Below are 186776 nucleotides of genomic sequence, written 5' to 3'. Positions count from 1 at the left end.
CCGCCAGAGCCGATGGTATTGCCGTAACAGGTGGGAGAGTAGGTCGGTGCCTAATTTTATAGCAAGAGCCCCTTCAGGAAACTGGAGGGGCTCTTTTCTTTTCCTGGATAACGAACAAAACAGCACAACAACACTTGGAGCAGAGGACGTCAAAATCTCTTAGCTCTCCACGGCCGAATCGCTACTGGTACACTCAAAAATTTTAGCTTTAAAACCGATGGGTCTTGCCGACAAATGTCTAAACAACGTTTTTATATTAATATTTTTACAAGTTCATTCCGTTAATTAGCGGTATCTTGGCTAAAGAAAAGAAGCATATTTTTCCCAGTTTAAGGTGTTATGAATAAGAAAGTTGCAGCGGTTTTTAGTAGTCTGTTAGTTGTGGTTGGCATTTTAGTTGGTTACCGGATTATAACAAACAAAGATAAGTCGAAAGAGAATAGTATAGAAGCCGGTAGATCAGATGCCAAGGTTTACGGTATCGTTGTACAAGGCAAACCATTTTCTGACTTTTTATCGTTGTCAGGCTCTATAGAACCGAATGAAATTGTTGATCTACGATCAGAGATTTCTGGAATTGTAGAAGCGATCAATTTCTCCGAAGGAGGTATCGTCAACAACGGGCAAACGTTGGTTCAAATCAACGATGCCGAGTTGAAGGCTCAACTTGCGCAGGCGAAGACAAGAAATAACCTTGCGGCAGAGAATGAACGGCGAGCGAAGTTATTATTGGAAAAGGAAGCCATCAGTCAGGAAGAATATGATATTGCCAGCGCAGATTTTCGTACCGCCAAATCACAAATTGAACTTATTGAAGCGCAACTAGCCAAAACGTTGATACGGGCTCCCTTTTCGGGGCGTATCGGTCTTCGGAATATTTCTAAAGGTAGCTACATTACACCGACTACTGATATTGCTCAGTTGGTGAACATGAGTAAAGTGAAAGTACAGTTTTCTATTCCCGAAAAATACGCAAACAGAGTGCAAAAGGGAAACGGAATCAAGTTTACAGTACAAGAGCTGCAGGATGAATTTACAGGCCGTATTTATGCAATTGAACCTACTGTGGAAGCAACAACACGAACGCTCCGGGTACGTGCGTTTGCAGATAATGCACAAGGTAAATTGATACCCGGAACATTTGCCAACATAATCTTTCCATTAGAAACTGTAGAGAAAGGTTTACTAGTGCCTGCTGAAGCATTGATCCCGATACAAAACGGCAAGAAATTGTTTGTTCAGCAAAACGGAGTAGCGAAGGAAATCATCGTGGAAACAGGGGGGAGAACCGATGCAGAAGTCTTGATTTTAAAGGGTATCAATGAGGGCGATACGATATTGACTTCGGGCGTGATGTCATTACGTGACGGAAGCCCCGTAAAGGTTACATTACGTTAAGGAGGAAGGAATGAGTTTATCTACATTAAGTATAAAGCGTCCAGTATTAGCAATCGTAATGAATTTGTTAATTATTCTTTTTGGAATAATTGGCTATACATTTTTAGGCGTTCGTGAGTTTCCCTCCATAGATCCCGCACAGATTTCTGTTCGGACCAGTTATGCAGGAGCGAACGCCGATATTATCGAGTCACAGATTACAGAACCGTTAGAAAAATCTATTAATTCCATTGATGGCATAAGGAACATATCGTCCTCCAGTAATCAAGGAACCAGTAATATCACGATTGAGTTCAATTTGGAGAAGAATCTGGAAGAAGCTGCTAATGATGTTAGGGATAAGGTGTCTCAGGCGCTCCGGAATTTACCGCAAGACATCGATGCGGCTCCTGTTGTTTCTAAGGCCGATGCAGACTCCGAACCGATTATCTCCATGACTGTTCAAAGTTCTACTAAAAATGTGCTAGAACTTTCAGACTATGCGGAGAATGTGATTGCGCAACGTTTACAAACCATCTCTGGAGTCAGCTCTGTACAGATTTGGGGGCAGCGAAAATACGCGATGCGGCTATGGATCGATCCTGTTCGATTAGCCTCTTACGGCCTGACTGTACTGGACGTAAGAAATGCGCTGAATAGTCAGAACGTGGAGTTGCCGTCCGGTAAACTTACGGGCGCCAATACAGAGTTGGCTGTAAAGACTATTGGGAATTTGGCGAGCGAAGAGGAATTCAATAACATTATCATACGGGCAGAGAACAACCGGATCATTCGGATGGGCGATGTCGGGTCGGCGGCGCTAGAAGCTGAAAATTTTGAAACGAAGATGTCAGACTCTGGTTATCCGATGGTCGCACTAGCGGTCATTCCGCAACCAGGTACGAACTATTTAGAAATTGCCGAACAGTTTTATCAAGAGTATGATAAATTGGAAAATGACCTACCTCCGGGCTTCGAGCTAAATATTGCGATCGATAACACGCAGTTTGTCAAACGAGCCGTCCTAGAAGTGATTGAGACGTTATTAATCGCTATTGTACTCGTCGTTATTATCATTTACATTTTCTTCCGTAATTGGGCGATTGCATTTCGTCCCCTCATCGATATCCCCGTTTCCTTGATCGCTACATTTTTCATCATGTATTTATGCGGTTTCTCAATTAATGTACTCACTTTATTGGCGATTGTATTAGCGACCGGGTTGGTTGTGGATGACGGGATTGTAGTAACAGAGAATATTTTTAAAAAAGTGGAAGAGGGAATGTCGCCTATTGAGGCGGCTATCAAAGGATCTAATGAAATCTTTTTTGCGGTTATTTCGATCTCTATAACCTTAGCAGCCGTCTTTTTGCCCGTTATTTTTTTAGAAGGATTTGTGGGACGTCTATTCCGAGAGTTCGGGGTAGTAATTGGCGCTGCCGTATTGATATCTGCTTTCGTTTCCCTTTCGTTAACACCTATGCTGAACGCTTATTTGATGAAGGGGGGAGAACAGCGAAAATCCAAATTTTATGAACGTACGGAGCGGTACTTCGAGATGATGAACAAGGAATATGAAGGATCTCTACGCAGCTTTTTGAAGACCAAATGGTTCAGCTTTGCTATTATCGGCGGTTGTTTTGTGCTGATCTATATTTTCTACTCAATTTTACCGAAAGAAACGGCCCCCTACGACGACAGGAGTTATGTCAGTTTACGTGCTACGGCCCCCGAAGGTGTGTCGTATGACTATATGGATCGGTTTATGACCGATTTGACAACCCTTATTAACGATTCAATTCCAGAACGTAAAGTAAGTTTAGTGATTACGTCACCGGGATTTGGGTCTGCATCCTCAAACAGCGGTATTGTCCGTTTGGGATTGGTTCAACCTGATGAAAGAGAGCGAACGCAAGCGGAAATTGCAAACCATCTATCCCGTTTGATGCGTCAATACTCGGAAGCACGTGTGGCTGTATCGCAGCAACCAACTATTTCCGTGAATAGGAGAGGAGGTTTGCCGATCCAGTATATCATTCAAGCTCCGAACTTTCAAAAGTTAGAAGAGAAGATACCGGAATTTATGGAAGAACTGGCCAAAGATAGAACATTTTCGATGGTAGACGTAAACCTGAAGTTCAACAAACCGGAGGTGTACGTGACCATAGACAGAGCTAAGGCACAATCGTTAGGCGTGTCGGTGCTTGATGTGGCACAAACTTTACAAATGTCTCTATCCGGACAGCGATTTGGATATTTTATGATGAATGGAAAGCAATATCAAGTCATGGGACAGTTCGACCGCAGAGATCGAGCTACACCGATGGATTTGGCATCGATTTTTGTAAAAAATAAGGATGGTCAATTGATTCAACTGGATAATATTGTCGAAATGGAGGAGCGGAGTAGCCCACCTCAGTTATATCACAATAATCGGTATATGTCTGCAACGGTATCTGCAGGGTTGGCGCCAGGAAAAAGTATGGGCGACGGTATCGAGGCAATGGATGCTGTACGGGATCGAGTACTGGATGCGAGTTTTACTACCGACTTGGGGGGGGAAGCTCGAGATTTTGTTGAAAGTGGTTCCAATACGATGTTTGCTTTTGGTTTAGCGGTGTTATTGATTTTTTTGATTTTAGCTGCTCAATTCGAAAGCTTTGTAGATCCTGTTATTATACTACTGACCGTTCCGATGGCCGTGGGTGGCGCGCTGTTCTCCTTATGGCTGTTTGGTCAGACGTGGAACATTTTTAGTCAGATCGGTACTATTATGCTGATCGGATTAGTAACCAAGAACGGTATATTAATTGTGGAATTTGCGAATCAACTTCGAGATCAAGGTATGGAAAAGTACCGCGCTGTCGTGACAGCATCAGAAGCACGTTTGCGACCGATTTTGATGACCTCATTGGCCATCGCATTAGGAGCATTGCCTATCGCGCTATCTTTGGGAGCCGCATCAACAAGCCGAATTGGAATGGGAGTAGTCATTGTTGGTGGTACCATGTTTTCATTGATGTTGACATTATACGTTATTCCTGCATTTTATTTAATGATGTCGCGTTCTAGAACCAGAAGACCAGAGTTTGATCAAATTGAAAAGTAAGTTTATGAAAAAAGTACTTTTTGGTGTATTTGTTATGTTCCGTTTAGTATTTCCTGTTGAGGGACAGGAGTTGCTAAAAGTCAGAGACGCTGTAGAGATAGCCTTGCAGAATAATTATGATATACGTTTATCGAAAAACGAATTACAGATCGCCAAAGAAAATAAAACCTACGGTAACGCCGGGATCCTGCCTTCGGTATCAGCAAACCTGACTCAAAATAACAGTGTTCAAAACTCGACACAGGTCCAAAACAATGGAGAAGAGCGTTCCTTGGATAATGCGAAAAATAATAGCTTGAATTATGGCGTAAGCTTGGGTTGGACAGTGTTTGATGGCCTCGGAATGTTTGCCCGTTATGAGAAACTGCAGGAGCTGGAAAAACAGGGTGATATTCAAATGAAACGCGCTATTCTTACAACAATAGGAGATGTTATTACATTATATTACACCATTGTAGAGCAACAAAATTTGCTTTCTGCACTGGACTCCAATATACAGATATCCCGGGAACGCCTGCGGACGGCAGAGAATCGTTTTTCTATCGGAAAGGCGGCGAAACTTGAAGTACTGAACGTGCAGGTTAATCTCAATGAAGATATATCCACCCGGCTTCGCCAAGCGGAAACAGTCAAAAATCTAAAAACCGGATTGAATAGTATGCTTGTTAGAGATCTAGATATTGATTTTAATGTTCATACGGAGGTAACTATTGACGAAGAGTTGGTATATGCGGATTTAATAAACCAAGCTGATCAATTTAATCCCGATCTACAGCTTATCGTATTAAATAAGCGTATAGCTGAACTGGACCTGAAGAATGTTAAGGCAACGAGATATCCTACGGTGCGATTGAATAGTGGATACAATTTTTCGAGATCGGAGTCGAGCTTAGGTTTTGTGGCTCGATCGAACGCCAGGGGGCTAAGCTACGGAATCACAGCTTCTTTGAATATCTTCGACGGATTTAACCAACGACGAAACGAACGGATAGCTAAGATACAGATCGACAATGCGGCTCTACAGATAGAGCAACAACGTCTATTGGTACACACGAACCTCAAAACGGCATATGAAACGTATCTTACCAATATAGAACTAGCCCGATTGGAAGAGAAGAACGAATCAATTGCCCGACAAAACCTCAATATAACCCTAGCTAAATATACTATCGGTTCAATCAGCGCCGTGGAATTTAGAGATGCACAAGAGAACTTTATTAATGCTATTTCCCGCTACAATACTGCGCAGCTCCAAGCAAAGTTGTCGGAAGTGCAATTAAAAGAATTAATCGGTCAAGTAGACTTTTGACCGATTAATTCTTTTTCAACGCTAAAAAATTCATTTGCAAGACTGTATCATTCTCTTGACAAAAAAATTAAGCAAACGTTTGCTTTACTTTTTCGTTTTTTTTTACCTATGAATACTACTATACTTGTATAAGCAAAGGCGAAAGAAGCCTTACCAATAGCCATTTATATCCTGTTTCGTAGTATAAATAGGTTATTTTGAATAGACTGTTTAGTTTGTTTTAAAATAGGTGATTTTAGAGGGGACGCTTATGTCCCCTTTAATGTAAAATGAAAATTTATCGATTTATGGATTCAAATAGAAGAGATTTTTTGAAGAAAGCGTCACTCTTATCTAGTGTAGCTATTACGTTGCCGTCCATTAATAATGACGTATTCGCTGCCGCCCCAAATTTTAATATGAGTGGCTATGCGGCTCCCAAAATAGAGAAGGTACGCGTGGCTGTAATCGGATTGGGGATGCGTGGGCCAGGAGCGGTTGATCGACTTTCGTACATTGAAGGTGCAGAAATTGTGGCTCTGTGTGACAAGCACGCTGATCGAGTGGCCAAAGCACAAAAAATACTTACCAATAAAGGCTTAAAAGAAGCTAAGTCGTACTCGGGGGAAGATGGTTGGCAGCAAATGCTGAAGGAAATGGAACTTGATCTAGTTTACATTTGTACACCTTGGCCATACCATGCACCGATGAGTATTGCCGCGATGAAGGCTGGAGCACACGCTGCTTGTGAAGTTCCTATCGGTTTAACAGTTAAAGAATGTTGGGATGTGGTGAAAACTTCTGAAGAGACAAAGAAACATTGTATGATGTTGGAAAACTGTTGCTATGACTTCTTTGAGATGTTGACGTTGAATATGGTTCGTCAAGGCTTATTTGGAGAGCTGGTTCACGCAGAAGGGGCCTATATCCACGATCTGTTAGATCTCAATTTCAACAAAAATGGTTACGATAATATGTGGCGTCTGCGTGAGAATATCAAGATGAACGGAAATTTATATCCAACACATGGAATCGGTCCAATAGCGCAATGCTTAAATATCAATAGAGGTGATAGAATGACACATCTGGTAGCGATGCAGTCGAACGATTTCATGATGGCAGATCGAGCAAAGGAATTGGCGGCTCAAGATTCGTTCTTTCAGGAATTTGTCGGCAAGAAATACCGAGGGAATATGGATACGACCTTAATCAAAACAGAAAAGGGGAAAACGATGATGGTACAGCACGATGTTACATCGCCTCGCCCTTATTCGCGTATACATTTATTGAGTGGAACGAAAGGGTTTGCACAAAAATATCCCAAAGAGGGTATTGCGTTTGGCCATAGTTTCATTAAAGAAGAGGAGTTGAAAGGCCTTTACGAAAAATATACACCTGAATTGATCAAATATATCGGCGAAAAGGCAAAAGCTGTTGGTGGGCATGGTGGAATGGATTTCATGATGGATTGGCGTTTGATTGATTGTTTGCGTAACGGTTTGCCGTTAGATCAGGACGTCTACGATGGCGCGTCATGGAGTGTGATTGTACCATTAAGCTGTGATTCCGTAGCAAAAAATAGTAAGACAGTGACTATCCCCGATTTTACGAAAGGTGCATGGAAAACAAATAAACCGCATGATTTGACATTAAATGGAGGAGGGAACACTGGTATACGTCAGAAAGTATCTAAAGATCAAAAGAACCAACTCAAAGTGGAGTAATAAAGTTGTAAAATAGCGTGTTGAGAAGGTTCGGTGTTACACTGGACCTTTTTCATTATGTATAAATTACAGTATATTAGACACTATGTTTTTTATAAAAGTAATTTTTGGGCTCACTGTGTTATGTATGGCATGCCAATCTCCTAGTCAACAAGGGGGAAAAAAAAGTTTCTCATCGGATTCCGTTGCTGTTTGCCATGTCGGAAATATTCCTTCTCGTTTCACAGTAAAAACCGATTCGTTGTCATATGTCCAAGGTAAAGATGAGGTTACGATGGTACTAATCAAAGGGGGAAAGTTTACGATGGGATCTTCTAATTTTGAGGATGCTCAACCGCTACATGAAGTGGAACTTTCTTCCTTCTATATGGATGAGCATGAGGTGACAAATGCGCAATTTACTGCATTTGTGGAGGCGACAGGTTATGTGACGGTTGCCGAGCGTCCGTTGGATCCCAAGGACTTTCCTGGAGTAGATCCGAAGATGCTGGTACCTGGATCAGCTGTTTTTACGGCACCAAAAGATGTACAAGGATTAAGTGACCATTTACAGTGGTGGGCATATGTTCCTGATGCAAGCTGGAGACACCCGGAAGGACCTAATAGTTCTATAAAAAATAAAGAGCATTTTCCCGTAACCCAGTTAGCGTATCAAGACGCTGCTGCTTATGCAAAGTGGGCTGGTAAAAGATTGCCGACAGAAGCAGAGTGGGAATATGCAGCGAAAGCGGGTAAACATACAGACGAATTATATTACTGGGGGGCAGAGAAAAAAGAAAACGGAAGGTGGTTGGCAAATATTTATCAAGGAGAATTTCCAACGAAAAATTCCAAAGAGGATGGATTTGAAACCACAGCTCCTGTCAAATCTTACCCTGCGAATGCTTGGGGACTCTATGACATGGAAGGAAATGTCTGGGAATGGTGTGCCGATTTATATCGTCCTGACTACTATGCGAACAGTGCAAGCGTGAATCCAAAAGGTCCTACAGATTCATACGATCCGCAGGAGCCTGGAATGGTCAAACGTGTACAGCGGGGCGGATCTTTTTTATGCAACGATCAATATTGCGAACGTTACAAAGCAGGGAGTCGGGGCAAAGGTGAAGAGAATAGTCCAACAAATAACGTCGGATTTCGCTGCGTAAAAGATATTTGATTGTGTAAAGGTCAAAAAGAAGGGCCATACATAGTACAGCCCCTTCTTTTTGATCTAGTTCAATATCTTATTGTGCGTTTAAGAACATTGACTTCTGGCTATAAAGTTCTCGGAAAAACGGATCTTGCAGATCTTTAATAAACCGTATGGCTTCTCCTGTAGATTTCATCTCAGGTCCAAGTTGTTTGTCTACTTCCGGGAATTTAGAGAAAGAGAATATAGGTTCTTTAATAGCATATCCCTCCAATTTACGCTCGATGGTAAAATCTTTCAGTTTGTTCACTCCTAACATTACTTTTGTAGCGATATTGATATAAGGTACATCGTATGCTTTTGCGATGAACGGCACAGTACGTGATGCACGTGGGTTCGCTTCGATAACATATACATTTTCTCCTTTGATGGCGAACTGTATATTTAAAAGTCCCTTGACGTTTAATGCTCTTGCCAGCTTGATGGAATATTCTTCCATTTTGCTTTGCACATTTTCGGACAGGCTGAATGGAGGAAGTACAGCCGATGAATCTCCGGAGTGGATACCCGCCGGTTCAATATGTTCCATCATTCCGATAATATGTACATCTTCACCGTCACAGATCGAATCCGATTCGGCTTCTTCCGCGCGATCCAAAAAGTGGTCAATCAAGATTTGGTTGCCCGGTAAACTTTTTAAGAGGTTGACGACTGCTTTTTCCAAGTCCTCATCGTTAATGACAATGCTCATCCCCTGACCACCCAATACATAGGATGGGCGAACAAGGACAGGATACCCAACTTCATTAGCTACTTTAAGGGCTTCTTCTGCCGAAGTCGCTACACCATATTTCGGATACGGGATATCCAATTCCTTTAATAAGTCCGAGAAACGTCCACGGTCTTCAGCGAGATCCATATCTTTAAAAGAAGTACCAATAATTTTTACACCAAGTGCTTCAAGGCGTTCGGCCATTTTTAGCGCCGTTTGTCCGCCTAACTGTACAATTACGCCCTCTGGTTTCTCTAGCTCGATGATTTCACGAACATGTTCCCAGAACACCGGTTCGAAATAAAGTTTATCCGCCATATTAAAATCGGTAGATACGGTTTCTGGATTACAGTTAACCATGACCGCTTCGTATCCGGCTTCTTTCGCTGCAATGAGTCCGTGTACACACGAATAGTCGAATTCGATACCTTGTCCGATACGGTTCGGTCCCGATCCCAAAACAACGATTTTCTTTTTATCAGAAACGATAGACTCATTTTCGTCTTCAAACGTGGAATAGTAGTATGGTGTCTGCGCAGGGAATTCAGCGGCACAGGTGTCTACCATCTTGTAGACCCGGTTTATGCCTAATTCTTTCCGACGTGCGTATACGTCATCTTCGGAAACATTGCCCAATAACCACGAGATTTGCGCATCAGAATATCCCTTTTGTTTCAATGTTAAGAAGAAATCGCGAGGTATATTATTAAGTTGATAACGGCGTAGTTCTGTTTCATAATGTACAAGTTCCTGAATTTGCACTAGGAACCATTTGTCTATGCGCGTAGCCTTACGGATAGATTCTAATGGAACACCTAATTCAAATGCATCTTTGATATGGAAAACACGATCAGCACTTGGATGTTCAAGACTATCCATGATTTCTTCCAGATTACGAAGTTGCCGGCCATCGGCGCCTAAACCCCAACGATTGGTTTCCAACGATTGACATGCTTTCTGTAAAGCCTCGATAAATGTACGTCCGATGGACATAACCTCACCGACAGCCTTCATTTGTAAGCCTAACTCTTTGTTCGCCCCCTTGAATTTATCGAAATTGAAGCGAGGTATTTTTACGATAACATAGTCCAGCGTCGGCTCAAAATAAGCAGAAGTGGTCTTTGTAATCTGATTTTGAAGTTCGTCTAGATTGTATCCAATTGCCAGCTTTGCTGCAATTTTAGCAATTGGATAACCTGTTGCTTTTGAAGCAAGTGCTGATGAACGTGAGACACGAGGATTGATTTCGATCGCAATGATATCTTCGTTTTCTGGGTTGACCGAAAATTGCACATTACATCCGCCTGCGAAATTACCGATAGAACGCATCATCTTAATCGCTTGATTACGCATGTCTTGATAGCATTTGTCGCTCAATGTCATGCCCGGTGCCACGGTAATGGAATCACCAGTATGTATACCCATAGGATCGAAATTTTCGATCGTACAGATAATAATTACGTTATCGTTGCTGTCACGAAGGAGTTCCAGTTCGAATTCTTTCCAACCGAGTACAGCTTGTTCAACAAGTACCTCATGAGTAGGAGAGGCGTGTAAACCTCTGTTCAAAGCAGCGTCAAAATCCTCTTTACGGTGCACGAAACCACCTCCCGTTCCTGCGAGTGTATACGAAGGGCGAATAACCAACGGAAAACCTATTTCCTGTGCAGCTTCTTTTCCTTCTAAAAATGAATTAGCAATTTTAGAGGTTGCAACTCCAACGCCGATATCAACCATGAGTTGGCGGAATTCTTCACGGTTTTCTGTTTTCTCAATCGCCGCTACGTCGACACCGATCACTTTGACATTGTACTTTTCCCAAAGACCAAGGTTAGAGGCTTCAATACATAAGTTCAATGCGGTCTGTCCGCCCATAGTGGGAAGAACAGCATCGATTTGTTGTTCTTGTAGAATTTTTTCAATACTCTCGCAAGTCAACGGTAGCAAATAGACATGGTCAGCGATAACCTTGTCGGTCATGATCGTTGCAGGGTTTGAATTGATAATGGATACTGCAATACCTTCTTCTTTTAGAGATAGGGCGGCTTGAGATCCTGAATAATCAAATTCACAGGCTTGACCGATAACAATAGGGCCTGAACCAATAATTAAAACGGAGTTGATGGAGGTGTTTCTAGGCATTATTTTTCTTCTTCAAAAAATTAATTTTCAATATGTTGTGCGGATCAAAGCAACGAAAAATGCCTTTGCGGGGAGAGTATTCCGACTGCTTCGTCGGAGTGCAAAGTTACATTTTTTTTATTAAAACGTATGCGTTTTTGAAAACTTTTCCGGATAAATTTTGTTTTGTTGAATGGGAGGGTAATAGATAATCGAAAAACAACAAATACCTGTTTTCAGGTACTCGGGTTTTGAAGGTTATTCTCTACCTTTGGAAGAATCAATATTGTTTAGTTATATTTAATACGAATCGAAAATTTATGAAAAGATTTACATTAGCTCTTGTAGCGTTGTTTTTCGCTGTGGGTGCATTTGCCCAGGATTACAAAAACTCCATTGGTATACGTTTAGGAAGTGGATATTACGACATTGTATCGGCCTCATTTAAAACGTTCATTTCGCAACCAGGTGCTTTGGAGTTCAATGTTGGTTTTGACACAGACAAGTTTGGAGGAGATAATTTTACAAATATCTCTTTTTCTGGGGCGTATCAGCACCATTTTCCAATAGGAAACATCGAAGGTTTTAAATGGTTTGTAGGTGGTGGTGCGGTTCTTTCAAATACCTTTTCCGATTACGACGAAGTAAAGGGGTTTAACGTAGGTATTTTCCCAACAGGGGGGGTAGATTATAAATTGAAAAATGCACCGTTTGCATTTTCAGCAGATATTCGTCCGACCATTCATATTGTAAACGGAGCTGGTTATTACAACGGATTTTATGCAAATGGAGGCGTGACTGCTCGTTACGTATTCTAGCATCTCATTGAATTTAAAAAAAGCTCGCTTAAAGCTAGTCATGGTCGGAAGATTTTTTTCTTCCGACCTTTTTGTTTAGAGGTATTCGGCAGGATATTACAATTGTCTGATTATCAACTGTTTGTTTGTTTTTTTTTTTTAACATTGTTTTTGTGTTTTTGTTGCTGATAATCAATCATTTATGGCGGTATTTAAAGATCACAAAGTTCCCCTTAACCAAATTTTGGAGTTTATTCCTGAGGCTCTTTTAAGCCATCTTTCGGCGACTACAAAAGTCGATTATTACAGCAAAGTGCTTGATGGCAGAAAGATGTTCTATCTGTTGTTGTTCTGCATCTTCGATAATGAAAGACTCAGCTAGAGAACACTTGAAGATACTTAATGACAGCGGATTCAGGGCCCTATTCGGTCTGGGCGAAGATGAGCCGTCCGAAGAAGCTCCATCTCCGAACGGCTTTCCAAGATCGACCCGAACTATTTCAAAAGAAATCTACCAACAGATGTACGATCGGTTTTCGGAGTTTTACGATAAAAAGGAAATCGCAAAGTACAACCTGATCCGTATGGACAGTACTATTGTTTCGGAGGCTTCATCAAGGCTAAAAAGAGAGCATCGATCAGAAGAGCGGGAAAAAGCTGGTAAAATTCAGCTTCTCATTTGACAGGATGCTGCCCTGTGGGGTGGAGGTTTTTAACGGGCAAAAATATTCTTCCGAAGAAGGGGCCCTCCCCGAAGCAGTCCTGAAGCTCGCAGTGAAAGAACAGGGCCATGACAACATCTACGTTATTGACAGAGGCCTGCGGTCCACAGGGACGATGGAGGAGTTTGACCGCAAAACAATCAAGTTCATTATCCGCAGCAGAGAGAACCGAAAGTTCGAAGAACTGGAGGCATTTGCAGACTGGGGAAATCCCAAAAAATGGGATGACTGGGAAGTGGTCAAAGACAGTAAAGTAAACCTTTACACTGGAAAGCCTATTCAGAACAAACGTGGAAACATGCATTACCGGGATGAATTGGTGGAAACTGATTTTCGGTTGGTGGTCATCAAAAACCAACAGACCGGGAAAGAATTTTGGCTCCTGACCAATGAGTTCGAACTTTCCGCAAAAGAAATTGCTGATTATTACCGGAAACGATGGGATATCGAGGTATTCTTCAGGTTCATGAAGCAGGAACTTCACCTAAGCCACCTGGTCTCGCTTAACAAAAATGGAATAGAGGTAATGGTCTATATGACAATGATAGCGGCAATGCTGTTACTGATATACAAAAAAGCCAATAATCTGGGATATAAGACCGCCAAAAGGCGCATCGCTATGGAACTGAGGGATATGATTACCACCGTTTTGATCATATTCGTAGAAGGAGACCCGGGAAAAGTTTTTAAAACATAAAAAATGGCCGGAATTTCTTCCGACCATGTGTGGCTTAAAGCGGGCTTTTTTTATAGTAGATCTTTTTAATAAATGATCACCTCGTCCGTAAATAAGTATCCTCTCATCGGATTGGTGGCAATTACCTTTACATATCGCGCCATCTGAGGTTTTTCCAATATCACTTCAAACGTTCGGAATTTCAGAATTGGATCTTGTACACTTTCGTGGTTTACAATGACGCCTACCTCTCTATAGTTTTTTCCATTGTCAGACACGAGGACACGCATTTCGCCAGGAAAGTAAACTCCTGGACCCGGAATTTGCATGAAGCGCATTCCGACGGATTTAATTTCTTCCCGGCGCTCAAAATCTACATATACATCCAAATTGCGCGTGAAGCCTTGCCATTGTTGGTCGTGATAGCTTAGCCCTCCGTACGTACCGTTTGTTAGAGTTAATTCCTTCTGTGCGGGGTAACCTTCCCAAGGGCTATTATAATGCACCTTTTTTCCAATTGCTTTATGGATATCCAGTCGAATGGTTTCTACTGGACTGACCTGAGCAGAATCCAGAAACGATGCAGCCTTAATGGTAGCAGTCGTCGTCAGTTCGATCGGGTTGGTATAGGGAGTGGAATGACTATTAGGCGTAGAACCATCGGTCGTGTAAAAAATATTAGGATGGAGCTGTTCGGAGGTTAGCGAAACGGTGTTGGAAAGCTTATCATGTTGAAAGGTAACCTGTGAAACGACATTAAAGGACGGGCGGTAGTAGTTTACGTCTAATTGTTGAAGCAATTTATAGTGTGATTGTAACCGCTTCTTAAAATCAAGCCAACTGCGGTTTTCTTGATTGGTCCAGTTAATTTCCGCCAATGCTAGTGCACGTGGGAAGGCCATATATTCCACGTGTTGATGGGTAGGCATGTATTCTGTCCACAAGTTCGCTTGAGCTCCCAAGATATGCTTTGCTTTGTCCTTTTCGAGCTTAGCCGGTACAGGGTTGTAAGAATAGACTTTGTCCAACGGTAAGTAGCCTCCAATGGCCTCGGGTTGCGTACGTGGATCGGTTTGATAGCTATCAAAATACAGGTATCCACCCGGCGTCATGATGACGTCGTGTCCCATAGATGCTGCCTTAATACCACCTTCTTCGCCCCGCCAGCTCATGACCGTGGCCCCTTTAGTCAGTCCTCCCTCAAGTATTTCGTCCCATCCAATTAATTTCCGACCCTTAGACTGCAAATATTCGTCCATCTGTTGGATCGCAAAACTTTGCAACTCGTCTTCGCTTTTAAGGCCCTTCTCTGTTTTTAAAGCTTGACATTTCGGACAAGTTTTCCAATGTTTTTTATCGGCTTCATCTCCGCCAATATGAATGTAATGGGATGGAAAGATATCGATTACTTCGTCAAGCACATTCTTTAAAAAAGTGAATGTCTCCTGATTGCCGATACAGAATTCGCCCTGTGCATAGGGTTTTCCAGCACAGGACAATTCGGGATAGACAGCCAATACTTCTTCGGAGTGTCCAGGCATTTCTATTTCCGGAATGATGGTAATTCCTTTGGTTGCAGCATACGCAACAAGTTCCCGAGCTTGATCCTGAGTATAATATCCGCCACTGGCATTTGGTGTCCCCGGTTCCACGTATTGTCGACCATTGTTCCACCAATCCTTCCACTGGGTATGCGTACGCCAAGCGGCTTTTTGTGTTAATGCCGGGTATTTATTAATGGCCAATCGCCAACCGGCTCCGTCGGTTATGTGCCAATGAAAATAGTTGAATTTGTACAAAGCCATGATGTCGATGTACTTTTTCAAAAACGACATTGGCATAAAATGCCGCGATACGTCCAAATGAAGTCCGCGGTATGTAAAACGTGGACTGTCTTGTATGGTAAGTTGTGGAAGCCTACTCGATTGCTCCTGTAGCATCCCAAGCTGGATTAACGTGTACAAGCCGGAAACCATGGCCTCGGAACTATTTGCCTTAATGAGAATACCAGACTCATCGATTTGTAGTTTATAGTCGTTTGGCTCTATCTTATCCATGGATTCTGCGGGAAACAGTCTAATTCCGCGTTGATGCTTTTTGCCTATTTTTTTGACAACTTCTACGGGCAGGTGGTTAAGCCCCGGGTACTCCGATAACAAATTGCTCACACCGATAAAGGTCTCCGTTGCAAATACTGGGATGTCGTAAGGAATTTCAAATATCCCTTCACCATAAGTGATCTTATTGGGCTTGGGTATGAGGTGTGGTTCGTGATCTTGTGCTGTCGTCAGAATTGGTAAAAATGCACCAAGAATGAGGATGAATAAAATACGCATGTTGAATCTCAATATTTAGTTTGATAAGGCAAATATCATAATTTATTTTTTATCGGTATCCATTGGGCGTTCAGTAAAAGGAGGAATATGATATTCTAACTACAATTAACCTGTCGTTTTTTTAAGGGAATAATGTTTAACTTTGCAATATGATTGAACTTCCTGTAATTCCTGTTACTGAGACACAACGTAAACCTGATTGGTTGCGTGTTAAGCTACCGGTGGGTAAAGAATATCGCCACGTGCGTAATCTTGTGGACGAGCATAAGCTCCATACCATTTGTGAGAGCGGAAATTGTCCAAATATGGGAGAGTGCTGGGGAGCGGGTACAGCGACGTTTATGATACTAGGAAATATCTGTACACGGTCATGTTCATTTTGTGCAGTGGCTACCGGACGTCCGTTAGCTGTTGATTTAGATGAACCTAAACGTGTTGCGAATTCTGTGAAACTTATGCAGGTTAAGCACTGTGTTATCACGTCGGTAGACCGCGATGATTTGAAAGATGGTGGTTCTACGATATGGGCGGAGACAATAAATGCTATTCGACGTGAAAGCCCCGAAACGACATTAGAAACCCTCATTCCGGATTTTAAAGGACAGTGGGACAATCTTGACCGGGTTTTAGCGGTACGGCCCGAGGTTGTGTCGCACAACTTGGAAACGGTGCGACGCTTGACACGTGAAGTTCGCATCCAAGCAAAGTATGATCGTTCATTGGAATGTTTACGTCGTATTTCGGAAGCTGGGCTTCGTACCAAATCAGGAATTATGCTTGGTTTTGGCGAAACCGAAGAAGACGTGGTAGAGGCTATGCAAGATCTGTATCAGGCGGGAGTACACATTTTGACACTCGGGCAGTATCTGCAACCAACAAAAGCCCATCATCCGGTCGTGGAGTGGATTACGCCTGACCAATTCGAGAAATACAAGCAAATTGGATTGGAAATGGGCTTTAAATATGTGGAGTCCGGTCCGTTGGTTAGATCTTCTTATCACGCAGAAAAACATCTGTTTGATATGCAGTAAAACACCATGCGTTACAAAAAGATATAATAAGCCTAGGTTGTGTTGAGCAGTCTAGGCTTTTTGCATGGTCTTTTCCAGTCACCGATGGAATACGGTTTCTCCGCCTATTACTGTTCGTAGCGTTTTTATCAACCGAAGGTCAGGCAACTCAGCTGTCATAATATCGTTGTCTAGAACAACAAAATCGGCATCTTTGCCCCGTTCAATGCTCCCTCTTTTCTTTTCCTGAAAGCTGGCGAAAGCAGCCCAAATAGTCATACCTCGTAAAGCGTCTTCACGTGTGATGGCGTTTTCTGTTTGAAAGCCGCCATTCGGAAAACCGGTCTTATCCACTCGGGCTACCGCTGCGTGAAATCCGTACAATGGATTGAAGTGTTCTACCGGAAAATCACTTCCCAACGCCAATTTTCCATATTGTTTAAGAAGCTCTTTGTAGGCGTAAGCTCCTTTAATACGTGTAGGGCCCAAGCGCTCTTCGGCCCAGTACATATCGGAAGTCGCATGGCTGGGTTGTACAGAGGGGATAATATGAAACTGTGCAAATTTTGAAAAATCTGCTGGAGCGATTACTTGCGCGTGCTCTATTCTCCAGCGACGCTTCTTTCCGTTTTTGAGATATTTTCCATACGTATCTAACATGAGTCGATTCGCTGAATCTCCGATAGCGTGAGTGTTCACCTGAAAGTCGCTATTAGCTAGTTTTTTGATGACTTGGTCGAATTCTTGTGGACTATGTAGTAAAAAGCCACGTGTGGGGGCGTCATGGTAATGATCGAGTAAGCATGCTCCCCGTGAACCGAGAGCCCCATCCGCCATTAATTTAACGGATCGGATAGACAATCTATCAGATTCATAAAATCCCTCTTTAATGTATTTTTCGATACTGTTTGGATTACCTGCAATCATGGCGTAATCACGTATTTTCAAAGAGTCTTGTTGGTAGAATTTTTTCAAATATTCCAATTGCTCTAGTGTAAGGCCTGCGTCGACAATACTCGTTAGTCCTACAGAGAATAGCGAATCTTGGGCCCGGCGCAAACCTAACAATAGCGGCCTTTCTTCCGGATCAGGAATATGCTGCGAGACAAGTTGCATGGCGTTGTCTATCAGGAGCCCTGTGGGCATCCCTATACTGTCGGCAGCAATCAACCCACCCTCTACGACATGTGCTGAATCGACATGAGCAATTTCCAAAGCCTTGCTGTTTACTAGGGCAGCATGATAATCAACCCGAGAGAGAAAAATAGCCGTCTCCGGAAAGTACTTGTCCAGGCTATCTTTCGTTGGAAATGTTTTATCTTCCCATAAGTTCTGATCCCAACCGCCTCCTGTGATCCATTTTTTGTCGGGGTAAGCTTTTTGATAGGCTTTGAGTTTTTCGATAACTTCACCAAGCGATCGTGTTCCATTTAAATCAACCTGTTCCAAAAGCTCGGCAAGCATAAAAAAATGCGCATGAGCATCATAGAATCCTGGGTAGATTGGTTTTCCTTCAGCGTCAAATTCTTCCTTGGCGATGTATTTATCCCGTATTTCCTGGGTTGTTCCGATGTCTACGAAGACGCCGTTTTTGACGGCGAACGCTTGTACTTGAGAAAAGCTAGAATCTACAGTATAAATGTTTGCATTATAGACAATGAGGTCGACTTCCTTATTGGTCGTGCATTGAAGAATCAATAACCAAACAATTGGACAGAGTAGGATGGGAAGGAGTTTTTTCATTGAGTAGCGTACTTGGTCCTAATTTACAAAAAAGGATTGAAAAGTTGACGCATTAAGCGTGCTCTCAATTTGAAAAGGTATAGCGTATGGATAGATGTGTTCTATCCGCAGGGTCATCGAAGGGATTTGAATATACGGTTAAAAAGGCCCACTAAAAATCAAGTGAGCCTTTCATTCAAAAATCAAAATTAGTGTCTAGCAGTATTCGTCGAAGGCCGCAATTAAATTGTCAGCAATCATCTGCGCAGGACGTCCTTCAATCATGTGTCTTTCGATCATGTGTACTAGTTTCCCATCTTTAAATAAAGCCATTGCCGGAGATGATGGTGGATAAGGAAGCATATATTCGCGTGCTTTATCGACAGCGTCTTTTTCCATCCCTGCGAATACAGTGACTAACTTACTCGGCTTTTTACCGTTTTCAACGGCGAAGCGAGCTGCAGGACGTGCGTTCGCAGCGGCACATCCACACACAGAATTAACAACTACGAATACGGTCCCTTCGGAAGGAATAGCGGTATCTACCTCTTCAACCGACTTTAGCTCCTGAAAACCAGCGTCAACAAGTTCTTGACGCATTGGTGCTACTAAATATTCTGGATACATGCTTTTTTAATTAAAATTCTAAATAGTAAAACGAAATAGCCTAAACCTTTCAGTCCAGCTTATCTCAAACAAAGGTAATGGATTGTCGGACTCGAATCAAGATCTTATCCTCAAGATAATGTCAGAATTGCTGTATTCTTTCTTAAATTGCTTTGAAATCAAGGGTGTATAGGCTATTTTTGTGTTTCTAAAAAATAAAATATGTCTTCAATAGCAACAACGTATGTTCCTTACAAAGTGAAAGATATTTCCTTGGCGGAGTGGGGAAGAAAAGAGATAGAGTTGGCGGAAGCCGAAATGCCCGGCTTAATGAGCCTTCGTTCAGAATTTGGTACAACCAAGCCTTTAAAAGGAGCGCGTATTGCTGGTTGCTTACACATGACGATACAGACAGCCGTGCTTATCGAAACGTTGGTCGAGCTCGGAGCTGATGTGTCCTGGTCTTCTTGTAACATCTTTTCTACACAAGATCATGCAGCTGCGGCCATTGCTGCTGCCGGAATTCCAGTATACGCATGGAAAGGTATGACTGAAGATGAGTTTAATTGGTGTATTGAGCAAACCCTGTTTTTTGGGGTGGAACGTTTACCACTTAATATGATTTTAGACGATGGTGGCGACTTAACGAATATGGTTTTTGATAAGTATCCAGAGTTGATTGATGGTATCAGAGGTCTCTCCGAAGAGACCACCACGGGTGTACATCGTTTATATGAACGCATGAAAAATGGTACGCTTCATTTACCGGCCATCAACGTAAATGATTCGGTGACGAAATCGAAATTCGATAATAAATATGGATGTCGTGAATCGTTGGTTGATGCGATACGTAGAGCTACAGACTTAATGTTAGCCGGCAAAGTCGCCGTCGTCGCGGGATACGGTGATGTTGGTAAGGGGTCGGCTGAATCGTTGCGTTCTGCCGGCGTACGTGTGATCGTAACGGAGATAGACCCGATCTGTGCTTTACAGGCGGCAATGGAAGGTTATGAAGTGAAGAAAATGGCTGATGCTGTAAAAGAAGCGAATATTATCGTCACAACCACGGGAAATAAAGACATTGTACGTGGTGAACATTTCCGTGCGATGAAAGACAAAACAGTTGTTTGTAATATCGGCCATTTCGATAATGAAATAGACGTTGCATGGTTGAACCAACATTATGGAGAAAGTAAGGTGGAAATCAAACCACAGGTAGATAAATATACTGTCGAAGAAAAGGATATTATTTTATTAGCGGAAGGGCGGTTGGTCAACTTGGGGTGTGCAACAGGTCATCCTTCGTTTGTCATGTCTAACTCGTTCACGAATCAAACATTGGCACAATTGGAATTATGGACAAATACTGATCAATACGAAAAGAAGGTCTATACGCTGCCCAAGCATTTAGATGAAAAAGTGGCGCGGTTACATCTTGAACATATTGGTGTCGAGTTGGAAACATTGACGGAAGAGCAAGCTGCATATATTGGTGTGAGCGTAGAAGGGCCTTACAAGCCTGACGCGTACCGCTATTAATAGGTTATTGGTAGAACATTGTATCTGCTAATTATCCCCATCAACCGACGATGGGGATTTTCTTTTTTATGGGCGTAAATGGGGATATCGTTGAAGGATACATTGAAGGGCATTAATCAACCGCTGTTGACCTGTGCCGGATATCACTTCGTAGGAAGCGTCTAAGCCATTTAGTTCCGCCTTCCAAACGCGCATGAAATGAGCGCGCTGGGTTGGAAAATCGCGTAGGGGATCATCCTGCCAAGGTAAGTCGATATCCATCAGTAAGTAAAAATCATACGCTCTCGATTTTATCTCATCCGTGACTTCCGTCGGAGTATGCCCAAATAGGTGATCACACCAAACTTTTACGGTTAATATCGTCGTATCACAGATTAATAGATGATTTTTTGCAGAAGACGTTAGGGCGTCTTCTAGGGCAACCTGGCCGTAAAACATATTGACCTCATCTTGCAAGGTGTATTGATTATGGAGATTTTTGCAATAATAACGGGCATATTCAGGAACGCAGACGGTTTGAAGCTTGGCGGCTATGGTCTGCGCCACAGTAGATTTTCCGGTGGATTCCGGGCCGACAATTGCAATTTTTAGTAATGGTTTATGCATCAATGTTTTCGTTGTTTTTATGGAATGCCTTTTTCCAGAACTGGTAGCCATTCCACGCAATTATAACAAATGCCATGTAAAGTACAGCAGTTAAGATGAGATCTTTGTGAATATAAAGCGGTATATAGCATAGATTAACAATTATCCATAGGAGCCAATTCTGAAGGATTTTTCTCGTCATTAAGTACTGGGCAACGAAACTGGTGACGGTGCAAAAGGCGTCTATATGTGGGACATCTGTATCCGTAAACTTATCGAGGAGCTGGCCTAATAAAACGGTAAAAAATACGATTAGCAATGTTATCCGTATTAATTCTTGGTTGGAAAGAAGGATTATAGGCTTATAATCGCTCGTGCTTACCTTGTTCCAGTAAAACCATCCATATATGGCTGTACCAAGAAAATAGAGCTGTAAGAGTGCATCTCCATAAAGCTTGTTCTCAACAAATATGAATGTATAGATCGAAACGCTAATAATGCTGATCGGCCAATTGAGCACGTGCTGCCTAGCCGCTAAGTAAACACAGAGAAATCCCGTAATGGTAGCTGTCCATTCTAATGCGGATGTATGAATTAGTTGATGAAAAAGAGAGGTGAAAAATTCAGGCATACCTTTAAATTTTCGGTTTAAAGATACACTTTAACAAGAGAATGCGTGCTACGAACTATTATCTATTGCACCATTTTATTAGCGCAGTTTGTACTGGCAAAAGATTCAGGCTTTGCCTTAAATTGAAAGCCCATGCCTAAAATATAGCCCATTGCTTCTTTCAATGCCACATTCGACTCGAAATTGGGATTTGTGTTAATATCTACGTGCACTTCCAAGTCTATGTGGTATTGGTCTAAGAGAGGGCAAAGTTGATAAGCAATATCAATAGATTTTTGAACTTCGGTAAGCATCCGTTCTTTGATACTTTGTTTGTGGGTTTTTCGGTCTCGGTGGATAAACATGAATCCTCCCTTATGTTCTCGAAGGAACACGATGACGGTTGCAAATTCAATAATCCCTCGCTTTACCTGGGAATCTGTGCCGATGTACACCTTTAATTTGTTCCCGAGATGGGTTTCATTTTTAATGATGTCTTCAACAGCCTCGTTGATGGAGGAGCGGATCGTCTCGCCGTTGTATTTTTGCCAAACCATAATGATGAAATATTTGATATAAATTTATTGATAAAGAGTGCATTATGTTTTTATTTTGTGTTAATTTTCTGTTATGAATTATTCCTCTTTGTTCCCGTAAGCTAGATCTCCCGCATCGCCTAGTCCGGGAACGATATATGCTTTCGAGGTCATCTCATTATCTACGGCTCCAATCCATAGGTGGGCTTCGGGTAAGAATGCGCGTACATGTTGTAGTCCTTCTTCAGAAGCGATCACGACCGCGATATGTAATTCTTTGATGTTGTATTCGGCCAATAGATCTTTACAGCACAGTACCAAACTACGCCCTGTAGCCAGCATCGGATCAGCAACGATTACCACCTTGTCATCCAAATTTGGCGTATTACTGTATTTTTTGTGAATTTCCATTTCTCCACTTTTTTTTGTGTGCCGATAGGCAGCAATGAATGCGCTGTCCGACCGATCAAAGACATTTAGTAACCCTTGGTGAAACGGTAGCCCAGCTCGGATGATCGTTGCTAACACAGGTTGGCTTTGTAAGATGTTGTGTGTAGCCATTCCCAAAGGTGTTTCTACTGTAGTTGGCTCATAGATGAGCGTCTTACTTATTTCATACGCAATGATTTCTCCAAGTCGTTCCAAGTTACGTCTGAATCGCATCCGGTCTTGTTGTATTAGCACATCTCGTAATTCGATGAGGTAGTGGTTTGCAATACTGTTTTCTTTGGTTAAGATCTTTACCATGGTGTCGGGCTTATTGAGTTTCTACTAATTTACTAAATACCATCCAATATTGTACCATGATCATGACAGTCAACCGATAAACAATCGCTGTTTTTTACCTATTTTTAAGCTTTAATCGAAAGGATTTAATGAAATTTAATTTAACATCGGAATATAAACCAACAGGAGATCAACCTCAGGCCATACAGGAGCTGGTTTCCGGCGTAAACCAAGGAGAGCAGTATCAGACATTGTTAGGGGTAACTGGATCCGGAAAGACGTTTACGATAGCCAACGTCATTCAGGAAACACAGCGGCCAACATTGATTCTGAGCCACAATAAAACATTGGCCGCCCAGCTCTATGGAGAGTTTAAACAGTTCTTCCCCGATAATGCGGTAAACTATTTTGTGTCATATTATGATTACTATCAGCCTGAGGCGTTTATTGCTTCGTCCAATACTTATATAGAGAAAGACTTAGCGATTAACGAGGAGATCGAAAAGTTGCGCTTGGCGACGACCTCCTCTCTGATGTCTGGCCGTCGTGATGTTGTAGTCGTCTCTTCCGTGTCTTGTATTTATGGTATGGGAAACCCTGAAGACTTTTCGCGATCGATCTTTCGATTCGCAGTAGGGATGACTATCAGTCGAAATGCTTTCTTACACCGATTGGTTGAGATTTTATATGCTCGAACGACTGTCGATTTCAAACGGGGTACTTTTCGTGTAAAGGGAGATATTGTCGACATTTATCCGGCTTATCTGGATTATGCTTTTCGAATCTCTTTCTTTGGGGATGAAATCGATGAAATAAGCGAGATTGATCCGGTGTCAGGAAAGACACTGAACAAGGTAGAAGATATTGCGCTATTCCCCGCTAATTTATTTGTCACCCCCAAGGAGAAATTTACACAGTCGATTTGGGAAATACAAGATGAACTTGTACAACGTCGAACGCAACTGGAAGAGGAGGGGAAAATGTTGGAAGCTAAGCGTCTAGAGGAACGGGTAAACTATGATTTGGAAATGATGCGCGAACTAGGATATTGTTCTGGTATTGAAAATTATTCTCGATTTTTCGACGGAAGGAAACCCGGGATGCGTCCCTTCTGTTTGTTAGACTATTTTCCGGAGGATTATCTATTGGTGATTGATGAAAGTCATGTTACGCTTCCACAGTTGCGGGCGATGTATGGTGGCGACCGATCGCGGAAAGTCTCTCTTGTAGAACATGGATTCCGTCTGCCTGCCGCATTGGACAATCGACCTTTAAATTTTCCGGAATTCGAATCATTGACCAACCAAACCATATACGTATCTGCAACGCCGGGCGATTATGAATTGCAGCAAACGGAAGGAGTCGTCGTGGAACAAGTGATTCGGCCTACGGGGCTTTTGGATCCAGTTATCGAAGTGCATCCAGCCGTTAACCAGGTGGATGATTTCCTCGAAGAAGTTGATAAGACGATTAAAGAAGGAGGACGAATTTTGGCAACGACGCTGACTAAGAGAATGGCCGAAGAATTAACCAAATATATGGGTCGCCTGAACATAAAAGTGCGTTATATTCACTCAGAAATCAAGACGCTAGAACGTGTAGAGATTTTGCGAGGCTTACGTTTGGGAGAATTTGATGTGCTGGTGGGCGTCAACTTACTCCGGGAAGGGCTGGATCTTCCGGAAGTCACGTTGGTGGCTATTCTCGATGCAGATAAAGAAGGATTTTTACGTTCAGAACGATCCTTGATCCAAACAATCGGGCGTGCAGCGCGTAATGACCGAGGACGCGTCATTATGTACGCGGATCAAATGACAGATAGTATGCGCGTGACGATTGAAGAGACGACTAGGCGTCGAGAGAAGCAGATTGCTTATAATACAGAACATGGTATTGTACCCCGTACCGTTGGTAAGACTCGAGAGGAGATACTAGAACAGACCTCTGTCGCTGATTTTAAACCTGGAGAAGCCAAAGCTTACGTAGAACCCGATCCCGCAAGTTTGGTTGCCGCCGATCCGGTGATGGAATATCTGGGCGACAAGGATTTGAAAAAAGCAATAGAAAATGTTCGAAAACAAATGGAAAAAGCTGCCAAGGAAATGGATTTCTTGGAAGCAGCAAAACTACGCGACGAAATGTTCGCTATGGAGAAGCTGTATGTAGAGCGTTTCGGGGAAAAATAAGCATAACTGTACGTACGGTACGTTATTTTTTCTCCTGATAGACGGTTTTGTTGTTATGTACCAGTGACCAACAATGTGCTTCTTGTGTTAGTTTGTAAGTTTCGTTTGCAAAAAGATGGGGCGACACACGGTCTAGTACCACGCCTTCTTTTTCCTCTTTTAAGAAAACTTCTGCCTGCTGTTTAACAGAATCAATAAATACGAAAGCGGCGGTCTCGAAATTAGAGGACGTATCTGTGACATTCATGGTGATCGTACCTTCCCATGGACGGATGCAGTCTTTCTTCACTTTCGACCAGGTGTAACCCGCAGCAGTAAGACAGCCATTTTCATCCTTTTCGCCTCCTATCCGGGTGAGTTTGGAGGAGTCTGGTTTCGACTTGTTTTCTGTAGATGGTCCTTGGCAGGATAGAAAGGCTGCTGCGGTAAATAGTAGGATAAAATTCTTCATGGTCATTTTCCTTTTTTATGAAATACCATAAACCGTACCAAAGTGGAAATAAAACGAATTGCTAATTTATTTTTATAAAAAAGCTTGTTACATTTACAAATGTTTAATCGAATGGTTGTAACGTTATCAAATTTTTAATAAATGAAAAAGCCGGTGTTGGTGATCAAGTTTGGCTCTGCTTCTATAACGACTAAAGAGGGAGAGATCGATGAACGGATTGTTTTAGAGGTCGCGAGGCAAACCGCACAGTTGCAGCCCAAATATAATATTGTATTAGTATCCTCTGGGGCGGTAGCGGCCGGGAAGAGGTTCTTGAAGAATTATGAAGGCACCATTTCCGAGCGGAAGGCGGCCGCAGCTATCGGCAACCCGTTGCTTCTACGGACATACAGCACGTACTTCAAGCCCTTTAATATAGCTTTAGCACAAAGCTTATGTGAACGGCAGCACTTTGCCAACAGGGCGCAGTTTCTTCAATTGAAAGACACCTATCAAGAACTTTGGAAGAATGGAGTGATACCGGTAGCTAATGAAAATGATGTCGTCAGTAATAAGGAACTCAAGTTTTCTGATAACGACGAATTGGCGACCTTAATTGCGGTCGGTTTCGGTGCGGAACAAATTTTGTTTAGCACGTCTGTTCCAGGTGTATTGGATGCGGAGGGGCAGGTTGTTCCTGAAATTCCTGTTATTGACAAAGACGCGTTAGGTTTGGCGCGGAGGGATAAGTCGACCGTTGGTTTAGGAGGTATGACTTCCAAGCTTAATTTCGCACGACTAGCAAATCAGATGGGAATACAAGCGGTTATTTTTAGTATGCATGGAACCGATAGTATCTTGAAAGCGGTCCGTGGAGAGACAGGCACTATCTGTCGGGCACAAAGTAAGAGAGTTTCTTCAAGAAACAAGTGGTTGGCTAGCGGGAGCCTCATCAAGGCATTGGTGAAAATTGACGAGGGCGCCGTGATTGCCATTCAGAATAGAAAAAGTTTGTTGGCTGTGGGCATTGTAGAAATTAATCAAAGTATGGAAACCGGAGAAGTGTTTCAGATCGCAAATGAGAGCGGAGAAGTGTTTGCCGTTGCGAAAGCTAAGATTGATGTGAGCGACTTGGAGGCTATTCACAAGAAAAAAAATCTTGCCATTGCGCACGCGGACGATATAGTCTTGTTATAAGCTGGCGGGTATCTGATAAATAAAAGATATGAAGGAAAATATTCTGGCGGAGTTGAGAGCCGCGCAAAAAGCAAGCGGGAGTGTGAAAAGTCTTCCCAATAAAAAAAAACAGTCTGTTTTAATCCAAATTGCTGGTGTGTTACGGGAAAATATCGGCAATATTTTGGCAGAGAATAAAAAGGATTTGGATCGTATGGATCCAACTGACGCTCGTTACGATAGGTTGTTATTAACAGAGGAGCGCATTGCTGCACTCGCAAATAGTTTGGAAGATGTTGCGAAACTCGCCGACCCAACAGGTATATCGTTGTCGAAAAGGACGTTAGAAAACGGATTGCTTGTGGAAAAGAAAACGGTTCCGCTGGGTGTTGTTGGTGTCATTTATGAATCGCGGCCAAATGTAACCGTAGATGTCGCCGCACTATGTATCCGGTCAGGAAATGTCTGTCTGCTTAGGGGAGGTTCGGACGCCTGGTTTACCAATCAGGTTCTAGTGGCAGCGATACAGCAAGTATTGCTCAGGAACGACCTCGATACTCATATTGTCCAACTTTTGCCAACAGATCGATCCTTTGTTACCGAACTATTGACAGCTACGGGATATGTCGATATTATTATTCCGCGAGGATCGCAGAGTTTGATTGATTTTGTACGTTCACACGCAAAGGTTCCCGTGATAGAGACGGGAGCAGGCGTGTGTCACACCTATGTGGAACGATCGGCAAATTTGGTGCAGGCAGCTCGAATTGTGGCCAATGCAAAGATATCTCGACCGTCCGTATGTAATGCATTGGACACGGTCTTGGTTGATGCGGAAATTGCTGCTGCATTTCTATCTCTTTTGGCACCAGATTTTGTCGCATCTGATGTGCATATCTTTGCTGACGAGCGATCTTTTTCATGCCTGCAGTCAATCGATTATCCGTTCCTATCTTTAGCTCAAGAGGAAGACTTCGGTCGTGAATTCCTATCTCTGCAATGTTCTGTGAAAGTTGTCGACGAATTTGAGGAGGCATTAGAGCACGTTGCAAAATACTCGTCGAAGCATTCGGAATGTATCGTATCAGAGGATACTGAACGAATACGCAGATTCATGGATAGTGTGGATGCCGCTGCGGTGTATGCTAATGCATCAACTCGCTTTACAGATGGAGGAGAGTTTGGCTTAGGTGCAGAAATAGGTATTTCGACGCAAAAATTGCATGCTCGTGGACCATTTGCATTAGAGAAGTTGGTTACGGAAAAATGGTATGTTACAGGGAAAGGACAAATACGTTAGTTATGGGGATTCGTTATGAAAAAGATACGCTCCTGAACTGGATAAATGAGATGGGAAAGTTTCTTCGGTTGCTGATCGAGCGATACGAGGCATTTGAGGAACCGATAGATCCATCTATTGTCGAAAATGGGTACCAGAAATTTTTTCATAAAGACAGAAGTTGGATCATCAGTCTTAGCGAGGAGCACTTATTGTCGTATGTAGACCACGATTTAGTAGCGGAGCAAATACGCCCATTGGCCTTACTCTTCCTGAGGGATGCACTATTGTGTCCAGAGGGTGAGCTTCAACAAGAATTATTGCGGAAATCAAAACTATTATTGGAATATGTATCCAATAAACTGGGGAGCTTTTCCTTTGAAGATTACGGAAATTTAAACGTGATCAATCAAATATTAAAATAGGTAAGAATTACCTATTTTAATATTTCTCGCGCGATGACCAAGCGTTGGATTTCTGACGTACCTTCATATATCTGCGTAATTTTTGCATCGCGCATCAGGCGTTCTACATGATATTCCTTCACATATCCGTATCCTCCATGTATCTGTACAGCTTCTATTGTAGTGCGCATAGCGACTTCGGAGGCGAATAATTTAGCCATAGCTGCCTCTTTTCCATATGGTTTCCCATGATCTTTCAGCCAAGCAGCTTTATAAGTTAATAAACGGGCTGCTTCAATTTCCAATTCCATATCGGCCAACTTAAATTGTATGGCTTGATGTTCACTGATTGGTTTGCCGAATGTCTTTCGTTCTTTTGCGTAGGCTAGGGCAAGTTCATACGCACCGGCAGCTATTCCCAATGCTTGGGCTGCAATACCAATTCGCCCACCGTCAAGCGTTTTCATCGCGAATTTAAACCCAAATCCATCTTCACCGATACGGTTCGATTTGGGAACTTTCACATCGTTAAATAAAAGCGAGTGTGTATCTGAACTGCGAATGCCCAATTTGTTTTCCTTCGGACCTACGGTAAAACCCGCCATACCTTTCTCTAAAATCAAAGCATTGATGCCTCGGTGGCCTTTTTCGGGATACGTTTGTGCAATGACCAGATAAACATCGGCATTCCCACCATTAGTTATCCAATTTTTAGTGCCATTTACCAAATAATGATCACCAAGGTCTTGGGCAGTCGTATGCTGGGAAGTAGCATCAGAGCCAGCTTCAGGCTCCGATAACGCGAAGGCACCGAGTTTTTCACCGGTAGCGAGGGGAGGCAAAAATCGTTCTTTTTGTTCCTCAGTCCCAAATGCCTGTAGGCCAAACAGTACGAGGGAGTTGTGCGCCGACATAATGACGCCGACGGAAGCATCAACTTTTGATATTTCCTCAATAGCTAATACGTATGCGAGGGTATCCATTCCTGCCCCTTGGTATCGCTCGTCTACCATCATCCCCATAAAACCGAGTTGTCCCATTTGCTTTACTTGCTCAAAAGGAAATAGAGCTTTTTCATCCCGTTCAATGACACCGTCGAACAACGATCTGGCGAATTCCCGTGCACTTTCACGAATTAGGTGGTGTTCTTCGTTTAATTCGAAATACATAACTGATCTATCTTGATTAAGTCAAATATACGTTTTATTATGCGTGCATAGTAAAATATTTGTAATGTTTTTCGGTCATCGTCAGTTTTGGGAGATAACATTTTGAAAATTAAAATAATCTACTAAATTTGTAGAGTATAGAATTTCACTAAAACTAAAAAAGATATGAGTTTAAAACTAGGAGATACCGCCCCGAATTTTCAAGCTGAAACATCGGTAGGAAACATTGATTTTTATGAATACACGAATGAAAGTTGGGCTGTTTTGTATTCCCATCCATCGGATTATACACCTGTTTGTACAACCGAACTAGGGAGGACTGCACAATTGAAGACAGAATTCGAAAAAAGAAATGTTAAAGTCTTAGCGTTGAGTGTCGACTCGGTAGAAGACCATTTGGGATGGATAAACGATATTAATGAGACGCAAAATACGACAGTAGATTTCCCAATCATAGCCGATAAGGATCGGAAAGTAGCAGAATTGTACGATATGATTCATCCCAATGCGTCGGCCACTGCCACGGTTCGTTCTGTTTTTGTTATTGGTCCCGATAAAAAAGTGAAATTGACATTAACTTACCCAGCTTCCACGGGGCGGAACTTCGATGAGATTTTGCGAGTAATTGATTCATTGCAGCTGACGGATCAATACTCAGTAGCTACCCCTGCCGATTGGAAAGATGGTGAGGACGTGATCGTGGTACCTGCTATTAAGACAGAGGATATTCCGACGAAATTTCCAAAAGGCTTTAAAGAAATTAAGCCTTATTTACGAGTGACTCCTCAGCCCAATAAATAGAAATAAAGATGGCGTTGTGGAAATAAAAAAAGCGTGAAGAGCTAACTTCACGCTTTTTTTTACAGATTGATTTATTAATACACTTTAACTATATAAATGTAGTCTTGGAGTTTTTTGATCTGGTCAGTTCGAGACAGAGAATTCAGAGAGTTGCGATTGCTGAGTACAATGTTTCCTTTTAGCGAATCTGCAGGGATACTATTTAATGTTTCTAGGAGTGCTTTTGTTTTGATGGCAAAAGCAGCACCATCGATTCCTTTTTGTTTGCCACTGATAATGCCAATAACGTTCCCTTCTTTGTCTAACACTGGGCCACCGCTGTTACCAGGATTGACTGGAATGGATATCTGATAAGCCAACGTATCTCCGGCATATCCTGTAGCAGAACTTAAGTAACCCTGACCATATACAGCTTCGTCTCTTGGAAATCCAATAGTGTAAATATCTTCGCCCAAATCTGAATCTTGTTTTTTGAACGTGTATGGCAAGTTTTTCAACGCGCGGAAGGTAGAATCGTTGATCCGGAGGATGGCAAGGTCTTTTTCTGGATTGGTAAATATTATATCAGCTCTAAAAGATTGCCCTTTATGGTTTTGTAGATGTACAGAGTCTGCTCCCGTTATCACATGATAATTGGTAACCACGTAACCACTTTTTGTAATCATAAAGCCTGTAGCACCATAATGCATGGTTTCCGTATTGTCTTTGCTACTATTGTTGATATTTTTAATGGCCGCATTGTGTGCGTTTACATTACGCTTGACTGTATTCATATCGCGGCGTAACGCACTATAGTCAGACGTCGTCTTTTTTAAATTAGAATAGTAGCCTGTGAGCCATAATGTCGAAAACACGGAGACAATAGCGATTGCTGCCGCCACTGCTGCATTTAATTTTAGGCGATCCCATAGGTTAATGATTTTTGCTGGTTGTTTAACTGGATGCATCGCATGATACTTGGTCGCTGTACTGGTTAAAGCGCGCTTGAAATTCATACGCGCATCCACTTGTTTAAAGTCCGCTAGAAAAGCTTTGTGCTCTTCTAATTGAGCAGCTTCTCTTGGTTCCTCGTTGCAATATCTTTCAAATGATATCCGCTCTTCTGCGGAAAGCTCTCCTCGAAGATATGCATCTGCCCATTCTACAAATTCTTGTTGACTAAGTCTTCTCATGACTTGCTACTAACTTACTTTTTTAAAAAACATCTTTTTTAGACGTTGCAAACACTTATATTTCTGTGTTTTCGCATTGTCTGTATTGGTGTAGCCAAATTTTTCACAGATTTCATTCATCGAGCTATTCCGGATGTAGAAATCATGAAGTATTGTTTTACAAGGTTCACCGAGAGCGTCTAATGCTGTTTCCATATGCATTATACTGGCTTCTAATGCTTCATGATCCGTTATGGATTCTTCTGCAGCCAATGATTCTTCATGATCATCAATTTGATCCTTGTAATACTTTGACTCACCACGTGTAAGTTGTTTCAGCCACAATCGTTTTGATACAGCATATAGGAAGGTTTGCAATTTACTGCTTAGCTCGAAATTACCTTTGCTAACTTTGTCATAAAGAACCATTACGGTTTCCTGAAAGATATCCTGAGCTTCCTCCCTACTACCTTGATTGTTAATGATCATTTTTGCAATTGGTGGGAAGAATAATTTATACAGTTTCTGTATCGCTACATTATCTCCCAACGCTATGCCGCGAATGATATCAGCATCAATATGGCTATCACTTTTTTCCTTACTCACTTATTAATACCTTTTTAGACAAATAGTAACCTATTGTTGGTGGATTATTTTCAGATTTCTTTTTCATAGATGTCCGGTGAAATGATCCTTCCGGAATTAAAGATAGAAAAAAGAAGCTGTTCCATCGCGAAGAGCATATAAAAAATGCTTTTTTCAGAAAAGGAAAAATCACATAATTCGAGAAGTTGGTTACATTGGAACGTTGTCACTCATTTGCGTTACAGTTGACACATTTAATGCAACAGCTCCACGCTCGAAAAGTATATTACTAGGATTTTATTTTGTGTTGTGCTTTTAAAGATATTAAAAGAGGTAGTAGTAACATCGTGATTTTTCCTAAATGCATCGGCGGGTATTAGAATATTCGCTATTTTAGCCGCATTATGAAGATAAAAGTAGGTTTCGGATTTGACGTCCATCAGATGAAGGACGGACATCCGTTTATTGTTGGAGGCGTTAAATTGGACCATCCAGCCGGAGCGTTTGGACATTCTGATGCCGATGTATTGGTTCATGCTATCTGTGATGCTATTTTAGGAGCAGCAAATCTTGAAGATATTGGTTATCATTTTCCAAATACAGACGCACGCTGGAAAGGGGTTAGTAGTTTACTTTTGTTAGAAGAGTGCATACGATTAATCGGTCAAAAAGGATTTAAGTTGGGTAACATAGACAGCATGCTATGTTTAGAAGCCCCAAAAATCAAACCGTATATTCCCGAAATGAAAATACATCTGGCTCATGCAACCGGCTTGAGCATCGAGGACATTTCTGTTAAGGCGACAACTAATGAGACATTGGGTTTCATTGGAAGAAAAGAAGGGGTGGTAGCGTATGCGGTGTGTTTGCTTGAGAGAGAATAATTGTATACGGAATAGAAATTGAAGATGTTTCCTTGTATGTTCGACCATCTGAATCTTTTGAAGAAGTTAAAACTTATGAAACAAGAATATTACCTTTGCTAGCTGAATAGTACAAGTGCCACAACAAGATTACATACGTTTGTCTTATCAAGTGAAACAATTGGCACGTTAACTGATGGGATAGAATTGAAAATTGCCATCAAGTATACATAGAGCAGTCATATTGTATTAATAAATGCTATGAAGAGAGAATCGAAGCAAAGTAAACTAACGGAGGAAGATGTTAAAAAGTACACCCGAAATTTTTGGAAAATATTAGTTGGGTTAGTCGTTTTGGGAGCTTTTTTTATTTTTAGTGTTAGGATAGGCGTTTTCGGCAAGTTACCGTCCTTTCAGGAATTGGAAAATCCGAAGAGCAATCTAGCCTCAGAAATATTAACGGACGAGCTCAAGGTTCTGGGAACCTACTATAAGCATAATCGCTCGAATGTGAAGTATAGCGAATTATCCCCTCATCTGGTACAGGCTTTAATCGCCACGGAAGATAAACGTTTTTATGATCACGCCGGAATAGATTATTCCCGAACAGTAACAACTGTATTTCATACCTTGATGGGGAACAAACAGGGCGGAAGTACCATCACACAACAGTTGGCACTAAATCTATTTTCCGAGCGACGGGAGAAAAACACCTTCAAGCGGATTATGCAGAAATTTCAGGAATGGGTAACCGCAGTTCGATTAGAGCGTAGCTATACGAAAGAAGAGATTATCACCATGTATTTTAATACAGTGGACTTCGGTGCGTATAATACTTTTGGCATAAAGTCGGCGGCGCGGACCTACTTCAACACAACGCCAGACAAGTTGAAACCTGAAGAAGCTGCTATGCTCGTGGGTATGTTGAAGGGAACATCAATGTATTCGCCAGTGAGGTTTCCGGACCGGGCCCTTCTTCGGCGCAACACCGTACTCAATAATATGGCTGACCAGAACTTTTTAACTGGAACAGAGCTGGAAGAAGCCAAAAGTGCACCCATCAATTTACAACTGCGAATCTCCAACTATGGCGAAGGCTTGGCTCCCTATTTCAGGGCGGTTTTAAAGGAGGAGATCAAAAAAGAGTTTCAACGCTTATCAATTACCAAGGCAGATGGTACTCCCTATGATTTGGATCGGGACGGTTTAAAAATTTATACACCGATTAACTATGCGATGCAACAGTATGCAGAGGAAGCTCAAAAAGAATGGATGACGAAATTGCAACGCGATTTCGATAGACAATATAGAAATGCAGATCCATTCAAAGGCGCGAATGCCAAATTACTAGTCTCAGGGATGCGTCGATCGGATCGGTATCGAATTCTAAAAGATGCAGGCTTGTCGGAAGACGAGATTAAGAAAGAGTTTGCCAAAAAGGTACCTATGAACGTCTTTACCTATAAAGGAAATGTCGATACGATGATGACACCTATGGATTCGATACGCTACAGTAAGCTTTTCTTACGTAATGCGGTCATGTCCATGGAGCCGAAGACGGGTTATATTAAAGCTTGGGTCGGAGGAACAAGTTTTGAGCATTTCAAGTTCGATCACGTAAAACTTGCCGAACGACAAGTCGGATCGACGGCGAAACCGTTTACATACGCGACGGCCATTGATAATGGCTATTCTCCCTGTTTCACCGTGCCAAATCATATGCAGACTTACGGCAATTGGACTCCGCGAGGCACAACCCAGGGTGGAGATCCGATTACATTGAAAAATGCTCTAAAGTATTCACAGAACTTCGCTACAGCTTATATCATCAACGAAGTTGGAGCCGCCAATGTAGCTACATTGACAAAACAAATGGGGATCACTTCGAATGTTCCGAATTACCCATCTATAGCGTTAGGTGCTTACGAGGCTTCGGTATATGATATGGTCGGAGCCTATTCCGCTTTTGTGAATTTTGGAACATGGATCGAACCTACAATGATTTTACGTATCGAAGATAAAAACGGTACACCTATCTACGAAAAGACACCGAAAGTGGTTAAGGCGATCAATAGCGAGTCTGCATATATTATGGTAAACATGCTGAAGGGTGTTGTCGATGGCGGTACCGGATCGCGGTTGCGTAGAGCAGAGTATGGCGGACTAACAAATCCTATTGGCGGTAAAACGGGTACAACTAATGATAATTCTGATGCTTGGTTTATCGGGATTACACCGGATTTAGTGACCGGAGTATGGACCGGGGCCGAAGACAGGGGGATCCGCTTTTATAGTATGGCCTCGGGACAAGGTGCTTCTGCTGCGTTGCCGATTTTTGGGCTATATATGAAAAAAGTTTACAGTGATAATAACCTTAAATATACGAAAGAAGATTTTCCGCAGCCTCCAGGAGGATTGACGCGGGAAATAGATTGTAGTAAGTATGTTCCGTTCTATGGAGCGCCTTCTGATGAAGGCCAACTGGACGACGATCGGTTAGGATTTTAGAAACTTGCTAGCATTAAGATTGCCGAACAGTAAATTTTACCGAAATTTACTGTTCGGCATTTTTGCGGATTTAGTTTTCGTTCAAATGCGGAAGAGGATCTTTCCCGGTTTTTAAGATTATAATGACTTTTTTTGCTATATGAGTGCATTCGATTACAGAGAAGAACTAAAAAAAATCCCACATAAACCAGGGGTGTATCAATATTTCGATAAAACCAATGAGCTCATTTATGTCGGAAAAGCCAAAGATTTACGCAATCGGGTAGGATCTTATTTCGTAAATGAAAGTCAACTGAATAGCAAAACAAAGGTCTTGGTCCGCAAGATCAACCGGATTGCATTCACGATCGTAGATACGGAAATCGATGCTTGGTTATTAGAAAATAACTTGATAAAAAGGCACAAGCCTCGATACAATGTTATGTTGAAGGATGATAAAACCTATCCTTGGATTGTGATCAAGAATGAGCATTTTCCGCGTGTCTATTGGACACGTAAGTATATCAAGGATGGCTCGCGATACTATGGTCCCTACGCTTCTGTGGGCATGATGCATATTATTCTCGATATGATACGGGAGTTGTTTCCTTTACGTACATGTAACTTGAATCTTGCGCCCGAGAACATTGCAAAAGGAAAGTACAAAGTGTGTTTGGAATACCAAATTGGTAACTGTAAGGGGCCGTGCGAAGCTTATCAATCGGAAGAAGATTATGGTCAAAATTTGTCAGATATTAAAGATATTCTAAATGGTAAGATTGCTGTGGTCACGAACCGTTTAAAAAACCAGATGACGGATGCGGTTACGTCATTGAACTTTGAAGCAGCTCATAAGCTTAAAAATAAACTAGATAAGCTAGCAAATTATCAAAGTAAATCGACAGTGGTCAGTTCGTCTATTACAGATGTCGATGTATTTAGTATCGCATCTGACGAAAGTTATGCGTTTGTGAATTATTTAAAGGTTGTGCACGGTGTCGTCATCCAAACACAAACGTTGGAAATGAAGAAACGATTGGATGAAACCGAAGAAGAGCTTTTAGCGCTAGCGATACCTGAAATACGTGGACGTTTTAAAAGTACATCGCGGGAAATCATTGTCCCCTTCGATATTCATATTGAAGCATCTGATGCAATTAAGTTTACGATTCCGAAAGTTGGCGAAAAGAAAAACCTGTTAGAGTTGTCGTTGAAGAACGTAGCCTATTTTAAAAAGGAACGTATGCTTCAATATGAGCGGTTGAACCCGGAAGTAAAGGTTGAAAGGGTCTTAAAACAAATGCAAAAAGACTTGCGTATGAACGTGCTACCTCGACATATTGAGTGTTTTGATAATTCCAATATCCAAGGCAATTTTCCGGTTTCGGCTATTGTCGTTTTCAAAGATGCAAAACCTTCGAAAAAAGATTATCGGCATTTTAATGTAAAAACAGTTGTCGGTCCCAATGATTTTGCTACGATGGAAGAAGCGGTTTTCAGACGATATCGCCGTCTGTTGGACGAAGACCAGGATCTACCCCAACTCATTATTATAGATGGAGGCAAGGGACAGTTGGGAGCAGCGATGAAGAGTTTGAAATTGTTGGGAATAGAAAGGAAAATGACAGTAATTGGCATAGCGAAACGATTGGAGGAATTATACTACCCGGGGGACCAATATCCTTTATATCTGGATAAGAAGTCGGAAACGCTTAAAATTATTCAACATTTAAGGGACGAAGCGCACCGTTTTGGAATTACTTTTCACCGAAACCAACGTAGCAAAAAGACCTTCGTATCGGAATTAGAAAATATTCCCGGCGTTGGAAAAACTTCAGTAGAGAAACTTTTGAAGATGTTCAAGTCGGCAAAAAAAGTGAAGGAAGCAACAGATGAAGAATTGGCAAGAGTGCTTAACCAAAAGCAGGTTAAAGCACTTCGTGCGTATTTTGGAAGTTAGTCGTCGTAACCAAACTTTTTGAGATAATTTTTTTTGCTTCTCCAGTCTGGAATGACTTTAACAAAAAGCTCCAAAAATACTTTGCCACCAATGAATTCTTCCATGTCCTGGCGAGCATACGTACCCACTTTTTTGATCATAGCACCTGCTTTTCCAATAATGATGTTTTTCTGTGAATCTCGTTCTACAATAATTTCAGCTGCTATTCGGGTAATGTTCTCTTCCTCTTTGTATGCTGTTACTACGACTTCTGTACTGTAGGGAATTTCTTTATCATACAGTTTAAAGATCTTTTCGCGTATCATCTCAGAGACGAAAAATCGCATGTTTTTATCGGTTAGTTCGTCTTTTTCATAATATGGTGCGTGTACGGGAAGTTTTTCTTTAATATATTCCATGATACCCGCTACACCGTGGTCATGGAGAGCAGAAATTGCAAATATCATGTCAGGATTTAATTTCTCTTTCCAGAACTCGATTTTGGCTTTAACTTCGTCTTCGGAAGATTTGTCAATTTTGTTGATGAGTACCGCCACTGGGGATGAGGTTTTACGTAGTTTTTCGATAACATCATTCTCATCGTATTTCTCGTGTATGTCGGTAACAAACAAGATCACATCAGCATCGATTAGCGAGCCCTGTACAAAATTCATCATGGACTCTTGCAGAGAGTAGTTGGGTTTTATCACTCCGGGCGTGTCGGAAAACACGATCTGATGATTATCATCGTTGACGATACCGATTATTCGATGCCTCGTAGTTTGGGCTTTTGGTGTGATAATAGACATCTTTTCACCTACTAATGAGTTCATTAGGGTTGACTTCCCTGCATTAGGTTTACCGATGATGCTTACGAATCCTGCTTTGTGCGACATTTTATCTTGTTTTTTATTTGGAATACAAAGAAACAAATAATATCTTTGTACTCCAATTAAACGGAATGTTATCTTGCGCTAGTGATACCAAAAAGCGCTTTTTAAAATAAAAAATACATTGCGGGGTGGAGCAGTTGGTAGCTCGTCGGGCTCATAACCCGAAGGTCATCAGTTCGAGTCTGGTCCCCGCTACTAAAAGAGCTAAGCGCGAGGCTTAGCTCAATGACATTTACAATACATTGCGGGGTGGAGCAGTTGGTAGCTCGTCGGGCTCATAACCCGAAGGTCATCAGTTCGAGTCTGGTCCCCGCTACTAAAAGAGCTAAGCGCGAGGCTTAGCTCAACGACATTTACAATACATTGCGGGGTGGAGCAGTTGGTAGCTCGTCGGGCTCATAACCCGAAGGTCATCAGTTCGAGTCTGGTCCCCGCTACAACGAGAAGCCCTGAAGAAATTCAGGGCTTTGTTTTTTCGTACCTATCGCCCAGCCATCGTAAGTTGCTATGTTTATTGCTATTTCATCCTAATCCTTTCTGATTACCTTCTATTAATTCTTTTATTTTCTATGTTCGCTAAGTCTCGTTAACCGGACTGTTGCAAAAGGTTGTTGTGCAAACGTTTGTTTTATTTTGCGCAATCGTTTTCGTTTAACATAGGATTTTTGATAAGGTTACTTTGAGTTAACTTGGCGCCAACTAGATTATGGTAATCTACTAGTGAATGAAAACCTTAAAAGTAATTTTATGATAAAGAGATCTACAAATCCTTTGTTCATCGGTAAAAATTTTCGGTTGGCATCAGTCTTGATGATGGGAGCAATTGTTCCATCGGGATCTGTGTTTGCCACCAGTATGGTTGCATCCTCGCATGCCGTTTACCAACAAGCAGTAACAGGACGCGTTACTGCGGCGATTGGCCCTGTGTCTGGTGTCACCGTATCCGTACAAGGCAAGTCTAGCCTGGTCACATCAACGGACGGACAGGGTAATTTTTCACTACAGGCTAGCAAGGGAGATGTGCTCGTGTTTACAGCGATAGGTTTTGAAGCCCATACGCAGATTGTCGACGGTAACGTGATGGAGGTGGTTTTGCAAGAAAGCGATCAGACCTTAGAAGAAATTGTTGTTGTTGGCTATGGCGCACAGAAGAAAGAAAGTTTAACCGGAGCCTTACAAGTTGTGGATGGAAACGAATTGCGGGACATCACGACGCCTTCAGTCGAGAATATGTTGAACGGAAAAGTGTCTGGAGCTTTTGTTGCCCCGGGGTCGGGGCGTCCAGGATCAGGAGGCGCCGTGGTGATTCGCGGCCAGGCTACTTTGAATGGTACCACAAGTCCACTGTGGGTGATTGACGGTGTTATAGTGGGGTCTGGAGCAGGAGACTTGAATCCAGATGATATAGAAACAATGACGGTATTAAAGGACGCGGCTTCTACGGCAATTTATGGGTCTCAAGGTGCCAATGGTGTGGTGCTCGTAACTACTAAGAGAGCGAAAGCTGGTTCCACAACCATCAACCTCTCAACGAGAATGGGATTTAACCAATTGACTAACGGTAATCTTCAAGTGATGAATGGAGCGGAACTCTATGATTACTATGCATCGTTTGCCAACGCTAATGAAATATCATTCCCTCGTTGGAATCCGGATTTACGAAATAGCAACTTCGATTGGTGGGATGTTGCTACGAAAAATGGCTTTACTCAAAACCATAATCTATCTATCTCTAGTGGAACAGAAAAATTGCGGTCGTTTTTATCAGTTGGCTTGTATGACGAAAAAGGAGCTGTACGGGGATATGATTATCGTCGATATAACGTCCGGCTGAATCAAGAGTATAAACCGACTGATTGGTTGACTATTAAACCTTCCGTGGTAGGTTCGAGACGCGGTGTTGAAAACAGGGAGTATTCGGTGACCTCAATGTATTCTAATTTGCCTTGGGATAATCCGTTTGATGAAAATGGAAATCCTGTGCCTCATCGTTCAAGCTCTTGGGTAAACAGTGCCAGCACTAACTATTTGTACGATTTACAGTGGAATCATTCTGCGAATGTCAACTATGAATTAATGGGTAATTTGGATTTTGATGTGAAATTGACAGACTGGTTGACTTTTACGTCTGTCAACAATTACCGTTACATCAATTATGCAGGCAGTGGGTACGAGGATCCTAGATCCAATGGAGGGTTGAGCGTAAACGGCCGTATCACTGACTATCGGTCAGAGGTGGCTAGACGTTATACAAACCAAATGTTGACAGTGAACAAGTCCTGGGGAAAGCATTCGTTATTTGCAGTCGGCGGATACGAGTTTAACGACTACTGGAGTAAGACGCTAGACGTATATGGTACTGGATTAATGTCTGGTTTTGAGGTGTTAGATGTGGTATCAAAACCAGAGCGTACAAGAGGCAATATTAATGAGTGGGCTGTACAGTCAATCTTATCGAAAGCGAATTATACCTTTGATAATCGTTACCTCGTTGAGGCCTCATTACGGAGAGATGGTGCTTCCAATTTTGGTGACAACGCAAAGTACGGGAACTTCTTTTCAGTCAGCGGCGGATGGAATATCAACAATGAAAGTTGGTTTCAAGCGGCATGGGTAAACACGTTAAAATTGCGGGCGTCTTACGGCTCGTCTGGAAATAGACCAAGTGCACTTTATCCGCAATATAATTTGTACTCGGTATCCTCGACAACCAGCTATAATGGGGATCCGGGTATCTTAATAAATCAAATTGGTAATAAGAATCTAACTTGGGAAAAAACCAAAACAACTGGTATTGGATTTGATGCAACGTTTCTAAATAATCGCATCCGCACTACTTTAGACCTTTACAATAAGAACACTGGTAATGTTCTGTATAACGTCCCCATTAGTGGCTTGACTGGAGTGACAAGAATATGGCAAAATATTGGCGAAATGAACAATAAAGGTATTGAACTAAGTATTGGAGGTGACATTGTCCGTTCCGAAAACTGGTTGTGGAGCTTAGACCTGAATATCGGGCATAATGTCAATAAATTGACCAATTTGTATCCAACAAGAAATTCGGATGGTACTTATTCGGTAAAACCTGTCTTTATCGGCGACGGTTCAAATATAGCCGGTTCAGCCCAATATGTTCTAGAGCCAGGGCGGCCTGTTGATACCTATTATTTAAAGGAGTGGGCAGGGGTAAATCCTGAAGACGGTAAGCCTATGTGGTATAAAGTAATTCGTGATGCGGACGGAAATGAAGTTTCTAGAGAAACGACTTCGAAATATTCGGATGCAACCTTTGAAAAACTTGGTAAGGCCTCACCAAAGCTATTCGGTGGTTTTTCCACGGCCTTGCGCTATCAGCAATTTGACTTAGGTGCCACTTTTGGTTATTCAATTGGTGGAAAATTATATAATTATTCACGTCAGGAATATGATTCGGACGGGACATATACGGATCGTAATCAGATGAAGCTTATGCCAGGCTGGAGCCGTTGGCAAAGGCCAGGCGATAATGCGACGCACCCCGTGGCAAAATATAATAATAAAGATCAGGGAAATTTGGTGTCTTCTCGTTATGTTGAAAGTAATGATTTTTTACGGCTACGTTCGCTGACGCTTGGATACAGTCTTAAATTAAATCAATACGGCGTAAAAAACGTGCGCTTATATTTCTCTGGTGAAAATTTGTTTGTTATTACAAATTATTCGGGTGTGGATCCGGAAATTCCGGCAAATGATGGCTCCGTCTTATCGTCGGTCGGACCTGGCGTTTATCCTGCCACGCGTAAATATATGTTTGGCTTAAATGTTTCATTTTAAATTAGAAAACAACATGAAGAAGAAAATATTTATGGCATTGTTGGTTTCAACCACCATTGTTTCTTGTGATATCGATCGTTTGCCATATGGGGCGATGGACTCAGATCGTATAGCAAATGACCCGACTGGTTCATTAGATGCGCTACTTAACGGGACTTATGCGCAACTTAAGGCGTGGTCTGACCCCATGCATCGTGCGGGAGAATATGCAGGAGATAATATGATGATCCGGGGTTCGTCAACAGATGCTTTCTATGAATTTATCTCTTTTTCTCGTTCTCCAAATAATGGTCGATTGTCTCAATTTTGGGATAGCGGATACAAAGCTATCGCACAGGCTTCGAACATTATTAAAATGTTTGAAGAGGGGAAAGATGCTGAAATCGATAGTAAGTTGGGGGAATGTTACTATATCCGCGGATTAATGTATTTCTATTTAGTCCGTGCGTATGGTCGACCATACTATCAGGATCCCCAAAGTAATCTGGGGGTTCCTATTGTCAACGGAACGCCGGACGACGTTATCAACATGACACTTCCTGACCGCTCTACAGTGAAAGAGACCTATGAGCAAGTCATAGCAGATTTAAAGAAAGCTGAAGCATTAATAACTGAAACGGATAATCCTAGTAGGATTAAGGCTACAAAAGGCGCTGCTCAAGCTATGCTATCCCGTGTCTATTTATACATGAGTGGGACATACCAATCGCCTAATGCAGAGTATGCGCAATTATCAGTGGATTACGCAAACAAGGTTATTCAATCTGGTGAGTATTCATTACTTCCGCGAGAACAGTTTATTAAGTATAATACTCTAATACCGGAAAATAACGCAGAAACTATATTTGCGGTCAAACGTATAGCTGCGGAGTTCTCCGGTTTTGATCACTATTACGGGGTTGGCGGCATGTATGCGAACATTGGGGGTATGGGATGGGGAGAAATGTATGCAAGCGCTAAATATATTGACTTGCTCAATGAGACAGGAAGAAACGATTGGAGACCCGGCAAAAACAAAGTAATTGACGCACGTGCAGCCTTTATAGAACCGACGTATCGTAAAGACGCTAAAACCGGTGCGTATACAGAAGTCTTTCGATTTATTAAAGAAGATGGCGCAAATATTTTGAACTACGTACAAGATACGGTAGTTAGAAACGGAAGTACAATAACGTGTAAAGAAGGAAAGGATATATACACGCTTACTCCTGTAGACGCTGCCCAAGAAATTTACTCCATAAAATATAAAGATGGAAAAACCTATAAAGGAGTATTGGACTACTATATCTCGTTAAATCGTGTATACCCACAATTTTATATCACGAAGTGTTCTCGAGAAGGAGAAGATTCGCATCTACATTCTCCTTTGATTAGCCGTTTAGGAGAAGTGTACCTTAATCGAGCTGAAGCTTATGCAAAGCTTGGAAATTATGGCGCCGCGTTAGTTGATCTAAACACCATTCGGACGCGGTCTATTGTTAATGGCGCGTATGCTTCGTTGGACGCAACAAATGCAAGCGAACGTATTGATAAAGAACGCCAATTGGAATTGGCCTACCAAGCCGAACGCAGCTATGACGTGTTTAGAAACGGAAAAGCTTTGACCCGTCATTATCCCGGACCACATGCACAATTTGAAGATATTGAGGCCACGGATTATCGCGTGGTATACTATATTCCACAGAGTGCTATTAATTCGTACCCTGGAACGTTGACGCAAAATCCAACTAGTAATTAGGACGGGTTTTCCAACTATAGAAGATGATAAAATGGCTTTGCAACACGGCAAAGCCATTTTTGTGAATACCGATAAATAATCGCGTATTTTATTGTAACTTTGTGGGCTTGAACAAAAAGTAAGTTGCCGGGAGGTAACGACATTAATACCGAATACAGTTATGGCAAATATAGTTGCAATTGTTGGTCGCCCAAATGTGGGCAAGTCAACGTTATTTAATCGATTAACAGAAAGTAGAAAAGCCATTGTGGACGACTTCAGTGGCGTAACCCGCGACCGCCATTACGAAACTGCAGAATGGATCGGAAAGCGGTTTACAGTTATCGATACAGGAGGATTTGTGCACGGATCTGATGATATTTTTGAGGAGGCCATTCGCGACCAAGTACATATTGCCATCGAAGAAGCATCTGTTATTCTTTTTATGGTAGACGTGACAACAGGTATTACGGATTTAGATGATGAGATTGCGGATATCTTACGTCGTAGCTCCAAACCGGTGTACGTCGTTGCTAATAAAGTCGATCATGCAAAGTTGCATCACGATTCGGCAGAGTTTTACGCGTTCGGTTTAGGCGAAGTCTACAATATTTCTTCCGCAACTGGATCGGGTACTGGAGAATTACTTGATGCCGTTGTCTCCAACTTTCCGGTGCAAGAGGAGGAAGAGGAGAACACCCTGCCGAAGATCACAATTGTCGGTCGCCCGAATGTAGGTAAATCATCATTGACCAACGCATTATTGGGCGTAGATCGGAATATAGTTACAGACATAGCCGGTACAACACGCGATTCTATTCGTATTCATTATAATCAATTTGGACATGAGTTTTTGTTAATTGATACCGCGGGGCTTCGTCGTAAGAGCAAGGTAAATGAAGATATTGAGTTTTATTCAGTCATGCGCACGATTAAAGCATTGGAGGACTCCGATGTCGTAGTTTTGATGCTTGATGCTAACGACGGTATCGAAGCACAGGACATAAACATTTTCCATTTAGCAGAAAAAAACAAGAAAGGTGTCGTTATTGTCGTCAACAAATGGGATACCGTCGAGAAAGATCATAAAACAGCGAAAGAATACGAAGCTCGTATTAAAGATAAAATTGCGCCATTCACAGATGTGCCCGTGATTTTTACTTCGGTTACCGAAAAGCAACGTATTTTTAAAGTAGTAGAAACGGCGATGGCCGTGTACGAGAATAAGACCAAGAAGATCTCGACATCCAAACTGAATGACGTGATGTTAGAAATCATTGAAAATTATCCACCACCGGCCACGAAAGGCAAGTACATCAAGATCAAATATGTTACCCAATTGGCGGGACGCTCACCGATGTTTGCATTTTTCTGTAATTTGCCCCAATACATCAAAGATCCGTACAAACGTTTTGTCGAAAACAAACTACGTGACAACTTTGATTTCAAAGGAGTACCTATTCAAATATTTTTTAGACAAAAATAATGGTTGGTTGCTACGTCGCATAGATGGTTCATGGTCGGCAATCTACACGGGGCATCGGTCGGTAATGCAAAAGTCAGATCAACCTTACAAGCTCAAGAAGTAATTTAGATATATGAAAAACAATCTTGTCCTTTACAATACATTAACCCGGACAAAAGAACGGTTCGAACCCTTAAACGCACCTTTTGTAGGTATGTACGTATGTGGTCCTACGGTATACAGCGATGTTCATTTGGGAAATTGTAGGACATTTGTATCGTTTGACCTGATTTTTCGTTATTTACTCCATTTGGGATATAAAGTTCGTTACGTACGTAATATTACAGACGCCGGACACTTAGAGGGAGATCGCGACGAGGGTGATGACAAGTTTGCAAAAAAAGCTAAACTTGAACAGTTGGAGCCTATGGAAATTGTGCAAAAATATACGCTCGGTTTTCATGAAGTCTTGCGACTGTTTAATACATTGCCACCAAGTATCGAGCCCACAGCAACCGGACACATATCGGAACAGATCGAAATGGTGAAGCAGATCATCGATAACGGTTACGCGTATGAAGCCAACGGTACGGTGTATTTTGATGTGGAGAAATATGTAAATACGCATGACTACACTATATTAACAAATCGAAAATTAGAAGATCTGCTGAATAACACACGTGAACTGGGCGGACAAGATGAGAAACGTGGTCGTCTGGATTTTGCGCTGTGGATCAAAGCTAAGCCGGAGCATATAATGCGTTGGCCGGCACCTTGGAGCGTTGGTTTTCCAGGATGGCATATAGAATGTTCGGCGATGAGCAGCAAATATTTAGGAGCGCAGTTTGATATTCACGGCGGTGGTATGGATTTAGCAGCTACACACCATACCAATGAAATTGCACAGTCTGAAGCGTGCAATCATGTGCAACCGGCGAAATACTGGATGCATACAAATATGTTAACGGTTAATGGTGCTCGAATGTCTAAATCGGCGGGAAATGGATTTTTGCCCCATGAATTGTTTACCGGATCACATCCGCTGTTGAACCGTGGCTATTCACCAATGGCCGTACGTTTTTTTATGATGCAGGCCCATTACCGGAGTACTCTTGATTTTTCCAATGACGCGTTGGATGCAGCAGACAAGGGATATAAACGCTTGATGAGTGCTATCGCATTAGTAGACAAGATCAAACCGACAGAAAATACCCGCATGGAATTTGATTTAAATGCGGTGGAAGCACGTTGTTATCAAGCTATGGACGACGATTTTAACAGTCCCGTCTTAATTGCCGAGTTGTTCGAAGTGGTACGCTTTATCAACGCCGCGTATGACGGGAAAGCGACGATTGATACTGATACACGGAACCAGCTGAAGATATTTATGCAAACTTTTGTTTTCGATATTCTAGGATTGAAAGACGATATACTCGGTTCGGATATCGATAATATGGATCAATTGATGCAGATTATTATTAATATACGTAATGAGGCAAAGAAAAACAAAGACTTCACGACCTCAGATCGTATACGGGAAGAGCTTCAATCTGTTGGTATCCAGTTGAAAGATAGCAAAGACGGCACACTTTGGAATAAGATTTGATTGTAAGACGACAAAATTGTGTAGATGAAGTTTAACAAAATCTTTTCATTGATTAGCGGGTTGGTTATAGCGACATCCGTCGCTTATGCCCAATTGCCGGATAAAGTCGGAAGTTTAATAACCGCTGATCGTACCGCATCTAATATTTCCAAATCAAACAGCCCACACGAGGCGCTCATGTCTGTGGTAGACAAGGAATCTACATTGTATGTTCCATCTCCTGTGAACGCTATCAATTACCTTAACAATCGTCCCAATATTCCGGACGTGATGACTTGGCAACCTAATTTCGCTTTAGTGTCAAAAAGCTTGGATTGGGGCGTTACTTCTGGACCTATGGAGTTTCAGAAAGTGGGCGCGGTAAAGCGTGCGGGACAATACCTGACCGTGTGGAGACGCGACAGAAAAGGAAATTGGAAGATACATCTGCGGGCAGAGGTTGAAAACTTCGGGAAAGGCGCGAAATCCGACCTTGTTTATTACGAACCTGATGATTCCTGGTATCTAAAGCACCGCTCGAAAGTGCGTTTGCAACAACGAGAAGAAGTCGTCACACAGAGTGACGAGCTTTTTTCGACGATCTTGAAGGCAAACAATGAAACGGCATTTAATGAATTCTTGTCAGACGACGTTCGATATTATTATCCGTGGGAGCCCGAGATCGAGGGAAAGAAAAATGTGCTAGCCTTTCTTAAGAAGAAACGTATAGAAATCGCTACGGAACCTACCGGCGTAGGTCGAGCGTATAGTGGAGAGTATGCGTATACATCTGGAACAGCGACGGTACGTTCGAAAGAGAAAGTCGTGAAATTTAATTACATTCGGATCTGGCAACTAAAAGATGATTATCAGTGGCGCGTATTGATTGAAATGATGTTTGAACGATAGAAACCTACAAAATAAAAAAGAATCGCGCTTACAGAGATGTATAGCGCGATTTTTTTAAGTCCATTCGGATATGTTGGGCTTGATTCGTATGAGCCTATGTTCGGACAAGAGTAGCTTCTGGTCAGTTGTCGGATAGGCTGACGTCATCTCTCCCTGTGCGAGCATGGAACGTATTCTTTTTTTTTCGACTTGCCTTCGGTTTCATGATCCATACATTATACCGCGGTGAAAAAGACATACCGTATGTGGAGGGGAAGACGCACTTCTCTTTTACGTTCCCATGCACCACCTTCTAGAAAACACGATTTACGTACCTGTTGGGTGCAAAAAAAAGCCACTTCGAAAAGTGGCGTTTCGTATAACGGATTTTTTACTTCTGTGCTAACGTTTCATCTTTGTTAATCCACAATTTAAGTTCGTCGCACTTAATGAAATCTGGATTGATGTCAATGAATGTATTTTCCTTTCGTAGCTCAAACCATTCGCTTAGCTTCCGGTTAATTTTGTCCTGTTTAGCCGCTTCTTGAATTTTGGCAAAGTCCTGCTCCAAATTTGCTTTGTGGGGTGCAATCCTGGATTTAAGGTACATAAATTTATAGACCTGCTTTCCCGTACGATCTTTGGATAGAAATGATTTCGAATATTGTCCCACCTGAAGAGGGTCAATTGCCGTAAATGTTTCCCTATCCAATCGATCCATTGGGATAAGTCCCGTGCGATCTTCTTCATTTAGAATCATACCGCCTGTATACTTCGTTTCATTATTTTCGGAGTACAGAGAGGCAGCGGTATGGAAACTCATTTTGCCTTGCTCCACTTTGTCAGAAATACTGTCTATTTTCGCTTTTGCACGTTCCAGACTGGCATTTGTTGGTTTAGGTATAACTACAATGTAGCGAACGTTTACTTCTTCGCCTCGACGTTGCAGTACTTGTAATATATGGAAGCCAAATTGCGTTTCAAAAACCGGAGAAACCTCTCCTTCTTTCAATTTAAAAGCCATGGCGGAGAATTCTTTTGCCCAATAATCACGTGTTTGAAATCCAGATTCCCCACCATACGGTGCCGCAGCATCTTCGGAATAGAGTCGGGCAATGGTTCCGAAGTCAGATCCATTTAAAATTTGTTGCCGATATCCTTCCACTTTTTGGCGATACTGTTCTTTCTCTTCCTTGGTTAAAACCGGGTTAATGACGATTTCACCAACTTCCACCTCTGTGTTAAAATAAGGTAAACTGTCCTGATTTAAGCCGTTGAAATAGGTTTTCACTTCTTGAGGTGTTACATTGATCGTAGTGACAATATTCTGTTGCATTTTTTGTGCCTTGAGTTGTTCAGACACGCTAGGACGCATTTCTTCTTTATATTGCAGTAATGAACGATTTAAAAATTCTTCTAGACGTTCCTTACCCCCCGCTTGGCGAACCATCATTTGCATTCGTCGATTCAGGTTATCGTCTACCTCTGCTTCAGATACCTCTATAGAATCAATCATTGCTTGTTGAGAAAGCAGCTTTTGTGTTACCAATTGCTGCAAAACATAACATTTCATGTTCTCATTCGGTTTTTCGCCTCCGGCCAGGTACTGCGCGTACTGCATTTCAATGTCAGATTGTAGAATAATGCCTGATCCAACCGTTGCGGCCACACGATCAACCAATTTGCTTTGAGCGGTCGCCGTCTGGAAGCAACATAGTGCTACGATGCATGAACTCAATAAAAAGATGTATTTTTTAATCATAAAAATGTAAGCCTTTACGCTGCTGCAAAATTATCACAATAATTCGGATTAACCACTTATTATCTGGCAATTCTGCGTACTTTCCTTCGTGCCAAATTTACTAAAACTTTGCGCGCTAAATTATTAAAAATGTTAAAATTTAATTTTTCTTTAACCATATTTAACAGCTGCGTTGTTCTAGGTAATGTTAATATATTATGTACCTTGCTTCAAGGTTTAAATTAAGTATTGCATCGCATGAGAACAATAGTCACATTAATTTTAGGATGTTTTATGGGACAAGTATTCGCACAGGAAATCCCGATGTTTGTCGGTACCTATACCAATAAAGGAAGCCAAGGGATCTACTTATATATGTTTAATACACAGGATGGCACAGCTTCGTTATATGCAAATACCAAGAGCGATGATCCTTCCTTTTTAGCGAGATCTGCTGATGGCAACATGTTATACGCCGTGAATGAACGTGGCGACAGTACGGCGGCGTTGTCATCATTTACGTTCGATGGCGATGTCTTATCTTTTGTCAATGCATTACCGACTGACGGAAGTTATCCTTGCCATGTTGCAGTCGGCGCTAAAACGCCTTTAGCGGTAGTGTCGAATTATGGAGGAGGGTCATTGGCGGTGTATCGTATCGAACAAAACGGAGCGATTGGCGAGAAAATCCAACAGATACAACAAGAGGGAACGGGGCCAAACAAAGAACGCCAGGAGGCCTCTCATGTGCATTCCGCATTTTTTTCGCCGGATGAAAAGCAGGTATTTGTACAGAATTTAGGAACGGATAAGGTAACGATATATCGAATAGCAAAAGAAAAGGATACATATGGGCTAGTAGAAGATGGGCAGTTGTCGACCCCAGCAGGTGGTGGACCAAGACATGTGGTGTTCGACGCAAAGGGTAAGAACCTTTACGTACTATTGGAAATGTCGGCTCAAATCGTTCATTATCTACGGGACGGGAAGGTCTGGCAGTTGGTTGATACGATGTCGATAAATGCAGATGATTTTAAAGGGAAGGATGGCGCGGCGGAGATTAAGCTGTCACCAGACGGAAAGTTCTTATACGCATCCAATCGCGGCGACGCAAATAGCATTACTCTGTTCGCTATTGAAAAATCGGGAATGCTCCAGAAGAAAAATGTGTATTCCACTGGCGGAGAGGGACCTCGTAACTTCAACATTACGCCGGATGGCAAATTCTTATTAGTAGCGAATCAATCGACCGACAATATCGTGGTATTCGAAAGGAATACGTCCACGGGCGAATTAACAAATACCGGCAAAGAAATTGAAGTGTCAAGTCCGGTCTGCATCGTTTTTTAATAGATTAAATCAGTATTTTGCCGGAAACTACCCATTCAATCTTTCGGTGGGCAAAGACTATTTGGCTTCATCGTCTGTTTTTACTTCATCGGCGGGATCCACTTGATCCGGCCACGTATCTCCGTTACTTTCCAGTTCATGTGTCTCTTCGTTGTACATGCCGGCCAACTCATCTACGACAGTTCCCTTCCATAGAGGTGTTTTTGTGAAGTACGCTGCTCTACCGATCATATGCGCAGCAATGGGCGCTGTAATGATTAAGAAAAAAATGATGGCAATTGCTTTCGTTGTCACCGAAACATCGGGAAACATAATGGCAGCACATATTAATAATAAGCCAACGCCGAGCGTAGATGCTTTGACCGTCACGGATAGGCGGAGGTAAAAATCCGGCATTCGAAGGATGCCTATAGACGCAAACAGTATCGACAGCGCTCCAACAGTACTGAGTATTCCAAGTATAATGTTAATCATCTTTCTGTTTTTCTATGTAATAGGCAAAGGCTATTGTTCCAAGGAAGGCAATCAGGGCCAAAATGATGGCTACGTCCAACAGTACTTTTTGGTTGGCACGTATACTATACACGGTTATGATGCCAATGCCAATGGTGATAATAAGATCCAAGGCGATCACCCGATCCACGATCGCAGGTCCCTTATATAGCCGGATAAATACCAACAAAACCGAAATTGATAAAATCGGCAGGATAACGTAATCAAAGTAATTTTCCAGTGTAATCATCGTAGTATAGCTAATAATCTCCGCTCAAGTCCTGTCTTCGTTTGGGCAACAAACTTTTCTGGGTCGGTGAGGTACATCACGTGGATATAGATCGTTTTCTTGTCTTCGCTAATATCCAGAATCAGCGTACCTGGAGTCAATGAGAGCATCGTCGTCAGCAAGTTGATTTCGAAATCCGTTTTAGCATGAAGTGGATACTTGACAATACCCGGTTTGAAGAAATACTTTGGCGTCACCACGTCAAAAGCCACTTGAACATTGGCTTTTATGAGTTCATACACAAAATAGAATATAAAATTAATGATCTTCGGCACACGGTAGAAATAACGCTGATCCGTTTCATTTCGGTTCATGATCCAAAGGACAAAAAAGCCCAAAAGAAATCCGAAAAGGAAGTTTGTGTAATACATCGAACCCGTTAAAGCTACCCATATTCCAGACAACAACAGGTTCATCAAAAAGTGCTTAATCATATCTCGTTCGTTTTGTCTCCCAACACAGCTTCGATGTAGGAAGAGGTGTCTATTAATTGGCTTGATATTTTATCGCTCACTCGGACAATGGCTTCTGCGTTCAAACCGATAAACAAGGTGGTCAGTGCCAGTAGGGCAATAGGCAAAACCATCAGTATTTTGCGATACGGCTGCATAGGTGCAAATCGATCGTCAATTTCCTCTTCTTGTTGCGGGTTTTTCCAAAATACATGTGCCCACATGTTGGCAATGACATATAACGTAATGAAACTGCCTATAATTAGGGCTGCCACGAAGAAGTACTGTTGTTGCGTAAATGCTTCTCGGAAAAGAAAAATTTTCGGCCAAAATCCCGAAAGCGGTGGTATCCCCACCAGGGAAAAAAGGACAAGGGCAATAAGTAGCGAAATGCGTGGATAATCCCTATAGAGCCCTCCTAGTTTATTCATATCGAGTGTCCCGCGAAGTTGACGAATGAGGCCGGCGATCAGAAACATGTTTGTTTTGACCATGATATCATGGATAAGGTAAAATACCGCTCCCATGAGTGCTACTTTGCTAAACATCGCAATACCGCCTACCATGAAGCCAATATGGCAAACAATCAAGTAGGAAAATAACCGTCGTACATTGGTCTTAATCAGTGCTCCAAATGCGCCGGTTATGATGGTTGCCACTGCGATGACCATCAGTAATGTGCGCGTAAATTCGTCGGGGATGAAAATTAGACTGAAGACACGTAACATCGCATAAACCCCGACCTTAGTAAGCAATCCGCCAAATGTAGCGGCGACTGCCGACGGCGGTGTATGGTAAGAAGAAGGGAGCCAATAGTATAACGGAAATACGGCTGATTTGATGCCGAAACCCAGGATAAAGAAACAAGAGGTAATGCCCACCAGTGTTTTGTTCTGAACCGCCTGAATTTTCAACGACAGATCGGCCATATTTAAAGAACCGGTTAGGCCATAGAGTAAACCAATTCCGGTTAGGAAAAACATCGAAGCCAGAATGTTCATAGCCATGTATTTGACGGCTCCTTCGAGTTGGGCTTTTCGTCCACCAAGCGTCATTAAAACAAATGATGATATGATAATAACCTCGAAATAGACGTACAAGTTAAAGATATCTCCGGTGAGGAATGCGCCGTTCAAGCCCATGATCAAAAAATGGAAGATGGGGAAATATCCATATAACATCCGTTGTCTGCTAAGTCCTACAGAAGAAAAGATGGATACAGCAAATCCAGCTATCGAAGTGAGAAGTACAAGCGTTACGCTGAGTAAGTCAGCGACAAATACAATACCGAACGGCGCATCCCAGTTCGCGGCATTCATCGTCAAGATACCGCCCTCTGCGACCCGGCTGAATAACCGTATCGCCACCAGAACGGCAATAAAGCTACCGCCAACGCTCAAATAACGTTGCGTCAAGGTTTTCCGCCAGAACATAAGTTGTATGATCGCCGTAAAAAGTTGTACAAAAACAGGGGCTAATATGTGGTTGTCAATCATAAATCTTCTTCTTCTGGGGTATTTAAGTCGTCTAAATCATCAGAGTCTACCAAGGCGTAAACACGTTTTAATAAAACAATAGCGAATGATGTCAAAGCGAAACTGATAACAATGGCAGTTAAGATCAATGCTTGAGGTATCGGATCCGCATAAATAGCTTGAAATACCTTGTACGATTCATCGATAACTGGTGGGCTTCCCTTCGTTATTTTTCCCAATAGGAAGATGAGAATGTTTGTTCCGTTTCCGAGTAGCATGATGCCCAACAGCAATTTAACCATACTTCGCCGAAGAATCAGATATACGCCAGCGGCATATAGGAGTCCTAATACCAAAACCAATAGTAATTCCATATTACTCGTCTAAAGAAATGGTAAATAAAATCGTCAAAACGACCCCAATCACCACCAAATATACACCAAGATCAAAAAATAACGCAGAACCAATCATACCAATCACGGGGATAGGCTCTTCAAACCATAGTCCCGTCATAGGGGGGAGGTTAAAAAGGACCGGAATTACCACACTTAATGTCGAAATGGCCAAACCAATTGGGATGAGGGACAGCGGTTTGTACCGCAAAATCTTCATGGTCGCAGCGGTACCATTGGCAAAGCTATGTAACACAAACGCGATGGATGCGACTAAGCCCCCTACGAATCCGCCTCCCGGATAGTAGTGTCCGCGCAGCAACAGAAAGAAAGAAAACAGCAACAGGATCGGTAGTAAATATCGCGTGGCTGTCTGTAATATAGCACTTTTCATTTGTCTTGTTTTTTTATCGTAGGATCGGATATCGACGACCGGGCATCGTGCCAACCTTTCCGTATCTGCGTCGTTTCTTTTCCTTTTTGTTTATGTATGCAGCGTACCGCTATAGTCGCTACTCTTTTTCAGAAGATTTTAAACGTAAACGGATTAGGCTGTATACCCCCAATGCCGCGATAGACAGTACAACAGTCTCGAACATCGTATCTATGCCACGGAAATCAACTAAAATTACATTTACCACGTTCTTTCCTTTTGCTAACAGGTAGGCGTTCTCTCCATAAAAATCACTAATAGTTGTGGTATTAGGCTCGTACAGCACACGCAATGCGATCAGCGACAATATCGCACCGAATCCTAGTGCAACAATGGCGTCCCTAACCAATACGGCCCGGCTCGTTAGATTAATGAACCCCGGAAGTTTGTAAAGTACGAGCACGAACAGTACCGTGGTCAGTGTATCGATCGTAAATTGTGTCATTGCCAGATCAGGTGCGCTGTAAAATACAAACATCAAACAGATACAGTAGCCGATCACACTTGTGGAAACGACGGAGGTCAGACGGGATCTCGTCGAGACAATAATGTACAATGCGCCGATAAGGATCGCTACGATCACCACTTCATACCATGACAACGGCGTAAGTTGGTCGAAATGGATGTGAATAGGTCCGCTGATCCACAGCTTGTATCCCAATAGCAGTTCGGCAAATACAATAATTTTGAGGTGATAAGAACGTAAGTAACCGTTGTGAAACAGTTGCGTGAAGGAAATGGCTAAACGTTTGCATGTCTGTGCGATGTATAGAAAAACCTGTTGCGGCGCAAGCCTATTGAAACGTTCGATAGCAGCCAGTTTTCGTTCACTGGGCGTATGGAATACATAGATTAGCCCTCCCGACACTAGCGTCGCTACGCTAAGTATAAGTACGACATTGAATCCATGCCAGATTTTAAGATCCATATGTGTGTCCGCACCGGCTATGGCATTCGCTGTTTGGTAATTCATATATTCACCAACTACTCCTGGGAAAATCCCGAATAGGAGACCCAGCGCCGCTAGAATCAATGGTGGTATCCACATGGATTTGTAGGGAAGATGCACATTCTGGTAAGCTGTTGGCAATTGTCCTGTAAACGGCTTAAGACCGGCCATAAAACCAGCCGCTACCAGACCGATATTTGTTATGACAGCGAGCGCCGTGAGCCAGAGTGACCAATTCTCGCGGTAATGCAAAGTCGCTTCGTAAATAAGATCTTTTCCAATGAAACCAAAGGTTAGCGGAACCCCAGCACTAGACAATGCTGCCAGTATTGCTGCGATAAAGACAGGCATCAATACCTTTCTGAGTCCCGATAGTTTGGTGATATCGCGCGTATGTGTCTCATGATCGATAATCCCCGTAATCATAAAGAGCGTGGCTTTATATAACGCATGTACTAGGATAAAGACACTGGCGGCAACAAATGCTTCGGGAGTGTCCAAACCTAAAAGGAACGTTAAAACACCCAAGGCAGAAATCGTAGAGTAGGCTAATATTCCTTTGAGGTCCGTTCGGAAAAGAGCATGTATTGCTGCAAATGCCATAGTAAATCCGCCGACGACCAGCAACGTTGTATTCCATAATTCGGTGTGGCCCAATATAGGAGTAAAGCGCGCCAATAGGTAAATTCCAGCCTTGACCATGGTCGCAGAATGCAGGTAAGCCGATACAGGGGTCGGTGCTTTCATGGCACCCGGCAACCAGAAATGGAATGGGAACTGGGCCGACTTCGTGAAAGCACCCAGGCAAACGAGCGTGACGATGAGGGGATACAAGGGATGATCCACTAAAAGCCCATGCTTTGTAAACAGTTCACTGATCACATATGTTCCGGCAACGTGGCCAGCCAGGATTAATCCAGCCAATAGAAAAAATCCACCAAGTCCAGTTATGCTTAAGGCCATTAACGCGCTGCTCCGGGATGCTCGGCTGTCGTTATTAAACCCAATAAGAAAAAATGAGCTTATGCTGGTCAGTTCCCAAAAAACAAATAAAGTCAGCATGTTGTTGGATAGGACCACGCCAAGCATAGCACTCATAAAAAGCAGCAAATAGGCAAAAAAACGATCGAAATAATGATGCCCTTTTAGATAGCTTCGACCATAAAAGAATATTGCTGTCCCGATTCCGGTAATCAGAAGCGCAAAAAGCAAGGATAAGCCATCTAAACGAAAGTCTAAGTTGGCTCCCAAAGTGGGCACCCACGGAAGGTGTTGTAAAAGATTTGTTCCTCCGGCCACTGTCGGCACGTGCAACGCATAAAACAAAAAAAGAAGTACAGGTATGAATGGGAGCAAAATACTCCACTTCGTCTTAATAAGCTTGCCGAAAGGAATGAGAAGGCTTGATGTTATTAATCCTGTTAAAACAGTAAATAGCATGCAGTCTTAATATTTTGATTTGATGGATTGTTATAAAAATAGAAAAAAAACAGCGTTTTTTTTCTATTTTCTTTATTTTTTTATCCACGAGGGGGTAGGGTTTGCGGACGAGCGTCTGAACATGACTACTGCAAAATGACCGAACCCGTATGCTGATCCGGAACATGAGGTTGTCGGCTAAACTTGAAAAACTCCGCTTACAGTTGGCAGGAGTTTTTCAAGGGATAAAAACGATCCTATTGTGACCGGAATTTTTCGGAGCCTTTGATGATAGCATCCACGACTGTTGGATCCTGCAAGGTAGACGTGTCTCCTAAATTTTGCAGCTCGCCCTCCGCAATTTTGCGGAGAATACGACGCATGATTTTTCCTGATCTCGTCTTAGGCAAGTCGGCAACAAATTGGATAATGTCAGGTTTTGCAATGGCACCGATTAAACGCGTTATGGTCTGCAAAATATCTTTTCGGGTGCTATCCTCGTCAATGTGGTGATTTGCAATTACATAGGCGTAAATCCCTTGGCCTTTCACCGGATGTGGATACCCTACAATCGCAGATTCGACTACGTCAGAATGCATGTTAATAGCATTTTCTACTTCGGCGGTACCAATACGGTGTCCGGACACATTGAGCACATCATCAACACGGCCTGTAATTTTGTAGTATCCTTCTGCGTTACGATAGCAACCGTCTCCGGTAAAATATTTGTTCTCGTATGTCGAGAAGTAGGTCTGCTTACAACGCTCATGATCTCCCCAAGTGGTACGTAACATACCCGGCCATGGAAATTTGATGCAAAGGTTACCAGAGACGTCGTTGCCTTCGATTTCCACACCATTCTCGTCCATAAGACAAGGCTGCACGCCAGGTAGCGGCAACATCGCGTAGCCCGGTATAGTCGGCGATATACCGGCCATAGGCGCAATTAAAATACCTCCGTTTTCCGTTTGCCACCACGTATCGGCAATAGGCGCTTTTCCTTTTCCAATTTTCTCATGGTACCAATGCCACGCTTCCTCATTAATGGGCTCGCCTACCGACCCTAATTTTTTTATACTGCTTAAGTCTTTATTTTCTACAAAATCGTCTCCAAACGCCATCAAAGAGCGGATAGCCGTTGGAGCGGTGTATAAAATGTTAACCTTGTATTTCTCAACGATATCCCATAGTCGGCCAGCATCGGGATAGGTGGGCGTACCCTCAAACATTAGGGAAACCGCGCCCTGAGACAAGGGGCCATACACAATGTAACTGTGTCCAGTAATCCAGCCAATATCCGCTGTACAAAAGTAAACTTCCCCCGGTTGGTACTGGAAAACGTTAGAGAAGGTATAGCCCGTATAGACCATATAGCCTCCTGTAGTATGAACAACCCCTTTGGGCTTACCCGTCGATCCCGAGGTATACAAAATGAAAAGCGGGTCCTCCGCATCCATTTCTTCGGCCGGGCAGGGTGGATTTCCTTGTGTTTCCACTTTTTTGATTTCATCTTCCCACCATACATCTCGTCCCTTAATCATGGATATAGGCGTACGAGTGCGCGTCAACACAATCACCCGTTCTACGGACTTGCATTGCATCAGCGCATCATCCACGATAGATTTTAGTTCCAATACTTTGTTTGCGCGATAGCCACCATCGGATGTGACTACGAGTTTACAGGCCGCGTCGTTGATACGGTCAGCAATAGACTGTGCCGAAAAACCTCCAAAAACGACTGAATGAATAGCACCGATACGGGCACATGCAAGTACAGCAATGACCAGTTCAGGTACCATAGGCAAATAAATACACACTCGGTCGCCTTTTACCACGTTGTTGTTTTTCAGTACATTGGCAAACGTTTCGACCTTGTTCAATAACTGTTTGTAGGTTAGGATGCGGTGTGCTTCATTCGGGTCGTTTGGTTCCCAAATAATCGCGGGTTTGTCGCCTAAGCTATAGATATGGCGGTCGAGGCAATTTTCGGTTATATTTAGTTTCCCCCCCTCAAACCATTTTATGGACGGCTCACTGAAGTTCCAGTTTAACACATTCGTCCACTTCCTCTTCCAAAAGAAGTGCTCAGCAATTTCTCCCCAAAATGCTTCTGGGTTATCGACGCTATGTTTATATGCGTCTTGATATTCCTCAAAACTTTTAATCTGTAGGTTCATATTCTCGGTAAAAATTTAATGCTACTACTTATTCAATACAGTCAATTACTTATTAAAATGTGTCTGTATTGAATATCAATAGGCTAATTTAGTTTTTTTTGCCATTAAAATCAATTTTTTACCCAACGAACATAACAGTCGACTATCTCCGCATCATACGTTGTGTTGGAGCGGCGGTACCACGGATTCTGTTTTTTCTACCTATGGATTTGTACGATCCGTAACTATTGGTAACTTTATTCAACGTAATTTGTCTGCCGATGGGCCGCATATAGTCAAGAAAAACCACGAGCAGACCTGCTATCGAAAGCGAAACGTATATATGCTCCTTACGATCGGCAAGCGTGAAGTTAGAATGTGTATGAATTTCTTGAAACAGGGGTACTACTTTTTTATTTATACGAACCTGCTCATAGGGGGAGCTGCTGCGGCACAATGTGCCTTAACATACATTTTTTTTGAATCGGCCTTCAACTATTCCATCATCGCGATTGAAGGGGCGGCAACGTTGCTGTTGTATAACTTCAGCCTTGTTTTGTCCAAACCAAAAGATCCCAAAGCATCCATTTACCGACGTACGCGGTGGGTATTCCAGAATGAGTGGATCTTGTGGTTAAATAGTGCATTGGCTGGAGCGGTGCTGCTATATACCGTCTATCACCTACATATCTATAATCTTCTTTTTTTGACGGCAATAGGCGGTCTCAGTATGGCCTATTCCTTTCCTATTTTTCCCTACCGAGGCAAGATGGTCGGCTTACGGCAACTGCCGGGGATGAAAATTTTTCACATCGCCTTGGTCTGGACACTGAGTTCGGTATGTCTGCCGGCGTTTCAGTTGCACCTTGACGGTCTCGAAATAGACCATCATCGCTTACTTTTTCTTTTTCTATTGAAGTTTGTGTTTTTGATTATCTGCACGTTACCTTTCGATATTCGCGATATTCAACAAGATTCGTACTATCACTTAAAAACCATCCCGAGTATGTTGGGAGCAGAAAAAGCGATTAACCTGTGTTACCTCTTGTTGGGTTTGCATAGTCTAGGCATTGTAATCGCCGATTTTCAGTTTCCCGTCAAAATAGGCATCTTACTCACCAATATCCTGATCGGGATTGTGCTGAAACGCGTAGTTTTTCGGAATAGGGATCGGTATCACTATGCTTATTTACTGGATTTCGCGTTGATTGTCCAATTTATATTCGTAGCCTGTTCCGTTGCTATCTGGTCCTATTGGCTATAATCTTGTCGGCAAGTATCGCCGATAACTTATAGTAACTTTCGAATGTCCAACCGGCAACATGCGGGCTAAGCAAGATCTTCTCGTTGTTGACCAGTTGCGTAAACCAGGTTTGTTCTCCAAGAGCCGGGAATTTCTCCACAGGAAGGACATCAAATGCAGCGCCTAGAATTCGCCCCTTATCGATATAATTTAGAACGGCCTGTATGTCGACGATGCCGCCACGGGCGCCCATCAAAAAGAAAATAGGCTTCCGGAAATGAAATAAATATTCATCGTTGACTAAGCCTCTCGTTTCTCGAGTTAGCGGAATGTGAAAGCTGAGAACGTCTGCTTGACGAACCACCTCTTCCATGGAAACCTCCCGGGCATATTCATCGGAGAAACCGGTTTTATATTTGTCGTACGCAATCACGTTTACGTCGAATCCAAGCAATTTTTTAGCCATGGCCTGCCCGTTGTGTCCATAACCAATGAGGGCTACAGTGCGACCTTTCAGTTCGTAACCTCGGTTTTCTTCTCTTTTCCAAACGCCGGCACGAATCTCTCGATCGCCCCGGCCCAGATTGTTCATTAAACTGAGCAGCATGCCGATCATATGTTCGCCCACAGCATCTCGGTTTCCTTCGTTTGCAGAAATTAAGGAAATATCCATTAAACGCGCATAATCCTCATCAATATTGTCCATGCCAGCGCCTGCCCGAGCAATGAACTGCAAGTGTGGTGCCTGATCAATGAATGCCCTGTCCACTTGGAATTTCGATCGAATTATCAGGCCGGTATATAATCCTATTTCCGCTTCAGCATCCAGCCGGGTGAACGCCGGACGGTAATCGAATGCTAAATTAGCGGACTGTAGTTTGTCCAGTAAAACCTCATGAATATCATCAACAATTAAAATTCGTGTTTCCATCTTACTTTGTAATAGACATAAAATCTTCGTTCAATAGCTTTTGTAACTGAAGCTGTTTTAATGTATTGGGCATCATGCGTAACAGGGTATTTCGGATGGAAATTAGCCACGGCGATTCCCACTGGGCGACCTTACCAACGCGCCACGAGGTTTCTGTAATGTAGCGCGTGCGCCTGAGCCGGCGCGTACTGACGTGCGCAAACGCTGTTTCAAAGTCCTGCTGGTTTTGTGTTAATTCATCGACGAGCACCGCAACATCTTCAATGGCCTGACAAGCGCCCTGTCCTAAATTTGGCGTGGTTGCATGGCCGGCATCCCCGATCAAAAGGATATTGCCGTAAGCTAAGCTTGCCAGGGGTTCAATATCAATAATATCGTTCCAGAGCAGGAGTTCGTCTGACGTATTCTGCAGTATCTGCGGTATCGGTGTGTGGTAATCTGCAAAATGCTTTTGTAGGTCGAAAACCTTAAACGACCTATATTTTGAACTATTTTGTGGAGCATTGACACACGCATACCAATACACCTTATTTCCGGCCAATGGCGTCATTCCAAAACGACCTTTAGGTCCCCAAGTTTCCGTAGACGACTGTAAGTCGACGAGCCTGTTATCTATAACAGCCCGCCAACAGGTATATCCCGAGAACCGCGGTTGAGCAAACGGGAGAAGTTGTTGACGTAATCTGGAACGCACGCCGTCCGCCATAATTAACGCATCGGTCTCCACCACGGTTTGATCCGAGAAAAAAATGCGAACCCCTTGAGGGGAACGTTCAAATTTAATAGCTTCCTTCCCGAGGTGTACGATGTTCGCGGGTAGTTGTTCATGTAGGAACTTGTGCAAGTCTGCCCGATGGACAGCAAAGTTCTTCTGTTGGTAATTCTTGCTGATTTCTTTTGTATCCGGCTCGGCCAATACGTTGCCGTGTTGATCCAGAATGTTGTACGACGGAAGGAAATGTCCGATCTGCTCAACGCCAGTCCGCAAGCCCAAGAGGTCGAAAGCCCGCATGGCATTGGCAGCTAATCCAAACCCTGCACCTATGCCTTTCAGTACGGCCACCCGTTCGAATACTTGTACATCCAGCCCTATCTGCAGCAAGCCGATGGCTGCTGTCAAACCAGCCACCCCTCCGCCAATGATGGTCACCCGTCTTTTCATCTATATCCCTATAAAACAGCGCTAATTTCACGAGTTAACTTCTCAAAATTAGCCACGGTAAGCCGTTCCGCCCGAAGTTCATATAAAGGGTTGTCACTCATTTTCTCCTTCGGAACAATTGCAGAAAGGGCATTTCGAAGCGTTTTTCGACGCTGATTAAACGCCGCTTTTACAATTCGCCAGAAGAGTTTTTCATCGCAATCCAATTGCTCACGACCGTTGCGCGTCATTTTCATAACACCGGACAGTACTTTCGGGGGTGGGCTGAATGCTCCAGCTTTAACGGTAAATAAATATTGTACATCATAATATGCCTGGAGAAATACGCTCAAAATACCATATTCCTTACTGCCCGGCTTTGCGACACAACGTTCGGCTACTTCTTTTTGGAACATACCAGTCATCTGCACCACCCGGTGTCGCTCGTCGAGGATCTTAAAAAGAATTTGGGAAGATATATTGTATGGAAAATTGCCGATTATTGCTAGTTTCTCACCGAAATGAGAGCCAAAATCCAAGGTTAGGAAGTCACCGTGTATCAGTCTATGTTCCAGTTGTGGATACTTATCCGCCAAATAAGCAATGGATTCGTCGTCCACGTCAATAAGCCAGGTTTCATACTCTTCTTTTTGCAATAAGAAGTCGGAAAGAACGCCCATCCCCGGGCCGACCTCCAAAACCTGTTGGAAGCCTAAAGCGGGATCTAAAGCTTCGACTATTTTTTTGGCGGCACCTTTGTCGTTGAGAAAATGCTGACCTAAGTGTTTTTTTGCGCGTACCGTACTCATCTTGATTCTTTCGACAAAGATACGATTTTTCAGCATTAGGCGGCGCCTACACAGCAGATAAGGAGGCTGATCTCCGGGGTTATGCCGCGATGGGTGGTAATGGATCGATGGAATAGCGGTGTCCTTTTTATACACCCGATATTTCGCGCCGTAGGACAGCGATCAGCACATCATACGGTCACCATGGTCATTGACTTAATTCCTGCTTAATATTCAGTGGTCTATTTAATTTAAAAGGTGTAAACTGTTGAAAATATGTTATTTCTAGTTTAAAATGATCCCCTTGGTGCTTGTTTTGTGGCAAGTAAAATCATGACATAAAACAAAAGATAATGAAAAGGTTCATTGACCTAGGAAAGCTAGCCGCTATAGTAGCCGCCGTTTTCGTTTTGCAGTTAGGTATGGTGCAAGCGCAGGAAAATCCGACAAAAAAACCTATACCTATTAAACCCAAACCAGTTCCAATGCCCGGTAAGACAAACCCGGTTGTTCCAGATTCCAATGTATTTACAAAAAAAGAAAAGAAGAACGAACCCGCCAAAGTAGTAGACAAGCCTACCGGCGAAAAACACAATGGATTTGATGTGTTTATTGATGCAAATAATAAAAAATTTTACCTTGATCAGAAAGGAGACAAGCGCTATTTGCCGGAGAAATAACGAAAAGATTAGCTCGCATGGATGTACTGAAAGCTTTATTATTAACCTAAATTTTGTAATTTTGATTTAAAGCTTTCAGAAAATGAGTGAGAAACTAAAAATTGGAATTACCATAGGGGATGTTAACGGAATTGGGTTAGAAGTTATCATTAAATCATTGACCGATACCCGTATACTGGAATATTTTACACCTATAGTCTATGGTAATACAAAGGTTGCTTCATTTCATCGGAAAGCTATTGGTATCCAAGATTTCAGCTTTAATGTCATCCAAGCGGCGGAACAAGCCAATCCCAAACGCCCGAATATGATCAATTGTTGGCAAGAGGATGTGAAGATATCCTTGGGCGAGCAGAACGAACTGGGCGGTCGGTATGCTTTTTTATCGTTAGAAAAAGCTGTCGATGATCTGCAAGCAGGTAAAATTGACGCGTTGGTAACGGCGCCTATTAATAAGCATAATATTCAGCAAGAAGGTTTCCAATTCCCAGGGCACACAGAATATCTTCAGTCGAAGGTAGGCGCAGAAGATGTCCTGATGTTTATGATTAGTGACGACTTGCGTATTGGAGTAGTCACGGGGCATATACCGGTGAAAGACGTCGCGTCGGGCATTACACAGGAAGCGATCTTGCAGAAGTTGGTGATGATGAACGAGAGTTTGAAAACTGATTTTTGGGTTCAGAAACCGAAGATTGCCGTTTTGGGCCTGAACCCACATGCCGGTGATAATGGTCTCATTGGAACGGAAGACGAAGAAATTATCAAACCGGCCATACAGCGCGCTAATGAAGCGGGCATCTTCTGTTTTGGTCCTTATCCAGCCGACGGTTTGTTTGCGAGTGATGCCTATACCAAATTTGATGCGGTATTAGCCATGTACCACGATCAGGGATTAATTCCATTTAAACACATTGCATCCCGCAAAGGAGTGAACTACACGGCGGGATTACCTTTTGTTCGCACATCACCCGATCATGGAACCGGCTACGATATAGCTGGAAAAAATATCGCTTCCCATGAATCATTTTTAGAGGCTATTTTTTCCGCAGTGCATATTGTGCAGCGCCGTCGCGAACAGGCAGAGCTGGCTTCCAATCCATTGGCTTTCCGGCGCTTGTCTAAAGATCGGGATTAATACAGTGTATGCAAGGTACGAATACAGAGAAATCCGAGCGTACGTATTCAGTCCCGTGCACGCCAATGCCAGCACTTTGATGCTGATTTATGTGAAATAATCTGTATTTTTGCGACTTAATAGGTTTGGGCCTAGAGAAGTTTGCTATGCGAGAAAATTTACAACATCCTATTTTTCAAATAATCAGAGATTTAGCGGATAAAGAAAAGTTGGCGTGTTATGTGATAGGCGGTTATGTTCGTGACCGAATCATGCAACGTTCCTTCAAAAATGACGTCGATATCGTGGTTATCGGAAGTGGGATAGATTTCGCTACGAAGCTCGGGGAGGTCTTACAAACGAAGGTGGCTGTTTATAAAAGTTTTGGGACTGCGATGCTGGTCTATGATGACATTCATGTCGAATTTGTCGGCGCTCGTCGAGAATCCTATCGATCAAATTCCAGAAACCCGATCGTGGAAGATGGCACCTTGGAAGACGATCAGAACCGGCGCGATTTCACGATCAACGCCATGGCTTACTGCTTGAATAGTCATTGCTACGGGGAATTGGTAGACCCTTTCCAAGGTCTGGCCGATATTCAACATCGCTTGATCCGAACGCCGCTGGATCCGAATATAACCTTTTCAGATGATCCGCTACGCATGATGCGTGCCATCCGGTTTGCAACCCAGTTGAATTTCAAAATCGATATACAAGCTGTGCAAGCGATCGTGGAGAATGCCGCTCGTATACAAATCATATCGAAAGAGCGTATCACAGACGAGCTGAATAAGATCGTGTCGGCACCTAAGCCATCGATTGGATTTCGGTATCTTTTCGATACGGGCCTATTGGCGTATATTTTTCCCGCGATGCAACAACTGCATGGTGTCGACATTATCGATGGACGGGGACATAAAGATAACTTTTACCATACGCTGGAGGTATTGGACAATGTGGCCTCGATGTCGGATGATCTTTGGTTGCGCTGGGCTGCCATTATGCATGACATTGCTAAACCTGCCACCAAGCGTTTTGACAAACGTATAGGCTGGACTTTTCACGGACACGAAGATCGGGGTGCTCGTATGGTACCCAAGATTTTTGCCGAACTGAAACTTCCCTTGAACGACAAAATGAAGTTTGTACAAAAACTGGTTCAACTTCATTTGCGTCCAATCGTATTGGCCCAAGATATTGTCACTGACTCTGCTGTCAGACGATTATTGTTTGAAGCAGGAGATGATATTGATGCGCTCATGTTGTTGTGCCACGCTGATGTGACGACAAAAAATGAGTTTAAGAAGCGGAAGTACCGGGACAACTTCGAACTGGTTAAACAAAAATTAAAAGATGTCGAAGCGCGCGATCAGATCCGTAATTGGCAGCCTCCGGTTTCGGGGGAGGACATCATGACACTGTTCGGACTTGGTCCAGGTCGCGTCATTGGTGTCATAAAAAATGCCATGCGTGAGGCGATTCTGGAAGGTGAGGTCGAAAACAACCGGGAAGACGCGCTTCGGTTTGTGTTCAAAAAAGGAGAAGAAATGGGGTTAATACGGAAGAATAATACCGTACTTTAATTTTTTAAAAAATATTGTAATTTTATCTTTCGATAGAAAACTAAACGATACGACAAAGAATGGCTATTTACAGATTTCGAGTGACTTTTGAGGATTATGAAGATGTATATCGGGAAATTGATATGCCCTCTAAAGGCACATTTTTAGAATTACATGAAACCATCCATCGCTCTACAAATTATCGGTCGGATGTATCCTCGTCCTTCTACGTCAGTAACGACCAGTGGAAAAAAGGGACTGAAATTGCCTTGCTTCCCGCAGCTAGAAAAGTGGAGAGCGGTGTGCTGTTGATGGAGAATATTCGCTTAAGTAAGTTTATCGATGACCCGCATCAAAAATTTTATTACATCTATAATTTCGATAAACCCTATGACTTCCATGTGGAGTTAGTCAAAATATTGAAAGAGGAAGATGGCAAGGAGTACCCACTCGTTTTCAAATCTGTAGGAGAGGCACCTAAGAACGCTGCAGCATCAAACTTCCCATTATCGACAGGACTTGCTGATGACGATGATGATGAAGACGATGCACCTGTCGATGATACGGAGTATGGTGTAGACGATGATGAGGATTTCGATATGTTTGATGATGAAGAAAGCGAGGGAGGGAGCGAAGGAGAAGGTGAAGAAAAAAAATCGAGCGGTTACGAAGATGAATACTAATCGGGAACGGAGCGGTTCGTATATGTACACAAAAATACCTTAGGCAATCCCTAGGGTATTTTTATAGGGAATGGCGTGAAGAAAAAGAAACTTATTGTTGTTGTTGGGCCAACTGCCATAGGAAAGACGGCTATGGGCGTCGCTTTGGCCAATCATTATGACACGGAAGTGATTTCCGCAGATTCTCGGCAATTTTACCGGGAGATGTCTATTGGTACGGCCAAGCCAGACGAATTCGAACTGGCGCAAGCTAGACACCATTTTATCCATTCTCATTCTATAACAGAAGAGTACTCCGCTGGCGATTTTGAACGGGATGCGTTGGCCTTGTTGGATAACTTATTCCGAAAACATGACCAAGTCATCGTAGTCGGCGGATCAGGTTTGTTCGTCCGGGCGTTGTGTGAAGGTTTAGATGATCTCCCTAAGGCTCCTGTCGAAGTTAGAGACCAGTTGAATCGTCTTTTTTTGGAGCAGGGCATAGAACCGCTTCAAGCGCGTTTAAAAAATGTTGATCCTGTATATTACGAGCAAGCGGATGTGCAAAACCCCCAACGTGTGATCCGCGCATTAGAAGTCTTCGAGGCCACGGGAAAGCCATTTTCCGCTTTCCGAGCGGGAAAACTAGAAGAGAGACCTTTTGATGTGATTACGATCGGACTGAACATGGATAGAACGCTCTTGTACGACCGCATTAACCGCCGTGTGGACCGAATGATGGAAACAGGGCTACTGCAGGAGGTGAAGTCCCTGAAAGTGTATCGGGAAAAGCCTGCACTATTGACGGTGGGTTACGCAGAACTGTTTGCCTATCTGGATGGACAAAGCACGTTAGAGGATGCCGTGGATCGCATTAAACAAAACTCCCGACGGTATGCAAAGCGGCAAATTACCTGGTTTAAAAAGTATGGTGATACCCGGTGGTTTGAACCAACAGCGCTGAACGACATCGTTGCTTACATTGATGCTAAAACTGAAGGCAAGTAATGAGGCATAAAAAAAGGCGATTTTTAAATCGCCTTTTTTTATCGTACGTCTATACAATGAAATTCCATCCAAAAGGATCTTCAATTTTTCCGTAACGGAGTTGGTTTAGATAGTCTAGTACTTTATTCGAGAATTCCCGACCTTCCACCGGCGGCAGGTCATAGTCCTGTCCGTTAAAACCAATTTTAGAAATATGGGTAATGGTTGCTGCAGTTCCAGCGGCAAAGGCTTCGGAGACACTTCCATCTTTAATCCCATCGATCAATTCCTGTACGGATACTTTACGTTGTTCGGCTTTATATCCCCATTTCTCGGCAAGTTCAATGATGGTACGTCGCGTAACACCGTGAAGGATGGTATCGCCATGCGGCGTGATAATCGTATCGCCGATACGGAAGATCAGGTTGGCCGTACCCGCTTCTTCGATGTACTTGTGTTCAGCGGCGTCGGTCCACATGATCTGATCATACCCTTCTTCATTTGCGAGTTGGGTAGGATAAAGCGACAAGGCGTAATTTCCTGCATTTTTGGAAAAGCCAACTCCTCCTTCGGCCGCCCGTGTATAGAAAGTTTCCACTTTCAAGCTGATTGGTTTGCTATAATATGCACCTACTGGACAGGTGATCACAATAAACTGGTAAGAGGCAGAAGGATGTACTCCCAAAGCAGCTTCCGTACCAAACATAAAAGGTCGGATATACAGTGAGGTACCATCTACCGACGGAACCCAATCGCGATCCACGTTGAGCAACTCACGAAGTCCATCGATAAAAATTTCCTCCGGTACTTCCGGCATTTGCAAACGTTTTGCCGATTTATTGAAGCGCTCCCAATTGCGGTCTGGACGAAAGATACTAACCGTTCCATCTGCAAATTTATATCCTTTAATACCCTCAAAAATAGCTTGGCCATAGTGTAATGCCGACATAGAAGGGCTGACCGTCAGATCGCCATAAGGCACGATGCTGACACTTGTCCAGCTTCCGTTGTCATAGTTAGCCACTAGCATATGGTCAGACATGATTTGACCAAACTTCAGATTGTTGAAATCTACTTGCGAGAGTCTTGATTGTTTCGTTGGCTCTACGCGAATTGAATAGGTATTCGTCTCGCTCATCACATTAAAAATTAAGAATGTGCAATTTAGAAAAAAGAATCTATAGATTCATATCCTTGGAAGCCAAAAAATGAATCGGCAACTATTTTACGAAGGAACGCAGGCGGAAGAAAACGGGAAGGTTCGCTAATTAGGACTCACGTATCATGTGGAGTAAATTATCTAGGTAGGTTCGGTCATTTGCGAGTCGAGGAACCTTATTCTGCCCCCCCAGTTTGCCTCGGGATTTCATCCAGCGATAGAAGGTGTCCTGTTTGGCATTATGGATGATAGGGAAACGCAAAGCCAAATCTTTGAATCGTTTAGCGTCGTAATCGGAATTTATTTCTCGTAATGTAGCATCTAGTTTTTCACAAAACGACTGGAAATCGGTGGGCTGTTTTTCGAACTCGATAATCCATTCGTGTGCGCCCGCTTCGCCTCGACTGAAGTATACTGGACCAGCCGTATAATCCCGTATGATGGCTTCTGTTGCTTTGCAGGCTACGGACAATGCATGTTCCGCATTGTCTACGATAACTTCTTCTCCAAAGGTATTGATGTAATGTTTCGTCCTTCCAGAAATCTGAAAACGAAACGGAGACAGTGAGGTAAATTTGATGGTGTCGCCAATTTTATAGCGCCACAACCCAGCGTTGGTGGAAATAATCAGTGCATAGTTTGTGCCGAGTTCCACTTCATCTAATCCCAGCGTTTTGGGGTGCTCGTCGTGGATATGCTCCATCGGGAGAAACTCGTAATAAATACCATAATCGAGCATGAGCAATAAGTCGTCTGACCCCGATTCGTCCTGCAGACCGAAGTAACCTTCCGATGCATTATAGTTTTCCAGATAATACATGTTATCCGAGGGGATTAACTGCTTAAATTGCTCACGGTAGGGTTTGAAGCTGACACCACCATGGCCGTAGAATTCCAGATTGGGCCAAATTTCCAGTAGATTGTCTTTGCCGGTTATTTCTAAAACGCGTTTGGCCATAACGATGTTCCAGGTTGGAACGCCTGCGAGGCTAGTGACGTTTTCTTTAACGGTAATCTGAGCAATTTGTTCTATTTTTTCTTCGAAGTTCGGATTGAGCGTTACTTCTAAATTGGGGGTGCGTTTAAATTCTGCCCAGAACGGAAGATTACGGATAAGAATGGAAGATAAGTCACCGTAATACGAGTCCGGGCTAAAGTTGTTAATTTGTGAAGAACCGCCGATGACCACCGATTTGCCAGTAAAGACCTTGCTTTCCGGTTTATTATGGCAATAAATGGAAAGCATATCTTTTCCGCCTTGGTAGTGACAATCTTCTAATGCTTCCATACTGACCGGAATAAACTTCGATCGTTCGGAGGTCGTCCCCGATGATTTTGCAAACCATTTGATGTCCGATGGCCAGATGAGGTTTTGTTCTCCTTTGATCATTCGATCGACATATCCTTTTATATCGTCATAATCTTGGATAGGAACTCGGTTTTTGTACTCTTCTGGCGTCAAAATACTGTTGTAGTCATATTTTTTTCCCCACTCGGTAGCCTCTGCTGTGGAGATCAAACTTTGAAACCACTCTTCTTGCACATCGTGTGGATATTTCATAAAAAGCTCAATCTGATGAATGCGCTTTTTCATAATCCACGTGAAAAGAGAATTGAGTATTTCCATAAGTCGACGCTTGTAGGCTTAGTTTATAGTTTTTTTCTTCGAAGCTCAAAGTGGCGGCCTAAGTAAAATTTACGCGCTAATTCATTTTCCGCGATTTCCTCAGGTGTGCCGGTCAGCATTATTTTTCCTTCTGTCAAGAGGTAGGCCCTATCCGTTATCGACAATGTTTCCTGTACGTTGTGGTCGGTGATCAAGACGCCGATATTTTTACGCTTAAGCTTCGAGACAATGGTTTGGATTTCCTCAACCGCAATGGGATCGACTCCTGCGAAAGGCTCATCCAGCAGAATAAAGTTTGGGTTTGCAGCAAGTGCGCGCGCAATTTCGGTACGCCGACGCTCTCCTCCGGAAAGTAGGTCACCGCGATTTTTTCGCACGCGATGTAAGCTGAATTCAGTTAGGAGCTCTTCCAGTTTTGCCACCCGTTCCTCTTTATTGGGATAGTGGATTTCGAGCACCGCGAGAATATTATTCTCGACCGATAGTTTACGGAAAACAGACGCCTCTTGTGCCAAGTATCCGATGCCTTTTTGTGCACGCTGAAACATCGCATCCTGGGTTATTTCCTGTTCATCCAAGAACACGTGACCATCGTTTGGCTTAATGAGGCCTACGATCATATAAAAAGAAGTTGTCTTTCCAGCGCCGTTAGGGCCCAACAAACCTACGATTTCTCCTTGTTCGACATGGAAAGAAACATCATTGACAACAGTCCGTTGCTTATATTTCTTGATCAAATGTTCGGCCTTTAAAATCATCTGCTCTTTGAATCGTTTGATTACAAATATATTTTAATAACGGATTGCTTTGATATTTAATTGCAAATTCTTTTTTCCCCGCCAGTTATTCTCTTCAATGGTATAGCAAATGTCAAACGGACGACCGCTATTGATATGATCTATCGCACTCGCCAGTCCGAAGCCAATGCATTCAAATGAGCGCGATTGTCCATGGATAACGGTTATTTTCAAGTGGTTAGCGCCAACAATATATCCCGTTCCATGCACCTGACGCGTCAGTAAAATGGGAGCTTCATTTTGCGGGCCGAAAGGCTCAAATTGTTTTAGGATTCGATGGAATTTGGCGTCGATGTCCTGCAATTGTATTTCGGTGTCAATCAAGACCTCCTGTTGGAGCATTTCCGGTTTAATGCTGTTACTGACAACCAGTTCAAATTTTTCCTGAAAAGCAGGGACGTTTTCCAAACGCATGGTCAATCCTGCAGCATATTTGTGTCCTCCGTACTGTTCGAGGAGATCACTGCATTCACTCAATGCCTCGTATAAGTCGAATCCCAGAACCGAGCGGGCTGAGCCTGCAATATGGCCGTTGGTCTGCGTGAGGATGATGGTCGGTCGGTAATACTTCTCGGTAAGGCGTGATGCAACAATACCGATGACACCTTTATGCCAGTCTTCTTTAAATAATACGGTGGACTTTCGTTGTTGGAGCAGAACATCGTTGTTGATGATATCCAGCGCTTCCTCGGTGATCCTGAGATCGAAATCCTTCCGCAAATTGTTTTGGTCGTCCACCGTTGTGGAAAAATCTTTGGCCTCTTGCAATGATTTGGATATAAGCAACTTCACGGCGTCTTTTGCATGTTCAATTCGGCCGGCCGCATTGATGCGAGGGCCGATCTGAAATACAATATCATTCACTGAAAATTGTCCGGTTTTGTTGGAGGACAGGTTAATCAGTGCTTGTAGGCCGCAATTCGGGTTTGTATTCAACTTTTTCAAGCCGAAGTGGGTCAAAATTCGATTTTCTCCCGTGATCGGTACAATATCGGAAGCTATGCTCACGGCCACGAGATCAAGATATTGATACGCCAATTGTATGTCCATCCCGTTTTTTTGGATGAAAGCCTGAATTAGCTTAAAACCAATACCGCAGCCCGAGAGTTCCTTATACGGGTACGGACAGTCGGATCTTTTCGGATCGAGTACAGCCACCGCGTCGGGGATGTTTGGGCCTGGTAGGTGGTGATCTCCAATGATAAAATCTATATTCTTCGATTTGGCATAGCTCACTTTTTCGATTGCTTTGATACCACAGTCCAATGCGATTATAAGCGTGAAACCATGCTCCGCAGCGTAGTCGATGCCTTTTGTCGAAATTCCATAGCCTTCGAGATAACGGTCTGGTATATAAAATTCTAGACCAGAGTGGAAATCTCTGAAAAAGCTATACACGACGGAAACGGCAGTCGTTCCATCCACGTCATAATCTCCATAGATGAGTATCTTTTCTTTATTGCCGATCGCTTTTTCAATACGCGATATGGCTTTTTCCATATCTTGCATCAAGAAAGGGTCGTGCAGCATGTCCAACGAGGGCCTGAAAAAGAGTTTTGCTTGCTCAAAGGTGTCGATGCTGCGGTGAAGAAGTAACTCAGCGATGACCGAACTTATACCAAGCTCGTCGCGCAATTTGTTGGTCTTCTTTACATCATTTTTTGGCTTTACTACCCACCTTTTTTGCATATCTTTGCAGCTGTATTAACGTGTAAATATACGTTTTGTAAATTGGTTTACCTAATGCATGTCCGGTCTCGCAGAAGAAGGCCTTGTGGCATACGTGTTTACAGAAAAATTAAAAAATGGTGCAGGCATTCTCCCTCTATGAGGGCTCATTCTCAGTTGATGCTTCTAAAGCTTTTGTTCCTTTCGATCCGAAAAAAGACGACCCACTTACGCGTAAAGGTTCTATCTTTGTCCATGTACATCCGTTTCTAGTCGTTGCTGACGACGGTTTGATCGTATGTGATACGGGACTAGGTTTTCGGGAAGCAAATGGGGAATTACTAATTCATGAGAATATCCGTCGGAAGGGTTACGAACCCGAAGATGTAAAGTATGTGTTGATGTCGCATTTGCATAAAGATCATGCCGGTGGCATGGTTGATTTTAAAGATGGCGTAGCGCGGATCGCTTTTCCCAATGCGGAATATGTGGTGCAACGTGGTGAATGGGAATATGCATTCAGCGGAGAGAATTCGTCGTACAAAACCGAGATCTTCGATGTGATCCAACGGAGCGGTAATTTGCTGCTCGTGGACGGGGATGGAGCGGTTAATGAGCAGATCTCGTACGTGCTGAATGGGGCGCATACGCCGTTTCATCAGGCATTTCATATCCGTACAGGCGGAGCGCATTATTTCTTTGGCGGGGACGTTCTGCCGGAACCTGAAGAGATTTTTAAAAATTTCATCGCAAAATACGACTATGATGGCCGTTTGGCGCGAGATCTAAGACAAGCTTATTGGCTGGAGGGACGCGCGGATGATTGGATCTATCTGTTTTATCATTCAAAGAGCATAGCAATAGGGAAGGCAGAGCAGCGAGAAGACGGCAGCTTTAAAATTATTGATGTTTCTATTTAACCGGGAACCTAGCGCGAGCTGCAAGCACGCGCTAGGGGTGTCACCTGACGATTCTCCTTTGTGCTGGCACGAGCTGTGTGCTCGCGCTAGCGATGTCACTGAAGGTTCTTCTTTAACGTCGGCGCGATCGCCCCTAAACAGGATTAGGTTGTAAAATTCCGAGCTAGCACTACCGGTTCGAGACAACCTATTTTTTTGCCTTCAAGTGCACATCCAGTGTAAAATCATCGGCAATCGCCCGGTTGCCCAAGTCCGAGAAGAAGCTTGCCGAACGATACTTGATATCGTAGTCTAGCCGGTTCACTTTAATGCCTTTTGCTTCCGCTTCAAACATGTCATTTGTGCTGGCGATAACCTTTGCCGGGAAGGAGATCGATTTTGTAATGTTTTTAATCGTCAAATTTCCGGTAATGACAGGAGACGGCTTACTGTTATCCACTTTCGTAATCACAAATGTAGCCGTAGGATGATTCGGTACGTCAAAAAAATCCTCATTTTTTAAATGTCCGGTCAGTTTTGGTGCGTCTGTGCACACGAGGGAGTTCATGTCAATTTGAAACGATCCGCCGGTTATCTGACCATTTTGTGTTTGAACTTGACCACTTTGGAGCTGTATCGTGCCGACATGGCCGCCAATGACTTTTTTTGCCTCCCATTTTAGCGAAGATCCCTGTGTATCTATGGTGTAAGCCGATTTTTGCGCAAAGGTCATTGATAATGCACCGACAAATGCAAGGAGCAATAGGATTCTTTTCATCTTTTAGTTTAATTTATTTTTTAGATACTCAAACTTAGACAAAGTTTTCGTGCTATGCAATTTAGATCAGATGCGACGAGTCATTTATTTTGTTGTTTGCTCCTCCAGATAGAGCCATCTACTCAAAGCTATGTGAGCGGTAGGAAGCAATGCATATACTCAGGTATTTCGCCATATTTTTAGTAAATTTGTCTATAGTGTTACGCAGTATTTGTTTAAATACAACATCAATTAAAATTTTTTGCTATGTCTATAGTTAGAGAAAGTGACTTGATTGGTATTGGGAAAAAGTACCAAATCGAGACGGAAGCGGGCGACAACATGGTGGTGGTGATCCACGACGATGGAAAGCGTGAGCTTTATCGTTCGGAAGATGACGACAGTGAAACCCATTGTGTCATGACACTTTCGGACGAGGAGTCTCGACAGGTCGCAGGAATCATTGGAGGCTTATCCTATAAGCCAAAGGCTTTGGAAACCATTGAATTTGCATTGGACGATTTGCGGATCGAATGGTATAAAGTAGGGGAAGCCAATGACGGTGTAAATAAAAGCATCGGACAGCTAGGGGTGCGTCAGCGGACCGGAGCTTCTATCATTGCGGCGATCCGGGAAGACGAAACCATCATCAATCCAGGTCCCGAGTATGTGATTGCTCCAGGTACCACATTGGTTGTTGCTGGAAAGAAAGCGAATATTAAATTGTTAAAAGAAATTCTAATTTGATTCTATGTTGTCACCTACCTTAGTATTGGAAGTTGGTATAGCTGTTTTTTTAGTGGCAGTGGTTGGTCTTTTGGCGAACCGTCTGCGTTTTTCGGTCATTCCTTTTTTCATTATCATAGGTATGCTGGTAGGACAACATGCCCCTCAGTTTGGGCATATTGACTTGACGTTTACAGAGAGTAAGCCCTTTATCGATTTTATGGGGCGGTTGGGCGTTCTGTTTTTGCTCTTTTATCTTGGACTGGAATTTTCGGTAGGCCGATTAATGAAATCGGGCAAGGCGATCGTTACGGGAGGATCCATCTATGTCGCATTGAATTTTGTATCTGGGCTATTGGTCGGATGGTTAATGGATTTGCCATTTAAAGAGCAAATGGTATTATGCGGCGTCATGACCAGTTCGTCTACTGCGATTGTTGCGAAGGTATTGACCGATCTTAAGCGCACGGCAAACCCCGAGACCGAGGTCATCATGGGCATGATCATGTTTGATGATCTGTTTATCGCGATGCACATTTCCTTTCTTTCCGGTCTTATCCTTACTGGTGGCACATCGTTTTGGTCGGTAGCCGGCACGTCTTTCTTAGCACTAGGTTTTATCCTAGCATTCTTGGTTTTGGGCAGGAAGCTCGTTCCAGCTATCGATAGACTTTTGCAGGAAAAATCGTCAGAGCTTTTTATCCTGATTGTCTTTAGTCTGCTCTTTATCATTGCCGGGTTTTCCGAGACCATTCATGTGGCGGAGGCCATTGGTGCGCTAATGGCAGGACTTGTTTTTGCTGACTCTAAATACATCAAAAAAATTGAGGGGATGATATCGCCGTATCGGGATTTTTTTGGAGCGATGTTCTTCTTTAGTTTCGGTCTATCTATCGACATGTATACCCTAGGCGGTGCCGTCGGTTGGGCGGCTTTAGCAGCTGTCGTAACGATCGCTGGCAATTTGGCTTCGGGATACTTTGCTGCTCGATTCTCCGGTCGAAAACCAAAGGCTTCGTTCGATATTGGTTTTACCCTGTCCGCCCGTGGTGAATTTTCCATCATCATGGCGAACATTGGTAAGGCCGGAGGACTGTTGCCGATCATACAATCTTTTGTCGTCGTCTATGTGCTTATCCTGTCTATCGTATCCCCACTTCTTACAAAAGAGTCGAGAAATATATGGCATGCTTTATTTGGGAAAGACCAATCAGCACATAAGCCCAAAAAGACGTTGGAACAGCTTGAACAGTCTGTTAAAAAGTCGTCCTAGCAATATGCGCAGCTCTCTTTTTGTCTAATCATTGGGTTTTGCCTATAAAAAGCCGAGTTCCAATTTGGCTTCTTCACTCATCATATCCTTTGTCCACGGCGGATCGAAAGTCAGTTCGACAATCGCATCCTTGATGCCTTCGATACCCGATACCTTTTCCTGAACTTCGTTCATGATTTCGCCGGCAACCGGACAGCCGGGAGCCGTTAATGTCATTACAATTTTTGCCGTACCGTCTTCTTTGGTAATAATTTCGTACACCAATCCCAGATCCACAATATTTGCGGGCTTCAGTTCTGGGTCGTAGACGGTTTCGAGTTGTGCTTGAATCTCTTTTGCAAGATTCAGTCGGTCCATGATTATAATACTCATCTTTCTTTTTGTTTTACGGATTCTGTTACTGATCGGGCGGGAGTTCCTTTTTTTGCTCCTCACAGGCGATACCGCTAGGCCCGTTGTTCGGCGATCACTTGCTGGTAAATGGTCAGCAGTCGATCCATATTTGCGGTCAAGGTATACTGCCGTCTGTAGCTGAGTTGACATTGCATCGCAATTTCCTTTTTTTTCGCTGCATCCAAATGCGCCCAAGCCACTATTGTCTTGCGGATGTCTTCCCCACTAAAGGGGTCAAAGCGCATCCCTGTAGACAAAGGTAACACCATTTCCGCTAAAATGCCAATGTTGCTCGCAAGCACTGGCGTGCCTTGGGCAAATGCTTCAATAATTGTCATGGGCATGCCTTCGAAACACACGGAAGGGACAATAAGTGCTGTCGTTTGGCATATGGCTTCGGCTAGCACATCCTGCGGCTGAAACCCGTGATAATGAAGGTTGGGATGCTTATGCACCATGGCCTCTACTTGGCGCCGCTGGGGGCCTGTACCGTAGATGTCCAAATGAAAAGGAAGATCAGCAAAAGCCGCTAACAGGGGCAAGATACCCTTTTCTTCCGCAAGCCTCCCGATGTAAAGGAAGCGCTGAGAACGTTCTTGCGGATGCTCGATAACCGACAGTGCATTGGGTCGGACAACAAACTTATCCCGATGAACCGGAAAAGTCGATTGCTGAAAGAGCGTGCGTGCAAAATCAGACAAGACGATATAACGGGCAACGGCCTGCCATGTTCCCAGCTTTCGGTGTAGCCAATAGGTAAAGCCCGTTACGAAAGTCTTTACGAAAGAATGATCTAAGACGCGTAAGCGGATTGCCTTCCATGGGAAATCCTCGTGCAGACTGTCTGTAAAGATTTTCCCCTTGAAAAACAGGCTTGCTGAAGGACAAAGCAATCGAAAATTGTGCAAGGTGCATACAATCGGGATATTTCTTTTGACAATCGCCCGAATGAACCAGGGCCCCATGGCGTAATGCATGTTGTGTATGTGGACTACCTCCGGACGGAATTGTACAATAGTTTCGGTTATTTGGCGGCTCATCCGTTTATTGAAAGGGTAGCTCATATATTGAAGCATGCCCTTGATTCCCTTTTTATTTTGGATGGTGAATACTGCTACTTCATGCTCTTTCGAAAGGGCGTCGACCTCCTGACGAAAGACTACATCTTCTCCTCCGGCGTGTTGGTAAAAGTTATGTATAACAAAAATGCGCATGTAGCAGGAATTTTCACAAAGATAGGATTTCTGCGGTAAAGACAGGTAGTTGCAAACGGTTCGGATATCTTCATATTATCCTTATCTTCGCATATCATTTTTATATTATGTTCCAAGAATTAGTACACGCCAAGATCTTTCAAGACTATTTATCGACTGCATATTTCCCACATACGCCAGCAAATCTGTACGAGCCCATTCGGTATATCATGTCGTTGTCCGGCAAGCGTATACGTCCGTTATTGGTGCTGATGGGCGCGGAGCTATTTGACAGCGAGGTATTGGAATCCGCTTTACCGGCGAGTGCTGCCATTGAGTACTTTCATAATTTTTCATTGATTCACGACGATATCATGGACCGCGCCCCATTACGACGTGGGCAGGCTACCGTTCATCAAAAGTGGAACGACAGTGTTGCGATTTTGTCGGGCGACGGTCTGTTGGTCAAAGCGTATGAAGAGTTGGCAAAGTGTCCCGCGCACAAAATTGGCCCTTTATTACGGGTGTTCAACAAAACCGCGCTAGAAGTCTGCGAAGGACAGCAATATGATATGGATTTTGAATCGCGTGCGCGAGTGAGTGAAACCGAATACATCGAAATGATCCGATTGAAAACCTCTGTGCTCTTAGGAGGGGCTTTACAGATGGGCGCAATCCTTGCCGGGGCAGATGAACGAGCACAAGAGTTGATCTATTCTTTTGGTGTTAATCTTGGCATTGCATTCCAATTACAGGATGATATACTGGATGTCTATGGCAATCCGGAAACATTTGGCAAACAAGTTGGCGGCGATATCTTATCAAACAAAAAAACCATTCTTTTTGTCAAATTGGATGAGTTGGTTAACGCAGAAGATCGCGTCGAATTGGGACGATTGTTTGTCAGCACGGTAGAGGACGAACCGGAAAAAGTGAATAAAATGAAAGCGTTGTACGCTAAATATGATATTCAGACGTTAGCTATATATCAAAAGGAAAAATTTACCACGATAGCGTACGATAAGCTTCAGGAGATTCCGGTTGAAGACAAAAAAAAGAAGGTTCTTTTTGCGCTAGCCGATGCGTTGATGAACCGTACGCAGTAGTATTTTCGGTACGAAAATTGATTAAATCCTAGTTTTTTAGTAATTTGTCAAAACATTCATTACAATTCAGCGATTGGGCATGGTAGATATGGAGCCAATAAAAATTACAATATTTCAGGCATACTTATTTTGGGAGAACGTCGAGAAGAATTTAAATAATCTATCCCTACGTTTGTCTGCATTAAAAGAAAAGACAGATCTCATTCTGTTGCCTGAAATGTTCAATACAGGTTTCACCATGAACGTGGAAAAGGTCGCCGAAACAATGGATGGTCCGACCATGCATTGGATGTATGAGCACGCGAAGGCCTACGATTGTGTGGTGGCCGGAACGCTTATTGTGGCGGAAAACGGACAATTCTTTAACCGCTTTGTTTGGATGTCTCCTGATGGAAATTTCGTGCATTACGACAAGCGTCATCTGTTCGGATTAGCGAATGAAGATAAAATATTTACACCGGGGAATTCACGTATTGTGTTGGAGCTCAAAGGTTGGAAGGTGTGTCCCATGGTCTGTTACGACCTCCGGTTCCCAGTGTGGTCGCGCAATTTGGGCGGAGCCTACGACCTACTCGTGTATACAGCCAGCTGGCCAGATAAACGTTCTGCACATTGGCGGGCGCTCATACCCGCACGTGCTATTGAAAATCAAGCGTATGTGATTGGCGTCAATCGGGTCGGTTACGACGGCAATGAAATTTATTATTCCGGGGGGTCGATGTGTATCTCGCCCATGGGTGATGTGGTTTACTACAAGCCAGAAGATGAAGATCTCTATACATTCACATTAAATCCTGCCGATCTGGTTAAAGCGAGGGAGCATCTCCCGTTTTTGAAAGATGCGGACCATTTCACGTTGTAGCGTTGTTTTGCGGATTCACGGTCGCTCTCACTTTTCCTTCGAGCGACGTCGTCTTTCAGGAGCCTAGTGCTGGAGTAATTTGAGGTTTATGGACTAGGCGTGTGGACGATGGAGTATAGCCGACTGAATAACAGCCTGCCTTAAATCAAACACCGTTGCGTTCGATTCGGTTTCTTCCAGTTGGATTTGCACCGATCCAGTTTTTGTTTTTTTTTCCGCTTTTCTCTTTTCCCTTATCTGTTGCACCTCTTCGGGATAGTCGTTTACACGTTCTTCTTTTCGTTTAGCAATAACGGGTGGTGCAGGTTTCGGCGGGAGTGGTGCCGCGACCGTTTTGGTTTGAGGAGCTGGAGGAGGAACAGGTACAGGAATATGCGGTTGTCTACGGCGTGCTTTTTCCTGTTCTTTCTGGAATTCAGAATAGATCTTGTAAATCACACCGCCAATAATCAACAGGGCCGGTAAAAAGTTCTCCATAGTTGTAAATTTAACAAAAAGCGTGAAATATCAAATTTTATTTGCAATATAAAAGCTTTTTTGTTTTGTTTGTATAAACAACTAACCTAAATATTATCCAATATGGCTACAAATTTTGAATATGCCGACGAATTTTTTTCGTTTTTAACGGGGAAGGCTACCGCCGCTTTGGCGCGTCGTCTGCAACGCAATCTAAAAGAAGAAGGGATCAGTATTACATCGGAGCAATGGTCGTTGCTCTACTACTTGTGGATAGAAGAGGGCAGGACGCAACAGGAACTTGCTTGTCTAACTTTTCGGGATAAACCGAGTGTTTCTCGTTTGATAAATAACCTGGAAAAATTGAAACTTGTTATGCGTGTGAATGATAAAGAAGACAAACGGTCGAACCTGATCTTTTTAACGAAACAAGGACGGCAGCTGCGGGAGGCCTGCATGCGACAGGCAAAGCGTACGATCGGTCAGGCATTGGAAGGGCTAAATTATGACGAAATGGTTCGAGCTAAAGATACGTTGGAAGTATTGTACAGTAACTTAAAATAAAATTTACGGATAGGAGAGAGTTATACAGCTGGATAATCTTGCCTTTAGAAGATTATCCAGCTGTTTGTTTTCTGTTGGCGGCATGTTGTTGGAACATAACCTGCTTCCACGAGGGATGAGGCGATTCTATAGCTCTTGCGGTTCAAAAGCGCTGTGGCTATTGACGAGCTTACCCGTGTCTTTGAAATAAATTTCTTGAAAACTCAAGGTACGGATGTTGTCCACTTTGCGGAAGAATTTGTCGGCAGACACATCGTCTAACGTTTTGAAGCCACATGCTTCCATTATTTCCACGGTAGCGCGTAAGGTATTTCTATGGAATTGTGCTACGCGTACATATTTATCCTGTACGTCGAGTGCCTTATACAGTTGTGGCCGCTGTGTAGCAACACCGACAGGACACACGTCTTCATTACATTTTAGCGCTTGGATACAGCCCAGTGCAAACATCATTCCGCGTGCACTATAGCATGCATCAGCGCCCAAGGCGATTACTTTGAGCAGGTCGAAGCCGGTTACAATTTTACTAGAGACTATCAGTTTAATATGTTTTTTTACGCCGAATTGAATCAACGTCGTCGTAACGAACGTTAAAGCGTCGTATAGCGGCATACCAATATTATCAGTAAATTCCAGGGGAGCAGCTCCCGTACCGCCTTCTGCACCGTCGATGGCAATGAAATCCGGAAAAATTTGAGTCGTCAACATGGCATGACAGATATCGATAAACTCTTGTTTATCACCGATACACATTTTAAAACCTACTGGTTTATAAGCGGACAGTTCCCGTAATTTCTGAATGAAATGCATCATTTCTTCTGCTGAACGGAATGCACTATGTGCCGGAGGAGACATTACGTCTGTACCAGGTACCACGTGCCTTATTGCTGCTACTTCAGGCGTGTTTTTTGCAGCCGGAAGAATACCTCCATGGCCAGGCTTAGCTCCTTGGGAAAGTTTTAGTTCAATCATTTTGACATATGGGCGGGTGGCTTTTTCGGCAAATAATTCCGCATCAAACATACCCATTTCGTTTCTGCAACCAAAATATCCAGTACCGATCTGCCAAATAAGATCCCCACCGCTGATATGATAGGGGCTGATTCCTCCTTCTCCCGTATTATGTGCAAAATTCTGTAGGGCAGCACCTTTATTTAGGGCCGTAATGGCCGTCTTGCTTAGGGCGCCGTAGCTCATGGCCGATATGTTGAATACACTGAGGCTATACGGTTGTTTACACAGGTGGTTTCCTACCGTAGTACGAAGGTCATGGTTCTCGATATGACACGGAAACACGGAATGTGCGACCCATTCGTTACCTACCGCTTGGGGATCGGTTTGCATACCAAAAGCAACGGTTTCCCGTTCGTTTTTTGCACGCTGGTAGACGATGGAACGCTGCCGCCGGTTAAAAGGTCGCCCATCCGTGTCAGATTCCCAAAAATACTGCCGCATTTCGGGACGGATACTCTCAAAAAAGAAACGAAAATACCCCAGCACCGGATAGTTACGCAATATCGCATGCTTTGTTTGGAAGCTATTGTACAGTGCTAAGATCATCAATGGAAATGGAACTAGAAGCAACCAAAACCACCGCGGCGTAAAAATGACACCAAAGGATATAATGATCAAGTTGATGATAATTATTGTCGCAAGGATTAGTTTTCTAACTGCCATGATTGAAACTGAAATGTTGTGTATACTTGGATATTGTTATTTGTTTTATTTTCTCGCCTACAAGCGATACAAAGCTAGCAAAAGGCGAGCCATTACAAGTGCGGTATGTTTATGAAGGTGTTATGATCATAATCGTACGATTTGTGCAAAATTAGGAACTTATTGGCTGAAAGCGAAAAAAGAACGATGTTCGGCGAAGATTTGCTTATTTTATAAAATATAAGTTAAGGAACGTCTTTACTTGCTATTTCTTCGGAAAGTTGTTGATAGATTTTAATCCATCGCGGCTTTTCGCTGAGAAACTGCAAATGCTTATTCATGGTTTGTTGGTCTTTACGTTTAGCCGGACCGGTTTGCACAGAAGCGGGAGTATGGTGCTGTACATTTTCTGCTGTTTGTGCGATAATCGGTTTGAGCAGATCGAAGGGCAAAGCATGATCCTTTAAAATTTGGTAGCTGATATCAAAAAGCGCATTGGTAAAGTTGTTGGCAAATACCGCGGCTGTATGAAGAGCCAGCCGCTGTTCGCTAGTACAAGAAAAGGGTTTGGTCGAAATATCTTGGATCAGATGCAACAGCTTTTTTGCGACGGCGCTGTTGTTGCCCTCGATCCCAAAGGGTACTTGTTGAAGACTGACCTCTATCTGCTTATTGATGCTCTGCGGTGGATAAATAACCCCGTATGCGGAGAACCTGCGCAAGATTGAGATATCTGTCGCGCCAGAGGAATGCACGACAATCCCTTGGATGTTTTGTGGAAGTTGAGTGGCTACTTCCGCGATAGCTTGATCGGAAACGGCAAGGAGATACAGGTCAGCCTGTTCGTTAAGGAGGCGTAGGTCATGAACTGGATCCGTATGCAACAGGGAGGCCAACGCAATTGCGTTGGCCTGTGTTCTGCTGTATACCTGTAAGATCGTGTGCCCAGCCTGCTGGAACGCTTTGCCCAGCTGTGTAGCTACATTTCCGCTTCCGATGATGACAATATTCATGATACGGCTTTTTGTTTCGATATTCTCGCGTCTTTTAGCCGGCGATAAATGGCCATGATAAAACCAATGGTCATAATGATTGTCCCTGCCCAGAAGAAATTGATGTACGGGAATTTAATCGCTTTAAAAACAATCCATTTTTTCTCGGGCAATGGTTTCTGATACAGCATGATTTCGAGCTTGTCCTCTTTCGGTAAGATGTTGGTAAACCGGAACCGTAGTCCTTGTTCGGCGACATCTTTATTGAAATCGTAACTGTTGCCATCTTTGATTAAGAAAATAGGCTCCACATCGTAGGTTTTCTGATCCGCGGCAACCACTTTAATTTTCAGCCCGACAATGAGGTCTTCTGGACCTTTCGGAATATTGTTTAACGTCGCTTCTTTATTTACGCCTTCGATCACATAGAAACCATTTCGATAACGTAGCGTATCGCCTATACTGACCTGATACGTCGCGGGTTCGTCATAGTCTTCGTATCCGGTCTTTTCTTCCTCGGGTACATTAGCGGCTTTGGCTTGCGAATCCGAGGCGGCAGCAGTGATCAATGTATAAATATCGTGGGTCAAATGATGCTTTGTTCCGGGTGTGCCGATCAAACCTCCCATATCGGGGTTGTTCTGAGCGTATGGCCGTAATACAAACGATTCTTTTACTTTTCCGCTCTCTTCATCAATACGCTCGTATTTTATTTTATAATAGACATTTGGAGGTGCAATGCTATCGCCGATATACGTTACTCGATATTCACCCATTTGAACGGGCTCTCCTTCGTTCAAAAATAGATTTTCTCCAGGGTCAGAAAATTTATCACCCTCCTTGCCGAAATTTTGAACAGCAATGTATTTACTTTCGTTGATAGACATTACTTCATTTGTTGCAGCGGCAATCAAAGCACCTAGCAACAATAAAGCAAAGCCTATATGCGCGACAGCCGAACCAGCCAAGCGCCATTTACCTTTAAAAGCATCACCCAATACTCGTGCATTGGCTAACAAGCAGAATACACAGGTGAAGGTAAGTAGCATATACATCACATTACTGTATACTTTCGTAAAATATACGATCGCGGCCGATATAACTAAAGCTATGATAAACGATGCTAATGTCGCGGCCCAAAATTTGTTAGGCGCTGTTTTTTTGTACTTTAAGAATTGTGTGAACGCGGTGAGCAGCATAACAACTACCGCAAAGGCACCTTGCCATTTATTGTAATGCGGTATCGGATCTAATGGAGGCGCGACCTTAGTGCCAAATAGCGCATTGAAGACTGGAATCGAAGTAGTAGCAATCATTTGGATGCACGCTACCGTCAGTACAAGTCCGCCAATAAATAACCAAAATTCCCGGGAATATATATCTTCTTCCTGTTGCGTTGACGGCATGTCCTTACGGCGCCAAACCAGTATGCCGATTAAGATAAGAAGAAATGTGACGTTGAAGACAATAAGCTGTCCCGACATACCCAGGCTGGTAAATGAGTGCACAGATGTTTCCCCGAGTACACCGCTTCTAGTCAAATACGAAGCGTAGATCACCAATACGAAGCTTATTAAGGCGAGGAATGTCGCCGTAAAGAAACCATGTCCAGAGTTTTTGTAAGCCAACATAACATGCACGGCTGCGATCAGTGTAAGCCAAGGTATAATGGATACGTTTTCGACCGGATCCCAGGCCCAGAATCCGCCAAAATTCAATGCTTCGTAAGCCCAGAAGGAGCCCATAATGATTCCTGCTCCCAAGATCATGACCGCGAAAAGGGCCCAAGGCATTCCAGGCGTGATCCACTCTTTATAACGTTTTGTCCAAAGACCGGCTGCCGCATAAGCAAACGGAACCACCATCGAGGCAAATCCCAAAAACAGCGTCGGCGGATGTATAACCATCCAATAATTTTGTAACGTCGCATTTAATCCACTACCGTCCGCTATCATTGAAAGATAGTTTGGGTCTTTAAAAATAGGCGCTTGAAGTGCATCCCGCAGTAAAATAAACGGTGAGCTGCCTATTCTAGATCCGAATACCTCGACGCCAATAAGCATGGATGCTAAGAAGGTTTGACTCAGCATAACAAATGTCATGACCGGTGATTCCCAACTTTTAGCTTTGAAGAGGAGAATAACACCTAATAATACCTGCCAAAACATCCATAACCAAAAACTTCCCTCTTGCCCTTCCCAAAATGATGAAATAATAAAGTGGGTGGGAAGCGATCGGGATGAATGAGCCCACGCGTAATGATATTCAAAAAGATGGTTATAAATAATATAAAATAGGAGCGACCCTATGGAAACAACAGATAATGCATTTAACCAAAAGCCAACGCGCGCGAGTTTTTTCCATGACGTGGTTTCCGGCTCTCTTGTCGCAAAGAAATAACTGATAAAAGATAATAATGCCGCTCCGAAAGAAAGAATCACAAAAAACTGACCCAGCTTGCCCGGTAGCAGCGTTTCTCCAACGTAATTAACGTCCATATATGAATTAAAAATCTATACTAAAGTGAAAAGTTGTACGTGCATGTCCGCCGCACTACAGCCTATTATGTGCTATAAAGATGCGGTGGTTTCGATGACCTCAACTTGGTCTTTGTTATATTTTGATGGACATTTCATCAAAATTTTACTCGCATGGAAGGTATCTCCGTCCATCTTACCGGTTAGAACAATCTGTTCCGATCGTTCAATATCTTGTGGTTTCGAACCATTAAAAACTACTTTACATTCTGTACTATCGTTGTCGTACATGTAAAAAGCAAAATGGTTCGCGTCCTTAACAGGATCGTAATGCAACGCTTTTTCTTTGTTCAATACGCCGACCACATACAGTTCCGTCTTTTTCTCTTTCGCCTCCGTAAATGTGGAATACGTACTCGAATCGGTATAGATAACCAAAATCATCGCAATGGCTACCGCAATAATCACGATCAAGATAATTGAGCTTTTCTTCATAGTGCACTATCTCTAAATAATATGCAAAATTACAAAATGCTTTTGCAAGGAAGGAATTTGTCAAATTTACGGTGTTATTTAGAATTATTCTATTCAGTATAGGTTCTTTTTGTACGTAGCTTGATATCAGGAGATTAATTGTTTTTTTGCGCCACAGATAAACTGGATGCCGTTTTTACCTCAGATAAAAGTTACACGGTTCAAACAATGTCGTCCTCCTGTGGAATAAATCGTTCTTTGGCAAACCGTGTGACCAACATGGCGGCGACAGTATCCCCTGTAGCATTCAGAATGGTGGCCAGTGGGTCCACCAGTGTACCAATGATCATAACAGCGGGGATGGCTTCCGCTGGTAATCCATAAACCGATATCATCAGCATCTCGCCGATATATCCACCATTTGGAATACCACCTGCAACAATCGTCACCAGCACCGTGATGCCTACGGCCGTGACGATCGTAGTCCAGTCGAAGAAATTCCATCCCAGCAGGGAAAAGGCTACATAGATCTTTAAAATCGACGAGATTGCAGATCCGTTTTTGTAGAGCGTATTGCCCAAAGGAATCACCACGTTAGCGATGGAAGACGGAATTCCAATACGTTTTGCTGCAACAAGGTTTGAGGGCATGGTGGCCAGACTGCTGCAAGTGCTTAACGCTGTTAGTGAAGGAATGATATTATTTTTCCAGAATATGATCGGACCCCGCTTACCGTAAGCCACAAATGCATAGATACTAAAAAACACGAAGAAAAAAACGAGGCCGAAAATATAATAAAGTACCATGGGTTTAGCATAAAAGCCAAACAGCTGAGGTCCTAATGTCTTTACCTGATACGCAAAATACGCCCCCAGACCTATCGGAGCAATTTTCATGATGAGCAAAAGGAGCTGTTTCATCACCTCATTGGCGGCAAAAATAAAATGATTAAAAGCCTTTGCGTTATCGCCAGCACGTCGTGCCGAGATCCCCACCAAGAATGAAAAGATGACGAAGGCCAAAATGCTCTGTCTGGATAAGAGCAGCCCAAATTCACTGACGGTAAGGAAGCCCACGATCCGATCACCCCAAGATGTTTTGCCGTCATCCAGCGGATTATCAATCGCAGAGGAAGGGTCCATGCCCGAATTGACCGGAAAGAGGTACAAAGCGACCACCGTTGTCAGTGCGGCAATTGCAATCGTAATTAAGAAAACTATACCCATGATGCCGATAATTCTGCCCAGTTTATGCACACCGTCAATATTAGCAACAGAGGAACTTATGGCAAAGAAAAGGAGCGGAATAATCGACACGAATAAGAGATTCAAAAAAATATCACCAAGTGGCTTCAGGTAGTCCACCCAGCTGGGGAACCATAGTCCAACCACACTCCCAAGGGTAATGCCTAGCAACAGAAGCAGTATACTTCCATAATTTTCGAGAATCTTATTCATAAGGTAAAGCTAAAATAGTGGTTTTTTGTATTAGTTTTGTGATAAATAAACGAGCTTATGGAATTTGTTGTCACGGGAGATGGAAGTAAAACACTGTATCACGCAGAAATCGGGGAACACTATCATTCTAAGCATGGGGCTGTCCAGGAAAGCCGGCACGTTTTTTTGCAGTCTGGGTTTACTTTTTTTTTGGAGAAAGAAAAAACAACTTCGGCATCTATTTTAGAAGTAGGATTTGGTACGGGATTGAACTTTTTGTTGACTGCCGATTATGCGCATGCGCGAGGGATTTCCTTGACCTATTGTGGTATAGAGGCGTTTCCGCTTCCCGAGCATATCGTGTGTCATACCGGATACGAGCAGGTTGTGGCAGACCGCACATGGGATGCTTTTCGCTCGTCGTATGGCCAAGCTTTGCAGCAAGAAACGCAACTACTGTCTACGGTGCGCTTGGCTATTGCTCATACACATTTACTCGATTTTCACAGCGATCAGCTATTTGACGTGATTTACTTTGATGCATTTGCCGCGGTTCACCAGCCCGAGATGTGGACAGACGAATCGTTAGCGCATGTATGCTCTTTCCTTCGTCCCGGAGGAGTCTTTGTGACCTATGCGATCACTGGCAACCTGAAACGGACAATGAAAGCATTGGGATTTACGATAGAGAAAGCACCCGGAGCGCCCGGTAAACGAGAGATGTTGCGCGCCGTCAAACAGGTCGGCCCGGACAATTGGCGATAGGCATTCGACGGCGCCGGACCCAAAAAGACGGCGTAGTCACCGATAGGGCTTAAGTATGACCACGGAAAACAAAAACGGAACAATCTCTACAGATTATTCCGTTTTTTGTCACGTTCCTATAGTGCGTGTGCCGCTGTCTTAGTGGCCAGATTCACCATCTATGCCATGCGCATGGCCGTGTGCCAATTCTTCTTCCGTTGCGGGGCGAACCGCAAGAATCTCAATATCGAAGTTTAATGTTTTTCCAGCCATTGGGTGATTAAGGTCGGCCACAACGGCCTCAGGAGTTACCTCTACCACGACAGCGCGGAACTGATTTCCTTGATTATCTTGTAAAGGAAGAACTTCACCAACAGGAGGCAAACCTGTTTCTTTAAACATATCTGCTGGAAGCTGAGCAATTGCACGCTCATCTTTTTCGCCGTAAGCGTCCACAGGAGCCAGGGTGAACGATGTTTTGTCGCCCGCATTCAATTCGGAGATATTCTCCTCGAATTTAGGTAACATCATACCGACACCGTATAGAAATGTTAATGGGTTTTCGTTGGTAGTTTCTTCCACGAAAGATTTCTCACCGTTTTCTTCAATCGTGTGAAGAGTGTAGTTTAACGCAACAACGTTGTTGTTTTCTATTGCCATTTTACTTAATTTATTGGGACGAATCCCTGTTATCATTTACTAGTTGCAGCAATGCCGCCACAGAATCTTGCGGCAGGCTACAGGTTTTATTACGACAAAGGTATGCTTTTGATTCCATACCTGCTTTATCCTTTAACAACGGTAAGTTACTTTTTGTTCCACCCATTGTTATTTTATTAGGAATATAGGTTTTGTCTACGTCCTTACGCCAAGTTTCAGCATCTGCCCCCGTAAGCGCTATTTCGTTCACGCCGTAAACGTGTTCGAGCAGCTGTATCGCCCAGTTAGAATAGGCCGATCCATATTGCTTAATATGTGGGAAAACATTGGCAAAGATTTGCTCCGCGATGCCCGTATAGCGATCATTATCCAACAGTTCCCCTAAACGGTATAGCATCCGCACAATCATGGAAGAAGAAGCTGGGATAACATTATCCATGATTTCGCTTTTTCGGGCGATGAGTTGCTCTGTGCCGTGCCCTGCATAATAAAATGTGCTGTTTTCCTCATCGTAGAATCCGCGGATCGCCCGATTCATGAGGTCTTCGGCATTCCCTATCCACGTTTCGTCGAAGGTCGCTTCATACAGCGCGATAAAGCTTTCTATGGTGAACGCATAATCGTCTAAGAATCCGGGTATTTGTCTGTTTGCGTCGGCAGGTTGATGTAACAGCACACCGTTGCTCATACATTCGGTTTGGATAAAGGCCGCAGTCTGCATGGCTAGATGGAGGTAGTGGTCCTGATCAAAAACGCGGTAGGCGTCGGTCAGCCCCTTCACGAAAAGGGCATTCCAGGATGTCAGCTGCTTATGGTCCAAACCTGGGCGGACCCGCTGAGCACGGTAATGCAGTAATTTAGTTTTGATTTCCTGCAGGTAGTTTACCCACTCCTCGTCGGAAAATCCGGCTTCACGCCAAAGCGTATCGGCATCCATATCGCAATGGAGCACATTGGTTTCTTCATCTTCCCAATTCCCCCGTTCCGTAACGTTGAAATAGGCAATGAACAGTGGAGCGTCCGGCCCAAGTATGTCGTGGATCTCTTGCTCGGTAAATGTGTAAAATTTGCCTTCCACTCCTTCGCTGTCGGCGTCCAATGCGGCGTAAAAACCTCCATTTTCGGCCAACATTTCCCGTTCTGCCCAAGTAATGGTTTCTTCAACGATCCGTTTATAGGTCGAGGAAGCTCTTTGTTGATAAGCTTCGGCGTAGAGTGAAATTAATTGCCCATTGTCATAAAGCATTTTCTCGAAATGCGGAATATGCCACTGCCCGTCAACAGCATAACGCGCAAATCCTCCTCCTACCTGATCATATATACCACCATGGGCAATTTTATGAAGGGTAAAATGCACGTGGTCTAAGACAGCATCATCTTGCGTAAGAACGGCATAGCGGAGAAAAAACAGCCAATTGTTCGGCAACGGAAACTTCGGCTCCCTTCGGTACCCGCCATCAATGCTATCAAATTGCGCTTTCCAGGGTTTCACGACATCGTGTATGTCGGCCGCATTGTACTGCTCGGGTAATGCTGTGATCGGAAGCCGCTCTGCTTGTTGTATGCCCTGTGTGAGGCGTTCGGCATAATCCAGCGCGATATCTGGCGTCTCTTCCCACATCTTGGCGATTTGCAGGAGGATCTGCTGCCAGTCGTGTGGACGGAAATAGGTGCCGCCATAAATTGGACGCCCATCGGGTAGACAGATGCAGTTCAGTGGCCAGCCACCAGCGTTGGTCATCAATTGTACCGCAATCATGTAAATCTGGTCGATATCCGGACGTTCTTCTCTGTCTACCTTAATCGAAACAAAAAATTTGTTCATGGTTTCGGCGATAGCCGGGTTTTCAAAACTTTCCCGCTCCATGACGTGGCACCAATGGCAGGCGGAGTAACCAATACTTACTAGGATTAGTTTATTTTCTTTCACCGCTTTTTCCAGGGCTTCGGCCCCCCAGGGCATCCAGTCAACCGGATTATGGGCATGTTGCTTTAAATAGGGGGAGTTTTCGTTTTGCAGTTTATTTGCCATGGGGATATATCAAATTGTAGGTGCTTATCATACAAACGGTTTAGGACTAGTATGGTTTGCAGATTACCTGTTGAAGGGTTGCCGTGTTTGCCGATACGGTCGAATAATCGATCCCTTCGTCTAATTCTAGGCGCGCTATGGCCGATGTTTTGAGATTTACGTATGTGTTTGTTACGTAATCGACAAAGTCGGAAAGTCCGGGATTGTGGCCCACAAGCAGTACGTGGCTAAATCTCGCAGGAACATCATTGATACGTTTCATAAGCATAAGGTAATGCGCTTCGTAAATGCGTGGCTCCCATACCACGTCTGCTGCAGGATAGCCAAGTACTTCGCAGAAAATTTGTGCAGTTTGCGCGGCCCTGTTGGCAGTCGAAGCAAGGATCATTGTTTTTTCATGGTTGTGCGGAAGTCGTTTTTTGAGTTCTTCCGCCGTTTGCTTCGCTCGTTCGATGCCCTTGTCGACCAGATTCCGGTCGAAATCCTTCTGTGCCAATCCATGCTCTTCAGCTTTGGCGTGCCGGATAATGTAAAGCGCTTTCTTTTCCATTGTTAAACTTAGGAAAATTTGTTTTTATATGCAATTTCCAAAGGGAGGGAGTTATGGTACCTATACGGCGGATATCTGGTAATACGAACGGCTGCATTGAAATCTGTTTTGTGATGAAAGGAGGTTTTTTGGACTGAAATTTGCTGCTTGTGTCTAGGTTAAATTTCCCTAACCGCTTTGTCCTCCATTTTTTATTACAAGGCTGGAAAGTCCGTTCAAGTCCGTTCAAGTCCGCTTTAACTTTAACACAACTTCGGTACAACTTCGATACAACTTGCACACCGCTTCGGAAACCCCTCGATCTGATTTCGACTGGGCTTGCACTCTGGTAGGGCTGGTTTCGGCAATTCGTAAAAGCGCAGTCGAAGCAGTCTCGAAGAGTACCGAAGAAGCCTCGAAGAGTACCCGAAGAAGCCTCGAAGCCGTGTCGAAGAAGTCTCGAAGCCGTGTCGAGCCTTAGTCGACGCCGGCTCGACCGACAGTCGAAAGCTTGAGAGGTTTGCGAAGGCTATTTGTATATCGTAATTTCTTTGAGCGTTCAGCAAAGGAATAATCCTGATCAAGATTGTGAAGGAGATTTAGTCTGGTCGTTTGTAAATAAATGTAAATTAACGTAAATCAATGTTAAAATTTCGAGACAATCAATTATATTTGTGTCCATCAGCACAGGTCTATTGAACGATGGATATTGTTTGCTGTCTATTAATCTTTTTATGAACAAGTCGAAATAAATACAGGTAGAATATGCTGTCTTTCTGGAGGATCGACGGTGATATAACAAGGATGTTTGTAGACGCACCCGTTAGGCCTATTTTTAGAAATTTCATCTTACGAAGATGTTGCCAATTTAAACCATGTATCGTATAACGCTTTGGTCGCACTGGGTGTGACTGTGAGCTTTCTGTAATCATTTCTATGCGCAAGCCGTTTAGAAAAGCCAAGAAATTTATTCACGATTTATCGTTACCTCTTAATGAGGTGCGTATTGATTTCTCTGAGATGCCGACTTGTGTTGTCTTGGGGATTCGAAATGACATATCTATGAAAACTAACCTTTTTAAAAGAAAAAAGAAAAGCGTCGACGGATTGCCTCCTTACGGATGGTTTGGTCGTTATGCTTCTTGGGAGGCTGCTGTTGCGGAAACATCAGGATATGCGCAGCCGACTATTTTGCAAAAGACTAAAGAAGCCCTTTGTAAGGTGCGGGATGGCAAAGCCGTGTATGAACGGGATTCTGTACTTTTTTCAAAAAAAGAGTATCCATTTAGTATTATTGCCAGTTTACTTTACATTGCGGCACAGCAGCAGAACACGTTGCATGTGCTTGATTTCGGCGGTTCATTGGGAAGTACCTATTTTCAAGTTCGGGATTTTCTTCGGCCGTTAAAGAGATTGACTTGGCATATTGTCGAACAGTCGGCTTATGTGGATGTAGGACGACAGGAATTTGAGGATGATCAGCTCAAATTTTTTCGAACAATCGAAGAGAGTATGGCGCATACAGGTCCGCACGTCATCTTGTTGTCCAGTGTCGTGCAGTACCTGGAAGATCCGCATTCTTTTTTGTCGATGTTGTCAACGAAGGATGTACCCTATTTACTATTCGATAGAACTGCTTTTGTACGAGAAGGCGAAGATCGTTTGACGATTCAACGGGTTCCTCCGGAGATTTATGATGCTTCGTACCCCGCATGGTTCCTAAACGAGGAGGCGTTTCTTGCGCATTTTTCGAGGTATTGTGTAATGGCTGATTTTAGCTCATATGTTGTGGGCGAATCCGATTTATTTATTGATGGTGAGCTTGCCGGCTACGATAAAGGATTTTTATTCGAACGTCGATGAAGAAACATCATTTTTGTACCCTTTTTAATTCGGTGTATCTGTCGCGAGGGCTGGCAATGTATCGTTCTTTAGAAAAATATTGTGCGGACTTTCACCTGTACATTTTTGCTTTCGACGACGTGTGCTACGAGACCCTCTGTAAACTAAATTTGCGATATGCTACCGTAATCCCTTTGATAGACTTTGAGGATGATGATCTCTTGGCTGTCAAGCCAACACGAACCGCAGGCGAATATTGTTGGACGTGTACCCCGTCAATTATACATTATGCGATTTTGACCTATCGTCTTGATGCGTGTACTTATCTCGATGCGGATCTGCTTTTTTTCAATGACCCGGCAATGTTGCTGGAAGAAATTGAAACACGTGACCGTTCTGTGCTGCTTACAGAGCATCGCTATACGCCTGTATACGATCAGGCACATTCGAGTGGACGCTACTGCGTACAATTTATGTGCTTTAAAAATACGACAGAAGGTATGGCCGTGCTGTCATGGTGGAGGTCGGCATGTTTAACGTGGTGCTACAATAGAGTAGAGGATGGAAAATTTGGCGATCAGAAGTATTTGGATGATTGGATGGATCGTTTCTCTTGTGTGCATGAGCTGCAGCACTTGGGCGGAGGCGTAGCCCCATGGAATGTGCAACAATATGATTTTAAAACGGAAGGTACGTGTTTATTTGGTACAGAGCTAAATTCGACAAACAAGTTTCCGCTTATATTCTATCATTATCATGGATTTAAATATGCTGAGTCAAATGCGTTTGTACCCACATCGGGATACGCACTTTCGGAGAACGATCTGCAATATGTGTACCGGCCTTATATTGCCGCCTTGAAAGCAGCGGATAGCGAGTTAAAGTCTGTGTTTCGACACTATGTTTTTCATGAGTGTCTCCCTATTCCACGCATTCGGAAGTCAATTCGACGAATGTTCCATCTGTATATCAAAGGAAAATTTCAGCACTATTATCATCAGTCTTATTTTTTGTAATAATGGCCTATCAGATTGATTTAAAGACGTTCACAGACGAACGCGGAAACCTAACAGTCATCGAAAAGATTGTGCCCTTCGAGGTGAAGCGCATATTCTACATTTACGGAGTTAACGATGCAACACGAGGTGGACATCGGCATCATCGTACGTTGCAAGCTGCTATATGTCTGAAAGGTAGCTGTACGATATACAACCATAATGGAGCTGAAGAAGCGACCTATCAGTTGACAATGCCAAACCATTGTTTGGTACTCGAAACGCAAGATTGGCATCAAATGTATAATTTCTCTCCTGATGCCATTTTGATGGTTTTGGCATCAGAATACTTTGACCCACAAGATTATATTTACGAACCTTATATCGCGCATGATAGCCTACGAAGATCTACAGAAAGTCAATGAGCCTTTTTTTCCGGCGTTTCATTCGGCGTGGAAACGCGTGTTAGAAAGTGGATGGTACATCCTCGGAAAAGAGGTGGAGCAGTTTGAAGGTAATTTTGCAACCTTCTGTGGGAGTTCCTATTGTATAGGCGTTGCATCAGGCTTGGATGCGATGATATTGTCTTTTCAACACTTCAAGTTTAAAGCCGGAGACGAGGTTATCGTTCCTTCCAACACCTATATCGCTTCGATATTGTCTATTGTCCATGCTGGGCTGAAACCGGTTTTGGTTGAACCTGATATCACAACGTATAATATAGATCCAAGTAAAATTGAGGAAGCACTCACGCCGCGTACCCGGGCCATTTTAGTGGTGCATCTGTATGGAAAAATGTGCGATATGGCGCCGATTCTGCAGATTGCTCAAAAGCATGATCTGCGGATCGTAGAAGATTGTGCTCAGGCTCATGGGGCGAAATACCAGGGCCAATCAGCTGGAACATTTGGTGATTTTGGAGCGTTTAGCTTTTATCCCACAAAGAATCTTGGTGCGTTGGGCGATGCCGGGGCAGTGACAACTAACGATCCGGTTTTAGCGGAATCTATAAAGACCCTACGAAATTACGGATCGCGCATTAAGTATACCAATGAGGTTATAGGGCACAATTCGCGATTGGATGAGTTACAAGCTGCTTTTCTTTCGATTAAGCTGAAACGACTCGACGAAATTACCCGACATAAACAACGTCTTGCATCGTTATATGCATCAGGTTTGAAAGATGATTTTATTTTGCCTTGTATACAAGCCGGATTTGAAGATGTGTTCCATATTTTTGCCATCCGCCACCCCCGGAGAGAGGCATTACGAGGATACTTAGCGGATCGCGGAATAAAAACCGAGGTGCACTATCCTATACCGCCTAATGGGCAAAAGGCACTTAGGGAGACGGTGCAGGGTAACTATCCGCTTGCAGAAGAAATTCACAAAACGGTGTTGAGCCTACCGATTTCGTTTGGACATACCGAATCTGAGATTTTACAGGTAATCGATGTCATGAATAAATTCTAACACTGTAGACAACGCAACCAAAGTTCTGGTCGACGCAGTCTATGTTATTGGAACTTTTTAACGCCTATGGCTTTCAGTAGTTTAAAACCTTTGGAGGATCTAATTTTATCTAATTTTTTTTGAGCGTCGTCGATAGTCAGATAGTCGTCATAAAACAAGGGAAATGTCTGTTGCAGGAATGTCTCTCGCTCTTCTAAAATCGCGGGCGTGTTTTTGGGATCAGCGCTCATACCATTCATATCAAAAATAGAAATGATCTGATCAATACCTCTTGTTGATACATTTTCTTTTGCAATAACCCTTACCATAAAAGCCCAATCGGCCACTATTTTGTAAATTGTTTCATAATAACCAAATCGTTCGAATAAATTTTTCTTTATGAAAGTCGATGGATGTCCAAGAAAATGGTGAAAGAGGTACTTAAAACTTAATTTTGGTGGAAAATGATAAACGTAAGGTTTCGTCTTATCGTCAAGAAGTAGATTTCCATATATTATATCTTCCGTTCCAAGTTCTGGCAGTACATTTTCAAGAGTCTTACTACTAAAAAGAGTATCACCACTGTTTAGAAAAAGAATATAGTCCCCTTTAGCTATTTTTATTCCCTTATTCATGGCGTCATATACACCCGCATCTTTTTCTGATACCCAATGGTTGACTTGCGAGAAATCTCTGATGAGATCGACGCTACCGTCCGTTGACCCTCCATCAATAATGATATACTCGAAATTAGGAGTCGTTTGCGATTGTATGGACATCAAGGTTTTAGCCAATCCTAACATATTGTTGAGATTGATGGTAACGATTGTTAATTTCATGGGTGGTCTCTTCTTGTTTAATAAGTTGGTCTTAATTATCCAAAAATAAGAAATTAATTGACTGATTGTACGACATGGCCTAACTTTTCGCTAGAAGTAATATTGCCTTAATGACAGATCCACGAATGTCCGTTTGCAATGGATTATCACCTAAGTGTTGGGGAATGGCGTTTTCCGGGGAAAAATGTGACTTGGATTGCATTGATTTAATCTATGATATTGTCAAAGAGTTTTAAACGAAGGTAAAATTAACCCGGATGTATCCCAGCTCGGGTCAGTTACCCATTGATTAGGTGAGATGATGATTTTTTCCGGATGTCGACCTAGCCATGCAGCCCACCAGCTAAAACTGCTGTTTGCTATAATAAAATGATTACACATATGCATTAATTGCATGTCCCTATAGCTCTCTGTTCCAATATTCCAATCAACGAATATGCTATCTATATTTCTAAATTTAGTCTGACACCATTTGATATCGTTTGAAAAGATAACAAAAAGTGGCGATTCAATACGCTCTTGCATATATGCAATGGCACGGTCATAATATTTTTCATCGCATATGCCGCCAAGAAGAGGTTCTGTGAGATAGTCTCCGCGTCGAACATGTAAAGCAACAGTGATTCGGTTTTCAACCTGTCGGATAAGCGTGGTGTTCTGTTTATCGACAATATTTGGAAATTGAAAATGATTCCGAAGTTCGTCGGCAACCATATTGATGTATTCAATATGTTGCCAATAACCCCAGTAATATCGACTTTTCCGCTGTTCGAAAATTGTGTCGTGATATATGAATTGTGGTTGCTCTTCCCAGTATGCATTTTTTGTATCGTAGAGACGTCTTAGTTTCCGCCAAATCCATTTCCGATTCTGAGGAAGTAGTAGGTTTAGTTCAAACGGCGACGCTTCTTCTAGTTTTATATTAAATACGGTATGCAGTTCAAAGCCGTTGTGTAAAGCGTAGGTTTTGAATGCCGTCAAGTCTGCTCTTACATTCTTAAAATGTTTCTGTAATGCAAGGTAGAAAGCATATTGGAACATTTGATTACCAAGTCCTCCTAAGAATTTAACAATTTTAATTGACATCTGTTATTTTTAGTGCATCGTTGTAAAAAAAATTATTTTCGTATAAACAACTTTTTAATCGATCTTTTAAAAGTTTTTCTAACCTGTTTAAAGGTAGCCAGTTCTCTTTGGAATATAGGATTGCTAAAAAACAAAACAACCGTGTTGATCCCACCTTTCATCATGATTACTTCGTACCATTTTTGGAAGATGTAGTTTTCCAATAAAGCCGGGTTCAGTATGTGGCTCCTTCTGTTTTGTATTATCAATGACGTATAGAGTATTTTGTATTTTTCCACAGGAACATCGGGCCATATATATGGGTTCGTCAATATCTTTTCAAAATCCGGATCAGGTACATAACCTAAACGGGCTAACAATTTGCCCTTTATTGGCAGCAGTTGTTGCATAATCTTCTCGCCCACTGTGTTGGAAACATTGTCGCCGTGAGATCGGTATAGTACAATAAATTCCTTACTATTTGCAACACGGTAACGATGCGCTATACGTAAAAAAAGATCATAATCTTCAGCAAAAGGTTCCTGATAACCTCCCATTTCTTTAAAAACCGCTGTTCGTATCATCATAGAGGAATGGACAAATGTGTTCTGAAAAAGAAGTTTAATCTTTAGTAATTCTGGACAGGTTTCCGACTCTTGGATTATGCCGATTTCCTTACCGTCCTCGTCAATGACCTTAGCCTGTCCACCGTATAAAGCTAGCGATGGGTCTTTCTTAAAAGCCGTAACTTGTACTAAAAGTCTGTCAGGAAGCGAAAAATCGTCGCTGTCCATAATAGCAATCAATTTGCCTTTGGCTTCCTTAAGAGCGACATTGCGGGTATAGAGCAAGCCCCTATTTGTGTCGTTGCTAATAATACGTATACGTTTGTCTTGAAAATTGTTGATAATCTCCAAAGTTTTATCTGTGGAACCATCGTTGGCGATAAGTAGTTCGTAATCAGTAAACGTCTGGTTTAGGATACTTTTTATCGCTTCTGCGATATATCGTTCGGCATTGTACGCCGCCATAAATACCGTAACTAAAGGTTGTTTTTTTTTCATCGTATGAGATATAAAACCTTCTCGTTCAGAGCTAGTTTACAGAATAAAATTGCTGAACGGAAGCCTAAAATCGAAGGTGAAACGGGAACATTAGTTGATGTAACAAATTATCATTTCCCATATTAGGCATACTATACGTTTGTTAGCAAACAGACCGTGCTTAACGGGGTAAAGATACAAAAAATAAATTAGGCAACTTTTTAGCTTCGTTAATTTAGAGTAACTTTGCTATGGCTCTTTTTCTGTATTATTCGTTTAAAGAAGTATGTTTTTGATACGCCCAACGGATATATGAAATTTGCTCGGGAAATATCATGCAAAACATTCTGAATGTAGTTTATGCAACAAAAAAAATATATTTCTTTTAGTCTGTGGGGAGAAGATCCCATGTATACAGTGGGTATTGTTCGTAACGCGGAACTCCGCTCTACGGTCTATCCGGAGTGGGATATGGTGGTGTACCATGACCAATCTGTTCCTGAGGAAACATTAAAACAGTTGACTGATCTTGATGTGGAATTGATAGCTATAAAAAATCATCCTGCGCATCCGTCATTTTGGCGATTCTTTATTGTCGACCGCGATGATTGTGAGCGGGCTATTTTTAGGGATGCAGATTCACGATTTTCGCAACGTGAGGCGCTCGCTGTTGACGAATGGGAGAGATTAGGAACGGTATTACACGTCATGCGTGACCATCCATACCATAAAATACCCTTCGGGATCAACACGATGGGAATTTTAGCAGGAATGTGGGGGATAAAGGCAGGTGCTGTCCAAATGGAACAACTCATACATTCATTTATACAGTGTGCAAGAGAGCAAGAGTATGGAGTTGATCAGACTTTTTTAAAAGAAATTTATACTACTTTTAAATCTGACAGTACGGTTCATGACGAATTTTTCGACGAAAGACCGTTCCCAATAAAGAGAAAAGGGCTGCAATTTGTTGGTGAGCGAATTGATGAGTGGGAACAACCGGTCGGAAATGATTGGAGGGTTCTGCAAACTCATTATCAATCGGTAAGCAAGAGTTTTTTTACCATTATAATACCGACTTATAATGCGGAAGCGACAATTGAAGCATGTTTACGCAGTGTTCTTCAACAGCATTATACAAACTTTGAAATTATCGTACAGGATGGTTTGTCTACCGATGATACAGTTACTATCGTAAAAGATTTAAATGATGATCGTATATCGATTGTTAGCGAGGCGGATCATGGAGTTTACGATGCGATGAATAAAGCATTGGATCGAAGTTGTGGTGAATGGATATTTTTTTTGGGTAGTGATGACGTCTTGTATGACGCGAATGTGTTTGATCATGTTGCTTCGTACTTAGTGGATAGCACGCATAAGTTTGTTTATGGGGATGTATTTATGATTGAGCGTCATCTGCGGTCGGAGGATTTAGGCGTTCTATACATGGGGGCCGCATCAGATGCAGCGCTTTTGGAACGTAATATTTGTCATCAAGCCATTTTTTATCATAAAGATATTTTTAATAATGGTTATCGATATAGACTGGATTATAAAATTTTCGCTGATTATGATGCCAATCTTTACTTGTCGTCTAGGTTTGAACGACGGTACATTCCCGTCACAGTTGCCAAATTTTATCTGGGAGGTTTAAGCAGTACGATGGAAGATCCAGCTTTTGATAAAGATAAGTGGACAAATATTGTGGATTATTTTAGTTTTAAGTTGACTGACCGAAGTTTTAGACCCTATCGGCGAAGGATAAAAAAAGTAGGTTTACAATCTTTAAAATCGGGTAACGTTGGTCGATTTCTAAAGGCTTACTCCATTTTTTTAAATTTAAAATTGATAAAGAAATGGTAATATTTGTATGTTTAAATAGATCGTGGAAGTTTCGTATCGTGTGCAAACGACCGTATTTCTTCGATTACATGATCTTTCTTTGACCAGGAGGGGAAAAGTAAACGGAATAGGGTTTGATTTCTTGCTTTGCTTTTTAGACTTCTCGCCATAAGTAGTCGAATGGGGGTTAATAATTTCAGACGTAACTTGTTTATTTTGTCATATGCAATTTCCCCATATAATTTGGTTGCAAGATTATATTTCTCAATGATCATGAAGGAATCTTCAATCTTTTGATTTAAACTTTCGTTATAACTTCTTACCAACCTTTCTGAAGGGACAAAATGTTGCAGGATCAGATCCTTATCATAATGTAATTGATATCCCCTAAGAATTAAGCGAAGACAATATTCAGTATCTTCAGCAACAAAATGGCCAGATTGATCATTCTCCCGAAGAAACAGCGAAGGGTGGGTGTCATAAAAACTGCGATATAAGTGCGTGCGTGAAACCATTCCAGCACCCCAAAGTTGCTTTCTTTTCGTTACGTCACCGGTCTTGTCTCCTTGTGAACCGATGGCATAGCGTTGCGCGTCTTTTACAAACCAGTCGGGAATCTCCTGCTGAGGATCGGCAAAAGCCGGGAAGGTACGGCCTCCGAGGGCACCTATTTGATGATTGCTTACGAGTGAGCGGTAGGCTCGATCCACATAATCTGGTGCCAACCAGTTATCGTCATCACAAATTATAAAAAAGGCATACGAAGCGTGCCGAATAGCCGTCTGTAGTGCAAAATATTTACCGGGTTTGTTTTCCACATAGACTTTAAGAGGAATAGAATCTCGGCCCACCTTCGCCCATGTTTCTCGCACAGTGTCTATTGAACCGTCCGTAGACGCATTATCAATATAGATAAGTTCTACTGGGCACCCCGACTGTAGGTTTTGTTTTGCGATGTGTGTTAATGTGGGTCTAAGTTTGTGGCTGCCATTGTAACTGCAGACAATAATGGAAACTCCATTTTTCGGAGATAATAAGTCTTGACTATTCATCATTTTGATTTCATACTTTTCCAGATCGATGCTGCGATGCATTTCACATAGAAAGTTTTAGATGACGGTGGAATTTGAAACATGTTCTCAATTTCCAATTGTCGATTTTTTTTGAATCCTGATTTGATAGGCCAATATTCTTTGACGTTTTTTTTGATAGCTATTCGGTATTCCTCTCGGGAAATGAGTCCTTGATCCGCAGACCTCTTCAGTATCGTAAGCCCTTCGACAAAATTAAGTCCGGTTTGATAAGATCCCGTACTGACATCATTTCCATGCTTTCGAAAATAATTTAACAACTTCCCACTTATGCATACTTTTCCTGTTTTTGCTAGTTCTATCCAGAAGAGCCAATCTCCGCTGAATCTAAATTCAAGAAAATCGAGCGATACTTTTTCAAAGTTTTTTTTTCGCCATATGGCCATACTTGCATTAAAAATTGCCGGATTCGGAGTTAGGTATTGTTTAATAAATAGAAAACTATCGACGACTTCTATTAGTTGCGGATGTGACGAGTGCCACCGTATCTCATTTTGCAAGACGCAATAAGATTGACAGTAACTAATGGCTATCTCTTCCTTGTTCAACATTTCGGTTAGGAGAGTAGCTAGTAAGGTGGGTTCACACCAGTCGTCACTTTCTGCAATCCACACAAATTCGCCCTTTGCCAACTCAATACCTTTCCGCCATTGCTTAAAAGGACTTCCAGTATTTTCTTCATTGAATACAATACGACTAATTTTTGGATGTTTAGTGTAGGAAGAGATGATTTCCCTGCTGTGATCCGTTGAACAGTCGTCAAGTATAATTACTTCAAAGTTTGTGTAGGTCTGTGAAAAAATACTATCTAACCGTTGCCTTAAATAGGGAGCGTGGTTATAATTCGGAACAATAATAGAAACAAGTCCCTTGATTTCTTCCATGTACTATATTCCCGCTACTTCATGAAATCCGGGCGAACGATGCCACATTTTGTTATTGACTGTTTCTCTATAAATAAGCTCATTAGGTTTGAAGTTAGCCCGGGAAGATAGTGGGTGAAAAATGTGAAATCCTACGGCTGCCCATTTTAAGCGTTTCTTTTTAATGCCTGAATTGATCAATCTTTCTGCGAATTCGTAATCTTCCCATCCCCAGCCGGTAAAACCATTGAAGTATCCGTTAATACGTACATAATCTTCTAGCCAAAACGCCAGGTTGCAGCCTTTTACATTGTGCGAACTGCATGGATCCGTCTTGAAAAGGCTTGATAATAAGGGAAAACGGATAGCATTGAAACGTGTTGTCATGCCTTTTGTTAAGCAACTGAATGAAAGACGTTTCTGTTGAAGAGATATTTTTGATAACGTTTCGCCAATCATAGCTCGACTCCCTTGTACAAAATATCCTTTCTGCGCGGCTGCCAAATGATCTTTGACGAAGTGCTTGTGAAGAATGATATCGCCATCTATCTCTATAATATAATCGGTTTTACACACGCGCAGTGCTTTATTAAGGATTAGCGTCTTCTGGAACCCATTGTCTTCGTGCCAAACATGTTCAATAGGAAATCGATGCTTAAACGAATTAATTATCGTCGCTGTTCGCGCGTCAGAACCATCATCGGCGATGACAATTTGATCGGGCATTACGCTTTGCTCCGCAACGCTTAATAGCACCAATTCTAACGCTTCTGGCCAATTGTAGGTCGATATGATTAAACTAACAGTCATACTTAGTCATTTTGCGATTTCCTTATATAACGTCTGATATTTCAAAAACGTTACACAAAGTTAAAAATATTCTAGGGTTTCTTTAGTCCGCCTTTATCTTTTTGGGTAAAAAGTATAGTTGTCTGTTTAACTTTTTGAGATTAGAGGCTTTGTGTGCCAAGAAATTCTGTTGAAAAGTTTACCTTTGTTTCTTATTAACTTTTGAAAATAACGAATGGTTTCAAAAAATATCCTGTTTGATGCAGAGAGACTTAAATATCCGAATACGGGTCTTTATTATTTTTGCCTAAACTTGGGAGATGCTATTCGAAATCAACTCCCTTCTGGACTGGATATGTATTTTTTTTGTAATGAAAAAGCCGGTAAGGTATATGGTGATGATCAAAAGTACATCCGTCAGTTTTCTTGGCATAAGATAAATAATCCGCACAGAAGTAGATTTGACCTTTGGCACTCTACTTTTCAGCTCACTGACTATCTACCGAATAAAGATCGTAGTCCCTTATTGTTGACCATTCATGATCTGAATTTCTTAAAAGAAAACAAATCTTTAGAGAAAGAGAAGCGATATCTGAAGAAGCTGCAGGAGCGTGTCAACCAGGCGTCGCAAATTGTCACGATCTCGGATTATGTGAAAAATGATGTGTTAACATACTGTGATGTCAAGAACACCCCCATAAAGACTATTTATAACGGGAACAACATCGATTTTAGTCGCATAGCGGAGGTTTCTACAGCGCCGTTGGTAGATGGCGAGTATATATATTCTGTTGGAACGATCAATAGAAAGAAGAATTTTCACGTGTTACTTTATCTGTTGCCAGGAAATGATCTGAAGCTCGTGATCAGTGGTGAAACACATGAGGAGGATTATAAAAATTATATACTCCATTTAGCCAAGAAACTGAGTGTACAGAAGCGGCTGATCTTTACAGGGGCAGTATCGGAGAAAAATAAATACAATTACTTAAAGCATTGTGCTTTGTTTGCATTCCCATCTATCGCAGAAGGGTTTGGTTTACCCGTTGTGGAAGCAATGGCATTCGGGAAGAAAGTCCTTCTATCGACCTGCACCTCGCTACCGGAAATAGGAGGGGACAACGCCTATTACCTAACACAATTTGACGAGGATTACTTAACTAACTTTGCAAAAACTGAACTCAATACTATTTTAAGGCACCCGATTGATGAACATGCGGTCGTAGAGCGAGCAAAATCTTTTAACTGGCAGGACGCAGCAAGAGACTACACAGCATTGTATGCCCGCATATTAAATGGAGCATAACTATGGCCATCCCTAAAGTTATTTATCAGACTTTTAAAACAAAAGATATTCCTTTTATCACGCGGTTGTATATTTGGTTTTTTCGGAAGCGGAATCCGCAATACCAATATGAGTTTTATGACGATGATGAGGTCAGTCGTTTTATAAGGCGCGAATTTCCTGACCGCATATATCAAGCTTATAGTCGGTTACAGATTGGCGCTGCCAAAGCGGATTTTTTCCGGTACGCGATCTTACTCAAAAAAGGCGGGGTTTATTTGGACTTGGATAGTGATATTATTTCGCAGCTACATCTGTTTATCGAACCGGAAGATGTCGCTGTGATTACGCGCGAAAGGAACCATCAAAATTTGTTTGCACAATGGGGGTTGATTTATGCTCCTAACCATCCTTTTCTCGTGCGTACGTTGGCTTATGTTGTGGAGAATATAGAAGCCAATGCCTTTCCGCATGATGTGCATGCAATGACGGGACCGACCGTATATACGCGTGCCATTGAAGACTGCTTACGGGATGATCCTAACATTCCACATCGTGTAGTTCCTGACGACTATAAAGGTATGATGAAGTTCAAATATAAATTTGGAAAATTTTTCATTTATAAAAACCGTGCTAATCATTGGAAAAAGCGGCAGCTCCATGTACCCGTTGTCCGGCCTCCGGCCAATCATTAGCCTCTCTGTAATTGTTTATAACAATCCATCCATTTTGCTGCTAAAGCCTCGTCGTTAAACTGTTGCGCGAAAGCTATTCCTTGGTGGATCATTTCGTCTTGCATGGACGTGGAGCTAAGAACAGACTGTATAGCGTGCGCTATTTCTTCTACGTTGGTCGGATCAATAAAATATGAAAATGGCCCTGCGGCTTCTGGAAACACGCCTGAATTACTGGTAATGACTGGGGTTCCAGCGTATAATGCTTCAATAATCGGAATACCAAAACCTTCATACGTTGATGGATAAACGAAAACCGACGCTAACTTGTAGATAGCTGAGAGATCGTCCATGCTCTCCACCGTTGGGAACAGGACACGGTGTTGCATTCTTTTTTCGACAAGATATTTTCTGATTTCCTCTGCGTAGCGGGTTTGTTTTCCGACGATAACCAATGGAATGTCGAGTTGTTCGATGGCCTTGACAACCTGAAAGGCGTTTTTTCGTGGTTCAATGGACCCTACATTTAATACAAATGTGTTCGGAAGCCGGTATTTATCGCGTACGCGCTGCAGTTCGTCTGTGGATTTGAAAGTCTTAAATGAGGGGTGGCAACCTTGGTAGATCACCTCGATGTGTGTCTCCGGTATTCCAAAAAAGTGGACGATGTCTCGCTTTGTTTGTTGACTGATCGCGACGATTCTATTTGCTTCTTGCACTGCATATCGAAATTTTCGGGTATAAATGGAGCGATCGATTGCTTTGTACAATTCGGGATGGCGTAAAAAGATTAGATCGTGAATGGTTACTACCGACGCGATACCTGCTTGCCGCAATTGGAAGGGGATCTCGCCGGACAGGCCATGAAAAATTTGTACACCATCTTTTTTTAGATCGTTGACAATGGTTCGGCTACGCCAAAACGAAGGAAAAATGCGGTTTCGTAAGGTATCTGTTGGGAACCTCGCCCGAACATTGTCTGTCGGCTCGAAATCAATTTTTTTAGGTGTATATAGTAGGTAGTTGTTTTCCGGATAGTGGGTACTCAATATGCGGACAAGATCCCGGCTGTAATTACCTAAACCCGAACGATTATGAAAATAGCGTTTTGCGTCGTATCCTATGTTCATGAACAATTGAAAACCAAAATTATAAAGTAAAATTAAAAGTTTAACCCATCTACGGATGAAAAAACAATAAATCGGTTCGTTCTGCTTCCCCTCGTGGATAGCTAGCGTTAGGCGATTGCCTCCTGCATTTTACGAATCACCATCTCCGCCGTGACTAGCTCGATAGCTTCTTTGCCATTGCACATACAGGATTTGTTACCGTATATCGAACTTGGCCTATTGGCGTGCGCTACCTGTATGCAATCTGCCATGGATTGCCCGTATCCTAAAAATCCGGCATAGGGATGTGTTGCGCCCCAAATAGACAGCGTGCGTATACCGACCAAAGATGCCATATGCATGCCCGATGAATCCATACTGATCATCAAGTGGAGGTGGCTAATAAGGTCGAGTTCCTCGCGGAGTGGCAAAGAGCCAATGACGTTCCGGACGTTGGAAAATTCGTTTTCCCAAGCCTTAGCTATTTCGTATTCCTGTTTCCCTCCTCCAAATATGAAAAACGTATAACGAGAAGCGGAAAATGTCTGGAAAACGCGTTGCCAGTTTGCCAAAGGCCATACTTTGTAGGCGTGCTGTGCAAATGGTGCAATGCCGATGCGCACTGCCGAAGTCTGCAGGTCGTTTTCGAATTTTACGGGGATGGGACGGTTCTGTGCCTTTAATGCATGGCTTAATTTCAGCGGGAATCCCAGGTTACGGAAAACGTCTGCATACCGTTCCACCGTGGGACGAAGTTGCTTCAACGTTTTGCCTCGTTTTCGGGTCAAGGCCTTTTTCTGGTGTCGCGCCTTGTCAAGAATGGCGAGGCGATACCCTGCTGTTTTAAAAAAAAGGGTTAAGATTCGGGAGCGTATGTTGTTGTGCAGATCGGCCACATAATCGATATCATATCCTTTTAATTCGTTGAAAAGCCGCCACAGACCTTTAGGGCCTTTATGCTGTTCATCGGGAAAAATAGGATGTACGATAAGGTGGGGGATGTCGTCAAAGAAAGCGGCAAACTGTGGACGCGTAATCATGATCAGTTCCACGTTTTTATGTTGGGCTTGCAGCTCGCTCAATACGGAAGCCACTAGGGCCACATCACCCATAGCGGAGAAACGTGTGACCAATATTCGGGCTTTTTTCATTCGTGTACAGTGTCGTTTAAAGGCGATGAAGCAATCAAGGCAGGATCGTGCCGTGTGAGGGCAAGACCTTATTCCATGACCTTTCCATGGCGAATTTTACATCCCGAGCATGGCGCGCCCGATGAATTATGTGTCTATATTTTTGCGCATCTAAAGACAAGTCTCGCGATGTCGTCTTCGACGGGGTATGTGCAGTTGGCCCATAACTTGCAAAAACCATCTGTTTTTAGTTTTGTTGCTTATACAATACCGGATTGAGCGTTGGATCGTTATACATCTTCATTTGTTTGTACACTTTCATAAACTTCTTTCCGGCCTGTATGTCGGCCAACAGTTCGTCGATACTTTGTGACAGATCAGTCCGCTGCTCTAACAGCACGGCAAGTTTAACTTGGCAGGAAGCAATGTGTGCAGGCTCTACATCTGTACGTTTGGTCTCCTGTTCCATATGATAGATCTTCAGAGCCAGTATAGACAGTCTATCTAGGGCCCAAGCAGGGCTCTCGGTGTTGATGCGCGCATCCGAATTGGCTTTTACATCTGCAAACAGTTGCAGATAGTAGCTATCAATGTACTCTACGGTGTCAGTACGAAACTGATTGGATTCGTCGATACGGCGCTTCCAATAGAGTCCATCTTTTGGATCTATGGATGGATTACGAACCACGTCCTCCATATGCCATTGTACAGTATCAATCCAACATTTTAGATAAAGCAAATGTTCTAAGGATTCCCTGTCAAATGGATTCGCTAGGGGATGATCGATCGTGTCATACCGATGATAATCTTCGATCGCTTGTTGAAATACCGTGTTGGCAATTGCACTAATCATAAGGGCAAAGATAGGAATAAATTTAGTTTGCAAGGCTATTTGGATAGCTCGAAAATACCGCCTTTCGTCGTGTCAAAACCACATCGTGCCCGACCCGCTGGAGAAAGTCTTTCCGGTGGCGGAGCCGGCCCTTTATTTTGCTTCTATTGTATCGCCGGCCATGGCCGTTAAGCCAAGAGATCGAACAGCAGACTGGGAAATAATCCGAATAGAATGGTCAGTGCTGTTAATGCATATCCTATCAAAGACAGTATGGTTGGACCTTTGTAACTTTCGTAGACAGTGTCTGTCGCTCTGAGGAATGCATACAGCGGAATGCGGAAGTAGAAGAACAGGGAGATCACGGAAGTCAGAGCACCTACAATCAACAACAGTAAAATAGGGAGCGCATTTGTCTCTTGGTAAAGATCAAATACGGCGGAAAAGACCATTAATTTTCCGATAAACCCTATGGTCGGCGGCAGACCGATCAGGGAGACAGCCAACAATGTAAAGGCTGTGAACAGCGCGGGCATCTTTTTCCCCAACCCGGCATAGGCGCGGAGTTTGGTAGATCCGGTTTGTTGTTCCAGGTGGTCTATAAAGAGAAAAGCAGCCAGATTCATGGTCACGTATGCTATGCTATAAAAAAGCAGGTAGTTATAGGTATCTTGGTAAGCGAAGATGGCCATCACTAAGAATCCCGTATGCCCAATCGACGAATAGGCCATCATACGTTTGCTATCAGACTGCCGCAATGCGGCTAGGTTTCCAACCAGCATAGTAACGATGGCGACAACGACTAGGACGTATACGGTTAGTTCCGAAAAATAAAAATCTGTGGATGACCAAGCCTGATACAACCGGGTGAGTAGTAGTATCGCACTTACTTTGGGTACGGTGGATAGGAAGGCGGTGATCGCTGTGGGCGCTCCTTGATAGACGTCGGGGCTCCACACGTGAAAAGGGACAAAGCTCAGTTTAAAACCAATGCCCACAAAAACAAAGACGAGTGCAAGTGTGATTATCGTTTGCGGAGCAGCCATCAGCCCCTGCAGATGTTGGGGTGATTGAAAGTCCAGATTCCCGGTAAGTCCATACAGGAGTGATAGTCCGTATAGCATAACGGCCGCACATACGGATCCGAACAGGGCATATTTCATTGCGGCCTCGGACTGTGTTTTAGTCTTCGAGAAGTATCCCACCAGCACATAAGAAGCTATAGATACGGTTTCTATACCGATGAATGCCATCAGCCAGTTGGTGGTCGAAGTCAGCACATGCATGCCCAGCGTAGCAGCTAAGAGGATGCTGTATACGTCGCCATTGTTGTTTGGAAAGCGTCGCTGTATAAATAGACCCGTAACCAACGAGCCGAATACTATAAGGAGGCGTGCTTGCGTACCAAAAGCATCCACGAGCCACATGCCCGAAAATGCGGTGCCTGTTGTAGATAGTTGTTTACAGAGGTCATAAGACGCTGTGGCAAGTGTCAGTACGAAAATCGAAAACACGAGGTTTTTCCACCGGCTGCCCACAAAGAGGGCTGTCAAGATACAGATGATAAAGCCGATAACGAGCGTGAGCTCAGGTTTAAAAAGTGGTACCGAGTCAATAATCTGATCAAGTATGGTAGAAAGGTTGAAATTCACTGTCAATCGTGTATGTTCTTACAAATAAGGGGTCACTAAATCAATTAATTGGAGCACCGTCGCATTCAGAGGGTGAAAGACCAATGATGGCATGATACCCAATAGCAGTGCCAATGCCAGCGCTGGAAACAAAATTATTTGCTCCCGTGGTTGGAGATCGGTGAGCGCGTCACTCCACGCTTGTCCGCCTTGTAGTCGGGTTTGCCCGAAAAACATACGCTGCAAAGTCCACAGAAAATACGCAGCACTCAATAGGATACCAATGGAACCGCCGACTGCCATCCACCGTGGGATACCGGTGAGCATACTTTCTGCATTGAATGCACCGATGATAACAAAGGCTTCTCCTATGAATGCCGAGAAGCCGGGCAGTCCGAGCGAGGCAAAGAATGCAATAGCCACATAGGCTGTATATTTCGGCATGATGCTGGCAAGGCCACGGAAATTATAAATGTACCGATCATGAACGCGGTCATAAATGACACCAACTAGGAAGAATAAAGCAGCACTCAGAAAACCATGAGATATCATTTGAAACATAGCACCAGACAGCCCTTCCGCTGTCAGGGAGGCAATACCCAACAGTACGAAGCCCATATGCGAAACAGAGGAATAGGCAATCATGCGTTTCAGATCTTTTTGGGCGAGGGCATTTAGCGCGCCGTACAAGATGGAAACAACGCCAATGCAGGCTATCCACCAATTGGTTTGAGCAGCGATGTCGGGAAAGATACTATAGCAAACACGTATGATACCATAGCCCCCTATTTTTAACAAAATACCCGCCAAAATAATAGAAACCGGTGTGGGTGCCTCCACGTGTGCATCCGGCAGCCAGGTATGGAGCGGGACGATGGGCACCTTAATGGCGAAGGCAACAAATAAGATAATGAAACCGATCAAGCGAGCGGGTATGCCGAATACTTCGTGGTAATTTCCTACAAAACCAAAAAACGAACCGTCCAAATAGTTGCTCGGATTCATCATGTGCAACATATTAAATGTATGTGCGCCTGTTGTTGGATTGACTACCGAAAAATAAAGACCTACAATGATCAATAGCATAAATACCGAGCCTAACAAGGTGTATAGAAAGAACTTAATGGCTGCGTATTCCCGGCGTTCGCCTCCCCAGATGCCAATGAGAAAGTAAAGAGGAAGGAGCATGACTTCGTAGAAAACATAAAACAGGAAGAAGTCTAGTGCGGAGAAGATACCCATAACAGCGGTATTCAAAAGCATCAACAGGGCGAAGTATCCTTTCGGACTTTTCTTGATATGCCAAGAGGCGCCTATACCCATCAGCATGACGAATGCACTGAGTATGATAAGCGGAAGGGACACGCCGTCGATGCCCACGAGATAGTCGATTTCCAACTGCCCGATCGTGCCTAAGCTCATACGTATCCACGGCAATTGCTCTACAAATTGATATCCACTCCGTTGATTGATTCCTCCGAGGCCGGAATCAAAATGTAGATACAGGTAGATGCCCAAACAGAGTTGTAGGAAAGTGACACCTAAAGAAATGTATTTGTATATTGTCCGCAACGACGATGGCAATGCCAGAATCACGATCGTCGCAAAAACCGGTAAAAATATCAATATGGATAGTATGCCCATTTTCTATTTAATTATCAAATAAAGAATGCCTAGGACGACCATCGTAAGGGCGAATCCCAAATATGCTTGTAGCTGTCCGTTCTGGACATGTCTAAGCAGGTGTCCGATATAATATGTTGTCTTGGCGATCAGGTTGACGATGCCATCTACGATATGCTTGTCAAACCAATAAGCCAAGGCTGAAAATTGTCGAATGCACCAAGAAGACAACTTGGTTAAGCCGTCGACGACATGGCGGTCGAATGCGTAAAGCCATTGACTGAGCCGTTCCATACCTTTTACAAAAACAGTCGTGTTGAAGGTATTGATATAGCCCTGTTGGTTCGCAAATCGAACCCAAGCATTATTGTTAGAGAGCGGATATCGTTTTTTTACGTACCAGTTCCAACCGATGGCCCAGGCGATCAGCGCTCCCGCAGTCAGGAGGAAGGGAATGATCAGATGGGCTGCGTGGACAATTGGAAATGATGTTTTCACGTGAAAAGCTTGTACCATCCATGTGGTATGGTAGTCGAGTGGATGCCAACCAAAGACCGGAAAAAGACTTCCTGCAGCCAAGAACAACATAGGCCACACCATGGTGGGCGGTGCTTCATGAAGTATGTTATGCGTTTGGTCGGCAAAGTTAAAGCGGCCCAAGAAGGTCTTAAATACCAGTCGACCAATATAGAACGCTGTCAGGATACTGACCGCTATAAGGACTGACGGGACGATTAGATATAAGCCACCCAGGTGTGCGCCCCATTCGAATGCCTGTATCACAATGCTATCCTTTGATAGATAGCCGGAAGTCAGCGGGAACCCTGCTAGCGCCAATGAGGCGACCGTCATGCAAATGAAAGTCTTCGGCATGTACTTCCTTAGGCCGCCCATATTCCGTAGATCTTGTGGATCTATTTGGAGGTTGGCGTGTTTGCTGAAATGATCCATCTCGTGAATCACAGCTCCGGCACCCAGGAAAAGTAAACATTTGAAAAAGGCATGCGTAGCCAGATGAAGCATGGCTGCATCCCAAGCCCCAATTCCTACGCCTACCATCATAAAGCCCAGTTGTGAAATAGTTGAGAATGCTAATACCTTTTTGATATCGTATTGTGCCAAAGCGAAAAAAGCAGCCGTCAACGCAGTGAGGCTACCTACACAGGCAATTACCGTTAAGACGGTTTCATTGAACAACGGGAAAACCGTGCAAAGAAGAAATACTCCGGCAGCAACCATGGTGGCGGCGTGTATGAGCGAGGATACGGAAGTTGGGCCTTCCATCGCATCGGGAAGCCATACATGTAACGGAAATTGTGCAGACTTGGCCATCGCTCCTAAAAAAAACGCCAAGCCAGCCCACGTCATCCAAGGATTGTTTTCTTGAAGGAGTCGTGCATTTCCCGAAGCTCCCATCGCGTCCCATACTCCGGCGTTACCGAACAATTCGACCAGATCCAACGTACCGCAGTGCGCATAGACTAGAGCGATACCGATCAGAAAGCCGATGTCGCCTATCCGGTTTACCAAAAAAGCTTTCTTATTGGCCTCTACCGCGGAAGCCTTGGTGAACCAGAATCCTATCAGTAAATAGGATGCAAATCCCACAAGCTCCCAGAACACGTAAAGTTGCAAGAGATTAATCGATACCGTCAGTCCAAGCATCGCAAAACAAAATAAACTGAGGTACGTCCAATAGCGATGGATACCCGGGTCGCCTTTCATGTAGGCGCGGGAATAAATATGTACAGGCAAGGCAATGACGCACACAATCAGCTGCATCAGTACGGTCAAATCATTGAGGAGTATACCTATGCCGAACGATTCGTTTCCAATGGTGAACCAGGTTATCTTTTCCGCAAGTGGCGTATGCTGCCAAACGTGGACAAAAACGCCAAACAGACTAAGTGCAGTGCTGCCCGTAATAGCGATCAGTCCGAGAATGCCCGACGTTGATTTTTTACCGCGGATGGCCTGCGCCAAAAAGGCGAGAAACGGCAATGACACAACCAATATAGTGACGACAACGGGCGATATGTGAAATAAGCCGTCCACGTTAGTCTTTTAATTCGTGAATATGTTGTGGATTGATGGTCTTAAAATGTCGGTATGCATTTAGGATGATCGCTAATCCCACCGCGACCGCGGCAGCGGCTAAGACAATAGCGAAAAGCGCAAAGATTTGACCGCCATAATTTATTTTATCATAGCGGGCGAAGGCTACAAAGTTCAGAATGGCCGCGTTGATCATCAATTCAATGCCGACAAGGATCATAATGGCATTCCGTTTGGCCAATATCGCATATAAGCCAATACAGAAAATGCAGGCACTGACTAGGAGGAAATGGGTCAGCGTGATCATTGTTTTTCCTCCTTTCTAGAAAGGTGGGCAGCACCAATCAGCGCCATCATCAAAAAGATGGATATGACTTCAAAGGGGAGAATATACTGTGTCATAAATTTAAAACCAAGAGCTTCTACGTTGTTGTCGGAAGGCCGAATCAGCGTGCCATCGGCTACCGAGCGATGAATCCACTCCGGCACTTCTTTACCCCAACCAATAAACACAAATATAAGTGTGGATAGAAAGGCAAGGGCGAGCATGAATGCCTGCCAATTAGGAAGCGCGATAAAGCGTTGGGTAGTTGACTGTAAATCGGCTAGTAACTCCTTGTTGGAAAGCATAAATGCAAAAATCAATAAGATCAGGACACCACCAACATAGACTAGGATTTGCGTGATAGCGACGAAATCGGCCAGGGCAAACAGATATAGTCCTGCCATGGCAAATAAGACGATAAATAAAAGGAAGAGGGCTCGTGCTGTATTTCGGATATTCACCAACAGGAGCGCTGCGAGGATACCCATTGCCGCAAATACATAAAAGATAATTTCTTCGATCGACATTATTTTTTCTTCGCCGCCTCCTTCTCAGCTTGAAAACGGGTCCATTCTTCTTTACGTTGCGCAATTTCTTGGGGGCTCATTTCTGAGAAACCATAGATCAAATCCGTCAACTTCTGTGTGCTGCGGTCATAATTGTTGGTCATCGTAATACACTCCGTTGGGCACACGACGGTACAGAGCCCGCAATACATACATTTGGCCATATCGATATCGAACTTTGCCGGATATAACCGCTTGACACTTCCATCCGAAGTTTTCCCTATGGCTTCGGGAGATTTGATTGCCTGTATATCGATGCAATCTACCGGACATGCTTTGGCACAGAGGTCACAGACAATACAATCGTCAATTTCAACCTCCAATTGGTAGCGAGCTACCTCTGGTATGGGCATCTTTTCTTTTGGATACTGCACGGTGGCAACCCCCTCTTGCTGCTGGAAATAGTTTTCCTGCCGAATGTCGAGGGTTCCCCTCGACCGGCGAGCGGCAAAGAGGTGTTTGACCGTGAGAAGCATACCCTTCACGGCTGTTAAAAATCCCTGTATGGTGGTCTTAAGTACCAAATCTACAACATTACAAATATTCTCCAGATACCCGATATCGCCATACATATAAAGGCGGCGGGAATTAATATCTTCCAACATAGTGTCATAAGCTGGTCTGCCCGGAATCGGGGCAATGTCCAGCGAATCCACATTTGGATGCCAACGATGGTCAATGATTTAATCAACGTCCAGAAGAGGCCCCACCACAGCCCGGTCGTCCAATCAGCAAGCCGTAAACTGCCAATATTCGGTAATGGGGTGTTCCAGCCCCCTAAAAAGATCACGACGCCCAAAATGGAAACCAAAAACATCATTGCGTATTCTGCCAAAAAAAGAAATGCAAATTTTATCCCACCATATTCCGTGTGAAAACCGCCGATCAGTTCGGATTCAGCCTCTGGAATGTCGAACGGGGCGCGATTACATTCAGCCAAAGAGGCGATAAAAAAGATTATGTAAACAATCAGCAAATGCGGAGCCTGCAGGATATGCCAGGCAAATATACCGCCGATGTCGGTCACATCCCAAAAGCCCATGAAATAGATTTGTTCGGGCGATGCGATCCCTTGGAGATAGGCGATATCATTTAAGTTGAGCGTCTGCGTGATCATGACGGCGGCGATCAGCGATAATCCGACCGGTATTTCGTAGGATACCATCTGGGCAATAGCACGTACGGCTCCCAGTAATGAATACTTGTTATTAGACCCCCATCCTGCCATTAAAATACCGATGGCATCAATGGAAACTACAGCCATTATAAAAAATAGACCGGTGTTCGTATTGGCCGGGATAAAATCAGGCGCCCAAGGTATTACGCTGAATCCGATAAAAACAGCCGTAAAGATGACAATAGGGGCAAGGGCAAATAGAACTTTATCGGCGGCAGAGGGGGTGATAAATTCTTTTTGAAGCAATTTCAGAATATCAGCGATGGTCTGTATGAGTCCATATTTGCCAGTTTCCATGGGGCCTAGACGATCCTGAACGAATCCTGCAATTTTGCGTTCGGCGTAGACAGCAAACAGCGTGAAACCTGCAATAAACGTAAATATTGCAACAGGTACGACAATATGGATAATCAGGTTGGTCAAAACGACTTTTTAGAATAATTCTTAATTGGATGCAAACATACGGAAAACGTTGCAAAACCTAACAAAAATAGATAAAATATACCAAAATGGTAGAGAATGTGGAGAGCAGATGACAAATCTTTTTTTGTGAAGCGTTTTTCCTTGTTTGGGATGGTGATCCACACATGAAAAAAGAAAAATATACTGCTGTTTAACAGGTTCATGGAGCTATTTTTTGTTTGGCCAATTTTTATTTTGTAGCACGATGAACAAACCTTTCGTTTGCTTATTTGTATTGTACTTAACAAAATAAAAAAACATGAAAAAAGTAAACTTTAGCTACCTCATCGTCTTCGTTGTGCTTTTCACTAGTTGCGCAGTCCGCAAGCCGTCCACGGGGGATGGCAGCGCAACAGTCTTATTGAACAAGAAATGGCAGTTGGTTGAGCTGAATGGGAAGGTTGTACCGGCGACGGTAAACGGAAAGATGCCGTTCCTGGAGTTTTTAGCGGAAGAAGGCCGATACGGTGCAAGTGGTGGGTGCAACGGTATAGGTGGAGAATATACACTGGTAAAGAAAAATGGTATAAAATTCAAACGAGGCATGTCTACGATGATGGCTTGCGAGGATATGAGTATAGAACATGGACTGGGACAATTGTTTGAGCAGGCGGATACGTATCAGGTAGAAGGAAACCAGTTGACACTTTCGAAAGGTAAAGGGGAAGCCTTGGCCAAATTTAACCTCGTAGAGGATGGTGCTGGAAAGTTAAGCGGAACGTGGGAGGTGGACTATATCCTGGAGCCGGGCACGACTTTCGAGACTTTATACCCCGAAAGGAAACCCACTATAACATTCGATAGTGCAACAAATAGGGTTACAGGAAATAGCAGCTGCAATAACTTTTCCAGTTCGATCTCTGTGAAGGGCCACCAGATTAAGTTTGGGCCTGCTGCAGCTACAAAAATGGCTTGTCCTGGAAATGGGGAGCAGGTATTTTTCAAGAATCTGGAACGTGTCACGTCGTTTGATATGCAGGAAAATACACTGACTATGATTGCGGACGATATCGTGGTGATGCGCTGGAGTAAAAAGTAATGTCCGACGGAAAAGACGGTTTCCAAACTGCCGTTGAGTGGCGAAGAGCCCTATAACCAAAAAAGCTCGAACAGACACTGTTCGAGCTTTTTTGGTTATAGGGCTAACGCGTTCGGTATTACCGGTTGTTTATATCGATATAATCGCGCTTGGTAGCACCGGTATATACCTGACGTGGACGTCCGATAGGCTCTTTGTTGTCCCGCATTTCTTTCCACTGTGCAATCCATCCTGGAAGGCGGCCAAGTGCAAAGAGTACCGTAAACATATCGGATTGAAAACCGAGTGCACGATAAATAATACCGGAGTAAAAGTCTACGTTAGGATATAGTTTTCTGTCAATAAAGTATTGGTCGTTTAGTGCGGCTTCTTCTAATCTTTTCGCAATCTCCAATACTGGATCATTTACGCCTAATTTTTCTAGGATATCGTCACACGCTTTCTTAATGATTTTTGCGCGTGGATCGAAGTTTTTATACACGCGGTGTCCAAATCCCATTAGACGGAATGGATCATTTTTGTCTTTGGCTTTTGCCAAGTATTTCTCTGCGTCGCCACCATCGTTTTTAATCGCTTCCAACATTTCGATTACGGCCTGATTTGCACCGCCGTGCAACGGACCCCAAAGTGCGTTAATACCAGCAGAAATAGAAGCGTATAGATTGGCATTAGAGGAGCCGACGATCCGAACGGTCGATGTAGAACAGTTTTGTTCATGGTCTGCGTGCAAGATCAGCAACTTATGCATCGCACTGACGACCACCGGGTCGAATGTTGTTTCTCCTGTCACTTCCCCAAAAATCATGGTTAGGAAGTTTTCGATATAACCCAAGTTGTTCTTTGGATAAACGACAGGGTGTCCTAATGATTTTTTTTGAATCCATGAAACGATTGTTGGCATTTTTGCCAACAGATTGATGATGGTTTTATTTTCTTCTTCGTCTGTTGGATTTGGGTTCAGCGACTCTGGATAGAAAGCAGATAGGGCACCAACCAAACAGGAAAGCTGGCCCATGGGGTGGGACTTAGATGGGAATCCTGCGAAGAAGTTTTTCATATCTTCGTGGATCATCATTTGCTTTCTGATATCAGCGCGGAATTTTTCCAATACATCCTTGCTTGGCAATTCCCCATAAATTAAAAGGTAAGCGACCTCGAGAAACGTTGATTTCTCTGCAAGCTGTTCAATAGGATATCCCCGGTATTGTAAGACACCTTGCTCGCCATCTAAATAGGTGACGGCACTTTTGGTGGCGCCTGTATTTTTAAAACCTGGGTCTAATGTGATATATCCCGATTGATCTCTAAGCTTCGAAATATCAATTGCTTTTTCGTTTTCAGTACCAATAACAACTGGAAGCTCGTAGGATGCACCGTCTAAATTTATTGTTGCTTTATCCGACATATTTAATAATCTAGTTTCTACAAATGTATAAAAATCAGTGATAATATCTAATATGACTCGTCATTAAAATGACACAAGTGCGTCATTTAAGACTTTTTTATTCGGATACTGTCCTTTTTTGTGGCCGATTGGTTGGGGTTGCTAAATGGCTCATTTTCCAACATTCCTGTTTTAAGCCGAACAAATCTCCGCCACCCAGGACCTTTCGTTACAAAAGACATCGATCAGAGCGGACGAATAACCTGTTTCGTGGACAAAAAGAAAAATAATTTGCGTAATTACGATAATTTCGTAATATTGTGATACATTAGTATTTGAATATGGAAAAGTTAACAGTGCAAGAGGAAGAAGCCATGTTGTCAATCTGGCAATTAAACGGCGGTTTTGTGAAGGAGATCTTAGATAATCTAAAGGGAGAGAAGCCACCCTATACGACATTGGCCTCCACGATCCGAAATCTGGAAAGAAAGCGTTATGTGAAGGCTGTTAAGTATGCCAACGCGAAACGCTATGAGCCGGTGATTTCAGAAGAAGAATACAAGGGAAGGTTTATGAATAATTTCGTGGGCGATTATTTTAGAAACTCCTATAAAGAGATGGTGTCTTTTTTTGTTAAGGAAGAAAAGTTATCGCCGGAGGAACTCGAAGAAATTATGGATATGATCAAGCGTAATAAATCGTAAGCTTATGCATTCGCTGCTCGCCTATATTGTACAAGTCAATATTTTACTCGCCATCGTGTATGTCGGATATACGGCGTTGTTGAAGAGCCTCACATTCTATCCATTGAATAGGATATACTTTGTTGCGGGAGGTGTTTTTTCGTTGTCTTACCCGTTCTTGGATATTAAAGCTTTGTTTCAACAACACTTGGAACCTGTAGGTGAATTGATTGATTTTCTGCCGGCTTTCCATGCGTCCAAAGAAGATCTTTCGGTGTATACCGTAGAAAACCTGATCTATATGTGTGTGGCCGCGGGTGTGTTGTTTTTTGCAGTTAAGTTACTGATACAACTCATCAGCTTATTGCGCATACATGTTCGCTCGGTGGATGCGACCTGGAAATCTTACTGGTATCGGAATGTCCTTTTTCCGATTGTTCCCTTCTCCTTTCTAAATACGATATACCTGAATAAAGAACAACATCAGGAGCAGGAGCTTTATGATATTTTTGAACATGAAAATATCCATGTGAAAGGCCTTCATACGATCGATATTTTGTTGTTCGAAATAGTATGGATAGGTTGTTGGTATAACCCCTTCGTATGGCTCATGCGCAGAGCTGTGCGTCAAAATTTGGAATTCTTGACTGATCAACAAGTTCTAAACAAGGGTGTGGATCGGCAGGCCTATCAGTATTCTTTGCTGCGTGTATCCCGAGAGGGTGCTGCAGTAGGGATTAGTAATCAATTTAATTTTAAACTGTTAAAAAAGCGTATAATGATGATGAACAAACGAAGATCATCCACGCTCGAGCTGAGCAAATATGCCTGCTTGCTACCGATCATTATTTTTGCGGCAGGTGCATTTACCATTAGTAAAGCCGACGGCCATATTGTGGAAGTTGTGCAAACAGCGAGGCAAACCGACTTACACGGTGTTTTGACGCCAGATTCTATGAGAGCGGTAAACGGGAATGGGGAAGCTGGTCAGGTCTTAAAAGAAGCGTTGGGTTCGGACACAATCCCACTGAAGATAGCCTATACAGGCGGTATCGAAGATAGCGGTAGCGATACCGTTGCTGAAAAGCGCGGACGGATTTCGGTGAAGCATGCCGTAGAAGGGATGGCAAAGGTATCGGTATCTAACAAGAATGGTCTCACTTTTCGCGGCGGTGGATTGCAGGGCCCAAATTCACCGCTCGTGATCGTAGACGATAAAATTCAGGTTGCCGAAGATTTGGACGCCATGGATCCTCATGCTATTGAACGTATAGAGGTATTTAAGGATATTTCAGCAGTCGCGCAATATGGTGAGCGCGGACGAAATGGCGTTATTAAGGTGACGACAAAAGAATATGCTAAGGCATTGTCTGGAAAAGTACAGGGTGTACGCATTTTGTCGGATACGAGCCGACGGCAACCGGTCGCTGTCCGTGGCTATACATCCACGCGTGGCAGCGGCTTTGTTGTGCAGGCGGATACGAGCCATGTAAAAACGGTGAAGGTGCGTGGTGTGAAGGATGATAATCTGCAGCCATTGATTGTTGTGGATGGCGTGCCGCAGGCTAAAGGGTATGGTATAAAGACAGGCGTTGCACCGGATAAAATAGAGTCTGTTACGGTGTTAAAAAATGACGATGCCAAAAGTATATATGGCGAGAAGGCTGCACATGGCGTCGTGCTGATCGCAACGAAAGCGAATGGGAGCTCGGTGTCTAAGGGCAAGAACACCTATACGGACAATGACGTATTTTTTGTGGATGGAAATGCGGTATCTAAAAATGAGTTTAAAGCGGTTCCGGAGAAAGATATTTTGACAATAGAAACAAAAGGGGAACGAAATAAACAGGGACGTCGTGTTGAAATAAAAACAAAGTAGAACATAAGCCAAGTAAGGAGGAGGGAAAGAAGTTTCCTCCTCCTTACTTGGTATTTAAATTGGTCATCGTTAATTCAATGCCGATATTGACGAAGCTCTGAATCATCTTTACGGCGTGATCAATAAGTGCAGGGAGGTCTTTTTGCTCATCCGCATCGAACGGACCGAGTACATAATCGACTTGTCTGCCTTTTGGGTAGTTATCACCGATACCAAAACGTAGTCGAGCATAATTTTGACCGCCGCATGTCGCTTCGATAGAGCGTAGGCCATTGTGTCCGGCTGCGGATCCTTTCGGCTTGATGCGTAGTGAGCCGAAGGGTATAGCTAAATCATCGACAATCACCAGTACATTTTGTAGAGGAACCTTGAGCTGTTGCATCCAATAGTTCATGGCTTTTCCACTCAAATTCATGAACGTAGTGGGCTTAATCATGTATACGTTTCTACCGCGTTGCTTGAATTCCGTATAATAGGCAAGCTTCAGTAGCGACCAGGTGGCGCCGGCTTGTTTTGCCGTTTCGTCTACGACCATAAAACCAATGTTATGGCGTGTGTCTTCGTATTCTTTACCAATATTACCTAATCCAACAATTAAATAGTTCATGTCTGCAAAAATAAGGATTTGAATTGAGATGTAGGGGTGGAGATCGGCGTGAATTTAGTCAACGAAAAAGGCTTCGGATTTCCGAAGCCTTTACGCAAGCCAAATGGTCACGCTTATTTTTTACCGCCTTTTGCTGCTTTCGCTGCTTCTTGCTCTGCTTGACGCAATGCACGAGACATGATTACAGATACGATGGTGTCGTCTGAATTATTAAGCACCTTAGCGTTCTCTAAAGAAACTTGAGCTACACGGAAAGACTTACCAACTTCCAACGATTCCATAGGAACTTCAATTTCTTGAGGAAGGTTGTTCGGTAATGCTTTCACTCGAAGGTTACGTAACTTCTGCACTAATTTACCCCCCATTTTAACACCTGGAGATGTACCTGTCAATTTGATTGGAATGTTTACAGAAACTTCTTTGTCGTCAAACAACTCTAAAAAGTCGACGTGAGTTACTAAATCCGTAAGTGGGTGGAATTGTGCTTCTTGAACGATAGCTTTCGTTTTTTTGCCATCGATATCCAATTCTACAAATACGACGTCTGGCGTATAAAGAACTGGCTTCAAATCAGCTGCGGATACAGAAAGGTGTGTTTGTTCTTTACCACCGTAAAGAACTGCAGGAATTTGTCCTTCGTAACGCAATTCTTTCGCATCTCTTTTCCCTACGTTCTGTCTTGCAGAACCGCTAATAGCAATTGATTTCATTGTTTAAATTATTAAATTTTGAGGTGCAAAGATATGATATATTTTTTATATGTAAAACTTTTTGAGGGGATTATGTGAACTTCTTCACAGGGTGCTTCTTTTTGGTTTATACAAAAACGGGAGGATTTTGATCCCCCCGTTTCGGTGCATATAGTTCATTACGATCCTTACTTGATCTCGAAAAGATCGGAGATAGAACCGTGTTCATTGACATTTTTGATGGCACCGGCAAAAAGGTCGGCTGTCGATAAGACTTTAATTTTACTACAGGATTTGGATCTTTCTGGATCTAAACGGATGGTGTCCGTTACAATCATTTCTGTTAAAACAGAGTTCTCAATGGTATCGTATGCTTTTCCGGACAGAACAGCATGTGTACATACGGCACGAACGGAGTTCGCTCCATTCTCCATGATCAAGGCTGCGGCTTTTGATAATGTTCCTGCGGTATCGCAAATATCGTCAATCAAGACCACGTCTTGTCCTTTGACATCACCAATAATAGACATGGATTCGATTTCGTTCGCACGTTTACGCCGTTTATCACAGATCACAACTTCGGCGTTGAAGAATTTGGCGAAGGTACGTGCCCGGTACGATCCGCCCATGTCTGGAGAGGCTATCGTTAGATTGGGCAAGTTGAGCGATTTGATATACGGAACGAAGATGATGGAACCATCGAGGTGATCAACAGGGATATCAAAGAAGCCTTGTATCTGCGCCGCATGTAAATCCATCGTCATGATGCGGTGGGCTCCTGCTGCCATAATCAGATTTGCAATTAATTTTGCGCCAATGGCTACGCGTGGTTTGTCTTTTCTGTCCTGACGAGCAAACCCAAAGTAGGGAACAACAACGGTGATGTAGTGTGCCGACGCTCTTTTTGCGGCATCAATCATCAGTAAAAGTTCAAGTAGATTGTCGGTAGGTTGATTGGTGGATTGGATAAGGAAAACGTCGCTTCCGCGTACAGATTCATTGTAAAAGGGCTGAATTTCTCCGTCGCTAAATTTGGACAAGGTCATGTCGCCAAGAGGCTTGCCGTACGATTTGGAGATTTTTTCTGCTAATTCTACTGTTCCCGATCCAGCGAACAGCTTCACCGTGTTAAATTGCAAAGGCATTATGCGTGATTTTATGTTGGATTAACTCAATATTTCCAATGTTACTTGCCGAAAGAAGAGATCGTTAACTAACGTTGTCCGACCTGGATTCGAACCAAGACTAAATGAACCAAAATCACTTGTACTACCCTTATACTATCGGACAAAACAATGGATAAAGATCTGCTCTTCGTGTTGGGGGCAAAGTTAGCCAAATGTTTCTGAAAACAAAATACTTTTTATTGGACTAATTACGTCATGCAGAGGCTCTTAATGCAGGATTATGTGTAACAAAAAAGGAGAGCTGTTGCTGCTCTCCTTTCGTTGTCCGACCTGGATTCGAACCAAGACTAAATGAACCAAAATCACTTGTACTACCCTTATACTATCGGACAATTGTGCTGTCAAAACTGATGTTGTTTTGTTTTGACGATGCAAATATACGCCTGTTTTTATTACTTCCAAAACTTTTTTTACGAAAAGATGTATCCAATCTGATTTTCAGCATGATATTTTTCTGTCATTGTTTGAATCTCCTGTACGTCAATAGGAGCCTTGTTGTTTTGGATTTTGTAACAACTTTCGTTAAAATGTGTAAATAATATTTAATAGTCGATTTGTATTCCTTATTTTCGAGCCATAAATTTAGGATAACCTTATCAAAATAGAATGAATTATAAGAAGATTAACAACCTTTTGGGCTGGATCTGTGCTGCTGTAGCAACGATTGTCTATGTGATGACCGTCGAGCGAACGGTGAGTTGGTGGGATTGTGGTGAATTTATCGCCTCTGCCTTTAAGATGCAGATTGTTCACCAACCGGGAGCGCCTCTGTTTTTGATGGTCGAGAATGTGTTTTCCAATCTGGCGATGGGTGATGTGACCAAGATCGCTTTTTGGATGAATATCGGCTCGGCAGTTTGTAGTGGTCTTACGATCCTGTTTTTGTTTTGGACAATCACTGCTTTGGCGCGCAAGGTGTTTGTTGGTAACGATCGTCACGCTGCGCTTACGCCGCAACAGTTTTTTTTAACGATGGCTTCAGGGGCCGTAGGAGCGTTGGCTTATGCATTTACAGACACGTTTTGGTTCTCGGCAGTGGAAGCCGAAGTATATGCTATGTCTTCGTTGTGTACTGCCGTTGTATTTTGGGCGATATTGAAATGGGAGACACATGCTGACGAACCGCAAGCAGATAAATGGCTCATCCTCATTGCCTATGTAATGGGTCTATCTATCGGGGTGCATTTACTGAACCTATTGGTTATTCCCGCTATCGCATTGGTTATCTATTTCAGAAAAACAAAACAAAGTACGAGTGCTGGAATTTTAAAAGCACTGGGCATTGGCGTTGTTGTTCTTGGGTTCATACTTTGGGGTGTGATCCAGTTCTCGATTAAGATCGCGGCCTACTTTGATCTTTTCTTTGTAAATACGCTCGGTTTTGGTTTCGGTTGGGGGGCAGCGGTATTTGCCGTACTTGTCATAGCCGGTATCGTATATGGTATTCTCTATTCGCTAAGAAAAGCCAAACCGCTTTTGAATATCGCGTTGATCAGCACTGCATTTATTATATTGGGATATAGCTCATTCGCGATGATTATGATCCGCGCGAAGGCAGATCCTACGTTGAATAACAGTGATCCTGATAACGCGTTTTCTTTTTTAAGCTACCTGAATCGTGAACAATACGGAGACGAGCCTTTGTTCAAAGGACGGTTTTTCGACGCACGACCAACGGGAGTTGAAGACGGGAAGAAAGTATACCGTAAGGACGGAGATAAATATGTGGTGGCAAAACGTAACCCGGTATATACGTATGACAAGGAAACGTTGTTCCCTCGTATCTATAGCGATAAAGGCGGACATCCGGATTACTATCGGGAATACCTAGGGCTGGGGCCTAATGAATCGCCCACGTTTGCAGATAACTTAAAGTTTTTCTTTGGCTATCAGATCGGTCATATGTACGGGCGTTATTTTCTGTGGAATTTTGCCGGTCGGCAGAATGACCAACAGGGACATGGTTCCTTTACAGAAGGAAATTGGATTAGTGGAATTAAGCCGATCGACAATATGTTGGTTGGTGGACAAAATAGCTTACCAACTTCGGCGAAAACTGATCCGTCACGTAATACATACTTTTTCTTGCCGCTTATTTTAGGACTGCTTGGAGCGTTTTGGCATTTTGGACGTAAACAGCGGGATGCCGGTGTGGTGGGGCTTTTATTTTTCTTTACAGGTATAGCCATTGTGTTATATCTTAACCAGACTCCGTTACAACCTCGTGAGCGGGATTATGCTTATGCGGGATCTTTCTATGCGTTTAGTATTTGGATTGGCTTGGGGGTGCTGGCTATCGCGGATTTCTTAATAAAGAAAGCAAATGCGAAAGCGGCCGGATATGTGGCCGCCGCAGCAGGGGTTCTGGCAGGACCTGTCATCCTGATCGCACAAAATTATGATGACCATAACCGTTCTGAGAAAATGTTGGCCCGTGATATGGCGAAAAATTACCTCGAATCGTGTGCCCCGAATGCAATCTTATTTAGCTACGGCGACAACGATACGTATCCGTTGTGGTATGTACAGGAAGTCGAAGGGTTCCGTACCGATGTTCGTGTGGTGAATTTAAGTCTTTTAAGCGCGGATTGGTACATGAGACAAATGATGGAAAAAGTGAATGAGGCCAATGCATTGCCTATCGGCATAAATCCGGAACTCATTAAAGACGGTGTACGGGATGTCATTTACTATCAAGATTACAATATTCCAAATCATGTTCCCATAAAGGATCTGATTAATGTTATGTTGTCGGATAATCCACAAAATAAAGCGCAATTGCAAAGTGGGGAATTTGTTAATCTCCTGCCGACAAAAAAAATGGAGTTGCCCGTGGATAAGCAAGCTGTGCTAGCGAATAAGGTTGTCCCCAAAGAATGGGAGTCGGCTGTTGTGGATACGATGCGCTGGACGTACAGCTTAAATTATGTAAGCCGGGCAGAACTATCGATGTTGGCTATTTTGGCGAACAACAACTGGAAACGTCCGGTGTATTTTACGATTACAACACCGGAAGAAAACTACATGGGCTTAGATCGCTTCCTTGTGAGCGAGGGTTTTGCTTACCGTCTGATGCCTGTTGATTTCGGTTTGAAGGAGGGTGATCCAAGCTCTGTTGAGAACGTGGACCAAACGTATACCAATGTTATGAACAAGTTTTCTTGGGGCAATATCGGGCAGGCGTCGTACGTCGATCCGGATTCGTATCGCTATATAAGTATGTATGTCGGAACGATATTTGGACAAACCGCACAGCAATTGCTTTCGGCTGGGGAGCAAGAGAAGGCGAAGAAACTCGTTGTCAATGCGTATGAAAATATGCCAAAACGAGCCTATCTAATGTCTGAGGTGATGAGCTATGTTCCATTGCTGGACGTGATGTATAAAGTCGGAGAATCTGCGAAGGCCAATGAGATTGCTAAACGCAATCTTGATTTTATACGCGAGAATATGGCGTACTACGAAGCCGTATCGGAAACAAAATCTAATCTGGAGTATCGTAATATGCGTTTTGGATTGGCTTCGATACAGCGTTATAAACAATTGTTTGACGAAGTGAATCAGCCGGCATTGAAGAAACAGTCGGACGAATTGTTCCATGTGTACCAGCACTATTTCGAACAACAGGGACAATAAGCATAACATTGCTCGACATTCTATGAAGAATGATTGAGGGAAACAGGTTGTTGATGTCTTTAAAAAATAAATACTTTCTGTAAAAAGGTGATCGTTAGATTGCCTTTTTACGTTTATTATGGTCGTGAGATAACCTGTTTTTCGAAAAAATACCGTAAGTTTGCCCAAATATTCCAATAATGAAACAATCGATTTTATTAGAAGGAGCCAAGTTTCAGATTACAATCAAGCGTCTTTGTCAACAGTTGATTGAGAATCATGGCGATTTTTCCAATGCCGTATTGATCGGAATTCAGCCTCGCGGTACTTATTTAGCTAAACGTATTCAAAAAGAGATTTATAGCATGACCGGGCATCAGGTGCAACTCGGCGTTTTGGATATTACTTTTTATAGGGATGATTTTCGGATGAAGGGTGCTAGTCCATTAGCAGCGAATAGCACCGTTATCGATTTTATGGTAGATGGAAAAGATGTAGTACTGATTGACGACGTACTGTGGACGGGGCGTACCATCCGTTCGGCGATGGATGCGATGCAGGCGTTTGGACGTCCGGGAAAAATGGAGCTGTTGGTTCTGGTGGACCGGCGGTTTTCACGACAAATTCCAATTCAGCCGGATTATATTGGTATTCAGGTTGATTCTATCGATTCACAGAAAGTTATCGTGAGCTGGGAAGAGGTGGATACCACCGACAGTATTGTTCTTGTCACAGAAAAGAAGTAACGCGCTAGAAAATATTAATAACATGTCAACAACAACCGAGCAGCTCAGTACAAGACACCTTTTAGGTATTAAAGATCTAAACGAACAGGATATACAGTTGATTTTGGATACAGCCGCCAATTTTAAGGAGGTGTTGAACCGTCCGATAAAGAAGGTTCCGTCGCTCCGGGATATTACCATCGCCAATGTTTTTTTTGAAAATTCGACACGGACACGATTATCGTTTGAGCTGGCTGAAAAACGCCTTTCTGCTGATACCATTAACTTTGCGGCATCTTCCTCTTCCGTGAGCAAGGGTGAAACGCTTATTGATACCGTGAATAATATTTTGGCGATGAAGGTCGATATGATTGTGATGCGCCATCCCTATGCGGGAGCTGGCGTTTTCCTAAGTAAACATGTGGATGCCCAGATCGTGAATGCGGGTGATGGTGCGCACGAGCACCCCACACAGGCGCTTCTCGATTCATTTTCTATTCGTGAGCGCTACGGCGATGTTGCTGGTCGTAAAGTAGCTATTATCGGTGATATTTTGCATTCCCGTGTTGCGCTTTCCAATATACTCTGCTTGCAGAAACAGGGGGCAGAAGTGATGGTCTGCGGTCCCACCACGTTGATACCAAGGTATATTTCATCGTTGGGCGTGAAAGTGGAGCATGACTTACGAAAGGCGCTGAATTGGTGTGATGTGGCAAATATGTTGCGTATTCAATTGGAGCGTCAAGATATCGCCTATTTTCCATCGTTGCGTGAGTACTCGATGCTGTACGGCTTGAACAAAGAAATTCTCGATTCCCTGGATAAAGAAATTACCATTATGCACCCTGGACCGATTAATAGGGGGGTGGAAATTACCTCAGATGTGGCCGATAGTCATCATGCCATTATTCTTGATCAAGTAGAAAATGGCGTTGCCGTACGTATGGCTGTACTCTATTTGTTGGCCGGACAGCGCGGTATGTAGCCTGCCGTTTGAACGAATGTTCGTTTTATGCCTGACTTTTTTTAGTTGGGCATATTTTTTGGGTAAAAACTTCGTTATAAAGTCAGTTACCAACAGATGTTAAGAACTTTTGAGGAAAACGTGAAACTTTAATTATAATTTAGTATCCTGAAGATTTAGGCTCTTTTTGGAGTGTCGGCTTCAATTTTAACGCGAAGATTTAGTTGTTGAATAATTCATCAGTATGAATAAGAAAATTTATGGTGTAGGTGTGGCATTGAGTTTAATGGGGTCGGTGTCGTTTGCCCAACAGACGGCCTGGCAACAAATAAATAGTGCTTACAAGTCAGGAATGGAATTGTTTGAGCGGGGAAAATACAGCTCTGCGGCCAAACAATTTGATCGGGTAGAGGATATACGAACCAAGTCTACTCTTCAGTTGGATGAAACCGAAGAGCTGTCGCTGATCAAAGAAAACGTTCGGTTTTATCAAGCGATATGTGCCTTAGAGCTAGGCGACTCAGATGCAGAGAACCGGTTTTTAAAATATATCAAAGATTATCCAGCAAGTGCAAATTCTAAGGCTGCCTATTTCCAAATCGGAAAATCTTATTATGCGAAAAAGGATTACACAAAAGCTATCGAATGGTTTCAGAAAATCGATAGTAAGAATTTAGCTGGTGCGGAAAATACCGAATATCGTTTTAAATTGGCCTATGCCCAATTTATGACCAATGACTACAAAGCGGCTAAGCCCGCATTTGAGCGACTGAAAGACGAAAAGAGTCCATTTCAGGAAGCTTCCATTTATTATTACGCCTACCTTTGCTACCTCGATACCGAGTATAAGACGGCTTTGAATGAATTCGAGCGTCTCAATGGGTCGAAAACATATGAAAACAGCTACCCGTATTACGTGACAGCGCTATACTTTTTGGACAAACGTTACGATGATGTCCTAAGCTATGCGCTGCCTATTTTAGAGCGGACCAAGCAAGAGCATGAAACGGAACTGTTCCGTATCGTAGGGGCGACTTACTTTATCAAAGGCGATTTACAGAAATCGAAAGATTATTACGATAAATTTCAAGCACAAGACCAGGGTAAAACACAAAACAATCAAGATAGTTATCAGATCGGTTACATCGCTTACAAGCTTGGGGATTATCAAAAAGCCATCCAAGAGCTGGAGAAACTCGGTGAACCGGATGCTTATTACCAAAGTGCCATGATTACCTTGGGCGATTCGTTTTTGAAAACGGGAAATAAGCAGAGTGCACGTAATGCATTCTTTAGGGCATCAAAGTTAGATTTTGATCCACAATTGAAAGAGGAAGGGTTGTTCAATTATGCCAAGTTGTCGTACGAATTGGAATTTCACCAAGTGGCGTTAGATGCTACGCAGGAATATTTAGAAACGTACCCGAAGTCTGCACGGCAAGAGGAAGCGAAAACATTGCTTGCTGAAGTTCTACTGAGTACAAAAAACTATCGAGCTGCGGTAGATATCTTGGAGAGTATTGGAAAAAGAGGGCGTGAAGCGAATGCCGCATACCAGAAAGTGACCTATTACCGGGGGTTGGAATTTTACAATGAGCGGGCGTTTGAAAATGCGATTTCGATGTTTATGCGCTCCGAGGCAAATCGTTATGATGAGGAGATCTATGCCCTGTCATTATACTGGAAAGCAGAAGCTATGTACGAAGTTCGTAAATACGGCGAGTCGGTGGCGAATTTTAATAAGTTTATGCAATTGCCGGCTGCGCGCAAAACGGATGTGTATAGCTATGCGAACTACGCGTTAGCCTATGCGGCATTCCGAAACGATCGGTACACTACAGCAGCTAATTATTTTGAACGCTTCTTAGCTACCGGAGGTAAAGATGGTATTGAGATTAATACCCGTAATGATGCTATCGCGCGGCTTGCGGATTCTTACTTCGGCATGAAGAATTATGGTAGAGCTATGGAGCAATATAACCGGTTGATCAGTTCAAAAGCGCCTAGCCAGGATTATGCGTTGTTTCAACGTGGTATCATTCAGGGACTTCAAGGAGACAACAATGCGAAAATTGCCACTTTAAATGCAGTGGTTAAGCAATATCCGAAGTCTAACTATGCGGATGACGTTGCGTTTGAGGTGCCTTACACCTATTTCTTAATGGGCGACTACGACCGTGCCATTACGGGGTTACAGTCGATGGTGGACGAATATCCGCGAAGTAGCTATGTGCCGCGAGCTTTGGTGACGATCGGTTTGGTGCAGTACAATAAGGATGACAATGATGCAGCATTGGCCACCTTTCAACGCGTGGTGGATCAATATGCAACAACCGACGAAGCAAAACAGGCGTTGATTTCCATTGAAAATATTTACCTGGACAAAGGCGATGCAACAGGATATATCCGCTACGCAACGAGCACCAATATCGGCGATTTAAGTACAGCAGAACAAGATGCACATACGTTCAGTGTGGCCAAGACTTTGTTTGACCGTGGTAACTATCAAGGTGCTGTGGAGGCTATCAATGCTTATTTCGATAAGTTTCCGAAGCCGATCCAAGAAAAGCATGCTCGCTTTATCCGTGGCGAGAGTTACGCGCAGCTCGGAAAGGATAAAGAGGCTATTCATGATTTCAATATCATTATGAACGATTGGACCAGCGCGTATACCGAACAAACCTTAATCAGTGTAGCTAAATTGCACTTGCGTAATAACGCATACAACGAAGCTGTACAAGTATTACGCAAGTTGGAACTTACTTCGGAATATAAAGCTAATTATGGTTTTGCGATCAATAACCTCCTAGTTAGTTTCTTTCAAATTGGAGATTACGTCGAAACGCAAAATTATGCCAAATTGGTGAAAGAATATGAAAAGTCATCGGAAGAAGACATCGCATTGGCTCATCTGTATTCAGGTAAAGCTTATGCCGCCACAAATAAGGGGGCGGACGCATCAAAAGAATTTAACCTAGCTGCGTTAAAGAGTAAGACCGTAACGGGCGCGGAGGCGCGTTATCGCGTGGGCGAGCAGCAACTAAAAGCGAAACAGTACGATAAAGCAATCGAGTCTGCATTCGATATTTCGAATTCGTTCTCCTCGTATGATTATTGGGTGGCCAAAGGTTTTATCTTAATGGCTGATGCGTATGCGGGAAAAGGAGATAAGTTCCAAGCTAAATCTACCTTGGAAAGTGTGATAGATAATTATGACAACGAAAAAGATGACGTTTTAAAAGAAGCGAAATCCCGTTTAGAAAAACTGAAATAACAAGAATAGGAAAGAATGATGAATTTGCATAAAACAGTATTTAAGAATTACGCCATTGTTGCGTTGTTGCTTGGTTTGGGCATGGAGGGTTATGCACAGCAGACTGACCCCGAGAAACCGGTGACTATTGATTCTTTTGATGTCGTCCGCGATTATAGACCTATTCTTGCCGATGCGGTTAAAATCCGTCGTAGTCCGGATATGACGAATAAACGGGCTTACATGCCGAAATTAACCTATGGAAATGTTCCCGACAAAAAATTGGATATTAACACCGGTCTAAAAGAATTGAGTGTACAGGAGACGCCATTTTCACAGCTAAAAGATCAACGAAGTAACTATGTGAAATTTGGTTTGGGGAACTTTAATACGATATTGGGTGAGGGCTATTTTGCTTATGACGCCTATGAAGACCTTCGGGTTGGAGGATTTGTCAAGCACCTTAGCCAAAAAGGTAGTTTAGAAGCGCAGAAATTTTCCCGTCAAGAGGTTGGTGTTTTCGGTCGCCGTATCTTACCACGGTTTACTATTGATGGTTTGATCGGATACAATCGATATGCGACAAATTTCTACGGAATTCCGTTTGCTGACGATGGAACGACCTCTTTAAACCCAGTGAAAGAAAAGCAAACATTTAACGATATCTATTTTTCTGGAGAATTAACAAGTAATTATGATCCGAACAATGAAGATGCATTCAGTTATTCAGCGAAAGTAGACGCCTATTCGTTCAGTGATAAATATGATGCGAAGGAGACTTCGTTTGCGGTTTCGGCCTTTTTAAACAAACGTGTTCGTGCATTCAATATTGGCGCGAACCTAAGCGTTGATGTGAATAATGTGGATGGAACCAACAATACAGCGAATGTGGGGAGAACGAAGAATTCATTGGCTATATTAAACCCGTACATCCGTTTCAAAGGTGATAATTATGCCGTTACATTAGGCGCGAATTTTGTGCCTGAATTCGGTGATAGTACTAGCTTTAATATCTTTCCATCAGCAGAGGTAGATTTTGCGTTGGCGCCGGAGTATTTCCATATCTTTGGTGGTGTCAACGGGGGCGTAAAAAAAGCGTCGTATCGTGAATTTGCTCGGCAAAATCCATTCCTCGGTCCGCACTTAGGTATACAGAATATGGTAGAGCGCCTGAATTTCTATGGGGGTATTAAAGGGAATGCTGGAGCAACTTTTGGCTATAAGGTGAAAGCGATTTATCGCAAATTGGAGGGCATGCCATTGTTCGTTAACAATCGGGAAAATCCTTTTCAGTTTGACATGATATATGACGGCAATGGAGACAAAGCGGTGAAACACGTCGGCCTAGAAGGAGAGATTAATGTCCGGTTGTCGGAGTTGGTCAACCTTGGGGGGCGCTTGAACATCGATCAATACACTGCAGCACAAGAGGAAGAAGTTTGGCATACACCGAAAATGCGTCTCGCTGCAAATGCGCGATTCAATATTTCTGAAAAATTATATATTGACGCCGAAGCACTTTTTCATGGGATTTCTTATTCGAAGGATTGGGATGATGTCATTGCGGGGCAAGAACAAACCTTTAAGAAGGCAGAAATTCCTTCTTTCTTTGACTTAAGCGCCGGGGCGGAATATAAAGCGACCAAACAATTGGGGTTGTTTATCAAAGCAAACAATATCTTCAATACCGAGTATCAGACCTATCTGTACTACCCGAAGTTAGGATTTAATATTCTCGGTGGTTTAAATTTTTCGTTTTAACAGCAGAACATTATAACTTTGCAGTTTAGTGCAATAGGATGAATTTAGGAAAGAACATTTATAATCTTTTAAAGCGGCAGACGGACGTGTATGTGCAAGGGCTTGGTTCTTTTACAAGAAATCATACGCCTGCAACATTCGACGAGAAGCGGAATGCATATCTTCCTCCTATCAGTTATATCGACTTTGATCGCAGCAGTACGATCGGGTATGACTTTGTGCATTATTTACAGCAGTTGCATCTTGTTGAACGATCCGAGGCTCAACAACAGGTAGCTGAGGCCGTTTCTGTCTTGTTACAGAAAATTGCAGAAGACGGACAAGCTAAGCTGGATGATCTTGGCTATTTGGTTAGCTATGGAGATGGATATGTATTTAAGGCTTTGGACTTATCGGGCTTTAACTACGAGCCGGTTGTGGCGCCAGCAAATATGCCGATTTCTCCCACTACTAGTGAGGATTCGGTATCTGTAGAAGAGAAAACTATAGATGTTGCTCCGCAGGAGGAGATACCGGTTGCAATGGATGTCGAGCAGGAGTCATCTCATTCGGGATTTTCGGAATCGGTAGCACAACAACCGGTCGCTGCGGAATTTGTAGAAGACGATCTGGAAGAGGAGACTTGGGAGCCGGAATCGGGAAGGAATGTCATTTGGTACATTGTTTCGGCAATAATAGCGGTGGGCATACTTGTTGCCTTATATTTTGCCAATCGCGGGAATCCTACAGCAGAGCCTGTCGAACGTGTGATCGTTGCAGACAGTTCGTCGTCGTCAAACGTCAACCAACGGGATACAACTGGCAGCGGGCTTACCGATTCGCTTGTGCAGGCGGATTCGTTATCAAAACAACCTGTAGATAGCATCGCTAAAAAGGAAGTAAACGAATTGATTCCTGCGAATCACACCTGGCAGATCGTCATTGGTTCGCACAGAACGTTAGCTCAAGCCTATGAACAAGCGGAATCGTATAATAAGGCGGGTTATCCGCGCGTTCGCGTTATTCCGAGCAACTTAGCGAAAAATAGGAAAAAAGTGATTTGGGACTCGTACGAGACCAAAGCGAAGGCCGATTCAGCATTGCAATATGTGCAAAAACATATCATAAAAGATGCGTGGCCGGATAAGATTAATTAAAAAAATAAACCTGATAACACAACACATATAAAAGACTATGTCATTCATGCAAGACAATTTAACGGTGGATTCTTTGAACTCAGTTCAACAGCAAGCAGTACAGTTGGCAACAACCGATGAAAATTTGAATTTGATTCAGTTGTTGATGAAGGGAGGTTGGATCATGATCCCAATCGTTTTTCTATTATTTTTAGCTTTGGTGATATTTTTTGAACGTTACATTACCATTCGAAAAGCTTCCAAAGCCGATACAGGCCTCATGTCGCAAATCAAGAGCAACGTCATGTCGGGTAGATTGGATGCTGCTATTGCCGTCTGTCGATCGAGCAACTCCGCGTTGGCACGCATGCTGCAAAAAGGGTTATCTCGTGTGGGCCGGCCTATAAAAGATATTGAAGGGGCTATAGAGAATGCGGGTAAGCTAGAAGTTTCGAAGCTGGAGAAAAATATTAATATTCTAGGAATTGTAGCGGGTATCGCACCAATGCTTGGATTCGTCGGAACGATTTTTGGTGTTATCCAAATCTTCCGTGACGTGGAGATGGCTGGAGGTATTGATATCGGCTCGGTATCCGGCGGGTTGTATGTGAAGATGATCGCCTCTGCGAGTGGATTAACTGTAGGTATCCTCGCGTACATCGGATACCATGTGCTAAACATGATGGTAGAGCGCTTGATCTTGCGTATGGAGACGGACGCTGTAGAGTTTATTGATCTGTTGGACGAGCCTGGCGTTTAATAGGCACCCGGGATTTTATAGGATTGCGTTGAACAGCTTTTTGGCTTTCGACGGTGACTTTTAGATTTGAAAGATGAATTTAAGAAATAGACGACATAAACCCACGGCTGAAGTACATACGGCAGCTCTGAATGATATCATGTTTTTCTTGATGTTATTCTTTTTATTGGCTTCGGCAGTAGCGAACCCACAGGTCGTAAAATTATTGCTTCCGAAGTCGAGTGCAGGGGAGCAGTCGGTGGCTAAAAAGACCATGACGGTTTCTATTACAGCTGATTTGAACTATCACGTGGACAAACAAACGGTAAGTTTGGAGCAACTGGAGCCGCTTATCCAAAGCCAGATCGCTGCCGATCAAGAGTTGACTATTATGTTGTACGCAGATAGTTCAGTTCCCATTCAGAATGTTATTTCTGTTATGGATGTTGCTAACAGGAATAAGGTCAAGCTGGTGTTGGCAACCGAACCGAAAAAAGAATAGTTTACAGCAGGTAAAAACGATATAGGAAATTGGAACGTTTACTACGTTTTTTGACTTTTAACTTTATAATTTAAAAAAGCATGTATTACCATTCGCAAGAGGAAAATAATATGCCGAAAGCCCTAGGGCTTTCTTCGGCTGTGATGGGGATCCTGGTTTTGATTGGCTTTTTTATCGTTTTCGGTGGCGACGTTCCCCGATATGGTATGGGCGGAATTATTGTCAATTACGGGACCGCGGAAGAAGGAATGGGCGATGACTATATGAGCGTAGACGAGCCTTCGATGGACGAGAATGCGAATAACGTAAAGCCGGATAAGATTGATCCTTCGACGACTCCGGTGCCAACGCCCTCGCAGCAAGTGGCGGATAAGGTAGTGGCAACGCAGGACATAGAAGATGCACCTGCAGTTCCTAAGAATGAAAAGCCTGTTAAGGCGAATGCAGACGTATCGACGGTAGAAAAGAAAGATGCAAAACCGGCGGTCAATCCGAATGCGCTTTATAAAGGTAAAAAGAATAATGCCGTCGGTACAGGCGATGGTACGGGCAGTACAGCTGGTAATCAAGGGAGTAAACTCGGAGATCCACTGGCAAGTAATTATGGTGAGGGTGGATCTGGCGATGGGAATATGATGCTTACCATAGCAAACAGACGCTTTGAGGTTCCGCCGCGCATCCAAGATGACGGGCAGCAGGCGGGCCGTGTTGCCGTAGAATTCAAAGTGAATAAAAGCGGCGTTGTGACCTATGCACGAGCCGGTGTGAAGGGAACAACAATTTCTAATCGGTCGTTACTGGAAAAATGTGAACGCGCTGTCATGGGAGCACGCTTAAACCAATTGCCCAATGCACCGGATTCTCAAACAGGTGTCATCGTTTTCAACTTCAAGTTAAGATAGGTTCATGATGAAAACATACGATGCGGTAATCGAGTATCTCTATGCTCGATTACCCATGTTTACACGGGATGGATCCAGTGCGTTCAAGAAAGATTTAGACAACACCATCGAATTGTGCAAGGCACTCGATAACCCCCATCAGAAATTTAAATCCATTCATGTTGCCGGTACCAACGGCAAGGGGTCGACATCGCATATGCTGGCGTCTATCTTTGCCGCAGCAGGCTACAAAACCGGATTGTATACCTCGCCGCATCTGCTCGATTTTAGGGAACGCATTCGTGTAAACGGCGAGATGATCGGAAAAGAGCGGGTTATCTCGTTTGTCAACGCACACTATGCACTTATCGAAGCCATTCAACCTTCATTTTTTGAGGTGACGGTGGCTCTTGCTTTTGACTATTTTGCGCGGGAAAACGTAGATATTGCCATTGTTGAGGTAGGTTTGGGCGGACGGCTGGATAGCACCAATATTATCATGCCTGAGCTGTCGGTGATCACGAATATCGGTATGGATCATATGAACATGCTAGGGAATACGTTGGCTGAAATTGCATCGGAGAAAGCGGGTATTATTAAGCGACATGTCCCCGTGATTGTTTCTGAATACGATAACACCGTCGCTTTTGTTTTTGAAGAGCGGGCGGAGGCTATGCATACTTCCGTACGTTTTGCTTCAAATGAATTAACCATTGTAGGGGTTCAGCGGAATGGGGAGTATCTCCGTTTGCGGGTGAAGGACAACCAAGTGCACGACGTAAACACGTGGGAAGTGGGCTTATCGGGATTATACCAACAAAAAAATGTACTTGGAGTGTTAACGGCTGTTGATGCTATGCGAAAAAAGGGCTGGTCGATTACGGAAGTGCAATTGCAAGAAGGCCTGCGAACAGTGCATGAGCGGACAGGTCTTCAAGGCCGTTGGCAGACGCTAGGTCGTGATCCATGGATTATTTGTGATACAGGTCATAATGAAGATGGTATCCGGGAAGTGGTTGAGAACCTGCAGCAAATGTCTTACAAACGCCTGCATTTTGTTGTAGGAGCGATGCGCGATAAGGATTTAAGCCACATGTTGCCACGGCTGCCACAGCATGCCATGTATTACTTTAGCCATCCTGATATGCCTCGGGCGATGCCTGCTGGCGAACTGCAAGCGGTGGCGGCTACGCATGGGCTGATCGGTAAGGCATATTCGTCGGTATCCGAAGCATTAGCTCATGCAAAATCTGCGTTTGAACCGGGCGACTTAATTTTCGTTGGCGGAAGTAATTTTGTCGTGGCAGAGGTTCTACGTGATCTGGCCGGGAACACCTGAGCGACTGGCCAGATCACGTAGAATGTGCCAGCCTGAAAGGCTTACTTTGCCAAATAGCCGCCGTCAACCGGATAATAGCTGCCGGTTACAAAGCTTGATTTGTCTGAAGCCAGCCACAATGCTAGCTCAGCAACCTCTGCGGGTTGACCCAAGCGTTGCATGGCGTGTTGTGAAGCAAGGAAATCTTGTGTCTCCTGATCCATATGGTCATTGATTAAAGGGGTTGCAATAAAACCAGGCCCAATAGCATTAATACGTACGCCGCGCGTGCCGTACTCCCATGCCGCTGATTTGGTAAGTCCTACAACACCATGCTTAGCCGCCACATAGGCTGATGATTGCGCAAATCCAACCGCTCCGAGTATGGAGGCCATATTGATAATCGACCCGCCTACTTTCTCAATTTCCGGAAGCTGGTAATGCATACCATAGAAAACACCATTCAAATTGATGGCAATCACTTTGTTCCACGATTCGAGGGGATAATCGCCAACGTCTGCTGCCGGTCCCCCAATGCCTGCGTTGTTGACAGCGATATGTAGTGCGCCAAAATGCTCAATAGCCGTATCAACGATCTTTTTGTTGTCTTCAGGGAGAGATGAATCGGCTTTGACGAAAACCACGTTGCCTTCTCCATCACGGTTGACTAGTTCATGACCTAACTGTTCATTCAAGTCGGACACCACTACCTTCGCTCCCGACTTAACAAAAGCTTCGACAATTGCCTTTCCGATTCCGGAGGCACCACCGGTGACGATGGCTACTTTATTTTCTAATTTTTTCATATTGTAATGTGTTATAACCGATAGGTTATTGGGTTCGCTATTTTCTATGTTCAAAGAAGTACTCGCCGGTAACCATTCGGAGTAAACAAATTACAAAAAAGTGTTTGGTAAAAACGGTAGTCGAGGCGTGTGATGGCGCGAAGATGATGTTCTACAAACAAAAGTTAATCCTTATGACAATGTCTTGATAATCAGTTGTGTGTTACATAAATAGGGCGTGAGTATCTACATTACGAAATTTTCAATTGTTCTAAACGTCAGGTTAATGCGGGGGGCATTAATCTTCGTGGTTGGCGGTAGGCGGTGTAACCAATGGTCTTGCGTCTGATCCTTCATGATTAATAAACTTCCATGTTCCAACATGAGAAACAGCGTTTCTTTCGTGCTTTTGTGTTTGAAACCAAATTTTCGTTCGGCACCAAACGTAACAGATGCTATAGCACCGTGCCGCTTTAGATCTTTTTCACCATCGCTGTGCCAAGCCATGCCTTCCGAACCGTTGTGGTACAGATTGCATAAACAGGAATTGAACGTTTGCTGTGAGATTTCTTCCACGTTTTGCTTAATAATTTGTAGCAAGGGATGCCAGGGGAGCGCATGTTTCCGTATGCCCGAGTACGTATATTCGAAAGTATAATCACCATACCAGGCAACTTTGCGCTTGGTGGTGATATGTTTGCCAAAGATAATTGCTTCATCGTGTTGCCACTTTAGGCCTTGCAGCAGCGAGTCTGAATAGCTGTCTGCATCTTCTCGCGTGAAAACAGGACCATAATAATGCACTGTTCCATCGTAGGGAAGGTAATTTTTTTTAGGTTTGATATCGTCAACGTGTTTCATTTATTCATGGATGGTTAAAGCACTCTCCCAGGCGATAAGGGCTGATTTGCGGACGGTTCCCCACCGATAGCCGCCTAGAAGTCCGGATGTCTGTATCACACGGTGGCAGGGAATAAGAAAGGCAATAGGATTACTACCTATCGCATTGCCTACTGCGCGGGACGCGCGTTCGTGGTTTATTTCTGATGCGAGTTCTTGGTAGCTAAGCAGTTTTCCTGCCGGTATTTTTAGTAGCGCTTCCCATACTTTCAATTGGAAATCCGTGCCCCGTAAATGTAACTTAATCTGGGGCAGATTATTCCAGTCGTTCGAAAAAAAACGTAACACCGATTGATGTTCGAGGCGCGTTCCGTTCCGGAGGCTGGCGCGGGGGAATTTACTTGCAAGCACGAATAAGCCTTGCTGTTGATCTTCTTCGAAGGATACATAACAGATGCCTTTGGCTGTCGACGCGATCAGGGTTTGTCCAAACTTTGTGGGGTAATAGCCATAATGAATGGTAAGGTCTTTTCCTCCGTTTTTAAATTCGGCAGGACTCATTCCTTCAATATTGATGAACAAGTCGTGTAAGCGGCTTGTACTAGATAAGCCTGTTTCGAAAGTCGCATCGAAGAGCGTGACTTGCTTCTCCAACAGCAATTTCTTTGCATGCTGTAAGCTGGTGTATTGTAGAAACTTTTTAGGGCTGGTGCCTGCCCATTCCTGAAAGATACGCTGAAAATGGTCGGGACTTACATGTACATGGTCCGCAATAGTTGATAGGGAAGGCTGTTCCCTAAAGTGTTGTTTAACGAAGGCGATGGCGGCTGCTATGCGTTCGTAATTGATGACGTCTTGTTGCTTTTCCATACGTAAATTTCCTTTGATTTTTTGGTAAATAAAATCCGAATCGTGCGTGATTGAGATCAACGGTGTACGTTACTTATTTTCTGCACGGTGATCTTCTTCGGGGTGTTCGATAGCATGCCGCACGATACCTTTCCCATATTCGTAACTGTACACTTTGATCAGTACACCGATGGATGATAGAATTAAGGGGCCAAAGATTAACCCCAACATCCCAAACATATTCAATCCGAGGAGCACACCGAACACGGTGATCATCGGAGGGACATTGCCTATGGTCTTTAAAATAGTGAAACGGAGAATATTATCAATACCGCCCACCAAGATGAAACAGTAAATAAATAAGCCAATAGCGTTACCCGTTTGCCCTGCAGCTAACGTAACAGCACATATGGGGATGTAGATGGTCATGGTTCCTAGGATAGGAACGATAGAAGAGATCCCTGTAAGCAGTCCAAGTAGTACATAATTTTCGACGCCGAAAATCCAGTAACCGATCATAGCGACCACACCTTGACAAAACCCCAAAATCGGGATTCCAATCGCGTTGGAGCGTACCATTAAATTCACTTCATCCCATATTTCGCGTTTGCTTTCCCGGCTAAATGGCACGGCACGGTAGAGCGTAGCCTCCATTCTTTTTGCGTGTACTTGCATAAAATAGAGGACAAAAAAGGTGACAATGATGTTAATAGCGACTTCAGCCACAGAGTTCAGTATGTTTGGCACATATCGGGTTAGGCGTTGTAAGAAGCCGAGTAGTGCGGTGTCCGACATATCAATATCTTCCAGGAAAGGCTTATCGCTCATATACACTTTTAGGGTGTTGAACTTCGCGATGATCTCTTCTTTGTTCTCCAAAAAATGATTGATTTGGGGAACGAGGTAATCAATTAAGGCCCAAATCGGGAGCACGATAAAAACGATAGATGAAACGATGAATAGGATACTTGTTAAGGATCTATTCCACCGCTTCATTTCGGTTAGGAAAAAAAACGATTTCCGGAACAAGATGTACAACGTCACCGCGCCGAGGAATCCCGGTAGATAATAAAGCAAATTTTTAAATACCAGAAAACATATCAAGATAATGATAATGATCAACATGACTTGATTGATCGAATTATTATTGATTTGTTTATATTTCATGATGTGCCCTTGGTGAGAACAAAATAAGGATTTTGCCGTGTTAAAAAAATGGCTGGATTTAAATTAATTGTCAAATTCTACCGTCAATTTTATGTTCGTCGAGCGCCGCCCTGGTATCCATGTTGGTCCGTTCTTTAAGATTGTTGTAGCTCGATCGGCATGCAGATCACTTGTGGCGGATTCGACACGGATCTGAATAGGCTGACCTTTCTCGTCGATATCAAACCGGAGTACAACGGTTCCACGATTTAGTCCAAGTGTATCCGCAGCTTGTTTCACATAATTGCGAAAGGCTGACCAACCGGTGGTCGGTATTGCTTTCTTAGGTTGTTTAGGTAATCTATAACCGGATACGACTACCTCATCCAGGGAGTTGTTCGCGGGAGCCAGTCGGATATCCTGTTCAGAAGTGCCTGCGATGAGGTTCTGTGTTTCGTAGCCGATAGAACTGATGGTCAATGCAACTTTGCCGGAATCCGAAACGGCGATAAAGCGTCCCATGCTGTCCGTGTAGAATACCTGATCGGTATTCAGGTCCTTCACTTGCGCATAGACGGGTTGTTTGGTCGTCTGATCAGATACGCGCCCCAAGACCACTGTCTGTGTGGTTGAGGAAGCGGCTACGGTACCCGTTCCTCTAATTCGTATATTCGGAGATGCCTGTTTCCCTTTGTTGGCTGCTGTTAAGCGCACGCCTTCTGTAATTTTAGGCGGCTCTACTTGAGCAACTAACCACTCTCTGCGAGAGCTGTCCGGAAGTGGATGTGTATCTGTCGGAACGGAGGCTGGGCGAAGCTCTCGTGGCGTTTTGCGGCCGGTGCGCTTGGAGGCAGGCGTGGATATAGCTTTCGGTTTTTCTGCAAAAGCCAAACGAGAGTCGGCGGAGCTGTCTCTCTCGTTGAGCAGTCTGGGGACGGGGGCTGGCGAAAATGTTGATAGGGTATCGTTTTTCGGAAGGTCTTTATAAGTGATGGGCATCGCTTCCTCTTGGGGCGTTGAACGTTGCTGGAAAAGATAGAAACTGATCCCCACGGCAAATAGAATAGAAGCTGCAATACCCCATAATTTCCAGGCAACGAAGTTGCGTACCGGACGGTCCGTAATACGATCGGCAATACGCCTTTGGATATCGGCTTTGGGGAAAGTGCCAGACTTGGCAAATTCGGCTTCTACACCTAAGATGATATCCATTAACATTTCGTCTTCATGTGCGGCGCGTTCCAATTCATACATCTCCTTTGGTGATAGTTCCCCCGCTACATATTTGCGAATATAGGCTATGTCAACTTGCTTATTCTGCATGCTTCTCCATACAATTCTTCAGGTTTCTTTTACCGTTTTGTATATAGCTTTTAACTTCATTCAAGCTAAATCCGGTGATCTCCGTAACTTCTTTATAACACTTTTCGTTCATAAAAAAAAGGTCGACACTACGCTTTTGCTTTTCAGGAAGCTTTTCTATACAACGCTCTAAAAGCGATAATCGTTCCTCTTTTTCTGTGTAGGCATCCTCTTGATGCAGATTTGCGGTAAATTCCACAAAGTCGTCTACAGGTATTTCACTATATTGTTTATTTCCGCGAAGTGCCATTAAACAATGATTCTTACTGACAACATATAACCATTTCGAAAAATCCATGATCTCCTGCTTGTTTACTTTGCGGATAAGTTCTTCGAAGATTTGCATCAATGCATCCTTACTTCGCTCGGATTCCTTAAAATAACGAAAACACGTATAATATACCATTTCGCTATGTTTCGCATACAGTTCGCCCAATACCTTGAGGTCGCCGGTTTGGCGGTAGCTCTTCAACAGCGATTGGTCATCTGGATAGGGCGTGGATGGTGATGCGAGTTTCATATTTCATGGGCAAAATAATTTTTTTTTCTTGTTTATGGAAATTAATCTTTCGCTGCATCCGTCCTGTAAAACGAAAGATATGGTAAAGACTATTGGACTATCGGTGCTATTTACATGGTGTTTGTGTATGGCAACCGTTTTTGGAAAAGAATGGCAAGGAAAGGTGTTGGATGCCCGTGATGGATCGGTGGTTATCGGGGCTTCTGTCTTAAATCAACGAACGAAAGTTTCGGTACAAACGGGTCAAGACGGTGGATTTAGAATAGATGGTGAGGTGGGGGATAAACTTTTGGTTTCGATGCTAGGATTCGAAGCACAGACTATTCGATTGAAGAAACAGCAGGCGTTGGTGGTATATATACAATCATCTGCCGCGCTGCTTGAGGAGGTCGTGATTGTTGGCTACCAAGGACAAGCGACGCTTTCGGCGAAGAGCAACGGCGTAAGGATCCGAGGGGTGGCAAGACCCCATAGTCAAAACGTAAATGCGGAAAGCTATCGTGTCATAAAGGAAAATACATTTCAAAATCCTATAAAAGAGCCTCTTTCGACGTTTGCAGTAGATGTGGATGCGGCATCGTATAGCAATATGCGACGTATGTTAAAAATGGGAGAGATCCCACCTGCTGATGCGGTTCGGGTAGAAGAATTGATTAATTATTTCCAATACGATTTAGAAGCGCCCCAAGGTGGAGATCCAGTACGAATTGTTACTGAACTGACCACAGCACCGTGGAACCCGCAACATCAGTTACTACGGATTTCTTTAAAGGCGAAGGATGTAGCTAAAGAAAAATTATCTCCGTCCAATTTTGTTTTTCTCATTGACGTGTCCGGATCGATGTTTGCCGCAAACAAGCTTCCTTTGGTGAAATCGTCTTTGAAGATGCTCGTTGATCAATTGCGGTCGATGGATCGGGTAGCGATTGTGACATATGCCGGATCGGCATCGGTAAAGCTGGAAAGTACTCGCGGGGATCAAAAAATAAAAATAAAAGACGCTATTGACGCGCTGGAAGCCGGAGGATCTACTGCCGGCGGTGCAGGTATCAGGAAAGCATATGATATCGCGCGTACTAACTTCATAAAGGAGGGTAACAACCGGATTATTATGGCTACGGATGGGGACTTCAATGTAGGCGCTTCCAGTGATCAGGAAATGGAGACCCTTATTGAAAGAGAACGGGAAAGTGGCGTGAATATATCTATTTTAGGATATGGCATGGGAAACTATAAAGACAGCAAGATGGAGATCTTGGCCGACAAAGGAAGAGGGAACTATGCCTATATTGATAATATTACGGAGGCTAGAAAAGCAATTATTACCGAATTTGGAGGCACACTGTTTACGGTGGCAAAAGATGTAAAAATACAAGTAGAGTTTAATCCGGATCATGTACAAGCCTACCGGTTGGTCGGATACGAAAACCGGCTTATGGAAGCTGAGGATTTTAATAACGATACGAAGGTAGGAGGTGATATGGGCGTAGGACATACCGTAACGGCACTCTATGAAGTGGTTCCCACGGGGGTGCGGTCTGCTTTGATCGGCACTGTAGATAAATTGAAATATCAAGAAGTGTCAAATCCTGTACGTCGAACATCGTCCGATGAACTGGCCACTGTGAAGTTTCGATATAAAGAACCTCAAGGCGATATGTCGAAATTAAAAGAAGTAATTGTAGTCAACCATGTTATTCCCCTGGAGAAAGTATCGTCTGATTTTCGATTTGCTTCAGCTGTCGCTGAATTCGGCATGCTGCTCCGTAACTCAACATTTAAACAAGAGGCGAGTTTTTCATCACTTATTGGACGCGCAAGGGCGGCAAAAGGACAAGATGTAGAAGGGTACCGTATGGAATTTATCCGAATGGCGGAGGACACGGAAGCGTTGATGAAGGGTGTGCTTAATGAGGATTAAAAAGAGGAGCGTACTAGTGCGCTCCTCCTTTTGCATTCCAAATGGCTTCTATTTTTGGTTGGATAATCTGAACCATTCTTTCGAAACCTACATCGGTAGGGTGTGTTCCATCGACCGTACCTTCGTAATCGTCGCCAATTAGATGGTCTGTGGGGAGATAATACAGGTTTTTGTATCCTGCCGCCAATAAGCGTTCGTATTCTTTTCTGAAATTTATATTTTGATCGGCTAACCGCTGTTTCCATTGAAGATTGTAATTTCCGATTTGACGTGTAATGCTTTCGATCAGTAATATGGGAACATGGGGATGTCTCTCACGTAATCGCTTTACGAATTCAAATGTTCGCTCTGCAACCTGTTGAGGACTACTGTTGGGAACACAATCCATAATGATGAGATCTGGATTTTCGATGGTGTTCAGCATATCAGCCACAGATAACTCCATACGTGCATTTCCGCTCACACCCAGATTCACCACATTCGCTTTTAGCTTTCGGCTTAGTTTTGCCGGATAAGCGAGACCGGGTCTACTGGCTGATGCGCCATGCACGATACTCGATCCGTAGACAATAATTTTTTTGTCAAAGAATTGCGTAGTCGCTTCGAAGGACGCTTTATCGTCTATCATGAGATTGAAGTCCAGTAGCTCCTTATACAACGGAAAATAAAGGAGGAACTCCTTTTCAGAAGTCGCCATATGGTCGATTAAGGTGTAGGTACTTTTAGCATTGTGCAGGTCTGGACGTGCCACGCCGGCAAATCGCCAGTCGTCGTTTTCCTTAACATATACATCAAACCCACGGGACATAATAGGCGTAGAGTTGTTTCCCAGTTCGGCATCAATCGTTTCCCACGTAATAGCTAGCTTGGATGTGTTACTTTTAAAGGACGTGAAAAGGCCTGTTGGATGCGTGTAGAGCTTTTTTACCGTGGGCGGTAGATCGTTATACTTGGCCGTATCTAGGCGGTGAAAGTTCGGTGCAGACGGGAATGCTCGTCCTTGAATGGTTAACATCTTGGCAGGGATGGTTTGCTGTGCTTGGAGGGTGTGAATGGACAGCCCGATGAAAAGCGTGCACATCATGTGCATAATCGTTGTTTTTCTCATTTGGTCTATATATGTTTGTCAAATTTAGAAAAACATCGGCATAAATAAAGCCCATCATATTGATGGGCTTTAGAAAAAGGGAAAACTCCTTGCGCGCGTTTTCTGTTAACAGATTAAGCGCCTAATTGCACACGTTTGAACGCTGTAACGGTCAAACCTTTTGCTACTGTATCTAGGAACTGCGCGATATTTTTCGAAGAGTCTTTAACAAATTCTTGATTCAACAATGTTGATTCTTTGTAGAATTTATTCAATTTACCAGCCGCAATTTTTTCGACCATTTCTTCAGGTTTACCTTCAGCGCGGATTTGCTCTTTCGCAATTTCCAATTCACGCTCGATAGTATGCGCATCTACACCATCTTTGTCGATTGCTACAGGATTCATGGCGGCAATCTGCATTGCCACATCTTTTCCAGCCTCTTCAACACCGGCTGCATCAGCAGATAGACCAACTAGTACACCTAAGCGGTAGTTACCGTGGATGTATGCTACTACTTTTTCGCCAGCGATTGCTTCGTATTTTGAAACGTCGATTTTTTCACCGATAACGCCTGTTTGCTCGATCAATGCATCAGCAATTTTTTTACCGTCAACTTCTAGGGCTTTTAAATCGTCTAGGGAAGCGGGTTTGTTTGCCAAAGCTACTTCTGCAATTTTTTCAGCGAAAGCAATGAAATCTGCATTTTTAGCTACGAAGTCCGTCTCACAGTTTACCTCTACTACGATACCTGATTTAGCATCGGCTGTAGCTTTAGCAATGATAACACCTTCGTTGGAATCACGATCTTGACGGCTAGCGGCCACTTTAGCACCTTTTTTACGAAGGTAGTCAACAGCAGCTTCGAAATCACCATTAGCTTCTACTAATGCTTTTTTACAATCCATCATACCGGCGCCAGTTTGTTGACGCAATTTGTTTACATCTGATGCAGAAATTTGTACTGACATGTTTTTATTTCTTTTAAATTTTTACAATCTGAAAGCCTACAAGTATAGCAACTACGCACAACCTAGGCATTAAGCTTTTGTTAAATAACAAAAAACCGGACAAACATATGCTGGCGCTCTGAAGCTTGGCTTCAAAAATGCTAACACTTGTTTATCCGGTTTAATACAGAATATTATTCTCCGTCTTTCGCTTTACGAGGGCGTTTTCCAGCGTCAGCAGCGTCGCCGTTATCTATTGCAGCTTTAGCAGCAACAGCTTCTTTTTCGGCTTCCTCTTCTTTATCGCGTTTACGCTCTTCTAAACCTTCTTGAATAGCTTTTCCGATAATTCCTGCGATTAAGCTGATCGATTTAGTAGCATCATCGTTTGCTGGAATTGGGAAATCAATGTTCGAAGGATCAGAGTTTGTATCTACCATTGCAAAAGTAGGGATGTTCAATTTGATAGCTTCTGCTACAGCGATGTGTTCTTTTTTGACATCGATGATGAATAAAGCAGCAGGCAAACGATTCAAATCAGCAATACCTCCTAAAAGATTTTCTAATTTGATACGCTCACGTTGAATCATCAACTTCTCTTTTTTAGACAATACATCATATGTACCATCTTTTTGCATTTTGTCTATGTTAGACATTTTTTTGATAGACTTACGTACTGTTGCGAAGTTTGTAAGCATACCACCTAACCAACGCTCCGTAACGAAAGGCATGTTCACCTCTTTCGCTTGTTGTGCGATGATCTCTTTTGCTTGTTTTTTCGTAGCTACGAATAAAACTTTGCGACCTGATTTTACAATTTGTTTGATAGCTGAGGCAGCCTCTTCCAATTTTGTAAGTGTTTTGTTCAAGTCAATGATGTGGATACCGTTGCGTTCCATGAAAATGTACTTCGCCATTTTCGGATCCCATTTACGTGTAAGGTGACCAAAGTGCACACCTGCATCCAATAGTTCTTGATAAGTTGTTCTTGCCATTTTTTGATCCTCCTTTGATTAACGTTTACTGAATTGGAATCTTCTACGTGCTTTGCGGCGTCCTGGTTTTTTACGCTCAACCATACGGTCATCACGCGTCATTAAACCTTTCGCACGTAAAGCTGGTTTTGCTTCTGGGTCAAGTTCTACCAGTGCTTTAGCAATTGCTAAACGCACGGCTTCTGCTTGTCCTTTGACGCCTCCACCCTGTACGTTAACTTGTACATCAAAATTTCCTGCAACACCTGCTACTTCTGTAGATTGTGTAACAATGTATTGCAACGGCAATGTTGGGAAATATTCTTTATAGTCTTTACCGTTTACGGTAATGTTTCCGCTACCAGCAGCTAAGTAAATGCGGGCAACAGCGGTTTTTCTTCTTCCGGAAGTGTTAGTTGTTGACATGTTTGCTCTCCTTAAAATTTAACTGGTTTTGGATTTTGTGCTTCATGTTTGTGCTCAGTACCAGCATATACATAAAGATTTTTGAATAATTGACGGCCTAAACGATTTTTAGGAAGCATCCCGCGAACCGCTTTTTCGATGATGCGCTCAGGGTGCTTAGCCAATAATTCTTTTGGAGAAACAAAACGCTGTCCACCTGGATAGCCTGTGTAGCGAACGTAAACTTTGTCGCCCAATTTGTTTCCTGTCAACTTAATTTTGTCTGCGTTGATAACGATCACGTTATCTCCACAGTCTACGTGTGGGGTGAATGTAGGCTTGTGCTTTCCGCGAATTACTTTCGCAATTTCGCTTGCCAAGCGCCCCAAAATCTCTCCTTCAGCGTCAACAACGATCCACTCTTTGTTAACGGTGTTCTTGTTGGCAGAGACAGTTTTGTAACTTAACGTATTCACTTGCTTTTATTTAATTAATTAATAAATATCTAAATCCTCTTGTAATCCCTACAATGAGGTCTGCAAAGGTACGATAATTATTTTGAAAACAGAAAGTGAAAATCACTTTTGTTTGTGAACGTCATCATTCTGAATCAGACGAACATAGCCCTTTTGGAATGACAGCGAAAAGGAACGGTGGTTTGCCAGACATCATGAGTTTGTGATCCGAACGTCACAAGCTGTTGACAAAATGAATATTTAACATGTTTTAAGATGTAATCCCTAAACTTTTGCTTTTTTTTGCCATCTTTATAACAAAGAGTGTCTATAAGAATAGAATGGAATGAAGATGTATAAAAAAGTTGCGTGTATTGGGATATTGATTTTAGGAATGTCGATAGCGTTGGCAAATGTGGGGTATGCACAGCAAAATGGATTGGAAGATAAACCCTATAAACAAGAACTTGCTGCCGTAGAAGGGAAATTACGTACGGGTAACATAGCAGGTGCGATAGAGGGGCTGGATCAAGTGTTGGCGAAGTATCCGGACGCCGCTGAGGTGTATTATGCTAAAGCTTTGCTATTTGGACAAGCGCGTAATTTCGAGGTTGCCGTTCCTTTGGCGGAGAAAGCGTTTGAATTGGAGCCTAAAAATATGTTGTTTGCCAACTATTTGGTCGAATTGCACAAAGGAAAGGGAGATCTTGATGCGGCGATTCCTATTGTTGAAAAGGTAATCGTTTCTTATCCCGAAAATGCTTCTTTGTACAGGGAAAAAATAATGCTATTGCACGCCAGTAGACAGTCGGAGGAGGCATTGGTATTTTATGATCAAGCGGTTTCGCGGTTTGGCAATTCGGATACGCTTGATGTCATTAAAGCAGAGATACTAGTCGATTTGGATCGAAAAGAGGAGGCAAAAAAGGTGTTGGAACCTTGGGTGACGAAGAACTCTGGAATCCGTCAGGTGTATAGTACACTTAGTTACGTATACTTAGATAAACAACAGGCCAAACAAGCTATCCAGGTTTTAGATAAAGGACTTACGCAAACAAAAGACGACCTGCTCTATTTAGATCTAGCCGACGCATATACAGCAGGAAAGAAGGATAAGTTGGCTTTTGATGCGTTGAAACGTGCCTTCGAATCCGTAACCGTGAACTATATGGATAAACATCGCGTTATGTTTACCTTGCTGAGCGGTAAATCTAACTTTAGTTTGGAACAGATTCAAGATTTAGCAAACACGTTGGTTCTGAAACATCCGCGGGTTGCTGATAGTCATGTAGCCAAGGGAGATGTGTTATGGAGGCGTGGGAATTTACAGGAAGCGCGCTCCCTGTTCTTAACAGCCGTCGGTATCAATAGAAATCATATTGACGCATGGCGTATGCTCATAAATGTAGAATTGGCGTCAAATGAGGCGGATCAAGCAATTGCGCACGGGTTTGAAGCATTGGAGGCAAATCCAAATAACGCGATGCTGTTGTATTTCACTGGATTGGCTTATATGGTGAAAGACGATACAGCTAATGCTCGGAAGATGATGGAGACCGCATTGGATAATAGTGGAGAGGATAATACGTACTTACAGTCGCTGATTTATGCGGGATTAGGAGATTTGTACCATAAGCTAAAGATGTCGGATGTTTCGGATGTGGCTTATGAGGAAGCCATCAAACTGGACAGTACCAATGCAACGGCCATGAACAATTACGCTTATTACCTTTCGGAGCGTAACGAGAAGTTAGATCTGGCCGAGAAGTTATCTAAGCAGTCGAACGAGCTTGATCCGAGTTCAGGTACATTTCAGGACACCTATGCATGGGTGCTTTTTAAACAAGAGAAATATAAAGAGGCACTAAAATGGATGGAAAAAGCCGTGCAAAGTTCTTCCCCTTCCGCCGTCCTATTCGAACATCATGGTGATATTCTTTTTAAGGCCGGAAATATAAAAGAAGCTGTCAAACAGTGGGAAAAAGCGCTGTCCGTTAGCTCGGGAACTGGTATTGATATTGAAAAATTGAAGTCGAAAATAACAACGAAGCGCTATGTGGAGTAGATTAATAGTTATTGCGATTGCTGTGCTATTGCTAGGATCGTGTAAAACAAAGCAGAAAGTCGTTTTACCTGCACACAAGGACCCTGTGGAGACGAATGAAGTGCATGCCGCGACGATCAAGACCTTTGAATTAAGTAATCTGGACTTTCATAGTTTTTCGGGTCGGGCGAAGACCAAAATCGAAATGAATAAACAGGTACACGACGTCACTGTAAATTTACGTATACAACGTGATAAAGCGATTTGGTTGTCAGTGACGGCCGCACTTGGTATCGAGATCGCCCGGGTTCTTATTACACCCGATAGTGTTAAAATACTGAATAAGCTGCAGGGGGAATATATTGCGAAGCCTTTTCACTATATCTATCATTATACGAATCAGGGGGTAACGTTTTCAACGTTGCAGGATTTGCTATTAGCCAATGTCTCTTCGAATTTGCTACGTACGAACAATGTACAGGTAGCAAGTTCTTCCGATGAGTTTATTGTTGTAGGAATTAAGGACGAGTTGTCTTATCAGTATCGTATCAATAAAGAAAATCGACCATTTAATTTTTTGTTGCAAGAAGTGGGAGGTGATCAAAATTTAGAAGCATTTTACGGTGATTTTGCAAAAACAAATGGGTATAATTTTCCACAGAATATGGCGTTAAATATCATAGGAGAGCAGGTGTCTTTAAAGGCTCAGTTAAGTTATAATCGGGTGACTTTTAATGAAAATATCGAGCTGCCTTTCTCGGTATCAAACCGATATAAAGTGATCGATTAAAAGACAGCTTTATATAAAAATGCATAAATAATTACGTGCATACAAGGTATATCCTTATTTTTGTAGGCTTGTTTTAGCCGATATTAAGATAAAAACGGTTCATGGATTTGAAAAAACTATTAATTAGCTTCTTATGTATTTGTGGTATAGGTTTGGGAGGTGTGTCTGCCCAAAGTAGTGCCGAACTAAAAAAGCAGCGCGAAAAAATAGATGCAGAAATAGCTGAATTAACGAAAGTTTTGCGTGCTAAGACGCAGGAGAAGTTGCTTTCCCAAAGAGAAGTTAATGCCTTGAGTAGGCAGTTAGATCTTCGGGAGGATAAGATTAGTACCATTAATGCAGAACTTCGGATTATCAATAATAATATCCAAGCTAATACCAAGATCGTTAGCCAATTGAAGAGTGAGTTGGAGAAAATGCGAAAGGACTACGAGAAGATGATTCTGTTTGCCTTTCGTAATAAAAATGGATATAATAAGTTGATGTTCATCTTTGCTTCCCGAGATTTCAATCAAGCTTTCAAACGTGTGAAATATTTGCAACAGTTTAATGATGCGCGTAAAATAAAGGCTGCAGAAATCGAGGCTACAAAAAAGAACATAGAACTCAAGATCGCACAGTTAGAGAGAGACCGCCAAACGCAGCAGCAGTTGCTGAAGGAGCAAGAGGCCGAAAAATCAATCATATCAAAGGACCGAGCTGCACATGCGAAAGAATTGAGTGAGTTGCGTAGGGAAGAATCGAACTATAAAGGGCAGTTGAGTAAGAAACAGCAGGAGAAAAAACGTATCGACGCGATGATTCAGGCAGCTATACGTAGAGAAATTGCAGAGGAAAGGCGTCGAGCGGAAGAAGCTAGACGGAAGGCTGCAGAAGCGGAAGCGAAACGTACAGGTAAAACTGTGGCTGAAGTGGAGAAAAAGACGCCGCGTAAATCGGATAGTGAAATTTTAAGATCGACGCCGGAAGCGGCTCGTTTGTCTGCTGATTTTAAATCAAATCGTGGGCGTCTTCCGTGGCCGGTAGCGCAGGGAAATATTGTTCGAAATTTCGGGTTCGAGACCGTAGAGCGCAATGTGCGTATTGACAACTCGGATATCGCGATTCGGACATCGACAAACGGAGCGGTAAAGGCCGTATTCGAGGGAGAGGTTGTACAGGTGATCGGTAGCTTTGTGGTGATTAAACATGGGGAGTATTTTACTTCGTATTCCAATTTGAAGAGTGTCTCGGTAGGTCGCGGTCAAAAAGTGGGACGTGGACAACAAATTGGGACAGCTGATGAGGATCCGGACGCCGGCTACTCGGTGGTGAACTTTGGTGTGTTCCAAGGACAAACGGCTATGAACCCTTCATCGTGGTTAGCAAAATAGTTACAAGGATTTAAAAATTTTAATTATATATTTGTAATACGTTGATATGAAAGCAACGTTAAGAATTTAAAACTATGTACACATCGGGATTATTATTTATCGGGACGCAAGAGATTATTATCATAGTGGTTTTGGTTTTGTTACTTTTTGGTGGAAAAAAGATTCCAGAACTTATGCGTGGCCTTGGTCGTGGGGTTAAAGAGTTCAAAGATGGTCAACGTGAAGAACCAACCAACGACAATAAAAACAACGCAAATAACAATACGCAAAATCCATAATTTTGGATAGAAAGAGCGAAAGAGTTTCACAGTTACCCTGTGAGACTCTTTCGTTTTTTATGGAGACCTATACTAACCTTAGATTATTGGCGTTTAATTAATGTTTGGAGTATCTAAATCGTAACACCTAAATCGTGCATTTATTCATAAAATAAAACCTTATGATAAAAAAACATTTATGGGTAATACCTTTTTATGTCCTTGGTCTGTCGTTACGTGTACAAGCGCAGGACATGGCAAGTGTAGAAACGGATGAATTTCCTTTACATTTAAAAGAAGCGATTACCACGCAGCGGGACGTCATCTTTTCGGGACTGGACTCGTTAAAAAAACTGTCACATGTGGATGGCGTTGTCTCCGCAGAGGATTCGATCGTTTACAATCGCTTGCGGAAGATTCAAAAAACCATTCCGCTTGCCTATAACGAGAAGATAAAATCGTACATCGACAAGTATATATCTCGCAATTACCATCCATATATGTGTAAATTGCTGGGATTGGCTGACTACTATTTTCCTATTTATGAAGAGATATTAGGAGCCAGTCAGTTGCCTGATGAGATCAAATATATTTCGGTTGTAGAATCCTCTCTGGATCCACATTTGGTATCGCGGTCGGGTGCAGTGGGGTTATGGCAATTCATGTATGGTACAGCCAAGGTATATGATTTGACGATGGATACCTTTGTGGATGAACGAAAGGATCCATATGCGGCGTCCTATGCTGCTAGTCGTTACTTTAAAGATGCCTATGACGAATTCAACGATTGGCTACTGGCATTAGCCTCCTATAATTGTGGAAGAGGTGCGGTGCGTCGGGCGATTCAGCGTTCTGGGCTCGATCATCCTGATTTTTGGCAACTGTCGCCTTATTTACCAGAGGAAACGCGGAATTATATTCCGAAGTTTATTGCCATGACCTATGCATTAAAACATGCGCATGCCTATGGGATTGAATCAGCTCCTACTGAATTTGCATGGCGTGGAAAGCCTGTTATGGTTGAAAATGATTTTAACTTGCAGCATATTGCCCAAGCTGTCAACCTTCCGGTAGACATCTTAAAGACGTTTAATCCGTCGTTTAAACGGGCTGTTGTGCATGCAAGCGTGGAACGTCCCAAACGTGTTATCATCCCGGAAACGGATGGATTGAACGATAGCCTTTTGTACGCAGCATTAAATAATAGACTGCCTCAGGAACCACTATTATCGGTCAATAAGGAAACTGTAGCATCAGCAAATGAGATCAAGCACCGTGTTCATAAGGGGGAATCCCTGGCTTCAATATCCCATAAGTTTGGTGTAAGTGTACAGGATTTAAAGGCTTGGAACGACCTTTCTGGCAATAGTCATATTGTAGGAAGGACGCTCGTGGTTCGTAAGCAGGAGTCGACTCGTTTGGCCAAAACATCGAGTAGAACGAATCGGCCGGCGAACAGATCAACCACCGCCTACGTGACTTACACGGTTAGGAAAGGCGATACGCTGTCTGATATAGCTGTAAAATTTAAGGGAAGCACGGTGACAAAAATTAAGGCTGATAACAACTTACGGGGCAGTGCTCTCCGTATTGGACAGAAATTAAAAATCCGAAAAACAACTTAGAGAGAAACTGATGCGGCTAAGATAGCCAAGCCGCATCTTCTTCTTTATCGACCTCTTCTAGGACGACCTCTACATGTTCTTTTAATATCGTTGATAATTTTAACCCATAGTAATCACTGAATAACGGAAATTGATGGTGGGACCGATCGATCAGTACCGCCGTCCGCATTTTCTTTAAAGGTACGTCCAAAAACATACCCAAACCATACGCTAATGTACGTCCACTATTGAGTACGTCGTCGATTAAGATGATGACTTTGTTTGTTGCCGTCTCAATAGGGCCGTCAATGGACGCTTCCAAGCTTCGTTTTGTTTTTGCAATGGTTACTTTGAGTAGTTCGAACGTTTTATCTGGGGCGATTTCCTGAAGTATATGCTGAAGCCTTGTCGCAAATATATAACCTCGGTCCGCGATACCCACTAGGACAATTGATTTTTCTTCAAAATTGTCCTCTAAAATCTGGTAAGCAATACGTATCGATTTCTGATGAATCTGTTTTTTATCTAAAATAAGTGTTCTTTTATTAGACATGTGCTCTGTGTTGATTACAAAGGTAAAAGTACTAAATCTTTCCGGGATTTTTACCTGTTTGGCACATGCGACCCCAGGCTTTAACACAAGACTTATTTAAGGAAATATGGGGGCAAGATATCGTAAACGAGAGCGGAAATCCTTGTACGTGACCCTTTATGATTTAGGATATCGAAGGTATGATTTTACATTGAAGAGGATGCCGTCGGCGTTAAACAGGGGCCGTACATAGAGGGGGGAGGCTCCGAAGCTGAAGCTTGTTGAATCGGTGGAATACTGGGCAGTTACGAAAGAGCGATCTTCTGTATATTGTGTCAAAAAAAAAGGTTTGAATTTATGTATCCAAACCTTCCATATCATGTATCTTGACGAAACTAGTTCAAATTTTTATTTTCATCTTCTGATCCTGCGTTTGCAGTCATCGTTTTTTGTTCGTCGATAGGACGTCCACCGTTGTAGTAGTAGCGCTTCCAATAGGCTTCGTTTAAGTTACTGACCATCACCCCCCGGCTAGAGGAGGCGTGCGCAAATTTGTCATCACCTAAATAAACTCCTACGTGTGTAATATGTCTGCTGCGAATTTTAAAGAATACAAGGTCTCCTGGCTCAAGATCATTTTTGCGAATTGGTTTTACATTCGCATACTGATTCCGGCTATTATAGCCGATAGTCGTGTTAAAAACGTTTTCGTAAACAGCTAGCGAAAACTTAGAGCAATCGATACCCCGTTTAGAATCTCCACCTAAACGATAAGGCGTTCCCAACCATTCATAGACAAATTGATACAATTTCGTGTTCGCCATTGCATTCGACGCAACACCCATGATTTGGGAGAAATATTCTTTAGCTAAATTATCGGGATCGGAAGAGGTTGTTTTGGTTGTTTGTGCCTGCGACACTAGACATAAGCCTATGAAGAGCATTCCTGCTACTAGTTTCTTTGTATTCATTTGTTCGCTTTAATTACAACTTTTTTGCCATGTCTTGTATTTTCTACACAGACTGAAGCAAATCTAATACATAATGTCTAGGGTTCCAAACGAATTTAGGATTATTTAACAGAATTTTAACGCTTTTTAACAAATTAACATCCTGTATTTCGATGCGATCGGATACGCGGCGGTAGTAGAGATACGACAGTATTCATTTCTGTTTTACTAAAATTTTAAAAAAAATAAAATTTATTTGACAGTTTTAAATTAAATCCCCTATATTTAGATCGTTTTTCAAAAATAAGATGAATTTACACACGATTATTACATCCATTATTATTACCACCGGCATAGTACCTCGGAGGAAGTAATTCTATTGTATAAGAAAGTGTACACAACATAATAGAGCCTTCCTCCAACGGGGAAGGCTCTTTTCGTTAAAAACACACTATTTTAAAATTATAAAAAAACTAAGAATGAAAGTATTAAAGTTTGGGGGAACGTCAGTTGGTACCGTTGAAAGTATTGGTGCTGTGCTTGACATCGTTAAGAAAGCCTACGATGCTGGCGAGCGGCCATTGGTTGTGTTATCCGCTATGTCGGGTGTAACCAATCTGTTGACGAAAATGGCTGAAAACGCGGCGGAACGAATAGCCTTTGACGATGACCTCAAGTTTTTGGAAGAACGTCATTTTGATGTGGTCAAAAAGCTAATCGCTGTAAAATTTCAGAATCCAGTGTTTACTAAGTTAAAGCTCATGCTTAACGAGCTTGAAGAGATTTTGCAGGGCGTCAGCTCGCTCAAGGAATTGAGTGCACAGAGCAAAGACTTAATCGTTTCTTTCGGAGAGCGGCTTTCTAACTATATGGTATCGAAAGTGATGGAACAATATATAGCCAACGCTTTGTTTTTAGACGCCTCCCACTATATAAAAACGGATTCGAATTTCGGCAATGCATACGTGCAAGAGGATATTACACAGCAATTGATACAGTCTTTAGGACATACCCATGCTGATAAGCTGTTGTTTGTCACCGGTTTTATAGGGTCTAACGAAAAGGGCCGTATTACTACATTGGGTCGCGGTGGATCAGACTATACCGCAGCTATTTTTGGAGCGGTTTTAAACGCTTCTGCAATAGAAATTTGGACAGACGTTAATGGTATGTTGACGGCGGATCCGCGCATTGTAAAAAAAGCGTTTTCTCAGCCAATTTTATCCTATACGGAGGCGATGGAGCTTTCGTATTTCGGCGCGAAAGTGATCTATCCACCCACAATGATTCCAGCATTCTTAAAAAAGATTCCTATTGTTATCCGTAATACATTTGAACCCGACTTTACAGGGACAGTTATTCAATTTGAAAGCGGTAAATCGGCCTTTCCAATCAAAGGCATTTCTTCGATTTCTGACATCTCCGTTATCAATTTGTCTGGCAGCGGGATGATCGGAAAGTCGGGCTTTAGTGGTCGCTTGTTTACTTTGCTGGCAAGAGAACAGATTAATGTTGTACTCATTACACAATCATCTTCCGAGCACAGTATTACGTTTGCAGTGCATCCTAGTGACGCGGCAAAAGCGGTTAAGCTGATCGAGGCTGAATTCGAACTGGAATTGGAGGCTAACAAATTGACTGTACCAACGGTCGAGGAAGATTTGTCCGTACTGGCCATCGTTGGAGAAAATATGAAACGTACGCCGGGCATGTCTGGTCGATTGTTTTATGCGCTCGGACGTAACGGTATCAATGTCCGGGCGATTGCACAGGGATCCTCGGAGCTAAATATTTCGGTTATTATTGGGAAAGAAAACCTTTCAAAAGCATTAAATGCCGTGCATGATGCATTTTTTGCACAGTTGAAAAAGACGCTATACGTATTTAATGTAGGAACCGGTAATATCGGATCCACGTTATTCCGGCAGATTCATGAACAACACGATTTTTTATTGGATAACAATGATATAGAGATCAAGGTCGCGGGTATTTCAAATTCCCGGAAAATGTTGTTTGATGTAAATGGAATCGACTTGTCAAATTGGAATGATGTCCTAGAAAGTAACGGAGAGGTGGCCGATCTTTCTACGTTTATCGATCGCATGAAAGCGATGAACCTACCAAACTGTGTATTTGTTGACAATACGGCGAGCAAGTTGCCATCTACGTATTACGAGGATATATTTCGATCGAATATCTCTGTAGTTACGTGTAATAAGATCGCTAATTCGGGTACGTACGAACAATACAAATCGTTACATGATACGGCCCGTAAACATGGGGTGGATTTCTTTTACGAAACGAACGTTGGAGCTGGTCTTCCTATCGTACGCGTTTTAAAAGATCTAATGCTCAGCGGGGACCGCATTGTGAAGATCGAAGCGATCCTTTCTGGAACGATATCGTATATCTTCAACAATTTTGTGGGAGACGCGTCATTCTATGAAGTCGTAAAAAACGCGCAGGCATTAGGGTATACGGAGCCCGATCCGCGCGACGATTTGGGCGGTATCGACTTTATGCGTAAAATGTTGATCCTTGCGCGTGATGCAGGACATGCGATTGAGCCAACGGCAGTTGATTTGGGTCCCATTCTTCCCCAAGCATGTCTGCAGGCCACGTCTGTTGACGATTTTTACGCAGAGCTGTTGAAGGCGGATCAATATTTCAATGCGCTTAAAGAAAAGGCAGAAAGTGAAAATAAAGTTATTCGTTACATTGGTAAGCTTGAGGATGGACACGTAGCAATCGCGTTGGAAATGGTTGACGAAATGCATCCATTTTATTCTCTTTCGGGCAGCGATAATATCATTTCATTTACGACAGAGCGTTATAAAGAACGACCTTTAGTAGTGAAAGGACCGGGCGCTGGGGCAGAAGTCACAGCAGCAGGAGTATTCGCGGATTTGGTGAATGTCGGGGCATAAATACGAATATACAATGGAAGCAGTGGTAAAAAAACAATATCAAATTGACTTTGGAGCAGTGTTGAGCGAGGTTCATGTCTTTGCTCCAGCAACGGTTGCTAATATGATCTGCGGATTTGACATCCTAGGATTTGCAGTAGATTACCCCGGTGATGAGGTACAAATGTTTAGGGTACCGGAACCGGGTGTGCGCATCCGTTCGATAAAAGGAGACGAAGGGCGTCTGCCTGTTGACCCTGAAAGAAATACGGTAAGCGCCTGCGTGAAAATGTTATTGGCACATTTGGGAATCGAGAACGAAATCGGTGTGGAGATTGACCTGATCAAACATATGCCTATAGGAAGCGGTCTTGGGTCAAGTTCTGCGAGTACGGTTGCTGGTTTGTTTGCTATCAATAGCTTGCTGGGAAACCCGTTGACAAAAGCGGAGTTGTTGCCTTTTTGCGTGGAAGGAGAACGGTTGGCTTGCGGACACGGGCATGCCGATAATGTTGCCCCAGCACTGATGGGAGGGATCACTTTGGTGCGTGGTTATGATCCGTTGGATGTTATTAAATTGCCGGTTCCTGAAGAGCTTTATGCCGGAATTGTGTTTCCAAAGGTGGATGTGCCAACCCGTGATGCTCGGCAATTGATTAAAGAAAAAGTATATCTCCGAGATGCTGTTACGCAATGGGGAAATATTGCCGGTTTAGTTGCAGGATTATACGAGAAGGATTATGCACTGATCAGTAGAAGTATGCATGACGTGTTAATTGAACCTACGCGAGCCATATTAATTCCTGAATTCTACGCCATGAAAGACATCGCATTGCAAGAGGGCGCATTGAGTTTTGGGATTTCTGGATCGGGGCCATCGGTCGTCGCTATCTCAAAAGGTAAAGAGATCGCGGAACGTGCTGCGACAGCTATCCAGGAACATCTAACTCGCAGCGAAATTGAAAGTTTTAAATATGTTTCCTCCGTGAATATCGACGGTCCGAAAATTATAAATAAATAAGCGGTAATATAGGCTGATGTATGACAACGAACACATCGACAGCCATGGAGCCACGATTACAAAACAAATGATACATGAAATTATACAGTACCAACAATAAAGATCTACGGGTGTCTTTTCAGGAAGCCGTGTTTAACTCATTGCCAACGGATAAAGGGCTTTACATGCCTGAGCATATTCCGCAAGTAGACCCTGCATTTATTCGAAACATACAACAGTATTCGTTCCAAGAAATTGCTTTCGAGATAGCACATACACTCCTTGGAGAGGATATTCCTGCTACTGATTTAAAAAAAATTATCGCTGATGCCATCAATTTTGATGCGCCAGTAAAATTTCTAGATGCGGGAACTGCCGTGCTAGAACTGTTTCACGGACCGTCTTATGCTTTTAAGGATTTTGGTGCACGGTTTATGAGCCGGGTGATGGGGTATTTCTCTCAGCAGGGAGATAAGCTACTGGATGTACTAGTGGCTACCTCCGGAGATACGGGTGGGGCTGTCGCTTTAGGCTTCCTTGGTGTCGAAGGCACACGTGTCACCATCTTATATCCAACAGGAAAGGTTTCTAAAGTGCAGGAAGAGCAATTGACAACCAATGGACAGAACATTCGTGCGCTGGAAGTGAACGGTACTTTTGATGATTGCCAGACGCTGGTTAAGACCGCTTTTAACGATTCAGAATTGAATTCGGAATTACGACTGACCTCTGCTAACTCGATTAATATCGCGCGATTGATTCCGCAGACATTTTATTATTTTTGGGCGTATGCGCAGTTGAAAACACAGGGTATACAGGATGTGGTATTCACGGTGCCAAGTGGGAATTTTGGAAATATCGGAGCTGGGTTGCTTGCCTACAAAATGGGACTCCCCGTGAAACATTTTGTTGCGGGGACAAATGTGAATGATACGGTTCCCCGATTTTTGCAAAATGGTCAATATGAACCCCGACCTTCCGTACAGACATTAGCAAACGCCATGGATGTCGGGAATCCGAGCAATTGGGTACGTATTCAAGATATGTTTCATCAGGATTTGGAAGAACTACGCCGTAAGATTTCGTCGTATACGTTCACCGACGAGGATACCAAACGTGCGATGGATCAACTGTATACGACATACGGATACATTGCTTGTCCACATACGGCCATCGCTTATTTGGCCGCAATGAATTACAAGAAGGATTCTCCTGGCGAGTACGCATCCGTTTTCCTGTCGACGGCACACCCTTGTAAGTTCCCAGATGCGATCTCAAGTGACGTTTTTGAGCATGTGATCCTTCCACAAGGAGCGGAAATGTTGAGGGGGAAGCCTAAGCTGGCGACTGAACTCGATGTCGATTATACAGCATTCAAGAAGTATTTGCTAAAGAACAGATAAGCGCATTTAAATGGAAAGACGAGATCCTAAACGGTCTCGTTTTTTATATATGCGCATCGTAAGAACAAACAAATTCAAAGGAAAACGTACTTTTGTAAGAATGAACGATATAATTCTACATAAAGGAAAAGATAAAGCCGCTTGGCAGTTGCATCCATGGGTTTTTTCTGGTGCGATAAAAAAGATCATAGGGACACCCATAAATGGTCATATCGTCCGTGTACTGACCGTCGACCACGAATTTATAGCTTATGGTATATTCAATGCAAATTCCCGGGTTGCGATCCGGTTATTGGAATGGCATCAAGATCGAATAGTGGATGATGCTTGGTGGAGGGATCGTGTACGTCGTTCGGTCACACTGCGGAAACACTTGTTATCAGCAGATAATAATACTGTTCGGTTGATTTTCGCTGAGGCAGACTTCCTCCCTGGGCTGATTGTTGATAAGTATGCGGAATATCTTTCCATACAGGTGCATTCTTCAGGAATCGAGCGGATAAAAGATGTTATTATAGATGAATTGGTGAAACTGGTGACGCCTAAAGGCATCTACGAGCGTAGCGACCCCAAATCACGTGAGCACGAAGGTCTTTTGGATGCAAACGGATTGCGCTATGGAGAACTGCCTCCGGAATTCGTGGAAGTTGTAGAAAATGGGATACGTTATCATATTAATATTGCAGAAGGGCAGAAGTCCGGTTTTTACTGCGACCAGCGGGAAAACAGATGGTTGACGGCTCAATATGTAAAAGGTAAACGGGTACTGGATTGTTTTTGTTATTCGGGTGGTTTTACGTTGAATGCCTTTCGTCAGCAGGCGTCTTCCGTTGTTTCAGTAGATAGCTCAGCGCTAGCGATAGAAACGTTACGGAACAATGTCGTCATGAATGGATATGATGTGTCAATCCATACCGCTGTACAGTCGGATGTAAATAAATATCTTCGTCAGCTGAGCGAAGAAAACGAGCGTTTCGATGTAATCATCCTGGATCCACCGAAGTATGCCCCATCACGTGCTGCATTAGATAAAGCATCTCGAGCGTATAAGGATTTGAACCGTAGAGGGCTCTTGCTATTAGAAAGCGGTGGGCTGCTTGCCACCTTTTCTTGCTCGGGAGCTATGGATATTGAAACCTTTAAGCAAGTAATTGCTTGGGCAGCGCTGGATGCCGGAAAGGAAATTCAGTTTATTCGACAGTTTACTCAACCAGAGGATCACCCGGTTCGCGCGTCCTTTCCCGAGGGAGAGTATTTAAAAGGTCTATTGGTCAGAGTCGTTTAAAAACGACTCTGCTGTATATAGGACCGGAAATAACCGCATTCGCGAATTACCTCTTTATAATAATCCGTATGAGCGTATTCATCCTTCAATGCCTTAAATCCTGTCCATTCCTTAAACATGACCTGATCTGATCCCGGCCAGTAATAGTCGTCGCGCTGCAAATAAACTGTTCGGTAGAAATTGTTTCGTTCAATCTTAGACAGTAGGTAGGATACTTTTGCCCGTTGCTCGTCGGATGTTGCGGCATGTAAAGCCAGTGTGTAGTACTTTTGTGCATGGTCCATCCCCAAGAGGTAAGGTTGATTTTTCGGGGCGATATAGTTGCCATATTCGTCTATAATCTGATTGTAATAAAATACGCGAGCATTTCCAAAATAGGACGTGTTGTAAAAAGCGTTTCCCAACAGCAACGCATTGTGATATACATCAGTCCCCTGATTAACGTTTGTTTGCAATTCTTTTACCTTTTGGAGAAACGTACGTTTCGTATATTTTACCGACTGCGGGGCTACATGGTCGCAGTCGTTGCAGTCTTTGATTCTCCCATTGAACGGATTCCCGCGGAGTTCAGCATCCCTGTAATAGATCGATGCATCGGTATAGTCATTTGCCGCTTTTAGATTCGCTTTTTGCATCAGGCTAAGCGCGTCGTCTAGACGGTTTTGGTAATATGCATAAATAGCTCTACTCTCGTAGATATCGCTTAGATGATAAGGGTAAAGACCAGCAAATAAATTTTCCCAACTACTTTTATTCGTTTTTAGCAAAAAGTTTTCCATGGCCGCGCCTTTAGCAGGATCGTCATAATATCCATCTTCGCTATTTAGTACCTCGGCCATCAGCGGATTATCGGTTTCCGTATATACCCGCGCTAGCGTCTTTTTTATCCATTGCGAGGCATATTCATACCGGAAAGAGATCAGGCTCGTATCTTTGGGTACCTCCTTATATAACCAGTTGAGGTCTGCTAATAGCTTGTTTTCGTCAACCGGTGTGACACTACGTAGCTGCGCGATACTGTTCATTAAATTTAAGAGGCGGATTTGCGCTCGGACGAGAGGTTTTCCTTTGCTTCGTTTGTAGGCGTTTGTGTAAGATTGAGCTGCCTTTTCATATTCTCCGATATAGAAATTGATATATCCGTAAGCGAGATAGACAAGCGCTGGGTTACTGAGCTTTTTTGGAGCTTGGAGCATATTTCCAAGCCAAAGAAGCGTTTCGTAGTCGATTTGCGTTTTTTCGACGGGTAGGGGGTGTTGTTTCTGGCTATCGTAGTCGTTTATCGTGTATTCCTGTCTATTTACCCAACGGGTTATTAAGAAGTCGATGTGGGGACTTTTAGGAGCTAGCTCATAAATCTGTTTGAGGGCTACTGCTTCATCGGTATAATAGCCATTCATGGCTATCAAACTTGCTTTGATGTTGTTATCCGGCGCTTCTTGCACCTGACGTTGCATGGAATCGGGTGAAAGCGGTTTAAAATTATAAAGCGCCTCATGTCTTTTTGCGGCGTTTTCCTGAAAAAGAATGGCAAATTGTTGGTTAGACTTGTCAAATTGGCCAAGATTGTAATAGGTTCCGCCTAAATATCCGATAGCCCGGTAATACAATGCGTTCTTCGGTTGTTTATGAATTGTTTCTTCATAGAATGGTATTACGCTTGCCTGATCATCCGAATAAAACTTGGCTTTGAGTACTTGAAACCACATACGGTTCCTAAAGAAATCATCTCCGTTGTTAAGCGATTGATAGTAGGCTTCTACTTTTCGGACAAGATTTTCATTCGTAGGCTCAATCACTCGTTCTTCGTAATTCCACGAAGAAAAAACGTTCGTAGAATAAGCTTCTATTTGTTTGGCGAAATGCAGAAATGTAATAAAATTTTTAACATGTTGATCTGTAATAGGTAGTCCTGCATCCGATGCAGGCTTCTTACTTTGTAAGGCTATGTAGAGCTTGTCAATTGTCGTCTGAGCTGTATCGTTCAGTAGAAAGTAAGCAACTTCAGATCTTGTCAACTTATTTTTTAAATAACCGTGCCATTCGCCGATAATATCTTCATTGTACTTGTCGATATAGTCCAACTGTGCATAATCGTAAAACTTCTCATCAGGCGCATAAAATAGAGGTTGGTAAGATTCGTCTGCGAAGGCTTCGGGTGTAAAAGAGGAAATGTAGGAGTACCCCCACCAACCGTCCGCACAACCATAAACGTACACGCCAAAGCCTGCAGTAAAAAGACCACTAAAAACGAGTAGCAACTTTTTTAAAAATGTTTTCTTCATAGTTTCGGATATTCTGTTGATCTAGATCATAAAATATAATCTCCGATGGTTGTTTTTTTATATACTTCCGTAAATCGTCTACCATTTCGGTGAGCTGTTCTTCCCGGATTTCTTCCGTTTTAATGATATCATCCAGAGCAAATAATTGACCAAAATAGGTTCCGTCTTTCACCACGCGAAATTTTTCAGGGGCAATCCGTTGAAAACCGTTATGTTTTAAAAGATCATCTTTACATAACCTGTTAATTAAATTTACTACCCTGCCGTTTCGGATATGTACTCCCCATGAAAAGATCGGAAGGGCGATCTGTAGGTGGAGCGGATAGGAGGTCAGTGATTTTATATATTGTTGCGCGATGCTTCTCTCATAGATAGAGTTGATTGAGCCGCTCGATATGGATCCCATGTTGTAGTACATCAGGACACCATAATCCACGGGAGGGACGCCGGTTTCTTTGAAAAACTTAATTTGATGAAGACGTATTGTAGCTGAGTATGTAAGCTGTCGTTGTTCCTTTAAAGACCGTAGTAAGGAAAAGAATTTTTGTTTACTCTTTAAGCTCCAGTCACAATCTAACTGTATTTCTTGGGTCGATAGATGATAATGATTGTTAATTTGATCAATATAACTAAGCATGAGGGCCGCCAGTTTTTTTACGTCGACTTTCGGATGTAACATAACTTCGTTTTTGATGTAGATAACCGGCACTATTTTGGCGTTTGGTATTTCGCCGAAAATGACAGAGCTAATCGGAAAAGGTTGGTCATTTTTTAACCCAATATCGAAATAACGCAGATAGATTTTTTCGACGTTGTTGTCTTCGAGTACTTGTTTTTCTCTAGGCTGTAATGCTACCCGGGTTTTCCAATAATAAAAGGATACAGATGACGGTTTCTTGTCTGGTGAGCAAGAAATGAGACAAAAGAGGACGAACAACCAACAAAATCGCATGTAGCAAACTTACTGATTTTCGTTAGGTAGTTCGAATATGAAAGGGAATAGTTGTGAATTATCCCCTTTCATGTTTGAAAGTCGCTATTATTTTATCAAATCTAACCAGGCATGTGCCATCAGATTAGCTCCAGCCAATGATGTATGTACACCATCGGTAGTCCAGTAATCGCCCGCACCTCGTCCGGCAGCTTGGTCAAAAACAGTCTGATAGGGTAAAAATCGTGCATTGAATTCTTTTGCAATATCTTTTGCGGCTTGTTGATACCCTAAAAAATCCGGATACCAATCGTCTTTAACATGTTTCACGCCTTTCACACCGAATGGCTCTCCAATAATCAATTGTACGTTTGGAAGTGCTTTCAACGTCGTTTCTAACAGTTGTTGATATTGTTGTTTGTACTGAGCTGGCGTATTTTGAGCTCCACTATCTTTGGTACGCCAAAAATCATTGACTCCGATTAGGATACTGAGGATCGTTGGACGAAGCGCTAATGCGTCATTATCCCAACGTCCGATCAAATCGGGAACTCGGTTGCCACTAATACCCCGATTATAGATCTGGATATTTTTGTCGGCATGTTTATTTAAAAGGCAAGCAGCAGCCATCATCGCATAGCCGTTGCCAAAGGCTGCAGTATCGTTGGCATGTAAGCTATCTCTTTTTCGTCCGGCATCGGTGATGGAGTCTCCCTGAAATAAAATGACGTCGTTTGGCCTAATGGCAATTTTTGATGTAGGTTTAACCATGCTGTCAACAGCGAAGAGGCTGTTCGAAGCTACAGCCGACGCGCCAAGGGTCATGAGGCTTTTTGTAAGAAATTTTCTTCTTGATTCCATGCAGTAAATAGGTTTATGTTAACCTAAGTTAGCCTTTTTAACAGAATTTGTCAATCCCTTGTCGGATAATTTCACATGCATCGGCTATTTCTTGTTCTGTGATTGTGAGAGGAGGGGCAATTCTTAGAGCGGTTTCACAATGTAGATACCAATCGATCATTACACCGTTCTTCGCGCAATAGTCGCTGACGGCATATACCTGTTCAAACGATTCTAACTGAAGGCACATCATGAGTCCCAGGCCTCTGATTTCTTTTATTTTAGGTGTATGAAGAAGCTGCCTGAATACTGCTGCTTTTTTATCTACCGAAGTCAGCAAGCACTCCTTTTGTATAACCTGTAGAGAAGCTAAAGCTGCAGCACAGCTGACGGGATGTCCGCCGAACGTAGTGATATGGCCTAGCATGGGGTTATCTTTGATTACGTCCATGATCTCCTTGCGTGCAACAAAGGCTCCGAGCGGCATTCCGCCACCGATTCCCTTTGCCAATAGGAGAATATCTGGAATAACATCGAGGTGTTCGAAAGCAAATAGTTTTCCGGTTCGGCCGAATCCGGTTTGTATTTCATCGAAAATGAGGAGTGCGCCTGTTTCGTCGCATCGTTTGCGCAATGCTTGCATGAAGGGTGCTGTGGGTACGCGAACACCAGCTTCTCCTTGTACAGCTTCTATAACAACTGCTGCGGTTTCGCCTGTTATGGTCGATAACGAATTTAAGTCGTTGAATCGGATGAAAGAAATGTGTGGAAGTAAAGGAGCGTAAGCATCGCGGTACGCTTCGTTACCAATAAGGCTCAAGGCTCCTTGTGTGCTGCCATGATAGGCTTTTTCTGCCGCGATAATTTGCTTTCGTCCCGTGAATTTTTTTGCAATCTTCATAGCGCCTTCAACGGCCTCGGTACCACTGTTCGTAAAATATACCGACTGGAAAGATTCGGGGAGCACGTCAAGTAACGCCGTTGCAAATTGTACCTGTGGCGCTTGTATAAATTCTCCGTACACGGTGACATGCAAATATTTTTGCAGTTGATCCTGTATGGCCTCAATTACTTTCGGATGACGGTGGCCAATGTTGCTTACGTTAAAACCCGAAACGAGGTCTGTATACCGTTCTCCGTTTGGGCCATATAGGTAAATTCCTTCTGCCTTTACAATTTCGAATAAGCGGGGTGAAGATGAAGTCTGCGCTGTATTTTTTAGAAATAGTTCTCTATTGCTGATCATGATCAAAATGAAAAAAAACAAAAATAAGGATAAAAAAGAAAAAATGGCCATACAATTAGGATCGTTCACATAGGGTATGGCTCGCATTCACGCGCAAAAAAAAGAAGCTGCTGTGCAGCCTCTTATCTGTTTCTTCGCTTTAGTTCCTTATACAAAAGCTCTCGGAAATTCTGTTCAATTTCAAAAAACTGCGAGGCTCGGGAATTTCCAATGACGTCAGCAAATTTTCGTCGATATTCTTTTTTGATCTCCAGTTCTTTTGCGTCATACGAAAGAACATCTCTTCTTCCAGAACCATTAAAGGAATTTGTTCCAGCAGGAGCGGCAGATGAACTACCTGTTTTTTTTGATTTAACGGACCACATCTCTTTGTTATACTGATTGTATATCGGAAAGAAACGCTGAGCTTCCGACTGAGACAAATTTAATTCTTTGGTGATGTATGCGATTTTTTCATTTTCGATCGCTGCAAACCGCTTTGAATCCCGCGTTTGGGCCTGCGTAGACAGCGTACAAAGAATGGCAGCGCAAAAAGTCAACAATAAATGTCTAAAACGTAACATTATAACATGTATTTTAAATAATCTTCAATATCCTCATCATCTATTTGGCTACCGACCCCTTCCGACTCTTCGGGCTGATAGATGTACTCCATGATATACACGATGTCATCGCTGTCGTTTGAAGAGGCAAGGTAGTTTATAATCTCCTGTTCGGGAATCGTTGCTAAGTGAGATACTGTAGAGCGATCTATCTGTTCTTGATCAACAACGGCATTGTAAGACGAAATCCCCAACACGGTGGCAACACAAGCCGCAGCTGCATAGCGAATCCACTGTTGGATATTTAAAGAGCGAATCACCGTAGGTTTCGTGCTATTATCCTGTTTGTCTGATCGATCGGATATCGTTTTGGTGATACTCGTTGATAGATGGTCAAAATAGTTCGCTGTAGGTACATTAAAACCATCCGTCAATACCACCTTTTTTAAACTATCTTCAAAAATTTTATCTTGGATACGATCCGTTAATATATCGAAGTAATCTTCCGGGACAGACAGGGCAGATGATTTGTCCAACAAGGATTCTATCCGGATGTTTGACTGTATTTGTTTCGGAAGTTCATCAAAATATCGCGAGGGAATAGTCCAAGCTTCTGTTTTCTTTGCTAGTGTTTCCAGTTTGGTATGCGACGTAATATTGGCAGATAAATCCAAAAAATATTGTTCAGGTACAGAGAAACCAGCATCTTTTGAATCAACATGTTCCCTAAATCGAATGGTGGAGAATAGATTTGAGGAAAATGTATCGAAGTAGTTGTCCGGGACGATGAATGGATTTACACGCCATGATTCGGGCAGATTTAAACCGTCCATTCCTTCATGATATGTGTTATTTTCCTTCATAGTCCTTATTTAGAGTCAAAAAGTTTTGCAAGGTTTAATCATTTGTTGCAAAAAAATGCTCTATTTTTTTCACAGCAAGGTGATACGAGGCTTTTAATGCTCCAACACTGGTTCCGAGGATTTCAGATATTTCATCGTACTTTAGATCTTCGAAATATTTCATGTTAAATACCAACCGCTGCTTCTCGGGAAGTGTTAAAAGCGCCTGTTGTAATTTCAACTGCGCTTTGTCACCATTAAAGTAGCTTCCTTCCGCAAGCGTATCTGCTAAATAAGCAGAACTGTCGTCGTCTAACGACAAGTTCTGCTTTTGTTTCTTCTTGTTCAAGAACGTAATACACTCATTGGTTGCAATACGATATAACCACGTGTATAACTGAGAATCTTCCCTGAATTTTTCGAGATTTCTCCAAACCTTCACGAATATGTCTTGAACGACATCGTCCGCATCATCATGATCAATCACCATGCGGCGAACGTGCCAATAAATTTTTTGTTGGTATTTTTTGAGCAAATAGCCAAACGCCTCTTCGCGTGTGCTTTCATCCGCAAATTTTGATATGATTAGGGCGTCTTCCATTTGTCTTTACCGTATACTTATTTTCTGGTAATCACTTTTCTGGCTGCTGCTACGATGGATGCAGCATTTAGACCGTATTTTTCCATAAGCTGTGCTGGCGTTCCAGATTCGCCAAAGCTATCATTTACAGCCACGAATTCTTGCGGCGCAGGATGTTTTGTAACCAGCAATTGCGCTACGCTATCTCCAAGTCCACCTAAGCGGTTATGCTCTTCAGCTGTAACGACACAGCCCGTTTTTGTGACTGATGTTAAGATGGCTTCCTCGTCCAACGGTTTGATGGTATGGATATTAATGATTTCGGCATGAATACCCAATTTCTCCAACTCTTCACCAGCCTGAATAGCTTCCCAGACCAGATGGCCGGTTGCAATAATAGTTACATCAGTGCCTTCATTTAGCAATACAGCCTTTCCGATTTCAAATTTTTGATCGGCAGGTGTAAAGTTAGGAACTACCGGACGGCCGAAACGTAAGTAAACAGGTCCTTCGTGATCTACTAACGCGATTGTGGCCGCTTTTGTTTGGTTGAAATCACACGGATTGATCACTGTCATGCCCGGAAGCATTTTCATTAAACCAATATCTTCTAAAATTTGGTGTGTTGCACCATCTTCACCTAGGGTTAGGCCTGCGTGTGAGGCACAGATTTTAACATTTTTGTTGGAGTAAGCAATGGACTGGCGAATCTGGTCGTATACACGGCCTGTAGAGAAGTTCGCGAACGTACCCGTGAAGGGGATTTTTCCACCAATTGTCAACCCCGCAGCAATGCCCATCATGTTGGCTTCTGCGATGCCTATCTGGAAGAAGCGCTCGGGGAACTCTTTTATAAAATCATTCATTTTCAATGAACCGATTAAATCGGCACATAATGCAACGACGTTTTCGTTTCGGCGACCGGCCTCCAATAGGCCTGCTCCGAAACCGGAACGTGTATCTTTTGATTCTGTATAAGTATATTTCTTCATGTTGGTATTTCGTAGTTAGGTTATACGTAAAAGCAGTTGACGCATGTATTGAATGTTCCGTCGTCTACACGTATACTGCGCACATATAAGGTCTATAAAGCTAAACGATTAATAGTCTCCAATAGTTCTTGGTAATTGATTAAGTGCGGTTTCAAGCTGTTCGTCATTCGGAGCAACACCATGCCACTTGTGAGACCCCATCATGAAATCAACCCCTTTACCCATTTCTGTATGCAAAAGAATGATAACAGGTCTGCCTTTTCCAGTACGGGCTTTGGCTTCGTCTAGTCCATTCACGACAGCATTCATATCGTTTCCTTGCTCTACTTCAAGTACATCCCATCCGAAAGCTTCCCACTTTGCGCGCAGGTTCCCAAGGGATAACACTTGATCCGTCGACCCATCAATTTGCGCATTATTGTAATCGACAGCGGCAATAATATTGTCCATTTTATTATGTGGAGCATACATAGCAGCTTCCCAAACTTGTCCTTCTTGCAGTTCGCCGTCTCCCATCAATACATAGACAAGGCTGTTGTCTTTGTTTAATTTCTTCGCTTGGGCCGCGCCAATTGCAGCAGATAATCCCTGCCCTAGCGATCCTGATGCAATACGGATACCGGGAAGATGTTCGTGCGTAGTCGGATGCCCTTGCAGACGAGAATTGATCTTTCTAAATGTCTCGAGCTCACTAACCGGAAAATAACCAGCTCTAGCTAGCGTACTGTAAAACACCGGAGAGATGTGACCGTTGGATAGGAAGAATAGATCTTCGCCAACACCGTTCATATTAAAAGATGGGTCATGCTTCATTGCATGAAAATACAAGGCTACGAAATAATCCGTACAACCTAGCGAGCCGCCTGGGTGACCAGACTGACACGCATGTACCATACGAACAATGTCTCGTCTTACTTGTGAAGCGATCTGCTCAAGTTTGTTGATATCTGCACTCATTTTAAATTATAATGTTTCGATTATTTTTGCGGGTAAAGTTAATGATTTTTAGGGGAGTAGTAGGATAAAAGTTTAAATACCTGACGAAATGTATAGGATAGCCGAATGGTCCGTAATATTCTTGAAAGATATAATTCGTTTGTGAAAAAATAAATAAAAAAGGAAGCTCATATATGTGAGCTTCCTTTTTATTCTGCAAGTCGTACATTTACATGGCTTCTGCCACGACTTCTTCCACTTCAGGAACCATTCGCTTTAATAGGCCTTCAATACCAGATTTTAGTGTGATGGTAGAGGAAGGGCAGCCGCTGCACGAACCTCTTAATTCAACAGTGACTGTGCCATTTTCAAAAGACTTGTATGCGATAGCCCCTCCGTCTTGTTCGACCGCCGGGCGGACATAATCGTGTAATACCTGTTGGATTTTCACTTCTATCTCCGAACCTTCAAAGTTCACATCTTCCGAATGTTGTATAGGCTTAACCGCGAGTTCTGACTCGACGGCCCCCTTTACAAAATCTTTTAGAAGCGGCTCAATGTCTGACCATTCTACACCATCTGTCTTTGTTACTGTTACGAAGTTGCTCGCAAAGAATACTCCTTCCACAAAATTAAACTTAAAAAGTTCTCTTGCAAAGTCCGATTCTTGTGCCTTTTCTCGGTTTGGATAATCCAAGCTGCCATTGATCAATAGTTTATTGACCAAAAACTTCATAGTGGAAGGGTTTGGAGTAGATTCTGTATATACGTTAATCGTTGCCATAGTCAAATTTTAATGAACAAATATACGTCAAAAGTAAAGTACACCGGTCATCTTCGCGTCAAAGCTTATAAGCTCACCCCCGTATAATTACTTGGAGAAATCGCTTTGATTTCCGCTTTGATCTCCTCGGAAACGTTTAGCCCATCAACAAAGTTGGCTATTGTTTCTTGCGTCACGTGTGTATTGGTACGCGTTAGATCTTTTAGTGTTTCATACGGTTTTGGATATCCTTCACGACGCAAAATGGTTTGTATAGCTTCTGCCACCACGGCCCAATTATTTTCAAGATCAGCTTCTAATGCCGATTCATTTAAGATCAATTTGCGTAAGCCCCGTAAGGTAGATTTGAGTGCTATTATGGTGTGAGCGACGGGGACGCCAACGTTTCTCAATACCGTCGAATCTGTCAAATCACGTTGCAAACGAGAAATAGGTAGCTTAGCTGCCAGGTGTTCAAAAAGAGCATTTGCTATTCCTAAGTTACCTTCTGCATTTTCGAAGTCAATAGGATTCACTTTGTGCGGCATAGCGGAAGAGCCGATCTGGCCGGCGGTGATCTTTTGTTTGAAATATTCCATCGAAATATAAGTCCACATGTCTCGGCACAGGTCAATTAGTATATTATTGATGCGCTTGAACGCATCGCAGCTTGCGGCAAAGTTGTCGTAATGCTCAATTTGTGTTGTAGTTTGTGACCGTGAAAGTCCTAGCACGTCATTTACGAATGCGTTGCCGAAACGAACCCAGTCGGTTTCGCTGTAGGCTACGTGGTGTGCGTTGAAATTTCCCGTAGCGCCCCCAAATTTGGCGGAAAAAGGAATCTGTTGCAATAAGGACACCTGTTTTTCCAGGCGCTCTGTGAATACTTGAATTTCCTTTCCCAAACGTGTTGGAGAAGCTGGTTGACCATGTGTACGTGCAAGCATGGGTACATCGTTCCAGGCGTTGGCAAGCGCGTTTAATTCATTAATAACCTCCGTCAGCTGTGGTAAATATATGCGATTGATCGCTTCCTTCCATGAATATGGGATGGCCGTATTATTGATATCTTGCGATGTTAAGCCAAAATGTATAAATTCCAACGAATCGTGTAAGCCCAGTTTTTCAAACTCGTTCTTAAGAAAATACTCAACAGCCTTTACATCGTGATTGGTGACCTTTTCTGTTTCTTTGATCCATTGTGCGTCGTCCATCGAAAAATTCTGATATATCTGACGAAGGCGTTCGTTTAACGAACCATCAAAATGTGCCAGTTGTGGAATGCCAGATCCGCATAAAGCAATGAAATATTCAACTTCTACCAATACACGATATTTAATTAAAGCAAACTCAGAAAAATAATTAGAAAGTTCGTTGGTAGCGTTATAATAACGTCCGTCTACAGGGGTGACAGCAGTTAGCGGCGATAAACTCATAATCAAATGAAACTAAAAATTTAATAATAATCTATCCATATCATGTGGATATTTGTATGTAGCTAAAAAAAGCTTTTTTGCAAAAGTAAGAAAACTCGATGAGAAGCAGCCGACAAAAAAAGAAAACCCTACACAATCTGTGCAGGGTTTTAAAGTATTGTTAAAATACAGTTCGGATTACTGAACGTTGTTCAAAGAATCAGCGATAGAATCACCAGTAGCTTTAACTGAATCAGCAACATTGTTCAAAGAATCAGCGATAGAGTCTGTAGAGTTTTCTACTTGGTTAGCTAATGAATCAGCAGCTTGCTCAGTTTTAGTTTCTGCACCACCACATGAAGCGAAAGCAATCGTTAAAGCTAAACCTAAAAATCCGAATTTGAATAAATTTTTCATTTTTAATTTTCTATTTAATTGAAACAAATTTGTTTATTTTCTCTTTTATACCGGTAACCAAAAAAGGTAACCCAACTTTCTGAAAAAAATAAAAAAACTTAAACACACTGGTTTTCATTATTTTACTGTTTTATATTCTTCGAAAGCCGGCGCAAATATAATATTGTTTTGTTGAATTGCAACAATAAAAAACTATTTTCATAAAAAAAATGTTACAACTGTATATATAAACCATGCTAAGCCATGATAAAAAAACTGAAAAACATTGTTAAGCTATTGCGTTCCATCGATCTAGAACAGATTGAGAAGATCTCGAAAAAGGTTGATCTACCAAAGGTTATGCATGCTGTATCCAAAATGGACGACGTGCAATTGCAAGGTGTGATGAAGATGCTGACTAGTTCTGGAAAAAAAAGAGAGACACCACCCATTGATGCCGACTTCTACGCGGTTGAAGCTAAACTTTCTCCCACGGATCGTGCATTGCAACTGAAAGTGCGCGAATTTTTGGAACGGGAGATTAAACCTTTAGTCAATAAATATTGGCTGCATGACGAATTCCCCTTTGAGATTATTCCCAAATTGGCCGCGTTGAATGTATGTGGGTATGTTTATGAAGGATATGGATGTGCAGGAGGATCGTCACTGATGGACGGTATTATTGCTGCAGAGTTTGGACGAATAGATCCTTCGATTGCTACCTTTTTAGGTGTGCAAAGTGGACTGGCAATGGGATCGATTTATATGTGTGGATCAGAAGAGCAGAAGCAAGAGTGGTTACCAAAAATGCAGCGTCTTGAAAAAATTGGTGCATTCGGGCTAACAGAACCTGAAGTTGGATCGGGTACGGCCGGCGGATTGACGACAACGTGTCGTAGAACTGAAAACGGTTGGGTATTGAACGGACAAAAGAAATGGATAGGAAACTCCACGTTTTCCGATATTACGATTATATGGGCACGGGATGTTGATGATAACCAGGTCAAAGGCTTCATTATACGCAAGGAGAATCCTGGCTTTATGGTGGAGAAGATAAAGGGTAAGATGGCATTGCGTATCGTGCAAAATGGATTGATCACATTAACCGACTGTGTTGTCCCAGAAATGGATAGATTGCCCTTGGCAAATAGCTTTAAAGATACGGCAAAGGTGTTGCAAATGACACGGGCAGGCGTGGCTTGGATGGCTGTTGGTTGTGCTAGAGGAGCATATGAAAATGCCTTGGATTATACTTTAAAACGAAAGCAGTTTGGGCGACCGATAGCATCCTTTCAGTTGATCCAAAATCATCTGGTCGAAATGTTGTCGAATCTGACAGCGATGCAAACATTGGTGTTCCGACTCTCCGAACTGCAGGATGAAGGAAAATTAAAAGACGAACATGCCTCGTTAGCCAAAGTATTTTGCACACTTCGGACGAGAGATATCGTTTCCAGAGCGCGAGAAGTAATGGGGGGCAATGGCATCTTACTGGAATACAATGTAGCTCGATTTCTCGCCGATGCTGAAGCGATTTATTCATACGAAGGCACGAAAGAAATCAATTCACTGATCGTAGGACGAAGCATTACCGGTTTTAGTGCATTTGTCTGATAGTAATGATGTTTTTTCTAGGGGAGGGGCATTGGTATCATATTTGTGACAAACTGAGTAAGAAGACTCGACGTCTTTCTTTCTCGAACTAAACAAATATATATATGAAGAACAAACCCATCTTATTAAGTGCGTCTGCTCTGATGTTGTCATCTATTGCATTCGGGCAGATCAAAATTAACACGAAAACTATTGGAGCGGCCACCAAAGCGGCACAGGCAGTAACTTTATCCAACGAGGACGTGGTTGCTTATACGAGAGAATATATTGAATGGATGGATGCGAATAATCCGGTGGCTCCTGACAACCATGAATTTGCCATGCGTTTGAAGAAATTGACCGAGAATCTGAAATCGTATGACGGTCTTGATCTCAATTTCAAAGTGTATTTAGTAAAAGACGTTAATGCTTTCGCTTGTGCAGATGGAAGCGTGCGTATATGTGCCGGACTATTAGATGTTATGGATGACAATGAAGTATTGGGCGTGATTGGACACGAAATCGGACATGTGAAAAATATGGATTCGAGAGATGGTTTTAAAACGGCATTAATGACATCTGCTCTGAAGGATGGTGTTTCGTCACAGGGCGGAACGGCAGGAGTACTTTCGGAGTCGCAGTTAGGTGATTTGGGTGAACAAATTGCAAACATGAGTTTCTCCCGTAAGCAAGAGAGCGCTGCGGACGACTATGGTTATAAATTTTTGAAAGACAACCAAGTTAATCCTTGGTATATGTCGATGGCCTTTGAACGTCTGGTAGAAGTTTCGGGAGGCGCCTCGGAAGGTGGGCCGGCCAAAAAGCTCTTCTCTTCTCATCCAGATACCCAAAAACGTGTAAGCGAGATGGCTAAGAAAGCAGAAAAGGATGGTTTTGAGAAACCTCAGCCTCAGCAATAAGTTTTTTGAGTAGAATAAAAAAGCTCGGTTCCATTTTCCGAGCTTTTTTTACTTATTGAGGTGATTATTTGTTTTTTTGTTGTTGTGCGGCTTGCTGTTGACGCATCATCTCTTCCATTTTTTGTTGAAAGGAAGACTTCTTAGCGACCTTGGGATTTTTCTTATTGGCTTCAATTTTGGCTAAGATCTTGTCATCGTCTAAAAACTGGCGGATGATGACCTGAGTCAAAAACGTAAACACCGCTGCCAAGAAATAGTAATAATTCAAACCTGCAGGGAAGTTATTCAACACAAAGAAAAAGAATAGTGGCATAATATAACCGATATATTTCATTTGGTTGTTTGCGGCACCAGAAGTGGCGTTATTATACCAAGTCGTCAATAACGTTGTCAACGTCATCAGTACACACATCAAGGAAATATGGTTTATACCGAATATGGCAGGGAAAGTTATCGGTGCATCATATGTTGACAAATCTTTAATCCATAAAAAGCTTTCTCCACGTAGCTCGAACAAGTTCGGGAAAAAGAAGAAAAAGGCAAGCGTGAAAGGCATTTGTAAGAGCAAGGGAAGGCAACCACCCAGCGGGTTTACACCCGCTTGTTTATACAATTTCATTTGCTCTTGTTGTAACAACATCGGGTTATCTTCTCCCACCTTTTCTTTTAGCTCATCCAATTGGGGTTTTAGCACACGCATTTTAGCCATGGATTGGTACGATTTGTACGTAAGTGGGAATAAGATTCCTTTTAGGAAGATCGTGAGGATCAAGATGATAATACCATAGCTCATGTTAAACCCATCCAAGAAATCGAAAATCGGAACGGTAATGAATTTATTGATCCATCCCATGGGGCCCCAGCCCATATTGATTATTTTTTGAAAATCGTCCCCTTGCGCTTTCAATACTTTATATTGATTAGGGCCGAAGAAGAACGAAAAGCCATAGTGGTTATCCTTTTGTCCGGAAAAGACCAAGTCGGCTGATGCCTGATAATGTTTTACTATGCTTGCGTCACTGTCCGATTTGACAGAGAGGTTAGTATTGCTCAACGGCTGGTTTGAGGTTAAGACCGTTGAAAAAAAGTGTTGTTTGAAGGCTATCCAGTTTACTTTCTCTTCTAATTTTTCTTCGTCATCGCTTGTTTCGGAAAGATGATCTACATTTCCGTTAGCTTCTTTAAAGAATACGGTCGACTTTTCACGTTCGGATTTTCCATTGAGCTCTTTTTGTAACAAAGTCGCGTCCCAATTCAGTGCAATAGAACTTGTCTTTACATCTAAAAGTTTTTGCAGGCCCACGGCCTTCACATCTAATCCTAGTTTGTAGTCCTTCCCCTTAATAGAATACGTGTAGTCAATGTACTGTTGGTCGCTGTATTTTAATCGGAAGGTTACCGATTGTGCGGTCTCGCCAGTCACGGAAACATTGCCTCCTTGCGGAACAAAATTAAGTTCAGTCGTGCTGATATTTTCACCATTGGCTTTGAAGGTAAAGCCAAATCTATGTTGGTTATCATCCAAAATCATTAATGGGCGGCCATCAAAATTTGTTTCGTTCTTGAGCTGAACGGATCTAACTTGACCACCTTTTGAGCTGATCTTCGCAATAAACAATTCATTTTCCAAGGTAACCACCTGCTCATTTCCTAGTCGAGCCGTCCCGAATGGTTTGCTTAATACAGCGGCAGAGTCAACCGTTTTTTGAACAACGGTATTGGCGCTATCCGCTAGAGGGCCTAGTCCTTCTTTCACTCTTTTCAAAGAATCTTGCAATCGTTGTTCTTGTTTTAGTTCCTGTTCGGAAGGTTTCATCAGGTAGAATGAACCTGCCAAAATTCCGAAGATAAGAACCAATCCAATTAGGGTATTTCTATCCATTTCTTATTTTTTATTTTTCAGATATACAAATTTTTGTCCTTAGCTAATCTTGTTTGCCAAAGAAGCGGCTACAAAGCTAACAAAAAGTGGGTGAGGATTTGCAACAGTTGACTTTAATTCTGGATGAAATTGTCCAGCTACAAAAAATGGATGATTTTTCAGCTCGACAATTTCGACGAGTCCGGTAGTAGGGTTAATTCCTGAAGCCACCATGCCAGCTTCTTCATATTGTTTGAGGTAAGCGTTGTTAAACTCATATCGGTGGCGGTGTCGTTCCGATATTTTCGATTTTCCATAAATCGCAAAAGCTTTTGTGCCTTTTTTGATTTCACAATCGTATGAGCCTAAACGCATCGTTCCTCCCATATTTTTAATGGATTTTTGCTCTTCCATTAAGTTGATTACCGGATGAGCTGTCTTTTCGTCCATTTCAAAGCTATTAGCTGCTTGCAGTCCCAAAACATTTCTTCCAAATTCGATCACCGAACATTGCATGCCCAAGCAAATTCCGAAGAATGGAATTTTGTTTTCCCGAACATATTTTATGGCGGCCAATTTTCCATCAAGACCACGTTCACCGAAGCCGGGCGCTACTAATACGCCATCTAAATCTTTTAGCTTATCTTGTACATTTTCCTCATTGATGCTTTCCGCAGCAATGTATTTCACTTTAACTTTTGTTTCATTGATTGCTCCGGCATGGACAAAGGCTTCTGCGATCGATTTGTAGGCGTCTGGAAGTTCTACATATTTCCCTACTAATCCAATGTTGACTTCGTTTGTTGGATTCTTTAACTTGCCTAAAAAGGTCTTCCAGTTTTCCAAATCTGGATCATGCTTTGTAGAGAGTTTTAACTTAGTCAGCGCTGTTTTATCAAGCTGTTCTTTCAACATATTCAACGGTACATCATATATCGTTGAAGCATCAATAGACTCCACAACTGCATTAATATTGACGTTGCAGAATTGGGCTAGTTTTTTTCGGATTTCGTGTGTTAACTTATGTTCTGTACGACAGACCAGAATATCTGGTTGTATACCGTATTCTAGCAATGTTTTAACTGAATGCTGCGTTGGTTTTGTCTTTAGCTCACCTGCTGCAGCTAAATAAGGTACAAGCGTCAAATGAATAACGAGCGAATCGTTGTTGCCCAGCTCCCAACGGAGCTGACGCACCGCTTCGATGAATGGTAAGGACTCGATATCTCCAACAGTCCCCCCAAGCTCTGTGATCACGATATCATACTCGCCAGTTTGCCCCAGAAGCTGCATGCGCCTTTTGATTTCGTCTGTAATGTGTGGAACGACCTGTACCGTTTTTCCTAGGTACGCGCCGGCGCGTTCTTGTTCGATAACGTGTTGATAGATTCGGCCTGTAGTTACATTATTTGCTTGAGATGTTGGAACGTTAAGGAAACGCTCATAATGGCCTAAATCCAAATCAGTTTCTGCGCCATCTTCCGTTACGTAACATTCTCCGTGTTCGTAAGGATTAAGTGTGCCTGGATCGATATTGATATATGGATCAAATTTCTGGATGGTCACTTTTAGGCCGCGAGCCTGAAGGAGTTTAGCAAGAGATGCTGCAATAATGCCTTTCCCTAACGACGAGGTTACGCCGCCCGTAACGAAGATATATTTACTCATAGCAATAATGGAATTTCAACTATTTTGAACCAAAAAAATGGTTCTAAATCTGCTTTATGTACGGGATACAAAGATAAGGTTTTTTAGAGATTAACCGAAATTAAAAATGGTTTTGCCTCTTGAAGGTATTGTGGTGGGTGTGGTACCCCAATCTGCATGGTAGAGTTGCCGGAGCTGTATATTATGCTCCGGCTGATTTATTATTTCATGGAACGGAGCAGGTCAATAGTCTGCTGATCAAAGTCTGCTTCACCGAAAAGCGAGATTCCAGCTGCACCGTTTCCTTTCGCAAGTAGGATGCCTTTTTTTATTTCGTCAATGTTTTTGAAATCCGGAATGTATAATCCCGCATATAGCGGAAACTTTCCGTTTAATGCTTGTACACCTTCGGCGACCGCGGTTCCAATCCACTGGATCGGCTCTTTATAAAAGCCATGATAAATCATCGGAAATACCGCGGATAGTTCCCAGTTTGCCCAATCCTGTCTAACGATGCGTCGCGCCAGGTCGGGGGTCGGAAACACGGCCGCTGTGACCGGTTTGTTGTAGTCCTTTGCAGCGGCACAGATTTGATTGACTACCTTGGTAATCTGTCGATAGCGAAAAGAGCGCCATGATAAACTCTGTTCGGGGCGTTCTACTTGATCAATGTCAATCCCCGTTTCTTTTAAGAATGCCGCTTTACTGAATGGGCTGTAACAAAAATCATAATCGGCAAGCTCCGTGGATTGGTCGAGGTTGTAGTTTTTCCAAAGGTTGACAGGCAAAACAACGTCTGGGTATCGAATATAGTCGAGGTGCAACCCGTCAACATCTTCCTTTTCAAGTTGTTCTCTAGCCTTCTCTTCCAGATATGTGGGCACATCGGGGTGGGATGGACATAGGAATCGATAATAACCCACATAAGGCGGGCTGGTCGCACACGATTTACCAGAACGGCTGACGGCATAGTATTCCGGGTGTTGTGCAAGTAACTCTTTCTCTCCTCGATTCATTGTCCACATCCACCGGTGTGTTTCCAGTCCAAATTCTTTTGCCGTCTGGAAATGGAGCTTACTGTAATTTTCGAAGAAGATACCACGTACACCGGCTTCTCTATATGATTGATATCGTTTCCTCAACGTGCTTTCCTGTTCCTTTTCTTGAGGTCTTGCCCAAAGCCAAAAATCAAATAAAAATGGCTGCGAATCTTGTGCTGCACGCGAGGAGAGTGGAGCGAACTGGAGCGCGGCTAAACCTAAGCCTGCGTGTTTAATAAAGTTCCTTCTACTATTCATGGTTCAATGTGGTAGTTTCCAAAGCTGTCCAAAGAGACCGCTGATTTCTGTTTAATATTTTTAATCATGACCCTATAAAAGGATTTAGCTGGGTTTAGTACAAAAGACACTTGAACGTCAGTGGTGTCTTTTTCCAATACGGAGGCAAATGCCGGCAAATCTTCTATGCGGTCTGTAAAATGTCCTGTCTGTTTTTTGTGCAATTGTTGGAGATAAAAAATGTTCCAGGCTATTTTTTCGAGCTGCTGGTTAGGAGGAGATGCGATGTGTTCTTCTTTATCTACGAATTGCACGTAACCCCACCGTTCAGGATGATGCATGTTGATGACTCCTATAGGCGACCATACCCAATTATCTTCGGGTAGAAGTCTGTTTTGTTTTCTTTTACGCTGATACGAGCCTCCAACTAGTTCATGCTGCCACTGTACTCGGGAGAAGTTTATTTTCCAGAAGCTGTTATCCTGGGGAGTGGCCTGTTTTCCGAATGGTGATAACGAGGAAAAGGGAATAGCCATCTCCACGGTCCAATACTTATCGTTGTCTGTTGGATTGTTTAATGTTCCTTCTATGTGCACAGCGCTCCTTAAATGTTGGACATCCCAATGCATCATGGCTGTGCCTCCGAGACTGTAGGCTTTCGGCATCAGTAAGTCCATAATGGTATTCAGCGTATTGACTTCGATTTCGAAATAGTAGGGGTGATGGTCAGTGGGTTTAATAAAGATCTCAAAATCGTTATCGTGGTAGATGATGGTATCTCGTTTGTGTAGTGTTCCCCAAACGTGTGGTTCTTCGAGGCGAGCATAGATGTAGAGGTTTTCCTCATCCCATAGCATCTTTATTTTTGTTTCTTGGGAGGGTAACGGTTTCTTATGACCTTCAATGTCTATAAAAGAAGCTGTCCACGGAGCGTCTTTCCAAGCTTTTTCGTCGTCTTTCCCGTCTATCGAAAGTGTTGCCTGTATTTTCTTTGCAGGGTATATACGTGGTGGAGCTTGCATGTTCTGAATTTGCTCGATACGTAGTTGGGCATACAGCGATGGCATACCCACAAGAAAAAAGATACTTGATAAAAACGATAACGTATTTTTCATTTGTGTGCATGAAAATACGTAAATAATGTCAGGTAGTGCTATTGTAACATAAATTTTGTGATGACGTGTTCATGTATAGCAAAAAAAGCTTCCATTCTGTGGAAGCTTTTTTATGTTGAAGAAGTTAGCCGTATTATACGCGTTTTGTTTTGATACGAGCAGCTTTACCAGTAAGGCCACGCAAATAGAATAATTTAGCGCGACGAACTTTACCGAAACTATTAACTTCAATTTTTTGAATGTTTGGCGAATTTACAGGGAAAATACGTTCAACACCTACACCGTTAGAGATTTTACGAACGGTAAAAGTAGCGTTAGCACCTTCGCTGTTTAATTGGATCACCACACCTTGGTACACCTGAACACGCTCTTTATTTCCTTCGCGAATTTTATAATGAACGCTGATGGTATCTCCGGCTTTAAAAGCGGGAATTTCATTTTTTACTACCGCTTGTTCTTCTACAAATTTTACTAAATCCATGATTTCGAGTAATTATTAACGATTTATATCCTGTAAAAATCGGACTGCAATATTACAGCTTTTTTTTAAAATAAAAAAATACTTTTAAAAGAATTATAGAACTCTCTTATAAGTGCGTGCAAAGGTAGTGAAAAATATCCTGCTTTTATAGATGGTGAGCAACTATTTTTTTGAATGATTTTTGATTATCTTAGGGGGTATAAAAAATTATCTTACAATCACTGAATGGTTTAGCATATTTGTAATAAAAAACTATTGACAGAGATAAAATATCCCGTATATTTGTGCCACACAAAACAAAGGTGATACCTTTTCGGGGTGTAGCGTAGCCCGGTATCGCGCCACATTTGGGATGTGGAGGTCGTAGGTTCGAATCCTGCCACCCCGACAAAAGCCACTATAATCAGTGGCTTTTTTTTATTTTCGGACATATTTCGGAGCAGGGAAACATTTTATTGAAATCGTTACGCACCCTTATTCCGTGCCTATTTCATTGCGTGGTAGATATTACTACCGTAGCGGAAGTACCAAGCAGGAGCTGACAGGAGCATCTGTCGGCTTCCCCCAATTAAGACTGCGTAATTTTACAAAATTCTCATCAAATTACCCTAAACCTAAAAGCCCTAACACGCCTGTTTATCGCCTTCAAAAGCCGAAAGAGCAGCATATTCCGTTGGT

Annotated in this window: 161 protein-coding genes and 4 tRNA genes; 74 read left to right on the top strand and 91 right to left on the bottom strand. The window is 42.9% G+C overall.

From position 1 onward, the window contains the following. The first annotated feature begins 339 nt into the window (after positions 1 to 339). The 5 genes from ACFSR5_RS14840 (at position 340) to ACFSR5_RS14820 (ending at position 8657) form a co-directional block, all read left to right on the top strand. Positions 340 to 1398, top strand: coding sequence for an efflux RND transporter periplasmic adaptor subunit (locus ACFSR5_RS14840; protein WP_380905176.1), 1059 nt, complete (start codon positions 340 to 342; stop codon positions 1396 to 1398). 10 nt (positions 1399 to 1408) lie between these two features. Next, positions 1409 to 4486, top strand: coding sequence for an efflux RND transporter permease subunit (locus ACFSR5_RS14835; RefSeq protein WP_380905174.1), 3078 nt, complete (start codon positions 1409 to 1411; stop codon positions 4484 to 4486). A 4-nt stretch (positions 4487 to 4490) separates the two neighbouring features. Next, positions 4491 to 5795 (top strand): TolC family protein, encoded by a 1305-nt coding sequence (locus tag ACFSR5_RS14830; protein WP_380905172.1) that lies wholly within the window; start codon positions 4491 to 4493, stop codon positions 5793 to 5795. 287 nt (positions 5796 to 6082) lie between these two features. After that, on the top strand, positions 6083 to 7498 hold the full coding sequence (locus ACFSR5_RS14825; RefSeq protein ID WP_380905170.1) for a Gfo/Idh/MocA family protein: 1416 nt from the start codon (positions 6083 to 6085) through the stop codon (positions 7496 to 7498). Positions 7499 to 7625: 127 nt separating this feature from the next. Beyond that, on the top strand, positions 7626 to 8657 hold the full coding sequence (locus tag ACFSR5_RS14820; protein WP_380905168.1) for a formylglycine-generating enzyme family protein: 1032 nt from the start codon (positions 7626 to 7628) through the stop codon (positions 8655 to 8657). Positions 8658 to 8724: 67 nt separating this feature from the next. On the opposite strand, the gene carB is transcribed toward ACFSR5_RS14820, so the two are convergent. Next, entirely contained in the window at positions 8725 to 11544 is a 2820-nt protein-coding gene (carB, locus tag ACFSR5_RS14815; protein ID WP_380905166.1) for a carbamoyl-phosphate synthase large subunit, read from the bottom strand. A gap of 299 nt (positions 11545 to 11843) precedes the next feature. Between carB and ACFSR5_RS14810 the strand changes: the two genes are divergently transcribed. From ACFSR5_RS14810 to ACFSR5_RS14800, 3 genes are all read left to right on the top strand, one after another. Then, complete coding sequence (locus ACFSR5_RS14810) at positions 11844 to 12341, top strand: hypothetical protein (protein WP_380905164.1); 498 nt, start codon at positions 11844 to 11846, stop codon at positions 12339 to 12341. Positions 12342 to 12709: 368 nt separating this feature from the next. Continuing rightward, positions 12710 to 13003 carry a hypothetical protein gene (locus tag ACFSR5_RS14805; RefSeq protein WP_380905162.1) on the top strand — a complete coding sequence of 98 codons (294 nt, stop codon included), beginning with the start codon at positions 12710 to 12712 and terminating at the stop codon, positions 13001 to 13003. Between the two features lie 4 nt (positions 13004 to 13007). Next, positions 13008 to 13739: a transposase gene (locus ACFSR5_RS14800; RefSeq protein ID WP_380905160.1), complete on the top strand. Its 732-nt coding sequence runs from the start codon at positions 13008 to 13010 to the stop codon at positions 13737 to 13739. Between the two features lie 65 nt (positions 13740 to 13804). Here the strand turns inward: ACFSR5_RS14800 and ACFSR5_RS14795 are convergent, their stop codons facing one another. Beyond that, entirely contained in the window at positions 13805 to 16054 is a 2250-nt protein-coding gene (locus ACFSR5_RS14795; protein ID WP_380905158.1) for a glycoside hydrolase family 20 protein, read from the bottom strand. Between the two features lie 149 nt (positions 16055 to 16203). Here ACFSR5_RS14795 and lipA point away from each other — a divergent pair, with 149 nt between their 5' ends. Next, the gene (gene lipA, locus ACFSR5_RS14790; protein WP_380905156.1) at positions 16204 to 17085 is read left to right on the top strand and encodes a lipoyl synthase; all 882 of its coding nucleotides are present in this window, start codon (positions 16204 to 16206) and stop codon (positions 17083 to 17085) included. Between the two features lie 78 nt (positions 17086 to 17163). On the opposite strand, the gene ACFSR5_RS14785 is transcribed toward lipA, so the two are convergent. Beyond that, the gene (locus ACFSR5_RS14785) at positions 17164 to 18807 is read right to left on the bottom strand and encodes an amidohydrolase (protein WP_380905154.1); all 1644 of its coding nucleotides are present in this window, start codon (positions 18805 to 18807) and stop codon (positions 17164 to 17166) included. A gap of 195 nt (positions 18808 to 19002) precedes the next feature. Then, positions 19003 to 19413 carry a BrxA/BrxB family bacilliredoxin gene (locus ACFSR5_RS14780; RefSeq protein ID WP_380905152.1) on the bottom strand — a complete coding sequence of 137 codons (411 nt, stop codon included), beginning with the start codon at positions 19411 to 19413 and terminating at the stop codon, positions 19003 to 19005. Positions 19414 to 19614: 201 nt separating this feature from the next. On the opposite strand from ACFSR5_RS14780, the gene ahcY reads away from it, so the two are divergent. After that, positions 19615 to 20931 (top strand): adenosylhomocysteinase, encoded by a 1317-nt coding sequence (gene ahcY, locus ACFSR5_RS14775; RefSeq protein ID WP_380905150.1) that lies wholly within the window; start codon positions 19615 to 19617, stop codon positions 20929 to 20931. 66 nt (positions 20932 to 20997) lie between these two features. Here the strand turns inward: ahcY and ACFSR5_RS14770 are convergent, their stop codons facing one another. The 4 genes from ACFSR5_RS14770 to upp form a co-directional block, all read right to left on the bottom strand. Beyond that, positions 20998 to 21537 (bottom strand): AAA family ATPase, encoded by a 540-nt coding sequence (locus ACFSR5_RS14770; protein ID WP_380905148.1) that lies wholly within the window; start codon positions 21535 to 21537, stop codon positions 20998 to 21000. Beyond that, positions 21530 to 22147, bottom strand: coding sequence for a nicotinamide riboside transporter PnuC (gene pnuC, locus ACFSR5_RS14765; protein WP_380905146.1), 618 nt, complete (start codon positions 22145 to 22147; stop codon positions 21530 to 21532). The genes ACFSR5_RS14770 and pnuC overlap by 8 nt, the downstream gene beginning before the upstream one ends. Positions 22148 to 22209: 62 nt before the next feature. Next, a complete protein-coding gene (locus tag ACFSR5_RS14760; protein WP_380905144.1) occupies positions 22210 to 22683 on the bottom strand; it encodes a ribonuclease H-like YkuK family protein in 474 nt (157 codons plus the stop codon). A gap of 78 nt (positions 22684 to 22761) precedes the next feature. Next, positions 22762 to 23409: a uracil phosphoribosyltransferase gene (upp, locus tag ACFSR5_RS14755; protein ID WP_380905142.1), complete on the bottom strand. Its 648-nt coding sequence runs from the start codon at positions 23407 to 23409 to the stop codon at positions 22762 to 22764. Between the two features lie 128 nt (positions 23410 to 23537). Here upp and uvrB point away from each other — a divergent pair, with 128 nt between their 5' ends. Further along, positions 23538 to 25574, top strand: a complete 2037-nt coding sequence (gene uvrB / locus ACFSR5_RS14750) for an excinuclease ABC subunit UvrB (protein WP_380905140.1) — start codon at positions 23538 to 23540, stop codon at positions 25572 to 25574. A gap of 22 nt (positions 25575 to 25596) precedes the next feature. On the opposite strand, the gene ACFSR5_RS14745 is transcribed toward uvrB, so the two are convergent. Next, positions 25597 to 26025, bottom strand: coding sequence for a hypothetical protein (locus tag ACFSR5_RS14745; RefSeq protein WP_380905138.1), 429 nt, complete (start codon positions 26023 to 26025; stop codon positions 25597 to 25599). A gap of 141 nt (positions 26026 to 26166) precedes the next feature. On the opposite strand from ACFSR5_RS14745, the gene proB reads away from it, so the two are divergent. The 3 genes from proB to ACFSR5_RS14730 are packed head-to-tail and all read left to right on the top strand — an operon-like array spanning position 26167 to position 28884. After that, positions 26167 to 27201 (top strand): glutamate 5-kinase, encoded by a 1035-nt coding sequence (gene proB / locus ACFSR5_RS14740; protein WP_380905136.1) that lies wholly within the window; start codon positions 26167 to 26169, stop codon positions 27199 to 27201. A gap of 28 nt (positions 27202 to 27229) precedes the next feature. After that, positions 27230 to 28480 carry a glutamate-5-semialdehyde dehydrogenase gene (locus ACFSR5_RS14735; protein ID WP_380905134.1) on the top strand — a complete coding sequence of 417 codons (1251 nt, stop codon included), beginning with the start codon at positions 27230 to 27232 and terminating at the stop codon, positions 28478 to 28480. A 2-nt stretch (positions 28481 to 28482) separates the two neighbouring features. Next, positions 28483 to 28884, top strand: coding sequence for a hypothetical protein (locus tag ACFSR5_RS14730; RefSeq protein WP_380905132.1), 402 nt, complete (start codon positions 28483 to 28485; stop codon positions 28882 to 28884). 11 nt (positions 28885 to 28895) lie between these two features. Here the strand turns inward: ACFSR5_RS14730 and ACFSR5_RS14725 are convergent, their stop codons facing one another. Beyond that, a complete protein-coding gene (locus ACFSR5_RS14725) occupies positions 28896 to 30032 on the bottom strand; it encodes an acyl-CoA dehydrogenase (protein WP_380905130.1) in 1137 nt (378 codons plus the stop codon). Between the two features lie 165 nt (positions 30033 to 30197). Between ACFSR5_RS14725 and ACFSR5_RS14720 the strand changes: the two genes are divergently transcribed. Then, positions 30198 to 30833: a peroxiredoxin gene (locus ACFSR5_RS14720; protein ID WP_380905128.1), complete on the top strand. Its 636-nt coding sequence runs from the start codon at positions 30198 to 30200 to the stop codon at positions 30831 to 30833. A 74-nt stretch (positions 30834 to 30907) separates the two neighbouring features. On the opposite strand, the gene ACFSR5_RS14715 is transcribed toward ACFSR5_RS14720, so the two are convergent. Further along, on the bottom strand, positions 30908 to 32005 hold the full coding sequence (locus ACFSR5_RS14715) for a trypsin-like peptidase domain-containing protein (RefSeq protein ID WP_380905126.1): 1098 nt from the start codon (positions 32003 to 32005) through the stop codon (positions 30908 to 30910). Positions 32006 to 32014: 9 nt separating this feature from the next. After that, positions 32015 to 32590 (bottom strand): RNA polymerase sigma factor, encoded by a 576-nt coding sequence (locus tag ACFSR5_RS14710; protein ID WP_380905124.1) that lies wholly within the window; start codon positions 32588 to 32590, stop codon positions 32015 to 32017. Between the two features lie 383 nt (positions 32591 to 32973). On the opposite strand from ACFSR5_RS14710, the gene ispF reads away from it, so the two are divergent. From ispF to uvrC, 3 genes are all read left to right on the top strand, one after another. Continuing rightward, positions 32974 to 33453: a 2-C-methyl-D-erythritol 2,4-cyclodiphosphate synthase gene (ispF, locus tag ACFSR5_RS14705; protein WP_380905122.1), complete on the top strand. Its 480-nt coding sequence runs from the start codon at positions 32974 to 32976 to the stop codon at positions 33451 to 33453. Between the two features lie 240 nt (positions 33454 to 33693). After that, positions 33694 to 35940, top strand: coding sequence for a penicillin-binding protein 1A (locus tag ACFSR5_RS14700; protein ID WP_380905120.1), 2247 nt, complete (start codon positions 33694 to 33696; stop codon positions 35938 to 35940). A 139-nt stretch (positions 35941 to 36079) separates the two neighbouring features. Then, entirely contained in the window at positions 36080 to 37879 is a 1800-nt protein-coding gene (gene uvrC / locus ACFSR5_RS14695; RefSeq protein ID WP_380905118.1) for an excinuclease ABC subunit UvrC, read from the top strand. On the opposite strand, the gene era is transcribed toward uvrC, so the two are convergent. After that, positions 37876 to 38754 carry a GTPase Era gene (era, locus tag ACFSR5_RS14690; RefSeq protein WP_380905116.1) on the bottom strand — a complete coding sequence of 293 codons (879 nt, stop codon included), beginning with the start codon at positions 38752 to 38754 and terminating at the stop codon, positions 37876 to 37878. The genes uvrC and era overlap by 4 nt on opposite strands. A 119-nt stretch (positions 38755 to 38873) precedes the next feature. Here era and ACFSR5_RS14685 point away from each other — a divergent pair. From ACFSR5_RS14685 to ACFSR5_RS14650, 8 genes are all read left to right on the top strand, one after another. After that, positions 38874 to 38946, top strand: a tRNA-Met gene (locus ACFSR5_RS14685). A gap of 48 nt (positions 38947 to 38994) precedes the next feature. Next, positions 38995 to 39067, top strand: a tRNA-Met gene (locus tag ACFSR5_RS14680). A 48-nt stretch (positions 39068 to 39115) separates the two neighbouring features. After that, positions 39116 to 39188, top strand: a tRNA-Met gene (locus ACFSR5_RS14675). 310 nt (positions 39189 to 39498) lie between these two features. After that, a complete protein-coding gene (locus ACFSR5_RS14670) occupies positions 39499 to 42567 on the top strand; it encodes a SusC/RagA family TonB-linked outer membrane protein (RefSeq protein WP_380905114.1) in 3069 nt (1022 codons plus the stop codon). A 13-nt stretch (positions 42568 to 42580) separates the two neighbouring features. Then, a complete protein-coding gene (locus ACFSR5_RS14665) occupies positions 42581 to 44305 on the top strand; it encodes a RagB/SusD family nutrient uptake outer membrane protein (RefSeq protein WP_380905112.1) in 1725 nt (574 codons plus the stop codon). Between the two features lie 160 nt (positions 44306 to 44465). Beyond that, positions 44466 to 45770 (top strand): ribosome biogenesis GTPase Der, encoded by a 1305-nt coding sequence (gene der / locus ACFSR5_RS14660; protein ID WP_380905109.1) that lies wholly within the window; start codon positions 44466 to 44468, stop codon positions 45768 to 45770. Positions 45771 to 45882: 112 nt separating this feature from the next. Next, positions 45883 to 47355 (top strand): cysteine--tRNA ligase, encoded by a 1473-nt coding sequence (gene cysS / locus ACFSR5_RS14655; protein ID WP_380905107.1) that lies wholly within the window; start codon positions 45883 to 45885, stop codon positions 47353 to 47355. A 24-nt stretch (positions 47356 to 47379) separates the two neighbouring features. Further along, positions 47380 to 48243, top strand: coding sequence for a DUF4440 domain-containing protein (locus ACFSR5_RS14650; RefSeq protein WP_380905105.1), 864 nt, complete (start codon positions 47380 to 47382; stop codon positions 48241 to 48243). Between the two features lie 370 nt (positions 48244 to 48613). On the opposite strand, the gene ACFSR5_RS14645 is transcribed toward ACFSR5_RS14650, so the two are convergent. Continuing rightward, entirely contained in the window at positions 48614 to 49984 is a 1371-nt protein-coding gene (locus ACFSR5_RS14645; RefSeq protein ID WP_380905103.1) for a peptidylprolyl isomerase, read from the bottom strand. A gap of 237 nt (positions 49985 to 50221) precedes the next feature. Here ACFSR5_RS14645 and ACFSR5_RS14640 point away from each other — a divergent pair, with 237 nt between their 5' ends. Further along, positions 50222 to 51313, top strand: a complete 1092-nt coding sequence (locus tag ACFSR5_RS14640; RefSeq protein ID WP_380905101.1) for a lactonase family protein — start codon at positions 50222 to 50224, stop codon at positions 51311 to 51313. A gap of 57 nt (positions 51314 to 51370) precedes the next feature. Here the strand turns inward: ACFSR5_RS14640 and mnhG are convergent, their stop codons facing one another. The 8 genes from mnhG to acs form a co-directional block, all read right to left on the bottom strand. After that, complete coding sequence (mnhG, locus tag ACFSR5_RS14635; protein WP_380905099.1) at positions 51371 to 51787, bottom strand: monovalent cation/H(+) antiporter subunit G; 417 nt, start codon at positions 51785 to 51787, stop codon at positions 51371 to 51373. Further along, complete coding sequence (locus ACFSR5_RS14630) at positions 51780 to 52055, bottom strand: monovalent cation/H+ antiporter complex subunit F (RefSeq protein WP_380905097.1); 276 nt, start codon at positions 52053 to 52055, stop codon at positions 51780 to 51782. The genes mnhG and ACFSR5_RS14630 overlap by 8 nt, the downstream gene beginning before the upstream one ends. Further along, positions 52052 to 52528: a Na+/H+ antiporter subunit E gene (locus ACFSR5_RS14625; protein ID WP_380905095.1), complete on the bottom strand. Its 477-nt coding sequence runs from the start codon at positions 52526 to 52528 to the stop codon at positions 52052 to 52054. The genes ACFSR5_RS14630 and ACFSR5_RS14625 overlap by 4 nt, the downstream gene beginning before the upstream one ends. Continuing rightward, positions 52525 to 54042: a proton-conducting transporter transmembrane domain-containing protein gene (locus ACFSR5_RS14620; protein ID WP_380905093.1), complete on the bottom strand. Its 1518-nt coding sequence runs from the start codon at positions 54040 to 54042 to the stop codon at positions 52525 to 52527. Before ACFSR5_RS14620 ends, ACFSR5_RS14625 begins: the two co-directional genes overlap by 4 nt. Next, positions 54039 to 54395, bottom strand: a complete 357-nt coding sequence (locus ACFSR5_RS14615) for a Na+/H+ antiporter subunit C (protein WP_380905091.1) — start codon at positions 54393 to 54395, stop codon at positions 54039 to 54041. The genes ACFSR5_RS14620 and ACFSR5_RS14615 overlap by 4 nt, the downstream gene beginning before the upstream one ends. 1 nt (position 54396) lies before the next feature. Beyond that, the gene (locus ACFSR5_RS14610) at positions 54397 to 54807 is read right to left on the bottom strand and encodes a Na+/H+ antiporter subunit B (protein WP_380905089.1); all 411 of its coding nucleotides are present in this window, start codon (positions 54805 to 54807) and stop codon (positions 54397 to 54399) included. A gap of 118 nt (positions 54808 to 54925) precedes the next feature. After that, positions 54926 to 57235: a hydrogen gas-evolving membrane-bound hydrogenase subunit E gene (mbhE, locus tag ACFSR5_RS14605; protein WP_380905087.1), complete on the bottom strand. Its 2310-nt coding sequence runs from the start codon at positions 57233 to 57235 to the stop codon at positions 54926 to 54928. 236 nt (positions 57236 to 57471) lie between these two features. Further along, a complete protein-coding gene (gene acs, locus ACFSR5_RS14600; protein WP_380905085.1) occupies positions 57472 to 59391 on the bottom strand; it encodes an acetate--CoA ligase in 1920 nt (639 codons plus the stop codon). Between the two features lie 361 nt (positions 59392 to 59752). Here acs and ACFSR5_RS14595 point away from each other — a divergent pair, with 361 nt between their 5' ends. Continuing rightward, positions 59753 to 60634: a hypothetical protein gene (locus ACFSR5_RS14595; protein ID WP_380905083.1), complete on the top strand. Its 882-nt coding sequence runs from the start codon at positions 59753 to 59755 to the stop codon at positions 60632 to 60634. Here ACFSR5_RS14595 and ACFSR5_RS14590 read toward each other — a convergent pair. The 3 genes from ACFSR5_RS14590 to rsmA are packed head-to-tail and all read right to left on the bottom strand — an operon-like array spanning position 60612 to position 63494. After that, on the bottom strand, positions 60612 to 61544 hold the full coding sequence (locus tag ACFSR5_RS14590) for an NAD(P)-dependent oxidoreductase (protein WP_380905081.1): 933 nt from the start codon (positions 61542 to 61544) through the stop codon (positions 60612 to 60614). The two genes, ACFSR5_RS14595 and ACFSR5_RS14590, sit on opposite strands and share 23 nt — an antisense overlap. Position 61545: 1 nt before the next feature. Next, a complete protein-coding gene (locus ACFSR5_RS14585) occupies positions 61546 to 62706 on the bottom strand; it encodes an FAD-dependent monooxygenase (RefSeq protein ID WP_380905079.1) in 1161 nt (386 codons plus the stop codon). Positions 62707 to 62714: 8 nt separating this feature from the next. Then, positions 62715 to 63494 (bottom strand): 16S rRNA (adenine(1518)-N(6)/adenine(1519)-N(6))-dimethyltransferase RsmA, encoded by a 780-nt coding sequence (rsmA, locus tag ACFSR5_RS14580; protein WP_380905077.1) that lies wholly within the window; start codon positions 63492 to 63494, stop codon positions 62715 to 62717. Between the two features lie 332 nt (positions 63495 to 63826). Here rsmA and ACFSR5_RS14575 point away from each other — a divergent pair, with 332 nt between their 5' ends. From ACFSR5_RS14575 to miaA, 5 genes are all read left to right on the top strand, one after another. Then, the gene (locus tag ACFSR5_RS14575) at positions 63827 to 64153 is read left to right on the top strand and encodes a hypothetical protein (protein WP_380905075.1); all 327 of its coding nucleotides are present in this window, start codon (positions 63827 to 63829) and stop codon (positions 64151 to 64153) included. 82 nt (positions 64154 to 64235) lie between these two features. Beyond that, on the top strand, positions 64236 to 65291 hold the full coding sequence (gene pdxA, locus ACFSR5_RS14570) for a 4-hydroxythreonine-4-phosphate dehydrogenase PdxA (RefSeq protein ID WP_380905073.1): 1056 nt from the start codon (positions 64236 to 64238) through the stop codon (positions 65289 to 65291). 146 nt (positions 65292 to 65437) lie between these two features. Beyond that, positions 65438 to 66856, top strand: a complete 1419-nt coding sequence (locus ACFSR5_RS14565) for a CCA tRNA nucleotidyltransferase (RefSeq protein WP_380905071.1) — start codon at positions 65438 to 65440, stop codon at positions 66854 to 66856. A gap of 59 nt (positions 66857 to 66915) precedes the next feature. Further along, complete coding sequence (locus ACFSR5_RS14560) at positions 66916 to 67518, top strand: IS1096 element passenger TnpR family protein (protein WP_380905069.1); 603 nt, start codon at positions 66916 to 66918, stop codon at positions 67516 to 67518. 75 nt (positions 67519 to 67593) lie between these two features. Further along, positions 67594 to 68505: a tRNA (adenosine(37)-N6)-dimethylallyltransferase MiaA gene (gene miaA / locus ACFSR5_RS14555; RefSeq protein ID WP_380905067.1), complete on the top strand. Its 912-nt coding sequence runs from the start codon at positions 67594 to 67596 to the stop codon at positions 68503 to 68505. A 49-nt stretch (positions 68506 to 68554) separates the two neighbouring features. Here miaA and ACFSR5_RS14550 read toward each other — a convergent pair whose 3' ends face one another. The 4 genes from ACFSR5_RS14550 to recJ form a co-directional block, all read right to left on the bottom strand. Next, positions 68555 to 69622 (bottom strand): branched-chain amino acid aminotransferase, encoded by a 1068-nt coding sequence (locus tag ACFSR5_RS14550; protein WP_380905065.1) that lies wholly within the window; start codon positions 69620 to 69622, stop codon positions 68555 to 68557. 130 nt (positions 69623 to 69752) lie between these two features. Further along, positions 69753 to 71270: a GH3 auxin-responsive promoter family protein gene (locus ACFSR5_RS14545; RefSeq protein ID WP_380905063.1), complete on the bottom strand. Its 1518-nt coding sequence runs from the start codon at positions 71268 to 71270 to the stop codon at positions 69753 to 69755. Positions 71271 to 71293: 23 nt separating this feature from the next. Beyond that, positions 71294 to 72028 (bottom strand): LPS export ABC transporter ATP-binding protein, encoded by a 735-nt coding sequence (gene lptB, locus ACFSR5_RS14540; RefSeq protein ID WP_380905061.1) that lies wholly within the window; start codon positions 72026 to 72028, stop codon positions 71294 to 71296. Between the two features lie 33 nt (positions 72029 to 72061). After that, positions 72062 to 73756, bottom strand: a complete 1695-nt coding sequence (gene recJ, locus ACFSR5_RS14535; protein WP_380905059.1) for a single-stranded-DNA-specific exonuclease RecJ — start codon at positions 73754 to 73756, stop codon at positions 72062 to 72064. Between the two features lie 116 nt (positions 73757 to 73872). Here recJ and ACFSR5_RS14530 point away from each other — a divergent pair, with 116 nt between their 5' ends. Next, the gene (locus ACFSR5_RS14530) at positions 73873 to 74655 is read left to right on the top strand and encodes an MBL fold metallo-hydrolase (RefSeq protein ID WP_380905057.1); all 783 of its coding nucleotides are present in this window, start codon (positions 73873 to 73875) and stop codon (positions 74653 to 74655) included. A gap of 187 nt (positions 74656 to 74842) precedes the next feature. On the opposite strand, the gene ACFSR5_RS14525 is transcribed toward ACFSR5_RS14530, so the two are convergent. After that, positions 74843 to 75412, bottom strand: a complete 570-nt coding sequence (locus tag ACFSR5_RS14525; protein WP_380905055.1) for a YceI family protein — start codon at positions 75410 to 75412, stop codon at positions 74843 to 74845. 246 nt (positions 75413 to 75658) lie between these two features. Here ACFSR5_RS14525 and ACFSR5_RS14520 point away from each other — a divergent pair, with 246 nt between their 5' ends. Beyond that, positions 75659 to 76138 (top strand): cation:proton antiporter regulatory subunit, encoded by a 480-nt coding sequence (locus tag ACFSR5_RS14520; protein ID WP_380905053.1) that lies wholly within the window; start codon positions 75659 to 75661, stop codon positions 76136 to 76138. A 4-nt stretch (positions 76139 to 76142) separates the two neighbouring features. Continuing rightward, complete coding sequence (locus ACFSR5_RS14515; RefSeq protein ID WP_380905051.1) at positions 76143 to 77390, top strand: cation:proton antiporter; 1248 nt, start codon at positions 76143 to 76145, stop codon at positions 77388 to 77390. 42 nt (positions 77391 to 77432) lie between these two features. On the opposite strand, the gene ACFSR5_RS14510 is transcribed toward ACFSR5_RS14515, so the two are convergent. Both ACFSR5_RS14510 and ACFSR5_RS14505 read right to left on the bottom strand, forming a co-directional pair. Beyond that, a complete protein-coding gene (locus ACFSR5_RS14510; RefSeq protein WP_449325437.1) occupies positions 77433 to 77762 on the bottom strand; it encodes a metal-sulfur cluster assembly factor in 330 nt (109 codons plus the stop codon). A gap of 74 nt (positions 77763 to 77836) precedes the next feature. Then, on the bottom strand, positions 77837 to 78997 hold the full coding sequence (locus ACFSR5_RS14505; RefSeq protein ID WP_380905049.1) for a glycosyltransferase family 4 protein: 1161 nt from the start codon (positions 78995 to 78997) through the stop codon (positions 77837 to 77839). Positions 78998 to 79104: 107 nt separating this feature from the next. Between ACFSR5_RS14505 and ACFSR5_RS14500 the strand changes: the two genes are divergently transcribed. Both ACFSR5_RS14500 and ACFSR5_RS14495 read left to right on the top strand, forming a co-directional pair. Further along, complete coding sequence (locus ACFSR5_RS14500; protein ID WP_380905047.1) at positions 79105 to 80082, top strand: polyprenyl synthetase family protein; 978 nt, start codon at positions 79105 to 79107, stop codon at positions 80080 to 80082. Between the two features lie 88 nt (positions 80083 to 80170). Continuing rightward, the gene (locus ACFSR5_RS14495; protein ID WP_380905045.1) at positions 80171 to 80944 is read left to right on the top strand and encodes an amidohydrolase; all 774 of its coding nucleotides are present in this window, start codon (positions 80171 to 80173) and stop codon (positions 80942 to 80944) included. A gap of 93 nt (positions 80945 to 81037) precedes the next feature. Here ACFSR5_RS14495 and ACFSR5_RS14490 read toward each other — a convergent pair whose 3' ends face one another. Continuing rightward, positions 81038 to 81421 (bottom strand): hypothetical protein, encoded by a 384-nt coding sequence (locus ACFSR5_RS14490; RefSeq protein ID WP_380905043.1) that lies wholly within the window; start codon positions 81419 to 81421, stop codon positions 81038 to 81040. A 102-nt stretch (positions 81422 to 81523) separates the two neighbouring features. Here ACFSR5_RS14490 and ACFSR5_RS14485 point away from each other — a divergent pair, with 102 nt between their 5' ends. Next, positions 81524 to 81964 carry a MarR family winged helix-turn-helix transcriptional regulator gene (locus ACFSR5_RS14485; protein ID WP_380905041.1) on the top strand — a complete coding sequence of 147 codons (441 nt, stop codon included), beginning with the start codon at positions 81524 to 81526 and terminating at the stop codon, positions 81962 to 81964. 126 nt (positions 81965 to 82090) lie between these two features. On the opposite strand, the gene ACFSR5_RS14480 is transcribed toward ACFSR5_RS14485, so the two are convergent. The 5 genes from ACFSR5_RS14480 to ACFSR5_RS14460 form a co-directional block, all read right to left on the bottom strand. Then, complete coding sequence (locus tag ACFSR5_RS14480) at positions 82091 to 83641, bottom strand: FMN-binding glutamate synthase family protein (protein ID WP_380905039.1); 1551 nt, start codon at positions 83639 to 83641, stop codon at positions 82091 to 82093. A gap of 224 nt (positions 83642 to 83865) precedes the next feature. After that, the gene (locus ACFSR5_RS14475) at positions 83866 to 84633 is read right to left on the bottom strand and encodes a Rossmann-like and DUF2520 domain-containing protein (protein ID WP_380905037.1); all 768 of its coding nucleotides are present in this window, start codon (positions 84631 to 84633) and stop codon (positions 83866 to 83868) included. Next, positions 84630 to 87110, bottom strand: a complete 2481-nt coding sequence (ccsA, locus tag ACFSR5_RS14470; protein ID WP_380905035.1) for a cytochrome c biogenesis protein CcsA — start codon at positions 87108 to 87110, stop codon at positions 84630 to 84632. Before ccsA ends, ACFSR5_RS14475 begins: the two co-directional genes overlap by 4 nt. 72 nt (positions 87111 to 87182) lie before the next feature. Further along, positions 87183 to 87584: a cytochrome c maturation protein CcmE domain-containing protein gene (locus tag ACFSR5_RS14465; RefSeq protein WP_380905032.1), complete on the bottom strand. Its 402-nt coding sequence runs from the start codon at positions 87582 to 87584 to the stop codon at positions 87183 to 87185. A 200-nt stretch (positions 87585 to 87784) separates the two neighbouring features. Beyond that, positions 87785 to 89020 carry a dicarboxylate/amino acid:cation symporter gene (locus ACFSR5_RS14460; RefSeq protein WP_380905030.1) on the bottom strand — a complete coding sequence of 412 codons (1236 nt, stop codon included), beginning with the start codon at positions 89018 to 89020 and terminating at the stop codon, positions 87785 to 87787. Between the two features lie 57 nt (positions 89021 to 89077). Here ACFSR5_RS14460 and mnmD point away from each other — a divergent pair, with 57 nt between their 5' ends. After that, a complete protein-coding gene (mnmD, locus tag ACFSR5_RS14455; RefSeq protein WP_380905028.1) occupies positions 89078 to 89764 on the top strand; it encodes a tRNA (5-methylaminomethyl-2-thiouridine)(34)-methyltransferase MnmD in 687 nt (228 codons plus the stop codon). Positions 89765 to 89902: 138 nt separating this feature from the next. On the opposite strand, the gene ACFSR5_RS14450 is transcribed toward mnmD, so the two are convergent. From ACFSR5_RS14450 to ACFSR5_RS14440, 3 genes are read right to left on the bottom strand one after another with little or no spacing between them, the layout of a single operon-like run. After that, the gene (locus ACFSR5_RS14450) at positions 89903 to 90403 is read right to left on the bottom strand and encodes an FKBP-type peptidyl-prolyl cis-trans isomerase (RefSeq protein ID WP_380905026.1); all 501 of its coding nucleotides are present in this window, start codon (positions 90401 to 90403) and stop codon (positions 89903 to 89905) included. Between the two features lie 10 nt (positions 90404 to 90413). After that, positions 90414 to 92435, bottom strand: coding sequence for a thioredoxin domain-containing protein (locus ACFSR5_RS14445; protein WP_380905024.1), 2022 nt, complete (start codon positions 92433 to 92435; stop codon positions 90414 to 90416). Positions 92436 to 92481: 46 nt separating this feature from the next. Beyond that, positions 92482 to 92985 carry a SixA phosphatase family protein gene (locus tag ACFSR5_RS14440; protein ID WP_380905022.1) on the bottom strand — a complete coding sequence of 168 codons (504 nt, stop codon included), beginning with the start codon at positions 92983 to 92985 and terminating at the stop codon, positions 92482 to 92484. A 1041-nt stretch (positions 92986 to 94026) separates the two neighbouring features. Between ACFSR5_RS14440 and ACFSR5_RS14435 the strand changes: the two genes are divergently transcribed. The 4 genes from ACFSR5_RS14435 to ACFSR5_RS14420 are packed head-to-tail and all read left to right on the top strand — an operon-like array spanning position 94027 to position 97274. Continuing rightward, on the top strand, positions 94027 to 94827 hold the full coding sequence (locus ACFSR5_RS14435; RefSeq protein ID WP_380905020.1) for a methyltransferase, TIGR04325 family: 801 nt from the start codon (positions 94027 to 94029) through the stop codon (positions 94825 to 94827). Further along, positions 94824 to 95822: a glycosyl transferase gene (locus tag ACFSR5_RS14430; RefSeq protein ID WP_380905018.1), complete on the top strand. Its 999-nt coding sequence runs from the start codon at positions 94824 to 94826 to the stop codon at positions 95820 to 95822. Before ACFSR5_RS14435 ends, ACFSR5_RS14430 begins: the two co-directional genes overlap by 4 nt. 2 nt (positions 95823 to 95824) lie before the next feature. After that, positions 95825 to 96226: a sugar 3,4-ketoisomerase gene (locus ACFSR5_RS14425; protein ID WP_380905016.1), complete on the top strand. Its 402-nt coding sequence runs from the start codon at positions 95825 to 95827 to the stop codon at positions 96224 to 96226. Further along, positions 96192 to 97274, top strand: a complete 1083-nt coding sequence (locus ACFSR5_RS14420) for a DegT/DnrJ/EryC1/StrS family aminotransferase (RefSeq protein WP_380905014.1) — start codon at positions 96192 to 96194, stop codon at positions 97272 to 97274. The genes ACFSR5_RS14425 and ACFSR5_RS14420 overlap by 35 nt, the downstream gene beginning before the upstream one ends. Positions 97275 to 97318: 44 nt before the next feature. On the opposite strand, the gene ACFSR5_RS14415 is transcribed toward ACFSR5_RS14420, so the two are convergent. From ACFSR5_RS14415 to ACFSR5_RS14405, 3 genes are all read right to left on the bottom strand, one after another. Then, the gene (locus ACFSR5_RS14415; RefSeq protein WP_380905012.1) at positions 97319 to 98092 is read right to left on the bottom strand and encodes a glycosyltransferase family 2 protein; all 774 of its coding nucleotides are present in this window, start codon (positions 98090 to 98092) and stop codon (positions 97319 to 97321) included. Positions 98093 to 98314: 222 nt separating this feature from the next. Further along, positions 98315 to 99178: an alpha-1,2-fucosyltransferase gene (locus tag ACFSR5_RS14410; protein ID WP_380905010.1), complete on the bottom strand. Its 864-nt coding sequence runs from the start codon at positions 99176 to 99178 to the stop codon at positions 98315 to 98317. Between the two features lie 32 nt (positions 99179 to 99210). Then, positions 99211 to 100221, bottom strand: a complete 1011-nt coding sequence (locus ACFSR5_RS14405; protein ID WP_380905008.1) for a glycosyltransferase family 2 protein — start codon at positions 100219 to 100221, stop codon at positions 99211 to 99213. A 339-nt stretch (positions 100222 to 100560) separates the two neighbouring features. On the opposite strand from ACFSR5_RS14405, the gene ACFSR5_RS14400 reads away from it, so the two are divergent. Beyond that, complete coding sequence (locus ACFSR5_RS14400) at positions 100561 to 102066, top strand: glycosyltransferase family 2 protein (protein WP_380905006.1); 1506 nt, start codon at positions 100561 to 100563, stop codon at positions 102064 to 102066. Between the two features lie 11 nt (positions 102067 to 102077). On the opposite strand, the gene ACFSR5_RS14395 is transcribed toward ACFSR5_RS14400, so the two are convergent. From ACFSR5_RS14395 to ACFSR5_RS14385, 3 genes are read right to left on the bottom strand one after another with little or no spacing between them, the layout of a single operon-like run. Continuing rightward, positions 102078 to 103139, bottom strand: a complete 1062-nt coding sequence (locus ACFSR5_RS14395) for a glycosyltransferase (RefSeq protein ID WP_380905004.1) — start codon at positions 103137 to 103139, stop codon at positions 102078 to 102080. Continuing rightward, a complete protein-coding gene (locus tag ACFSR5_RS14390) occupies positions 103097 to 104020 on the bottom strand; it encodes a glycosyltransferase family 2 protein (RefSeq protein ID WP_380905002.1) in 924 nt (307 codons plus the stop codon). The genes ACFSR5_RS14395 and ACFSR5_RS14390 overlap by 43 nt, the downstream gene beginning before the upstream one ends. A gap of 3 nt (positions 104021 to 104023) precedes the next feature. Further along, positions 104024 to 104809 carry a glycosyltransferase family 2 protein gene (locus ACFSR5_RS14385; RefSeq protein ID WP_380905000.1) on the bottom strand — a complete coding sequence of 262 codons (786 nt, stop codon included), beginning with the start codon at positions 104807 to 104809 and terminating at the stop codon, positions 104024 to 104026. A gap of 214 nt (positions 104810 to 105023) precedes the next feature. Here ACFSR5_RS14385 and ACFSR5_RS14380 point away from each other — a divergent pair, with 214 nt between their 5' ends. Continuing rightward, a complete protein-coding gene (locus tag ACFSR5_RS14380) occupies positions 105024 to 106094 on the top strand; it encodes a glycosyltransferase family 4 protein (RefSeq protein ID WP_380904997.1) in 1071 nt (356 codons plus the stop codon). A gap of 2 nt (positions 106095 to 106096) precedes the next feature. Then, entirely contained in the window at positions 106097 to 106768 is a 672-nt protein-coding gene (locus ACFSR5_RS14375; protein ID WP_380904995.1) for a glycosyltransferase family 32 protein, read from the top strand. On the opposite strand, the gene ACFSR5_RS14370 is transcribed toward ACFSR5_RS14375, so the two are convergent. From ACFSR5_RS14370 to nuoH, 10 genes are all read right to left on the bottom strand, one after another. Beyond that, a complete protein-coding gene (locus tag ACFSR5_RS14370; protein ID WP_380904993.1) occupies positions 106765 to 107877 on the bottom strand; it encodes a glycosyltransferase family 4 protein in 1113 nt (370 codons plus the stop codon). The two genes, ACFSR5_RS14375 and ACFSR5_RS14370, sit on opposite strands and share 4 nt — an antisense overlap. A gap of 107 nt (positions 107878 to 107984) precedes the next feature. Then, positions 107985 to 109007, bottom strand: coding sequence for a glycosyltransferase family 9 protein (locus ACFSR5_RS14365; RefSeq protein ID WP_380904991.1), 1023 nt, complete (start codon positions 109005 to 109007; stop codon positions 107985 to 107987). A gap of 226 nt (positions 109008 to 109233) precedes the next feature. Next, positions 109234 to 109839 carry a DUF4254 domain-containing protein gene (locus ACFSR5_RS14360; protein ID WP_380904989.1) on the bottom strand — a complete coding sequence of 202 codons (606 nt, stop codon included), beginning with the start codon at positions 109837 to 109839 and terminating at the stop codon, positions 109234 to 109236. Positions 109840 to 110006: 167 nt separating this feature from the next. Further along, positions 110007 to 111470, bottom strand: a complete 1464-nt coding sequence (locus ACFSR5_RS14355; protein WP_380904987.1) for an NADH-quinone oxidoreductase subunit N — start codon at positions 111468 to 111470, stop codon at positions 110007 to 110009. A gap of 18 nt (positions 111471 to 111488) precedes the next feature. Further along, entirely contained in the window at positions 111489 to 113093 is a 1605-nt protein-coding gene (locus tag ACFSR5_RS14350) for a complex I subunit 4 family protein (protein ID WP_380904985.1), read from the bottom strand. A 3-nt stretch (positions 113094 to 113096) separates the two neighbouring features. Then, the gene (nuoL, locus tag ACFSR5_RS14345; protein WP_380904983.1) at positions 113097 to 115127 is read right to left on the bottom strand and encodes an NADH-quinone oxidoreductase subunit L; all 2031 of its coding nucleotides are present in this window, start codon (positions 115125 to 115127) and stop codon (positions 113097 to 113099) included. A 1-nt stretch (position 115128) separates the two neighbouring features. After that, on the bottom strand, positions 115129 to 115434 hold the full coding sequence (gene nuoK, locus ACFSR5_RS14340; RefSeq protein ID WP_380904981.1) for an NADH-quinone oxidoreductase subunit NuoK: 306 nt from the start codon (positions 115432 to 115434) through the stop codon (positions 115129 to 115131). After that, positions 115431 to 115979, bottom strand: a complete 549-nt coding sequence (locus ACFSR5_RS14335) for an NADH-quinone oxidoreductase subunit J family protein (RefSeq protein ID WP_380904979.1) — start codon at positions 115977 to 115979, stop codon at positions 115431 to 115433. The genes nuoK and ACFSR5_RS14335 overlap by 4 nt, the downstream gene beginning before the upstream one ends. Then, the gene (locus ACFSR5_RS14330; protein WP_380904977.1) at positions 115979 to 116590 is read right to left on the bottom strand and encodes a NuoI/complex I 23 kDa subunit family protein; all 612 of its coding nucleotides are present in this window, start codon (positions 116588 to 116590) and stop codon (positions 115979 to 115981) included. The genes ACFSR5_RS14335 and ACFSR5_RS14330 overlap by 1 nt, the downstream gene beginning before the upstream one ends. Then, positions 116545 to 117618 carry an NADH-quinone oxidoreductase subunit NuoH gene (nuoH, locus tag ACFSR5_RS14325; protein WP_380904975.1) on the bottom strand — a complete coding sequence of 358 codons (1074 nt, stop codon included), beginning with the start codon at positions 117616 to 117618 and terminating at the stop codon, positions 116545 to 116547. The genes ACFSR5_RS14330 and nuoH overlap by 46 nt, the downstream gene beginning before the upstream one ends. Positions 117619 to 117916: 298 nt before the next feature. Here nuoH and ACFSR5_RS14320 point away from each other — a divergent pair, with 298 nt between their 5' ends. Further along, positions 117917 to 118696 (top strand): META domain-containing protein, encoded by a 780-nt coding sequence (locus ACFSR5_RS14320; RefSeq protein WP_380904973.1) that lies wholly within the window; start codon positions 117917 to 117919, stop codon positions 118694 to 118696. Between the two features lie 118 nt (positions 118697 to 118814). On the opposite strand, the gene ACFSR5_RS14315 is transcribed toward ACFSR5_RS14320, so the two are convergent. Then, positions 118815 to 120101 carry a citrate synthase gene (locus tag ACFSR5_RS14315; protein ID WP_380904971.1) on the bottom strand — a complete coding sequence of 429 codons (1287 nt, stop codon included), beginning with the start codon at positions 120099 to 120101 and terminating at the stop codon, positions 118815 to 118817. Between the two features lie 320 nt (positions 120102 to 120421). Between ACFSR5_RS14315 and ACFSR5_RS14310 the strand changes: the two genes are divergently transcribed. Beyond that, on the top strand, positions 120422 to 120784 hold the full coding sequence (locus tag ACFSR5_RS14310) for a BlaI/MecI/CopY family transcriptional regulator (protein ID WP_380904969.1): 363 nt from the start codon (positions 120422 to 120424) through the stop codon (positions 120782 to 120784). Positions 120785 to 120788: 4 nt separating this feature from the next. Then, positions 120789 to 122642, top strand: a complete 1854-nt coding sequence (locus ACFSR5_RS14305) for a M56 family metallopeptidase (protein ID WP_380904967.1) — start codon at positions 120789 to 120791, stop codon at positions 122640 to 122642. A 43-nt stretch (positions 122643 to 122685) separates the two neighbouring features. Here ACFSR5_RS14305 and pth read toward each other — a convergent pair whose 3' ends face one another. The 3 genes from pth to ACFSR5_RS14290 all read right to left on the bottom strand — a co-directional run bounded on the left by pth (position 122686) and on the right by ACFSR5_RS14290 (position 125083). Beyond that, positions 122686 to 123249: an aminoacyl-tRNA hydrolase gene (pth, locus tag ACFSR5_RS14300; RefSeq protein WP_380904965.1), complete on the bottom strand. Its 564-nt coding sequence runs from the start codon at positions 123247 to 123249 to the stop codon at positions 122686 to 122688. A gap of 113 nt (positions 123250 to 123362) precedes the next feature. Further along, positions 123363 to 123959, bottom strand: coding sequence for a 50S ribosomal protein L25/general stress protein Ctc (locus ACFSR5_RS14295; RefSeq protein WP_380904963.1), 597 nt, complete (start codon positions 123957 to 123959; stop codon positions 123363 to 123365). A 167-nt stretch (positions 123960 to 124126) separates the two neighbouring features. Continuing rightward, a complete protein-coding gene (locus tag ACFSR5_RS14290; RefSeq protein WP_380904961.1) occupies positions 124127 to 125083 on the bottom strand; it encodes a ribose-phosphate pyrophosphokinase in 957 nt (318 codons plus the stop codon). Between the two features lie 648 nt (positions 125084 to 125731). Here ACFSR5_RS14290 and ACFSR5_RS14285 point away from each other — a divergent pair. The 10 genes from ACFSR5_RS14285 (at position 125732) to ACFSR5_RS14240 (ending at position 140019) form a co-directional block, all read left to right on the top strand. Next, the gene (locus tag ACFSR5_RS14285) at positions 125732 to 128761 is read left to right on the top strand and encodes a DUF2723 domain-containing protein (protein WP_380904959.1); all 3030 of its coding nucleotides are present in this window, start codon (positions 125732 to 125734) and stop codon (positions 128759 to 128761) included. Positions 128762 to 128940: 179 nt separating this feature from the next. Beyond that, positions 128941 to 129486 carry a bifunctional pyr operon transcriptional regulator/uracil phosphoribosyltransferase PyrR gene (gene pyrR, locus ACFSR5_RS14280; protein ID WP_380904957.1) on the top strand — a complete coding sequence of 182 codons (546 nt, stop codon included), beginning with the start codon at positions 128941 to 128943 and terminating at the stop codon, positions 129484 to 129486. 22 nt (positions 129487 to 129508) lie between these two features. Then, positions 129509 to 130450: an aspartate carbamoyltransferase catalytic subunit gene (locus tag ACFSR5_RS14275; RefSeq protein WP_380904955.1), complete on the top strand. Its 942-nt coding sequence runs from the start codon at positions 129509 to 129511 to the stop codon at positions 130448 to 130450. A 223-nt stretch (positions 130451 to 130673) separates the two neighbouring features. Next, positions 130674 to 133703 carry a tetratricopeptide repeat protein gene (locus tag ACFSR5_RS14270; RefSeq protein WP_380904953.1) on the top strand — a complete coding sequence of 1010 codons (3030 nt, stop codon included), beginning with the start codon at positions 130674 to 130676 and terminating at the stop codon, positions 133701 to 133703. Positions 133704 to 133718: 15 nt separating this feature from the next. Beyond that, positions 133719 to 135443 (top strand): hypothetical protein, encoded by a 1725-nt coding sequence (locus ACFSR5_RS14265; RefSeq protein ID WP_380904951.1) that lies wholly within the window; start codon positions 133719 to 133721, stop codon positions 135441 to 135443. A 38-nt stretch (positions 135444 to 135481) separates the two neighbouring features. After that, positions 135482 to 136579, top strand: coding sequence for an HU domain-containing protein (locus tag ACFSR5_RS14260; RefSeq protein ID WP_380904949.1), 1098 nt, complete (start codon positions 135482 to 135484; stop codon positions 136577 to 136579). A 37-nt stretch (positions 136580 to 136616) separates the two neighbouring features. Then, positions 136617 to 137318: a MotA/TolQ/ExbB proton channel family protein gene (locus tag ACFSR5_RS14255; protein ID WP_380904947.1), complete on the top strand. Its 702-nt coding sequence runs from the start codon at positions 136617 to 136619 to the stop codon at positions 137316 to 137318. A gap of 73 nt (positions 137319 to 137391) precedes the next feature. After that, positions 137392 to 137799, top strand: a complete 408-nt coding sequence (locus ACFSR5_RS14250; protein WP_380904945.1) for an ExbD/TolR family protein — start codon at positions 137392 to 137394, stop codon at positions 137797 to 137799. An 80-nt stretch (positions 137800 to 137879) separates the two neighbouring features. Beyond that, positions 137880 to 138701 carry an energy transducer TonB gene (locus ACFSR5_RS14245; RefSeq protein WP_380904943.1) on the top strand — a complete coding sequence of 274 codons (822 nt, stop codon included), beginning with the start codon at positions 137880 to 137882 and terminating at the stop codon, positions 138699 to 138701. Between the two features lie 4 nt (positions 138702 to 138705). Further along, positions 138706 to 140019, top strand: a complete 1314-nt coding sequence (locus ACFSR5_RS14240) for a bifunctional folylpolyglutamate synthase/dihydrofolate synthase (protein ID WP_380904941.1) — start codon at positions 138706 to 138708, stop codon at positions 140017 to 140019. 41 nt (positions 140020 to 140060) lie between these two features. Here the strand turns inward: ACFSR5_RS14240 and ACFSR5_RS14235 are convergent, their stop codons facing one another. The 6 genes from ACFSR5_RS14235 to ACFSR5_RS14210 form a co-directional block, all read right to left on the bottom strand. Next, entirely contained in the window at positions 140061 to 140858 is a 798-nt protein-coding gene (locus tag ACFSR5_RS14235; protein WP_380904939.1) for an SDR family NAD(P)-dependent oxidoreductase, read from the bottom strand. Between the two features lie 171 nt (positions 140859 to 141029). Then, the gene (locus ACFSR5_RS14230) at positions 141030 to 141644 is read right to left on the bottom strand and encodes an alpha-ketoglutarate-dependent dioxygenase AlkB family protein (RefSeq protein ID WP_380904937.1); all 615 of its coding nucleotides are present in this window, start codon (positions 141642 to 141644) and stop codon (positions 141030 to 141032) included. After that, entirely contained in the window at positions 141645 to 142493 is an 849-nt protein-coding gene (locus ACFSR5_RS14225; RefSeq protein ID WP_380904935.1) for a methylated-DNA--[protein]-cysteine S-methyltransferase, read from the bottom strand. 69 nt (positions 142494 to 142562) lie between these two features. Then, positions 142563 to 143639: an AI-2E family transporter gene (locus ACFSR5_RS14220; protein WP_380904933.1), complete on the bottom strand. Its 1077-nt coding sequence runs from the start codon at positions 143637 to 143639 to the stop codon at positions 142563 to 142565. 63 nt (positions 143640 to 143702) lie between these two features. After that, entirely contained in the window at positions 143703 to 144941 is a 1239-nt protein-coding gene (locus tag ACFSR5_RS14215; RefSeq protein WP_380904931.1) for a carboxypeptidase-like regulatory domain-containing protein, read from the bottom strand. Continuing rightward, positions 144931 to 145500: an RNA polymerase sigma factor gene (locus ACFSR5_RS14210; RefSeq protein WP_380904929.1), complete on the bottom strand. Its 570-nt coding sequence runs from the start codon at positions 145498 to 145500 to the stop codon at positions 144931 to 144933. Before ACFSR5_RS14210 ends, ACFSR5_RS14215 begins: the two co-directional genes overlap by 11 nt. 79 nt (positions 145501 to 145579) lie before the next feature. Here ACFSR5_RS14210 and ACFSR5_RS14205 point away from each other — a divergent pair, with 79 nt between their 5' ends. After that, the gene (locus ACFSR5_RS14205; protein WP_380904927.1) at positions 145580 to 147421 is read left to right on the top strand and encodes a vWA domain-containing protein; all 1842 of its coding nucleotides are present in this window, start codon (positions 145580 to 145582) and stop codon (positions 147419 to 147421) included. A 13-nt stretch (positions 147422 to 147434) separates the two neighbouring features. On the opposite strand, the gene ACFSR5_RS14200 is transcribed toward ACFSR5_RS14205, so the two are convergent. The 5 genes from ACFSR5_RS14200 to rplM form a co-directional block, all read right to left on the bottom strand. Continuing rightward, complete coding sequence (locus tag ACFSR5_RS14200) at positions 147435 to 148529, bottom strand: SGNH/GDSL hydrolase family protein (RefSeq protein ID WP_380904925.1); 1095 nt, start codon at positions 148527 to 148529, stop codon at positions 147435 to 147437. A 113-nt stretch (positions 148530 to 148642) separates the two neighbouring features. Next, complete coding sequence (gene tsf, locus ACFSR5_RS14195) at positions 148643 to 149479, bottom strand: translation elongation factor Ts (protein ID WP_380904923.1); 837 nt, start codon at positions 149477 to 149479, stop codon at positions 148643 to 148645. A gap of 173 nt (positions 149480 to 149652) precedes the next feature. Next, entirely contained in the window at positions 149653 to 150453 is an 801-nt protein-coding gene (rpsB, locus tag ACFSR5_RS14190; protein WP_380904921.1) for a 30S ribosomal protein S2, read from the bottom strand. 18 nt (positions 150454 to 150471) lie between these two features. After that, a complete protein-coding gene (rpsI, locus tag ACFSR5_RS14185) occupies positions 150472 to 150858 on the bottom strand; it encodes a 30S ribosomal protein S9 (protein ID WP_380904919.1) in 387 nt (128 codons plus the stop codon). A gap of 11 nt (positions 150859 to 150869) precedes the next feature. After that, on the bottom strand, positions 150870 to 151313 hold the full coding sequence (gene rplM / locus ACFSR5_RS14180; protein WP_380904917.1) for a 50S ribosomal protein L13: 444 nt from the start codon (positions 151311 to 151313) through the stop codon (positions 150870 to 150872). Positions 151314 to 151638: 325 nt separating this feature from the next. Here rplM and ACFSR5_RS14175 point away from each other — a divergent pair, with 325 nt between their 5' ends. From ACFSR5_RS14175 to ACFSR5_RS14155, 5 genes are all read left to right on the top strand, one after another. Next, positions 151639 to 153357: a tetratricopeptide repeat protein gene (locus tag ACFSR5_RS14175; protein ID WP_380904915.1), complete on the top strand. Its 1719-nt coding sequence runs from the start codon at positions 151639 to 151641 to the stop codon at positions 153355 to 153357. After that, on the top strand, positions 153347 to 154126 hold the full coding sequence (locus ACFSR5_RS14170) for a DUF4292 domain-containing protein (protein ID WP_380904913.1): 780 nt from the start codon (positions 153347 to 153349) through the stop codon (positions 154124 to 154126). The genes ACFSR5_RS14175 and ACFSR5_RS14170 overlap by 11 nt, the downstream gene beginning before the upstream one ends. Positions 154127 to 154227: 101 nt before the next feature. Beyond that, a complete protein-coding gene (locus ACFSR5_RS14165; protein ID WP_380904911.1) occupies positions 154228 to 155499 on the top strand; it encodes a murein hydrolase activator EnvC family protein in 1272 nt (423 codons plus the stop codon). Between the two features lie 74 nt (positions 155500 to 155573). Beyond that, complete coding sequence (locus tag ACFSR5_RS14160) at positions 155574 to 155777, top strand: twin-arginine translocase TatA/TatE family subunit (RefSeq protein ID WP_380904909.1); 204 nt, start codon at positions 155574 to 155576, stop codon at positions 155775 to 155777. Between the two features lie 161 nt (positions 155778 to 155938). Then, positions 155939 to 157381 carry a LysM peptidoglycan-binding domain-containing protein gene (locus ACFSR5_RS14155; protein WP_380904907.1) on the top strand — a complete coding sequence of 481 codons (1443 nt, stop codon included), beginning with the start codon at positions 155939 to 155941 and terminating at the stop codon, positions 157379 to 157381. Between the two features lie 16 nt (positions 157382 to 157397). On the opposite strand, the gene ACFSR5_RS14150 is transcribed toward ACFSR5_RS14155, so the two are convergent. Both ACFSR5_RS14150 and ACFSR5_RS14145 read right to left on the bottom strand, forming a co-directional pair. After that, positions 157398 to 157913 (bottom strand): phosphoribosyltransferase family protein, encoded by a 516-nt coding sequence (locus tag ACFSR5_RS14150; protein ID WP_380904905.1) that lies wholly within the window; start codon positions 157911 to 157913, stop codon positions 157398 to 157400. A 374-nt stretch (positions 157914 to 158287) separates the two neighbouring features. Then, positions 158288 to 158863, bottom strand: coding sequence for a C40 family peptidase (locus ACFSR5_RS14145; protein WP_380904903.1), 576 nt, complete (start codon positions 158861 to 158863; stop codon positions 158288 to 158290). A 458-nt stretch (positions 158864 to 159321) separates the two neighbouring features. On the opposite strand from ACFSR5_RS14145, the gene thrA reads away from it, so the two are divergent. The 4 genes from thrA to ACFSR5_RS14125 all read left to right on the top strand — a co-directional run bounded on the left by thrA (position 159322) and on the right by ACFSR5_RS14125 (position 165436). Continuing rightward, positions 159322 to 161769, top strand: a complete 2448-nt coding sequence (gene thrA, locus ACFSR5_RS14140; protein ID WP_380904901.1) for a bifunctional aspartate kinase/homoserine dehydrogenase I — start codon at positions 159322 to 159324, stop codon at positions 161767 to 161769. Positions 161770 to 161782: 13 nt separating this feature from the next. Next, positions 161783 to 162769 (top strand): homoserine kinase, encoded by a 987-nt coding sequence (locus ACFSR5_RS14135; RefSeq protein WP_380904899.1) that lies wholly within the window; start codon positions 161783 to 161785, stop codon positions 162767 to 162769. Between the two features lie 74 nt (positions 162770 to 162843). Further along, the gene (gene thrC, locus ACFSR5_RS14130) at positions 162844 to 164151 is read left to right on the top strand and encodes a threonine synthase (RefSeq protein ID WP_380904897.1); all 1308 of its coding nucleotides are present in this window, start codon (positions 162844 to 162846) and stop codon (positions 164149 to 164151) included. A 100-nt stretch (positions 164152 to 164251) separates the two neighbouring features. Further along, entirely contained in the window at positions 164252 to 165436 is a 1185-nt protein-coding gene (locus ACFSR5_RS14125) for a class I SAM-dependent rRNA methyltransferase (protein ID WP_380904895.1), read from the top strand. On the opposite strand, the gene ACFSR5_RS14120 is transcribed toward ACFSR5_RS14125, so the two are convergent. The 12 genes from ACFSR5_RS14120 to ACFSR5_RS14065 all read right to left on the bottom strand — a co-directional run bounded on the left by ACFSR5_RS14120 (position 165433) and on the right by ACFSR5_RS14065 (position 177225). Next, positions 165433 to 167721: a hypothetical protein gene (locus tag ACFSR5_RS14120; RefSeq protein WP_380904893.1), complete on the bottom strand. Its 2289-nt coding sequence runs from the start codon at positions 167719 to 167721 to the stop codon at positions 165433 to 165435. The genes ACFSR5_RS14125 and ACFSR5_RS14120 overlap by 4 nt on opposite strands. Next, complete coding sequence (locus ACFSR5_RS14115) at positions 167681 to 168400, bottom strand: hypothetical protein (RefSeq protein ID WP_380904891.1); 720 nt, start codon at positions 168398 to 168400, stop codon at positions 167681 to 167683. The genes ACFSR5_RS14120 and ACFSR5_RS14115 overlap by 41 nt, the downstream gene beginning before the upstream one ends. Before the next feature lie 360 nt (positions 168401 to 168760). After that, positions 168761 to 169513 (bottom strand): GDSL-type esterase/lipase family protein, encoded by a 753-nt coding sequence (locus ACFSR5_RS14110; protein WP_380904889.1) that lies wholly within the window; start codon positions 169511 to 169513, stop codon positions 168761 to 168763. 37 nt (positions 169514 to 169550) lie between these two features. Further along, positions 169551 to 170738 carry an aspartate aminotransferase family protein gene (locus tag ACFSR5_RS14105; protein WP_380904887.1) on the bottom strand — a complete coding sequence of 396 codons (1188 nt, stop codon included), beginning with the start codon at positions 170736 to 170738 and terminating at the stop codon, positions 169551 to 169553. 122 nt (positions 170739 to 170860) lie between these two features. Further along, positions 170861 to 171301 carry a hypothetical protein gene (locus tag ACFSR5_RS14100; RefSeq protein ID WP_380904885.1) on the bottom strand — a complete coding sequence of 147 codons (441 nt, stop codon included), beginning with the start codon at positions 171299 to 171301 and terminating at the stop codon, positions 170861 to 170863. Beyond that, complete coding sequence (locus ACFSR5_RS14095) at positions 171301 to 172143, bottom strand: hypothetical protein (protein ID WP_380904883.1); 843 nt, start codon at positions 172141 to 172143, stop codon at positions 171301 to 171303. Before ACFSR5_RS14095 ends, ACFSR5_RS14100 begins: the two co-directional genes overlap by 1 nt. 34 nt (positions 172144 to 172177) lie before the next feature. Beyond that, positions 172178 to 172723 (bottom strand): RNA polymerase sigma factor, encoded by a 546-nt coding sequence (locus tag ACFSR5_RS14090; RefSeq protein ID WP_380904881.1) that lies wholly within the window; start codon positions 172721 to 172723, stop codon positions 172178 to 172180. Positions 172724 to 172740: 17 nt separating this feature from the next. Further along, entirely contained in the window at positions 172741 to 173694 is a 954-nt protein-coding gene (locus ACFSR5_RS14085) for a transketolase family protein (RefSeq protein WP_380904879.1), read from the bottom strand. A gap of 108 nt (positions 173695 to 173802) precedes the next feature. Then, positions 173803 to 174651 carry a transketolase gene (locus ACFSR5_RS14080; protein ID WP_380904877.1) on the bottom strand — a complete coding sequence of 283 codons (849 nt, stop codon included), beginning with the start codon at positions 174649 to 174651 and terminating at the stop codon, positions 173803 to 173805. 208 nt (positions 174652 to 174859) lie between these two features. Continuing rightward, on the bottom strand, positions 174860 to 175414 hold the full coding sequence (locus ACFSR5_RS14075) for a NifU family protein (protein WP_380904875.1): 555 nt from the start codon (positions 175412 to 175414) through the stop codon (positions 174860 to 174862). A gap of 65 nt (positions 175415 to 175479) precedes the next feature. Then, a complete protein-coding gene (gene purB / locus ACFSR5_RS14070; RefSeq protein ID WP_380904873.1) occupies positions 175480 to 176829 on the bottom strand; it encodes an adenylosuccinate lyase in 1350 nt (449 codons plus the stop codon). 177 nt (positions 176830 to 177006) lie between these two features. Further along, positions 177007 to 177225: a hypothetical protein gene (locus ACFSR5_RS14065; RefSeq protein WP_380904871.1), complete on the bottom strand. Its 219-nt coding sequence runs from the start codon at positions 177223 to 177225 to the stop codon at positions 177007 to 177009. A 243-nt stretch (positions 177226 to 177468) separates the two neighbouring features. Between ACFSR5_RS14065 and ACFSR5_RS14060 the strand changes: the two genes are divergently transcribed. Both ACFSR5_RS14060 and ACFSR5_RS14055 read left to right on the top strand, forming a co-directional pair. Then, entirely contained in the window at positions 177469 to 178818 is a 1350-nt protein-coding gene (locus tag ACFSR5_RS14060) for an acyl-CoA dehydrogenase family protein (RefSeq protein WP_380904869.1), read from the top strand. 104 nt (positions 178819 to 178922) lie between these two features. Continuing rightward, positions 178923 to 179717 carry a M48 family metallopeptidase gene (locus tag ACFSR5_RS14055; protein WP_380904867.1) on the top strand — a complete coding sequence of 265 codons (795 nt, stop codon included), beginning with the start codon at positions 178923 to 178925 and terminating at the stop codon, positions 179715 to 179717. A 64-nt stretch (positions 179718 to 179781) separates the two neighbouring features. On the opposite strand, the gene yidC is transcribed toward ACFSR5_RS14055, so the two are convergent. The 5 genes from yidC to rplS form a co-directional block, all read right to left on the bottom strand. Then, positions 179782 to 181599 carry a membrane protein insertase YidC gene (gene yidC, locus ACFSR5_RS14050; protein ID WP_380904865.1) on the bottom strand — a complete coding sequence of 606 codons (1818 nt, stop codon included), beginning with the start codon at positions 181597 to 181599 and terminating at the stop codon, positions 179782 to 179784. Between the two features lie 39 nt (positions 181600 to 181638). Beyond that, positions 181639 to 183246 carry a CTP synthase gene (locus tag ACFSR5_RS14045; RefSeq protein WP_380904863.1) on the bottom strand — a complete coding sequence of 536 codons (1608 nt, stop codon included), beginning with the start codon at positions 183244 to 183246 and terminating at the stop codon, positions 181639 to 181641. 200 nt (positions 183247 to 183446) lie between these two features. Beyond that, entirely contained in the window at positions 183447 to 184523 is a 1077-nt protein-coding gene (locus ACFSR5_RS14040) for a family 10 glycosylhydrolase (RefSeq protein WP_380904861.1), read from the bottom strand. Beyond that, positions 184520 to 185617, bottom strand: coding sequence for a carbohydrate-binding family 9-like protein (locus ACFSR5_RS14035; protein ID WP_380904859.1), 1098 nt, complete (start codon positions 185615 to 185617; stop codon positions 184520 to 184522). Before ACFSR5_RS14035 ends, ACFSR5_RS14040 begins: the two co-directional genes overlap by 4 nt. A 133-nt stretch (positions 185618 to 185750) precedes the next feature. Further along, positions 185751 to 186098, bottom strand: coding sequence for a 50S ribosomal protein L19 (rplS, locus tag ACFSR5_RS14030; protein WP_380904857.1), 348 nt, complete (start codon positions 186096 to 186098; stop codon positions 185751 to 185753). A 314-nt stretch (positions 186099 to 186412) separates the two neighbouring features. On the opposite strand from rplS, the gene ACFSR5_RS14025 reads away from it, so the two are divergent. Both ACFSR5_RS14025 and ACFSR5_RS14020 read left to right on the top strand, forming a co-directional pair. Then, a tRNA-Pro gene (locus ACFSR5_RS14025) sits at positions 186413 to 186486 on the top strand. Between the two features lie 18 nt (positions 186487 to 186504). Beyond that, positions 186505 to 186776, top strand: a 272-nt coding sequence (locus tag ACFSR5_RS14020; protein WP_380904855.1) for a hypothetical protein, incomplete at its 3' end; no start/stop codon positions are given.

This window comes from Sphingobacterium suaedae, assembly GCF_042684625.1.
Classification (GTDB): Bacteria; Bacteroidota; Bacteroidia; order Sphingobacteriales; family Sphingobacteriaceae; genus Sphingobacterium; species Sphingobacterium suaedae.
This window is presented reverse-complemented; position numbering and strand designations above follow the sequence as displayed.

Coding starts and splice junctions, on each gene's coding strand:
- ACFSR5_RS14430 (WP_380905018.1), top strand. CDS start 94,824: ATGAAGAAACATCATTTTTGTACCCTTTTTAATTCGGTGTATCTGTCG.
- ACFSR5_RS14475 (WP_380905037.1), bottom strand. CDS start 84,633: ATGAATATTGTCATCATCGGAAGCGGAAATGTAGCTACACAGCTGGGC.
- ACFSR5_RS14085 (WP_380904879.1), bottom strand. CDS start 173,694: ATGAAGAAATATACTTATACAGAATCAAAAGATACACGTTCCGGTTTC.
- rpsI (WP_380904919.1), bottom strand. CDS start 150,858: ATGTCAACAACTAACACTTCCGGAAGAAGAAAAACCGCTGTTGCCCGC.
- ACFSR5_RS14800 (WP_380905160.1), top strand. CDS start 13,008: ATGCTGCCCTGTGGGGTGGAGGTTTTTAACGGGCAAAAATATTCTTCC.
- pdxA (WP_380905073.1), top strand. CDS start 64,236: ATGAGTGAGAAACTAAAAATTGGAATTACCATAGGGGATGTTAACGGA.
- ACFSR5_RS14320 (WP_380904973.1), top strand. CDS start 117,917: ATGAAAAAAGTAAACTTTAGCTACCTCATCGTCTTCGTTGTGCTTTTC.
- ACFSR5_RS14665 (WP_380905112.1), top strand. CDS start 42,581: ATGAAGAAGAAAATATTTATGGCATTGTTGGTTTCAACCACCATTGTT.
- proB (WP_380905136.1), top strand. CDS start 26,167: ATGAAAAAGCCGGTGTTGGTGATCAAGTTTGGCTCTGCTTCTATAACG.
- ACFSR5_RS14650 (WP_380905105.1), top strand. CDS start 47,380: ATGAAGTTTAACAAAATCTTTTCATTGATTAGCGGGTTGGTTATAGCG.
- ACFSR5_RS14415 (WP_380905012.1), bottom strand. CDS start 98,092: ATGAAATTAACAATCGTTACCATCAATCTCAACAATATGTTAGGATTG.
- uvrB (WP_380905140.1), top strand. CDS start 23,538: ATGAAATTTAATTTAACATCGGAATATAAACCAACAGGAGATCAACCT.
- ACFSR5_RS14720 (WP_380905128.1), top strand. CDS start 30,198: ATGAGTTTAAAACTAGGAGATACCGCCCCGAATTTTCAAGCTGAAACA.
- ACFSR5_RS14405 (WP_380905008.1), bottom strand. CDS start 100,221: ATGAAAAAAAAACAACCTTTAGTTACGGTATTTATGGCGGCGTACAAT.
- ACFSR5_RS14065 (WP_380904871.1), bottom strand. CDS start 177,225: ATGAAAAATTTATTCAAATTCGGATTTTTAGGTTTAGCTTTAACGATT.
- ACFSR5_RS14420 (WP_380905014.1), top strand. CDS start 96,192: ATGATAGCCTACGAAGATCTACAGAAAGTCAATGAGCCTTTTTTTCCG.
- yidC (WP_380904865.1), bottom strand. CDS start 181,599: ATGGATAGAAATACCCTAATTGGATTGGTTCTTATCTTCGGAATTTTG.
- lptB (WP_380905061.1), bottom strand. CDS start 72,028: ATGATTTTAAAGGCCGAACATTTGATCAAGAAATATAAGCAACGGACT.
- ACFSR5_RS14425 (WP_380905016.1), top strand. CDS start 95,825: ATGGCCTATCAGATTGATTTAAAGACGTTCACAGACGAACGCGGAAAC.
- ACFSR5_RS14075 (WP_380904875.1), bottom strand. CDS start 175,414: ATGGCAACGATTAACGTATATACAGAATCTACTCCAAACCCTTCCACT.
- ACFSR5_RS14090 (WP_380904881.1), bottom strand. CDS start 172,723: ATGGAAGACGCCCTAATCATATCAAAATTTGCGGATGAAAGCACACGC.
- ACFSR5_RS14370 (WP_380904993.1), bottom strand. CDS start 107,877: ATGAACATAGGATACGACGCAAAACGCTATTTTCATAATCGTTCGGGT.
- ACFSR5_RS14095 (WP_380904883.1), bottom strand. CDS start 172,143: ATGAAGGAAAATAACACATATCATGAAGGAATGGACGGTTTAAATCTG.
- ACFSR5_RS14590 (WP_380905081.1), bottom strand. CDS start 61,544: ATGGAAACACGAATTTTAATTGTTGATGATATTCATGAGGTTTTACTG.
- ACFSR5_RS14375 (WP_380904995.1), top strand. CDS start 106,097: ATGGCCATCCCTAAAGTTATTTATCAGACTTTTAAAACAAAAGATATT.
- ACFSR5_RS14645 (WP_380905103.1), bottom strand. CDS start 49,984: ATGATTAAAAAATACATCTTTTTATTGAGTTCATGCATCGTAGCACTA.
- ACFSR5_RS14275 (WP_380904955.1), top strand. CDS start 129,509: ATGTCAACAACAACCGAGCAGCTCAGTACAAGACACCTTTTAGGTATT.
- ACFSR5_RS14410 (WP_380905010.1), bottom strand. CDS start 99,178: ATGTCAATTAAAATTGTTAAATTCTTAGGAGGACTTGGTAATCAAATG.
- ACFSR5_RS14780 (WP_380905152.1), bottom strand. CDS start 19,413: ATGTATCCAGAATATTTAGTAGCACCAATGCGTCAAGAACTTGTTGAC.
- carB (WP_380905166.1), bottom strand. CDS start 11,544: ATGCCTAGAAACACCTCCATCAACTCCGTTTTAATTATTGGTTCAGGC.
- ACFSR5_RS14435 (WP_380905020.1), top strand. CDS start 94,027: ATGAAAACTAACCTTTTTAAAAGAAAAAAGAAAAGCGTCGACGGATTG.
- ACFSR5_RS14170 (WP_380904913.1), top strand. CDS start 153,347: ATGTGGAGTAGATTAATAGTTATTGCGATTGCTGTGCTATTGCTAGGA.
- ACFSR5_RS14230 (WP_380904937.1), bottom strand. CDS start 141,644: ATGAAACACGTTGACGATATCAAACCTAAAAAAAATTACCTTCCCTAC.
- pyrR (WP_380904957.1), top strand. CDS start 128,941: ATGAAACAATCGATTTTATTAGAAGGAGCCAAGTTTCAGATTACAATC.
- ACFSR5_RS14175 (WP_380904915.1), top strand. CDS start 151,639: ATGAAGATGTATAAAAAAGTTGCGTGTATTGGGATATTGATTTTAGGA.
- ccsA (WP_380905035.1), bottom strand. CDS start 87,110: ATGGACGTTAATTACGTTGGAGAAACGCTGCTACCGGGCAAGCTGGGT.
- ACFSR5_RS14560 (WP_380905069.1), top strand. CDS start 66,916: ATGGCTATTTACAGATTTCGAGTGACTTTTGAGGATTATGAAGATGTA.
- ACFSR5_RS14785 (WP_380905154.1), bottom strand. CDS start 18,807: ATGAAAAAACTCCTTCCCATCCTACTCTGTCCAATTGTTTGGTTATTG.
- ACFSR5_RS14225 (WP_380904935.1), bottom strand. CDS start 142,493: ATGGAAAAGCAACAAGACGTCATCAATTACGAACGCATAGCAGCCGCC.
- ACFSR5_RS14490 (WP_380905043.1), bottom strand. CDS start 81,421: ATGGAGAACTTTTTACCGGCCCTGTTGATTATTGGCGGTGTGATTTAC.
- ACFSR5_RS14830 (WP_380905172.1), top strand. CDS start 4,491: ATGAAAAAAGTACTTTTTGGTGTATTTGTTATGTTCCGTTTAGTATTT.
- ACFSR5_RS14575 (WP_380905075.1), top strand. CDS start 63,827: ATGAAAAGGTTCATTGACCTAGGAAAGCTAGCCGCTATAGTAGCCGCC.
- der (WP_380905109.1), top strand. CDS start 44,466: ATGGCAAATATAGTTGCAATTGTTGGTCGCCCAAATGTGGGCAAGTCA.
- pnuC (WP_380905146.1), bottom strand. CDS start 22,147: ATGCCTGAATTTTTCACCTCTCTTTTTCATCAACTAATTCATACATCC.
- mbhE (WP_380905087.1), bottom strand. CDS start 57,235: ATGCTATTTACTGTTTTAACAGGATTAATAACATCAAGCCTTCTCATT.
- ACFSR5_RS14530 (WP_380905057.1), top strand. CDS start 73,873: ATGGTGCAGGCATTCTCCCTCTATGAGGGCTCATTCTCAGTTGATGCT.
- ACFSR5_RS14045 (WP_380904863.1), bottom strand. CDS start 183,246: ATGAGTAAATATATCTTCGTTACGGGCGGCGTAACCTCGTCGTTAGGG.
- ACFSR5_RS14480 (WP_380905039.1), bottom strand. CDS start 83,641: ATGGCAGTTAGAAAACTAATCCTTGCGACAATAATTATCATCAACTTG.
- ACFSR5_RS14135 (WP_380904899.1), top strand. CDS start 161,783: ATGGAAGCAGTGGTAAAAAAACAATATCAAATTGACTTTGGAGCAGTG.
- ACFSR5_RS14565 (WP_380905071.1), top strand. CDS start 65,438: ATGCGAGAAAATTTACAACATCCTATTTTTCAAATAATCAGAGATTTA.
- ACFSR5_RS14670 (WP_380905114.1), top strand. CDS start 39,499: ATGATAAAGAGATCTACAAATCCTTTGTTCATCGGTAAAAATTTTCGG.
- ACFSR5_RS14585 (WP_380905079.1), bottom strand. CDS start 62,706: ATGAAAAGACGGGTGACCATCATTGGCGGAGGGGTGGCTGGTTTGACA.
- ACFSR5_RS14330 (WP_380904977.1), bottom strand. CDS start 116,590: ATGTATGGCGATATCGGGTATCTGGAGAATATTTGTAATGTTGTAGAT.
- ACFSR5_RS14520 (WP_380905053.1), top strand. CDS start 75,659: ATGTCTATAGTTAGAGAAAGTGACTTGATTGGTATTGGGAAAAAGTAC.
- ACFSR5_RS14400 (WP_380905006.1), top strand. CDS start 100,561: ATGCAACAAAAAAAATATATTTCTTTTAGTCTGTGGGGAGAAGATCCC.
- rsmA (WP_380905077.1), bottom strand. CDS start 63,494: ATGAGTACGGTACGCGCAAAAAAACACTTAGGTCAGCATTTTCTCAAC.
- ACFSR5_RS14210 (WP_380904929.1), bottom strand. CDS start 145,500: ATGAAACTCGCATCACCATCCACGCCCTATCCAGATGACCAATCGCTG.
- ACFSR5_RS14220 (WP_380904933.1), bottom strand. CDS start 143,639: ATGAAATATAAACAAATCAATAATAATTCGATCAATCAAGTCATGTTG.
- ACFSR5_RS14810 (WP_380905164.1), top strand. CDS start 11,844: ATGAAAAGATTTACATTAGCTCTTGTAGCGTTGTTTTTCGCTGTGGGT.
- rplS (WP_380904857.1), bottom strand. CDS start 186,098: ATGGATTTAGTAAAATTTGTAGAAGAACAAGCGGTAGTAAAAAATGAA.
- ACFSR5_RS14240 (WP_380904941.1), top strand. CDS start 138,706: ATGATGAAAACATACGATGCGGTAATCGAGTATCTCTATGCTCGATTA.
- ACFSR5_RS14110 (WP_380904889.1), bottom strand. CDS start 169,513: ATGGAATCAAGAAGAAAATTTCTTACAAAAAGCCTCATGACCCTTGGC.
- ACFSR5_RS14360 (WP_380904989.1), bottom strand. CDS start 109,839: ATGATTAGTGCAATTGCCAACACGGTATTTCAACAAGCGATCGAAGAT.
- pth (WP_380904965.1), bottom strand. CDS start 123,249: ATGAACTATTTAATTGTTGGATTAGGTAATATTGGTAAAGAATACGAA.
- ACFSR5_RS14310 (WP_380904969.1), top strand. CDS start 120,422: ATGGAAAAGTTAACAGTGCAAGAGGAAGAAGCCATGTTGTCAATCTGG.
- ACFSR5_RS14715 (WP_380905126.1), bottom strand. CDS start 32,005: ATGAGAAGACTTAGTCAACAAGAATTTGTAGAATGGGCAGATGCATAT.
- ACFSR5_RS14795 (WP_380905158.1), bottom strand. CDS start 16,054: ATGCGTATTTTATTCATCCTCATTCTTGGTGCATTTTTACCAATTCTG.
- nuoK (WP_380904981.1), bottom strand. CDS start 115,434: ATGATCACGCTGACCCATTTCCTCCTAGTCAGTGCCTGCATTTTCTGT.
- purB (WP_380904873.1), bottom strand. CDS start 176,829: ATGAGTTTATCGCCGCTAACTGCTGTCACCCCTGTAGACGGACGTTAT.
- rpsB (WP_380904921.1), bottom strand. CDS start 150,453: ATGGCAAGAACAACTTATCAAGAACTATTGGATGCAGGTGTGCACTTT.
- ahcY (WP_380905150.1), top strand. CDS start 19,615: ATGTCTTCAATAGCAACAACGTATGTTCCTTACAAAGTGAAAGATATT.
- cysS (WP_380905107.1), top strand. CDS start 45,883: ATGAAAAACAATCTTGTCCTTTACAATACATTAACCCGGACAAAAGAA.
- ACFSR5_RS14735 (WP_380905134.1), top strand. CDS start 27,230: ATGAAGGAAAATATTCTGGCGGAGTTGAGAGCCGCGCAAAAAGCAAGC.
- ACFSR5_RS14215 (WP_380904931.1), bottom strand. CDS start 144,941: ATGCAGAATAAGCAAGTTGACATAGCCTATATTCGCAAATATGTAGCG.
- recJ (WP_380905059.1), bottom strand. CDS start 73,756: ATGCAAAAAAGGTGGGTAGTAAAGCCAAAAAATGATGTAAAGAAGACC.
- uvrC (WP_380905118.1), top strand. CDS start 36,080: ATGAGTGCATTCGATTACAGAGAAGAACTAAAAAAAATCCCACATAAA.
- ACFSR5_RS14145 (WP_380904903.1), bottom strand. CDS start 158,863: ATGAATACAAAGAAACTAGTAGCAGGAATGCTCTTCATAGGCTTATGT.
- ACFSR5_RS14125 (WP_380904895.1), top strand. CDS start 164,252: ATGAACGATATAATTCTACATAAAGGAAAAGATAAAGCCGCTTGGCAG.
- ACFSR5_RS14485 (WP_380905041.1), top strand. CDS start 81,524: ATGGCTACAAATTTTGAATATGCCGACGAATTTTTTTCGTTTTTAACG.
- ACFSR5_RS14835 (WP_380905174.1), top strand. CDS start 1,409: ATGAGTTTATCTACATTAAGTATAAAGCGTCCAGTATTAGCAATCGTA.
- thrA (WP_380904901.1), top strand. CDS start 159,322: ATGAAAGTATTAAAGTTTGGGGGAACGTCAGTTGGTACCGTTGAAAGT.
- ACFSR5_RS14525 (WP_380905055.1), bottom strand. CDS start 75,412: ATGAAAAGAATCCTATTGCTCCTTGCATTTGTCGGTGCATTATCAATG.
- ACFSR5_RS14100 (WP_380904885.1), bottom strand. CDS start 171,301: ATGTTACGTTTTAGACATTTATTGTTGACTTTTTGCGCTGCCATTCTT.
- ACFSR5_RS14250 (WP_380904945.1), top strand. CDS start 137,392: ATGAATTTAAGAAATAGACGACATAAACCCACGGCTGAAGTACATACG.
- ACFSR5_RS14255 (WP_380904947.1), top strand. CDS start 136,617: ATGTCATTCATGCAAGACAATTTAACGGTGGATTCTTTGAACTCAGTT.
- ACFSR5_RS14165 (WP_380904911.1), top strand. CDS start 154,228: ATGGATTTGAAAAAACTATTAATTAGCTTCTTATGTATTTGTGGTATA.
- ACFSR5_RS14460 (WP_380905030.1), bottom strand. CDS start 89,020: ATGAATAAGATTCTCGAAAATTATGGAAGTATACTGCTTCTGTTGCTA.
- ACFSR5_RS14055 (WP_380904867.1), top strand. CDS start 178,923: ATGAAGAACAAACCCATCTTATTAAGTGCGTCTGCTCTGATGTTGTCA.
- ACFSR5_RS14505 (WP_380905049.1), bottom strand. CDS start 78,997: ATGCGCATTTTTGTTATACATAACTTTTACCAACACGCCGGAGGAGAA.
- ACFSR5_RS14305 (WP_380904967.1), top strand. CDS start 120,789: ATGCATTCGCTGCTCGCCTATATTGTACAAGTCAATATTTTACTCGCC.
- ACFSR5_RS14450 (WP_380905026.1), bottom strand. CDS start 90,403: ATGGCAATAGAAAACAACAACGTTGTTGCGTTAAACTACACTCTTCAC.
- ACFSR5_RS14265 (WP_380904951.1), top strand. CDS start 133,719: ATGATGAATTTGCATAAAACAGTATTTAAGAATTACGCCATTGTTGCG.
- ACFSR5_RS14295 (WP_380904963.1), bottom strand. CDS start 123,959: ATGAAATCAATTGCTATTAGCGGTTCTGCAAGACAGAACGTAGGGAAA.
- ACFSR5_RS14200 (WP_380904925.1), bottom strand. CDS start 148,529: ATGAGAAAAACAACGATTATGCACATGATGTGCACGCTTTTCATCGGG.
- ACFSR5_RS14820 (WP_380905168.1), top strand. CDS start 7,626: ATGGCATGCCAATCTCCTAGTCAACAAGGGGGAAAAAAAAGTTTCTCA.
- ACFSR5_RS14465 (WP_380905032.1), bottom strand. CDS start 87,584: ATGAAGAAAAGCTCAATTATCTTGATCGTGATTATTGCGGTAGCCATT.
- ACFSR5_RS14700 (WP_380905120.1), top strand. CDS start 33,694: ATGAAGAGAGAATCGAAGCAAAGTAAACTAACGGAGGAAGATGTTAAA.
- ACFSR5_RS14205 (WP_380904927.1), top strand. CDS start 145,580: ATGGTAAAGACTATTGGACTATCGGTGCTATTTACATGGTGTTTGTGT.
- ACFSR5_RS14495 (WP_380905045.1), top strand. CDS start 80,171: ATGGAGCCAATAAAAATTACAATATTTCAGGCATACTTATTTTGGGAG.
- ACFSR5_RS14035 (WP_380904859.1), bottom strand. CDS start 185,617: ATGAAAAATACGTTATCGTTTTTATCAAGTATCTTTTTTCTTGTGGGT.
- ACFSR5_RS14120 (WP_380904893.1), bottom strand. CDS start 167,721: ATGAAGAAAACATTTTTAAAAAAGTTGCTACTCGTTTTTAGTGGTCTT.
- ACFSR5_RS14545 (WP_380905063.1), bottom strand. CDS start 71,270: ATGGAAATACTCAATTCTCTTTTCACGTGGATTATGAAAAAGCGCATT.
- ACFSR5_RS14770 (WP_380905148.1), bottom strand. CDS start 21,537: ATGCATAAACCATTACTAAAAATTGCAATTGTCGGCCCGGAATCCACC.
- ACFSR5_RS14270 (WP_380904953.1), top strand. CDS start 130,674: ATGAATAAGAAAATTTATGGTGTAGGTGTGGCATTGAGTTTAATGGGG.
- ACFSR5_RS14335 (WP_380904979.1), bottom strand. CDS start 115,979: ATGTCGATCGAAGAAATTATCTTTTATGTATTTGCGGCAATGGGTATC.
- ACFSR5_RS14725 (WP_380905130.1), bottom strand. CDS start 30,032: ATGTATTTCGAATTAAACGAAGAACACCACCTAATTCGTGAAAGTGCA.
- ACFSR5_RS14615 (WP_380905091.1), bottom strand. CDS start 54,395: ATGGAATTACTATTGGTTTTGGTATTAGGACTCCTATATGCCGCTGGC.
- ACFSR5_RS14365 (WP_380904991.1), bottom strand. CDS start 109,007: ATGAAAAAAGCCCGAATATTGGTCACACGTTTCTCCGCTATGGGTGAT.
- ACFSR5_RS14245 (WP_380904943.1), top strand. CDS start 137,880: ATGTATTACCATTCGCAAGAGGAAAATAATATGCCGAAAGCCCTAGGG.
- ACFSR5_RS14380 (WP_380904997.1), top strand. CDS start 105,024: ATGGTTTCAAAAAATATCCTGTTTGATGCAGAGAGACTTAAATATCCG.
- ACFSR5_RS14385 (WP_380905000.1), bottom strand. CDS start 104,809: ATGACTGTTAGTTTAATCATATCGACCTACAATTGGCCAGAAGCGTTA.
- ACFSR5_RS14640 (WP_380905101.1), top strand. CDS start 50,222: ATGAGAACAATAGTCACATTAATTTTAGGATGTTTTATGGGACAAGTA.
- ACFSR5_RS14630 (WP_380905097.1), bottom strand. CDS start 52,055: ATGATTACACTGGAAAATTACTTTGATTACGTTATCCTGCCGATTTTA.
- ACFSR5_RS14285 (WP_380904959.1), top strand. CDS start 125,732: ATGAATTATAAGAAGATTAACAACCTTTTGGGCTGGATCTGTGCTGCT.
- ACFSR5_RS14760 (WP_380905144.1), bottom strand. CDS start 22,683: ATGGTTTGGCAAAAATACAACGGCGAGACGATCCGCTCCTCCATCAAC.
- ACFSR5_RS14625 (WP_380905095.1), bottom strand. CDS start 52,528: ATGATTAAGCACTTTTTGATGAACCTGTTGTTGTCTGGAATATGGGTA.
- ispF (WP_380905122.1), top strand. CDS start 32,974: ATGAAGATAAAAGTAGGTTTCGGATTTGACGTCCATCAGATGAAGGAC.
- ACFSR5_RS14620 (WP_380905093.1), bottom strand. CDS start 54,042: ATGATTGACAACCACATATTAGCCCCTGTTTTTGTACAACTTTTTACG.
- ACFSR5_RS14350 (WP_380904985.1), bottom strand. CDS start 113,093: ATGGGCATACTATCCATATTGATATTTTTACCGGTTTTTGCGACGATC.
- upp (WP_380905142.1), bottom strand. CDS start 23,409: ATGGTAAAGATCTTAACCAAAGAAAACAGTATTGCAAACCACTACCTC.
- mnmD (WP_380905028.1), top strand. CDS start 89,078: ATGGAATTTGTTGTCACGGGAGATGGAAGTAAAACACTGTATCACGCA.
- ACFSR5_RS14315 (WP_380904971.1), bottom strand. CDS start 120,101: ATGTCGGATAAAGCAACAATAAATTTAGACGGTGCATCCTACGAGCTT.
- ACFSR5_RS14105 (WP_380904887.1), bottom strand. CDS start 170,738: ATGATCAGCAATAGAGAACTATTTCTAAAAAATACAGCGCAGACTTCA.
- ACFSR5_RS14390 (WP_380905002.1), bottom strand. CDS start 104,020: ATGGAAGAAATCAAGGGACTTGTTTCTATTATTGTTCCGAATTATAAC.
- tsf (WP_380904923.1), bottom strand. CDS start 149,479: ATGTCAGTACAAATTTCTGCATCAGATGTAAACAAATTGCGTCAACAA.
- ACFSR5_RS14080 (WP_380904877.1), bottom strand. CDS start 174,651: ATGAGTGCAGATATCAACAAACTTGAGCAGATCGCTTCACAAGTAAGA.
- ACFSR5_RS14515 (WP_380905051.1), top strand. CDS start 76,143: ATGTTGTCACCTACCTTAGTATTGGAAGTTGGTATAGCTGTTTTTTTA.
- thrC (WP_380904897.1), top strand. CDS start 162,844: ATGAAATTATACAGTACCAACAATAAAGATCTACGGGTGTCTTTTCAG.
- mnhG (WP_380905099.1), bottom strand. CDS start 51,787: ATGATTAACATTATACTTGGAATACTCAGTACTGTTGGAGCGCTGTCG.
- acs (WP_380905085.1), bottom strand. CDS start 59,391: ATGAACCTACAGATTAAAAGTTTTGAGGAATATCAAGACGCATATAAA.
- ACFSR5_RS14840 (WP_380905176.1), top strand. CDS start 340: ATGAATAAGAAAGTTGCAGCGGTTTTTAGTAGTCTGTTAGTTGTGGTT.
- ACFSR5_RS14510 (WP_449325437.1), bottom strand. CDS start 77,762: ATGAGTATTATAATCATGGACCGACTGAATCTTGCAAAAGAGATTCAA.
- lipA (WP_380905156.1), top strand. CDS start 16,204: ATGATTGAACTTCCTGTAATTCCTGTTACTGAGACACAACGTAAACCT.
- ACFSR5_RS14160 (WP_380904909.1), top strand. CDS start 155,574: ATGTACACATCGGGATTATTATTTATCGGGACGCAAGAGATTATTATC.
- ACFSR5_RS14155 (WP_380904907.1), top strand. CDS start 155,939: ATGATAAAAAAACATTTATGGGTAATACCTTTTTATGTCCTTGGTCTG.
- ACFSR5_RS14150 (WP_380904905.1), bottom strand. CDS start 157,913: ATGTCTAATAAAAGAACACTTATTTTAGATAAAAAACAGATTCATCAG.
- ACFSR5_RS14550 (WP_380905065.1), bottom strand. CDS start 69,622: ATGAGCGAGACGAATACCTATTCAATTCGCGTAGAGCCAACGAAACAA.
- ACFSR5_RS14115 (WP_380904891.1), bottom strand. CDS start 168,400: ATGTTACATCCGAAAGTCGACGTAAAAAAACTGGCGGCCCTCATGCTT.
- ACFSR5_RS14595 (WP_380905083.1), top strand. CDS start 59,753: ATGAATTTCTTGAAACAGGGGTACTACTTTTTTATTTATACGAACCTG.
- ACFSR5_RS14445 (WP_380905024.1), bottom strand. CDS start 92,435: ATGGCAAATAAACTGCAAAACGAAAACTCCCCCTATTTAAAGCAACAT.
- ACFSR5_RS14040 (WP_380904861.1), bottom strand. CDS start 184,523: ATGAATAGTAGAAGGAACTTTATTAAACACGCAGGCTTAGGTTTAGCC.
- ACFSR5_RS14395 (WP_380905004.1), bottom strand. CDS start 103,139: ATGCATCGCAGCATCGATCTGGAAAAGTATGAAATCAAAATGATGAAT.
- ACFSR5_RS14060 (WP_380904869.1), top strand. CDS start 177,469: ATGATAAAAAAACTGAAAAACATTGTTAAGCTATTGCGTTCCATCGAT.
- ACFSR5_RS14745 (WP_380905138.1), bottom strand. CDS start 26,025: ATGAAGAATTTTATCCTACTATTTACCGCAGCAGCCTTTCTATCCTGC.
- era (WP_380905116.1), bottom strand. CDS start 38,754: ATGTCGCACAAAGCAGGATTCGTAAGCATCATCGGTAAACCTAATGCA.
- ACFSR5_RS14260 (WP_380904949.1), top strand. CDS start 135,482: ATGAATTTAGGAAAGAACATTTATAATCTTTTAAAGCGGCAGACGGAC.
- ACFSR5_RS14730 (WP_380905132.1), top strand. CDS start 28,483: ATGGGGATTCGTTATGAAAAAGATACGCTCCTGAACTGGATAAATGAG.
- ACFSR5_RS14825 (WP_380905170.1), top strand. CDS start 6,083: ATGGATTCAAATAGAAGAGATTTTTTGAAGAAAGCGTCACTCTTATCT.
- ACFSR5_RS14290 (WP_380904961.1), bottom strand. CDS start 125,083: ATGCCTTTGCAATTTAACACGGTGAAGCTGTTCGCTGGATCGGGAACA.
- ACFSR5_RS14440 (WP_380905022.1), bottom strand. CDS start 92,985: ATGGAAAAGAAAGCGCTTTACATTATCCGGCACGCCAAAGCTGAAGAG.
- ACFSR5_RS14610 (WP_380905089.1), bottom strand. CDS start 54,807: ATGAAAAGTGCTATATTACAGACAGCCACGCGATATTTACTACCGATC.
- ACFSR5_RS14500 (WP_380905047.1), top strand. CDS start 79,105: ATGTTCCAAGAATTAGTACACGCCAAGATCTTTCAAGACTATTTATCG.